Genomic DNA, 182,838 nt, shown 5'->3' with positions numbered 1-182,838 from the left:
GCTAGATGACCCTCACGGCGACCCGCGACCTCCACGTCAAGGAGGTCGCCCGGGGTCATGCGCTCTGGATCGGCCTGATCGTCATGATCGCAACCGCCGGATACTCCCTCGTCGGGTATCTGGAGCTGCGCGGCATGCGGGCCGGGGTGCTCGATCTGGCGATCTTCGACCAGGGCGTGCGGAGCTACGCGGAGTTCCGGCTGCCCGCATCGGTGGCCAAGGAGTATCTCGACGGCTTCCACCAAGACGGGTTCTCGCTGCTGGGCGACCACTGGTCGCCGATCCTGGCGCTGCTCGCGCCGCTCTACTGGATCAACGACGGCCCGCTGTCGCTGATCTTCGCGCAGGGGCTGCTGTTCGCGCTGGCCGTGCCGCCGTTGTGGCTGTTCGCCCGGCGCCGGCTCGGCGTCGTCGCCGCCTATCTCGTCTCCTTCGCGTACGTCGTCAGCTGGCCCGTCGCCCAGGCCGTCGAGTTCGACTTCCACGAGGTGGCGTTCGCGCCCGTGCTGATCGCGTGGATGGTCGAGCGGCACGACGCCGGCCGGACCCGCACCGCCCTGGTCATGGGCGTCCTGTTGCTGATGACGAAAGAGGACATGGGCCTGGTCATCGCCGGTTTCGGGCTCTATCTGCTGACGCGCGGCGCCTACCGGTCCGGGACCCTCCTGCTGACGGGCGGCGTCGGGGCAGTGCTGGTGGCGACCAAAGTGCTCATCCCGTTCTTCGGCGGCCGGGACGGCTTCTACTGGCGTTACGAGGACCTCGGCGACGGCCCCGCGTCCGCGCTGGTCCACGTGCTCACCCACCCGGTCCAGACGCTGGCGCTGCTCGGCAGCCCGTCGGACAAGCTGGTCACGATGGGCTGGCTGCTGCTGATCGTGCTGGGCGCGTGCCTGCTGTCACCGCTGGCCCTGCTGTCGCTGCCGCTGCTGGCCGAACGCATGCTGTCGTCGTATCCCCACTGGTGGGGCGTTCCCTTCCACTACAACGCGTTCCTGGTGATCCCGCTGTTCCTGGCCGCCGTCGACGGGATCGCCCGGTTCGGCCCCCGGGTCCGGGTGACCTGGGCGGCCGGGGCGCTGGTGGCGGGGCTGGCGACCGCCCCGCTGTTCGCGTACGGGACGATCGCGGCGACCGAACTCGGGCCCGATCCCGCCTATGTGGCCATCGCGCGCAAGGCCGTCCAGACCGTGCCGCCGGGGCCGATGGTGGCCGCCGCGCTGCCCCTGGGGGCCGGCCTGACCGCGCGGAATCCGGTGATCCTGTGGGAGCCGGAGCCGGCATACGAGAACCCGCCGTGGATCGTGGCCTTCACCCGCTGGAAGACGACGCCGTTCGACAGCGTCGAGGCGCAGGTGGCCGAGGTCGAACGGCTCCGCTCGACCGGTTACCGGACGGTCTTCGACGACGGCGGCTTCGTCGTCCTGCACAAGCCCTAGAACTCCTGCCAGGTCGACTCGTCGGGGACCGGGCGGACCCTGCCGCCGATGACGTCTTCCAGCGGGCGCACCGTCGTGCCGTGCTTCTTGCGGGTGTCGAGCCAGGTCAGGAACTCGTCGAGGATCTTCTCGGTGGTCGAGTAGTCGCCGCAGACGCGGGCGCAGACCTTGTGGACCACCACCGGGAGCAGCCCGCCGCCGGCCCGCTCGGCCGTGATGACCTGCTTCTTCAGGTCGTTCAGGGTGGTGTCGTAGTTGACCGAGCCGTAGGTCCGGATCGAGTAGGGCATCGCCGGGCGGGCCGACTCGACCGGGGCGCAGTAGTCGCACCTGCCGAGCGCCAGCCCGCCGACGGTGCGGGCGGCGTTGTAGCCGCAGAACCGGGCCGCCTGCTGGGAGTCGCCGTTGTTCGCGCCGAACGGGTAGGCGAACGTGGTGACCGGGATCTTCAGCTTGAGGAGGGCGGCCCGGTCGGCGCAGATGTCGACCCGCTGGTCGATGGCGGTCAGGTCGGTCAGCCGCACGTGGTGGAGGGTGTGGCCGCCGATCTTGTGGCCCTGGCGGACGAGCGCGCGCACCTGGCCGACGGTCAGTTTGCCCTTGGTGTCGAGGTCGCCGCTGTTGATGTAGAACGTTCCGCGTACTCCGTGTGACCGAAGGATCTGTCCGGCCTTCACGTGGGTGGCGTCTCCGTCGTCGAAACCGAGCGCCACCACAGTCTTGACCTTGTGTTTCGGTCGTGCGGCCTGTGCGGGGGTGGCGACCAGCACCATCGGAAGGAGCGTTCCTAAAAGGACGCCCACTGCTCCTAAGCGGAGCGAAGACCGCATGACGGACTCCTGAGGTCAGTTTGGCGGGAGAGGTGACCAGGCTAGCGGCTCCTGCCCGGGAAACCGGATGCTAGACCCAATCGGTACACAGTTCACCAGGCATTCATAGGTTCGGGCGGATCATGGTGATCCAGGTCGGTTTGCCGTTGCTGGTGGCGAGAACGTGACGTTCCCACCCTTCGCTGCCCTTCGGCGGCGTCTTCTGGGTCAGGGTGGCGACGACGCCCCCGACGTCCCGCGTCGCCTCGGCGACCGACTCGCCGGGCTTCACGATGCGGACCTCGCACCTGGTCAGGAACTGGTGAGCCGGGTTGACGGAGGTGCCGACCAGCGTGCAGGGCGTGGTGACCCCGGCATCGATCATCTTCCGGACGAAAGAGGCCTGGAACTGCCTGAGCGGATAGTCCTGGCCCTTCACCCCGTCGAGCACCATGAACTGGACGACCATGTGAGCGGCCAGCAGCACCACGAACGGAGGCCGGAACCGGATCACCGTGACCGCGACGGGGATCATCAGCAGGCCGTAGGCCGGGAGCAGGAACCTCGGGGCGGCGTAGTCGACCAGGAAGAGGTAGGGCGCGGCCATCGCCAGCCCGGCCAGCGCCGGAACCGGCCACCTCCGCGCCGACACCAGCGCCAGCACCGGCAGGGCCGCCCACCAGATCAGCAGGTAGGGCCGGTCGAGGGGGATGTCGCAGGGCCGGCAGAAGGCGGGGCCGTTGGCGGCCTTGAACTCATACCAGAACCCGGGCGCGGGCGCGATCCCGCCCTGCACCTCACCGGCCGCCGCCCAGCGGTGGAGCAGAGATCCGAACGAGGTGTACGCCTCCACCACCCACGGCACCATCCCCAGCGCGGCCGAGACGAGAATGGTCGCGGCGGCGGCCCACCTCCGCCAGAGCAGCGCCGCCGGACCGGCGATCACGCCCAGCCAGAGCACGTCGCTCGGTCTCAGCATCGCGACCCCGGCGAACCCGGCGGCGAGGCCCGCATACGCGGCCCAGCCGCCGTGCTCTTTCACGACCAGCAGCGACCCGATCGCCAGCACCGCGCCGTAGGCGACGTAGAGGTTGGGCATGACCTGCGGCCCGTACCAGACGGTCACCCAGAGGGTGGCGAACAGCCCGGCCGCCAGAGCCGGCACTGCGGGCTTGAGCAGCTTCGTCCACGGCAGGAACGCCAGGAACAGCCCTGCGGCCGCGACGATCATCATCCACCAGCGGATCGCCGCCGGATCGGTGGTGAACTGGACGACCGGGGCCACCAGCCACGTCACGCCCCTGGCCCGGGGGGCGGAGAAGACGGCGTCCGGCACCCCGGGGGCGACCTGGCTCGTGTAGACGGCCTCGTCCCATTCGAGCGTCATGTCCGCCGGGACCGATACCGCCTGGAGGACGAGATAGCCCAGGGCGACCAGGCCCAGCAGGGGAACGGGACGGGACAACATCGACTTACCTTCTCGTAGGCCCCGGAACCTGCGCAAATGGCAAACTGATCGGATGCGTCAGGTAAGTGCGGCAGTGACCTGCGGCGACATCGCCTTGGGCCGCTATGGCCCGGTGGAGATGCCGACGCCGTGGTGGAACGACGTGGCCCCGGTGGCGGAGTGGCTGAGCGGCCTGCTCGGCGTGCCGGTGATGGTCCTGCGCCTGGTCGACGTCGAGGGCGGCCGCTCCATGCGCGACGGCCACGTGACCTACCACGCGGAAGCACTGGAGCTCCCACCGCAAGCACCCATCACCCTCCTGAATTCCTCCGCGCCGCCCGCAGAACACCTGCTGGCTGCCCACGAGCCCCTCCGCGCCTCCTGGGCCACTGTGGAAGGGCTGCGTGCCGCCCTCGACTGGGCGCTGAACATCACCGGGCCGAGCGAGATTCGCCAGGTCAAGACGTGGAACCTGGCCGGGCTCTTTCATCTGCCGGGTGAGAACGCCTGGCTGAAGACCACTCCCCCGTTCGCCTCGCCGGAGTCCTCCGTGATCCAAGCCCTGGCCGAGGTCGATCCCACCCTGGTCCCCCAGGTGCTGGCCGCCGAGCCCGAGCGCGGCTGGATGCTCCTGGGGCACATCCCCGGCGAGGACTGCTGGAAGGCCGGTCCTGACCTGGTCGCCGACACGGTCCGGCGCTTCACCCTCGCCCAACAGAGCCTGCGGGATCTGATACCGGCAAGAACGGAGGCCGCACACTCTCGGCAGCGGCTCGGTGTGCCCGGTCTGGTGGACCGCCGGCGCATCCTCGCCGCCGCCCAACACCTGTCCCCCGTCCCCGGCTCGGACGAGCTGTTCTCCCAGGTCCCCGCTCTGGAGGAGGAGCTGGCGGCCTGCGGGCTGCCGTACACGCTGGTTCACGGGGACTTCCACCCCGGCAACTGGCGGGCCGTGCCCGGCGGGCCCGCGGTGGTGCTGGACTTCGCGGACGCGCACTTCGGGCATCCGGCCGCCGACGGGCTGCGCCTACAGGAGTGGGTGGGGAACGCCGAGGCCTGGGTCGGCGCGTGGTCGATCCCGGGCGCCGACCCCCGCAGGGCGCTGGAGGTCGCCGCGCCGCTGGCCGCGCTCGGGCAGGCCGTGCGCTACCAGGAGTTCCTGGACGGCATCGAGCCCTCCGAGCGCCGCTATCACCTGGGCGACCCGGAGGAGGCCCTGGAGAACGCCGTCAGGGCGTTTCGTCGCCTTCGACCCGCATGACGCTGGCCACGGCGCGGACGACGTCGAGCTCGCGCAGGCCCTCGACGGTCGAGGACAGCGCCGCGTCGGAGGCCCGGTGGGTGACCAGGACCAGCTGCGCGTCGTCGCCGCGGCCCTCCTGGCGGAGGGTCTGGATCGACACGTCGTGGCGGGCGAAGACCTCGGCCACGGTGGCGAGCACGCCCGGCTTGTCGGCGACGTCGAGCGAGACGTGGTAGCGGGTGCCGGTCTCGCCCATGGGGTGGACCGACAGGTCGGCGTACACCGACTCGGAGGGGCCGCGCGTGCCGGCGAGGCGGTTGCGCGCGACCGCGACGATGTCGCCGAGCACGGCGGAGGCGGTCGGCGCGCCACCGGCGCCCGCGCCGTAGAACATGAGCCGGCCGGCCGACTCGGCCTCGACGAAGACCGCGTTGTAGGCCTCGCGGACCCCGGCGAGCGGGTGGCTCCTGGGGATCATCGCGGGGTGGACCCGGACGCCGATGGAGCGGCCGTCGTCGGAGCGGGCGCAGATGGCCAGCAGCTTGATCACGTAGCCCATCGCCTTGGCCGACGCCACGTCGGAGGCGGAGACCTCGGTGATGCCCTCGCGGTGGACGTCGGCCGCGGTGACCCGGCTGTGGAAGGCGATCCCGGCCAGGATGGCGGCCTTGGCGGCGGCGTCGAAGCCCTCGATGTCGGCGGTCGGGTCGGCCTCGGCGTAGCCGAGCGACTGGGCCTCCTCCAGCGCGTCGGTGAACGAGGCGCCGGTGGAGTCCATCTTGTCGAGGATGTAGTTGGTCGTGCCGTTGACGATGCCGAGCACGCGGTGGACCCGGTCGCCCGCCAGCGACTCGCGCAGCGGGCGGATCAGCGGGATCGCCCCGGCGACGGCGGCCTCGAAGTAGAGGTCGGCCTGGTTGGCGGCGTGGAGGGTCGCGCCGTCTTCGGCCAGCAGGGCCTTGTTGGCGCTGACGATCGACTTGCCCTCGGCCATCGCGGCCAGGATGAGGCCCCGGGCGGGCTCGATGCCGCCGATCACCTCGACCACGATGTCGACGTCGGGGCGGGTGACCAGGGCCCGGGCGTCGGTGGTGAGCAGCGCGGGGTCGAGGTCGACCTCGCGCTTGCGGCTCATCTTGCGGACGGCCACCCCGGCGAGCTCCAGCGGGGCGCCCACCCTGGCGGCCAGGTCGTCGGCCTGCTCCTGGAGCAGCCGGGCGACCTGGGAGCCGACGACGCCGCAGCCCAGCAGCGCCACTTTGACGGGTTTACTCACAGCTGCCCCCTGAGCAGGTCTTCTTCGGTCTCGCGCGCCACGATGACCCGCGCGCTGCCGCCCGCGACCGCGACCACCGCCGGCTTGGGCAGATAGTTGTAGTTGCTGGCCAGCGACCGGCAGTAGGCGCCGGTGGCGGCCACCGCGATCAGGTCGCCGGGCACCAGGTCGGCGGGCAGGTAGAGGTCGCGGACCACGATGTCGCCGCTCTCGCAGTGCTTGCCGACCAGGCGCGACAGCATCGGCTTGGCCGCGCTCTCGCGGGAGGCCAGGCGGGCGGTGTAGTCGGCGCCGTAGAGGGCGGTGCGGACGTTGTCGCTCATGCCGCCGTCGACCGAGACGTAGGTGCGCAGGCCTTCGACGTCCTTGACCGTGCCGACCTCGTAGAGCGTCACGCCGGCGGTGCCGACGATCGAGCGGCCCGGCTCGACGGTCAGGCGCGGGACCGGCAGGCCCTTGCTCTGGCAGACGGTGGCGACGATCTCGCGCAGCGCGTCGGCGATCAGCTTCATGTCGGGGGTGTCGTCGCCCGCGACGTAGGGGATGCCGTAGCCGCCGCCGAGGTCGAGCTCGGGCAGCTCGACGCCGTGTTCGTCGCGGATCTGCACCAGCAGGCCGGCCAGGCGCCGGGCGGCGACCTCGAAACCGGCGGTGTCGGTGATCTGCGAGCCGATGTGGCTGTGGAGGCCGACCAGCTCCAGCGACGGCATCGCGAGGATCCGGCGGGCGGCCTCGGCCGCGGCGCCGCTGCTCAGCGACAGGCCGAACTTCTGGTCGTCGTGGGCGGTGGCGATGAACTCGTGGGTGTGGGCCTCGACGCCGACCGTGACGCGGATCAGGACCTTGGGCCGGGTGCCGTGCTTGTCGGCCAGGTAGCCGAGGCGGGCGATCTCCTCGAAGGAGTCGACGACGACGTGGCCGACCCCCGTGGTGACGGCCTTCTCCAGCTCGGCGACCGACTTGTTGTTGCCGTGCATCGTGATCCGCTCGGGCGGGAAGCCGACGCTCAGCGCGACGGCCAGCTCACCGGCGCTGCACACGTCGATGCCGAGGCCCTCCTGCATGATCCACCGGGCGACCTCGCGGCACAGGAACGCCTTGGCGGCGTAGTGGACCTCGCCGTCGTGGAAGGCCTGGCGGAAGTCGGCCGCGCGGGCCCGGAAGTCTTCCTCGTCGAGGACGTAGAGCGGGGTTCCATACTCTTTGGCCAGGTCACGGACGTCGAGCCCGCCGATCGTGAGTGATCCCGCGACCCTCTCGGACGTTCGCGGCCAGATGGCCGAATCGATGGAGTTCAGGTCGGCGGGCGCGTGGGGAGGACGGTCCTCCGGAAGCACCTCGGCATGCCGGTCACCGGCGGGATGGGCGAATCGACTCACCCGAAGCAGGCTATCCGACTCAGGGCGCCCTCTGAGACGCGTGCTCACGTAGCGAGACGTGACGAAAAGTGGAAATACGGTCGTTCGACCCATGAAGGGCAGGAGTGGTTCCTGTCACCCCGCCGTCCGGGAAGAAGAACGCGGCTCCTAGATCCGCTGCGGCAGGGGCTCCGCGCTGATCGCCGCGAGCACCCGCGCGACCGCGTCGCCGGTCGCGACCCGGGCGGCCAGCGCCCCGGTGAAGTCGGCGTCCCCCCTCGGCAGGGGGTTCGCGGCCTCGAACGCGTCGTGATAGCGCGCGGCCAGGTGCTCGGCGAAGGTCTTCCATCTTTTTGTACGGCTCCGCCCGCGGCTGGGCAGTTCCGCGAGCAGCCGCACCACGGCCCTCCACTCGGCGGGCAGCGCCTCCCACTCGGGGTCGGCGGCACCGGCCCACCGGTGGGCCCAGCAGGCGCGCGCGTGGGCGTAGCGGACCGCGAAGCCCGGGTTCGCCCAGGTCCGGGGGGAGTCGGGCCAGCTCTCCCCGGCCAGCCTCCCGGGATCCTCGGTCAGCAGGTCCCAGGGGTAGGCCCCGACGACCACCTCTCCCCTGACCAGGAAGGTGGCCTCGGTAGCCCAGTCGCCGACGGGGATCATCCGGGGATCCGCCCGACCACGCGGGCGTACATCCGGGTCGGGGCGACGATCGCGGTCAGGAAGCCCGGCAGGGCCGGGAGGTCGACCGCGAAGCGCTGGAGCTCGGTGTAGAGGGCGTCGGCGGTCGGCGGGCGCTGGTCGGCCGACTTCTCCAGCAGCGCGGTGACCAGGTCGGCCAGGGCGTCCGGCACGTTCCGGACCCGGGGCGGCCGTTCCTTCACCTGGCGCTCGTAGACGGCGTAGTCGGTCGGGCCGGTGAAGAGCTGACGGCCGGTCAGCATCTCGTGCAGGACGCAGCCGAGGGAGTAGAGGTCGCTGCGGGGGTCGGCCACGCCGCGTTTGATCTGCTCGGGGGCCATGTAGGCGGGCGTGCCGAGGATCTGGCCGGTCCGGGTGAACTGGCCCGCGTCGGCCTCGCGCAGGATGGCCAGGCCGAAGTCGAGGACCTTGACCGTGCCGTCGGGGCAGAGCATGAGGTTGGTCGGCTTGAGGTCGCGGTGGCAGATCGACAACGCGTGGGCGGCCGAGAGCACGGCGCAGGCCTGGGAGGCGATGGCGGCGGCCCACGGCACCGGCAGCGGCCCGTGCTCACTGACCACGTCGGCCACCGTGACGCCCTCGATGAACTGCATCACCTGGAAGAGCCGCTGCTCGTGGGTGCCGAAGTCGTAGAGGACGGGCGCGCCGGGGTGGTCGAGACGGGCCAGGATGCGGGCCTCGCGGATGAACCGGCGCTCCAGCTCGTGGTCGGGCCCGCCGGGGAGACGGAGGAACTTGACCGCGACCTTCCGGTCGAGATGTCTGTCGTGGCCGCCGTAGACGGCGCCCATCCCGCCCTGGCCGAGCGGGAGGTCGTCCAGTTCATAGCGGTCACCGATGACCATGCCGCAACTTTATTGCAGATGTCCGGCCGCCAGGCCGTCGAGGGCGAGCCGGATGAGCTCCTGGCCCCGCTTCGACGTCTCGTGGAGGGCGGTGTCGAGGTCGGCCAGGCGGCGGAAGGCGGCCCCGTATTCGCGCTGCTGCGCCAGGGACAGCCGGGGGATCTTGGTGCGGCGGGCGTCGAGGCGGCTGGCGCCCCGCGACAGGCTGGAGCCGGCGCGCAGGAAACCGGCGAGGAAGTCGGCGTCCAGGCGGGCCGGATCGACGCGGTAGAGGGTGAGCTGGGGGCCGAGCGCCCAGCCGATCTCCTGGACGACCCGGACCGTGCCGGTCGGGGTGGCCACCACGTCGCCGGGCTCGATCATGACCAGGCCGGGGCCGGGCTCGGCCCAGCCGGTCGGCGGGCCGCCGCCGGCCAGGTCGTCGGCGGTCAGGACGGGCTGGTCGCCCGAGCCGACGCGGGCCGAGGAGTGGTGGATGGCCACCGAACCGCCCCTGGCCAGCTCGGCGATGGTCGTCATCGGAGGTTCGCGGGGCGGGTCGACGGGGCTGAGCGAGGGCAGCGCGCCGGTCAGCTCGTCCACGGCGGCGGCGAAACGGGCCCGGGACCCGGCGTAGTCGGGCGGGCCGGCCGCGTTGCCGAACCGCAGCGGGCTGACGTCGACCTCGTCGTCGAGCAGGTCGATGACGCTCGTGCCGCCCCTGCCGGTCGCCAGGAAGTCGCGCCAGGCCGGTTCGACCGTGTTCAGGTCGCCGGCGGCGTCGAAGAGCAGCACCCGCGACGGGGTCCGCTCGCCGGGCTCGGGGCGGCGCAGCAGCCAGATGTCGCTGGCCCCGGCCGCGATCACGGCCCGCAGCACGCCAGCCCTGAGCAGGTTCGACCGGATGCGGCGGCCCGGACGGCGCGCGGCGGCGGCGGGCGGCATCAGGACGGTGACCGTGCCGCCGGCCCGGACCCGGGACAGGCAGTGCTGCACCCAGGCCAGCTCGGGCTCGCCGCGCGGCGGCAGGCCGAACTCCCAGCGCGGGTCGGCGGTCAGCTCCTCGTATCCCCAGGTCCGCTCGTTGAAGGGCGGGTCGCAGACCACCGCGTCGGCGCCGCCGGGCAGCCCGTTGGCGCGCAGCGAGTCGCCGGTGTGGACGGTCGCCGCGACCCCGCGCATCCGCAGCCGGGTGGCGGCGATGCGGGCCGCCGAACCGGAGGCGTCCTGCCCGCGCGCGGCCTTGGCCGTCAGCAGCAGGGTGCCCAGCCCGCAGGCCGGGTCGAGCAGCACCCCGCCGCCGGACAGGCGCACCATCAGGTCGGCGAGGTCGGGCGGGGTGATCGCGAGCTGGCGCGAGTGGGCCTCGGCGTAGCGCTCGCAGAGGAACTCGAACGCGTCGAGCCGGCCGCGCTCCTCGGCCAGCGCGGCGACCAGCGCGGTGACGTCGGCGGGCAGCGCGGCGGGGCGGCCTTCCAGGAAATCGCCCGCGGCCGCCACCAGCTCGCCTAGCCTCAGGTCGTCGCCGCTGGCGCGGAGCCGCTGCCACGCCAGGTCGGCGGCCGACAGCGAGAACGGCTTGCCGTTGCGGCGCAGCCACTCCTCCACCTCGGCCAGCGAGAACAGCGGGCTGTTGGCGGTGCCGCCGACGGGCTGCGGGAAGTCGTCGTGACGGCGACGCCAGTTGGACACCGCGGCCCGGCCGACGTCGGCGAGGCGGGCGATGTCACCGGCGTTCACGTAAGTCACGTGGTCACTCTACACGAATCGCCCACTTGTGAACTGCTTCAACCAATGTTTTACTGTGGACATGAACCACAGCACGCTGGGCCTCCGGTACGCCGCCCGGTCAGATGTCGGCCAGCGCCGCCCGGAGAACGAGGACGCTGCCTACGCCAGCCCCCGCCTGCTCGTCGTCGCCGACGGCATGGGCGGCCACAACTACGGTCAGGTGGCCAGCGCGACCGCGATCCGCGTGCTGTCGGGGGCGCCGCTGGACGGCGACCCGGTGGCCGCGCTGGAGGGCGCCATCCAGCAGGCGGCCCAGACCCTCAAGGGCATGGCCGACGCCAACCCGGCGCTCAACGGCATGGGCACGACGCTCACCGCCATGCTGTGGGACGGCAGCGGCTTCGCCCTGGCCCACGTGGGCGACTCGCGCGGCTACATGCTGCGCGACGGGGTGCTCTACCAGATCACCCACGACCACACGCTGGTGCAGTCGCTCGTCGACGACGGCCGGATGACCCCCGAGCAGGCGGCCGAGCACCCGCGCCGGTCGATGCTGATGCGGGCGCTGGAGAGCACCGGCAACGTGAGCCCCGACGTGTCGCGGCGCACCGCCTTCGCCGGCGACCGCTACCTGCTCTGCTCCGACGGCCTGGCGGGCGTGGTCACGCCCGAGACGCTGCACGAGATGCTCACCTCCGTCGCCGACCTCGACCAGCTGGTCACGACCCTCGTCGACCTGGCCAACCGGGGCGGCGGGCCCGACAACATCACGGTCGTCGCGGCCGACGTCGTGGCGGGTGGGTACGGCGACGGGCACCCCATTTTGGTCGGGTCGGCCACCCTAGATCAAGGCGAGGGGACCGGCGGGGACGTACCCCTCCAGACGAGCTGAGCCGAACAGCCGGCCCTCCGCGCGGGCGCGCACGCACACGTAGGAGAAGCGGTCGCCCGAGTAGACCCTGATCCCGCCCGAGCGGCACTGGCGCATCAGCGTCTCGTCCCACTCCTCGCTGAGATCGGCGATCCCCAGCTCGACCAGCACCGACCGGCGGGACACGATCGTGCCGCCGCCGAGTTCGGGCAGGAAGCGGTATTCGGCGTCGGGCTGGCGCAGCAGGGTCGCCCCGGCGGCGTGGGCGTAGAAGGCGGCCTTGCCGACGATCTCGGTCTCCACCTCGGCGAAGCGGCGCAGCGAGTCGGCCAGGTAGTGCTCCCCGTACAGGTCGCGCGGGTCGACGACGGCCACGTAGTCGCCGTCGGCCAGCAGCAGCGCGTGGGCCAGCGCCGCGCCCCGGGTCGACATCGGCAGGGTCCGCACCACCAGTTCCGGCAGCACCCCCGCGTTGTAGCCCTCCTCGCGGGCGCTCACCGCCTGCCGGGCGGTCTTCTCCACCACGGCGGCGTCGACGCCCTCGGCCACGATGACGAGCTGGTCGGGCCGTCTGCGCTGGCCGATGATCTGCGTCATCGCCTGGTCGAGCTCCATCTGGTCGCGCACGGCCACCAGCGCGCTCACCACCTGGGTGTTGCGCACGTCCGCCAGGCCCACGGCCTCGAAGACGGGCTGGAGCCGGGCCGTGACCGGGACGGTGGCCCGCCAGGCCAGATGGGCGCGGCGGTCGCGCTCCCTCGGGTCGGCGGCGAGCTCGGCGGCGCCGGTGGCCACCACGGGGGTGCCGCAGGCCTCGATCTCGGCGATCTCGCGGTCGCTCGCGTCGGGCCCGGCGACGACCACCCCGACCTTGCGCACGGCGGTCAGGAAGTCGTCGTAGCTGGTCTTGTCGTCGCCCTGGGCCGGGAGCGGGTTCCCGCCCTCGGCGGTGCCGAGCGTGGCCACGTCCTCGGTCCGGCCGCCCTCGGCGCGGAAGGTGTTGTGGACCCGGGGCTGCACGCTGTGCGGCAGCACGCCCACCCGGTCGTGCCGCAGCGCCGCCCGCCACTCACGGGCCCGCTGCTCGGTGGTGGCCAGCACGAGGTCGAACAGCTCGGCGACCGGCACGGCCTTGCCGAGCGACCCGCCCGAGTGCCAGTAGACGGTCTTGATCCCGCGCTTCTTGCACGCCTCCACCAGGTCGCGCAGCGCGCGGTCCTCCCCGGCCATCGAGGCCAGCCAGCGCCCGCCGTTGCCCTGGCGCGGGCCCGGCGCGACCGACTCGACGAAGAGCATCGAGGGCCGGTAGGTGTCCAGCATCTTCGCCCAGTCGTCCGGGCCGAAGTTGGTGACCTGGCGCCATTCGTACCGGAGCAGGGCCTCGGTGCGCCGGTCGACGATCGCCGCGACCGTCATGTACGGCCTGGTCAGCGGCCCCTTCGGCACGGCGAAGTACTCGGTGAGCGGGGTGGAGAACAGCGGCGCGCGGGGGTCGGGATCGACCGGAGGGGCCGGTTTCTCCACCGGGGCCTGGACGGCGGCCGGCTTCTCGACCGGGAAGTCGGTGCGCTTGGGGGCCTTGCCGGCGGTCGGGGAGGCGGCGCGCAGGGAGCGGGCGACCGAGCCGGGCTTCTTGGTCTGGATCGCGTCGCCGATCTTGATCCAGCGGTTGCCCTGGAGCTTCTCCAGCTTCCACTCGGCCACCGCCGTCTGGTACTTCTGCTCGGCCAGCTGCTTGGCGAGCTGGGTGAGCCGGCGCTCGGCCTGCTTCTCGGCCGCCTTGCGGGCCGCCTCGGCGTCCCGGGCGCGGGTCAGCGCCTCGGCCTCGGTGCGGGCGGCCTCGTCCAGCCGGGCCTGGTAGTCGGCGAGCAACCGGGCCAGTTCGGCGGCGCCCTCGGCCTTCTCGACCGCCTGTGCAAGCGCCCGCCGCAGGCTTTCCAGCTCACTCATAAACGCCCACTCCTCCAGGTAACGGCGACAGTCACCATATTCTCAGATCATGGTCTACCTGCATGGAAACCGTCATTAAGGCACCAAGAGTCCACCTGACGTCCGTAAACTCGTCGGAAACCATCGATCGGGGAGGGACCGCAGGTGCGCAAGGGAGAGTGGCCGTCGTTCCGGGCCAGGCCATACGTCTGTGGCGCCTTCGGGCCGTTCTCCCAGGAGCGGCTCGACCTGCTGGCGCGCTCGGGACCCGTGGTGGAGACCGCCTATGTGACCCGCGACGCCGCCGTGCTGTCGTCCGGGCCGCTCACCATGTACGACTCCTCGCCCACCATGGCCGCCTTCTCGTGGGGTGACCGCACCCCCATCGCGGGCGGCGACTGGCTCCACGTGGCCGAACACTACGAGGCCCCCGGCTTCATCGACGAGCCCGCCTCGGTCACCCTCCACACCGGCGCGTTCGGCCTGATCGACATCTACTACCTGACCGACGGCGACGCGGTCTACTTCTCCGGCCTGATCGAGCCGCTGCTCGCCCTGGCGCGCAGGCCTCACACGGTGAACTGGAACGCCTGGGCGGCGATCCTCAAGCTCACCTACCCGCTGCTGGAGGACACCCCCTACGCCGAGGTCAGGCGCCTTCCCGGCGCGACCGCCCTGTCGTGGTCGCGGGACACCCACCGGCTGTCGGTCGACAAGCGGGCCCCCCGGTGGGTGCGCGAGGAGCCGTTCGACCACGGGGTCACCGCCCACGACATCGTCAGCCTGCTGCACGAGTCGCTGAAGCCGTACGAGCAGGTGCTCGTGCCCGTGAGCGGCGGCTACGACTCGCGGCTGCTGGCCAGCGTGGCCGTGGCGCAGGGCAAGGACGTCGTGTCGTGGACGACCAGCCCCGACGACGGCCTCGACAACGACATCGACTTCGCCGTCGCGGTCACCCGCGAGCTGGGCATCCCCCACCGGATCATCCCGCAGAACGCCGCCGACTTCCCCGCCGAGGCGCGCTGGGCCGCCCGGCGGCTGGAGTACCTGACCAGCCACCACGCCTGGTACTCGCCGTTCGCCCGCGCCGTCCACGAGGCCGGCCGGCCTGTGGTCGACGGCCTGGCCGGCGGCCCGCTGATGAAGAACTTCCTGATGTCGGCCGCCGCCGCGGCCACCACCCCGCTGGAGCGGCGTCAGGCGCTGCTGAAGTCGATGACGACCGGCCCCGCCCACCTGCCCGTGCTCGGCGAGGGCGCGCTGGCCTGGATGGACGACGTGGTGGAGAAGACCTTCGCCCAGGCCACCTCGATGCTCAACGGCCACCGCAGCGAGCTGGCCCTCAGCGTCCTGCACACCCGGACCGCCCGGGGCATCGCCCGCTCCCCCGTCAACCTCGTCGGCCCCGAGGCCACCCCGGTCTTCCCGTTCCTGCACCCCGGCTTCTTCGACGCCGCGCTGTCGGTGCCGGTCGGCCGCAAGGAGGGCGGCCGGTTCTACCGGGAGATCCTTTGGGCCGCCAACCCGAAGGTCGCCTCGCTCCCGTCGACCAACGGCGGGCTGCCGCACCGCCGGGTGCCGCTGCGCTCGGGCGCGGCCTGGGCCCGCGAGTGGAACCACACGATGCTCAAGAGGGTCGCCCGGGTCCCCGGGCTGCTCTCGCCCCAGATGGCCGAAGTGGTCGAGGGCGGGCCCGACGCGCTGGCCGCGTTCGGGTCGTGGAACTCCCGGTTCTGGCTGCGCGGGCTGGTGCTCTTCGGCTCCTGGCTCACCGACTACGACGAGGTCCTGGGCGATCTCACCCCTCCGTGGAGCTCTCGTTAGGTCACGGGGAGCGACCGGCCGACAACCGGCGGAAAGCCCGAAGTAAGGGCTACGTAACCGTTCTTTGTCAGGGGCTACCGGGTGGTACCTTCTGCGGAAGGCCGCGCTGAGCTGCGGACATACCCCATTTTCTTCTCCGTGGAGCGAGGTCTGATGACTGCGGCTGCGCCCTGCCCCGAACCCGTGTCAGAGCCGATCGAGGAATTCGAAGTACAGGACCCCGCCTGGTACAAGAAGGCCGTCTTCTACGAGATCCTCGTCCGCGGCTTCCACGATTCCAACGGCGACGGGACCGGCGATCTGCGCGGCCTGGTCGGCAAGCTCGACTACCTTCAGTGGCTCGGCGTCGACTGCCTGTGGCTCCTTCCCCTGTACGAGTCCCCGCTCCGCGACGGCGGCTACGACATCTCCGACTACCTCAAGATCCTCCCGGAGTTCGGCGACCTGTCCGACTTCGTGGCGATGATCGAGGCGGCCCACGAGCGCGGCCTGCGCGTCATCACCGACCTGGTGATGAACCACACCAGCGACCGCCACCCCTGGTTCCAGGCCTCCCGCCACGACCCCACGGGCCCCTACGGCGACTTCTACGTCTGGACCGACGACCCCGCGACGTACGAGGGCGTGCCGATCATCTTCGTCGGCGCCGAAGAGTCGAACTGGACCTACGACCCGGTCCGGGGCCAGTACTACTGGCACCGCTTCTTCCACCACCAGCCCGACCTCAACTACGACAACCCGGCCGTGCAGGAGGCGATGCTGGAGGTCCTGCGCTTCTGGCTGGACCTCGGCGTCGACGGCTTCCGGCTCGACGCCGTCCCCTACCTGTTCGAGCGCGAGGGCACCCAGTGCTCCGGCCTGCCGGAGACCCACGCCTACCTCAAGCGGGTCCGCGCCGAGGTCGACCGCCTCTACCCCGACCGCGTGCTGCTGGCCGAGGCCAACGGCTGGCCCGAGGACGTCGTCGAATACTTCGGCGACCCGTCGGTCGGCGGCGACGAGTGCCACATGGCCTTCCACTTCCCGCTGATGCCGCGCATCTTCATGGCCGTCCGGCGCGAGTCGCGCGAGCCGATCTCCGAGATCATGTCGCGCACCCCGAAGCTGCCCGAGACGGCCCAGTGGGGCATCTTCCTGCGCAACCACGACGAGCTCACCCTCGAGACGGTCACCGAGGAAGAGCGCGACTACATGCACGCCGAATACGCCAAGGACCCGCGCATGCGCGCCTACCTCGGCATCCGGCGCCGGCTGGCCCCCCTGCTGGAGAACGACCGCGACCAGATCGAGCTGTTCACCGCGCTGCTGCTGTCGATGCCCGGCTCCCCCGTCATGTACTACGGCGACGAGATCGGCATGGGCGACAACATCTGGCTGGAGGACCGCGACGCCGTCCGGACCCCCATGCAGTGGAGCCCCGACCGCAACGCCGGCTTCTCCAAGGCCGACCCGGGCCGCCTCTACCTGCCGACCGTGATGGACCCGATCTACGGCTACCAGGCCGTCAACGTCGAGGCCCAGCTCAAGAGCCCCTCCTCGCTGCTCCACTTCACCCGGCGGATGCTTCAGATCCGGCGCGAGCACCCCGTGTTCGGCACCGGCGAGTACATCGAGCTCTGGTCGCACAACCCCGCCATCCTGGCCTTCCTCCGCGAGGACGGCGACGACCGGGTGCTGTGCGTCAACAACATGTCCCGGCACCCCCAGCCGGTCGAGCTCGACCTGCGCCGTTTCACCGGCATGCGGCCGGTCGAGTGCCGGGGCGGGGTGCCGTTCCCGGTGATCGGCGACCTGCCCTACCTGCTGACGCTGCCCTCCCACGGCTTCTTCTGGTTCTCGCTCACTGACCGGGAGGACTAGGCTTTCGCGGCATGGCAGGCGCTCCCTTAAACGAGCTAGTTGAACCGGGCTGGGCGAAGGCCCTCGAACCGGTGGCAGGCAAGATCGCCGAGATGGGCGACTTCCTTCGGAATGAGATCGCGGAAGGCAGGAAGTACCTCCCCGCCGGGGAGAACGTCCTGCGGGCGTTCAAGCAGCCGCTCGCCGACGTGCGGGTGCTCATCATGGGTCAGGACCCCTATCCGACCCCGGGGCACCCGATCGGGCTGAGCTTCTCGGTGGCGGCCGACGTCAAGCCGATCCCCGGAAGCCTCCGCAACATCTACACCGAGCTGATGGACGACTTGGGGCTGCCCAAGCCCTCCAACGGCGACCTCACCCCGTGGACCGAGAACGGGGTCCTGCTCCTCAACCGGGTGCTGACCGTGGCCCCCGGCGCCCCCGCCTCCCACGCGGGCAAGGGCTGGGAGGTGGTCACCGAACAGGCCATCCGCGCCCTCGCCGAGCGCGGCGGCCCGCTGGTGGCCATCCTGTGGGGCGCCCACGCCCGCAAGCTGCGCCCCCTGCTGGGCCAGGTCCCGTGCATCGAGTCGGCCCACCCGAGCCCGCTGTCGGCCCGGAACGGGTTCTTCGGCTCCAAGCCCTTCAGCCGGGCCAACGAGCTGCTGGAGCGGCAGGGCGCGGCTCCGGTCGACTGGAAGCTCCCTTAGTCTGCTCGCCGGGCGGGCGCCGCTTGACATCCGCGCCGTCCGTTACTCATGGCGTACGATCAGTCACGCGTCGTGCGTTTGTTCTAAAAGACCTCAAGGAGTACTCATGACCGACGTTACGGATGCCGCACGCTATCTTCGCCTCACGGTCGATCTCGTGGTGGAAGTCACCGATGTGGGCGCGCTCCAGGCCGCCGCGCTGAAGGAGATCCGCAACCCGGAGGCCGACCTCGAGGAGTCGGAGCGCCAGGAGCAGATCGACCTGGTGAACGCCGACGAGACCGGCGCCGCCGCCCTCCAGTGGCTGATCGAGCCCGACCACGTCCTCAGCCTCGTCGAGCACATCGACGAGGTCGAGCCGCGTGAGGCCATGCTGGGTGTCGAGCCGTCCGACGGCTCCCTGGAGGACGAGGAAGACGAGCACGACCACGACCACGCGTGAGCCGTCTCCTGTCAGACGGGCTCCAGCTTCCGATGGGGCCCGTCGGGCAGGGTCACCTCGATGGCGTCACCCGGGCGGATCTCGCCGCCCTTGAGCACGACGCTCATGATCCCGGCCTTCCTGACCAGCTCGCCGTTCTCGTCGCGGTCGAGCACCTCCTTCAGCAGGCCGTGCCGGAAGCCGTCGATCTGGGCACACGGGTTGCGCAGCCCGGTCACCTCCACCACGGCCTCGGGCCCGATGCGCAGCAGGGTGCCGGTGGGCAGGCCGAGGAGGTCGACGCCCCTGGTGGTGACGTTCTCGCCGATCTGGCCGGGCGTCACGGTGAAGCCGTTCCGGGCCAGTTCCTCGAACAGTTCGGCGTGGATGAGGTGGACCTGGCGCAGGTTGGGGGCGTCGGGGGTGCGGGCGACCCGGCTGCGGTGCCGGACCTTCTCGCCGTAGTGGGCGTCTCCTTCGACGCCGAGCCCGGCGACCAGCGTGATGACGCCCTGATTGGGCTTGGTGAAGGTGTACTCCGCCGACCTGCTGACCGCTTCGACGAGGGCCACGCGGTTCTCCTCCCCTGATTGTCCGGTGTGCTAGGCGTGAGCCTATTTGTCGAGCATGACGTACACACCCAGCAGGACCCCCGCGATCACGAGGACGAAGCAGGCCCCGCCCGCGATCCTGGCGGCGACGCGGCCCGAGGAGATGCCGACGAGGCCGACCGAGAACAGGGCGGCGATGCCGACGCCGCCGACCAGGGCCGCCACCATGACGCGCCAGAGCGCGGCGAGGTCGACGTAGTCGTTCATACCGGGGTCCCCACCCGGCTGGGCACGCCCCGCCCGACCCACTCGTCGTTGACGTTCCCGGCGTTGACGGCCGTCTTGCGGGAGGCCAGGTAGAGCAGGGCGGCGAAGACGACGGCCGCGACGAAGACCACGATGACGCCCAGGGTCCCGCCGATGAGCTGGGCCGCGCCGAAGGCGACGGCGCCGACGAAGGCGGCGGCGGGCAGGGTGATCAGCCAGGCGACGCCCATGCGGGCCGCGACGCCCCAGCGGACCTCGGCCAGCCGCTTGCCGAGGCCGGCGCCGATGACGGAGCCCGTGCAAACCTGGGTGGTGGAGAGCGGGAAGCCGAAGTGGGTCGAGGTCAGGATGACCGTCGCCGACGACGTCTCGGCCGCGAAGCCCTGCGGGGTCTCGATGTCGGTCAGGCCCTTGCCGAGGGTCCGGATGACGCGCCATCCGCCGATGTAGGTGCCGGCCGCGATGGCGGTGGCGCTGCACAGGATCACCCAGAAGGGGGTGCCGGAGTTCTTGGTGATGGTGCCGTTGGCGATCAGGGCGAGGGTGATGATGCCCATCGTCTTCTGGGCATCGTTGGTGCCGTGGGCGAGCGACACCAGCGAGGCCGAGCCGATCTGGCCGATCCTGAAGCCCCTGGCCCGGGTGTTCTCGGCGACCTTCCGGGTCAGCACGTACACCAGGTAGGTGCCGATCGTGGCGACCACGATGGCGGCGATCGGGGCCAGGACGGCCGGGATGATGACGTGGGAGACCAGTCCCTCCCCTTTGACCGCCTTGACGCCCGACGCCAGCAGGGTGGCGCCGACGACGCCGCCGATCAGGGCGTGCGAGGAGCTCGACGGGATGCCGTAGTACCAGGTCACCAGGTTCCAGGCGAGACCGCCGACCAGTCCGGCGAAGACCACGGTGAGGGTGATGGCGCCGCTGTCGACGATGCCGTTGGCGATGGTCGCCGCCACTTTGAGCGACAGGAAGGCGCCGACGAAGTTGAGGATCGCCGACAGCGCCACCGCGACTTTGGGCCTCAGCGCCCCGGTGGCGATGGACGTCGCCATGGCGTTGGCGGTGTCGTGGAACCCGTTGGTGAAGTCGAACGACAGCGCCGTCAGCACGACCACGATCAGCAGAACCAGGTCAGCAGTCATACCCTCACACATTAGGCACGAGTGCCCGCTCTATACCTCCGAATAGGTCAATGACCGATTATTCATTCGGGGTTAACTTCGCCAGATCGGCGAGGTGTAGCCGAGGATCGGTGACGGGGCCCGCCAGGGCTCGTGCAGCGTGGCCGTCGGCACGTGTTCCAGCTCGGGCACGTAGCGGCGGATGTACTCGCCGTCCTTGTCGAACCGCTTGGCCTGGCGCACCGGGTTGAGCACCCGGTTGGGCCGGGTGTCGTTGCCGGTCCCGGCGACCCACTGCCAGTTGCCGTAGTTGTTCGGGATGTCCGCGTCGAGCAGCAGTTCCTCGAAGTGCTCGGCCCCCACGCGCCAGTCGAGGCGCAGCGTCTTGGTCAGGAACGAGGCGACGATCATGCGGGCCCGGTTGTGCATCCAGTTCTCGGCGAGCAGCTGGCGCATCCCGGCGTCGACGATCGGCACGCCGGTCATGCCCTCGCGCCAGGCGTCCTCGGCCTCCTTGTCCTGGTGCCAGCCGCCCCGGCCGGGCCGGTAGTCGTCGCGCGGCAGGTTGGGGAAGGCGAGCGCGACCTGGGCGTAGAAGTCGCGCCAGCAGAGCTGGCGGACGAACTCCTCCGACGCCCCGGCGCGGACGGCCAGCTCCAGCGGCGAGACGCAGCCGAAGCGCAGATAAGGGCTGAGCCGGGAGGTGTGGTCGCCGGCCAGGTCGTCGTGGCCCTCGGCGTAGTCGCGCAGGCAGTGGCGCAGCCACAGGTCGAGGCGGCGGCGGACCTCGCGTTCGCCGCCGGGCAGGTGGGGCCTGCGCCGGGCCGTCGGGATGTCGCCGGCTTTCACCTCGGGCATCGCGATCGTCGCGGGGGTCTCGGCGATCGGCCGCCACTGGATGTCCGACCAGGCCCGGAAGTAGGGCGTGAAGACCTTGTAGTGGGTCCCGGTGGCGGGCTTGAGCTGGTCGGGCGGGACGATGGTGATGCCGGGGAAGGTGCGCAGCTCGATGCGCTCGCGCCGGAAGCGCTCCTCCCGGCGGCGGGCGAAGGCGCTCACGTCGCGGCTGGTGTAGATCGCCGTGGCCCCGGTCTCGGCCGCGATCCGCATCGTCTCGGCCACCACGTCGCCGCGCCGGACGACCAGGTCGGCGCCCCTCTCCCGGAGGGATTCGCGCAGGTCGGTGAGGCACTCGATGAGGAACCCGGCGCGGGCGCGGGGCCGGATGACCGAGTCGATCACGAACAGCGGCACGACCTGCCTGGCGTCCTGGCACGCCTGGTGCAGAGCGGGGTGATCGGTGATCCGCAGGTCCCTGTTGAAGAGGACAATGATGGTGTCCGGCACGCACGTACCTTCGCCAACGCCCAGTGACCGGTTGCATCCGATCGACGACCGCCCCCGAAAGCACGGGTGAGGAGGTGACGGGACGTGCCGGAACAGCAGGCCCCGAGTTACGGCATCGGTGCGGTGGCCCGCCGGTTCGGCCTTCCCGCGCCCACTCTCCGCACCTGGGACCAGCGCTACGGCCTGGGCCCGAGCCTGCGGACGGCCGGGGGGCACCGGCGCTACACCGAGCTCGACGTGCAGCGGATCGAGGAGATGCACCGCCTGGTCCGGTCGGGCGCACCGGCCGCCGAGGCGGCGGAGGCGGCACTGCGGATCCTCGTCGTGGCCCAGCGCGCCCCCGCGCCCGAACGGGCGGAGCCCGACGGCCCGCCCGTCCAGCACTCGGGCTGGGAGGAGCCGGTCTACTCGGCCTCCCGGGTCGCCCGCGCCGCCCTGGCCCTCGACTCGTGGTTCGTCACCGCCGCCCTGGAGACCTGGCTGCGCGACCAGGGGGTCGCGGCCACCTGGAACCACCTGGTCGTCCCGGTCTTCGCCGCGATCTCCCGGCGGCAGGCCGAGTCGGGCGCCGGAATCGACATCGAGCACCTGTTCTCCGAACGGGTGCTGGCCACCCTGGCCCCTCTGGTCGAACGGCCGGCCGCGCCGATCCACCCGAGGCCGGTCCTGCTGGCCTGCGCCGAGGAGGAGCAGCACAGCCTGCCGCTGTTCGCGCTGGCCGCCGCGCTGACCGTCCACCACCGGGTGGAGTGCCGGGTGATGGGGGCGCGGATGCCCTACGACGCCCTGGTCGACGCCATGCGGCGGCTCAACCCGGCCGTGGTGTTCCTGTGGTCGCAGCAGCCGGGCACCGGCGACCCGGCGCCGCTGGCCACGCTGCCCCGGCTGCGCCCCGCCTCGGTCGTCATGGCGGGCGGTCCGGGGTGGAGTGATCTTCCTGAAGGGGTCGTCCACCTGCGATCTCTTGACGACGCCATCACGTCGATCTGCGCTGTCCTGCGCTGAGCAGGGCATATTCCCGTCGAACCACTTGCGCCTCACGCCCGAGAGTGAATAGGTTTTGAGTAAGTTCCAGATCGGGGAGGTCTCATGGACGGCGACGAGATCACGGTGACGGAGTGCTACCGGAGCCACGCGCCGCTGGTCCGCGGCTATCTCCGGCACTTCGTGCCGCAGCAGGACGTGGAGGACGTGCTCCAGATCGTGTTCGGCGAGGTGTGGCGGTCGCGAGGCCGCTACGACCCGAGCCGCAGCCTGGAGGGCTGGGTCCTCGGCATCGCCAGGAACCGGGCCATCGACTACCTGCGGGCCCGCCAGCCGGCGACCGTGCCGCTCGACGTGGTGCCCGAGCCGAGCGACCACGCCGACCAGGCCCGCCGCCTCGACGACCGCGACCAGGTCCGCCGGGCGCTGCGCCACCTGCCCGACGTGCAGCGCGAGGCGATCACGCTGGCCTACTACGGCGACCTGACCCAGCGCGAGATCGCCGAACGCCTCGACGTGCCGCTGGGCACGGTCAAGGCGCGCACCGCGCGGGCCCTGCACAAACTCAACTCCGTTCTGACCGAGGCCGCATGAAACCACGCGTAGGCGTCTCCAGCTGTCTCATCGGTGAGCCGGTGCGGTTCAACGGCGGCCACAGCCGTGACCGCTTCCTCGCCGGGGAGCTCGACGAACACGTCGACTGGGTGCCGTTCTGCCCCGAGGTCGAGGCCGGCCTGGGCACCCCGCGCGAGACCCTCCGCCTGGAGGAGGGCGAGCACGGCGAGCGCCTGATGCTCCGCAAGAGCCGCGTCGACCTGACCGCGACCATGCGCGAGGTCGCCGACCGGCGCATCGCCACCCTTGAGGTCGACGGCTACGTCTTCAAGTCCAAGAGCCCGTCGTGCGGGATCCACGGCATCCCCGTGTACGACAACGACCATCCCGCCCGCCGCGTCAAGGGCGTCTTCGCCCAGCGGGTCATCGACGCCTACCCGCTGCTCCCCGTCGAGGACGAGGGCCGCCTCAACGACGCCGTGCTCCGCGAGCAGTTCGTCGAGCGGATCTTCGCGCACGCCCGGCTGCGCACCCTGTTCGAGGCCGACTGGAAGCCGCGCGACCTGGTCGCCTTCCACTCACGCCACAAGATGCAGCTGCTCGCCCACGACCCCGAGGGCTACCGGGCCGCCGGACGGGTGGTCGCCCGGGCGGGCAGCGCGCCCCGCGAGGAGCTGGAGCGCGACTACACGGTCGCCTTCCAGAGCGCCCTGTCGCGCAAGGCCTCGATCGGCCGCAACGTCAACGCGCTGCACCACTGCCTCGGCATGGTCGGCCACGCCCTCGACGACGCCCGCAGGGCCGACCTGGTGGAGATCATCGACGCCTACCAGGGGCACCAGGTGGCCCTCACCGTGCCGATGACCCTGCTGCTGCACCACGCGAAGGGGGAGGCGGCCGCCTACGTCCAGGACCAGACGTTCTTCGCGCCGTTCCCGACGGAGCTGAGGCTGCGCAACCACGTACCGAATTAGACCCGTAGCGTTACTTTTGGCAGGGAACGACCGCTTTCATGGCCGACCTTCCCTTCCACGACCAGACCGACTTCGCCGACGCCGACCGGGGATTCGCCGCCCGCCTCGATCCGGCGCTGATCAGGTCGGCCGACGGCCGGATCGTCTGGAACGCCGACGCCTACCGATTCCTGGAGCAGGAGACCCCCGCCTCGGCCGACCCGAGCCTGTGGCGGCAGAGCAGGCTGTGCGCCAAGCAGGGTCTCTACGAGGTGACCGAGGGCGTCTGGCAGGTGCGCGGCCTCGACCTGTCGAACATGACCCTCGTCGAGGGCGAGCGCGGCGTCGTCGTCATCGACCCGCTGCTCTCCACCGAGTGCGCCGAAGCGGCCCTCAGGCTCTACCGGGGCCATCGCGGCGACCGCCCCGTCACCGGCGTGATCTACACCCACTCCCACGTCGACCACTACGGCGGCGTGCGCGGCGTCACCGACGGCCGGGACATCCCGATCATCGCCCCGGCCGGTTTCCTGGAGCACGCCGTCGCCGAGAACGTCTACGCCGGCACCGCCATGGTCCGCCGCGGCGTCTACATGTACGGCATGGCCCTCCCCGTCTCCCCCGAGGGCCAGATCGGCTGCGGCCTCGGCCTGACCACCTCGCAGGGCACGGTCAGCCTGCTCCCCCCGACCGTCGACGTCACGTCCACGGGCCAGCTCGAGACCGTCGACGGCGTCCGGATCGTCTTCCAGCTCACCCCCGGCACCGAGGCCCCGGCCGAGATGAACCTGCTGCTCCCCGACCTGCGCGCCCTGTGCCTGGCCGAGAACGCCACCCACACCCAGCACAACCTCGGCACCCTGCGCGGCGCCCAGGTCCGGGACGCCCGGATGTGGTCCCGCTACCTCAACCAGGTCCTCGACCTGTTCGTCCCGCACGCCGACGTCGCCTTCGCCTCCCACCACTGGCCGACCTGGGGCCGCGAGCGGATCACCCGGCTCGTCCAGGACCAGCGGGATCTGTACGCCTACCTCCACGACCAGACCCTGCGCATGATCAACCAGGGCCTCACCGCCACGGAGATCGCCGAACGGATGGAGCTCCCGCCCGGCCTGGAGACCACCTGGAGCACCCGCGGCTACTACGGCTCGGTCAGCCACAACGTCAAGGCGATCTACCAGCGCTACCTCGGCTGGTTCGACGGCAACCCCGCCCACCTGTGGGAACACCCGCCGGTCGAGCAGTCGCGACGCTACGTCGAATGCCTCGGCGGCCCCTCGGCCACCGTCGCCATGGCCACCCGCTACATCCAGGACGGCGACCTCAGGTTCGCCGCCACCCTGCTCAACCACGCCGTCTTCGCCGCCCCCTCGCACGCCGAGGCCCGCCGCAGGCTCACCGAGGTCTACACCCGCCTCGGCCAGCACGCCGAGAACGGCGTCTGGCGCAACTTCTACCTGACCGCCGCCCTCGAACTCACCGCCCGGCACACCTTCCCGTCGGGCGCCGACACCGCCGCCCCCGACGTGCTGACCGCGCTCACCCTCGACCAGCTGCTCGACGCGGTCGCGATCCGGGTGAACGGCCCGAAGGCGTGGAACGAGACCCTGTCGATCGACTGGAACCTCACCGACACCGGCGAGCACCGCCGCACCGTCCTGTCCAACGGCGCCCTCATCATCGGCCCGGGCGGCCCCGCGGACCTGCGGCTCCGCCTGAGCAAACCGGAGTTCCTCGGCCTGCTGAAGGGCCGGCCCCCGGGCGACCACGAGGGCGACCCGGGAACCCTGACCCGGCTGCTCGGACTCCTCGACGACCCCGACCCGGGCTTCGCCGTCGTCACACCTGGTTGACATCCCCATGGAGGTTCCTGCTTCACGACCGGTCACCCGCCAGAGGAACCTCTTCGGGTCTTACACCGGCTCCGCAGGCGTTTAGCCTCTCCGCAAGCCCTGCGGCGAGGATGTTCTTGGCCGCGTTGACGTCCCGGTCGTGGCTCGCGCCGCAAACGCAGACCCAGTCACGGACGCTGAGCGGCATCGCGGCCGCCACGGCACCGCAGGCCGAGCACAGCTTGCTGGAGGGCAACCAGCGGTCGACGACCAGCAGGTCCCGCCCGTACCAAGCCGCTTTGTACGTCAACATGGAGCGCATCTCACGCCAGCTCGCATCCGAGACGGCGCGGGCCAGGGAACGGTTCTTCACCATGTTCCGGACAGCCAGGTCTTCCACGACGATCACTTGGTTCTCGCGGACAAGCCGTGTCGTGACCTTGTGCAGATGATCGCGTCGCCGATCGGCGATGCGCGAATGGATCCGGGCGACGACCCGTCTCGCCTTTTCTCGGTTGCTGCTGCCCCTCGCCTTACGGGCCATGGCGCGAAGGGCCCTGGCGAGCTTTCTCCGGTCGACCTGCTCGTACTTGGGGTTGGGGATCTTCTCCCCGGTGGACAGCGACGCAAGGGCGGCGACTCCCGCATCCAGCCCGATCATGGCCTCGACTTGGGGCAGCGGAGCGATCTTCTCCTCCACCCGGATGGACACGTGCCAGCGTCCCGCTGCATCCCTGGAGACGGTGACCGTGGACGGATCCGCACCCTCGGGAAGAGGACGCGACCACACGATGTCCAGCGGGCCGTCAATCTTGGCCAGAGTCAGCCTGCCCTCACGCCAGCGGAATGCCGACCTGGTGTACTCGGCCGACGCCCGCGAACCCTTGCGGGACCTGAACACTGGGTATCCGGCCCGTTTGGCGAAGAAATTCGTGAACGCCGCCTGCAGATGCCGCAAGGCCTGCTGCAACGGCACAGAGGAAACCTCGTTGAGAAAACCCAGTTCCTCGGTGCGCTTCCACTCCGTCAGCGCGGTACGCAGCCGAATGTCCGGGTGAGCTCCTCAGCCTGCCGGGAGGTCGGATAGAAGCGATACCTGTAGCTCCGCTTCACGATCTGCGCCACGCTCGGCAATTTATCCGCAACGACTACCAGTCGAATACCAGTTCGACTGTTGTAGCCCCAGGTTCTCAAGAGACCTGGATGACGGCCAGGGACAGCGGCGGCAGGTAGAGGTCCGGGCCGGTCAGGGTGATCGCCTCGTCGGAGGCGAGCAGGACGTGGCCCCCGGGGACCCGGACCGGGACCGAGGTCTCGCCCAGGTTCGCCGCGATGCGGATCGAGCCGCGTTCGATCACCACCCAGTGGCGGTCGGCGTCGTAGTCGACCTTGACCAGTTCGAAGCGCGGGTCGGCCAGGTCGGGGTGGGACTTGCGGAGGGCGATCAGGTCGCGGTACCAGCCCAGCAGCGCGGCGTGTTCCTCCTCGGTGTTCTCGGCCCAGTCGAGTTTCGATCTCTGGAAGGTGGCCTCGTCCTGCGGATCGGGCGCCTTCCAGTCGTATCCGAAATCGACGAACTCCTTTTCCCGGCGTTCTCCCTCGGTCGAGGAAAGGGCCGGGTCGAAATGGTCGGTGAAGAAATAGAACGGCGTCGAGGCGCCCCATTCCTCGCCCATGAACAGCATCGGAGTAAAGGGCGAGGTCAGCACGAGCCCCGACGCGACCCACAGCTGGTCGACGGTCATCCGGTCGCCGGCCGGGCGGTTGCCGATCTGGTCGTGGTTCTGCGCGCACACCACGAACCGCCACCCCGGCAGCCCGGTCGCGGGGCGGCCGTGGGAGCGCCCCCGGAACGACGAGAACGAGCCGTCGTGGAAGTAGGCCGAGGTCAGCACCTTGGCCAGCGAGGCGGGGCCCTCGAAGTCGGCGTAGTAGGCGTGGACCTCGCCGGTGACGTTGGCGTGGACGGCGTGGTGGACGTCGTCGTTCCAGGTGGCGTGCAGGCCGAAGCGGGTGACCAGGCCGGGGTCGTTGAGGTCTGACTCGGCGATCAGCGTCAGCGGGCGGCCCTGGATGGCCGACAGCAGCTCGACCTCGACGGCGAGTTCCTCCAGGAAGTGGACGGCTCTTTTGTCGTGCAGGGCGTGCACGGCGTCGAGCCGCAGACCGTCGATGTGGTAGTCGCGCAGCCACTGGAGGGCGTTGTCGAGGAAATAACGCCGCACCTCGTCGGAGCGCGGTCCGTCGAGGTTGACCGCGTCACCCCAGTAGGAGCCCTTGTAGTCGTGTAAATACGGCCCGAACTTGCTCAGGTAGTTGCCCGACGGGCCCAGGTGGTTGTAGACGACGTCGAGGATGACGCCGATGCCGTTGCGGTGGCAGGCGTCGACGAGGGTCTTCAGCCCGTCGGGGCCGCCGTAGTCCTCCCGCACCGCGAACAGGTCGACGCCGTCGTAGCCCCAGTTCCGCTTCCCGGGTACGGGCGCCACCGGCATGATCTCGATGAAGTCGACGCCCAGGTCGATGAGGTGGTCGAGCTTGGCGACGGCGGCCTCGAAGGTGCCGCCGGGGGTGAACGTGCCGATGTGGAGCTCGTAGACGACCGCGCCGCGCAGGTCCCGGCCGCGCCAGTTCTGGTCGCCCCACAGGAAGTGGTCGTGGTGGTAGGACCGGCTGGGTCCCTCGACGCCGAAGGGCTGGCGGAGGGTGCGCGGGTCGGGGAAGGGGCCCTCGCCGTCGACGTAGAGGGTGTAGTCGGCGCCGTGGGGCAGGACCGGTCCGCGCCACCACTCGCCGTCGGCCGTCAGGTCGCGGCGGGCGCCGTCGATCTCTATCTCGACCCGTTCCGCCGTGGGGGCCCACACCTCGAACATGCTTCAGCTGCCTTCCAGTACGGCGACGGGGAAACGGGAGAGCAGGTGGGCCAGGGGCACCCGGCCGGTGTGTTCCGTCCCGGTCAGCAGGCACCTCCATCGGCCGGGCGGCAACATGACCGTGTCGCCGCCGAACCCGCCGCGCCGCTCCAGGGCGGCGGGCAGCCGCGTCGCCACGGCCACCGCCTTGTCACCGCGCGCGAAGGCGATGGCGTTACGGCCGGCCTCGATCGGCACATAGGACTCATTCGACGTAAACCGCTTCCGCACACGTAGGCAGGCGGTCACGGCCTGGAGTTTCTGCCCGTCCCAGGTGTCGTCGGGGTCGTCGAGGAGGGCCCGGCGGGCCGCGTAGTCGACGGGCCGCCGGTTGTCGGGGTCGACGAGGGAGAAGTCGGTGGTCTCGTTGCCCTGGTAGAGGTCCGGGAACCCCGGCATCAGCATCTGGACGACCTTCTGGCCCAGGGAGTTGGCGCGGGCGTACCGGTCGACCACGGCGGTGAAGGAGGCCACCGAGAACCCGCAGACCTCGACGGCCTTGCGGGCGAAGTCGCGCAGCCCGGCCTCGTAGGCCGGGCTGGGCTGGATCCACGAGATCGCCGTCTTGGCCTCGCGGGCGGCCTTGAGCAGGTAGTTCGTGAACCTGTCGACGTCGATCGGCCAGGCCGCCATGAGCGACTGCCAGGCCAGGTAGTCGAGGGCCGGGTCGAACCTGACCTGGCCGCTCCACGACTCGACCGCGTCGGCCCACACGTCGGGGATCTCCGACAGGACGGCCAGCCGCGCCCGCACGTCCTCCGAGCGCTTGGTGTCGTGGGTCGACAGGGTGGTCATGGTCGTCGGGGTCATCACGGCGCAGAAGGCGTGGAACTCCTCCGGGGTGACCGCGAAGTGGTCGGGTTCGCCGCCGACCTCGTTGAGGCAGGCCAGTGGGAACCAGCGGTAGAGGGCGGTGTCCTCCACGCCCTTCGCCATGACCGGCCCGCACGTCTGCTGGAAGCGGGTGACGGCCTCGTCGGGGCCGTACAGGACCTGGTGTGCCACCCGGGCGACGGCGCCGGGGTCGGTGCGGCGGCAAGCCTCGGCGGCGGCGGTCTCGATGATCCTGACCGCCTCGGCCGAGGGGGGTTCGCCCGGGTTCACATAGGCCCGGTAGACCGGCATCGCGGCCAGCATCTCGACCAGCGCGTCGCGCAGGCCCGGTTCGCCGAGGGCGCTCTCCAGCCGGTCGACCTCGCCCTGGAAGAACAGCGACAGGACGTGCTTCTTCGCCTCGTAGCGGACCGCGTCGTAGTCGGCGGAGACGCCGGTGCGCTGGGTGAAGGTCTTGATCAGTTTCTCCTCGCCGGCCGGGTCGACGAAGAGACGGGTGATGGCGTTGAGCGCCTCGTAGCCGGTGGTCCCCTCGCAGGGCCAGTCGGCGGGAAGGCGCTCGCGGCCGATGACGATCTTCTCCACCCAGACGGGCACGTCGGTGAACTGACGCAGCCGCCGCAGGTAGCCGCGCGGGTCGGCCAGACCGTCGGGGTGGTCGACCCGCAGGCCGTCGATCACCCCTTCGTCGATCAGGTCGAGAGTGACCCGGTGGGTCGCCTCGAACACCTCGTTGTCCTCGACCCGGAGGCCGATCAGCGACGAGACGTCGAAGAACCGCCGGTAGCCCGGCGGTTCTGTCCACGGCGCGAGGCGGTAGTGCTGCGCCGCCAGCAGTTCGGGCAGCGGGAGGCCCGAGGTGCCGGGTCTGAGCGGGAACTCGTGGTCGAAGTAGCGCAGCACCTCGCCGTCGACGGTGAACTGCGGGTCGTCGCCCAGCACCGGCAGCGTGACCGGGAAGGTGAGGTCGAACCAGGCCGCGTACGGCGACTCGGGACCGAGCTGGAGAACCGACCAGAGCTGGGCGTTCTCCGACTCGGGCACCGGCACCGTCATGTGGTTGGGCACGATGTCGGCGACGATGGTGAAGCCCAGCCCGGCCAGCGCCCGCAGCCCCTTGACGCCGCCGAACTCGGCGCGGACGCGCGAGTGGTCGGTGACGTCGTAGCCGTGCTGCGAGGCGCCGACCGCCTGGAGCGTCGGCGACAGGTAGAGGCCGCCGACGCCGAGGTCGCGCAGGTAACCGGTCAGCTCCAGCAGCTCCGCGAAGCCGAATTCGGGCGTGAGCTGGACACGGTAGGTCGACGTCACGATGGGCCCCTTACCCCGCTCCTCAGAGTGCAGAAACGTCACAAGCGACGCAGAACCCGCACGGACCGTCCCGCGACGGGCACCGCCTCCCCGGCCCGGCACATCCGCGTGCCGGTCGCGATGGGCATGGCGGTGTCGAGTTCGGTCTCCCACATCTCGCCGTAGTCGTTGGGGATGGTGAACTCGATCGCCTCGTAGTGGGCGTTGAAGAGCAGCAGGAACGAGTCGTCGACGATCCGCCGCCCCCGGCTGTCGGGCTCGGTGATGGCCTCGCCGTTCAGGAACACCGCCAGCGCCTTGGCGTAGCCGTTGTTCCAGTCCTGATCCTCCATCTGGGTCCCGGCCGGGGTCAGCCAGACGATGTCGGACAGGGAGTCGCCGGAGCCGCGCACCGGACGGCCGTAGAAGAACCTGCGACGCCGGAAGACGGGGTGTTCCCGGCGCAGCTTGGAGACCCGGCGGGTGAAGTCGAGGAACAGCCAGTTCTCGGTCCAGTCGACCCAGGCGATCTCGTTGTCCTGGCAGTAGGCGTTGTTGTTGCCGCCCTGCGTGCGGCCCAGCTCGTCGCCGTGCGAGAGCATCGGCACGCCCTGCGACAGGAACAGCGTGGCCAGGAAGTTGCGCTTCTGCTGCTCGCGCAGCTGCGCGACCGGGCCGGTCGCGGGGCCCTCGACCCCGCAGTTCCACGACCGGTTGTCGTTCGCGCCGTCGCGGTTCTCCTCGCCGTTGGCCTCGTTGTGCTTGTCGTTGTACGAGACCAGGTCCTCAAGCGTGAACCCGTCGTGGCACGTGACGAAGTTGATCGAGGCCGCCGGGCGGCGGGAGTCGAGCTGGTAGAGGTCGCTCGACCCGGTGAGCCGCGAGGCGAACTCGGGCAGCCGGGCGGGCTCGCCGCGCCAGACGTCGCGGATGGTGTCGCGGTACTGCCCGTTCCACTCGGTCCAGCGGGCCGGGAAGTTGCCGACCTGGTAGCCGCCGGGGCCGACATCCCACGGCTCGGCGATCAGCTTGACCTGCGACAGCACCGGGTCCTGCTGGACCAGGTCGAAGAAGGCGCTCAGCCGGTCGACGTCGTGCAGCTCGCGGGCCAGCGACGACGCGAGGTCGAAGCGGAACCCGTCGACGTGCATCTCGGTGACCCAGTAGCGCAGCGAGTCCATGATCAGCTGAAGCGCGTGCGGCGACCTCATGAGCAGGCTGTTGCCGGTGCCCGTGGTGTCCATGTAGTAGCGGTTGTCGCTCTCGACCAGCCGGTAGTAGTTGGCGTTGTCGATGCCCCGCATGCTCAGCGTCGGCCCGAGGTGGTTGCCCTCGGCCGTGTGGTTGTAGACGACGTCGAGGATGACCTCGATGCCGGCCTCGTGCAGGGCCTTCACCATGGCCTTGAACTCCAGCACCTGCCCGCCCCGCTGACCCGAGGAGGAGTAGGCGTTGTGGGGGGCGAAGAAGCCGATGGTGTTGTAGCCCCAGTAGTTGGAGAGCCCGCGCTTCTCCAGGATGTGGTCGGTGACGAACTGGTGGATCGGCATCAGCTCGATCGCGGTGACCCCGAGCGAGGTCAGGTGGTCGATGATGGCCGGGTGGCCGATGGCGGCGTAGCTGCCCTTGATCCGGTCGGGGACGCCCGGATGCTGGATCGTCAGGCCCCTGACGTGGGCCTCGTAGATCACCGTGTCGTGGTAGGGAGTCTGCGGCGGCCGGTCGTGGCCCCAGCCGAAGAACGGGTTGATCACCACGCTCCGCGGCACGTAGGGGGCCGAGTCGCTGTCGTCTCGGCTGGCCGGGTCGCCGAAGGTGTACCCGTAGACCGCCTGGTCCCAGGTCACCGCGCCTTCGATGGCCTTGGCGTAGGGGTCGATGAGCAGCTTGCGCGGGTTGCAGCGCTGCCCCTGTTTGGGGTCGTAGGGGCCGTGGACGCGGTAGCCGTACCGCTGGCCGGGTTGGATGCCGGGGAGGTAGCAGTGCCAGACATGGCCCTCCACCTCGGACAGGGTCACCGGCTCCTCGTTGCCCTCGTCGTCGAACAGGCAGAGGTCCACCTTGTCGGCGACCTCGGAGAAGAGCGCGAAGTTGGTGCCCGCGCCGTCATATGTCGCGCCGAGCGGATAAGGATCCCCCGGCCAGATCTCTCGCATCTTCATATGCTCCATCGCGGGAACTCTCTTTGCCCGCATATCGCGAGTTAGTCCCACGGGCCGGGAAAACCTCGGCTTCTTCGGGAAACGGACGCGTTACAAAGGGGCAACAACCTGGCAGAACACTCTCGTATGGACAGTACCGAGGTGCGCCACCTCGACGTTCACGGGTACAGGCGGGCCTACCGGATTGCCGGTGGCGGCCCGCCCTTGCTGCTGATCCACGGCATCGCGGACAGCTCCGAGACGTGGAAACCCGTGATGTCGATGCTGGCCGAGCACCACACCGTGATAGCACCCGACCTGCTGGGACACGGCGACTCGGACAAGCCGCGGGCCGACTACGGCGTCGCGGCCTACGCCTGCGGCATGCGCGACCTGCTGGGCGTCCTGGGCGTCGACGAGGTGACCGTGGTCGGCCACTCCCTCGGCGGCGGCATCGCCATGCAGTTCGCCTACCAGTTCCCCGAACGCTGCGAACGGCTGGTCCTGGTCAGCAGCGGCGGCGTCGGCCGCGAGGTCCATCCCCTGTTGCGGCTGGCCAGCGGCCCCCTCGCCGCCGAGACCGGCCTCGCGCTCGCCACCTCGGCCCCCGTCCAGGGGCTGGTACGCCTGGCCGCGCCCCTCCTGCGCCGGGGTCTGCGGATGGGCCCCGACTTCGACCACGTCCTGGCCCGCTACCAGGGGCTGACCTCGATGACCGCCCGGCAGGCCTTCCTGCGGACGCTGCGGGCCGGGGTCGACATGCGCGGCCAGGTCATCACCATGCTCGACCGCTGCTACCTCACGGCGGGCATGCCCACCCTGATCATCTGGGGCGCCAACGACACGGTCATCCCCGCGACCCACGCGACCGTGGCCCACCACGCCATGCCCGGCAGCCGCCTGTGCGTCTTCCCCCGCACCGGCCACTTCCCCCACCACGACCAGCCGGAACGCTTCGTCGACACCGTGGTCGAGTTCATCAAGTCCACCCACCCCCAGAAGTACGACCAGGAGAAGTGGCGCGACTTCCTCCGCACCGGCCACACCTTCCCCCCGGAGACCTCCAGCGGCACCTGACCCCCGTCACGGAGCCGAGCCCGGCCCCGCCAGCGGGTCGACGTCGCCGGCGTGCATCGGCTCGCCGCAGTGGTCGCAGCGCAGGTCCACAGCGGCGATCTCGCCGCACGCGTGGTGGCGGTAGAGCACCGGCGGGCCCGCCTCGCCGGCCAGCCACCGGTCGCCCCAGGCGGTCATGACCATGAGCAGGTCGACCAGCTCGGCGCCCTTGGCGGTCAGGCGGTATTCGTAGCGCGGCCGGTTGTCGTAGGGGTGGCGCTCCAGCACGCCCTGCTCGACGAGGTGGCCGAGCCGTTCGGTCAGCACCTTGCGGGAGATGCCGAGGTCGGCCTGGAGCTGGTCGAAGCGGCTGAGGCCGACCCAGACGTCGCGCAGGATCAGCGGCGACCAGGGTTCTCCGATGACGTCGAGGGTGCGGGCGATGGAGCAGGCCATCTCCCCGAACTGCGTGCGTTGCATGACGCCATCCTAACCTTCGGGGTTCCCTTACGGAACTCCGGGTGTTACGGTTACGGAGTCTCCTCAAGGAACCCATCGCTGACCACCCCTCTCTTCCAAGGAGTACCGCCATGCTCGACCCCGACGTCCGCCGCGTCCTCGACGGCGCCTCGATCGCCCACCTCGCCACCGTCCTGCCGGACGGCTCGCCGCACAACGTGCCCGTCTTCGTCGGCACCCACGGCGACCACATCGTCTTCTTCACCGGCCCGGGGGTGCGCAAGGTGCGCAACCTGCGCCGCGACCCCCGGCTGGCGCTGTCGATCGCCCCCGCCGACAACCCGTTCATGCCCGTCGTCATCCGGGGACGGGTCGTCGAGTGGATGGAGGGCGACGCGGCCTGGGAGATCATCGACCGGGTGGCCGTGAAGTACACCGGTCAGCCCTACTCCCGCGAGCATGAGCGGGTCGTGGCCGTGATCGAGGCCGAGCGGCAGACGGTCGGCGTCGGCTGAGAGTTAGCGCAGGGCGTCGAAAGCGGCTCTGATCCGGGGACCGGTGATCGTCGGGCCGTGGGCGGTGGCCAGGGCGGTGAGCTCCATGGCGGCGAGCTGGTCGACGTAGCCGCCGAAGACCACCGGGTCGAGCCACGCCCGCCAGGGGCTCAGCGCCGTCGCGAAGCGGTCGACCGACTCCAGGTGCTCGCCGGAGGGCAGGTCGGCGGCGTCGGCCGTGGGATGGGGCACCACCGCGCCGAAGCAGTCGGCGGCCCAGTAGACGCCGGTGCGGTCGTCGTAGAGGCCCAAGGTGGCCGAGGCGTCGTAGAGGGGCGGGCGGACCGCCCGCAGGGTGCGGCCGGCGACCGGCCAGGGCTCGCCGTCGCGCAGGTGGCGGACCCTTCTCCGGGGGTCGAGCGGCGGGTGGCGCAGGCGGCCGGTCACCAGGGTGGCTCGGGGGCAGGCGTCCAGGGCGGCGGTCAGGTTGCCCACGTGGTCGGCGTCGTCGTGGCTGACGAAGACCCAGCGGACGTCCGCCGGGTCGACCACGGCGAAGACGTCCTCCAGCCACTGGTCGCGGTGGAGGGCCGAGCCCGTGTCGACCAGCACCGGCTCCCGGCCCGTGATCACCATGGTGTTGACGAATCCGAACCCGTCGGCGGCCGGGACGAGGCGCGGGACCAGCACGGTGTCGGGGGCGATGCGATGGGGTTCGAGCATGCGGTCCAGCCTCGCCGGTCCGGCTTGGCCGTTTCTTGCCGGGAACTTAACGGGGCATGCCCGCCCGCCGGGCGAACTCGTCGGCCGACTCACGCAGCGCGGCGGAGTCGCGGCCCAGCACGTCGGCCAGCCGGGCCAGGCAGCGGTCGGCGATCGCCCAGCCGAGGACCCGCCCGGCGCAGACCTCCAGGTGGGGGTAGAGGGCCTCGGCCGCCTCCCGGTCGCCGAAGGCCACGATGAGCTCGGTGAGCACGTCGGGGACGATCCGGTAGGCGAGATCGCCGACCATCACGGCGAAGCCGTCGCGGGCGAGACCGGCGAAGATCTCCCTCGACTCCTCCTCCCGGCCGACGTCGAGCAGCAGGGCGCAGCGCAATACCGTCCACATCTGCTCGGGGTGGACGATCTCCAGGGCCGCCGCCGAGTCGCCCTCGGCGCGCAGCCGCAGGGCGCGCATCAGGTCGGCGCGGGACCTCGGGCCCCGGCCGCCCTCCGGGTGGGCGCGGGCCGCCTCCGCCGCCTCGGCCTCCGCCAGGGCCAGGTCCCCGGTCATGTACGCCAGAATCGCCGCCTGCCAGCCCGCCAGGCCCGCGAGAGCCGGGCGGCGCAGGTCGACGGCGGTCCGGCGCAGCCAGGCCAGGATCGGCCGGCCCTCGTCGAAGCGGCCCTGGGTGAACAGCTCGACGTACCAGGCCTCCTGGACCAGCCACTCGTCGACCACGTCGACGGTGGCGCCGTGCATCCGGGCGATCAGCGCCTCGCGCTCGGCGACGGGGGCCACGCCCCGGGACAGGAGTTCGGCCGCGCTCAGCGCCCGCAGCAGCGAGCGGTCGTCGGCGGCCTCCTCGATGGCCCGCGCGGCCAGCGCGCGGCTCTCGTCCATCGGGCGGGTGAAGGCGCCGATGATGGCGGCGGCCGACAGCAGCATCGAGCGCCAGCGCGACCCGGCGCCGCGCAGCGCCCGGTCGATCCGCCCGACCAGGACGTCGGTGGCGTTCAGCTCCTCGTACATGGCCCAGACCAGCGGGTCGGAGAAGCCCAGCGCCGCGCGGGCGAGGCGTTCGGCGTCGCCCAGGTCGTCGGCGACGGTGACGGCCTCGTCCAGCACCGCGTGGACGCGGGAGTTGAGACCCGCCACGGTCAGCGCCTCGGCCAGCTCGATCAGCAGGTCGCACCTGAGCGCGAGGTCGGTGACGGGGAGCTGGCCCGTGAGGGCGACGGCGTGCTCCAGGTGGGCCGCCGCCTCCTCGTGGGCGAACTGGCCGGTGGCGTGCCGGGCGGCGGCGCGGGCGTAGGTGATCGCCTTGGCGGCCATCCCGGAGATGACCAGGCCCTCGCGGTAGTGGTAGGCCAGCTCGCCCGGCTGGGTGCCGCGGCCCTCCAGGACCTGCGCCACCTTGGCGTGCATGCGGCGGCGGCGCAGCGGGGCCAGGCCCTCGCGCAGCACGTCGCGGACGATGTCGTGGCTGAAGGTGTAGGTCAGCGACCGCTCGGTGAGCAGCCGGGCCTGCACCGCCGCGTCGAGCACGTCGAGCACCTGGTCCTGCGGCAGGTCGAGCACGTCGAGCAGCACCCCGAGCTCGGTCTCCCGCCCGATCAGGGCCGCCGCGCTCAGCACGTCGTGAGCGCCCGGCGGCAGCGCGGCCAGCCGCCCGCGCAGCACCTCGGCCATCGCGCCGGGCGAGTCGCCGAGGCCGAGGAAGAACGGGTTCCCGCCGGTACGCCGCAGCTCCACCCCTGCCCGCAGCGGGTCGCCGCCCGACCGGGCCAGGTATTCGGCCACCGCGTCCTCCGGCAGCCCGCCCAGGGTCACGCCCTCGACGTGGGACAGCCGGCGCAGCGCGGCCAGCGTGCGGGCCAGCGGCTCGCCGACCTCGGTGTCCCGGTAGGTCGCCAGGACGGTCAGCGCCGGGCACGACCGGGTGGTGGCCAGGAAGTCGAGCAGCCGCAGCGAGGCGGTGTCGGCCCATTGGAGGTCGTCGAGCACGACCACCGTGGGGCCGGCCGCGTTGACCAGGCGGGCGACGGCCTCGTACATGGGGAACTCGCCGGTGGCGGCGGTGATCTCGGCGAGTTCGCCGTCGCGGCCGGTCAGCTCGCGCAGCGCCGCCACCCACGGCCAGAAGGGCGGCGCGCCGCCGCCGTCCCAGCAGCGGCCGACGACCACGCGCGCCCCGGAGGCGCCGGTCGCCCGGTGGGCGGCCGCCTCGACCAGGCTGGTCTTGCCGATCCCCGGCTCTCCCGCGACCAGCACGATCCGGTGGCCCGGCGCGGCGACGGCGGCGGCGAGCCGGTCGAGCTCCGCCGAGCGGCCCAGGATCTCCTCGGCGGGCGGCGGGGCGGCCAGCCGGACGGGGGCCGCCGGGGCGAGCGCGGCGTCCTGGGCGAGGATGCGCGCCTCCAGGTCGCGGGTGCGCGGATCGGGGTCCAGGCCGAGCTCGTCGACCAGCACCCGCCGCCCCTCGGCCAGCAGCGCGAGGGCGTCGGCCTGGCGTCCGGCCTGGTAGAGGGCGTGCGCGGCGTGGCGGCGGACGCGTTCTCTCGTCGGGTACGCCGCCACCAGCCGCACCAGCTCCGGCACCAGCGCCGAGCCCCGGCCGAGGGCGAGGTCGGCCTCGTTGGCCTCCTCGACGACGGTCAGCCGCAGTTCGTCGAGCGCGACGCGCTCCTCGCGCGCCCAGGCGAGGTTCTCGAACCCGGTCAGCGCGTCGCCCCGCCACTCGCTGAGCGCGAGCCGGAACTCCCGGGCCGCCTTCCCGGCGTCTCCCGCGCCGAGCAGCCGGCGGCCCTCGTCCACGTGGGCGGCCACCCGGCGCAGGTCGACGTCGCCGTCGGGGATGTCCAGGGCGTAGCCGCCCGACCGGCCGACCAGCACGGCGGCGGTCCCCCGCCGCGACCGGCCGGGTTCGAGCGCCCGGCGCAGCTTGGAGATGTACGCCTGGACGGTGTTGACCGCGCTCGCCGGCGGCCCCTCGTCCCACAGGGCGTCGATGATGCGCGCCACGGTCACCGGCCGGGGTGAGGCGAGCAGGCAGAGCGCGAGAACCGAGCGCTGCTGGAGCGGTCCGATGTCCAATGCGACGCCGTCCGCGCCGATCACCGTGATGGGCCCGAGCACCCGGAATTCCATGGGCGGACTCTACCGAATTGGTGGCTGATGTCCGGCTCGTCGCAGCAGCCGCCGCGCCGGGCGCGGACCGGTCGTGCGGAGCCAGATCTGGACGGCCGCGCCGCCCAGCGGCGACCGGTCGACCTTGAGGTGGCCGCCGGTCGACTCGGCCAGCCGGCGGGCGATGTCCAGCCCGAGGCCGGTCGACCCCGCGCCGCTGTGGCCGCGCTTCAGCGCGCCCGCCGGGTCGTCGATGCCCGGCCCGGCGTCGGCGACGAGGATGCCGACCATGCCGGACCCCTGGTGCAGGGTGACGGTGAAGGCGGTCCGTTCGGGGGTGTGCCGGAAGACGTTGCCGAGGGTGGCGTCGACGACCGCGCTGAGGTCGGCCGCCGCGACCGGGACCTTGGCGGGCTCGTCGGCGCCGTACAGGTCCCACGGCCTGCCCTGGTCCTCGGCCAGCGCCGACCAGAAGGCCAGCCGCTCCCTCAGCACGGCCGCCGCGTCGCAGCCCGTGACCGGGCGGGCCGGTCTGCGGGCGGTCTCGATAATGGCGTCGACCTCGCGTTCGAGCCGGTCGACCTGCTCGGCGGCCGGTCCGTCGGTGCCGACGTGGAGGCGCAGCGCGGTCAGCGGGGTCCGCAGCCGGTGGGACAGGTCGGCGGCGAGCTCCCGTTCGGCCGCGAGCAGCCCGGCGACCTGGTCGGCCATGGTGTTGAAGGCCTGCCCGGCGGCGACCAGCTCGGGCGGCCCGGCCGGGGTGATCCGGACCGAGAGGTCACCCGTGCCGAGCGCGCTCGCGGCGGCCCCCAGCGACCGGGTGGCCCGGACCATCCGGGAGCCCAGGCGGTCGGCCACCACGACCGACCCCGCGACCAGCGCGACCGCCACCCCGGTGAGCACCGCCCAGGAGGCGGCGACGCCTTCGCTGAGGGCGGCGTCGGGCACGTACACCTCGATGACCGCCCTCCTCCCCCGGTCGAGGGCGACCGGGCGGAGCAGCGCGAACCCCCCGGAGACCCGGATCGTCCGGGCCCGCGCGGCGGCCAGGTCGAGCCCTCCGACCCGCGAGACCCCCACGGACACGCCGTCGAGATGGACCGCCAGCCGCGCCGCGCCCCCGGCGGCGGTGCTGGCCAGCGCCGGTTCGAGCCGCTCGGGATCGGTGGTGACGACAAGCGCCGGGACGATCATGCTGGCCTGCCGCTCGGCGTCGCCCAGCGCCCTGCTCTCGGCGGCCTGCTTGACGGCGGCGGCGAGGGGGATCAGGAACGCGAGCGCGACCATGGCCGTCACCGCGACGGCGACCAGCGCCAGGCTCCTGCGCATCTACTCGCCACCCGGCGCGCTGAGGCGGACCCCGACCCCTCTGACCGTGTGGATGTAACGGGGATTCGACGCGCTCTCCCCCAGCTTCCGTCGCAACCACGACAGGTGCACGTCTATCGTCTGGTCGTCGCCGTACGACTGCCGCCACACCTCGGTCAGCAGCTCCTTCCGGGAGACCACCCGGTCGGGCCTGGCGCCCAGATAGGCCAGCAGGTCGAACTCCCGGCGGGTGAGCTCCAGCGGCCTGCCGTCGAGCGCCGCCTCCCGCCGGGCCGGGTCGACGGTCAGCCCGCCCACCCGGATCGGCGCGGTCGCCGGGACGGTCCGGGCCCGCCGCAGCACCGCCTCGATGCGCGCGTTGAGATGGTCGCCGGAGAACGGCTTGACCAGGTAGTCGTCGGCGCCGTCCTGGAGGAGCCGGACGATCTCGGCCTCGTCGTCGCGCGCCGTGGCGATGATGACCGGCACGTCGGAGATGGCCCGCAGCATCTTCAGCGCCTCGGCGCCGTCGAGGTCGGGCAGGCCCAGGTCCAGCACGACCACGTCGGGCGGGAAGTGCGCGATGTCGCGTAACGCGTCGAGGGCGCCGCCCGCGCTGCGCACGGCGTGGCTGCGGCCACCCAGATCGCGGATGATCGCCGACCGGACGAACTCGTCGTCCTCCACCACCAGAACCGTCGCCATGGCCCCACACGTTACGACACGTTTCTCTGGTCTTTCGGGGATAATGCCGCCATATGCGTGCAATCGGGTACACCGTGGCGTGGTGCGGGGCCACCGCCCTCGCGGTCGGGGTGGCCTGGTTCGGCGTCAGCGGCGTCCTGCGCACCGCCCTCGGGGACGGCGAACCGCTGACCCCGCTGGTGGTCGCGGCCCCCGAGCCGAACGCGGCGCCCGCCACGCGGCGCGACCCGCCCCCCTCACCCGAGGCGACCGCGAGCGCGCCCTCTCCGACCGCCACCCCCAGACCCCGCAAGAAGCCCACCGGCCGCCCCGCAGTCGCGGAGACGACAAGCCCTCCGAGCCAGACGCCGGCCCAGACCCCCGACCAGACCCCGCCTCCGGCCCCCCGGCAGAGCCAGGCCCCGAAGCCCGCTCCCTCTCAGGACCAGCCCTCGGAGAAACTCCACACCTTCACCCTCCAGGGCGGCCGCGCGGTCGTCGCGGTACGGGAGAACGACTGCCGGATCGTGTCCGCCACCCCGGCGGAGGGCTGGGAACTGAAGACCTGGGCCGAGTCCTTCTGGCTCCGGATCACCTTCCTGCGCGACGGCAGGGAGTCCTCGGCCTTCTGCACGTGGAACGCCCTGCCACCGAGGCTCGACACCTACGAAACGTAGGACACAGGACCGGAACCCGGCCCCCGCCGTCACACCGCGCGAACAGATAGGGACGCGCTGTTCCTTTGAAACAACTCCCCCGCGCGAGCCACAACCAGCATTCGACCGTCCGCGCCACCGCCCCATCAAGCCGATTCCACGGGTGAGCCGCAACCCCGCCATCTGTCCATCGGGCGAATCGAGGCGCGAGCCGCAGCCGGCCTTCAGCGGCCCGCACCGCCTTTCCCACAAGGCGCGAGCCACGGTCGCCCGGTCCCCTGTCTACAGGCGCGAGCCACGACCGGCCGACCGTCCGCGCCGCCTTCCGAAGGCCGATCGCGTCTCGGTTAAAGGGACTTCTCGAACTTCTGGAGGTCCTTCAGGTGCTTCTCGCCCGCCGTGATGATCGCGTCGGCCATCTCCACCCCCGGCCCGTAGGCCCCGCCGGACTTCTCCTCCTTAGCCAGGGCCAGCGCGCCCTTGAGGTGCTTGATCATCAACGCCGTGAACCGCTCGTCGAAGACGGCGCCCGCCGAGGCCGCCAGGTCGGCCATGTCCTTATCGGAGATCAGCCCCGGCATCGGCTTGCCCCGCTGGAGCGGCTCCACCGCCCACTCGGCCAGCCACCCCTTCAGCGCCTCGACCTCGGGCTCGCGCTCGGCCCGGTAGGCGGCGGCGAAGTCGCGCACCCACTGGTCGCCCGCGGCGGTCCCGGCGAGGCCGGTCAGGTCGTACGCCTGGAGGTTGTGGGCGATCAGCGTCGAGGCGAAGACCTTGTCCGCCTCGTTCGGCCCGCTCTCCGCCACTGCGGGCTCCTCGGTGGCCGTCTCGGTCGGCACGGGCTCCTGGGAGGCGGTCACGGTCGGGACCGGCGCGGCGGAGGTGGCCGCCGGGGCGGCGGACGGCGCGGCCTCGACCGCGGGCTCGGCGGCGCATCCGGATATCAGGGCCACGGCCACGAGGGCGGTGGGCAGGGCGATCCGGGGGAAGGTCGTCATGGGCCGAGACCTTACCGAAACCCGGATAAGGGAGTGCTCAGATAAAGGTCGGGAGGGCCGCGGAAGGCACGAACAGTGCCTCCGGCAGAACTCTCCTAACTCTTTCGGTCAAAGGCACGTGCGCTTTGGGGAGACCTGTTCTAGCCTGCGATCATGCGCAAGTGGCTCGAAAAGCGATGAAAGGTTTCATCCACTCGAAACCTCTGTTGACACGCACGAAACAGTGATACGTTCTTGGGAGCGCTCCCAAGCCGCCGCGTGACACAATTCGGGCCTGAGGAGACCGGATGGCCGATCTTCCCACCCTCGCAGAGGTAGCCGCCGCTGCTGGCGTCTCCCCGGCAACCGCTTCCCGAGTCCTGACGGGCTCGGTCAGAGTGACAACAAGCACCAGGCGACAGGTCCACGACGCCATGTCGCGCCTGGGGTACGTCCGACGGAGAGCTCCGAGGGGCTCCACCGCGCGCCGTACGGACCAGATCGTCGCCGCAGTGGTGTGCGAGCAGACGCCTCGGTTGTTCACCGAGCCGTACTACGCACGCCTGCTGTCGGCAGCCGAAGAGGTGTTCGCCGGCCATGGGGTACCCCTCGTGGTCATGACCGCCACTCCGGCGACCGCCGCGATCGCCGCTCCGCCACTCGTGGCGGGGGCCGTCGACGGGGTGCTCCTGATCGGGGCGCGGGCCCGCCACCCGCTCGCCGTGACACTCGCCGCCTCGGGGATACCGGTCCGCAGTGCCGGTCGCCCGCCGGACGGCGTGGATCTCCCGTACGTCGACATGGACAATCGCGACGGAGGCCGCCAGGCCGCCGAGCACCTCCTGCTGGGCAACCGCAGGGTGATCGCCACGATCGCGGGGCCGCCGACTCTCCCGGCGGCACGCGACCGGCTCGACGGGTTCAGGGAGACCCTCCGCGACGCGGGGGTCACCGACATGCCCGTCGCGTACGGCGACTTCACCCACGCCTCGGGCGCGCACGCCATGCAATGGCTGCTCCAACGCGCACCCAGGCTGGACGCGGTGTTCGCCGCGTCCGACGTGATGGCGGCCGGCGCGATCCAGGCGCTGCGACGGGCCGGGCGCAAGGTGCCCGACGACGTCGCGGTGGTCGGGTTCGACGACGCCCCCATCGCCCGGCACACCTCGCCGACGCTCACCACGGTCCGCCAGCCGGTGGAGGAACAGGCGGCCCTGGCCGCCCGGATGCTCCTCATGGCCCTGGCCGAGGGCGAGCCGCCCAAGGGCAACCCGGTCCTGCCCACGGAACTGATCGTCCGTGAATCGACCTGAGCTGGCCGAAGGCGATGTCCTGACCCGTCGTTATCTGCTCCAGGAGCGGATAGCGACGGGCGGGATGTCGGTCATCTGGAAGGCTTTCGACCAGTCGCTCCAGCGGACCGTCGCCATCAAGCTGCTCGACTCATCCCTCGACGAGAACACCCCGGGCCGGGAACTCATCCGGCGGGAGGCCAGGGCGACGGCCCGGCTGATCCACCCCGACGCCATCGAGGTGTACGACTACGGCGAGACCGTCACCCCCCGGGGACGCCTCGCCGCCTACGTCGTGATGCGCCTGCTCGAAGGCCGGTCGCTGGCCGACCGCCTGTCCGACGGCCCGCTCCCGTGGGAGGAGGCCGCCGCCACCGCCGCCCGCCTGGCGCTGGTGCTGGCCGCCGCCCACGAACGCGGCATCGTCCACCGCGACGTGACGCCGGAGAACGTCCTGCTCACCCCCGAGGGCGCCAAGCTGCTCGACTTCGGCATCGCCGCGTTCGCCGGCGAGGCCGACGACGACCTGGTCAAGGACTTCGGCACCCCGCCCTACGTGGCCCCGGAACGCCTCAAGGAGCTGCCGGCCGCCCCGGCGGTCGACGTCTACTCCCTGGGCGTCCTGCTGTACGAGATGCTCAAGGGCCACCCGCCCTATCCCGAGACGACCTGGGAGGGCATCGAACTGGCCCGCCGCGACGGGCCGCCACCCGGCCCCGAAGGCGTCCCAGGACTGCCTCCCGAGATCGCGGCCGTCTGCCGCCGATGTCTGTCGCCTGACCCGACAGACCGGCCCAGCGCCCGCGAGGTCGCGGCGGCCCTGACGCCCGGGGAGGCCGAACGCGAGCCCGGCTGGGTGAAGTGGGGCGCCGCCGTGGCCGGGCTCCTGGCCCTCGGCATCCTGGTCTGGCAGCAGCCCGGCGGCACCCCGGCGGGCCTGGCGGCGGACACGAGCCTGGGCGTGACCCCCACGGCCACCCTCACCCGCATCCCGCCGGACCACAGCGTCCCCGTCTTCGACCCGCGTCCGTCGACGGCCGAACCCCGGGCGACCGACGCGGCCGAGCCACGCCCCGACGCCCCGGCGGAGGACGACCCAGCTCCCCCGCCGGCCACCGAGCCGCCCAGGCCCACCCCGCGCCCCGGCTCGACCCTGGCCCCCATCCCCCTGGCCAGCCCGGCCCGAGGCGCCCCGACCGTGGCGTCGGCGGCGGGCGACTTCGCCCGCCTGGTGACCGAGGGCCGCGAGTCGCGCGACATCGCCGGCTACGCCGCCGACGACCTGCACCTGGAGATGCGCAACCTGCTCGCCAACGACGACCCCCGCGGGGTCCCGAACCTGCGCAGGAAGCTCGACGACCGGCTGCGGGAGCAGGCCCTCAGCCCGGCCCTGAAAGCCCGGCTGGAAGCGGCCCTCGACCGGCTGTCGGCCGCCTTCGCCGCGAGGGGAACCTGACCCCCCGGTCCACACTCCGGAACGGAAGCTGGCCGGGAACGTTCTGACCAGGGAGAGTAAAGGCGATCGTGCGGGCCTCCGCACGTGTCCGCACGATCCCTCGAATTCAGGGTTTAATACCGCGAGAACCCATGGGAGCGCTCCCGTCAATGGGAGCGCTCCCAGAATAAGGGTGTGTTTCCGGCCGGTTTCCCGCCCGCCGCCGCACCCGCCCGACACCTTCCCGCAATCCTGCCGAATCTTTCATGCGGAATCTGCGCCCTTTCATTGGGTAACCTGCGGGTCCATGAGTGGATTCAAGAAGTTCCTGCTCCGCGGCAACATCGTGGAGCTGGCGGTCGCCGTGGTCATCGGGGCCGCCTTCACCGGATTAGTGCAGGCCGTGGTGGCCGACTTCATCACACCCCTGGTCAAGGCCATCACCGGCGGCGGCGCTGAAGCCTTCGGCGAGCTGAAGTTCACGATCAACGGCAGTGTCTTCGCCTACGGTCACTTCATCAACACGCTGATCGCCTTCCTCATCGTCGCGGCCGTCGTCTACTGGCTGGTGGTCACCCCCATGACCCGGCTGGTCGCCATGTTCGAGAAGGACAAGGTCGCCACTGAGAAGAAGTGCCCGGAGTGTCTGAGCGACGTACCGATCGAGGCCCGCAGGTGTGCGTTCTGCACCAGCGACCTGACCCCCGCGGCGTCCGAGCGGCCCCCGGCTTAAGGCTTCGGGCATAAGAGCGGCGTAAAACCTGTAAGCGTCGTGAAAGGTCCCCGCAAGTCGGCTTCCCTAGTGTCCCGTCTCGTCAAAGACAACTAGGAAGGCACTCTCCCAATGAAGACCGCTCGCCTCATCCTCGTCGCCGGTGCGACCTCCCTGCTCATGGGCGTGGCCGCGTGTGGCGCCGGCTCGAACACCACTGAGGTGTGCAACGAGGCCATGAAGGCGTTCACCGACTACAGCACCAAGGTCGGCCAGGCCGCCGGGAACCTCGACGGGATCAACACCGAGACGCAGGCTCTGGCCACCCAGCTCAAGGGCCTGTCCGACAAGGCCGACGGCGACCTCAAGGCCTCGCTCACGAAGATGGCCGACACGTGGGCCACCCTCAAGATCGACCCGGCGAACCCCTCGGCGATCACCGAGTTCGCCACCAAGACCTCCGAGGCGACCCAGGAGCTCGGCCTCGCCTGCGCGGGCTGACCCACCGCCACGCCGCCGGGCCGCTCTCCGGCCCGGCGGGGGCTCGTGGCTCCGCCCACCACGGCACCGACCACCGCGGGGGCCCCGCCCCGCACCCGGCGCCGACCGGCCGCTCCGGCCAGCGCCGCGACGGGCGGGCGTTTCCGGGAACGGCGCAGCGACCACAGGTAACAGAGCGGGCGGACGAACCGGCGGCGGATCCCGGCGGACGGGCGACGGCCCGGCGGGGAAACGGGAGAACCGGCAACAGGGGAACGGCCGAGGCAAAGCGGTCAGGGCCCGCCCGGCGCAGGTCTTACTCGAACGGCCCGGCCGGCGGAACAGCCGGCGGGCGGTGGTCCGTCCGACCAGTCGACCGGCCGGGGAACCGAACCGGCCGACAGGTCATCGGACTCTTCAACGCACATGAACTCACGATCGCCGTACCTCCGGAGAGGCACGGCGATCGCGGCGTTTTCCGAACACTCATGCTGGGGATCCAGGCCGGGGTGGCATTTCCCTGGTGACCCGTCGACTCGGCGCGACGACGGGGAGGGACCGAACCGTTTCCACCAGGAGACGGAGGATGGGGCATGGACGAGGGCCTCCGGTTCTGGCGGAACCGTCACCCGGGATACATCGGATGTTATGTAGGAGAAACCACAGATGTCCTACATGTTTCGGGACGATAGATGGGACTTATGATTTTTGTCAACAGAAGTCTGCCGAGGAACGAGATTAATTAGCCTCCCAACGCCCCATGTGACGTTGCACTGTTACCGATGGCCAGCGAGAACACGCTCCAACCCGCGTGGGGAACGGTCCTACCGGGGATCACAACGGGGCCCTGGGCCCGTTGACCCCCCTCATATCCCGTAGTAACAATGTCATCGATCAGCTCAAGGGCGGTGGCAGCCTGCGGGTCGACACAGAGTCACAGAGACGTGATCGGCGCACGCGTCCCTCATCGAAGAGGAGTAAGCGTGAGCGACACTCATGCACGACACGACGCTCTCCGCCGAAGCCTGGGGCTGAACCGGCGCCAGTTCATGGCGGCTACCACCGGCGTGGCCGCCGCCACGGCGCTGCCGCTCGCCCTGCCCGGAGCCGCCATGGCCGACGAGGTCCCCGCCGCCGCCCCCGCGCTGCCGGACGACCGGAGCGCCCTGGTTCCCGCCTCGCAGCGAGGCATCATCCTCTACACCGTCCGCGACGCCACGGGCCGCGACCCCCTGATCAACACGGCGCCCTCGGGCTTCCGTGAGGTCCTGGAGGCGCTGTCCACCATCGGCTACAAGCAGATCGAGTTCGCCGGCTACACCCAGCACGCCAACGCCGAAGGCGGCCGCACCCTCGAATCCGTCGCCGGCGCCCAGTTACTGCGCACCTGGCTGGACGCCTACGGGCTGCGCGCCCAGGGCAACCACGGCTTCATCCCGTCGTCGTGGCCGCTGAGCCAGGCCGACATCGACCGCTTCAAGCAGCACCTGGAGATCGCCAACATCCTCGGCATGCAGCACGTCGGGACCGGCAGCGACCCCACCAACAGCAACTACAAGGCCGACTGGGACATCGCCATCGCCAAGTGGCACGCTCTCGGCGAGCTGGCGACCGCGGCCGGTCTGAAGCTCTACACGCACAACCACGACGCCGCCTACAACTTCCTGCTCGACAGCGGCCCACTCGACGCGCAGGGCCGGCCGACCCGGTCGTCCGGCATCCGCAAGCTCGAGTACTTCCTCAGCCAGACCGACAAGCACCTGGTCTTCCTGGAGATGGACCTCTACTGGGCCCACGTCGCCCAGTACAAGTTCAGCAACTACACGGCGGCCGACGGCACCGTGGTCCAGGACATCTTCCAGCCGTTCCAGCTCGTGCGCGAGAACCAGAAGCGCTACCCGCTGTTCCACATCAAGGACGGCAAGAGCAACCCGGCCACGGCCAACGGCTACGACATGGCCCCGCTGGGCACCGGCAACATCAACTACCGCGAGTTCTTCGAGACGGTGAAGATCCGCGACAAGCACAACCCCATGTTCGAGCAGGACACCGCGCCGGGCACCGACCCGATGCAGTCGCTCAACATCGCCCAGCTCAGCTGGAACAACTGGGCCGCCATGCGCGAAGACCGGTACTACGAGTAACCACTTCCGAAGCCCAGTTTCATACCGGACCGCCGCGCGGATCCGCCGTTGCCCCGGCGGGCGTGGCGGTCCGGTCCCGATACTCCTCGTCCAAGGAGAAGTACCTTCCATGCAGCGTACCCGAAGGGCGCTGGGGGCCATCGTGGCCGCCCTGGCGCTTCCGTTAGGCATGCTCGGCGCTCCCGCGCAGGCAGCCGACGACCCGGCCGTGACCTGGTCGAACTACGAGAAGATCACCCTCACCAAGAACGTCGGCGAGCCCGTCGACATGGCCGTGCTCCCGGACCTGCGCGTCCTGCACACGGCCCGGACCGGCGACCTCCGCCTGACCGACCCGTCGACCGGCATCACCAAGATCGTCAACACGATCCCGGTCTACAACAACTCCGAGGACGGGCTCCAGACGGTCGCGCTCGACCCCGACTTCGCGACCAACAAGTGGGTGTACCTCTACTACGCCCCCCGCACGATGACCCCGCCCTACGTCGCGACCACCCCGACGGGCTCGGCGCCGAACACGCTGCCGGCGGGCCAGACCGACGCCTACTGGGACCAGTGGAAGGGCTACAACCAGCTCTCCCGGTTCAAGTGGGACGGCGAGAAGCTCGACCTGACGACCGAGCAGGTCATCATCAAGGTCGAGGTCCAGCGCGGCCAGTGCTGCCACGTCGCGGGCGACCTCGACTGGGACGCCGACGGCAACCTCTACCTCGGCACCGGCGACAACACCCCGGCCTCCGCGCCGGGCGCCAACGGCTACGCCCCGAACAACGACGCCCCCGGCGTCAACCCCGGCAACGACACCCGTCGCGGCGCCGGCAACAGCAACGACCTGCGCGGCAAGATCCTGCGCATCAAGGTCCAGGCCGACGGCTCGTACACGATCCCGGCCGGGAACCTGTGGCCGGTCGGCACGGAGAAGACCCGTCCCGAGGTCTTCGTGACCGGCGTGCGCAACCCGTTCCGCCTGGACGTCGACCCGTCGACCGGCACCCTGTCGTGGGCCGACTACGGTCCCGACGCCGGCGCGCCGAACGCCGACCGCGGCCCGATGGGCTACGTCGAGTGGAACACCACGCCGACGAACAAGCCGATCAACGCGGGCTGGCCGTACTGCACGGGCAACAACTTCAACTACAACAACTGGAACTTCGCGACCAACACGCCGCGTGAGTTCTTCGACTGCGCCGCCGGCCCGGTCAGCGGCTCGCGGCACAACACCGGTATCGCGCAGCTGCCCCCGGCCACCCCGGCCGACCTGTACTACGGCGACAACAACACCCACCAGCCGGCCGAGTGGGCGGGTCTGACCGACTTCGACCCGCAGGGTGGCCAGGGCCCGATGGGCGGCCCGATCTACCACTACGACGCCGCGAACCCCTCGCCCCACAAGTTCCCGCAGTACTGGGACGGCAAGGCGTTCTTCGCCGAGTTCTCGCAGGACTACCTGGCGGCCTTCACCCTGGCCGGCCCCGACGGTCCCGTCACCAAGATCGAGCAGTTCTTCCCGAACAAGGCGCTGACCACGGCCGCCATGCCGATCACCGACAGCCCGATCGACATCGAGTTCGGCCCCGACGGCGCGCTCTACGTCCTCGACTACGGCGACGGCTTCTTCCGCGCCAACCCCGACTCCGGTCTCTACCGGATCGACTACGCGGCCGACAACAAGACCCCGCAGCCCAAGATCAAGGTCGACAAGGCGTCGGCCAGCGCGCCGCCGCTGACCGTGAACTTCGACGCCTCGGGCTCGACGGACACCGAGCCGGGCACCCTCACCTACGAGTGGGACGTGGACGGCGACGGCACCTTCGACAAGACCGGCGTCCAGGTCAGCCACACCTACGCGGCCAACGGCCTCTACTTCGCCCGCCTCAGGGTCACCGACTCGGGCGGCAAGTCGGCGCTGGCCTCGGTCGAGATCTCCGTCGGCAACACCGCTCCCGAAGTCAGCGTCAACACCCCCGGCAACGGCGGCTTCTTCGACTGGGGCCAGGCCATCCCGTTCAACCTCTCGGCCAACGACGCCGAGGACGGCCCGAACGCGGTCTGCTCCCGGATGCAGTGGAACTTCGGCCTCGGCCACGACAACCACGCCCACCCCGAGACCCTGGGCACGGGCTGCACCGGCGCCTGGCCGACCCCGGCCAACGCCCCCGAGCACGGTGAGACCGAGAACATCTTCGGCGTCGTCGTGATCTCCTACCGCGACGCGGGCGCCAACGGCCTCCCGCCGGCGCTGGGCGAGGCCAGCATCATCCTCAACCCCAAGCTCCAGCAGGCCGAGCACGCCGACATCATCAACGGCGCGGTCGACACCGACGACCCGAACGCCTCGGGCCTGGGCAAGATCACCTCGCTCGACCCCGGTGACTCCATCGCCTGGGACCCGGTGAACTTCGCCGGCATCAACAGCGTGAAGGTCCGCGCCTCCGGCGCCGGCACCCTGGCGCTGCGCTGGAACTCGGCGACGGCCACCCCGTTCGCCAGCGTCACCATCCCGGCCGGCGCGGGCTGGCAGGAGGTCACCCAGTCGCTGGCGGGCGCCCCGACGGGAACCGGCCAGCTGTACGTCACCTCCACCGGCGGCGTCGAGGTGGACTCCTTCACCTACGTCGGCGGCGGCGTCGCCGACACCACCGCCCCGACCGTGACCGCGACGCCGACCCCGGCGCCGAACGCCAACGGGTGGAACCAGGGCAACGTCAGCGTCAGCGTCACCGCGACCGACAACGGCACCGTCTCCAGCCGCCAGTACTCGACCAACGGCGGCCAGACCTGGTCCAACGCCAACAACGCGATCAACATCACCGCCGAGGGCGTGACCACGTTCCTCTACCGGGCCACCGACTCGGGCGGCAACGTCTCCCCGGTCGGCACGCTCACCATCCGGATCGACAAGACCAACCCGACGGCCGCGGTCACCGGCGTCACCGCCGGCGAGTACGGCACCGGCGACGTCGTCACCCCCGTGGTGACCGGCACCGACGCCCACTCGGGTGTGGACACCACGACCGCCACGATCGACGGCACTCCGGTCACCCCCGGCCAGCCGTTCGACCTGTGGAAGCTGTCGCTCGGCGAGCACACCCTCGTCGGCACGGTCACCGACAAGGCCGGCCGCACCGCGACCGCCGAGGTCAAGTTCACGGTGACCACGTCGTACGAGGACCTGGAGACGCTGATCCCCCGGATGCGCGACGCCGGCAAGATCACCGCCAACGGCGCCACCGCGCTGCTGAACAGCCTGCGCGACGCGCAGCACAGCCTCAGCCTGAACAAGCCGTCCGCGGCCAGGTCGGAGCTGAACAGCTTCATCCGCACGCTGTCGCAGCGTGACTACGTCAAGGACGCGGAACTGCGCGCGGCCCTCGAAAGAGACGCCAACGCGTTGCTCGCCGCCATCTAAAAGGTAAATAACCACAAAGGTGGGAGGGGCCCCCGTGGCCCCTCCCTTCTTTTGTTATCGCGGACGCTTATACGTCGAACTCTCCGCCTTTCACCCCGTGCACGAATGCGTCCCATTCACCGGGTGTGAACACCAGGGTCGGGCCGGTCGGGTTCTTGGAGTCGCGCAGCGCGATCGCGTGGCCCATCAGGGCCACTTCGACGCACTGGTCTCCCTGGCTGTTGGACTTCTGGGCCTTGCGCCAGGTGGCGCCCGCAACGTCCAGGTCGGGGAACTTCATGACGTCATCTCCTTCTCTGCGGATTCGAGTACTTCCAACGACCGTTCCGGGCTGAGTGCCGCCGCCCGGAGGTGGTCGAAGATGTGGGCGCAGCGGCTGAGCTGGTCGGCCGCCTCCAGGTAGAGTTCGCCGCCCGGGTTCTCGAGCAGGACGACCTCCCCGTCGGCGGGCCCGGCGAAGCTCAGGATGCTGAACGGACTGCCCATGCCGAGATAGGCGCCACCACGCAGAGAGAGCACCTGGATCGTGATGTTGGGACGGTTGGCCAGTTCGTGCAGGTGACGGAGTTGGTGGGCCATCACCTGCGGGCCGCCGACGCGGCGCCACACGACGCCCTCGTCGAGAACCACCCACATCGCGAAGTCTGGCTGGTCGAGCTTGCGCTGCCGTTCGAGCCGCAGGGCGACCCGGCGGCCGGTGGCCTTGGGGGTCTCCACGAGAGCGGCGCTGATGACGGCCCGCGCGTAGTCGGCGGTCTGGAGGAGGCCGGGGATGACCACCGATTCGTAGTTGCGCACCGACACGGCCTCCGATTCGAGCCCCACATAGGGCCCGGGAAGGACGTCACCGAAGGCGTGCCACCAGCCGCGGTCCCCCGCGTCACGGGCGAGGTCGGCCAGGGCGGCCTGGTGGGCCGGGTCGGCTTCGTAGAGTTCGAGCAGGTCACGGAGGGTTCTCGCCCGGGGGCGGGTGTGCCCGGTCTCGATGCGGTAGATGGTGGAGAACGCCACACCGAGCCGTCCCGCGACCTCCTCGCGGCTGTAGCCGGATTCGACGCGCAGACGGGTGAGCTCACCGGCGAGACGGCGTAGCCGGATCGTCGGCTGGCGCCCAGTTCCCATTGACTAATAGCCCTTTCTGGTAATGCCGGTGCCATGGAGTCTGCCACGGCGCGTTAGGGACTCCAGGTAATGCGGATTAGTGACGGAGGACATTTCTGCACCGCTGGAGAATCCCATGTCCTTCTTGGGGTAGCTGGCCTTGCATGAAGCAGATCACCACTGACATTCCAGCGCGGTTAGACCGACTGCCCTGGTCGCGTTTCCACTGGCTCGTGCTTCTGGGGCTGGGCACCGTGTGGGTGCTCGACGGCCTTGAGGTCACGATCGTCGGAGTGATCGGGCCCCGGTTGACGAGCGAGGCCGGCGGACTGAACCTGACCGATTCCGAAGTGGGCCTGGCGGCCGGGATCTACGTGCTCGGGGCGTGCATAGGCGCGCTCTTCTTCGGCCATCTGACCGACCGGTACGGCCGGAAGAAGCTCTTCCTGGCCACGCTGGCGCTCTACCTGGCTGCCACGGTGGCGACGGCGTTCTCGTTCGAGCCCTGGTACTTCTTCCTGTGCCGGTTCTTCACCGGCGCCGGAATCGGGGGTGAGTACGCCGCCATCAACTCGGCGATCGACGAACTGATCCCGGCCCGGCTCCGGGGCCGGATCGACCTGATCATCAACGGCTCCTACTGGCTGGGCACCATCTTCGGCGCGCTGGTCGCCATCCCGCTGCTCAACCCGGAGGTGCTGCCGGAGGACCTCGGATGGCGACTGCTGTTCGGGCTGGGCGCGATCCTGGGCATCGGCATCCTGCTGATCCGCAGGCTGGTGCCGGAGAGCCCGCGCTGGCTGTTCATCCACGGCAAGGACGAGGAGGCCGAGAAGATCGTCACCGGCATCGAGCGGTCGGTGCACCAGGACCTGCCCAAGGTCGACCAGCGGATCACGGTCAACCAGCGCGACCACACGCCGCTGTCGGAGGTCGCGGTCACGCTGGTGAAGAGGTATCCGCGGCGTACCGTCGTCGGGTTGTCGCTATTCGTCGGCCAGGCGTTCCTGTACAACTCGATCTTCTTCACCTACGCCCTGGTGCTGGCCACCTTCTTCGGGGTGCCCGACGGTTCGACGCCCTGGTATCTGATCCCCATCGCGATCGGCAACTTCCTGGGGCCGCTGCTGCTCGGCCACTTCTTCGACTCCATCGGCCGCCGGCCGTTGATCGCGGGCACCTACGTGCTGTCGGGCCTCTTGCTCGTCGGCACGGCCCTGCTGTTCAACGCGGGCGCGCTCGACGCGATGACGCTGACCATCTGCTGGATGGTGGTCTTCTTCTTCGCCTCGGCGGGGGCGTCGTCGGCCTACCTGACGGTGTCGGAGATCTTCCCGATGGAGACGAGGGCGCTGGCGATCGCGCTGTTCTACGCGGTCGGCACCGGCCTCGGCGGCATCATCGGGCCGATCCTGTTCGGCCGGCTCGTGGAGAGCGAGCAGGCCGGCCAGGTGACCGTGGGCTATCTGATCGGGGCGGGCCTGATGATCGCGGCCGGTCTCGTGCAGTGGTTCATGGGCATCGAGGCGGCACGGCGGTCCCTGGAGGACATCGCCGCGCCGCTCAGCGTTCAGACCACCGACCGCGCCCAGGCGTAGTCGGCCTTGCCGTTGGCGTGCCGTCGGACCCGCTCGACCCTGACGAACGCCTTCGGCACCTTGAACCCGGCGAGCCGGGCGGCGCACGCGCTCTTCAGTGCGGCGTCGTCCGGCCCGCCGGGTTCCTCCGTCTGGACGACCGCCACCACCTCCTGGCCCCACCTCTCGCTGGGCCGGCCGACCACCAGGGCGTCGGCGACCCCGGCGACCTCCCGGAGCACGCCCTCCACCTCTTCGGCGAAGACCTTCTCTCCCGCCGTGTTGATGACGGTCGCCTCCCGGCCGTGCAGGTCGATCGTGCCGTCGGCGCGCCGGACCGCCCGGTCGCCCGGGATCGCGTAGCGCACGCCGTCCACCGTGCGGAAGGTGCGGGCGGTCTTGTCCGGGTCGCCCAGGTAGCCGAGCGGGATCGGGCCCGAGCGGGCCAGCCAGCCCTCCTCGGGGTCGCCGGGTGACAGGACGCGGGTCTGGTCGGCGCTCAGCACGACCGTCCACGGGCCCGCCTCGAATTTCCCGCCGTCCATGCGGACGGCCGAGTTGCCGGTCTCGGAGGAGCCGAGGGTGTCGACGGTCCGGACGCCCGGGATGAGCTCGGCCAGGCGGGCGCGCAACGCCTCGCCGAGGAAGGCCCCGCTGGTGCCGATCATGCCGAGCTTGAGGTCGTACCGGCGCCTCTGCAGTTCCTCCACCAGCGGGCGGGCGAAGGCGTCGCCGACGATGACGGTGCCGGTGACCCGCTCGCGTTCGAGGGTGGCCAGCAGGCTGGGCGCGTCGAAGCGGTCGGCGCGGTCGGCGATGACGACGGTCGAGCCGAGGCACCAGCCGTTGAGGGTGAACCAGACGCCGGTGCCGTGCATGAGCGGCGCGGCGGGGAGGATGCGGCGGCGGCTGGCGGCGGCGTGCCCGACCAGTTCGGCAAGGCTCGCGAAACCGGAGCCGTCGCGGCGGCGGACGCCGACCGGGCCGTCGAGCAGGTCGCCGATGCGCCAGACGACGCCCTTCGGCATGCCGGTCGTGCCGCCCGTGTAGATGATGTGGTGGTCGCCGGGCGAGGGGGTGACCGGGACCGGGTCGTCGCAGGACGCGGCCAGCGCCTCCTCGTAGGGGAGGGCTCCGGGGGCGAGGGGGTGGCCCGAGTCGTCCATGACCTGGAGCAGGAGCATCGACGGCGTGGCCACCTTGGCCACGAGCGGCGCGAAGGCCGCGTGGAAGACGACCACCGACGGCTCGGCGTCGGCGAAGAGGTAGGCCAGTTCGTCGGCCGTGTAGCGGTAGTTGACGTTGAACGGGGTCACCCGGGCCTTATGGGCGCCGAGCAGGGCCTCCAGGTATTCGGGGCCGTTGTGCAGGTAGACGGCCAGCCTCGTGCCGGGCCCGAACCCGCGGGAGTGCAGCAGGTTGCCCAGCCGCCGGGTGCGTCCGGTCACCGAGCGCCAGGTGGATCGCCGGTCGCGCCACACCAGGCACTCCCGGTCGGGGACCGCCGCCGCGATCGCCTCATGCAGCGTGGCCAGGTCGAACTGGGTCACCGCACCCTCCAAAACCACGGGTCCAGAACATTGGTCCAGAACATTCGTCTGCGACCATTCTCACACAAACCGCATGTGTGATTACTTTCGGACGAATGGGTATGAATGTAGTCGATGGCACACGTAGCGTCATCAAAGCCACTTTCGGGGGAAAATATGGCTGAAATGCCTCAGAAGCGCCAGCCCAAGACGTCGGGCAAGGCCAAGCGCACCGCCATCAAGGACCAGCGCGCGGCCAAGCAGGACAAGCGCGAGGACGGTGCGAACCGGCCCGAGCGTGAGGGCATGGGCGGCGGTTCGATGGGCGGCCGCACGGCCGGTGGGGAGCGGTCGCAGCAGCAGCCGCACTCTTCGCAGCAGCAGCGCCAGGGTGGTCAGCACCACTGACCTTCGGGTCTGAGGTGAAAGGGCCCGGGGAAGGGGGCGACCCGTTCCCCGGGCCTGTTTCCGGTAGGGAGAACCCAGATGGCTGGATATCTGCGCTTTCCCACGATCTTCCGCGACGTGGTGGTGTTCGCCGCCGAGGACGACCTCTGGATGGTCCACGCCGACGGCGGCCGCGCCTTCCGCCTGACCGCCGGGGTGGCCGAGGCCGCCTATCCCCGGCTGTCCCCCGACGGCACCCAGATCGCCTTCGTCGGCCGTGAAGAAGGGCCCGAGGAGGTCTACGTCATGCCGGCGGACGGCGGCGCCGCCGAACGCCTCACCTTCCACGGCGCCGACTGCCAGGTCACCGGCTGGGACCCGCACGGCGCGATCGTCTACACCAGCGACGAGGGCCAGCCCTTCCACGGCTACCGCTGGCTGCACCGGGTGGTCCCGGGCGGCGTGCCCGAACCGCTGCCCTACGGCCCCGCCTCCGCGATCACCTACGGCCCCGGCGGGATCGTGCTGGGCCGCAACACCTCCGACCCGGCCCGCTGGAAGCGCTATCGCGGCGGCACGGTCGGCGACCTGTGGATCGGCGCGCGCCGGTTCCGCCGCCTCATCGCGCTGCCCGGCAACCTCGCCTCGCCGTGCTGGGTGGGCGACCGCGTCTTCTTCCTGTCCGACCACGAGGGCGTCGGGAACGTCTACTCGTGCTCCCCCGACGGCGGCGACCTGCGGCGGCACACCGACCACGGCGACTACTACGCCCGCAATCTGTCCTCCGACGGGCGGCGGCTGGTCTACCACTGCGGCGCGGAGCTCTACCTGCTCGACCCCGAGGCCGACGAGCCCTGGCCGATCGACGTGCGCCTCGGCAGCTCGCTGACCCAGCGCAACCGCCGGTTCGTGCCGGCCTCCCACTACCTCGACAGCGCCACCCTCAGCCCCGACGGCTCGCGGCTGGCCGTCACGACCCGGGGCAAGGCGTTCTCGTTCGCCTGCTGGGAGGGCCCGGTCCTCCAGCACGGCGAGCCCGACGGCGTCCGCTACCGGTTCCTGACCTGGCTCGACGACGACGGCGAACGCCTGGTCGCGGCGGCCAGCGACGACGGCGACCGCGAGGTCCTCGTGGTCCTGTCGCGCGAGCACGACGACCCCTTCCGCCTCGACGCCGCCGACACCGGCCGCGTCACCGCGCTGGAGGTCTCCCCCAAAGGCGACCGGATCGCCGTCACCAACCACCGCAACGAGCTGCTGGTCGTCGAGCTCCACGACGACGGCGCGACGGTGACCGAGGTGGAGGCCAGCCCGTTCGGCGCCATCGAGGACCCGGCGTGGTCGCCGGACGGCGCCTGGCTGGCGTACGCGTGCCCGGTGGCCCGGCAGACGACGATCATCAAGCTGTTCAACGCCGAGACCGGCGAGATCGCCCCCGCCACCGACCCGGTGCTGGTCGACCGGCGGCCCGCGTTCGACCCGGAGGGGCGCTACCTCTATTTCATCGGGCAGCGGGTGTTCAACCCGGTCTACGACGAGCTCCAGTTCGACCTGGGCTTCCCGATGGGCACCCGCCCCTACGCCGTCGCGCTGCGCGAGGGGGTCGGGTCGCCGTTCGTCCCGGAGCCCCGGCCGCTCGACCACGAGGACGACGTCGAGGAGGACTTCGAGATCCACGTGGCGGGGCTGCCGCGACGGATCGTGGCCTTCCCGGTCGAGGAGAACCGCTACCACCGGATCGCCGGGCTGAAGGGCAAGGTCATCTACACCACGACCCCGGTCGTCGGCGACCGGGGCTCGACCCTGCACTGTTACGACTTCGCCAAGCAGAAGGCCGAGGAGCTCGTCTCCGACGTGGCCGACTTCGTCCTCGGCCGCGACCACACGACCCTGCTCTACCGCGCCGACGACGACCGCCTGCGGGTGGTCAAGGCCGGGGAGTCGCCGCCGGACGACGACGAGACCGACCGCAACGACGGCTGGATCGACCTCGACCGGGTGAAGGTGTCGGTCGCGCCCGAGGCCGAGTGGCGGCAGATGTTCCGCGAGGCGTGGCGGCTCCAGCGGGAAAACTTCTGGGACGAGGACATGGCCGGCATCGACTGGGACGGCGTCTACGCCCGCTACCTCCCCCTGGTCGACCGGGTCGGCACCCGGGGCGAGTTCTCCGACCTGCTCTGGGAGTTGCTGGGCGAACTCGGCACCTCCCACGCCTTCGAGTCGGGCGGCGAGTACCGCGACCGCCCCCACTACTGGCAGGGCAAGCTCGGCGTCGACTGGCTCCACGCGGACGGCCGCTACGTCATCGGCCGCGTCGTCGCCGGCGACCCGTGGGACCCGGCCGCGACCTCCCCGCTCAACCGGCTGGGGGTCGACGTCCGGCCGGGCGACGTCGTCACCGCCGTCAACGGCGTCCCCGTCGGCCCGGACGCCTCACCCGGGCGGCTGCTGGTGAACCTGGCCGACGAGGAGGTCGAGCTCACCGTCGAGCGCGACGGCGAATGCCATCTCGTGGTCGTCCGGGCCATCGCCGACGAACAGCCCGCCCGCTACCGCGACTGGGTGAACGCCAACCGCCGGCTCGTCCACGAGCACACCGGCGGCCGGGTCGGCTACGTGCACGTCCCCGACATGGGCCCCGAGGGCTTCGCCGAGTTCCACCGGGGCTTCCTGACCGAGTACGACCGGGAGGCGCTCATCGTCGACGTCCGCTTCAACGGCGGGGGCAACGTGTCGGCGCTGCTCCTGGAGAAGCTGTCGCGGCGGCGGCTCGGCTACGACTTCCCGCGCTGGGGCGTCCCGGCGCCCTATCCCGACGAGTCGCCGCGCGGCCCGATCGTCGGCCTGACCAACGAGTGGGCCGGGTCGGACGGGGACATCTTCTGCCACACCTTCAAGCTGCTCGGGCTGGGGACGCTGGTCGGCAGGCGCACGTGGGGCGGGGTGGTCGGGGTGTGGCCCCGCCACCGCCTGGCCGACGGGACGCTGACCACGCAGCCCGAGTTCTCCTTCGCCTTCGACGACGTCGGCTGGCGGGTGGAGAACTACGGCGCCGACCCCGACGTGGAGGTCGACATCACCCCGCAGGAGTACGCGATGGGCGTCGACGCCCAGCTCGAACGGGCCGTCGAGATCGCCGTGGAGTGTCTCGGCCGGTCCCCCGCCCACACCGCCGACCCGGCCGACCGGCCCCGCCGGGTGGTGCCGACGCTGCCCCCCCGGGTGGCCGCCTGGCGGGAAACCGACGATCGCCGTGGCCGAGGTCGGCTAGCGTAGGCCGGGTGCCGCGCCTGCTACTCGTATCCCTGCTCTTGCTGACCGCCTGCTCCGCCGTGCCCGCCCCCCAGGCGACGGCCGTGAAGACGGCGGTCGAGAAGGCGGCGCCCGCGAAAACCGCGCCGAAGCCTGTCATGGTGCCCTCCGGGGTGACCACCGGCTATGTCGTGTACGACCGGCGGAAGAAGAAGGTGACGGTCAGCCGCAACGTCCACAAGCGGTTCCGCTCGGCGTCGGTCGTGAAGCTCATGATCGCGATCGATCACCTGGAGCGGGTGAAGAAGCCGAACCTGGCGCTGATCAGGCCGATGCTGCGGGTCAGCGACGACAACGCGGCGACGCGGCTGTGGACGCTCGGGGGGCAGGGCAAGATCGTCCAGCGGGTCGCGAAGAAGCTGAAGCTGGCCGACTCGGGGCCGCCCCCGGCGCATCAGCCCGGCTTCTGGGGCTACACCGCGATCAGCGCGCTCGACATCGCCAAGGTCTACCACTACATCCTTGAGCAGGCCTCGCCGGCCGTCCGGGACACGATCATGGGCCAGCTGCGGCAGGCGGGCCCGTGCGGGAGCGACGGCTTCGACCAGTACTTCGGCATCCCGCGCGGCGTCGCCAAGCCGTGGGCGGTCAAGCAGGGCTGGTCGGGTTACGGCTCGGTCCCGCCGGTCCGCTGCAAGGGCAACGGCGCGGCGGCCTCCTACACCGCGCCCTCCCCGGTCGACTTCCGGAACGCGGTGCTCCACACGACCGGCGTGGTCGGCCAGGGCGACCGCTACATCGAGGTCGTCCTGACCACCCAGACCTCCCGCTGGTCCGACTCCGTCACGAAGATCACCCGGCTGGCCCGGGACGTCCACCGGGCGGCACTCGCCCGATGAGACTGGGACGACGGGTCGCGGAGGCGGCCGAGATCGCACTGGCGACCCGCAAATACGTCACCGTCGTCGACGTGCTCACCGGCCTGCGCTGGGTGCACACCCGCCACGTCGAGAGCTGGCGGCAAGGCCGCGCCGGGTCGCTGGAGGAACTGGCCGCCGTCGACGCCGCCCGGATGACCGACGCGGCCGCGCTGCTGGCCGAATGGGCGGGCGACCGGGGCCTGATCGCCGGTGAGACGGCCTACGTCTCCGGCAGCCGCGACCGCTCGGCCCTCCGGTTCACCCGGAACGGCTCCGAGGAGCAGGAGCGCGCCTTCTGCCGCCAGTGGATCAGCCCGGCGATGTCCGACGCGAGCCGCCGCCGCCTGGCCGAGGCCCAGAACCGCCCGCCGGACCTGCGCGTGCTGGTCCCGCAGGAGCCGTGGCGCTGCGCCGGCTGCCGCGACACCGGCCCCTACCTGATCATGGAAGACGCCTCTCCCTACTGCCTGACCTGCGCCGACATGGACCATCTGGTCATGCTCCCGGCGGGGAACGCGGCCCTGAGCCGCCGGGCCAAGAAGGAGAGCGGCCTGTCGGCCGTGGTCGTCGAGTACAACGCCCGCCGCAAGCGCTTCGAACGGCGCGGCGTCCTCGTCGAGGAGGCCGCCCTCGCCCGCGCCGAGGAGCTCTGCCTGGAGGACGAGGAGGTCCGCACCCGCCGCCGCGCCCGCGACGCGGAACGCCGGGCCGGCCAGGACGTCGAGTTCCACGCGCGGATGGCCGCCGAGATCCTCCGCCTGTTCCCCGGCTGCCCCCGGGCCGACGACATCGCCGCCCACGCGGCCCTGCGCGGCAGCGGCCGGGTGGGCCGGACCTCCGCCGCGAAGGTGCTCGACGAGTCGGCGATCACCCTGGCCGTGGTGGCGTCGGTCCGGCACATCGACACGGCCTACGACGAACTGCTGATGAAGGGCGTCCCCCGGATGACCGCCCGCGCCCAGATCAAGGACCGCATCGACGCGGTGCTGACGTCGTGGCGAGCGGCGGGATGAGGTCAGTCCCTTATCGGGCGGACCCGGTCGAAGGCCTGTTCGGCCTGGGCGGCCAGCGTCGCGACGAGGTCCTCGGCCGAGGGCAGGTCGGCGATGAGGTCGACGGCCTCGCCCGCCCAGACGATCGGCGGGACGGCTCCCCCGGCCATCTCCTCGCGCGACCGCCTGGCGGCCTGGGGGTCGGCGGCGAACTCGTCCTCGCGGCCGCGCCAGCGGTCGATGAACGGGTGGGCGAGGCTGCGGCCGTCGTACTTGCCGGGCCAGTCGGAGCCCCGGGCGATGTCCAGGACGCTGCTGCGCTCGGTGTGCTCGCCCTGGCCCTCGACGATCGCGCGGGTGACGGCGGGGTCGGCCAGCGCCTCCACGGTCGCCTGGAAGCGGGTCCCGAGCAGCGCCCCGGCCGCGCCGAGCACGAGCGAGGCGGCCACGCCCCGGCCGTCGGCGATGCCCCCGGCGGCCAGCACCGGCGTGGGGCCCGCCATGTCGGCCACGACCGGCACGAACGGCAGCGTCGACCGGCCCCGGCGCGCGCCGTGGCCACCGCTCTCGGTGCCCTGGACCACGATGACGTCGGCGCCGACGTCCAGCGCCTGCCGGGCCTCGGCCAGGTCGGTGACCTGGATCATCAGCAGGGTGTCGGAGCGCCGGATCGGCTGGAGGAACGGCGTGGGGTCGCCGAACGCGAGCATGATCGCCGCCGGGTCGAACTCCAGCGCCTGCTCGACCGCCGCGACGTCGGCCGCCCAGCAGAGGAACCCGACGCCCCACGGCTCACGGGTGCTGTGGGCGACGATCGGCAGCTCCCGTTCGAGCCACGCCCGGTCGCCCAGCCCGCCGCCCACGAACCCGAAGCCGCCGCCCCGGGACACCGCCGCCGCCAGCGCCCCTCCGGCCGACCCGGCCATCGGCGCCGACACGATCGGGTGGCGCACCCCGAGCAACTGCGTGAAACTCGTCGTCAATCCCATGGAGCCATCATCGCGCGGGGTCACTCGGGGGCCGTGTAGCGCTCCTCCACCAGTTCTCTGATCCTGGCCCTGCCCTCCTCGGCGCTCCCGCCCGACCGCTCGACCTCGGCGACGGCGGCCGACAGCTCCTCGTCCTTGACGCACTCGGCCATCCAGTGCGAGTAGTCGCCGTTGTCCCGGTGGAACTCCCACGTCTCCTCGTCGACGCCCTCGCCGAGCCGCAGGAAGAGGTTGAGGTTGTCGGCCTTGAGGTTCAGCCGGTCGTCCGGGCCGCGGAAGTAGAAGCTGGAGTCGTCGCCCAGCGTCCCGGCGGCGTACTTGCGGATGTGACGGCGGCGCTCCCCCTCCGACGGGGTGAGCGTGAGGTGGACGGGGTCGTCGCCCGGCCGCCAGAGCAGCAGGTCGCCCGTCTCCAGGGAGCCGGGCACCTCGCAGCGGTCGGTCTGGCTGAAGGCGTCCAGGACGCCGGCGGGCTCGTCGCCGACGGCGATGACGGCGGTGAACTCGTTCAGCACCGGCTCGCTGACCGAATCGGGGTGGACGGTGATCGCCAGCACCGACCCGGCGTCGTCCAGCGTCCCGGACGACTGCAGGTGGAACCCGTCGGGGACCATGTGGTGCGCCTCGTCGATCACCAGCCAGTGCGGCCGGCCGACCCGGGCCCAGACGGCGGCCAGGCGCATGAGGAGTTCGGCGAAGTAGCCGGGCCGGTCGTCGAGCGGGACGCCGAGCAGGTTGACCACGACGCTCCGCGACGACTCGTCGACGATCTTGAGCACCTCGTCGTGGGTGGGCCCCCGTTCGGGGTCGCCGAGGACGACGGCGTCCCCGAGCCCCTCGGCGTAGTCTCCCTCGGGGTCGATCAGGCAGATCTGGTAGCCCGCCTCCTGGATGCGCTCCACCAGCGCCGACGCCGCGGTCGACTTGCCGCTGTGGGAGGGCCCGGCGATCAGGACGCGTTCGCCGTAGGCCCTGATGTGGATGTCGTCGTCACCGGCCGTGCCGAGGAGGATGTCGTGGCGGTCCAGCACCACACTCGCCAGGTCCTCCTCGACGAGCAACCCGGCCAGCTCGACTACCCCCGCGCCGCGCTCGCCCTCGGTCACCAGGTCGCAGGTCTCCTTCAACGCGGGCACCGCGTTGGCGACCGCGACCGCGCACTCGCACGCGGCCAGGAAGGCGTGGTCGTTCTCCGCGTCCCCGACCCCGGCGACGCTGTGCGGCGACAGGCTGAGCTCGTCGAGGGCGGCCTTCAGGCCGGTGGCCTTGTTCACCCCGGAGGGCAGGACCATCACGGCGTCCTTGTTGAAGACGATCTGAAGCTCCAGCCCCATCTCCTGGATGACCGCCAGCACGGTCGCCTCGTGCGGCCTCCAGGTCGCCACGATCCCCGACCCGACGTCGACCGGATCGACCCCGCGCTCCCGCAGCCGCTCGACGAACTCGGGTCTCGGCGGCCCGGCGAGCACGACCCGCTCCTGCTCCTCGGGCCGGTAGAGCAGCGCCCCGTTCTCGGCCACGACCCGGTCGAACAGGTCGAGACGGGGGAAGAGGTCGATGAGCGTGTCCAGATCCCGTCCGGTCACCAGGATCAGGCGGCGACCCGACCGGGCCAGCCGCTCCAGCGCCTCGACGGTCGCGTCGTCGACCCGCCCGTCGGTGGCGATGGTGCCGTCGTAGTCACAGGCCAGTGCTTGAAAGCGCATCCCTCCCGGCTGCCCTGACTACGGGAGCTGAAGCGTCCTGCGGCGTTCCCCGGCGGGAGTGAGGGTGAAGGTGTCCCTGAACGTGCCGGCGCCGCAGCGGGCGGCCAGCAGGACCGCCTCCTCGTACGCCGAGTCGTCACCGTTCCAGAAGTGGAAGAAGACCATGGGGTCGGCCGGGTCGCCGGTGGCGTAGCCGAGGGTCTTCCCGTGACGGGGATCTCTCGGGCCGAAGAGCGCGGAGGGCGGCCCGAACCTGTCCCGCACGTCGCTGAGCGTCCGGTCGCCGCCGCGCAGAGCCAGCGCTCCTCTCATGGACGCGTACTCGCCGGCGGTCAGCAGCCGATCGGTCCGCAGCCACCCCTGGGCCCTGACGAACTCCGCGTAGACCGACGCCACCACGTGATCGTCCGACCTGGCGGTGTCCGGCAGGACGTCCCGCACCGCTCCGGTCACTCCGGTGGGCCAGAAGGCGTGGCGGGAGCGCATCGCCTCGCACTCCTTCTCCCACGCGTCCTGCCTGCCTTCGGCGTAGACCACGTGGTCGAGCATGGTTTGGAGAACGAATTCGTCGCCGTACAGGCCGGGGCGGCGCAGGGCGGCGTTGAGCTGGTCGAGGAGGTATCCGCGGATCTCGTCGGCGGTGCGGGCTGTCAGGGCGCTGCCCGCCAGCCGAGGGCCGGGCCCAGGTGGGTGGCCATGTCGGTGAGAATCTGCACGTAGTCGGCGTGGTCGAAGGTGAACGGGAGGGCGAAGGCGACCTCGTCGATCTCCTGGAAGGCGGCGTGGGCGTGGAGGCGTTCGGCGATCTCGGCGGAGGTGCCGACGAGGTCGGGGGCGAACATCAGGCGGGCCGGGCCCTGCGGGGTCGCCGTTCGGGGGGTGCGCTTGGCGGCGAACTCCTGGTACTTGGCGCGCTGCTCCGGGCTCGCGCTGTCGGTGGGGATGACGACGAGGCCCTGGGAGACGCGGGCGCGGTCGCCGTCGGGGTGGCGCTCGCGGAAGGCGCGGATGTGGGACAGCTGGATCTCGGCGAAGTCCTCCGACTCCTCGGCCTTGACAACGCTGCTGGTCAGGAAGTTCATGGAGTGCTCGCCGGCCCACCTGGCCGAGCTCAGGCTGGCGCCGCCGTACCAGAGGCGGGAGCCCAGGCCGGGTGAGTGGGGCTGGACCCGGTCGGAGAACACCTCGAAGCCCTCGACGCCGTGGAAATCGGTGGCCTTCTCGCCGCGGACGAAGCCGAGCAGCCGCCGGACCCGCTCGTAGGAGAAGTCCTCCACGTCGGCGCTGTCAGGATAGAGCGCCTGCTTGACCTCGTCGTAGTGCATCGGAGGGCCGACGCTCACCCCGGGGTTGAGGCGTCCCCCGGACAGGAGGTCCAGGGTCGCCAGGTCCTCGGCCAGCCGCAGCGGGTTCTCCCACCCGAGGGGGATGACGGCCGTGCCGAGCTCGATGCGGCTGGTCCGCTGGGAGGCCGCCGCCAGGACGGCGACCGGGGAGGAGATGCCGAACTGCAGGTGACGGTGGCGCACCCAGACGCTGTCGAACCCCAGCCGCTCGCCCAGCTCGATGATCTCCAGCGTCGACTCGTGCCCCCGGCGGGGATCGGCCTCGTCGAACAGGCCGATGGTCAGGAAGCCCAGCTTCCGCAAAGGTCGCGAGGTCGGCGGCACGGTTCCCCCTCAGATCGGCACGGCGCCACCATCATCGCAGCGCGGGGTCCAGCCTCCGCAGGTGGCGTAGGCGTAGGTGCCCTTGGGCAGCGTGCTTCCTGCCGGAGGCGGTGTCACGGCCCCGTCGCCGGACAGCTTCAGCGGCATCGCCGCGCAGGCCGAGCTGAAGCAGGACCGCGCCCACGCCATCCGCTACGCGTCGGTTAAGGGGTGCGCCACGAACGTCTGCCCCCTTGTGGTTTCGGTTGGACAGCGGGGGCTGGACATCAGTTGGTCACGGGTCGGGCTCGATCCGCGCCCAGCGAGGTGATCGCGCCGGTGAGCTGGTCGCTGAGGTGGGTGATGGCGGAGACCGTCCGGGTGGTCGGGTCGTCGTCCTCGCCGCCCATCGCCCTGGCCCGCCGGTAGGCGGCCTTGACCTCTTCCCACCGCACCTTCTGCGCGTCGGTCAGCACCCCCCGCAGCTCGGCCAGTTTCAGCAGGTTCGACTCCGCCCCCGAGGTGAGGGTCTGCGCCTCGCCCAGGTAGTGGTCGTCGATGATGCCCTCCAGCTCCGCGTCCGTCAGCACCGGCACCACCCGCTGGGCGAGCTTGTTCATGTTCCGGTACGACCCCTGGAGCAGGAACGGCGGCTCGGTCCGGCTCGCGTCCGACTGGGCGGCCGAGGCGATGTAGGCCCGGTTGCTGGCCAGCACCACCTCCTGGAGGCGGAGCATCTTCCGCAGGACGCTGAGGATCTGGTCGAGCTCGACCGCGCTGTAGGGATGTTCGAGCTGGTCGGAGCTGCCCTCACCCCGGGCGAGCCGGACCAGCTTCTCGACCTCGCCGTGGTCGGACACGGGCGCCAGGACCGAGTTGGCCGTCAGCGCGTTCTCGATGTAGCTGAGCGCGAACAGGTCGTCCTTGCCGCTGAGCACCTCGCCGAGGTTCCACACGTCGGCCCGGTTGGCCAGCATGTCCGGCACCCGGAAGACCTGGCCCGACTCGGTGTACGGGTTGCCCGCCATGCAGACGGCGAAGCGCTTGCCCCGCAGGTCGTAGGTCCGGGCCGTGCCGTTCCAGACGCCCTCCATCCGCCGCTGGGCGTCGCAGAGCGAGATGAACTTCTGCAGCAGCTCGGGCGAGGTGTGCTGGATGTCGTCCAGGTAGAGCAGCACGTTGCTGCCCATCTCCAGGGCGAAGGAGATCTTCTCCACCTCCGACCGCGAGGTCGCGTCGGGCGCGTCGGCGGGGTCGACCGAGGTGACCTCGTGGCCCAGGGCCGGGCCGTTGACCTTGACGAACACCAGGCCGAGCCGGCTGGCCACGTACTCCATCAGGGTCGTCTTGCCGTATCCGGGCGGGGAGATCAGCAGCAGCAGGCCCATCCCGTGGTCGAGCTGCTTGGCCAGGTTGTCGCCGATCAGCGGCAGGTAGACCTGGTCGATGAGCTGGTTGCGGACGAAGGAGTCCATCACCTTGGGGCGGTATTCGTCCAGGCGGAGGCGCTTCTTCTCGGCCACGACGAGCTCGCCCCGGCGTCGCTGGTAATCCCGGTAGGCCGGCACCCGCTCGGCCCGGAAGATCCGGGTCCGGGCGAGGAACTCGTCGAGGCGCAGCTCCATCGAGCGGCCCTGGATCCGGGGGTGCGCGCCGAGGAGGCCTTCGACGACCCCGTCGAGCGACGCCGCCGACTCGTACCGGGGCAGGTCGCACAGGAGCAGCGCGACGACCTCGGGTGAGACCTCGCCCTTGCCGAAGGCGGCCAGCCACGCGCGGGCGAGCTGGATGCGGGCCGGGAGGTCCAGCGCCGACAGCTCGTCCTCGAAGGCGGCGAAGCGTTCCGCGCCGAGAGCCTCCTGGAAGCCGTCCAGGAAGGCGCGCGCCGTCGCTGCGGTGACGAAGCCGGTGGGCGCGGAGGCGAGCTCCTCGATCAGGTAGTCGGCGGCCAGTGACGCGGGGCCCTCGAAGCAGCCGTGGGCCTCGATCGCCGCGGCCAGTTCGGCGGCCAGCTCACGCAGCGCCTCCTCGCCGCCGCCGAACAGCTCCCGGGCGCGGGTGAGGGACTGCGCCCTGACCTGCCACGTCTCGGAGGGACGGCCGAACGCCCAGAAGAACTGCGCCGCGGCGCGGGCCGACGGCAGGTGCCGCAGCAGGCCCGCCCCGGCGTGCAGCCGCGTCACCACGTCGAGGATCCTCACCGCGTCGTGGTCGTGGACGCCCCGCTCGTAGCCCTCGTCGTACCGCGACTCCGCCGCCCGGCGGACCGCCTCGGCGACGTCCCCCTCGACGGGGAACAGCGAGGCGGCCAGGTACTCGCCCCGGTAGACCTCCTGGGTCTCCGACACGAGCAGCTGGTCCCAGAAGCCCCTGGTGTCGTCGAACCCCGTCACCGGGGCCCGGTAGTCGGTGCCCGTGACGGCGAACGACAGCGACCCCTCGTGGGGCACGAGGGTCAGGTCGAGCGGCTGGGTGTTGATCGCGAACCGGTGGCGGCCGAGCTTGACGGTGTCGCCGTCGAACAGGTCGGTCCGGTCCCTGAGCGCTCGCCCGGCCTCCTGGCGGGCCGCCCTGACCCGGCCGTCGAGCTCGTCGGCCCGTACGGAGTCCCCGAGCTCGCGCAGGTCAGAGGCGACCGCGCGGAGTTTCGCGACCATCGGGTCGGCGGCGAAGTAGGCGTTGACCTCGTCGAGAGTGGCGAGCGTCGAGGAGCGCCGCCGCACCGTGCCCAGCAGGCGGTCGGCCGACTCGGCGAGCCGGTCGGCCCGGCGGGCCCGGTCGTCCAGAAGGGTCTGCTTGCGGGCCGAGAACGCCTCGTAGACCTCTTCCCGTTTGCGTTCGAGCTGCGCGAGGAAGTCGTCGAACTCGCCGAACCGGGACTCCAGTCCCTCGATCTGGAGCAGGAGACGGCCCAGCCGCTCGTCGCACTTCTCCGGAGAGTCCGCGCCGGTCAGCCCGGCGGTCACCGCCTGGCCGAGCAGGCCGAACTCGGCGGCGAACTCGGCCCGGCCCTCGGAGGCGAGGAGTTCCCGCCGCCGCGCGTCGAGCGTCGCCCGCACCCGGTTGATCTCGGCGAGGACCGCGCCGACCTTCTCCAGGATGACGGTACGGGCGGTCGCCTCGACCTCCAGCGTCCCGACCACCTCGACGAGCGTCTCCAGCCCGTCGGACTGCTCGGCCAGGCGCTCCGACAGCGGCGCCGCGCCGGCCACGGTCGCGATCGCCTCCGCCTCTTCCGCGAGCGCGCCGACCGAGGCGTGGAAGCCGGTGAACGCGTCGTCGCGCTGCAGGTCGGCGAGGACCTGGGCGGCGGTCTCGGCGACCAGGTCGGAAGCGGTCCGGTCGAGCGCGTCGAGGGCTTCGAGGTCGGCGTACCGGCGCTCCCGCAGGGTCACCAGGTGGCCCTGGACCCGGCGCAGGTCCGCCAGCCGGGCGACCCCGGTGGAGGTGATCGAGGAGATCCGCTCCCGCGCCTCGGCCACGGCCCGGGCGGCGTCCTCGGTCAGGCGCTGCACGTTCTCGAACTCGTCGAGCACCTGCTCGGCCGTGCCGCGCAGCGCCGTCAGCGGGTCGTGCAGGCCGTGCTCGCCCAGCCAGTGGTAGGCGTCGGCGATCCGGTCGCACGCCGCGATCAGCGCCTCGAAGACGGCCTGCGCGGGCGCCATCTCGCCGACCATCCGGGCCACGGACAGGCAGTCGGACACGCCCCTGACCAGCTCACCGTTGCCGATCCGCTCCAGCGGGCCGGTGCCCACGGGGGTCGCCGACTCGACCGCGAACGGGGTGTCCCACACCTGCATCGGGTGCACGCGGGACGGCTCGTCAGAGGTCGCCCGGAACACCACGAGCGTGCCGTCGTCGAACAGCGAATAGCCGTGACAGGGCAGCGGGTTGGCGACCTCCTTCCGGATCACGTTGTACGGAAGCAGGAGGTAACGCCCCTCCTCCCGCGCGTGGAAGACGTAGAGCACGTCCTCCTCGCCCCGGATGACCCGCTCGAACTCCAGCGCCGCGACGTCGGTCTCGAACGTCTTGGCGACCCCGGTCGTCAGGTAGTAGCCGCCGGGGAAGATGATCCCCTGGTCCTCGGGGAGCCGCTGGCAGGCCTGCCCGATCCCGTCGAGCCGGGTCACCGACTTCGTCCGCGTGTTGAAGACCAGGTGACGCCACTCGGTCTCCTTGTAGGGCCGGATCTTCAGCAGGATCAGCGGCCCGACCCGGGCGTGCAGGACGTCGGCGTCGGCCAGGCTCTGCAGCCGCTCGGTCACGGGCTCGGAGTAGACGCCCTCGCCCGTCTCGGTGTTGTTCTCGACCTTGATGGTCAGGTCGCCGCCGACGGTCTCGACGAACAGCTCGCCGCCGATGGAGATGTGCGGATGCCGCCCCAGGACGTGGTCGTCGCGGGTCGTCTCGGCCCACTCGAAGTCGTGGGAGGGCGGCAGGACGTGGTCCCGCTCGCCCCGCGAGTCGAGATAGGACAGGGCGCCGTCGGCCGACATCGTCCACCGCAGCACCCGGAGGTCCTGCGGCCCGGTCTGGAAGATCGCCAGGAGCTTGCCCTCGATCTTCCGCAGCTGGAGCAGCCGGGTCTCCTTGTAATACCGGTAGAGCTCGGCGAAGTCCTTCTCGAAGGCCGGGTCGCCGAAGACGCTCTCCGAGGCGGAGAACGCGAACGCGTCCCCGTCGCGGGAGAACCGGTGGAAGGAGAACACGTCGGCCACGCTGGTCTGCGGCCGCAGGCCGATGAACACGTTGTAGCCGAAGATCATGGTGTCGCCGGCGGAGACCGCGTCCCGGGGGACGCAGTTGTTCTCGGTACGGATGCGCTCGGTCCCGACCAGCCGCATCTCCGACCCGCCGAACACCGCGAGGCGCCGGGCGTTGAGCTCCTCGGCCCGGCCGGAGAGGGCTTTGGCCTGCTCGGCCAGCCGGGCGCGGAGGATCTCGTAGGTGCCGGCGTCCAGCGCCGTCACTTCTCGACCGGGGTGATCGCCGGGCTGCCGCCGTTCTTCATCAGGGTGGCGAGGAACGCCGACACCGTCATGTCGCGCACGGCGCCCGAGTCGACCCCGGACACGATCTTGGCCAGGTCGCCGGTGAGGCTGGCGTCGCCGTTCAGGTAGGGCTCGGCCAGGGTGCGGGCGACCTCGGAGTTGTCCACGAACCCGTCGACGCTCTTGCCCATGCTGACCGCGCCGACGAGCTTGTCGAAGAAGACGCTGTCGCCGCCGACGATGTCGATGTTGGCCTTGGCCAGGCCCGCCGACAGGACCTCGGCCTGCGCCTCGGCGACCCTGCGGTGCACCTCGACCCCGGCCAGGCGGATCTCCTTCTCGGCCTCCAGCCGCAGGCGGTACTCCTCGTGCCCGCGCGAGGCGTCGGACATCGCGGCCAGCGCGGCGGCCTTCTCGGTGAGGCCCTCGGCCTCGGCCTTGAGCTTCTCGCCGACCATCATCGCGGCGGCCACGGCCTTGGCCTGCTCGCCGTCGGCCTCGGCCTTGAGGCGCTCGCGGGTGCCCTCGGCAGAGGCCAGGGCCTTCTCGCGTTCGACGATCGCCTCGGCCTTGCCGACCTTCTCGATCGCGGCGGCCTCGCGCTCCTTGACCTGCACCTCGGCCAGGCCGGTCGCGGCGGCCTCGGCCTGCACGCCCTCGGCGAGGCGGATCTTGGCACGGGCGTCGAGCTCGGCGGCCTGCTGGCGCGACTCGGCCAGCACGAGCGCCTCGCGGGCCTTGAACTTCGAGGCGGCCTCGGCGGCCTCGGCGGCCTTGATGTCCTTGACCAGGTGCTCCTGGGCCTCGGCCTCGGCGGCGATGATGACCGACTGGCGGGTGCGCTCGGCCTCCTCGACGACGCGCAGGCGCTTGATGCTCTCCTCCTGCTCGGCGACGGTCCGCTCGACGGCGATGCGCTCGCGCATGACCTCGGCGATCGAGCGCTTCTCGACCTCGAGCTCCTTCTCCTTGGCGATGCGCGACAGCTCGGTCTCCCGCTCGCGGGCGATGACCTCCAGCAGGCGGTCCTTCTCGATGCGCTCGCTCTCGATGGCGATCACGCGCTCGCGGTTCTTCTCGGCGACCGCGACCTCGCGGGCCTTGTTCTCGTTCTGGACGCCGAGCTGCTCGTCGGTCTTGATGGCGGCGGCCTGGGCCTTGAGGCGCTCCTCGGCGCGCACCCGGGAGATCTCGGCCTCCTCGCGGGCGCGCATGGTCTCGACCTCGCGCTTCTGCTTGATCTCGGCGTCGGCCTGGCGGCGCTCCAGCTCCAGGATCGCCTCCCGGGCGTCGACGTTCTGCCGGGTGATCTCCTTCTCCTCGTTGCGCTGGAACTCGTTGGTGCGGACGTGCTCGATCGCCGTCAGCTCGGTGATCTTGCGGATGCCCTGCGCGTCGAGGATGTTGGCCGGGTCGAGGCTGGACAGCGGGGTCTGCTCCAGGAAGTCGATGGCCGCGTCCTCCAGCGAATAGCCGTTGAGGTCGGTGCCGATGACCCGGATGATCTGGTCGCGGAACTCGTCGCGCTGTGTGTAGAGGTCGACGAAGTCGAGCTGCTTGCCGACGGTCTTGAGCGCCTCGGAGAACTTGGCGTTGAACAGGACCTGGAGCGTGGTCTCGTCGCTGGCGCGGGCGGTGCCGATGGCCTGGGCGACCTTCACGACGTCCTCGGCGGTCTTGTTGACCCGGACGAAGAAGGTGATCTTGATGTCGGCCCGGATGTTGTCGCGGCAGATCAGGCCCTCGTGGCCGGACCGCTCGATCTCGATCGTCTTGACCGAGATGTCCATGAACTCGGCCTTGTGCAGCACCGGTAACACCACGGCACCGGTGAAGGTGACGTCGACCCGGCGCACCTTCGACACGATGAGGGCCTTGCCCTGCTCGACCTTCTTGAACAACCGGCTGACCACGACCGCCAGCGCGATGGCGATGATCAGGACGACCGCGATGAGTATTCCGGCTCCGGCAGAGATGACGTCCATGTTCACAATCCCCGTTCGTATGGCATGACCCAGAAGAACTCACCGTCCGGGTCGTACTGGAAGATCAGCGCGGCCCCGCCCGCGCGGAAGCTGTCGGTGCCCGTCTGACGCACCTGGATGACCGCGGTCGAGCCGTCCTCGGCGCGCACCTCGGCCTGACCGAAGTCGGTGGAGACCGACTGTGTCCTGATGACGCACATCTGCCCGACGAAGTCGTGCCGCGAGGGCACCTTCTCGGGTGCGGGCGTGAGGCGGCGCACCAGAGCGGCGGCGCCGAACCCCACGACGAGCGCCCCGGCCAGGACGACCGGCCCCGGCGCGGGGACGAGCACCGACCCGGCCAGCGCGGCGAACCACCCGACCGCGACGAACGCCGAGATCGCCGGCGCCGGAAGACCGTCGAGGTCGAGCACACCGGCGGCGACGAGCAGCCAGTATCCGATGACGACGATCAGCGCGAAGCTGAACAGGACGGCCGGAAATCCCAAGGCGGCGTCCAGAAAATCGCGCAACTTGTGTCCCCTAGAGCGAGACGCGGACGGCCGAAGGCCGGCCGTGGCTCGCGTTGTGAATCTGCCGCAAAGAACCGCAATTGCGCCGTTCCCCCTCTTGCAAACGTGGAATCTACCAGCGGGAGTTCCAAGGGAATAGGCTCATTTATGCCGTACGCCCCTGCTTGGCGACGGCCCAAATCCCCAACGCCGCGAGCGCGGCCATCTCGGTGAACACCAGCCCCCGCTCGACCGCCCCGAGCCCGACCGGCATGGCCCGCCACCACGGGATCCCGTCGCGGGCCGCGGTGTACGCCACCAGCACGATCCCGGCGATCCACACGACGGCCCCGAACCCGAGGACGGCGGCCACCCTGGCGAAGGTGTCCTGCCAGGGGCGGGCCAGCAGGATGACGGCCACCGGCAGGCACACGAACGCCAGCGCACTCCCCGCCCGGTGGATCGACCCCTCGACGGACGGCCCGAGAGCCCAGTTGTGCTTGGGGAACGTCGCCACGATCAGCAGCCCGAGACTCCACCCGAACAGCGCCACGACGCCAAGGCGGTTCCGGCCCTGGGCCATCAGCGTCACCCCGATGCCGAGCGACCCTGCGGCGATCAGCACCACCGAGACGGCGAACAGCCAGCCGTACTCCCCCAGCTGGTGTTCGCTGATGGTCCGGCGGGCCAGGTCGATGCCCGAGGAGAACTCCAGCGTGAGAATGGCGGCGGCGGCCACGAAGATGGCCCCGAGTCCGGCCTGGGCGGGAACGCGCATGCTCTCTAAAATGCCACCATGCTCGTGGTGCAGCGGGTGGTGACTCGCTGGTCCAAGGCCGGCCGCGGTGCGGCCGCGGCCACGCTGCGGGGGTCGCTGCCGGATCGGGTGCCGCTGCCGGCCTGCACGGGAGAGGCCGTCTTCCACGACGTGGTCGCCTCGCCCTGGTCCGAACGCCTCCGCGAGCTCACCCTGCCCGCCACGGTCGCGGGCCTGCGCGTCGAACCCGGCGGCCGGGTCTCCCGGGCCGGCGTGTTCGCCTCCTACCCGAGGAACCGGCGGCAGGTCCCGCTGTTCACCCTGGCCCCCGGCGGGCGGGCCCGCTATCGGGCCAACTTCCGCTTCAGCGGCCACAGCCTGGAGTGGTACTACGAACAGTGGACCGTGACCCTGGCCCTCGACGCCCCACTCGACGGAGAGCTCGATTTCGACGTCGACGACCGCGTCAGGCTCTATCCCTGAGGGCCTTGAGCGCCCGGTCGGCGTGCTCGGTCATGGTGACCTCGTTGTGGACGACGTCGATCAGCCGGAAGTCGGCGCCGATGACGAAGGTCATCCGCCGGGTGACGAACGGCCCGACGGCGACCGAGCGGCGCACGCCCATCTGCTTGGCCACCACCCCGTCGGCGTCGGACAGCAGCGGGTAGTCGAGCCGGTTGGCCTCGGCGAACATCTTCTGCCGCTTCGGCCGGTCTTTGCTGATCCCGACCCGGACCGCTCCAAGGGCCTTGAATTCGGCGGCGAGGTCACGGAAATAGCAGGTCTCGGCGGTGCATCCGGAGGTCATGGCGGCCGGGTAGAAGAAGAGCACGACCGGCCCTTCCTTGAGATATTCGCTGAGGCGACGGGTCTCCCCGTTCTCGTCGGGAAGCGCGAAGTCCGCGACGAGTTCACCGATATTCATGGATCACTTTCTACCAGTGCGGGATGTCGCGCATCATCCGCCCGAACCACCACATCCGCCCAATCCTGCGGCCGCACCTCGCTGAGATACCGCTCGAACGCGGGCAGCGTCCACTGCTCCTCCGTACGCCTGCGCAGCGCCCCCGCCGACAGACTCAGGTGGACGGAGAAGTCGAGCGGCAGCCCCTGCCCGAGCAGCAGCGGCCCGTCGAGGATGACAACGGCGTCCGGCGGCAGGACCTGATAAGGCGCACGGGTGGCCCGGTCCTTCTCCGCGTCCCACAAAGAGGGGACGACCCGCCCGGTCCCCCCGGGTTCCAGCGGCGCGAGGACCTCCCGGGTCAGCCCCTTCACGTCGAGCCAGCCGTCGTAGTAGGAGTCGGGATCCTGTCTGCCGAACTCGTAGCGGAGCGAGGCGGCCCGCAGGAAGTCCTTCGCCGACACCCTGAGCACGTGGCGCCGGACCCGCAGCCTCTCCGCGACCCGATCGGCCAGCTCCCACGGCCGCGCGGCGTCGGCCCCGTCGACGGCCACCCTCACCCAACCGGAACGCTGCGAGATCGCCTCGGCCAACTCCCCGGCGAGCCCGTCGACAGAGATCGGCCGCACACCCATCCGCCCATCATGCCCGGGGGAGGTGCGATCTACAGTGGGCGGCATGGGCATGGTGAAGACGGTCGGGCTGGTGCTGCATCCGCGCCGGGACTCCAAAGAGGCCATCGACACGATCATCGAGTGGGCCCGGCATCGGGGGGTGACGGTGCTGGGGCTGCCCGAGGAGGTCGGGCGGATCGACTGCACCGCGCTGCCCGTGGGGCCCGCCGAGCTGGCCGCGCGGTCCGATCTCATGGTCAGCCTCGGCGGCGACGGGACCATGCTGCGGGCGATGCGGCTGATCGCGGGGCTGCCGACGCCGGTGCTCGGGGTCAACCTGGGGAAGCTCGGGTTCCTGGCCGAGATCGACGTCGAGGAGCTGCCGCCCGCGCTGTCCACCATCGACGCCCACGCCCATCAGGTCGAGGCTCGGATGGCGGTCACGACGCGGCTTCCGGCCGACGGCGAGGTGCTGGCGTTCAACGACATCGCGCTCGTCCGGCATCCGGGTGACGGGATGGCGGCCGTGTCGGTGTCGGTGGCGGGGCATCCGTTCGTGCGGCTGGCGGCCGACGCGGTGATCGTGGCGACGGCGACCGGGTCCACGGCCTACAGCTTCTCGGCCGGTGGACCGATCGTGTCGCCCAACGTCGAGGGGTTCCTGGTCGTTCCGGCGGCGGCACACTCCACGTTCAACCGGGCGCTCGTGCTGTCGGCCGACGAGGAGGTGACCCTCGAAGTGCTGCCGACCAGCGGGCACATCGCCGTCGAGGTCGACGGGACGATCTTCGGGCACCTCTCCCCCGGCGACCGGATCACCGTCACGGCGGTCCGGGCGGCGGCCCGGGTGGTGCGGCTGGGGGCGACGACCTTCTACGAGCGGGCCCGGCGGAAACTGCGGGTCAACGGCAGCGCCGAGGTCGACTAGGGCAGTTCGTCCAGGCGGGCCCGCAGGTGGCGGCGTTCCGGTTCGCTGCCGGCCAGGCCCAGCGCCTCGCGGAACGCCTCGGCCGCCTCGGGCAGCCGGCCCAGCCGCCGCAGCAGTTCGGCCCTGGCCGCCGGGTAGACGTGCAGGCCGCGCAGGCGGGGCTCCCCGGCGAGGGCGTCGAGCAGGGTCAGGCCCGCTTGCGGGCCGTCGCGCATCGCGATCGCGACCGCGCGGTTGAGGTCGACCACGGGTGAGGGCGTCAGCGACCGGAGGACGTCGTACAGGTGGACGATCTGCGGCCAGTCGGTCGAGGCCGCGTCGGCGGCCGTGGAGTGGAGGGCGGCGATGGCGGCCTGGACGCCGTAGGGGCCGGGCGGGCCGCCGGTCAGGGCCCGCACGACCAGGGGTTCGCCTTCGTCGATCATGGCGCGGTCCCACCGCGAGCGGTCCTGGTCCTCCAGGAGGACGAGTTCCCCCTCGGGGCCGGTGCGGGCGGCGCGGCGGGCGTGGGTGAGGAGCATCAGCGCCAGCAGGCCGGTGACCTCGCGTTCCGCCGGGAGGAGCCGGTGCAGGATGCGGCCCAGGCGCAGCGCCTCCTCGGCCAGGTCGTGGCGGAGCAGGTCGGGGCCGGCGCTGGCGGCGTAGCCCTCGGTGAAGATCGAGTAGACGGCCCGCAGGACGCCGGGGAGACGGCCGGGCAGTTCGCGCGGCTCCGGCACGCGGAACGGGATCCGCGCCCCGCTGATCTTCTTCTTGGCCCTGACCAGGCGTTTCGCCATGGTCTCCACCGGCACGAGATAGGCCCGCGCCACCTCCACGGTCGTCAGGCCGGCCAGGTAGCGCAGCGTCAGCGCACCCCGGTCCACCTCGGGGAGCGCCGGGTGGGCGCAGGTGAAGAACAGGCGGAGCCGCTCGTCGGGCAGGCCGCCGTCGGCGCCGGGATCGGCCGGGGCCGCCCGGTCGGCCTCCACCTGGAGGAGGGCGAGCCGGGCGGCGTACGCCTTGTCGCGGCGGAGCCGGTCGACGGCGCGGCGGCGGGCGGTGGTCATCAGCCAGGCCCCCGGGCTGGCCGGGACCCCGTCGACCGGCCACTTGAGCAGGGCCGCCTCGATGGCCTCGGAGGTCACCTCCTCGGCCAGGTCGAGATCGCCGAACCGCCGGACGAGCGCGGCCAGCAGACGGCCGCGCTCCTCGCGGAAGATCGCCTCGACCGAGGCGCCGACGTCACCCGTCATAGGTCAGGCGTACTCGGCGACCGGGCGGACCACCACGGTGCCGCCGCGGGCGCCGGGGCAGCGGGCCGCCCAGTCGGTGGCGGCGTCGAGGTCGGGCACGTCGATGACGTAGAAGCCGCTGAGCGCCTCGCGGTCCTCGGGGCCGTCGGTCACGACGCGCTCGCCGCCCGCGCCGACCGTGACCGAGGTGGCCAGCGACGGGTCGGCCGGCGCCTCACCGGCGACGAGGATCCCGGCCTCGCGCACCGCCCTGGCGTAGTCCAGCCAGTCCTGGACGGCGCCACCGCCCGAGCCGTGGATCAGCAGCAGGTACTTCACCGGATCAGAACTGGGCGACCGGGCGGATGACGACGACGCCCTCCGACGAACCGGGGCAGCGGGCCGCCCACTCCTTGGCCGTCTCCAGGTCGGGGACGTCGACGACGTAGATGCCGCCGAGCACCTCCCGGCCCTCGGCGAACGGGCCGTCGGTGAAGACGTGCTCGCCGCCGACCGTCCGGACGATGGTGGCCTCGCCGCCCGGGTCGGAGAGGGCCTCGCCGGTGACGTAGTGGCCGGACTCGCGGATCGACTTGTCGTAGTCCATCCAGGCCTGGAAGTCGCCCTCGCCGCCTTCTTCACCGGTGGCGTAGATCAGGAACATGTACTTCATGTCGATTTCCTTGTCTCGTGAGGTCGTACGGGATGACGACGAACGGCCTCCGCCCGGATGGACACCCCGACCAGAAAAGTTCGGACCACTTTTTCAGGCGCTTGAAAGCGACCTGTGCGGAAATGCCGGACATGAGACGAGCGATCGCAGCACTGGGAGTGGGGCTCGCCATCGCCGCCTCCCTGATCACACCGGCCCGAGCCGACGCGCCACCCGGCCCTGACACCACGCTCCGAACCTATTATCAGCAGAAACTCATCTGGACCGACTGCGAGAAGGGCTTCCACTGCGCCCTCATGCAGGTCCCGATCGACTACCGCCGCCCGGCCGCCGGGCAGCTCTCGATCAGCGTCGTGAAGCTGCCGGCCACCGGCGCCCGCCAGGGGTCGATCGTCCTCAACCCGGGCGGTCCGGGCGGTTCGGGCGTCGACTACGCCCGCCTCGCCACCGACGTGGTCAGCCCGGCCGTCCGGGCCCGCTTCGACGTCGTCGGGTTCGACCCGCGCGGCGTGGGCCGGTCGAGCCCGATCCGCTGCTTCACCACCGAGGAGATGAACGCCCGCACCCAGGCTGACCCCAGCCCCGACACCCCGGCCGAGAAGAAGATCAACGCCGACCTGACCGGCAGGACGGCCACCCTCTGCCGGGAGCGCGCGGGGGTGCTGCTCCCCCACGTCGGCACCGCCGACGCCGCCAGGGACCTGGACGTCCTGCGCGCCGTCCTCGGCGATCGGAAGCTGACCTATCTCGGCAAGTCCTACGGGACCTACCTGGGCGCGACCTACGCCGAGCTGTTCCCCGGCCGCACCCGGGCGCTGGTGCTCGACGGCGCCGTCGACCCGACGGTGTCGCTCACCGAGACCTCGCACCTGCAGGCCATCGGGTTCGAGCGGGCGTTCACGGCCTTCGCCCGGGACTGCGCGAGCAGGCCCGGGTGCCCCGTCACGACCAAGGACGAGATGCGGAGGCTGCTGGCCTCGATCGACGCCAAGCCGCTGAGGAGCACCGCCGACCCCGCGCGGCCGGTCACCGAGGGCATCGCGCTCATGGGCGTGATCGCGCCCCTCTACGACAAGGCGGCCTGGCCGACCCTGCGGCAGGCGCTCACCAACGCCAAGACCAAGGGCGACGGCACCCTGCTCCAGCTCATGTCCGACTCCTACTTCGGCCGCGTCAACGGCGTCTACGACAACTCCACCGACGTCAACATCGCGGTCAACTGCCTGGACTACCCGGCCCCCACGAAGCGGGAGCTGGCCGTCACGGCCAGGAAGACGATCAGGGCGGCCCCCCTTTTCGGCCCCTACCTGGCGAGCGACGAATCGCCGTGCCGGAACTGGCCGGCGCACGGCGTCAAGAAGACCCTGCGCGCCACCGGATCGGCGCCGATCCTGGTCGTCGGCACCACCCGCGACCCCGCCACGCCCTACGAATGGGCGAAGGCGCTGGCCGGGCAGCTCGACAACGCGACCCTGCTGACCTACGACGGCGACGGGCACACGGCCTACCGGCTGGGGTCGGCCTGCGTGGACGCGGTGGTCGACCGCTACCTGCTGACCGGGACGATCCCGGCTACCGTCCCTTCATGCTGACCGTGCACAACGCCGCGCTCCGCGGCCGCTCCGGCCGGTGGTCGCTGACGATCGACCGGGGCCGCTTCACCTCCATAGAACCCGACCCCGGCACGACCCCCGCCACCCCCGCCCTCGACGCCGGGGGCAACCTGGTCACCGAGCCCTTCGTGGACGCCCACCTGCACCTCTGCAAGGTCCACACGCTCGACCTCGTGGGCGAGGGGCCGCTGACCGCGTACACGCGGGGAACCATGGGCGCGGCCATGGACGCCATCGACGGCGCGGCGGCCGTGAAGAGCCACCAGACCGAGGAGGCCGTCACCGGGCGCGCCCGGTCGGCGCTGGTCGAGTCGGTCCGCCACGGTGTCCGGGCGGTGCAGGCGTTCGCCGACGTCGACCCGGTGGCCGGGCTGACCGGCGTGAAGGCGCTGCTGGCGCTGAAGGCGGAGTTCGCCGCGTTCGTCGACGTGCGGGTCGTCGCCTTCCCGCAGGACGGCCTGCTCAAGGTCCCCGGCACCGAGCGGCTGATCGAGGAGGCCGTCGACCTGGGGGCCGACGTGGTCGGCGGGATCCCGTGGATCGAGCTGACCGACGCCGACGCCACGGAGCACGTGCGCCGCATGGTGGCGCTGGCGAGACGCACCGGCAGGAGGGTCGCGATGCTCGTCGACGACGCGGGCGACCCCGGCCTGCGCACCACGGAGACCCTGGCCGCCGAGCTGATCGCACAGGGCATGACCGGCCGGGCCAGCGCCCAGCACGCCCGCGCGATGGCCCTCTACCCCGAGCCCTACCTGCGCAGGCTCACCGAACTGTGCAAGCGCGCGGGGCTCGGCCTGGTCAGCGACCCGCACACCGGCCCGCTCCACCTGCCGGTCCTCCCGCTGACCGACGCCGGGGTGCCGGTCGCGCTCGGCCAGGACGACATCGAGGACGCCTACTACCCCTTCGGCCGCCACAACCTGCTCGAAGTCGCCTTCCTCGCCGCCCACCTCCTCGGCCCGAGCCGCCTCGACGACCTGTACGACATGATCACCACCACCGCCGCCCGCGTCATCGGCCGGGACTCCGAGGGTCTGAAGGTCGGCGCGGCGGCCGACCTCGTCGTCCTCGACGGCGCCACGGTCCGGCAGGCGCTGACCCGCCACCACCCGCCCCGCCACGTCGTCGTCGGCGGCGAGGTCGTCGCCTCGACCAAGTCCGAGACCCACTTTCCCGCGTTCACCGGAAAATCGGCGTAACCCCCCTTATGGTGAGGTCTCGGTGCGGAGCGACGCGTGTACGGAGTGTCACCGCGAGACCTGATGGAGGGCCACGTGCAGGCGGACGACCTGGCCGGGCTGGCGGCCGACGAACGGTTCCGGCTGCTGAAAACGCGCTTCCGGCGGCTGGCGCTGACGATCGTTGGAGCGTTCCTCGGCTGGTACTTCCTCTATATCGCCCTGTCGGCGTTCGCCCGCGACTTCATGGCCCTGCCCGCGATCGGCAACGTCAACGTCGCGCTGCTGCTCGGGGTGCTCCAGTTCGTCTCGACGTTCGTGCTGGCCTGGCGCTACACGCGTTACGCCCGCCGGATGCTCGACCCGCTGTCGGCCGAGCTGCGCGACGAGGCCGGTCAGCGCCAGGCCGAACGCGAACGCGAGCGCCGCATCCTGGCCGAGCGCCACCGCATCGAGAACTGGACGCGCCGATGACCATCGGGCTGTTCGCCGTCTTCATCGTGATCACCCTCGGGGTGACGATCTGGGCCCGCGTCACCACCAAGGGCACCGACGACTTCTACGCCGGCGGCCGGGGCTTCTCCGGCCCGCAGAACGGCCTGGCCCTCGCGGGCGACTACATGTCGGCGGCGTCGTTCCTCGGCATCGCCGGGATCATCGCGCTGTCGGGATACGACGGGTTCCTCTACTCCATCGGCTTCCTGGTGGCCTGGCTGCTGACGCTGCTGCTGGTCGAGCTGATGCGCAACGCGGGCCGGTTCACCATGGCCGACGTGCTCTCCTACCGGGCCGCCAGGCGTCCGATGGTCCGCACCGCCGCCGCCGTCTCGACCGTGACCGTGTCGGTGTTCTACCTGGTCGCGCAGATGGTCGGCGCGGGCGCGCTGGTCGGGCTGCTGCTCGGCATCCACCCGGGCGAAACCTTCATGGGGATCTCGCCGGAGGCCGCGAAGGTCATCACGATCCTGGCCGTCGGCATGATGATGATCTTCTACGTCAGCTACGGCGGGATGAAGGGCACCACCTGGGTCCAGATCATCAAGGCCGTCCTGCTGATGGCCGGCACGACCGTGCTGACCGTGCTGGTGCTGGGCCGGTTCGGCTTCAACCCGAGCGACATGCTGGGCGCGGCCGACGCCCGCAGCGGCCAGCCGGGCGACTTCCTCAACCCGGGCCTGCGCTACGGCAAGGACGCCGACGGCATCGTCGGCAAGCTCGACTTCGTCAGCCTCGCCGTCGCCCTCGTCCTCGGCACGGCCGGGCTGCCGCACATCGTCGGCCGTTTCTTCACCGTCCCCGACGCGCGGGCGGCGCGGACGTCGGTCAACTGGGCGATCGGCCTGGTCGGGGCCTTCTACCTGATGACGCTGGCGCTCGGGTTCGGCGCGACCGCGCTGGTCGGCCAGGAGGCCATCACCGCCCAGGACCCGTCGGGCAACACCGCGGCCCTCCAGCTGGCCCAGGCCGTCGGCGAGTCGGTGGCCGGGCCGGTCGGCGGCGAGATCCTGCTCGCGTTCATCGGCGCGGTGGCGTTCGCGACGATCCTGGCGGTGGTGTCAGGTCTGGTGCTGGCGTCGTCGACGTCGCTGGCCCACGACTTCTTCGGCCATGTGCTGATGCTCGGCAAGCCGAAGGAGTCGCAGGAGGTCGCGGTCGCGCGGTTCTCGGCGTTCGTCATCGGGGTGTTCTCGGTGTTCCTGGCCGTGCTGGTCCGCGACATGAACGTGGCGTTCCTGGTGGCGCTGGCCTTCGCGATGGCGGCCTCGGCGAACCTGCCGGCTATCGTGCTGGCGCTGTTCTGGCGCCGCTTCAACTCGACCGGCGTGGTGTGCGGCGTCTACGGCGGCCTGCTGGGCTCGATCGCGCTCGTGGCGCTGTCGCCGGTGATGTCGGGCGGGCCGCGCTCCCTGCTCCCGCCGCCGATCGACTTCCACGTGTTCCCGCTGGAGAACCCCGGGCTGGTGTCGATCCCGTTCGCGTTCCTATGCGCGGTCGCCGGCACCTTGCTGAGCAGGGAGAAAGCCGATCCCGAACGCTATTCGGAACTCTCCCTCCGCGCCCTCACCGGCGCCGGCGCCCACGCTCCCCGGACCAAGCCCTAGTCCGAGACCTCTTCGAGAGCCATCCACGGGCCCTCGTCGGGCCAGTCGAGGGAGATCCCGGTGATGCGCTCGACCGCAGTGATGGCGCTGACCCTCCAGTTGCCGCCGCCCAGGCCGGACAGTTCCGCGTCGAGGAGGTGGGGCTGGGAGCCCGCGCGGTCCTCGGGGAAGAGCGGGTCGAGACTGACGAGGACCGAACCGTCGACGGCGTGGGCCATCCGGGCGACGGCGTTGACGTTCCAGAACAGGCTGGTCACCTTGGCCCCGACGCTGAGCCGGCGCAGCACCTCGGTCAGGCTGCCCTGGTAGCCGTTGTCCTCGAAGATGACCCAGGCGTCGCCGTCACGGCTGAACTGGAAGAAGGCCTCGTAATCGGCCGGGTCCAGATCCTCGTCCTCTTCGTGGACGAGGTCCTCGGCCGAGCCGCCCAGGCGGACGGCGAGCTCTTCGACGGTGAGGGGGCCGGCGAGGGGCTGGACGACGGTCCAGCAGGCGGCCTCGGGAAGGTGGGTGATCACGATCCGGGAGTATGCCGGGTGTCACCGACATTTCGCTGAACTGTCGGTGGCGGTCGTTAGCGTGGCCGCATGGGGGTTCCCGAGCGGTTGACCAGAGCGGTGGGCGCCCTGCGCCTCGCGCCCGATGCGTGGGTGCTGGAGATCGGGTGTGGGCGGGGGGCCGCGGCGCGGCTCGTGCTGGAGCGGCTGGAGACGGGGCGTTACCTCGGGGTCGACCGGTCGGAGACGTCGATCCGGGCGGCGCGGGAGAACGTGCCGCGCGCCGACTTCCGGTGTGAGGCACTGGAGCGGCTCTCGGTGGAAGGGGAGTTCGACGTCATCTTCGCCGTCAACGTCAACCACTTCTGGGTGCGCGACCCGGCCGCCGAGGTGGAGCGGCTGCGCGGGCTGCTCGCGCCGGGCGGGTCGGTGACGCTCTTCTACGAGACGCCCGGCGAGCGGTCGGCGGAGCTGGGCGACCGGCTGGCCGCCGTGTTCGCCCGCCACGGGCTCCGGCCCGAGGTCAGCGTGCTCGGGCCGAAGCTGTTCGCGGTCGCGGGTCAGTCGCCCAGCGCTTCCCAGACCTCCCACAGATGACCGCTGACCGGCTGGTAGTAGGCCTTCACCTTGACGGGGCCGGTGTTCCTGATGGCCTTGCGGAACGCCGCCGCGTTGCACGGCTTGGTGCCGATGCCCGCCTCCTCGTTCGGCACGTTGGCGGTCCAGCCGTCGGTGCAGCTCCTGGTCACCCGGTTGAAGCCGAGGCCGGTGTAGCGCAGCTTGACGGCCTTCTTGCCGGGCCGGTAGAAGACGACGGTGCGGCTGTCGAGGCTCTTCATCGTGCCGTAGGCGGTGACCGGGTTGGTCGGGGTGGCCAGGAACTCGGCGACGGTGGTCAGGTTCGGCGTGATGGTGATCTTCACCGGGGCCGGGCCGAGGCTGAGCACGAACTTGAGGTCGAGGGCGTCGCAGTCGGTGGTGCCCAGGCCCTTCCTGTCCTGTCGGATGTGGCCTTCGGTCTCCTTCAGGTCACACGCCGTCGTGATGCGGCGGTAGCGCACGCCGTCGGTGAAGATGCGGCGCTCCTTGGCGCCGGCGACCGGGGTCAGCTTGTAGCGGCGCACGCCGCTCTGGGTGACGAGTCTGGCCTTGGCCGGGGTGATGCGCAGATGGTTGGAACCGTCGGCCCAGGCGTAGCCGTAGATGGTCTGGGTCTTCGCACTGGCGGCGGCGGGTGTGGCTATGAGTGCGCTCGCGGCCAGGGCGGCTACGGCGGCGGCGGTCAGCGGGCGGGTCATTCGGTCCCCCGGGGGTGGTCGGTCGTCCAAAAACGTCTCTCGGGGAGTGGGACTCGCCGATGACGGTGAAAGTTCATGACCTCTCATGGTCGTGACGCAACTGGAATCGCCCATGGGGGCGGGATGTTCTAGCAAATCGTGGAGGTAATGAGATGTTCACTCTGATGGCCGTGCACGCCCATCCCGACGACGAGGTGATGGGGACCGGCGGCGTGTTCGCCCACTACGCCGCCCAGGGTGTGCGGACCGTGCTGGTCACCTGCACCAACGGGGAGCAGGGCGACGGCCCCGACGGGGTCAAACCGGGCGAGCCCGGCCACGACGACGAGGCGGTGGCGAAGGTGCGCCTCGCCGAGCTGCGCGAGTCGGCCGCCCACTTGGGGATCAGCGACGTCGAGCTGCTCGGCTACCGCGACTCGGGCATGGACGGCTGGGACGGCAACGCCCACGAGCGCGCCTTCGCCAACGTCCCGGTCGACGAGGCCGCCGGGCGGCTGGCCGACCTGATGCGGAAGTACCGGCCGCAGGTCGTGGTGACCTACGACGAGAACGGCGGCTACGGCCACCCCGACCACATCCAGGCCCACCGGGTGGCGGCGCGGGCGGTCGAGCTGAGCGGCGTACCGGCGAAGTTCTACTACACCGCCACCCCGCGCAGCTGGATGAAGGGCATGTACGACGCCATGGTCGCGGCCGGCATGGACACCGAGGGCTGGGAGGAGTACGAGAGCTGGACCACCCCCGACGAGAAGATCAGCGCGATCCTCGACACCTCGGCCTACGTCGAGCAGAAGATCAAGGCGATGACCGCCCACGGCAGCCAGGGCGACAGCGCGTTCTTCCTGGGCCTGCCGCCGGAGACCCAGCACATGATGTTCTCCGGCGAGGCGTTCACCCTGGTCAGGTCGACGGTCCCGGCGGCCGAGGGCGTCGAGGACGACCTCTTCCGGGGTCTTCGCTGAGCCCTGCTCAGGACCTGCTCAGGACCTGCTCAGGACCTGCGCCGGGCGCGCTCGGCGTCGACGTTGAGCGCCGCGCGCACCCCCGCCGGATCGGGCGCGACCCCGGTCCGGCGGATCGTCTCCGAGGTGATGCGGCCGGCCTGGAAGACCTTCGTGGCCTGCACGATCGTCTCCGAGCCGAAGAAGAACGCGACGGCGACCGTCGTCAGCGTGCGCAGGGTGTCCCAGAACTCCTTGCGGTCGTCGAGCGGGCCGATGACGAACGCGTAGGTGTTCAGCAGCAGCCACGACACGAACAGCGCGCCCGCCAGGGCGATCCGGATCTTGCGGACCGACGCGTAGAGGCCGAAGAACGCGACGATGCCGGCCAGCGTGACCGTCGCGCCGACGATCCACTGCTCGGTGAGCGTGGTCGGCACCGTCAGCAGGATCCACGACGTGGTCACCAGCGCGGTCAGCAGGACCCCGGTGAACACCAGGCCCCGGACCGAGACCTCCTCCGCGTCCCGCGTGTCGGTCAGGGAGAACATCGCGGGGCGCGGCGGGTGCACCGGCTCGGTCATGGAACGCTCCCGGGCAAGATCGAAGTCAGGACAGCCCAGTCTCCGGTGACCCGGTTAACCGGCGGTTACCACTTCGAATCGGTCGGGCAACCGATCGATCTCCACGGCCCCGCCCAGGTCGACCGATACGGACACCGGCGTCCCGGCGACCACGAACCCGTCAGCGCGCACCGCGCCGAGGGGCGCGCCGGACATCGGGCGCAGGGTGACCGTGCCGCCGGGGACGTCCGGATAGAGGCCGAGCGCGGCGTGGGTGATGACCACGGCGGCCGCCGCCGACCAGGCCTGCGGGCGGCAGGAGGCCGGATAGGGCACCGGGCGGCGGACCGCGTCGCGGGCGTCGCCGGAGAACAGCTCCGGCAGCCGGTTCTCGAACGGCCCGGCCGCCGCCAGCAGTCCCTCCGCCAGGGTCGCGGCCTCGGCGCCGAAGCCGTCGCGGGCCAGACCGGCGATGACGATCGCGGTGTCGTGCGGCCAGACCGAGCCGCAGTGGTAGGACAGCGGGCTGAAGCCCCGGTCGGCCGAGGACATCGTGCGCAGGCCGAAGCCCGCCGACATCTCGGGTGAGGCGAGGAGGGAGGCTACCCGGGCCGACTCCTCGTGGTTGAGGATGCCGGTCCCGAGCAGGTGGCCGATGTTGCTGGTCAGCGCGTCGACCGGCCGCTTGTCGCGGTCGAGCGCGAGGGCGGGGTAGCCGCCCTCGACCCAGAACCGCTCGCGGAATCGGGTGGCCATCGCCCCGGCGTAGGCGCGCCAGACGTCGGCGCCGGGGCGGCCGAAGGCGTCGAGGAGCGCGGCGCCCTTGACGGCGGCCTCGTAGGCGTAGCCCTGGACCTCGGCCAGGGCGATGGGCGGGTCGGCCAGGCCGCCGTCGCGGAACCTGACCGAGTCGCCGGAGTCCTTCCAGCCCTGGTTGGCCAGGCCGCGCCCACTGGCGTCGATGTACTCGACGAACCCGTCGCCGTCTGGGTCGGCGTCGGTGGCGAGCCAGCCGAGCGCCGCCTCCATGGCCGGGAGCAGCGCCTCGACCTCCCCGTCGGGCAGGCCCCAGCGCCAGGCGTCGTGGAGCAGGCTGATCCACAGCGGGGTGGCGTCGATGGTGCCGTAGTAGGCGGCGGGCAGGCGCAGGCCGTTCACCGGCACGACGAACTCGCCCCTGCGGAGTTCGTGCATGATCTTGCCGGGGGCCTCGCCGGTCAGCGGGTCGTGCCTGACCCCCTGGCGGCGGGCGAGCACCCGCAGCGTGCCCTTCGCCAGGTCGGTTCCCAGCGGCAGCAGCATGCGGGCGGCCCACAGGCTGTCTCGGCCGAAGACGGTGAGGAACCACGGCACGCCCGCGCCCAGGAAGGTGTCGGTGGGGTGGCCGGTCTCGGTGAGGCGCAGGCCTTCGAGGTCGTCGAGGCTCTGCGCCAGCAGCGCGGGCAGGCGGCGGTCGGTCGCCCGGACGACGGGCCGGCTCCACTCGGCCGGGCCCGACGGCGGCGCGACGACGGCGGCCGGGTCGGTCACCATCACACGCCAGCAGAGCGACCGGGTCTCACCGGGTTCGAGGGCGACCTCCCAGTGCAGCGCGTGGTCACGCACCTGCGCGCCCTCGCCGGTCATCGCCACCGTGGCGGCGCCCGACACCCACGTCAGCGTGCCGTCGACCGGGGTCACCGGCTCGACGTCGCCGCCCGACTTCACCGTCTCGATGGCGGCGAAGTCGCAGTTCACCCGCATCGTGACGGTCATCGTCACGGGCATCGTGGCGGTCGAGGCGACGGTGATCTCCTCGGCCATGCCGTAGGCGCGGATCTCGCGCAGCCGGTCGACGCGGACCACCGGGTCGGGCTGGACGTCGCCGAGCCAGCGCGCCAGCGAGGTGAACCTGCTGCGGCCGGGGCCCGCGGCGGCGTCGGCGATCGGCTCGGTCTCCCGGCCGTCGACCAGCAGCACGGCCTCCGACACGACCCGCCGGTCGGCGTGGAACACCCCCTGGACACCCGCCGCCCGTATCTGGCCGTCGGCCCCGCTGAGCGCGCTCGTGGGCGCGGTGACGGTGCTGACCAGGTCGTGCAGGAGCGGCTGCAACCGGACGTCGGTGGCGGCGGGGGAGTCGGCAGGCACGCGGTGGTCCTTCACGAAGTTGTGTCTTGACAGATCAAGAGCAGGGGTGCAGATTGCGAAACAATTCCTTAACTTGAACGATCAAATCATGCATTACTTCGGTTTGATCGTTCAACCCCCCGAAAGGTGCACAGATGGCCGATAAGGTGACGATCGCCGACGTGGCGCGAGCCGCGGGCGTGTCTCGCCAGACGGTCTCCAACGCTCTGAACACCCCCGAGGTGGTCCGTGAGGAGACCCGCCGCCGCGTCCTCGACGTCGTCGACGAGCTCGGTTACCGGGTCAACCACGCCGCCCGCCAGATGCGGACCGGCCGGTCGCGGCTGATCGCCGCCCGCATCGACCCCGAGCAGGACGGCATCAACGGCTCGGTCGGCGACCGGTTCCTGCACGGCCTCACCCAGACGGCCGCCACCGAGGACTACCGCGTGCTGCTCTACACCGCCCACGGCGACGACGGCGAGATCGCCGCCTTCGACGACCTGCTCGGCGCGCACGAGCCCGACGCCTTCGTCCTGATGGCCACCCACCACGGCGACCGGCGCACGAACTGGCTGACCGAGCGCGGGGTGCCGTTCGTCACGTTCGGCCGCCCGTGGAGCGACCCGGACGGCGCGAACCATCCGTGGGTCGACGTCGACGGGGCCGCCGGCACCGACGCCGCCACCCGTCACCTGCTCTCGCGCGGCCACCGCCGGATCGGCTTCCTCGGCTGGCCCGAGGGCTCGGGCGTCGGCGACGACCGGCGTGAGGGCTGGCGCCGCGCGCTGGCCGACGTCGGGCTCGGCACCGCCGGGCTGTTCACCGAGACCGAGGACGACGTCGCCCCCGGCGAGCACGCCGCCCGCACCCTGCTCGACGGCGATCCGGAGATCACCGCCCTGGTCTGCGCGAGCGACTCGCTCGCGCTCGGCGCCCTGCACGTGGCGCGCGCCCCCGGCCCGGCCTGGCACGCGGGCGGCCACTCGCACCGTCCCGTCGCCGTCGTCGGGTTCGACGACACCCCGGTCGCCAAGGCGATCGGCCTCACGAGTGTCCGCCAGCCGATCGGCGAGGTGGCGTCGAGCTGCCTGCGGCTGCTGGCCCACCGGCTCGCCGGAGGCGCGGGGGCGTCTCCGGAGTACCTCCTGCTTCCGCCCTCCCTGGTCGTCCGCGCCTCGGGCTGACCCTCCCCACCTGAGACAAGAAACAAAGGAAAACGCGATGAAGCGCAGCAACGTCCGGAAGGCGGCCCTGTCGACGGCCGTCGGCGCCGTCCTGTTGTCCTCCGCCGCCTGCGGCGGCAGTGGTTTCGAGGAGACCGGCGACCCGGCCGCCCAGCCCAGCCAGGCCTCGGCCGGCCCCGCCCAGCTGCAGGTCCTCATCGGCTCCTCCGGCGACGCCGAGACCAAGGCCGTGACCGACGCCGCCGCCGCGTGGGGCGCCGCCACCGGCAACACCGCGACCGTGACCCCGGCGCAGGACCTCGGCCAGCAGCTCGGCCAGGCCTTCGCGGGCGACACGCCGCCCGACGTGTTCTACGTCGACGCCGGCCGCTTCGCCGACTACGCCAGCGTCGGCGCGCTGGAGCCGTACGGCGACAAGATCACCAACCCGGCCGACTTCTACGAGAGCCTGCGCACGACCTTCACCTACGACGGGAAGTTCTACTGCGCGCCCAAGGACTTCTCGACCCTGGCCCTCATCGTCAACACCGACCTGTGGAGCAAGGCCGGGCTGACCGACGCCGACATCCCTACGACATGGGACCAGCTCACCGCCGTCGGCGACAAGCTGAAGGCCAAGGACATCACCCCCCTGGCCCTCGGCGACACGCGTGACCGGGTGGGCGCGTTCATGGTGCAGGCGGGCGGCTGGATCGTCAGCCCCGACGGGAAGACGGCCACCACCGACTCCCCGCAGAACCTGGAGGCCCTGACGTACGTGCAGAAGCTGGTCAAGGACAAGACGGCGCAGTACCCCAAGCAGCTCAGCGCGGGCTGGGGCGGCGAGGCGTTCGGCAAGGGCAGCGCGGCCATGACGATCGAGGGCAACTGGATCAAGGGCGCGATGACCAACGACTACCCCGACGTGAAGTACAGCGTCCACGAGCTCCCGGCCGGTCCGGCGGGCAAGGGCACCCTGTCGTTCACCACCTGCTGGGGCGTCGCGGCCAAGTCCAAGAACAAGGAGGCGGCCATCAGCTTCGTCGAGGCGATGACCACCGCCGACCAGCAGATGGCCTACGCCAAGGCGTTCGGCGTCATGCCCTCACGGCAGTCGGCCAAGGAGGCGTACACGGCCGAGTTCCCCGACGACGCCCCGTTCGTCAACGGCGCCGACTACGCCCACGGCCCGGTGAACGCTCCCAAGATGGACAGCGTGCTGGCCGACTTCGACACCGGCATCCAGCAGCTCACCTCCATGGACCCCAAGACCCTCCTCGCGCGGGTGCAGAAGAACACCGAAGCCGCTCTCGCCGGCAACTAGGCGAGACTCAGCGTCCGGCGCCCACTCGGGGAGGGCGCCGGGCGCGGGTTTCCCGCGTCAGAGGAGGTACCGCCCATGCGGCTCTCGGCGAAAGCCAGGGAGAACATCGCGGGCTGGTTGTTCGTCGCCCCGGTGATCCTGATCCTGGGCCTGTTCATGCTGCTGCCCATCCTGATGGCGATGTGGGTCAGCGTGACCGACTGGAACGGCCAGGGCAGCCCGTTCAAGTCGGGCGTCCCGTTCGTCGGGCTGGACAACTACACGAAGTTGTTCGCCGAGGAGGGACTGACGCGCCAGGACTTCATGACCAGCGTGCGCAACAACATCTACTACGTCGGCATCGTCGTGCCGGTCCAGACGATCCTCGCGCTCGGCCTGGCGCTGGTGGTGAACTCGCGGATGCTGAAGGGCAAGACCTTCTTCCGCGCCGCGTTCTTCTTCCCGTCGGTGACCAGCTCGGTCGCGATCAGCGTTGTGTTCCTGTTCATCTTCGCCAGCTCCGGCGCGGTCAACAACCTGCTGGCGTTCTTCGGCGTCCAGGGCCCGCAGTGGTTCGCCGACGCCCGCGGCATCCTGCACCTCGCGCTCGACGCCGCCGGCCTGGTGAACGCCGACAGCCCGCCCGCGTTCCTGATGAGCGGCGGCCCCTTCGGGCTGAGCTGGTGGGAGTGGCTGGCCGGGCCGTCGGTGGCGATGTCGACCATCATGCTGCTGGTCATCTGGACGACCTCCGGCACGTTCATGCTGATGTTCCTGGCCGCCCTCCAGGACATCCCGGTCACCCTCGAAGAGGCCTCGATGCTCGACGGCGCGGGCCGCTGGAAGCGGCTGCGGTTCGTCACGCTGCCGATGCTGAAGCCCACCCTGTTCCTGGTGCTGACCATGGGCATCATCTCGACCTGGCAGGTCTTCGACCAGGTGTACGTGATGAGCCAGGGCGCCCCCGGCAAGACGACGCTGACACCGGCGTACCTGTCGTACACCCAGGCGTTCGACAACTTCGAGTACGGCACCGGAACGGCCATCTCGTTCGTGCTGTTCGCGATCATCGTGCTGTTCACGATCGTGCAGCGGTGGCTGCTGAGGGAGAGGAACGCCTGATGGCCGCCGTCAGGGCTGATCACGGGGCGCGGACCGTGGCGTCGACGTTCGTCGGCTACTTCATCCTCGTCTTCTTCGCGCTGGTCTTCATCTACCCGTTCGTCATCCAGCTCTCGGCGTCGTTCAAGACCGAGTCGAACGCGGCGCTGAACCCGCTGAACCCGGTGCCCGACCCGTTCGTCACCGACGCCTACCACAAGGTGTTCCTCAGCACCGACATGCCGCTGTGGCTGGGCAACTCGCTGATCGTGACGATCGCGATCACACTCGGCCGGGTGCTGCTCGACTCGATGGCCGGTTACGCGCTGGCGCGGCTGCGCTTCAAGGGCCGCAAGGCGCTGTTCGGCGCGGTGATCGCCATCCTGGCGGTGCCGGGGGTCGTGCTGTTCATCCCGAAGTTCCTGGTGCTGAAGCAGTTCGGCATGTACGACACGTACACGGCCCTGATCCTGCCGATCATCGCCGACGCGGGCGGCGTGTTCATCATGAAGCAGTTCTTCGAGTCGATCCCCCGCAGCGTCGAGGAGGCGGCCCGGATCGACGGGGCCGGACCCTGGCGGACCTTCTGGTCGGTGGTGCTCCCGATGGGAAGGCCCGCCCTGATCACGTTGACGATCATCTCGTTCCAGAGTTCGTGGAACGAGCTGCCGCACAGCCTCGTGTCGGTGCAGAGCCCCGATCTCTACACGCTGCCCCGAGGCCTGGCGGTGCTGGTCAGCGGATCACTCGGATCGGGGAATCAGTATCCGCTCAAACTGGGCGCCGCCGTGCTGGCGACGATCCCGGTCGCGGTCCTGTTCGTGGTGTTCCAGCGCTACTTCGTGCGCGGCGCCAACGAGGGGGCCGACAAGTAGTACCAGACGGCGAGCTGGACCAGGGCGAGCGCGAGCGCGAAGGGCATCAGCGCCTGCATGCCGACGCCCTGGCCCAGCGCCCCGGCCGTCCACGGCAGCAGCGAGCCGCCGATGACCGAGCCGCCGTTCAGCACCCCGATCGCGGTCGGCACCAGCCGGGCCGGCAGCAGTTCGGGCAGGATCGCCATCGTGGTCGGGAACAGCGGGCCGAGGAAGAACCCGAGCAGCACGAACCCGGCGACCGGGACGACGCCGAGCCAGATCATGACCGTGGCCGCCGCGACGCCGACGCAGCACCACAGGGAGGTCCGCGCGGGCGTCAGGTTGATCCGGGAGGCGATCGGGCTGATCACGAACCGGCCTGCGGTCAGCCCCGCCCAGTAGCCGCTGACGGCGTAACCGGCGATCAGGTGGGTCTCCAGGTCGACCTCGCGCAGGTAGGAGTAGGCCCAGTTGCCCACGCCGATCTCCACGCCCAGGTAGACGGTGAGGAAGACCGAGGCGAGCAGCACGGTCCGGTTGCGCAGCGCCTCGGGCAGCAGCCCCCGCTGCTTGTCCTCCTTCTCCTGGACGACCCTCTTCGGGAACGTCGCGTAGAAGGCGACCCCCATGAGGGCGGTCGCGACCGCCAGGCCCCACCAGATGGCGGTCCAGGGGGCGTAGGTGAGCGTCACCGCCGCGATGGCCGGGCCGGCCAGGGCGCCGACGCCGAAGAAGGCGTGCAGGCGGTTGAGCAGGGTGGCGGCGTTCGGCAGTGCCGCCAGGTGCACGTTCAGCACCGATTCGAGCACCCCCACGCCGTATCCGCAGAACAGCTGGGCGGCGATCAGCACCCAGAACGACGGCCGGGCCGCGGTGACGACGGCGGCGAGCACGAACACGGCGCTGCCCGCGACCAGGGCCAGTCGTAGCCCCAGCCGCTCGATGAGCGCGCCGTTGGTGAGCCCGGCCAGCAGGAAGCCCGCCGAGTTGGTGAAGAAACCGAGCCCGATCAGGGCTTTGTCGACGCCGTAGTCGTCGATCTGGGCGGGTAACAGAACGCCGCCGACCGCGGCGCCGATCCCGACGAGGACGAACGCCGCGTAGGAGAGAACGACAGAAGAACGCATCCCAGGGACCCCATCTGAAAGGAGTGGCGTTGGGAGCGCTCATGAACATTAACCCAAAAGCCGCCGCTGTTCCTCTTCTATGATCTTCTCCGCCAGATTCTGTTCGGAGATGTCGACGGCGGCCGGGCTCGACTCGGCCAGATCGCTGCGGCGGGCGTACTCGTCGAAGCTCCGCGTCTTCGCCGCGAGGATCTCCAGCAGCCGCTGGTCGACCGAGTCGACCGCGAGCAGCCGGTGGACCTGGACCTTCCGGGTCTGGCCCATGCGGTGGGCGCGCGCGATGGCCTGGGTCTCGGTCGACGGCTTGAGCTGCGGCTCACAGATGATCACGACCGAGGCGGCCTGGAGGTTGAGCCCGATCCCGCCGGCGACGATCTGGCTGAGCAGGACGGCGTGGCCGGGCGTCGCGGAGAAGTCGTCGACGATCCGCTGCCGCTCGTCGGGGTCGATGTCGCCGGACAGCCGGTAGGGGGTCCCGACGGTCTCGCCGACCGCTGTCAGGACGTCCTTGAAGTAGGAGAACACGATGACCTTGAGCCCGTTGGCCTCGGCGTCCTCGACGAGTTCGGTCAGCCGCTTGAGCTTGGCCGACGTGGCCGGGGAGGCGAACGCGGCCCGGCGCATCCTCGGGAAGTGCCGGTCGGCGACGGCCTGCCGGTAGGCGTCGAGGTCGTCACCGGAGAACTCGACCCATTCGTCGGCCTCGACCCGGTCGGGCAGCTCGTGCAGCACGTCTTCCTGGTTCCTCCGCAGATAAGCGGAGGCGACCGACTTCCGGAACGCCTGCGGCCCGGCCTGGCTGATCTCCAGCGCGGGGTCGAGATGGCCGACCAGGACGCGGAACTCCTCGACCCGGTTCTCCATCGGCGTGCCGGTCAGGAACAGCACCCGCCCGACCGCGCCGCACCACGCCGCGACGGCCTTGGCACGCTTGGTCGCCGGGTTCTTCACGTAGTGGGCCTCGTCGACGACCAGCATCGCCACCCGCGACGTGGGGGTCAGCCGGTGGAGCCCGTCGAGCGTGACGACGGCGACGCCGCCCTCCTTCATCCATTCGTCGAGCGCGGCCTCACGGCGGTTGCCGTGGATCTTCTGGGCCCGGAGCGTGCTGCGCGTCTCGATCTCGCGCACCCAGTTGACCACCACACTGGCCGGGCAGACGACCAGGAAGTGGGTCGCCCCCTCCGAGGCGAGGTGCGCGAGCGCGGCGATGGCCTCGATCGACTTGCCGAGCCCCATCTCGTCGCCGATCATCACCCGCTTCTGCGCGAGCGCGAACCTGGCCCCGAACGACTGGTAGCCGCGCAGCGACACCCGCCGGTAGGCGTCGTCGAGCGGCTGGGCGTTGACCCTGGCCAGCACGTCGTCGGGCAGGACGCCCTCGGTGACCCGCTCCCCCGCGAGGTCGGCGAGCAGCGAGTAGTAGTCGGACGACCGGTATTCGAAGTCGGCCCACGCCTCGTCGCCACTCGACGGCGGCCGCAACAGGTCGGTGATGACCTGCGGGAACTCGCTGCCGACCTGGGCCGCACCGTCGAGCAGGGCGTCGAGGGTCTCGACCGCCCGCCGCGCCTCCAGCCGCCGCCTCCGGCTCGCCGTGAGCAGCCGCCATCGGGACCTGGCCGGATGGGCCGCCTTCAGCAGCGGCGTGAACGTCGTGTTGACGTCGTGGGCGGCCCGGACGTGGAACGGCAGCTCGGTCCCGGCGTCGAGCAGCCGCTTCAGCGCGACGACCAGCGCCTCGGACATCCAGTCGTGGCGTTCGATCTTCACACTGGCGAGCTGCCGGGCCGCCTCCTCGATCTGGTCGGCGGCGGCCTTGATCTGCTTGGCCGTCTGCGCGCCGACCCCGGGCAGCTCCTGGAGCCGGTAGGCCGACATGTCGTGAACCTGGAGGACCGTGGTGATTCCAGACCGTTCGAGCGCACCTGTGCGGAGACGTCCGCCAGTGACGTCCTTGAGGCGGGTGACGGGCATCTGCGCGAGATCGTCACGGACGGTGTGTCTGCGCAGCGTGTCGACGGCCTGAAGGGCCTGGGCCTGAACGGCGGCGTGGTCGGCGAGGAGCGTCCGGGCCTTCATGACCAGAGCCCCCGCGACGCGGCAGAGGTCGTCGGCCTCGCGTACACCCATGATCTCTCCTCTGCCCAGGACGCCTCCGAACAGGCCGGCTCACCACCGGATGATGGCAGCGGCGACCGACACTCGCACACGACGGGGCTGCCGCCGTCTTCGCAGTGGCCACCCGCGGCAAGGGGTCGCCTTCGTCAAAGTCAAAGAGGCGGGGGCCGACGTCTTCTTCGTGACCATCGACAAATCCGCCACGCAATCACCGACACGCTGTTCCAAATGAAAGTCACCATCGGGGCTTCGGTGGAACACTCCGACGGCCGGGCGTTACCGTTCCGGGGAGACGACGGTGCGTTTGTTCATTCCAGAGACCGAGCAGGACGCGCCGCCCTGTCTCTACGCCGGTCCCAGGACCTACCTGTCCGACAAGGGCGAACGTCCCGTCAGGTTCCGGTGGGAGTCGCGGCATCCGCTGCCGCCGGACGTCTTCCACTTCGCGAAGGTGAAGTGGCTTGTTCGATCTTGGCGGATCCTGGAGAACGGGCCACTACGGGATAAGAGTGGGTAACAGAGTCCCGGTTTCGGCGATGAGAAAGCTAGCGTTAAACGCTCGTCTCTCCCTTACCTAGGATTCCTCATGTATCCCGCTCCTGTCAGGCCCGCCCGCGTCTTAGCCGTCATGGCCACGCTCGCGATCGCGTTCAACCTGCTCGTCGAGGCCGCCGCCACCTTCGTGAGCTGGGCCAGGTATGACCTCATCGGCTCGATCATCGATTCTCCGCTGAGCGCCGACCTCGCCGAGGTCAACGACAACGACCAGCTCTACGCCTTCACCGGGCTGCTCCAGGTCGGGACGCTGCTGCTGGCCGGCATCTTCTACTGGGTCTGGCTGTTCCGGGTCCGCGCCAACGCCGAGGCGCTCGCGCCGCAGGTGCGGCAGCGCAGGGGCCGGGCGTGGCTGATCTTCGGGTGGATCGTCCCGATCGTCTCGTTCTGGTTCCCCAAGCAGATCGTGGACGACATCTGGACCGCCTCCGACCCGCAGCAGCGTAAGCCCGGGGGCCTGGCGGCGGCGTGGTGGATCACGTGGATCCTGTCGGTCTTCGGCTCCAACCTGGTCGGACGCTTCCTGCTGCAGAGCGAGGAACTGTCGAGCCTGCAAACCGCCGCGCTGCTGGAGATCATCTTCTTCCCGCTGACCCTGATCTCGGGCATCCTGGCGATCATGGTGCTGAACAGGATCACCGCGCTGCAGGCGATCCCCCGGCCGATGCAGGCGCCGCAGTACCCGCCGCACGACCAGGGCGCCTTCCAGCAGTACCCGCCGAACGGGTTCCCGCAGGGTCAGCCACAGGGTCAGCCGCAGGGTTACCCGCAGCAGTACGGCCAGCAGCCGCACCCTCAGCAGCAGTACGGGCAGCAGCAGTACGGGCAGCCGCCGCACCCCCAGCAGCAGGTGCCGCCGCAGCAGAACCCGTACTAGATCGTCAGTTGCCGGGGTAGCGGTCCCGGGGCGCGCCGCCCCGGGAGACCTCGGCGACGAAGTCCTCGGCCAGCCGGTCGATGGTGTCCCGGCCCTCCACCCGCTCGGCCCACTCGGCCGGGATGCGCACGCCCTCGGCGCCGAGCAGGTTGCCGCAGACGGCGGCCGTGGAGTCGCTGTCGCCCGAGTGGTTGGCCGCCAGGATCAGGGCGTCGCGGAAGCTCCCGCCCGCCAGGGCGCAGTAGACGCCGATGGCCAGCGCCTCCTCGGCCACCCACGCCTCGCCCAGCGACTCGACCTTCGCCGCCGACGGGGCGCCCGTGTGGGCGAGGTCGACGGCCTCCTGGAGCGCCTTGGCCGTGTCGGGGTCGTCGACCAGTTCCAGGGTGGCGGAGACGGCGTTCTCCAGCGTGGTGTCGTGGGTCAGATGGCGGACGATCGCGGCCAGCGCGCCGGCCGAGGCGGTCGCGGTCGGGTGGCCGTGGGTGAAGCGCGAACATTCGGCCGCCCACCGGTAGGCCTGTTCGGCCGGCCACGGGCCGAGGCCGAAGGGGGCCGAGCGCATGACCGTGCCGCAGCCCTTGGAGTCGGGGTCGACGTGGCCGCGCAGGCCCGACAGGCAGGCGTTGCCGGGGGCGCGGCGGGCGTAGAGCCAGGTCTGCTCACGGAGCCAGCCGGTGCGGTGGAGGGCGTCGCCGGGGGGCGGCGCGGGATGTTCTTGAGTGTCGAGCCAGCGCAGGTAGGCGTGGCGGACCACCGACGGGACGTGGCTGATGCCGCGTTCACGGCCTCTGACGTGGCCGCGGATCAGGCCCTCGACGGTGAACAGGGTCATCTGGGTGTCGTCGGTGATCAGTCCGTCGGTCAGGTCGGTGATACCGGCGGGGCCGTACCGCGCGGTGATCCGGCTGAGCGAGTCGAACTCGACGGGGGCGCCGAGCGCGTCACCGATGGCGCCGCCGATGAGGCAGCCGCGAACACGGCCAAGGTTCATGGGACCTCATTCTTGCCGGGACGGAGCCCGCGTCCGGTCGCCGGTTGGCGAGGCTGTCCGGAACCAGGGTTAACGGTCGTCCTCAAGGAAGAACGCGCGCCGCGCGGGCTTTCGCCTAGCCGATGCCGAAGGCCTGGACGGCGGTGCGCACCTGGCTCAGGCCGCCGATCACGCACGGCAGGACCCACGGGTCCGGCAGGCCCGTGCTCCGGCCGAGGGCCGCGACCCGGCCGCCGGTGAACGGGCCCGAGGTGATCGTGCCGGGCATCAGCGCCCACTGGTGGATGTCGCCCTGGAAGCGGGCGCCCTCGACGGTGCTGACGGAGCCGTCGCTCCAGCGGACGGTCATCTCCAGGTCGTCCGGGGCGATCGGGCCGGGGCACCCGGCGGTGAGACCGCCCTGGGCGGTCAGCACGCCGGAGCTGATCGCCGGGTGGTCGGGGGTGACGCAGCGGCCGAGGGTGCCGGTCAGGGTCAGCCACTGGCTGCCGGGCGCGAGGGTCAGGCCGGGGTGCATCAGGAGGTCGATCTCGCCGCCCGTACAGGAGACGGTGCCGGGAGCGGCCTCGGCCTGGGCCGGGCTGACGAGGGCGGCGGCGAGGACGCCGGCGAGGAGCAGCACACGCATCGAGGACATGCCCTCATGATCTTCAGAGCGGGCCTCCCCCGGCCGGGAGGCGAGGTCGTCGTGTCGTCCCCGACTTGGTCAAGGTGCCGCATGCACCGTGAGGACGACCTTGGCGCGGGCGTGCTCCCCCTCCAGGTAGCGCATCGCGTCGGCGGCCTCCGCCAGCGGGTAGGTCCGGTCGACGACCGGCGTGAGGTCGCCGGCCTCGGCCAGCCCGCGCAGCGCGGCGAGGTTGGCCCGGCTGGGCTTCGCGTTCAGCAGGACGACCTCGTCCCTGATCAGCGGTTTGACCAGCTGGCTGCGGAGGACGAGGCCGATCGGGCCGAGGAGGCTGCCGCCCTCGTACACGCCACCGCCGGAGATCAGCAGGGTGCCGCCCGGCGCGAGGACCCTGCGCAGGTCGCGGAGGGAGCGGTTGCCGACCAGGTCGAAGACCAGGTCGTGCCGCTCGCCCGTGGCGGCGAAGTCCTCCTTCCGGTAGTCGACGACCCGGTCGGCGCCGAGCCCGGCGACCATCTCGACGTTGCGGGTGCTGCACACGGCGGTCACCCGCGCGCCCCTCGCCTTGGCGATCTGCACGGCGAACGTGCCGACGCCGCCGGACGCGCCGTTGATCAGCACTGACCGGCCCTTGTCGACGTCCTTGAGGCCCTGCAGGGCGGTGTTGGCGGCCAGCGGCAGCGCGGCGGCCTGCTCGAAGGTGAGGTTGGCGGGCTTGCGGTCGACGACCTTCGCGGGCGCGACGACGTATTCGGCGAACGCGCCGTCGTGCTCGCCGTAGACCTCCTCGCCCGGCTCGAAGCCGTCCCCCGCGACGACGACCCCGGCGAAGTCGGTGCCGAGGATCGGCTGCTTGGGCCGGCGTAACCCGAAGGTCAGCCGGGACAGGTAGGGGTCGCCGCGCAGCACGTGCCAGTCGCGGGCGTTGAGCGAGGCCGCCGCCACCTTGACCAGCACCTCTCCGGGGCCGGGCGTCGGCGTGGGGACGTCGCGGAACTCCAGGATGTCGGGTGAGCCGTAGCGTTCCTGGACAATCGCCTTCATGGGGGGTACCCCTTTTCTAGGATGGTGTACGGCGTACACCTAGGACGATAGGTGTACGCCGTACACCCGTCAAGGAGGCGACGACGCATTGGCTCGACTCAGCCGGGAACGCGTTCTGGAGGCCGCGGTGGCCCTGGCCGACGAGGCCGGGCTCGACGGCCTGAGCATGCGCAGACTCGCGACCGAACTCGGCGTGGTGCCGATGGCGCTCTACAAGCACGTCGCGAACAAGGACGAACTCCTCGACGGCATCATCGACACGGTCGTCGGCGAGATCGACCTGGGGCCGGTCGAGGGCGACTGGAGACCGGCCGTCAGGGCCCGCATCCTGACGGCGCGCGCGCAGATGCTGCGGCACCCGTGGGCGTCGGGGGCGATCGAGTCGCGCCGGAACCCGACGCCGGCGGTGCTGGCCTACATGAACTCGGTCATCGGCCTGCTGCGGACCGGCGGCTTCACCGTCGACCTGGTCCACCACGCGATCCACACGCTGGGCAGCCGGATCCTGGGCTTCAGCCAGGAACTCTTCGACGACACCCCGGCCGACCCCGGCGCGCAGGAGGCGGCGGCCCACGCCATGAAGGACACGTTCCCGTGGCTGGCCGAGATGGCGCTGCAGGTCGCCCACGACGAGAAGTCCATCGTGGGCTCGGGCTGCGACGACCAGTTCGAGTTCGAGTTCGCCCTGGACCTGCTGCTCGACGGTCTCGAACGGCTCAGATCAGCGGTCTAGGGGACCGGCACGGCCACCGTGGCGTACGTCCACGGGGTCCAGTCCGACTGCGTCCCCGCCGCGGCGTTCACGGCCCGGCACCGCCAGCGGATGTCCCAGCCGTCGTGCAGGAAGCCCGCCGGAACCGCGATGTTCCCCGGGCCGGTCCAGATCTGACCGGTTCCCTGGGCCGGCGCGGCGGGGTCGTGCTCGATCTCGGCCTCGCCGGTCGCGCCGCCCGCCGGGTCGCCCGCCCGCACGACGACCTGCGGGGTCAGTGAGAGCACCGTGACGCCGCCGCTCATCGGGTAGTCGGACGGGCCGAGGGAACAGCGGGAGACCCGGGGCTCCGAGACCACGTCGACGGTGACCGTGAGGACGGGCGGGTCGTGGCGGGGGTCCAGGTCGGGGTTCTCGGAGGCCCAGTACCACCGGTAGTTGTCGACGCCGGTGTCCTCGGACGGCGACTGGAGCACCAGGCCGTGGTTCTCGGCGCCGTCCACCCAGTCCTGGACGATGCCCGCGACCGGCCACTCGACGCGATCCGGCCACGTCGCGCACTCAGGGGTGACGCCCTTGGTGGAGATCTGGGCGTCCTCGGTCGTCGAGTCGGGCAGGTTGCCCCAGTGCAGGAAGTCCTGGCTCCACGAGCTGGTGACGCGGCGGACCTGAATGCCCTCGCCGACCTCCGGGCCGCAGGCCGGCGCGGCGTTGTTGGACAGCGACAGGACGGCGGAGGTGACGGCGCCGGCCGGCAGGACGCCCGTGTCGAACCTCAGGTAGCCCCGGATCGCGCGGCCGCTGAAGGTGCCCGCCGCCACGTGGGCGTTGTAGGTCCCGGCGGGCGAGTTCTCGTCGTTCAGCGTGGACACGTCGACGTCCTCGACGGGGGACAACGTGAAGACACGTTCGACCGTGCCGTCCTCGGTGGCGCGGGCCTCCGCCGGGAGGGCGGTCAGGGTCGCCGTCGTGGTCATCGCGACGGCGGCGATCAGGGAGCGGGACTGCCACTGCTTCATCGGGCTCCTTGAGCTTGATCAATGACATCGGCGCAAGGACGCTAACAAATCCGATCGAAGTGGTTCATCAACGGGATGAGCGGGACCGGTGGGATGAAGTACGGTTTGTGCCGCACCCGAGCACGAAGGAGCATGCCGTGACGCTGCTCGCCGGCCGTTACCGCCTGCTCTCCCGGATCGGCCAGGGCGGCATGGGCGCCGTCTGGCACGCCGTCGACGAGCTGTTGCGGCAGGAGGTCGCGGTCAAGGAGGTCCTGCTCCCCCAGGATCTCGACCAGCCCCGGCTGGCGGAGATGCGGGAGCGGACGCTGCGGGAGGCGCGGGCCGCGGCGCGGCTGCGGTCGCATCCGTCGATCGTGACGGTCCATGACGTCGTGCTGGAGGACGGGCGGCCGTGGATCGTCATGGAGCTGGTCCGGGGGCGGTCGTTGCAGGCGCTGCTCCGCAAGGAGGGGCGGCAGCCGCCGGAGCGGGTCGCGGCGATCGGGGTGACGATGCTCGACGCGCTGACCGCCGCCCACATGACGGGCATCCTGCACCGCGACGTGAAGCCCGGGAACGTCATGATCACCGACGACGGGCGGGTGCTGCTGACCGACTTCGGCATCGCCAGCGTCGCGGGTGACGTGAACCTGACCCAGACCGGGGCGGTGTCGGGGTCGCCCGGATACATCGCGCCCGAGCGGCTGCGCGGGGAGCCCGACGGGCCGCCGTCCGACCTGTGGTCGCTGGCGGCGACGCTCTACACGGCGGTCGAGGGGAACGCGCCGTTCCACCGGGACAACCCGGCCGCGGTGATGGCTGCCGTGCTGATGCACGAGCCGCATCCGATGCGCCGGGCCGGGCCGCTGGGCCAGGTGCTCCTGGCGATGCTGGACAAGGACCCGGCCCGCCGGATGCCGGCCGGGCACGCCGCCGGGCTGCTGCGCGAGATAGCCGCGGGGGCGTCCGGGCCGGTCGGGGGCGCGGGGGGCTACGGGACCTCGGCGCCGAAGACCGTTCCGTCGGTGAAGCACGGGCCGAAGAAGAGCAAGGCGCCGATGTTCGCGGGGGCCGGGCTGGCGGCGGTGCTCGTCGCCGGGGGCGCCGCCGCGGTGTGGCTCGGCACGGGCGACGGCGCCGCGGGCACGCCCGCCCCGGCCACCTCGACCACGTCGACCACGTCGGCGGGGGCGTCCGTGAAACCCGCCGACGCGCCGAAGAAGGCGGTGCTGACCAGCAACCCCGAGGCGTGTGACCTGGTCAGCCAGGCTCAGGTGCGGAGCCTGCTCGGGGCGGCGGCCAAGCAGCAGTTCATGACGAACGACGCCTGCCAGTGGACCACCGCGGGCGGGGAGTACCTGCAGATCCAGAAGGTGCAGCTCGACTCCGAGACGACGGCCCGGCTCATGTACGACATGAGCCGCGCCACCGAGGAGGACGAACCGCGCCGCGAGCCGTCCACCAGACTCCGCGTCGGCGGGCCGGTCGGCGACGCGGGGATCGGGTGGACGCGGGACGCCGGGGCGTACAACCAGACCAAGCTCATCGTCCGCACGGCCAACGTGCAGGCGATGCTCTACTACTCGGGGCCGAAGACCGGTTACACGGTCATCGACCGGTTCGCCAAGCTGGTGGTGGCCTCGCTGCACAAGGCGGGTTAGAGCGGGATGTTGCCGTGCCTCCCGCGCGTCTCGGGCAGGGCGGCGAACGCCTCGATCAGCCTGCGGCGGGTCCGGGCCGGGTCGATGACCTCGTCGATCACGCCCAGGTCCAGGGCGCGGTCGACGCCGCCGGCGATCCGCTGGTGCTCCTCGACCAGGGCCGCGCGCAGCGGTTCGCGCTCCTCGTCGGAGGCGGCCGCCAGGGCCTTGCGGTGCAGCACGTTGACGGCCGGTTCGGCCGCCATCACGGCCACCTCGGCCCCGGGCCAGGCGAAGACCGCGTCCGCGCCGAGGGAGCGGGAATTCATCGCGATGTACGCGCCGCCGTAGGACTTGCGGGTGACCAGGGTGACGCGCGGCACGACGGACTCGCCGAAGGCGTGCAGCAGTTTGGCGCCCCGGCGGACCACGCCGTCCCACTCCTGGCCGACGCCGGGCAGGTAGCCGGGCACGTCCACGACCACCAGCAGCGGCACCCCGAAGGCGTCGCAGGTGCGGACGAACCGGGCGGCCTTCTCGGCGCTCAGCGAGTCGAGGCAGCCGCCCTTGCGGATCGGGTTGTTGGCCACCACGCCGACCGTCCGGCCGCCGAGGCGGCCCAGGCCGACGACCATGTTGGACGCCCACTTGGGCTGGAACTCCTCCAGCGCGTCGCCGCCTCCGTCGAGGACGCGGCGCAGCAGCGGGCGCACGTCGTAGGCGCGGCGGGTCTCCTCCGGGAGCAGGTCGCCGAGGCCGGTGTCGTCGTCGCCGGCCTCGCCGAGGTCGAAGGCGCCGGGCCGGGCCAGCAGGCCGGTGATGCGACGGGCCCGCAGGTAGGCGGCGGGTTCCGACTCGGTGACCACGTGGACCACGCCCGACTTCTTGGCGTGGACGCCGGGGCCGCCGAGCCCGTCCATGTCGATGCGCTCGCCGGTGACGGTGTGCACGACGTCGGGGCCGGTGACGAACACCCGGGCGTCCGCCGCCATGATCACGACGTCGGTGAGCGCGGGACCGTAGGCCGCCGCGCCCGCCGCCGGGCCGAGCACGACCGAGATCTGCGGCACCCGTCCGGACGCGCGGATCATCGCCTGGAACATGCGGCCGACGCCGTCCATCGACTCGACGCCGTCGGCCAGGCGCGCGCCGCCCGAGTGCCACAGGCCGATGACGGGCCGGCGGCGCACCACGGCCTCGTCGATGGCCGCCGCGATCTTGACCGCGCCCGCCATGCCGAGCGCGCCGCCCATCACGGTGGCGTCGGTGCAGTAGGCGACGACGGGCGAGCCGCCGACGCGGCCGTGCGCCACGGTGACGCCGCTGCGGCCGGGGTCGCCGTCGCGGACCACGCTCCCCTCGTCGAGGAGCGCGGCCAGCCGGACCAGGGGTGAGCGGTGGTCGATCCGCTCGGGGGTGATCGTCATCGGGGGCTCCGTTCCGTCGCGAGGGTGGGCACCGCGGCGAGCAGTTCCTTGGTGTACGGCTCCTTCGGGGAGCCGAACACCTCGGCGGTCGCGCCGCTCTCCACGACCCGGCCGTCCTTCATCACCGCGATCCGGTCGCTGACGTGGTGGATGACGCCGAGGTCGTGGGAGATGAAGAGCACGGCCACGGCCAGGTCGCGCTGGAGCGTGGCGAGCAGGTCGAGGATCTGGGCCTGGATGCTGACGTCGAGCGCCGACACCGGCTCGTCGCAGACGAGCACCTCCGGGCCGGTGGCCAGGGCGCGGGCGATGGCGACCCGCTGACGCTGCCCGCCGGACATCTCCAGCGGGCGGCGGGTGTGCAGGGTCGCGGGCAGGCCGACCTGGTCGAGCAGTTCGGCCACGCGGGCCTTCCTCACCCGCCGGGGCAGCGCGACGGCCTCGCCGATGATCTGCCCGGCGGTGTGGCGCGGGTCGAAGGAGCCGAGCGGATCCTGGTAGATGGCCTGGATGCGGCGGCGGCGAGCTCTTCTCAACCGGTCGGGGATGCCGCTCCACGGCTCGCCGTCGAGCCGGACCGTGCCCGCGTCGGGGTCGAGCAGGCCGAGCGCGATGCGGGCGACGGTGGTCTTCCCCGACCCCGACTCCCCGACGACGCCGAGCGTCTCCCCCGCCCGCAACTCCAGGGACACATCGTCGACGGCGGTCCGCGCGCCGAAGCGCTTGGTGACGTTCTCGACCGACAGCAGGACCGGTCCGGGGGCGCGGGTCTCCCCCAGGCTGATCGGCGGCAGGTCGGGAAGGCGCCGGTCGTGATGGTGACACCGGACCCGCCGCTCACCGACAGGGGTCGGCGAGGGGTCCTCCTCCCGGCAGCGCTGATCAGCGAGGGCGCAGCGGGAGACATAGGGGCAGGCGCTCTCGTACCCGGTGAGCAGGGCCGCGATCCGGGCCGGCAGCGCGGGGCCGGTGACCGAGGGCTCCTGAACGGGCGCGGAAAGGCGGGTGCCCTTGGCGTGCGCGGCCGGGACGGCCGCGATCAAGGCTCGGGTGTACGGATGTGCGGGCGCCGCCAGCAGCTCTTCGGCCGGCCCTTCCTCGACGAAGCGGCCCGCGTACATGACCGCCACGCGGTCGGCCAGGCGGGCGACGGCGGCGAGGTCGTGGCTGATCAGCAGCAGCGCCGCGCCCTCGCGCTTCAGGCGGCCGAGCAGTTCGAGGATCTGGACCTGCACGGTGGCGTCCAGGGCCGTGGTGGGTTCGTCGGCGACCAGCAGCGACGGCCCGGCCGCCACCACCGAGGCGATCAGGGCCCGCTGGCGCAGCCCGCCGGAGAGCTCGTGCGGGTGCTGCCCGGCGCGCTGCTCCGGGTCGGGGATGCCGGCCTCGGCCAGCAGTTCCAGGACCCGCGCCGGGCGCTGCGACGGTTCCACGACGTGGTGGGTCCGCAGCGTCTCGGCGACCTCGGCGCCGACCGTCCGGAGAGGGTCGAGGGAGACCAGGGCGTCCTGGAGGATGAGGCCGATGCGGCGTCCGCGCACGCCGCGCCAGCCGGTCTCGGTCAGCTTCGACAGGTCGGCCCCGTCGAAGGTGAAGCCGCGCGAGGTGACCTCCGCCCGGTCTCCGGCCAGGCCGACCAGGGCGCGGGCGGTGACGCTCTTGCCCGAGCCCGACTCGCCCACGATGGCCAGGCACTCCCCCGGCGCGACCGTGAACGACACGTCGCGCACGGCTTCCAGGCCGGAGAACGAGACGGTCAGTCCTTCGACGTGGATCACACGGTCCTCCGGGTGTAGCGGCGCTGGGCGGCGCGGCCCAGCACGTTGACGGCGACCACGGTGATCGTGATCGCGGCTCCGGGGAACAGCCCGAGCCACCAGGCGTCGCCGAGGAAGTCACGGCCCTCCGAGAGCATCGCGCCCCACTCGGGAGCGGGCGGCTGCACGCCGAACCCGAGGAAGCTCAGCCCCGACCCCGCGATCAGGGCGGTGCCGAAGCCGACCGTGGCGAGCACCAGCAGCGGGCCGACCGCGTTGGGCAGCACGTGCCGGGCGACCAGCACGGTCGGGGGCAGCCCGAGCCCGCGCGCCGCCTCGACGTAGCCCGACCGCCGCACGACCATCGCCTCGGTCCGGACCATCCGGGCGTAGCCGGGGGTGAACGCCAGCGCGATGGCGATGACGACGTTGGCGACCCCGCCGCCGAGCACGGTGATCACGAGCAGCGCCAGCAGCAGTTGCGGCAGCGACAGCAGCACGTCGAGGGCCCGGCCGACGACCTGGTCGGTGACCCGGCCGCCGAGCGCCGCGAGCACCCCGAGCAGCGACCCGGCGACCACCGCCAGCACGGTCGCGCCGAGACCCAGCAGCAGAGACGGCCGCGCGCCGTGCACGACCCGGGTGAACAGGTCGCGGCCGAGCTGGTCGGTGCCGAACCAGTGGTCGCCGCCCGGCGGGAGCAGCGCGTGCAGCGGATTGATGAGGATCGGCGAGGCCGAGGTGAGCAGTTCGGGGGCGACGGCGGCCACCAGGATCGGCAGCAGCGCCAGCCAGGCGAACACCGTCGCCCAGCGCGGCGTCCGCAGGCCCGCGCCCGGGAAGGAGATCGGAATCGCGCTCATGCCCGCACCCTCGGATCGATGGCGGTGTGGAGGAGGTCGACCACGTTGGAGATGACGACGAAGACCAGGGCCGACAGCAGCACGACGCCCATCACGACCGGCATGTCCTTGTTGCCGACCGCCTGGAGGGTGAGCGCGCCGATGCCCGACCGGCCGAAGACGGTCTCGACCAGGACCGCCCCGCCCAGCAGGGAGCCGACCAGCCAGCCTGTGAGGGTGGCCAGCGACGCCGCGGCATGGCGGAGGGCGTGGCGGAGCCGTACAGCGAATTGAGAAAGGCCGCGGGCCCGCGCGGTGACCGCGAAGGGCTGGGCCAGGGCGGCCTCCAGCCCTTCGCGCAGGACCTGCGCGAGGACGCCCGCGATCGGCAGCGCGAGGGTGAGCGCGGGCAGCACCAGCGCGGCCAGGTCCTGCGCGCCGATCACCGGGAAGATCCGTAGCTGGAAGCTGAACGCGGTGAGCAGCAGGATCCCCAGCCAGTACGACGGCAGCGAGACCGCCACCAGCTCCCACGCGCCGGCCGCCGCGCGGACCGGACGGGCCCGGCCCGCGGTGGTGACCGCGCTGATCACCGCGATCACCACCGCGGTGACCATGGCGGCGAGCGCGAGCTGCACGGTCGGCCCGAGCTGGTCGGCGATGAGCAGGCCCACCGGCCGCTGGAGCTGGTAGGAGGAGCCGAGGTCGCCGGTCACCACCGTGCCGAGGTAGTCGAGGTAGCGGACCGCCACCGGCCGGTCGAAGCCGTAGTCGGCGGCGATCTGCGCGCGGACCTCCGGGGAGGCCATGGTCGCCGGGCCGAGCAGGGTGGAGACCGGGTCGCCCGGAATCAGCAGCAGGGAGATGAAGGCGAGGGTCGCGGCGCCCCACAGCACCATGACCCCCGCCCCCACCCGTCTCAGCAGGCTCACTGGGCGCTCACTGGGCCTTGCCCAGCCAGACGTCGTAGAACAGCGGCCAGGCGTTGGCGTCGAGGGTGAGGCCCTTGACGCTCTTGCCCAGGCCGAGGACCTGTGACTGGGTGTAGATCGGGATCGTGACGGCCAGGTCGATGGCGCGCTGCTGGACCTTGCCGTAGACGTCCTTGCGGACGGCCTCGTCGAGGGTGGCCCTGCCCTCGTTGGTCCACTTGGTCAGGTCGGGGTCGTCGAGGAAGGTGGCGTTCTGGCCGCCCTCCTGGGGCTTGCTGGCACCGTTGAGCAGCAGCCACAGGACGTCGGGCTCGGCCCGCGACCAGCTGTAGTCGGCCATGTCGGCCTTGCCGCCGTAGACGCGCTCCAGGTAGGTGCCGATGTCGGCCTGCGGGCGGACGATCTCGACGCCGATCTTCTTCAGGTCGGCCTGGAAGGCCTGCCCGAGGACGTCACGCGAGTCGCGGACGTACTGGGCGGGCAGCAGCGGCCAGTCGACCACCAGGCGCTTGCCGTTCTTGGTGCGGTAGCCCTCGGCGTCCTTCGTGGTCCAGCCGGCCTCGTCGAGCAGCCGGTTCGACTCGGCCTGGTCGAACTTCCAGCTGTTCTCCAGGGCGGCGTTGTAGCCGGGCGTGGTCGGCGCGAGCGGGCTCCAGGCGCGCTTGAACTGGCCGAAGTAGAGCGCGTTGATGTTCGTGTCGATGTCGATGCCGCGCTGGATCGCCTTGCGGACCCTCTCGTCGTTGAGCGGTTCCTTGGAGGTGTTCAGGTAGATGCTGTAGTTGCCGCCCGGATAGTCGGCGGCGAGCACCGTCAGGTCGGCGTTGCCCTCGACCGTCTTGACGTTGGCCGGCGGGACCGCCGCGGCGACGTCGATCTGCTTGCTGGTCAGCGACCCGACCCGGACCGACGCCTCGGGCAGGAACCGCACGGTCAGCTTGTCGAGGTAGGCCGCCCCGGTGTGCACCGCCGTCTTCGGCGCCCAGTTGTAGGCGTCGTTGCGGGCGAACACGGCCTGCTGGCCCTTGGTGTACTCGGCGAACTTGAACGGCCCGGTGCCCACGGCGGCCGGCCCACCCGAACCGATCGCCGCCGAGTCGGCCGCGATCGTCTTCGGCGAGTAGAAGCCCAGGTAGGCGGTGCTGGCCGCCTGGAGGAACGGCGCGAACGGCTGGGCGAACTCGACGGTCACCCTGTGGGGGTCCACGACCTTCGTGCCCGTGTACGGCCCCAGCAGGCTGGAGGCGAGCTGCGACTTGGTGGCCGGGTCGTGGATCCGGTCGAAGTTGACCTTGACGGCCTCGGCGTCGAACGGGGTGCCGTCGTGGAAGACGACGTCCTTGCGCAGCTTGAAGGTGTAGCTCTTCAGGTCGGGCGCGGCCTCCCACGACTCGGCCAGCCACGGGTGGAACTTCCCGGTGGCGTCGAGCGTGATCAGCGAGTCGAGGACGTTGCGCACGATCGCGCCGGTGATGTCCTGCGAGCTGACGTGGGCGTCGAAGGAGACCGGCTCGGTGTCGGCCGCGAAGGTCAGCGAGCCGCCCTTGACCGGGGCGGCCTGCTGCGCCCCCTCGGCCGGGCTCTGCGAGGTCTGCGGGGTCTGCCCGCACGCGGCGACGAGGAACACCGCCAGCAGAGCGGCTTTATATCTTCTGGGAACGTGCATTCTTTTCACCGGTCCGGCGGGTCGGAAATCGCAATTCATCTATTCGATGCGAGGCTAATTTCCGACCCCCCTGAACGACACCCCTAATACCCCCTAGCCGCCATTTCGCGGATAACGCGGCACGGAAACTCGGCGGCTGATTCGCCACCCTTCCGGGGTGCGGGCCAGCTCGTCGAGGTAGTCGCCGTTGTGCACGCTGCCGTCCAGCAGGATCGCCAGGTAGCGGCTGCGCGCGCGGACCGTCCCGTCGTCGTCGACGAAGATGTGGCTGTCGAGAGTCTGGTGGTCAGGGCCGTCGGGGCCGAGCACGGCGGAGAACTCGGCAATGGCGGGCAGGCCCTCGACGAGGCGTCCGGCGCCCCGCCTGAGCTCGATCACGGCGTCCTCGGTGAAGACGCGGTGGAGGTCGCCGATCTCCCGGTTGTCGAAAACGTGAGAGAACAGGGCGAGCAAGGCCCTGATGTCCGAAACGTCCTCGTACGACAATTCATCCATTCGCGCCTCAGGAAATCTGCTGGAGAATACCCAGCCGGTCGGGCAGGACGGTGTACCGCACGATCTGGCCGTCCCGGAACGTGATGGTGCTGATGCTGTGGCCGGTGAAATGGCGGCCGCTCGCCGGGACGCCGAAGAGGGGCTGCCGCTGGACGCCCTCGATGCGCCAGAACACCACCACCCGGTCGCCCTCCGCGACCGAGTCGGTGACGGTCGCCTTGACGCCCTCGACGGTGGCCCAGACGTTCTCGACGTGGGTGCGGAAGTCCTCCCGGCCCCGGCCGCCGCCGATGGTCTCGTCGACGGCGTCCTCGGCGATCAGCTCCTCGAAGAGCTCGGGGCGGCGCAGCGTGATCAGCTCCTCGTAGAGCCGCCGCGCGGTCTCCTTGTTCTGCTCGATGCTCAAAGTGCTCCTTACCGGTGCTTATCGGGGAGAGAGGATGCCGTTGTTGGCGGAGAGCCCGCCGTCGACGGGGAGGGTGACGCCGGTGATGTACGAGGCGGCGGGCGAGGTCAGGAACCAGATCGCCTCGGCCTGCTCGCGCGCCTCCGACCAGCGGTGCTGCGGGATGCGCTCCAGGATCGCCGGGCCGAGCAGGGGGTGGGCGGCGGCGCCGGCGTTGAGGCCGACCGACACGCCGCCGGGGGCGATCGCGTTGACCCGGACGTTCTCGGCCGCGTAGTCGAGGGCGAGCCCGCGCACCAGGTTGATCACCGCCGCCTTGGCCGCGTTGTACGCCCAGGTCCCTGGGTCGCCGGCCAGCCCGGAGATCGACGAGGTGACCACGACCGAACCGCCGCCGGAGGCCCGAAGGGCGGGCAGCGCGGCCCGCGCGCCGAGCGCCACGCCCCGCACGTTGACCGCCCAGATGCGGTCGAACCGCTCGATCGCGCCCGGGGACTCCAGCGGCCCGGCGCCGCCGATCCCGGCGTTGAGCACGACCGCGTCGAGGCGGCCGAACCGGCTCAGGGCCGTCTCGGCGAAGGCCTCGTTGGCCTCCTCGGTGGAGACGTCCCCGGCCACGGTGGCGACGTCGTCCGTGGCCAGGTCGTCGAGCCCGCGCTTGTCGACGTCGACGGCGACGACCTTGACGCCCCGTTCGGCGAACAGCCCGACGATGGCCCGTCCGATCCCTCCGGCGGCGCCGGTGACGGCCACGACCTCTACGCTCATGTGCTCCTCTTCTCGCTGGACTTCTCAAGGGTTGCGATCCAGTCCCGGACGACCTCGACCGTGGTGTCGGAGTGCTCCTCCAGCACGGTGAAGTGGTCGCCGGGAACGTCGGTGGTCTCGTGCGGCAGCGGCCAGGAGGGCCGCCAGTCGAGCCGTCCCGTCGGGTCGACGACGGTGCCGCGCAGCGGCTCGGCGGCGCGGACCATGAGGGTGGGGGCCGAGATCGGCTTGGGCTCCCAGTCGTTCAGCACGACGCCGTAGCCGCCCATGGTGGTGAGGCTGGCGTCGCTCCAGACCATGCGGTAGCGCTCGATGCGTTCGAGCATCCCGGTGAGCATCGCCTTCAGCCACCAGTCGCGGTAGGCCTCCTGGGCCGGGCTGTCGATCGGGTAGGAGTCGATCAGCACCAGCCCGGACGCGGGCAGCCCCCGGCTCTCCAGCTCCTCGGCGACCGAATGGGCCACCGCGCCGCCCATCGACCGGCCGACGATGACGTAGGGCCGGCCTTCGACCAGCTTCGCCACCGTGTCGGCGTGCATCCGGACGTAGGTCTCCTCGGTGTCGGGGAGCAGGTGGTCGGGGTCGTAGCCGGGCGAGGGGAGGACGTGCACGTCCCGCAGGTCCTTGAAGCCCAGGCCGAAGCGGGCGTACTCGTGCGGGCCGGAGATGGCGCTGACGGCGGGGAAGCAGATGACGGCGGCCCGGCCGGGCCCCTCGGCCAGCCGGATCGGCGGCAGGACGTGGTCGGGGGTCTGCTCGGCGGTGAAGCTGCCGCGCAGCCGCGACGCGACGCCGATCAGCTGGGCCGCCGCCGCGTACTGGCCCTTGGCGTAGAGGGCGCGGTAGAGCTCCGACAGCGGGCCCTGGCGGGTGGCCGGTTCCTGCTCCTGTTCCGGCTGGACGTCCTGGATCCTGGTGAGCAGGAACGCGGTGAGGGCCTCGGCGGTGCCGTGGTCGAAGGTGACCGTGGCGGGCAGCCGCAGCCCGGCGAGGGCGTCGAGCCGGTTGCGCAGTTCGACGGCGGTCAGCGAGTCGAGGCCGAGGTCGTTGAACGGGCGGTCCGGGGCGATCGACGACGCCCGGGTGCCGAGCACGGCGGCGACCTCGGCGGTGACCGCCTCCAGCGCGGCCTCCTCGCGCCTGCCCTCCGGCAGCCGGGCCAGGCGGTGGGCGAGCACCGGCCCGGTGGCCGCGCGCGGCCCGGCGGTCCGCCTGGCCGGGCGGATCAGGCCTCTGAGCAGGGCGATCGGCCGGTCGTCGCGGGGGCGCAGGTCGAAGCGGGCCGGGACCAGGAGGGGTTCGTCCCGGCCGAGGGCGGTGTCGAAGAGCCGCAGCCCTTCTTCCGTGGTCAGCGCGCCGAGCCCGGCGCGGGCGGCCCTGGCCCGATCGGCGTCGGTGAGGTGGGCGGTCGCCCCGGTCGGGCGCTCCCACAAGCCCCAGGCCAGGGACAGGCCCGGCAGGCCGAGGGCGCGGCGGTGCGCGACGAGCGCGTCGAGGAAGGCGTTGGCGGCGGCGTAGGAGGACTGCCCGGGGCCGCCGAGCAGCCCGGCCGCCGAGGAGTACACGACGAAGGCGGCCAGGTCGTGGCCCCGGGTGAGTTCGTGCAGCACCCACGCGCCGTCGGCCTTGGCGCGCAGCACTCGGCCCACCCGCTCCTCGGTGAGCGACTCCACCAGGCCGTCGTCGACCACGGCCGCGGTGTGCACCACGGCGGTGAGCGGCCGGTCCGCCGGGATCGCGGCCAGCGCCGCCGCGACCGCCGTGCGGTCGGCCACGTCGGCGGCGGCGACGGTCACGTGCGCGCCGAGGCCGGTCAGCTCGTCGTGCAGGCCGGGTTCGAGCCGTCCGCTGCGGCCCAGGAGCACCAGGTTGCGGGTGCGCCCGGTCAGCACCAGGTGCCGGGCGAGCTCCCCGGCCAGCGCGCCCGTGCCGCCGGTGATCAGCACCGTGCCGTCGGGGTTCCACTCGCGCGGGGCGCCGTCGTGCGCGGCGGCGCGGGCCAGTCGCGGGGCCAGCAGCTTCTCGTTCCGTACGGCCAGTTGCGGCTCCCCCGACCCGATGACGGCGGCCACCGCGCGGCGGACCGCCTCCGGCGCGGCGTCGTCGGCGTCGACGAGGAACACCCGCCCGGGATGCTCCGCCTGGACGGATCTGACCAGCCCCCAGACCGGCGCGACGACCGGGTTGGGGCTCTCGTCCGGGGTGGCCGCGACGGCGTAGCGGGTGACCACGGCCAGCGGCCGGTCGCCGTCGTCGGCGAGCCACTTCCGCACCCCGTCGAGCACCCGGTTGACGTGCCCGTGGAGGGCGGCCTCCGGGGCCAGGTCGCGGAACTCCGCGCCGGTGACCCGCAGCACGTCGGCCTCCTCGCCGGAGGGCTGCGCGGTCACCTCCGCCCAGGTGACCGTGAAGAGGGAGTCGTGCTCCGCCGGGCGCAGCCGGTCGGCCGAGACCAGCCGGGCCAGCAGCGAGGCGACCGACACGACGGGGGCGCCGGTCTCGTCGGCGGCGTACAGGGAGAGTTCGTCGGGGCCGTGCAGGACCAGCCGGACCCGCAGCGCGGCGGCCCCGGAGGCGTGCAGCCGGACCCCGCCGTAGGCGAACGGCAGACGGTTGTGGCCGGGGGTGGCGTCCTTGAGGCCGTGGTGGGCGGCGATGTGCAGGGCGGCGTCCAGCAGCGCCGGGTGGACGCCGAACCGGCCCGCCTCGCCCTGCTCCTCCTCTCCCAGCTCGACCTCGGCGAGGAAGTCGTCGCCGTGCCGCCAGGCGGCGCGCAGCCCCTGGAAGGGCGGCCCGTAGGTGAGGCCCGCGTCGGCCAGCTCCCGGTAGACGTGCCCGATCTCCAGCGGGACCGCGCCCGGCGGCGGCCAGGTCCCGGTGCTCTCCGGGGCCTCGCCCGTCGCGCTCAGCGTGCCGGCCGCGTTCCTGATCCAGCTCTCGCCGGTGCTGGAGTGGCCGGTGCTTGAGTGGATCGTGACCGGGCGGCGGCCCTCGTCGTCGAGCGCCCCGGCCGAGACCTGCACGTCGACGACGCCGCCCTCCGGCAGCACCAGCGGGGCCTCCACGACCAGCTCGTCGAGGGTGCTCAGGCCCACCTCGTCACCGGCCCTGACGGCCAGCTCGACCAGCGCCGTGCCCGGCACGATGACGGTGCCCATGACGGTGTGCCCCGCCAGCCAGGGGTGGGTGCGCAGCGACAGCCGGCCCGACAGCAGCACCCCGCCCGCGTCGGCCAGCACCGCCGCCGCGCCGAGCAGCGGGTGCCCGGCCGCCGCCAGTCCGAGCGCCGCCGGGTCGCCCGAGTTCAGCGAAGCGGGTTCGAGCCAGTAGCGGTCGTGCTGGAAGGCGTAGGTCGGCAGGTCGACCCTGGCCGCCTCGGGGAGCACGGCGTCCCAGTCGACCGGCTTGCCGTGGACGTGCGCCCGGCCGAGCGCGAGGAGCGCGGTGACCTCCTCGGGGCGGTCTTTGCGCAGCAGCGGGACGGCGGTGCGACCGTCGGGGACCAGGGCGGAGAGCACCCCGTCGGGGCCGAGCTCCAGATATGTGGTGACTCCGGCGGAGTCGAGGGTGGTGACGGCGTCGGCGAACCGGACGGGCTCCCGGACCTGGCGGACCCAGTAGCCGGGCGTGGTGACGTCGCTGACCTGTCCGGTCAGCGTCGAGACCAGCGGGATGCGCGGCTCGTGGAAGGTGACCGATTCGAGGACCTTTTGGTAGTCGGCGAGCATCGGCTCCAGCCGGGCGGAGTGGAAGGCGTGGCTCACGGTGAGCCGCTTGGTGCGGCGGCCCCGGCCCGCGAAGTCGGCGACCACGGCCTCGACGGCATCCTCGTCACCCGTGATGACCAGCGACGACGGCCCGTTGATCGCGGCGATCTCGACGGTTGGCGGGATCTCGTCCTCGACGGCCTCCAGCGCGGCCATCGCGCCACCGGTGGGGAGCGCCTGCATCAACCGCCCGCGCGCTTCCACGACCTTGGCCGCATCCTCCAGCGACCACACCCCGGCCACATGCGCCGCCGCGAGCTCACCGATGGAGTGCCCGGCCACATAGTCAGGCCGAATCCCCCACGACTCCAGCAGCCGGAACAGGGCCACCTGTAACGCGAAAAGTCCGGACTGAGTGAAGAACGTCTGATCCAACCGCCCGCCAAGGACCGCCCCGTCACCCCCACCACCACTGACATCGGCACCTGCACCCGCCCCGGCACTCGCACCGGCACCGCCACCTGCATCGGCAACTGCACCGGCATCGGGACCCCCACCGGTGCCCGCATTGGTGCCCGCATTGGTGCCCGCATCGGCATCGAGATCCGCATCGGCGGGGCGCTGGCCGAACACCACCGCTTTCACCTGGTCCGACGACGCCGCGTCGAAGGCCTTGGCGAAGACCGGGAACCGGTCATACAGCTCCCGGCCCATGCCCTCCCGTTGGCTGCCCTGGCCGGTGAACAGGTAGGCGAGCCCTCCGCCCGAACGGCCGGTGACCACTGAGGCCGACGGCTCCCCCGCTGCCAGCGCCCGGAGCCCCGCCACCAGTTCCTCCTGGCTCGAACCCACGACCACGGCCCGTTCGTCGAGCCGGGCCCGGGTCCGGACCAGCGACGACGCCACCGCCGCCAGGGTGGGGTGCCCGATCGGCGAGGGGTCGGCTGCAGGGTCCTGGGCCGAGGTCACGAAGTCGGCCAGGCGGGCCGCTTGGGCGCGCAGCGCTTCGGGGGTGCGTGCCGAGATGGCCCAGGGAACCGCGCCGGTCTCCACCGGCTGAGCGGTGGGGGTGGGGCCGGCGTCGGATGTGGGGCGGTCGAACTCCGGGGCCTGTTCGATGATCACGTGGGCGTTGGTGCCGCTCACGCCGAAGGCCGAGACGCCCGCGCGGCGCGGGCCCTCCCCCGAGGGCCAGGCGCGGGGCTCGGTGAGGAGTTCCACCTCGCCCGACGACCAGTTCACATACGGGGTGGGTTCGTCGACGTGCAGGGTGCGCGGCAGGAGGCCGTGGCGGATCGCCTGGACGACCTTGATGACGCCGCCGACGCCGGCCGCCGCCTGGGAGTGGCCGATGTTCGACTTCAGCGAGCCGAGCCAGAGCGGTCGGCCGGGGGCGCGGCCCTGGCCGTAGGTGGCGAGGATGGCGGTGGCCTCGATCGGGTCGCCGAGGCTGGTGCCGGTGCCGTGGGCCTCCATGAGGTCGACGTCGGCGGCCGACAGGCGGGCCGAGGCGAGGGCCGACTGGATGACGCGCTGCTGCGCCGGGCCGCTGGGGGCGGTCAGGCCGTTGGAGGTGCCGTCCTGGTTGACGGCCGAGCCGCGGACCACCGCGAGGACCGGGTGGCCGAGCCGCTGGGCGTCCGACAGGCGCTCGACCAGCAGGAAGCCGACGCCCTCGGCCCAGCCGGTGCCGTCGGCGGAGGCGGCGAACGCCTTGCAGCGGCCGTCGGCCGACAGGCCGCGCTGGCGGGAGAACTCGACGAAGCCCTGCGGGGTCGCCATCACCGACACGCCACCGGCCAGCGCCAGGTCCGACTCCCCCGACCGCAGCGACAGCGCGGCCAGGTGCAGCGCCACCAGCGACGACGAGCACGCCGTGTCGACCGTCACGGCCGGGCCCTCGAAGCCGAAGGCGTAGGCGATGCGGCCCGAGGCGACGCTGCGGAGCGTGCCGATGCCGATCTGGCCCTCCAGCTCCACGGGGTGACCGGCTCCGACGCCGTAGTCGCCGCCGGCCAGGCCCGCGAAGACGGCGGTCCGGCTGCCGCGCAGGGACTCGGGGTCGATCCCGGCCCGCTCGAAGGCCTCCCACGCGGTCTCCAGCAGCAGCCGGTGCTGCGGGTCGGTCGCCAGCGCCTCCCGGGGGGAGATGCCGAAGAACCCGGCGTCGAACCCGGCCACGTCGTCGATGAAGCCGCCGTGCCGGGTGGAGGAGGTGCCCTGGTGGTCGGGGTCGGGGTCGTACAGATCATCGAGGGGCCAGCCCCGGTCGGCGGGGAACTCGCTCACCGCGTCGCGCCCGGCGGCGACCAGGTCCCACAGGTCCTCCGGCGAGGCGACCCCGCCGGGGAAGCGGCACGCCATGCCCACGATCGCGATCGGTTCCCGCCGCGCCGTCTCCACCTCGTGGAGGCGGCCTTTCAGGGTCTGGACGTCGGCGATGGCGCGCTTCAGATAGTCGCGAAGCTGTGCGTCGTCAGCCATGGGGGAACGCTCCTAAAGCGGGTCGTGGTCGAGGAGCCGGAACAGCTCCTCGTCGGTGGCGGAGTCGAGGTCGACCGTCGTCCCGGGACCGGTGTCCCACTGGTCGAGCAGCCGTCGCATCCGGGCGATCAGGTCGGGTTCCGGGCCGGCGGCGAGCGCGGTCTCCAGGTAGTCGAGCGCGGGTCCGGCGTTCGGGAACCGGACGGCCGCCCCGGACAGCTCGTCCTTGAGGTAGGCGGCGATGGCCGCGGGGGTCGGATGGTCGAAGACGAGCGTGGGCGGCAGTTGCAGCCCGGTCGCCGTGTTGAGCCGGTTGCGCAGGTCGACGGCGGTCAGCGAGTCGAGCCCGACGTCGCGGTAGGGCCGCCCGAGTTCGACCGCGCCGGCGTCGTCGTGCCCGAGCACGATCGCCGACTCGGCCCTGACCAGGGCGAGCACGGCGGCGTCGAGATCGGCTCCGGTCAGGTCGGCGAGCGAGCGCGTCACCGGTTCGGGGGCGGTCGTCTCTTCCGTACGCGGCCCTGACGGCGTCTGGTCGAGCCAGAATCGGCGGCGGTGGAACGCGTAGGTGGGCAGCGCCACCCGGCGGGCCCCCGGGAAGAGCGGCAGCCAGTCGACCGGGACGCCCCTGACATGCAGCTCGGCCAGCGAGGTGAGGAACCGCTCGGGCCCGCCCTGGTCGCGGCGGAGGGTCCCGGCCACCACCGGGCCCCGGACCGCCTCCTCGATCGCGGCGGTCAGCACGGGATGCGGGCTGATCTCGACGAACACCCCGTAGCCCTGGCCGTCGAGGCGCTCGATCGCCTCGTGGAAGAGGACCCGTTCGCGCAGGTTGGTGTACCAGTAGTCGGCGTCCACGGGGGTGTCGCCGAGCCAGTCGCCGGTGACGGTCGAGAAGAGCGGCACCCGGCCCTCCGCTGGTACGACATCGGCCAGGTCGGCCCGGATCTCCGCTTCGACCCGCTCGACGTGGGCCGAATGGGAGGCGTAGTCGACGGGGATCAGCCGGGCCCGGACGTCCCGCTCCTTCAGCGTCTCCACCAGCTTCCCGACGGCGTCCGGGTCGCCGGAGACCACCACCTGGGCCGGGCCGTTGACGGCCGCGATCGAGACGCCGCCGGGGAGGTTCCGCTCGACCTCTTCCGGGGTCAGAGCGATGGAGGCCATCGCGCCGGTGCCCGCGAGGGCGAGGATGGCCCGGCTGCGCAGCGCCACCACGCGGGCGGCGTCGTCCAGGCTGAGCAGGCCCGCGACGGCGGCCGCCGCGATCTCGCCCTGGCTGTGCCCGACGACCGCGTCCGGCTTCACGCCGTGCGACTCCCAGAGGGCGGCCAGCGCGACCATGACCGCCCAGAGCAGCGGCTGGACCACGTCGACCCGGTCGAGCCCGGTCCCGGCGCGCAGGTGGTCCTCGGGCTTCCAGTCCACATACGGCGCGAGCGCCCGCCCGCACTCGGCCAGCCTGGCCGCGAACACGGGCGACTCCTCCAGCAGCCCGGCCGCCATCCCGGCCCACTGCGACCCCTGACCGGGGAAGACGAAGACGACCTTGCCCTCGGCGTCGGCGACGCCCCGGACCACCCGCTTGGACGACACCCCGCCGGCCAGCGCGCCGACCCCTTCGGCGAACCCGGCCGTGCCGTCGGCGACGACCACGGCCCGGTGCTCCAGAGCGGCCCGGGTGGTGACCAGCGAGAAGCCGACGTCGGCGGGGTCGACGTGGGGATTGCCGGCGAGCCCGGCGAACCGGGCGGCCTGCCCGGCGAGCGCCTCAGGGGTTCGCGCGGAGATCGGCCAGACGACCGGCCGCGCGGACCGCGCCGGAGGCGAGGTCTCCTCCCCGGGACGGTCCGTCTCCTCGCCGGGGCGGTGCGTCTCCTCGCCGGGGCGGTGCGTCTCCTCGCCGGGGCGGTGCGTCTCCTCGCCGGGGCGGTGCGTCTCCTCGCCGGGGCGGTGCGTCTCCTCGCCGGGGCGGTGCGTTGCCGAGCCAGGGCGATCCGCTTCGTCGCCCGGGCGGTCCGTCTCCTCGCCGGAAAGATCCGTTGCGGCGGGGCGGTCCGTTGCCGCGCCCGGGCGGTCCGTCTCCTCGCCGGAGGGATCCGTTTCGGCGGGGCGGTCCGTTTCCGGGCCGGGGCGGCCCGTTTTCCGCGCCACGACGATCGTGGGCGCTCCCTCTGCGGGGCGATCCCCCTCGGGGGCGCGGGCGGTCCTGGGGGCCTCTTCGTCGGGTCGTGCGGTCGGAGGTTCCTCGATGACGACGTGGGCGTTGGTGCCGCTGACGCCGAAGGACGAGACGGCCGCGCGGCGGGGGCGGTCGGGCCGCCACTCGCGGGGCTCGGTGAGCAGCCGGACCGATCCGGCCGACCAGTCGACGTGGGGGGTGGGCTCGTCGACGTGCAGGGTCCGCGGCAGGACGCCGTGGCGCATCGCCTGGACCATCTTGATCACGCCGGCCGCGCCCGCCGCCGCCTGGGTGTGGCCGATGTTCGACTTGAGCGAGCCGAGCCAGAGCGGGTCGCCGGGCCGGTCCTGGCCGTAGACGGCGATCAGGGCCTGCGCCTCGATGGGGTCGCCGAGGGTGGTGCCGGTGCCGTGGCCCTCGACGACGTCGACGTCCTGCGGGGTCAGCCCGGCGTTGGCGAGCGCCTGCCGGATCACCCGCTGCTGCGACGGGCCGTTGGGGGCGGTCAGGCCGTTGGACGCGCCGTCCTGGTTGACGGCGGTGCCGCGGACCACGGCCAGCACCTCGTGGCCCAGGCGGCGGGCGTCGGAAAGGCGTTCGACCAGGAGCAGGGTCGCGCCCTCGGCCCAGCCGGTGCCGTCGGCCGCCGCCGCGTAGGCCTTGCAGCGGCCGTCGGTGGCCAGGCCGCGCTGGCGGGAGAACTCGACGAACACCGACGGGGTGGCCATCACCGCGACGCCGCCCGCGAGCGCGAGGTCCGACTCGCCGGTCCTGAGCGACTGCGCCGCCAGGTGCAGCGCGACCAGCGACGACGAGCAGGCCGTGTCGACGGTGACGGCCGGGCCCTCGAAGCCGAAGGCGTAGGAGATCCGGCCGGACGCGACGCTGCCCGCGTTGCCGTTGGCCAGGTATCCCTCCAGCGGCGCGGGCGCCTCGCCGATCTTGGGCGCGTAGTCGTGGTACATGACCCCGGCGAACACGCCGGTACGGCTGCCGCGCAGCGCCACCGGGTCGATCCCGGCGTGCTCGAACGCCTCCCACGCCGTCTCCAGCAGGAGCCGCTGCTGCGGGTCGGTCGCCAGCGCCTCACGCGGGGAGATGCCGAAGAACCCGGCGTCGAACTCGCCGGCGTCGTGCAGGAACCCGCCCGAGGTCGTGTACGTGGTGCCGGGTTTGGCCGGGTCGGGGTCGTACAGGGACTCGATGTCCCAGCCCCGGTTGTCGGGGAAGCCGGACACGGCGTCGCCGCCCGACTCGACCAGTCTCCACAGGTCGTCGGGGCCCGCGACGCCGCCGGGGAGGCGGCAGGCCATGCCGACGATGGCGATGGCGTCGTCGTCCACGTGCTGGGAGACGCGCGCCGGGGCCGGGCGGGACGGCGCGGGCCGGAACAGGGTGCCCAGGTGGGAGGCGACGGCGGCGGCGGTCGGGTGGTCGAACATGAGGGTGGCCGGCAGCGTCAGGCCGGTGGCCGCGCCGAGCCGGTTGCGCAGCTCGACCGACATCAGCGAGTCGAGCCCGAGGTCGCCGAAGGCCCGCCCGGCGGGCACGGTTCCGGTGCCGAGCACGGCCCCCGCCTCGGTCCTGACGATGGTCAGCAGCACCTCGGCGCGGGCCTCCTCGCCGAGCGTGGCCAGCCCCTCGGCCTTGGCGGCGCTCGCCCGGCGTACCGGCTTGGGCCGCAGGTCGAGCACGCCCGGGACGATTACCGGGTCCCCGGCGCCGAGCGCCGCGTCGAACAGCTCCAGCGCGGCGTCGGTGGCCAGCGGCCGGACCCCGTTCCTGGCGGCCCGCGCGAGGTCGGCCTGCCGCAGGTGGGCGGTGATGCCGGTCTGCTCCGCCCAGAGCCCCCAGGCCAGCGAGACCCCGGGCAGGCCGAGGGCACGGCGGTGGACGGCCAGCCCGTCGAGGTAGGCGTTGGCCGCCGCGTAGCTGGCCTGGCCCGCGTTGCCCAGCACACCCGAGACGGACGAGTAGAGCACGAACCAGGCCAGGTCGCGGTCGCAGGTGAGTTCGTGCAGGTGCCGGGCGGCGTCGGCCTTGGGCCGCAGCACCGCCGACACCCGCTCGGGGGTGAGGGCCGCCAGGACGCCGTCGTCCACGACCCCGGCCGTGTGGATCACGCCGGTCAGCGCGGGGATCCCGGCCAGGACGCCGGTCAGGAACGCCCGGTCGGCGACGTCGCCCGCGACGATGTCGACCCGGGCGCCCAGCGCGGTCAGCTCCTCCCGCAGCTCCGGCGCGCCCGGCGCCTGCTCGCCCCGGCGGCTGGTCAGGACGAGGTGGCGGACGCCGTGCCGGGTCACCAGGTGGCGGGCCAGGATCCTGCCGAGCCCGCCGGTCCCGCCGGTGACCAGCACGGTTCCCTCGGGGTCGAGCGGCGGGGGCGCGTCGTGCGGGTCGATCCGCTTCAGGCGGGGGACGTAGGTCCGGCCGTCGCGGACCGCGAACACCGGCTCCCCGGCGGGGACGCTTTCGACGTCGCCGTCGGCCAGCGTGAACCGGTCGGGCTGTTCGGCCTGCGCCGCCCGGACCAGCCCCCACACGGCGGCGGCCCGGGGGTCGGCCGTCTCGCCCGGCAGCACCGCCACGGCGTCGCGGACCTTCACCAGCACCGGCCCCTGCGCGTCCCGCAGGTCGGCGAGGACCCGGTTGACCAGGTCGTGCCAGTCGTCGCCCGCCGCCGGGACGTCGATCACGACACCCGGCGCCTCCGGCACGGCGTCGCTCTCGACCCACTCGACCCGGTGCAGGGCGGCGGTACGCAGCGCGGCGGGGTCGATCGCCCGCGAGTCGAGCGCCTCGACCGACAGGACCGGCGTGCCCGCGTCGTCGGTCAGGTCGACCGACCACCGCTCGGGGCCCACCGGGGCCAGCCGGACCCGGGCCGTGGTCGCGCCGGAGGAGTGGTGGCGCACCCCCCGCCACGCGAAGGGCAGCAGCAGCCGGGCCGGGTCGGCCGCGAGGTGCAGCGCCGAGTCGAGCAGCGCGGGATGCACGGTGAACGTGGCCGCGTCGCCCCGTTCGGCCTCCTGGAGCGTCACCTCCGCGTGGATGGTCTCGCCGTCGCGCCAGGCGTCGGTGACGCCCTGAAAGGCGGGGCCGTATTCGAGCCCGACCTCGGCGAGCAGCTCGTACAGGCCCGCCGTGTCGAGCGGTTCCGCCCCCGGCGGCGGCCAGGCGGCCGGCGGCGGCGCGGGCGGCAGGTCTGCGCCGGCCGCCCGGCCGGTCGCGTTCCTGGTCCATTCGCCGTCGCCGATCCGGGAGTGGACGCTGATGTCGTCGCCGTCCACGACGATCTGGATCTCGGCGGTCGCGTCGCCGGTGATGACCACGGGGGCCTCGATCACCAGCTCGTCCAGGTCGCCCCCGGCGCGCAGCGCGAGGTCCAGCAGCGCCGTGCCCGGCACGACCGTCGCACCCGCGATGACGTGGTCGGCGAGCCAGGGATGGGTGCGCACGGCCAGCCGGACCGTGTGCACGAACCGCCCGTCGGCGAGGTGTACCGGGCCGGTGGCGGGCTCGTCGGGGAGGTCGAGCCAGTAACGCTCCCGCTGGAACGGGTAGGTGGGCAGGTCGGTCCGGCGTCCGCCCGGGATGACCCGAGCCCAGTCGACGGGCTTGCCGTGGATGTGGGCCTGGCCGAGCGCGAGCAAAGCGGTGACCTCTTCGGGCCGGTCCTTACGCAGCAGCGGGACGGCGGTGTGCCCATCGGGGACCAGCGCCGACAGCACCGCGTCGGGGCCGAGCTCCAGAAATGTCGTGACTCCGAACGAATCCAGCGTGGCGACCGCGTCGGCGAACCTGACGGTTTCCCGCACCTGCCGGACCCAGTAGTCGGGCGTGGTGACGTCGCTGACCTGTCCGGTCAGCGTCGAGACCAGCGGGATGCGCGGCTCGTGGAAGGTGACCGTTTCGAGCACCTGCCGGTATTCGGCCAGCATCGGCTCCAGCCGGGCGGAGTGGAAAGCGTGACTCACGGTGAGCCGCTTGACCCGCCGCCCCCGACCCGCGAAGTCGGCGACCACCGCCTCAACGGCATCCTCGTCACCCGTGACGACCAGCGACGACGGCCCGTTGATCGCCGCGATCTCCACCCCGGCGGGCACCTCGGCTTCGACCGCCTCCAGCGCCGCCATCGCCCCACCGCCGGGCAGCGCCTGCATCAACCGCCCGCGCGCCTCCACGACCTTGGCCGCGTCTTCGAGCGACCACACCCCGGCCACATGCGCCGCCGCGAGTTCACCGATGGAGTGCCCCGCCACGTAGTCGGGCCGAACCCCCCACGACTCCAGCAGCCGGAACAGGGCCACCTGTAACGCGAAAAGTCCGGACTGAGTGAAGAACGTCTGATCCAACCGCCCGCCATGGGCCAACCGACCACCCGCACCCACGTGAGCATCCGCGCCGGTACCCACACCGGAACCTGCACCGCCGCCCGAACGGCCACCGGCGCTCGCATCGGCATCGGCGGGGGCGTTCCCGAACACCACCTCTTTCACCTGTTCCGACGACGCCGCGTCGAAGGCCTCGGCGAACACCGGGAAACGGTCGTACAGGTCCCGGCCCATGCCCTCGCGCTGGCTGCCTTGGCCGGTGAACAGGTAGGCGAGTTCGCCTCCGGCGACGCCCCGGACCACGTGCGGTGAAGGCTCGCCTGCGGCGAGGGCGCGCAGGCCCGCCTCCGGGTCGCCGACGACCACGGCGCGTTCGTCGAGCAGGGCCCGGCCGGTGGCCAAGGAGTGGGCGATGTCCTTGAGGTCCGCGGTGCCGAGGTGGTCGGCGAGCTGCGCCGCCTGGGCGCGGAGCGCGGCCGGGGTGCGGGCCGAGACCACCAGCGGCACCGGCCACGACACGGCTGCCTTTCCGGCCAGGTCCAGCGCGGCGGCCCCGGCCGGGGCTGCCGCTGGGGTTCTGGCCGGGTCCGTCGGCGGTGGGGCGGACTCGACGATGACGTGGGCGTTGGTGCCGCTCACGCCGAAGGCCGACACGCCCGCTCTGCGGACCTCCGTCTCGGGCCAGGGACGGGCCTCGGTGAGGAGTTCGACCGAGCCCGCCGACCAGTCGACGTAGGGTGACGGCTCGTCGACGTGCAGGGTCCTGGGCAGGACGCCGTGGCGGATCGACTCGATCACCTTGATGACCCCGGCGACCCCGGCGGCGGCCTGGGTGTGGCCGATGTTCGACTTGACCGAGCCGAGCCACAGCGGGCGCTCGCGGTTCTGGCCGTATGTCCCGAGCAGAGCGTGGGCCTCGATCGGGTCGCCGAGGGTCGTGCCGGTGCCGTGGGCCTCCAGCAGGTCGACGTCGGCGCCCGAGAGCCCCGCTGCGGCCAGGGCGCTCTGGATGACGGCCCGCTGGGCGGGGCCGTTGGGGGCGGTCAGGCCGTTGGACGCGCCGTCCTGGTTCACCGCAGTGCCGGTGATCACGGCCAGCACGTCGTGGCCGAGGCGCTGGGCGTCGGAGAGGCGTTCGACCAGCAGGAACCCGGCGCCCTCGGCCCAGCCGGTGCCGTCGGCGCCGCGCGCGAACGCCTTGACCCGGCCGTCGGGGGCCAGGCCGCGCTGCCGGGAGAACTCCACGAACCCGACCGGCGAGGTCATCACGGTCACCCCGCCGGCCAGCGCGAGGTCCGACTCGCCCGACCGCAGCGACTGGACCGCCAGGTGCAGCGCCACCAGCGACGACGAGCAGGCCGTGTCGACCGTCACGGCCGGGCCCTCGAAACCGAAGGTGTAGGCGACGCGGCCCGACGCGACGCTCATCGCGGTGCCGATGCTGAGGTAGCCGTCGACGGCGGCCGGGACGCCGGGCAGCCGGGCCGCGTAGTCCTGGCCGTTCATCCCCGCGAAGACGCCGGTCCGGGTGCCGCGCAGGGTGTGCACGTCGACCCCGGCCCGCTCCAGCGCCTCCCACGCGGTCTCCAGCAGCAGCCGGTGCTGCGGGTCGGTCGCCAGCGCCTCACGCGGGGAGATGCCGAAGAACTCGGCGTCGAAACCGGCCACGTCGTCGAGGAAGCCGCCGTGGCGGGTGTAGGTGGTGCCGGGGCGGTCGGGGTCGGGGTCGTACAGGGCGTCGAGGTCCCAGCCCCGGTCGGCGGGGAACTCTCCGACGGCGTCGCGCTCGGCGGAGACGAGCTCCCACAGGTCCTCCGGCGACCGCACGCCGCCGGGAAGGCGGCAGGCCATGCCGATGACCGCGATCGGCTCGCGGAACCGCACGAGCTGCCGTCTGGTCTCGTGCAGCTCGGCCGAGACCCGCTTGAGCAGATGCCGGATCTGGTCGTCACTCATGTTCGACGTGCCTCTCAGGAGATGCCGAGGGTCCGGGTGATGAAGTCGACGAGCTCGTCGTCGTCGGCCGCGGCCAGGTCGGGCCGGTCGGGCCGGTCGTCCCAGGCGGTGGACAGGCGGCGCAGCCGGACGGCGGCGGCCTCCCGGTCCTGGCCGGTGAGCTCGGCGGTGGCCAGCACGTGTTCGAGCGCGTCGAGGCGGTCGAGCACGGTCGCGATCGTCGGGGTACGCTCGGCCGGGTTGAGCTCGGTGAGCAGGTAGGCGGCGACGGCCTCGGGGGTCGGGTGGTCGTACACGATGGACGGGGGCAGGGTCAGGCCGGTCGCGGCGGCCAGCCGGTTGCGCAGTTCGACCGAGGTCAGCGAGTCGAAGCCCTGGTCGCGGAAGCGCGACCGGGGTTCGACGGCGTCGGCGGAGGAGCGGGCCTGCACCGCCGCGGCCTGGGTGCGGACCAGCCGCAGCAGGCTCTTGGCGGTCACCTCGTCCAGCTGGGCGGGGGCCTCCGGGGCCGCTTCCAGGAACTCCGAGGCGAGGGCGCGCGGGCGGTTCTGGAACAGGGTGGGCCAGTCGACGTCGGCCACGACGACGGCGGTCTCGTTGCGGTCGAGGGCAAGGCCGAGGGCGGTGACCGCGGACTCGGGGGCCATGCCGCGCAGGCCGTACCGGGAAAGGGTCTTGGCGGTGGCGGAGTCGACCAGGCCCTTGCCGGCCCAGCGGCCCCAGGCGACGGCGGTGGCGGGCAGCCCCTCGGCGCGGCGGCGGGCGGCCAGCGCGTCGAGGTAGGCGTTGCCGGGCGCGTAGTTGGCCTGGCCGGGCAGGCCGCAGACGCCGGAGACCGAGGAGAACAGCACGAACGCGGTCAGGTCGAGGTCGCGGGTGAGCTCGTCCAGGTGGCGCGCGCCGCCCGCCTTCACCCGCAGGACCCGCTGCGCCCGTTCGGGGGTGAGCGTGTCGATCAGGCCGTCGTCGAGGTCGGCGGCGGCGTGGAAGACGGCGGTCAGCGGCCGGTCGGCCGGGATGTCCGCCAGCACCCGTTCGAGCGCGGCCCGGTCGCCGACGTCGGCGGCGGCGAAGGTGACCCGCGCGCCGAGTTCGGTCAGGCGGTCGCGGAGCGCGTCGGCCCCGGGGGCGTTCTCGCCGCGCCGGCCGACGAGCAGCAGGTCCCGCACGCCGCGTCCGGCCAGCCAGGCGGCGACGTGGCCGCCGATCGCGCCGGCGCCGCCGGTGACCAGCACGGTCCCCCCGGTCGTCCACGTCTTCCCGGCGGGCGGGGAGCTGCGGACCAGCCGCCGGGCGTGCCGTCCCGATGCGCGCACGGCGATCTCGTGTTCGGTCCCGGCGAGCGCGTCGGCCAGGTCGTCCCAGTGGCCGTCGCCCGGGAGGTCGACGAGGCCGCCCCAGCGTTCGGGGCGTTCGACGGCGGCGATCGTGCCCAGGCCCCACAGCAGCGCCTGCGCCGGGTCGGGCGCGGTGTCGCCGGGGCCGGTCGAGACGGCGTTCCTGGTCGCGTACCAGACGGGCGCGTCCGGCGCGGCCTGGAGCAGGGCCAGATTCGCCCGGTACGACCAGGGCACGACCTCGTCCGCGTCCACGTCCGACCAGGCCAGCAGGGACAGGATCCCGTCGACCGGCCCGGCCTGGGCGAGTTCGGCGGCAAGTTTGTCCCGGTCGTCGGAGAAGACGGTCAGCCGGGCGGCCCGCGCCCCTCTTGCGGTCAGCGCCGCCTCGGCGGCGCCGCTCTCCACCCCTTCCGGTACGACCACCAGCCACTTCCCCGACAGCGCGGTGTGGCCGGGGTCGGGGAGGCGGCGCCAGACGATCTGGTGCCGCCAGTCGTCGACCGCCCGGGTCTGGCCGACCGGCTTGGTGGCGTCGAGCCAGTAGCGTTCGCGCTGGAAGGCGTAGGTGGGCAGGTCGATCGGCCGCGCACCGGGCATGACGGCGGTCCAGTCGACCTGCTTGCCGTGGATGTGGGCCTGACCCAGCGCGAGCAGCGCGGTGACCTCTTCGGGCCGGTCCTTACGCAGCAGCGGGACGGCGGTGCGCCCGTCGGGGACCAGCGCCGACAGCACCGCGTCGGGGCCGAGCTCCAGAAAGGTCGTGACTCCGGCCGAATCCAGGGTGGTCACCGCATCGGCGAACCGGACCGGCTCCCGGACCTGGCGGACCCAGTAGTCCGGCGTGGTGACGTCGCTGATCCGGCCGGTGAGGGTGGACACCAGCGGGATGCGGGGTTCGTGGAAGGTGACCGTTTCGAGCACCTGCCGGTATTCGGCCAGCATCGGCTCCAGCCGAGCCGAGTGGAAGGCATGGCTCACGGTGAGCCGCTTGACCCGCCGCCCACGAGCGGCGAAGTCGGCGACCACCGCCTCGACCGCATCCTCCTCCCCGGTGACCACGATCGACGACGGACCGTTGATCGCGGCGATCTCGACGGTTCCGGGGATCTCCGCCTCGGTGCCCTCGACCGCCGCCATCGCGCCACCGCCGGGCAGCGCCTGCATCAACCGCCCGCGCGCCTCCACGACCTTGGCCGCGTCCTCCAGCGACCACACCCCGGCCACATGCGCCGCCGCCAGCTCACCGATGGAGTGCCCCGCCACGTAGTCGGGCCGAACCCCCCATGACTCCAGCAGCCGGAACAGGGCCACCTGTAACGCGAAAAGTCCGGACTGAGTGAAGAACGTCTGATCCAACCGCCCGCCATGGGCCAACCGACCACCCGCACCCGCATGAGGATCCGCGCCAGCACCCACGCTGGAACCTGCACCGCCACCCGAACCTCCAGCGGCATCAGCATCCGCACCGGCGGGGGCGTTCCCGAACACCACCACTTTCACCTGTTCCGACGACGCCGCGTCGAAGGCCTCGGCGAACACCGGGAAACGGTCGTACAGGTCCCGGCCCATGCCCTCGCGCTGGCTGCCCTGGCCGGTGAACAGGTAGGCCAGGCCCCGGCCCGCCCGGCCGGTGGCCACCCACGGCGACGGCTCGCCCGCCGCCAGCGCCCGCAGGCCCGCGTCGAGGTCGCCGACCACGACGGCCCGCTCGTCGAGCAGGGCGCGGGTGGTGGCCAGCGAGAACGCCACGTCGGCGGGGGCCGCGCCGGTCGCGGCGAAGTCGGCCAGCCGGGCCGCCTGGCCGCGCAGGCCCGCCGCGTTCCTGGCCGACAGCACCCAGGGGGCCGCGCCCGAGGCGGGCGTCCTCTCCTCGGCGTCCTCGGCGGGGGCCTGTTCGACGATGACGTGGGCGTTGGTGCCGCTGACGCCGAACGCGGACACCGCTCCCCGCCGGACCTCGTTCTCCGGCCAGGGCCGGGCCTCGGTCAGCAGTTCCACCGAGCCCGCCGACCAGTCGACGTAGGGCGAGGGCTCGTCGACGTGCAGGGTCTTGGGGAGCACGCCGCGCCGGATCGACTCCACCACCTTGATCACGCCGAGGACCCCGGCGGCGGCCTGGGAGTGGCCGATGTTCGACTTCAGCGAGCCCAGGAACAGCGGGTGGCCCGAGAGGCGGTGCTGCCCGTAGACGGCGAGCAGGGCGTGGGCCTCGACGGGGTCGCCGAGGGTGGTGCCGGTGCCGTGGGCCTCCATCAGGCCGACCTCGTGGGGCTTGAGCCCGGCCGAGTCGAGCGCCTTCCTGATGACGCGCTGCTGGGAGGTGCCGTTCGGGGCGGTGAGCTGGCTGCTGCGGCCGTCCTGGTTGACGGCGCTGCCGCGCAGCACGGCCAGCACCCGGTGGCCGTGACGCCGGGCGTCGGAGAGGCGTTCCAGCGCGACGAGACCCGCGCCCTCGGCCCACGCGGTGCCGTCGGCGGCCTTGGCGAAGGCCTTGATCCGGCCGTCGGGGGCCAGGCCGCGCTGGCGGGCGAACTCGATGAACATGCCGGGGGCGGCCAGCACGGTCGCGCCGCCCGCCAGCGCCAGCGAGCACTCGCCGAGCCGCAGCGACTGGACCGCCAGGTGCAGCGCGACCAGCGACGCCGAGCACGCCGTGTCGACCGTCACGGCCGGGCCCTCGAAGCCGAAGGTGTAGGCGATCCGGCCCGACGCCACGCTGGTGGTGGTGCCGGTCAGCACGTAGCCGTCGGTGTCGCGGTCGGGGCGGTGGTGCAGGCTCGGGCCGTACTCCTGGGAGATGACCCCGGCGAAGACGCCGACGTCGGTGCCGCGCAGCGACGTCGGGTCGATGCGGGCGTCCTCCAGGGCCTCCCACGCGGTCTCCAGCAGGATGCGCTGCTGCGGGTCGGCGGCCAGCGCCTCCCTCGGGGAGACGCCGAAGAACTCCGCGTCGAAGTCGGCGGCGTCGTAGAGGAAGCCGCCCTCCCGGACGTAGGTCGCGCCGCTGGTGGCGGGGTCGGGGTCGTACAGGCCGTCGAGATCCCAGCCCCGGTCGGCGGGGAACGGGCCGATGGCGTCGCGCTCCCCGGCGACCAGGTCCCACAGCTCCGCCGGTGAGGCGGCCCCGCCCGGCAGGCGGCAGGCCATGCCGACGATCGCGATCGGCTCACGGGCGGCCGACTCGACCTCCTCCAGCCGTTGCCGGGTCTGCCGGAGCTGGTGGGTCACCCGGGTCAGGTAGGTGCGCAGCTTCTCTTCGTCTGCCATGGACTGAGTGCCCCTCACGAAAGACGCAGTTCGTTGTCGATGAGCTCGAAGAGCTCGTCGTTGGTGGCGCTGTCGAGGTCGAGACCGAGCTCGAGGTCGAGGTCGGGTTCCGGCGCCGCCTCCGGCTCGGCGGGGAACAGCCGTTCCCGCAGGTACGCGGCGAGCGCCAGCGGCGTGGGATGGTCGAAGACCACCGTCGAGGGCAGCCGCAGGCCGGTGATCCGGTCGAGCCGGTTGCGCAGCTCGACGCTGCTGAGCGAGTCGAACTCGCCGTCCAGGAACCCCCGGTCGGGCGGCACCGCCTCCACGTCGGCGTGCCCGAGCACGGCGGCCCCTGTGCGCCTGACCAGGTCGAGCAGGTCGCCCAGCTCCTCCGGCGGCGTCGCGGGCGCGGCTTCCTCCACCGGCTCGAACGCGCCGGTGGCGTGCCGGGTCCAGGACCCCGAACCGGCCGGCCGGACGTGCACGCCGATGGCCCGCCGCCCCTCGCCCGCCGCCACCAGGATCTGGACGTCGACCGCGCCGGCCACGACCGGGCCCTCCACGGTCAGCTCCGCCAGCCGCAGCCCGCCGATCTCCTGGGCGGCGCGCTCGGCAAGGTCGGCGAACGCGGCCTCGGTGGCCTCGGGCAGCCTGCCGGTCAGGACCGCGCCCGACCCGTCGGCCAGCTCCACCACCCCGCTCAGGGTCTGGCGGGCCGGGCCGGTCAGCCAGAAGCGGCGGCGCTGGAACGGGTAGGTCGGCAGGTCGGCGGGGGTGTGCGGCCCCGCCTCGCCGGGCCGCCAGTCGACCGGGACGCCGGTGGTGTGCAGGGTGGCGAGGGCGGCGCGGAAGGCGTCCGGTTCGGGGCGTCCTCCCCGCGCGGCGGCGACCGCGCCCTCCTCCACGAGCGAGGTCAGCGCGCCGCCGGGGCCGATCTCCACGAAGTCGGTCACGCCGAGGTCCCGCAGGGTGGTGATGCCGTCGTGGAAGCGGACCGCGCGGCGGATGTGGCCGGCCCAGTAGCCGGGGTCGGTCAGCTGCTCGGGCGTGGCCAGGCGGCCGGTGACGTTGGAGATCACCGGGATGCGCGGCGGGTGGTAGGAGACGCCCGCGGCGATCTCGCGGAACCCGGCCACGACCGCGTCCATGTGGGGTGAGTGGAAGGCGTGGCTGACCTGGAGTTCCTTGGCCTGACGCCGCTCGGCGCGCCAGCGGGCGACCAGCGCCCCGACGGCGTCGCGGTCGCCCGAGACGACCAGCGAGTCGGGCCCGTTGACGGCGGCGACGTCCACGCCGTCGCCGAGGAGTCCGGCGAGCTCGCTCTCGGTGGCGCGCAGGGCCGCCATCGCGCCGGTCTCGGTCACCGACTGCATCAGCCGTCCGCGGGCGGTGACCAGGGCGGCGGCGTCGGGCAGCGAGAGCACCCCGGCCAGGTGGGCGGCGGTGAGCTCGCCGATCGAATGGCCGATGAGGTGGGTGGGGCGCAGCCCGAACGAGACGGCGAGCTCGTGGAGGGCGACCTCGAAGGCGAACAGGGCGGGCTGGGTGTAGGCGGTGGTGTCGAGCAGGCCGTCGCCGCCGGTGAACATGACGTCGCGGATCGGGTGGCCGAGGTGGGCGTCGAGGTGCCCGGCGACCTCGGCGAGGGCGTCGGCGAAGACGGGGAACGCCCCGGCCAGTTCCCGGCCCATCCCGGCGCGCTGGCTGCCCTGGCCGGTGAGCAGGAACGCCAGCCCGCCCCGCCTGGTCGCGACGCCGCTCACCACGGCGGGATGGTCGTCGCCGGCGGCCAGGGCGTTCAGCGCGTCGAGGTGGTCGTCCAGGACGACGGCCCGGTGGGTGAGGAGGGCCCGGCCGGTGATCAGGGTGCGGGCCGCGTCGGCCACGGTGATGTCGGGACGCCCGGCCAGCCGCTCGCGCAGCAGGCCCGCCTGCTCCCGGAGCGCGGCCTCCGACTTGGCCGACAGGGTCAGCGGCACGACCTCCGGAGAGGTCACGGGTTCCGCGACGTCGTCGGGGGCCTGTTCGACGATCAGGTGGGCGTTGGTGCCGCTGATGCCGAACGACGAGACCGCCGCGCGGCGGGGGCGGCCGGTCTCCGGCCACGGGGTGGGTTCGGTGAGCAGGCCGACCCGGCCGGACGTCCAGTCGACGTGGGGTGACGGCTCGTCGATGTGGAGGGTCGGCGGGAGGGTGCCCGAGCGGATGGCCTGGACCATGGAGACCAGCCCGGTCACCCCGGCGGCGGCCTGGGTGTGGCCGAGATGCGCCTTGGAGGAACCCAGCAGCACGGGACGCTCCCGGTCGCGGCCGTAGGTCGCCAGGATCGCGCCGGCCTCGATCGGATCGCCGAGGGTGGTGCCGGTGCCGTGGGCCTCGACCGCGTCGACCTCGTCGGGGGAGAGCCCGGCGACGGCGAGCGCGGCGCGGATGACCCGCTGCTGCGCGGGCCCGCTGGGGGCGGTGAAACCGTTGGAGGCGCCGTCCTGGTTGACCGCGCTGCCGCGCACCACGGCCAGCACCGGATGCCCGTTGCGCCGGGCCGCCGACAGCGGCTCCAGCAGCACGAGCCCGGCGCCCTCCGCCCACGCGGTGCCGTCGGCGGCCTTGGCGAAGGCCTTGATCCGGCCGTCGGGGGCCAGCCCGCCCTGGCGGCTGAACTCGGTGAACATGCCCGGGTTGGACATGACGGCGGCCCCGCCCGCGACCGCCAGGTCGCACTCGCCGCGCCGCAGCGCCTCGACGGCCAGGTGGATGGCCACCAGCGAGGAGGAGCAGGCCGTGTCGACCGTGAGGGCGGGCCCTTCCAGACCGAGCGTGTACGCGATCCGCCCCGACGCCGCGCTGGTCAGGGTGCCCGTGAGGGCGTGGCCCTGGTGGTCGTCGGGGATCTCGTGCAGGCGGGGGCCGTAGTCGTGGGGGGTGACGCCGACGTACACCCCGGTCCGGGTGCCGCGCTGCGCCGACGGGTCGAGGCCGGCCCGTTCGTACAGTTCCCAGGCCGACTCCAGCAGGATGCGCTGCTGCGGGTCGATGACGGTCGCCTCGCGCGGGCTGAGCCCGAAGAACGCGGCGTCGAACTCGTCGGCGTCGTGCAGGAAGCCGCCGGAGTCGGTGGCCGATCCGGTCCGCAGGCCCGCCAGGTCCCAGCCCCGGTTGACGGGGAACTCGCTGATCACGTCCGAGCCGGAGCCGAGGATCTCCCACAGCTCCTCCGGCGAGCGCGCCCCGCCCGGCCAGCGCCCGCTCATCGCCACGATCGCGACGGGCTCGCCCGCCGCCACCGGCACGGCCTCGTCCTCCGTGGGCTGCTCCCCCGACAGGTAGGCGGTGACCGCGCCGACCGTCGGGTGGTCGTAGACGAGCGAGGCGGGCAGGGTCAGCCCGGTCGCCGAGGCCAGCCGCGCCTGGAACTCGACCGCCGCCGCCGAGTCGAACCCGAGGTCGGTGAAGGTGACGTCCGGATCGACCTGGTCACCCGAGGCGTACCCCAGGACGATCGCCGCACTGGACGCCACCGCCGCGCGGAGATCCCGCGGCTCCGGCACCAGCCCGAGGGCCGCGCTGGCCGCCGCCGCCCGCAGGTCCCGCAGCTCCCGGGAAGGTCCCGGCACCTCGGTGGAGCCGAGCCAGAGCCGCCGCCGCTGGAAGGCGTAGGTCGGCAGGTCGACCACCCGGGCCGGCCCGATCACCCGGGGCCAGTCGACGGTCCCGCCGCCGGCGTGCACCCGTCCGAGCGAGAGCAGGAAGTTCCGCACCCCGCCGTGGTCGCGCCGCAGCGTCCCGGTGACCAGCGCGTCGCCGTCGACCAGCCGGACCCCTTCGGTGAGCAGCGGGTGGGGGCTCGCCTCCACCACCACGTCGTGCCCGTCGGCCACCGCCGCCCGGACGGCCCGGTCGAACTCGACCGGCTGCCGCAGGTTCCGGTACCAGTAGTCGGCCGCGAGCCCGGCCGTGTCCAGCAGCCCACCGGTGACCGTCGAGTAGAACGCGACCGGTGCCGACACGGGCGAGATGCCGGCCAGCTCGCCTGTCAGCGGTTCCCGAAGAGGCTCGACCTGCGCCGAATGGGACGCGTAGTCCACCGGCACCGCCCGGGCCCTGACCCCTTCGCTCCGGTACGACTCCAGCAACTCCCCCACCGCCGAGGCGTCCCCCGAGACGACGGTCGAAGCGGGCCCGTTGACCGCGGCGACCGACAGCCGCTCGCCCCACCGGGCGATCCGCTCGGCGACCTGCTCGACCGGCAGCAGCACCGAGGCCATCCCGCCGTGCCCGGCGATCCCGGCGATGGCCCTGGCCCGCAGCGCCGAGACGGCGGCGGCGTCGGCCAGCGACAGCGCCCCCGCGATGTGCGCGGCGGCGATCTCTCCCTGCGAGTGCCCGATGACCGCGTCGGGCCGGACCCCGGCCGCCTCCCAGAGACGGGCCAGCGAGACCATGACGGCGAAGAGGGCGGGCTGGACGACGTCCACCCGCTCCAGCGGACCGGCCTTGGTCAGCAGATCGACGAGCGACCACCCGGTGTGCGGGTCGAGCGCCTCCGCGCACTCGGCGATCGACCGCGCGAACCCGGGCGACTCCCGCAGCAGCGCGGCGGCCATCCCCGGCCACTGCGATCCCTGCCCCGGGAAGACGAAGACGGTCCGCCCCCGAGGCGCGGCCACCCCCTGCACGAGCCCGGCGACCTGCCCGCCACCGGCCAGCGCCCGCACCCCGGCGCGGACCTCAGCCGAATCCCCTACGAGAACGGCCCGATGCCGGAAGGCCTTGCGCGTCACCGCCAGCGAGTAGGCCACGTCCTCGAACGCCGCCCCGGTCCCGTCGAGGTGGTCCAGCAGTCGGGCCGCCTGCTCGCGCAGCGCCTGTTCGCTCGCGCCCGACAGCACCCACGGGAGCACGTCCGGCGCCTTCCCCCAGATCTCGGGGACCGGGAGGGCCGGTGGCTCGGTGACGACGAGGTGGCAGTTGGTGCCGCCCATGCCGAACGAGCTCACCCCCGCCACCAGCGGGCTGTCCGGCCGTGGCCAGCCGCCGGTGCTCGTGCAGACCCGGAGGCCCAGTTCGTCCAGGGCGATGTCGGGGTTGGGGTTCTCGTAGTTGAGGCTGGCCGGGAGTTCCCGGTGGGCCACGCTGAGGATCGTCTTCAGCAGACCGGTGATGCCGGCCGCGCCCTCCAGGTGGCCGACGTTGGTCTTGACCGAGCCGACGTGCAGCACCCGGTCCCCGGAGCCGAGGGCCGAGCCGAGCGCCGCGGCCTCGATGGGGTCGCCGACCTTGGTGCCGGTGCCGTGGAGTTCGACGTACTGGACCTCTTCGGGGCCGAGCCCGGCGCGGGAGAGAGCGAGCGAGATCACCTCGGCCTGGGCGGCCGGGTCGGGGACGGTCAGCCCGGCGGTGTGCCCGTCGTTGTTGACCGCGCCGCCGCTGATCAGGGCGTAGATCCGGTCGCCGTCGGCGAGGGCGCGGGTGAGCGTCTTCAGGACCAGCGCCACCCCGCCCTCCCCGCGCACGTAGCCGTTGGCGCGGGAGTCGAAGGTGTAGCACCGGCCGTCGGGCGACAGCGCGCCGAACCGCCCGGCGGCGACCGCGCCGTCGGTGCTGAGGTTCAGGTGCACCCCGGCCGCGATGGCGACGGCCGACTCCCCCGACCGCACGCTCTCGGCCGCCAGGTGCACCGCCACCAGCGACGATGACTGCGCCGAGTCGACCGTCAGACTCGGCCCGCGCAGGCCGAGCGCGTGCGAGACCCGATTGGCGATCAGCCCCCGGTTGAGCCCGGTGAGGGTGTGCCGGGTGACGGCGGCGGGCCCGCCCCGGGCCACCAGGGTGGCGTAGTCGGAGGCGATGGCCCCGACGAAGACCCCGGTGGAGAGCCCGCCGGCGGCTCCGCGCGTCGTCGCCCCCGGGTGGGCGCGGGTCGAGCGGGCGTCTTCCAGGGCCTCCCAGGCGAGTTCGAGGGCGAGTCGCTGCTGGGGGTCCATCTCCGCCGCCTCGCGGGGGGAGATGCCGAAGAACTCGGGGTCGAAGCCGTCGACGTCGTCGAGGAAACCGCCGAAGAGGGGCGCGTCGGGCGCTTCGTCCCAGCGGCCGGGGGGCGGGGCGGTGATCGCGGAACGTTCCGATCGGAGCAGGTCCCAGAAGGCCGCCGGGCCGGGCGCCTGCGGCAACCGGCAGGCGATCCCGACGACCGCGACTCGTTCCTGGGACGGCGAATCGCCGAGACTCATTTTAATCTCCATAAACGCGAACCGGCTCGGAAGCTGTTTCCAGCCTCGCGAACCGGCCCCCTATGGAGTACCCCTAGAAACCCCTAAGCAGATCAGTCGAGAAATATCGGGAGATCCGCGCGCCGGGTCACCCCGAGTTTCCGATAAATGCGTGTGAGATGTTGCTCCACGGTGCTCACGGTGACGAAAAGATTTCCGGAGATCTGCCGGTTCGTCTGCCCCTGAGCCGCCAGCGTGGCGACCCGCCGCTCGGCCTCACTCAACTCGGCCCCGAACACGGGCCCGCTCGGGGCGATCAGACCAGCCGCCCCACGGCCACCCGGACTCCTCCCACCCCGAAGAGCCGAACCCTCCGCACCCCGGCGAGCCGGATCCGCCCGCCCGCCAGACCCCGGACCTCCCGCACCCTGGATCCCCGAGCCGACCACGCCTCGGGGATTCGGACCGACCACGCCTTGGTGATCTGGATCCACCGCACCTCGGGGGTTCGGGCCCGCCGCGCCTTGTGGGTCCGAACCCGCCGCGCCTTGTGGGTCCGAACCCGCCGCGCCTTGTGGATCCGGGCCCACCGCCCCTTGTGGATCTGGCCTCACCGCCCCACAGCAATCTCGGCCCACCGCCCCACAGCAATCTCGGCCCACCGCCCCACTGCAATCTCGGCCCACCGCCACTCGGGGAGGCGAACCCGCCGCACCTCGGAGGTCTGGATCCGCCGCGCCTCGGAGGTCCGGACCCGCCGCGCCTCGGGGATCCAGAACGACCGCGTCTTGAAGATCTGGACCCACCCTGTCTTGAAGATCCGGGACCACCGCGCTCCACGAGCCTGTACCCGCCAGATCGTCGACGTGCGCACCTCGCGCAGCGTGGACGCGCCGATCCTCCGCGGCCTGGGAAGACCGATCCGCCGGGCTCCGGAACGCCGGGTCCACCGCTCCACCGCCGCGCAACACGGACCCCTCGCCCAGTCCCGCGCGGCAGGAGCGGGCCAGCACTCTCGCCCGGCGGCCGGCCGAGCGTGCCTTGGGCCCGTCACCTAGTTCGGCGTAGGCCGCCCCCGCGTCGGCCAGGGCGTGCGCCAGTTCGTAGGGGTCCTGGGCGATCTGGAGGATCTCCACTGCCTTCTCGAGTTCCTCCGGCCGCCCCCCGAGCGGCAGCGCGGCGGCCCGGAGCCGCAGTGCGCACCCCCGGGTCCGGGTCGGCTCCGGCCCCAGCAGGGCCAGTTGCTCCTCGGCATACCGGCGGGCGTCCGGCGTACGGCCGGAGGCGAGGCACGCGCGGGCGGCGCCGAGGCGCCAGGCGGCGATGCCGGGCAGGTCCAGACCCCACTGCCGCAGCAGATCGCCGCAGGTCAGAAAGTCGGCCAGGGCCTCCTCGGCCAGCCCGGCCGCCAGCCGGTGGCCGCCGCGTGCCGTCAGGTAGTGGGCCGCGACGGGGGTCTGGAACATCGCCTCCGGCACCGGGACGGCCAGGTAGCGGGCCGCGTCCTCGGGCTTGCCGAGCCCGGTCTTGGCGCTGGTCATCGCGGCCAGCGGCAGGCCGAGGGCGACCCCCCACGACGCGCTCGGCACGTAGGTGAGCGCGTCCTTGGCGCAGCGTTCGGCGTCGGCGAACCGGCCCTGCCTGATGGCGATCTCGGCCCTGATGGCGGCGAAGACGCTCAGCCAGGCGGGGTCGCACCGCGTCGTGGTCTGCTCCAGCAGAGGGTCGCACCACCGGGCGGCCAGGTCGGCGCGGTCGGCGTGCACGAGCGTGGTGAGCGCCGCGATGAGGGAGGGCAGGGCGGCCTCGCCCATGGGGCACAGGTGCAGCACCCGCTCCGCGCGGGCGACCGCCGCCGCCGCGTCGTGGCCGGCGTAGAAGGCGGCGAGCACGCGGGTGCCCTCCAGCCCCGTCGTCACCTCGACGTCGGCGCCGGGCGGGCCGGGCACGAGGCCCGGATAAAGGCAGCCGGCCGATTCGGCCAGCTCCGGGTTTTCCCGCAGCGCCTCGTGCGGACGTCCGCGCAGCAATTGCGCCCACGCCGATAATCGGCTCCGGCCGAGCCATTCATCGACGAGTGCGGATACTTTCGCCGCCATCTGTTCGTCGCCGGACGCGTCGGCGAATACCTTGCGAATCAAATCAAGCGGTCGATCCATTAATTCCATAACGACGCTCCGCCGGAAGAATTATCAGTACCCGGCCGCAGGAAGCCGACGCCCTTCATCGGCGCGGTCGTCGTCGTCCGCACGTCCGAGGTCTGCTCCCCCACGGAGACCCGGTCGGAATTACCTATATTTCCTACTAAGTAACCATGCAATAGGCCACGGCGTCAAGAGGGATACCCGCTTGTTCCGGTAGGAATAGTGTAGTTAAGCTCTCCCTGCACCATCTCCGCAGCTCGGAACCGGGAAACCCATGAGACTCACCCCATCGATCGCCGCCGCAGCCCTCCTCCTCGTCAGCCTCGCCGCGTGTGGCGGCACCGCGTCCGAGACCGGGACAGAGGCGGCTCCGGCCACGTCGATCATCCTGATCACCCCCAACCCGGTCGGCACCAACAGCTTCCTGCAGCTCGGCGTCAAGGGCGCCGAGGCCGCCGCCAAGGAGCTCGGCGCCTCCTTCAAGCTGTACGAGAGCAAGGACCCCACCTCCATCGCGCAGAACGTCGACGCGGCCGTCCGGGCCAAGCCGACCCTGGTCGTGGGCATCAGCTTCTCCTTCGACGACGTGTTCAACACCGTCCCCAAGGCCAACCCCGGCCAGCAGTTCCTCCAGGTCGACTCGTGCGCCAAGGACCAGGCGCCCAACCTGGCCTGCGTCTCCTTCAAGGAGCACGAGGCCGCCTACCTGGCCGGCGTCGAGGCGGGTCTGCTCTCCAAGAGCGGTCAGCTCGGCGTGGTCGCGGCGCTGGACACCCCGTTCGTCCACCGCTGGATCGAGCCGTTCTTCGCCGGGGCGGCCTCGGTCAAGCCGGACAGCAAGGGCACCCCGCTCTACGTCGGCGGCAGCAACCCCTTCAGCGACCCGGCCAGGGCCAAGTCGCAGGCCCAGACCCTCACCGGGCGCGGCGTCGACGTCATCGCGGCGGCGGCCTCCGGCGGCAACCCGGGCGTGTTCGAGGCGGTCGCGGCCTCCGGCGCCAAGGCGTTCGGCGTCGACGTCAACCAGTGCGCGCTCAGCCCCGGCAACGTGATCGACAACGTCCTGAAGAACGTGGACGTCGCCGAGGCCGCCGCCATCAAGGAGATCTTCGGCGGCAAGACCGGCGGCGTGAAGGTCTACGGCCTGGCCGAGGGCGGCGTGGGCGTGAACGCCCTGGCCGACGACCTGGCCTCCTCCGGCTGCACGGTCGCCGACAGCCCCGACGTGGTCGCCAAGGTCAAGCAGACCCGCGACGACATCGTCGCCGGGAAGATCACCGTCGCGGACCCGCTCGCCGGCTGATGTACGCCGCCGAACTCGTCGAAGTGACCAAACGGTTCGGCCCGGTCCTGGCCAACGACGGCATCGACCTGGCGGTCGCCAGGGGCGAGGTGCACGCCGTCGTCGGTGAGAACGGGGCCGGCAAGTCCACCCTGATGTCCATCCTGTACGGCCTGCACCGCCCCGACGCCGGGGAGATCCGCCGCGACGGGCGGACGGTCGCCCTCCGCTCCCCCGCCGACGCCATCCGCCACGGCCTCGGCATGGTCCACCAGCGCTTCCGCCTCTTCCCCGGCCTGACCGTGGCCGAGAACGTCGTCATCGGGGCCGAACCGGTCAGGGCCGGCCGCATCGACCGCGCCGCCGCGGCCCGGAAGGTGGCCGCCCTCTCGGAGCGCTACGGCCTGCGGGCCGACCCGTCCGCCCTGGTCGGCGGCCTGCCGGTGGGGGTGCGCCAGCGAGTGGAGATCCTGCGCGCCCTCTACCGCGAGGCCGAGATCCTGATCCTGGACGAGCCGACGGCGGTCCTGACCCCCGGCGAGACCGACCGCCTCTTCGAGGTCCTCCGCACGGTCGCCGCCACCGGGGTCTCGATCCTGCTGGTCACCCACAAGCTGTCGGAGGTCATGGCCATCGGCGACCGGGTGACCGTGCTCCGCCAGGGCCGGGTCACCGGCCGCTTCACCACCGCGGAGACCAACGCGGACGAGCTCGTCAACGCCATGATCGGCCGTTCCCTGGCGCCTTCCGCCCCCAAGCGGGCCCGGCCGGTGCGGGAGGACCCGGTCCTGGAGGTCCGCGACCTGACGATCCACGACGCCGACGGCGTGGCCCGGCTGTCGGAGGTCTCGCTGTCCGTCCACCCCGGCGAGATCGTCGGCCTGGCCGGGGTCGCGGGCAGCGGCCAGCGCGAGCTCATCGACTCCGTCACAGGCCTGCGCGGCGCCGTCCCGGGGGTCTTCCTCGCGGGCACCCCCGTCCTGGCCGGCCGCGACCCGAGGGTGGCCTACGTGCCGGAGGACCGCCACGGCCGCGCCACCGCGCCCGGCATGTCGGTGGCCGAGAACATCCTGATGGGCGCGCAGCGGGAGCTGTCCTCCCGCTGGACCCTGCCGACGGCGGCGGTGAAGAGACGCGCCCGCGACCTGGTCGACCGCTTCGCCATCAGCGCCGCCTCGGTCGACGTCCCGATCAGCGCCCTGTCCGGCGGCAACGCCCAGAAAGCGGTCCTCGCCCGCGAACTCACCCGCCCCTCCCGCGTGGTCGTCGCCGAGGAACCCACCCAGGGCGTGGACGTGGGCGTGCGCGAACGCGTCCACGCCCTGCTCCTGGCCGCCCGCGACGACGGCGCGGCCGTCCTCCTCCAGTCGAGCGAACTCTCCGAGCTCCGCGACCTCGCCGACCGCATCCTGGTCCTGTACGAGGGCCGCGTCGTCGCCGAGTTCCCCGGCGATGCCACCGAGACGGACATCGGCCGCGCCATGACGGGGGCGACCGCGTGACCGCTCCCGCTCTCGCCCGGCGCGTGGTCGTCTCCGCACCGGTCGTGGCTGTCGCCGGGGCGCTCGCGCTGACCACGCTCGTCATGCTGGTGGTCGGCGTGGATCCCACGCTGGCCTATCCCGCGCTCATCAGAGGGGCCGTCGCAGACGGCAACCTCGAATACACGGTCGCCGCCTTCGTCCCCACGCTCGGCATGGCCCTCGCGTTCGCGCTCCCGCTGCGTGCCGGGGAGTTCAACCTCGGCGGAGACGGCCAGCTCGCCGCCGGCGGGGTCGCCGCCGCCGCGCTGGCGCTGCTGGTGCCGCTGCCGCCGGTCGTGGCCGTGGTGCTGCCGCTGGTGGCGGGGGCGCTCGCGGGCGGGCTGGTGGCGGCGGTCGCCGCGCCGCTCAGCACCCGGCTCAAGATCCCGGCCATCGTCAGCACGCTGCTGATCAGCACCCCGGCCGTCGCGCTCGCGTCCTACCTGGTGCGGTTCCCGCTGGCCGAGGCCGGCACCGGCATCGCCCAGACGCCGACGCTGCCGGACGCGGCGCACCTGCCCTTCCTGGGCGGCAGCGGCTACGTCACGATCGGCCTGCCGCTGATCGTGGTGCTCACCGGCCTGTGGCTGTACGCCGACGGCCGGACCGTCACCGGTTACGAGATCCGCGCCACCGGCCAGAACCGGGAGTTCGCCCGCTACGGCGGCGTCCGGGTCGACCGGGTGGCCGCCGTCGCCCTCGCCGGAGGGGGCGCGTTCGCCGGGCTGTCGGGCGCTCTGATCGTGCTCGGGCCGCCCTACCGGTTCGTCGACGGCGCGCTGACCGCGCCCGGTTACACCTTCACCGCCGTGGCGGCGGTGCTGCTGGCGAGCGCGCGGCCGGTCGTGGTGCCGCTCACCGTGGCGCTGCTGACGGTCCTCCAGGTCGGCGGCCAGGGTATGGAGCGGGAGGCCGGGGTGCCGAGCCAGCTCACCCAGATCGTGCAGGGGCTGATCATCGTCATCGTGGCCGTCCTGGCGACACTCCAGGCGAGGAGGCGGCGGTGAACGTCTTCGAGTGGTCGTTCCTGGCCGGGGTGCTGACCGCGACCGCGCCGGTGCTGCTGGCCGCGCTCGGCGGGCTGCTCTGCCAGGTCGTGGGCGTGTTCAACATCGCGCTGGAAGGCCAGTTGCTGTGGGGCGCGTTCGTGGCCGTCGTGGTCAGCGACCTGACCGGCAGCGCGTGGGCGGGGGTGGCGGGCGCGGTCGCCGCGACCGTGCTGTTCTCGGCGCTGCTGTCGATACCCGCCGTCGGCCTGCGGGCCGATCCGATCGTCATCGCGGTCGGGCTCAACCTGCTCGCGCTCGGCCTCACCGCGTTCCTGATGCGGCAGATCTTCGGCAGCGGCGGCACCTACAGCTCCCCCGACCTGACCGGCCTGCCGGACCTGGGCGAACTGGGCCTGGACGTGCCCGTGCTGAGAGAGCAGTCGCCGCTCGTGCCGGTCGCCCTGCTGCTGGTCGTCGTGATGGCCACCTGGCTGACCCGGTCCAGGTCGGGCCTGCGGCTGCGCGCGGCCGGTCAGCACCTGGAGGCGGCCGAGGCGGTCGGCCTGCCGGTCGCCGCCTACCGCCACGGCGTGACGCTGGCCGCGGGCGCGTTGTGCGGCCTGGCCGGGGCGCAGCTCTCGCTGGGCAACGTGACGCTGTTCAGCGAGGGCATGAGCGCCGGTCGCGGCTGGATCGCGGTCGTCGCGGTGATGCTGAGCGGGGTGCTGCCCTACCGGCTGCTGCTGGCCTGCCTGCTGTTCGGCGTCGCCGAGGCGTTCGGCTTCCGGCTCCAGGGCGCGGGGCTGCCGCAGCAGGCCGCCGACGCCGCGCCCTACGTGATCACCCTGGCCGCGCTGGTGCTCGCCGCGCTCTGGAGGAGGAAGAGATCCCATGAACACGCCTGAACTGGCGAACTCGGTGAGGCTGACCGGCGACGCCGTCGAGATCCTCGACCGCCGCGTCTACCCGTTCCAGCGGATCTGGGTCCGCTGCACGACCAGCGACGAGGTCGCCCAGGCGATCAGGGACATGGTCACCCAGAGCTCGGGCCCGCTCTTCGCGACCACGGCCGCGATGGTGCTGGCCGCCCGGTCGGTCCGGCACCGCCCCCGCGACCTGGCGCTGGCGGACCTGCGTGCGGCCGGTGACCGGCTCGTCGCGACCCGCCCCACCAACAACCACATCCGCGACGCCGTCCACGCGATCCTCGCCGAGCTCCGCGACCTCGGAGAGGGCGACCTGGCCGAGGAGGTCGAGAGAGCGGCGCGGGCGCACGACGAGGCGTACCGGACCAGATCCGCCGCCCTCGGCCGGCACGCCGCCGACCTGCTCCCCGACGGCGCGACGGTGCTCACCCACTGCTGGGCCGACTACTACCTGATCGCCACCGTCCAGGCCACCCAGGAACAGGGCAAACACCTCGAATTCGTCTGTACGGAGACCCGCCCCTACCTCCAGGGAGCACGCCTGACCGCCGCGACCCTGGTCGAGATGGGCTACGAACCGACGCTGATCACCGACGGCATGGTCGCCGCCGCGCTGGCCGACGGGGTCGCCGACGTCGCCCTCGTGGCCGCCGACCGGGTCACCCTCGACGGCCACGTGATCAACAAGGTCGGCACCCTCGGCGTGGCCCTGGCCGCGAACTTCGCCGGCCGCCCCTTCTACGCCCTCGTCCAGCGCCCCGACCCCCAGGCCCCCACCCCGGAGGACGTGGTCATCGAACACCGCGACCCCGACGAGGTGCTGCACGTCCTCGGCCGGCGCACCGCCGCCGACGGCGTCACCGGCCACTACCCGGCCTTCGACACGACCCCACCTGACCTGGTCACCCGGATCGTCACCGAAAAGGGCGCCTTCCGCCCGGAAAATGTGAAAGAGGCAATATGACCAGGCGCATCGTCGTCGACACCGACACCGGGATCGACGACGCCCACACCCTGCTCTACCTGGCGGGCCGTCCCGACGCCGAGATCGTCGCGATCACCTCGGTCTACGGCAACTGCGTCGAGCCCGACGCGGCCCGCAACATCGGCTACGTCACCCGCCTGCTCGGCCTTGACGTCCCGATCGCCCGCGGCGCGGCCGAGTCGCTGGCGGGGACCTCGCACATCGCGGGATACGTCCACGGCAAGGACGGCCTCGGCGACGTCGGCTACGACCGTCCCCTCCCCGGGACGGCGGAGGAGAGCGCCGCCGAGCTCCTGGTCCGCCTGGGCCGGGAGCAGCCGGGCGAGCTCGACCTGCTGGCCCTCGGCCCGCTGACCAACCTGGGCCTGGCGCTGCGGCTGGACCCCGACCTGTTCACCCGCTACCGCTCGGTCGTGCTGATGGGCGGTTCGGGGCCGTACGCGCCGCCCGGCACCCTGCTGATGGTCGACGCGAACATCAACAACGACCCCGAGGCGGCCCGCGCGGTCTTCGCGGCCCCGCGCAACGAGCTCGTCATGGTCGGCGTGAACGTCACCCAGACCACGATCCTCGACGAGGTCGCGATCAACGCCCTGCGCGCCGCCCCGACGCCGGTCGCCCGGTTCGCGGCCGAGATCCTCGACGCCTACCTGGACTTCTACCAGAATGAGTGGGGCCGCCGGATCATCCCGCTGCACGACCCGCTGGCCGCCGGGATCCTGCTCGACCCCACGTTCGCGACCGCGTCCGTGGACGGCCCGGTCAACGTGCGGACCGATGGTTTCCTGGCCAGGGCGCGGCTGATGCGGACCCACGACGGGTTCCCGCCGGCCTTCCCCTACCAGCCGGCCCCGCCGACCAAGGTGATCACCGAGGTCGACGCGGCCCGGTTCGTCGCCGACTTCGTGGAGGTGCTCACCCGATGAGCTGGATCGTTTTGGACATCGAGGGGACCACGAGCTCGACCGAGTCGGTGCACGTGGGCCTCTACTCCTACGCCCGCCCGCGCCTCGGCCCGTGGATCGACGCCCACCGCGACGACCCGGAGGTGCGCGAGGCCGTACGGGAGACCGGCGGCGCGACCACCGGCGAGACCGTCGCGATTCTGCACGCCTGGATGGACGGCGACGTCAAGGCGACGCCGCTGAAGACCCTCCAGGGGCAGATCTGGGCGGCGGGCTTCGCCGGCGGCGAGCTGACCGCCCACTTCTTCCCCGACGTCGCCCCGGCCCTGCGCAGGTGGCACGCGCAGGGCCGCCACCTGGCCGTCTTCTCCTCCGGCGCGGTCTCCAGCCAGCGGCCGTGGTTCCGGCACACCCCCGACGGCGACCTGTCGGCGCTGATCGAGCACCACTTCGACACCGTCAACGCGGGCCCCAAGCGGGAGAGCGCCTCCTACGAGCGCATCGCCGCCACGCTGGGCACCGACGACCTGCTGTTCCTGTCCGACGTGCCGGCCGAGCTCGACGCCGCGGCGGCGGCCGGCTGGCAGGCGATCGGGGTCAGGCGGCCGGGCGAGCCCAGCGAGAAGGCCGACTTCGGCGCGCACCGCGTCGTCACGAGTTTCGAGGAGATCGGATGAACCGGGAGAGCGTGCTGGAAGCGGGAGCGCGGCTCTCCGTCGAGGCGGCCAGGTTCACCGGCATGGGCTGGATGCGCGGCACCTCGGGCAACCTGTCCGAGGTGGTCTCCCGTGACCCGCTGCGGCTGGCGGTCACCGCCAGCGGCCTGGACAAGGGCGAGCTCACCGCCGCCGACGTCGCCGTGGTCGGCGAGCGCGGCGAGCCGGTGGAGGTGGCGGGCGTCGAACCGCTCACCCCGTCGGCCGAGGCCGGTCTCCACGCGCGGGTCGCGGCGGTGACCGGCGCCGACGCGATCGTGCACGTCCACGCGCTGAACGCCGTCGTCGCGGGCCACCACTGGCCGAAGGGCGTGGTCCTGAGGGACATCGAGACCCTCAAGGGCATCGGCCGCCTGGCCCACGACGACGAGGTCGTCATCCCGGTGATCGAGAACAGCCAGGACATGACCGAGCTCGGCGACCGTTTCGAGGCCGTGTACGACCCCCGCACCCCCGCCGTGATCGTCGCCAACCACGGGATCTACACGTGGGCGCCCACGTTGCACCGGGCGCGCCACATCACCGAGTGCGTGGAGTGGCTGCTGGCCTATCGGCTCGCTATCCGGTGACGAGCAGGTCGCCCGCCCGGTCGAACAGGTCCCGGCCGGGCTCGGCGGTCAGCAGGTGGCGCGCCGCCCGCAGCACGCCCCTGATGGCCGTCGCGCGCTCCGGCTCCGGCAGCGTCTCGATGTCGGACACGCGGGCGAAGCCGATGACCCGCCGGGTCGCCTTCGCCGCCGCGAACCTCGCGGAGTCGGCCCGGACCTTGGCCAGATATCCGGCCAGCACGCCGTCGCCGTAGATCCGGGGGTCGGCCCGCTCGGGCCACAGGGCGGTGAACTCGGTCTCGAAGGCGGCCCAGGTCTCCTCGGCCAGCCCGAGCGCCCACCGGGCGTGCTCGTCGTCCCCCTGGACGAAACCGCGCGCCGCCGCCAGCAGGTAGTTGCCCCACAGGGCGCCGAGGTCGAAGCCGACCGGCCCGTAGAAGGCGAACTCGACGTCGAAGGCCCGGGTCGACCCCGGCGCGACCAGGACGGACCCCGTGTGGAGGTCGCCGTGGATCAGCGCCTCGCCGTGGGTCATGAACGCCAGCTTGGCCAGCCCGATCGCGGCCCGCACGTCGGGGTCGTTGACGTAGGCGGCCACGTCGGCCTTGGTGGCGGGCAGGATCTTGTTGTGCTCGTGCTCGACGTAGGGCTCGGTGAAGACCAGGTCCTCGGTGATCTCGCACAGCTCGGGGTTGACCGAGGCGGCCAGCGCGGCCTTGTGCCGGTAGTTGCCGAGCCCGAACACCGAGGTCCCGAAGGCGACCTTGGCGACGTAACGCCCCAGGTCGGCGGCGACCCCGTCGGTGCGCGCGCCCTGGTTGAGCAGCCCGCGCCAGACCTGGTGGTCCGACAGGTCCTCCAGGGCGACGACGTGGCGCTCCTCGTCGTAGTCGAGCAGCGCGGGCACCAGGCCCGGCGCGACCCGGCCGTGTTCGGCCAGCACGACCGCCTCGATCCGGTTGCGGTCGGGCGTGATCGGCCAGGTGGGGTCGACTCTCACGTACGGCATCGACTGCTTGAGCACCACGCCGGGCCCCTCGGCGGTCGCCACGGCGAACACGGTGTTCATGTTGCCGTCGCCGATCTCCCGTACCGAGACCGGGTTCGCGAACGCCGCCAGGGCGGGCCTGCCCGCCAGGTAGGCGGGGACGTTGTCGACGGTGAGCAGCTCATAGCCGGTCAACGGAACTCCTGAGGGTGTAGCTCACGACGAGGGCGCCCGCCAGCAGGGCACCCTGGACGAAGGTCTGGGTGTAGTAGGGCGCGTTCAGCATCGTCATGCCGTTGATGACCACGCCGATGAAGACCGCGCCGGCGACCGTGCCGGTCACGTTGGGGCGGTTCGCGCCGAGCACCGCGTGGCCGATCAGCGCCGCCGCGACCGACTGGAGCAGGTACGCGTCCCCCGCGCCGACGTCGCCGCGCCCGAGGCGGGCCGACAGCATGATCCCGGCGACCGCCGCGCAGAGCCCCGAGACGGCGTAGGCGAGGGCCCGGTAGCGGGCCACCCTGATCCCGGCCAGCCGCGCGGCCTCGGCGTTGCCGCCGATGGCGTAGAGGGCGATGCCCCAGCGGGTGCGTTCGAGGAACAGCCAGACGCCGACCGCGACCAGCGCGAACACCACGACCGGGACCGGCACCGACCAGATCTTGCCGCCGCCGATCCAGGCGAAGCCCTCGGTGTAGCGGCCGGGCGCGGGCGCGCCGTCGACGGTCATGCCGGGCGCGACCGACTTCCCGGAGGTGAGGATCAGCGCGAGGCCCTGGAACAGGAACATCGTGCCCAGCGTGGCCACCAGGTCGGGGATCCTCGCGACCACGGTGAGCAGCGAGTTCACCCCCGCCACCAGCAGCCCGGTGAGGAGTCCGGCGACGATCGCGGTGCCGCCGGTGAGGTTGAACCTGACCATGGTCAGCGCGGTCACCATGACCACCGCGCCGACGTTGGCCCCCGCCGACAGGTCGAAGCCGCCGGTGGTCATCGACACGGTCACCCCGAGCGCCACCACCCCGACGATCGCCACCGACTGCAGCACGATCAGCGCGTTGCCGTAGGTGGCGAAAGCGGGGCGGAGCACCGCGAAGACGACCATCAACGCGGCCAGCACGGCCAGCAGGCCGTACCGGTAGAGCAGACGGGTCACGGAGCAGCCCAGGGCACCCGGGCGACGTCGGGCGTGGTCAGTTCGGGCACCGCGCCGGTGAGCTGCTCGATGTTGGCGATCTTGCCGTCGAGGAGCTGCCGCTGGGTGACCAGGGCCGGCGGGATCTTCAGCGCGGGGTCGACCTGCTCCCCGGCGACCAGCAGCGCGGCGGCCCGCACCGCGATCCGGCCGACGTTCGACGGGTCGGTCGTGGCGGTGGCCACCCACGGCGAGTTCGGCTCGGTGATGACGCCGATGTCGGCGGTGGAGATGTCCGCGCCGTAGATCTTGACCTTGTCCTGGAGCCCGAGCTCCTTGACCGCGATGGCCGCGCCCTTGGCGAACTCGTCGTACGGCGCGAAGATCGCCTTCACGTCGGGGTTGGCCTGGAGGGCGGCCTTGGCCTGGTCGGCCACGGCCGACGCGGTCGAGTTGTTGACCACGCCGATCTGGGCGACCTCCTTGATGCCCGGGTTGTCCTTCTTGAACGTCGTCCAGACCTCGTTGCGCCGGTCGAGGGGGGCGAAGCCGGAGACGTACACGTAGATGACGTCGCCGGAGCCGCCGGTGTCGGCCTTCAGCGCGCCGAGCGCCAGTTCGGCGATCTTGTGGTCGTCCTGGGTCAGCGCGACGGCTTTGGGCGTGCCCGGGTCGACGTCGAAGGCGACCAGCGGGATGCCGGCGTCGGCGGCCTTCTTGATCGCGGGCTGGACGGTGTCGGCGAACCCGTGGTCGACGATGATCGCGTCGGCCTTCTGCTGGACGGCCTGCTCCAGGTTGAGCGCCTGCTTGTCGTTGTTGCCGTCGCCGCTGGAGACCTCCAGCGTGACCTTGAGGGCCTGCGCCTCGGCCTGCGCCCCGGCGAGCCACTGCTCGAAGTAGTCACCGGAGGAGAGCTGGCGTACCAGCGCGACCCGCACTCCCCCGGCGGCGAACTTCGCCGGGACGGAGACGGAAGGTGAAGCGACCGGCGCGGCGGGGGCCGCCGACGACGGCGCGGAAGTGGTGGTGGAAGAGGTTCCCTGGGAGCATCCGGCGAGCGCCAGGACGCCCAGGAGGACAGATGCTCCGAGGAGTCGTGCGTGAATCACACTCGGGATGCTAGGCACCGGCTCGGATATTGTCTACTTTTCAAGTAGGATTTACGCAGATAGCCGTTGATTAGGGACGAAGCCCATGACCTACCTCACTGTGTACACCGACGGCCCGGCCCCCGAGACCCTCCTGCGGACCGAGGACCAGGCCGAGATCGCCGCCGCCCTCAAGGAGATCGGCGTCCGCCTGCGCCACTGGGACATCCGCGACGGTCTCGGCGACGCCACCCAGGACGAGGTCCTCGCCGCCTACAAGGACGAGATCGCCGCCGTCGTCGCCGAGGAGGGCTACACCTTCGTCGACGTCGCCAAGCTCGGCCCCGACGCCCCCGCCGACGTCGCCGCCGGGGCCCGCGCGAAGTTCCTCAACGAGCACACCCACGACGACGACGAGGTCCGCTTCTTCGTGGCCGGCTCGGGCATCTTCTACCTCCACGTCGACGGCAGGGTGAACGCCGTGTTCTGCGAGCCCGGCGACCTGCTGAGCGTGCCGAAGAACACCACCCACTGGTTCGACATGGGCACCAACCCCCATTTCACCGCCATCCGCTTCTTCCACGACGACGACGGCTGGATCGGCGACTTCACCGGCGACCAGATCTCCTCGCGCATCCCCGACTACGACACCATCGCCGCCGGACGCGCGGCCTAGCCGGATCGCGCCACGTTGCCGCCAGCGGACGGGAAAGGCCCGTCCGCTGCGGTAGCAAGGGGACATGGACCCGGGTCTGAAGTCGCGGATCCTCCTCGGCACGGCCTTCGCCGTCAGGGTGGCCCTGCTGCTGACCCTGACGGCCGGCGCCGTCGTCACCAGCGCGCCGGCGCTGCCGTCGCCCCGCACCCTCGATCGCTTCAAGGCCGCCCTGGCGGCGGACCAGGTCGACCGCGTGGCCGTCCGCCTCGCCGGCGACGGTGGTCTCTCGTCCCTGGTGTGGTCGGAGTCGCCGCTGATCTGGCACGAGATCCCCTGGTCCGAGGACGGACGCACCTTCACCGACGCACGCGGCCGGTATGACAACGACCGGCTGCTGACGGACCTGCGCGGAGCGAAGCGTCCTCCGTCGTGGCGGCACGAGAGGGGTCTGGAGCAGCAGCCTACGATCCTCTGGATCCTGCCCCGATGGCCGTTCGCGTTCCGCGGCGGCGACCCCCTGCTGTGGACGGCGGTCGCCTGGGTGGCCGCTTTCCTGCTCATGCTCTACACCACGAGCCGGCTGGCCAACACGTGGGCCTGGTTCTGGTTCTGCACGATCGGCCAGTTCGGCGTGCTGCTGTTCCTGCTCCTCGAACCCCGGCCGATGTGGCGAGGCCCCGGCCCGGGAAGGCCGGTGGCCGGGCGGATGACGGGCGGGCGCGGCTGCGCCTGGTCGATCGCCTTGGGCATCGTGTCGCTGTGGGCGGCGTACGGCCTGGGCGAACTGGTCAGGCTCGTGCTGGGCTGACCAGTCAGCCGAGGTCGAGCAGTTGCTCGTAGAAGCCGCCGAAGCCGCGTTCCGGGTCGACCAGGTGGATCTCCAGGATCCAGTGGGCGACCCGGCCCGCCTTGTCCCTGCGCCGCATCGGGGTGGTGCTGCCCGGCGCGACGTACGACTCGATGTCGGCGGCGTCGATCTTCTCGTGGGGGAACTCCCCGACCAGGTGACCGGCGATGGACCCGCCGAAGGTCCAGCCGCGCTCCCGGGACAGCCGGTCGACCTCGGCGAACAGCCGGTCTCCCGTCATGTCCGGGTCGGCGGCGAAGAACTCCCGCCCGGCCTCGAAGACGGCCGGCAGGTCCTCGGCCAGGCGGCGCTTCACGGGGTCGTCGCCGAGGACGTAGGTCCGCCCGAGGTCGGCCTCGAACTCCTCGAAGATCGGCCCGAAGTCGCAGAACACGATGTCGTCGGCCTCGACGGCCCGGTCGGGCGGGTTCTCCCGATAGGGGAACAGGGTGTTGGGCCCCGACCGGACGATCCGCTTGTGCCAGTGGCGGGTGGTGCCGAACATCTCGTCGGCCAGGTCGCGGATGGCGTCGCTGATCTCCCGCTCCCGCCGCCCCGGCGCGATGAGCTCCCGTTTGACGATCTCGTCGAACAGGGTGATCGCGTTGGCCTGAGCGTTCAGCAGCCGCCGGGCCCGGAACTCCTCGGCGGTCGCGGCGTCGACGTACACCCACGCCTTCTCCCCCGACCGCAGGTCGGCCTTGACCCGCAGGTAGTCGTCGACCTCGTAGGCGTCGGCGGCGGCGAGGTCCTGCGGCGTGAGCGTGAACACCGTGCCCTCGACCTGATCCGAGGAGTCGTCCGAGGGAAGCGCGACGGGGTGCTCGTCGCTGCCGCTGTCGGCGACGACCGACGCGTCGGTGATCTTCACCGTCTCCAGGCGGAACCCGACAAGGGCGTCGGGCCGCCCGTCGAGCTCCCGGCCGAACCGGGCCCGCTGGACCTGCGGCAGACGCAGGGTCCCGTAGGAGAAGAGCAGCTGATCAGACAAGGCAACCCCCATCACGGTGCCGATCCGGCTCCTCGCAGGATATAAGGACGATCCTCGCCGTCCTCGGGCCGGTGGAAAAGATCTTAGTGCGCTAATAGCATGCGGCCATGGCATCGAAGGAAGTCGTCAGCGTCACCCTCGACTCCGACCTGCTGGAGTACGCCAAGGCCCATTCCGGCAGGTCCCTGTCGGCCTACGTCAACGAGGCGGTGGCCGCGAGGGTGCAGGAGGAACGCCGCCTGCGGTCCCTGTGGAGCGCCAAGGTCGCCCAGGCCGATCCCGACCATGTCGCCCGCATGCTCGCCCACCTGGAAAGCCAGGGTCAGTGACCACCCCGCCCCCCCTACATCCTCGACACCGGCCTGCTGTCCGAGATCGCCCGGGGCGACGCCGACCTCATCGCGCTCATCCAGGGCTTGGACGCCAGGGGCCATCCTGTGGTGGTCCCCGCTCTGGCCATGGCCGACGCGGCGACGGCGAACCGGGGAGACGACGCCGCCGACCTGCTCGCGGGGATGGACCTCCTCGACGCGGTCACCGTCGCCCCGCTCAGCGGCCCCCGGCAGATCCTCGCCCTGGCGTCCATGATCACCAGAACGGGCCTCCCCCACGGCGACGCTCACGTGGCCGCGATCGCGGACGTGGCGGTGTGCCCCATCCTGACCCTCGACGCCGCCCACTGGCGTGACCCTTCGGCGGCGCTCGACGAGCCCCTGCACATCCGCGAGATCCGCGACCCGGGCGAGTGACGCCACGAGGGCTCCGGATCGACTCCGGAGCCCTCGTTCGATCAGTTCTCCGGAAGCCAGAGGACCTCACGGACGCCTTCGACGGTGAACGTCATCAGCGGGGTGACGGCCCCCCGAAAGGACGGCGTCGCCACGGTTTCGGGTACTTTCCCCGGACCTCCAGCGGCGGGACGAGGGCGGCGTCCAGGGTGGGGACGTCGATGCTTGCCGGGCGGTACGAAAGGGTGCGGAGCCGTTTCGCCATGACGTCGTGGGGCCGGTCCACGGTGTCCCTGCGGCCGCTGATGAAGGCCCATTCGTGTGCCGCCGATCCGAAGTAGACCACCGTCGGGAACTGGGCGATGAAGTTGGCCCATGAGCGGCGCAGCGTCGCCTGCCGCCACATCGTCGGGCAGCCGGCCTGGGTGGAGATGACACCGCCGGGGGCCAGCGCACGGGCGCACAGGTTGAGGAACGCCGAGCCGTAGAGGCGGTCGTGCTGGGCCTGGCCGTCGTCGGTCTCGTCGGGGAGGTCGACGATGACGACGTCCCACGTCTCGCCCGCCCGGACGGCGGCCTCGACGAAGGCGTAGCCGTCCTCGTAGTGGACGTGGACCGGGCCGTCGCCGGTCTCGGCGGCCCGCAGCTCCTTCTCCGTGTAGCCGTAGGGCAGGCGGGTGGCGCACAGGCGGACCGCCTGCTCGTCGATGTCGACGTGGTCGACCCGGCTCGCGCCGCAGGCCACGAGCATCTGGCAGGCGACGCCCTCGCTCGATCCGATGACCAGGCACCGGTCCACCCGGGCGGCCAGAAGCACCGGCGGGATGGTCAGGGCCTCGTGGTAGACCTGCTGGGTCTGCTCGCTGCTCTGGCGCTCGCCGTTGGCGAACAGGGTGATCCCGTGGGCGGTGCGGGCGAAGTCGAGGTTCTGGAAGGGCGTGGTCTCGCTGTGGATGACCTCGTCCACGCGCCAGAGCCGCTCCATGCCGTCGGCGATGGGCTCGGCGACCCAGGTGGTGCCGTTGATGGTGATCATGAGGTTGCCTCCGCGGGGATGTCGCCCCGGGTGATCACCTGGACGGTGACCCTCCCGGGCTGGAGCTCATGGGTGAGCAGGTCGACCGCGGTGCGCGGGTCGGCCGCCCCACAGGTGAACACGTCGACGAAGACGGCGGCGTGCTCGGGGTAGGTGTGCAGCGACGCGTGGGACTCGGCCAGCAGCGCCAGGATGGTGACCCCCTGCGGCATGAACCGGTGGGAGGTCATGTCCAGGACGGTCGCGCCCGACGCGGCGAGCGCCCGCTTGAGCGCGGCCTCCAGGTGGGCGAGGTCGTCGAGGAGGCCGGCGTCGACCTCCCGGAGTTCGGCCAGCACGTGACATCCGGCGAACTCGCCGATCGCGACCGTCATCACCCCTCCACGCAGAACGTCGGGAGGGCGGGCAGCCCGTTGACCGAGGCGCAGGAGTAGCTGGAGGTGTACGCCCCCGCGTCGAGGAACTCCACCACGTCGCCGGGCGCCAGCGCCAGGGGGAGTTCGTACTGGACGCGCTGGTAGATCACGTCGTCGCCGTCGCTGGTCGGCCCGGCCAGCACGACGGGACCGGTCGGCCCGGTCACGCCGGGGGTGCGCAGCCGGTAGGCGATGGCCTCGCGTTCGGTCTCGACGAGCCCGTTGTAGCGGCCGACGTCCAGGAACACCCAGCGTCGCAGGTCGGCGGCCCGGCCCTCCCGGACGGTCACCACCTCGGCCCGCAGGATCCCGGCCGGTCCGACGATCGCCCGCCCCGGCTCCAGGACGAGACGCGGCCGGTTGCGGCTGCCGAAGTGACGGTTGAGCGAGGCGTCGACGGCCTGGCCGAGCACCTCGACCAGCGCCGGGTTCCCGAAGGCGGGGGTCGGGCTGTACGAGATGGGCAGCCCCCCGCCGATATTGATCATCGGCAGCGGGATGCCGGCCGAGTCGAGCTGCAACGCGATCTTCGCCGCCGCCGCGATGCCGACGTCCCAGGCGTCGGGGTTGCACTGCTGGGAGCCGACGTGCCAGGTGATGCCGAGGGGCCGCAGGCCGAGGGCCGCCGCGTCGGCGAGCAGCTGGGGCGCCGCGTCGGGGTCGCAGCCGAACTTGCCGCCGAACGGCATCACCGCGTCGGGCGGGCTGACGGCGATCCGGCAGAAGACGTTCGACCCGGGCGCCCACCGGGCGATGTGGGACAGGTCGCGGGGGTTGTCGAAGGCGAAGGTGCGGACTCCGAGCCGGTAGGCGGCGGCGATGTCGGAGGCCTTCTTCACGGGGTTGCTGTAGCTGAGGAAGCGGCCGGGGACGCCGCGGGCGAGGCAGCGTTCGACCTCGCCGACGCTGGCGACGTCGAACCCCGACCCGAGTTCGGCCAGCGCCGAGATCACCTCGGGGGCGGCGTTGGCCTTGACGGCGTACAGGATGCCGGCGCCGGGGAACGCGTCGGCGAGCGCACGGTACGCCGCGGCCACCGTAGGCAGGTCGATCAGCAGAGAAGGGCTGGGCAGGTGATGGGTTCTCGCGTACGCGCGTGCGCGGAGGATGGCCGTCGGCTCCGGCTTGGGGGACGCGCTCATTGGACTGACTCTGGGCGGAGGTACGGATGCAGGGGTTCCATCGGGGATTCTCCGGTTCCGAACAACCAATTCAGGCAGGCCCGAGAGTAGTCAAGTACCTTGACACAGATAGTTAATATCTCAACAAAGCATCGGTGTTACCGTTCCGTGACCGGCGAGAGTTGACCAAGGAGAACGACGAAAGCCCAGCTCACAGCCGTTGTGCACGGCCCTGGCCGGGAAAAGGAACGACGACTTCTCTAGACAGCCGACGGCGCGCCGGAAAACGCGCGTTCAGCGTTTTCAGCGGTTCAGCGAAGGGGCTTCCCGACCCGCGAGTTCGGCGGCCAGTTGCCGCAGGGCCGCTTCGGTCCGGCTGCCCGGCTCGGCGGCCATGGAGATGAATTTCTGGCCGGTCCCGCTGACCGAGAGCACCTCCCACGACAGGGTCAGGTCGCCCATCCGGGGATGGCGCAGGTCCTTCACCTCGTTGCCGCGCGTCTGCACCTCGTGCAGCGCCCAGATGCGGCGGAAGTCCGCGCTTCGGTCGGTGAGCTCCGCCACCAGGTCGCGCAGGTAGGGATCGTCGGGGTCGGCGGCCACGATGGTGCGCAACTGGGCGGTCTTGGCGCGGGCGGCCTTCTCCCAGTCGGGGTAGAAGTCGGCGGCGTTCGGGCTGAGGTAGATCATGCGCGCGCAGTTGTCGAGCTGTCCCATGCCCTCGTACAGAGCCTCGGCGAGGGGGTTGAAGGCAAGCACCTCGAAGCGGCGGCCCAGCACCAGCGCGGGGGCGTGCCTCGACAGGTCGACCAGGCGCAGCAGACTCGGGCTGGCCTGCTCCACGACGCCGGTCACCACCGGGGGACGCGCCCACGGATGCGCGAGCGAGTAGAGGTAGGCGGTGGCGTCGGGGTCCAGGCGCAGCACCCGGGCCAGGGCGCTCAGCACCTGCGCGGACGGGTTGCGCTCGCGCCCCTGCTCCAGCCGGACGTAGTACGAGATGCTCACTCCGGCGAGCATCGCCACCTCCTCCCGCCGGAGCCCGGGGGTGCGGCGGGAGGGGGCGTGCAGGAAACCGGCCTCGGCTGGACTGGTGGCCTCACGCCGGGCGCGCAGGAAATCGCCCAAGAGGTTACTGCTGTCCATTTAATCACCATATGCGTAGATTTGACGGCGCTGCTCACAGCACCACGATGCGCGGGACCCGCAGCACGAACCGGGCGCCCACCTTGGAGTCCTCCAGCGTCAGGGTGCCGTCGTGGCGGTCGGCGATGTCGCGGGTGATGGCCAGGCCCAGCCCACTGCCGCCCACGTCGAGGCGGCGGGCGTCGTCCAGGCGGGTGAACCGCTCGAAGACGCGCTGACGGTCGGCGGGGGGAATCCCGGGGCCGTCGTCCGTCACGGTGATGACCGCCTCGTCGGCGGACGCGGTGAGGCTGAGCCCGACCGAGGAGACGGCGTGCCGCCGGGCGTTGCCGACGAGGTTGGCCAGGGCGCGGACGAGCTGGATGCGCGACCCGAAGATCCACACGTCGCTGGCCACGTCGATCCCGACCGGGACGCCGCCGACCGTCCCGTTCATCCGGCCGGCCTCCTGGACGAGGAGTTCGCTGAGGTCGATGAGCTCGTGCGGGGCGGTGCCGCCCGTGGCGTCCAGGCGGGCCTGGGCGAGCAGGTCGGCGACGATGGTGTCCAGGCGCTCGACCGTGGTCAGGGCCGCCCGCAGGCTGTGGGCCGGGTCGGTGTCCTCGGGGTGTTCGAGGGCGTCCTCCAGCTCGGCGCGCAGGCCCGCGATGGGGTTGCGCAGCTCGTGGGAGGCCATGGCCGCGAAACCCTGCTGCTGGACGACCGCCTCCTCCAGCCGGGCGAAGGTGAGGTTGGCCGCACGGGCCAGTTCGGCGAACTCGTCGCCCCCGGGCGGGATGGGCAGGCGGCGTCCCAGGTTGCTGGCGGTGATCTTGTCGATGTGGGCCCGGAAGGCCCGTATAGGTCGTAGCGCCCGGCCGACGACCCACCAGGTGGCAGCCCCAGCCCCGGCGGTCAGCACCAGGCCGAACGCGATCAGCAGGACCTCCAGGTCGTAGCCCTCCAGCAGGCCCTCGTCCGCGGCGGCCTCCAGGGAGGAGCGCAGGGGCAGGACGGTCGCGTCCAGCGTGAGCAGCACCGCGAGGATGGTCAGGACCAGCAGCGAGGTGGCCGTGGTGCAGCGGGTGCGGATGGATATGGAGCGGGGTGGGTGGGAGATGGTCACGGTCGGCCTCCGGATCGTCTTCATCGGGCCGCGGCGCCAAGGGTGGCCAGGAGGTCGAGCGCGCGCTGGGAGGGGCTGCCCGGCTCGGCCTGGAAGGCGAGCACGTGATGGCCGGGCAGGCGTTCGACGTCGAGCACGTCGCAGAAGAGGGTGAGCTCGCCCACGAGCGGGTGGCGCAGGCGTTTGACCCGGCGGGCGTCCGACGACACGTCGTGCCCGGCCCAGATCCGCCGGAACTCCTCGCTCCGCTCGCCGAGTTCGCCGATCAGGGCGTCCAGGCCGGGATGGTGGTCCTGGGCGGCGATGGAGTGCAGCAGATCGGCCGCGGCGGCGGCGATGTGCGGCCACTCGATGAAGAAGTCGCCCGCCGCCGGGTCGAGGAAGACCAGCTTGAACAGGTTGTGGCCGTACCGCAGCCCGCTCAGCAGCGCGGTCCCGAGATCGTTGGCCGCGCGCACGTTCATCACCGGGTCACAGAGGAGGACGGGAACCCCGTGCCAGCCGTCCATGAGCTGCCGCAGGCACGGGTTCGCACCGGCGATGTCGAGAATGTCGCTTCTGTCCATGAAACCGACCGTAGGACGGATCCACCCAGGCAGGGTGACCGCGGTACTCCCACGTACCGAGGACCCTGTCAGTGACACACCCCCTCAAACAGGGCATAACGCCCATAAGGTGTGTTTATGGATAACGACCGAAAGCTCGGCGAGTTCCTCCGGGCCCGGCGCGAGGCGACCCCTCCGGCCCGAGTCGATCTTCCGGACGCCGGTTCCCGCCGCACCCCCGGCCTCCGGCGGGAGGAGGTGGCGATGCTGATCGGCGTCAGCACCGACTACTACGTCCGCCTCGAACAGGGCCGCGAACGCAACCCCTCCGACCAGGTGATCTCCGCCCTGGCGGAGGTCTTCACCCTCGGCACCGACGCCCTGACCCATCTCTACACCCTGGCCCGAGGCGACCTGCCGGTCGACCCCGCCCCCTCCCCGCCCGAGGACCCCGACCACGTCAGCGACAATCTGATCCGCCTGATGGACAGCTGGCACCGGACCCCCGCCTTCGTGATCAACCAGTACATGGAGGTGGTCGCCCTGAACCCGTCGGCCACCGCCTTCTACAGCAACGGCTTCAAGCGCCGGACGAAGGTCGGCAACAACACCCTTCGCGCCATGTTCCTCGACCCCGTCGTCAGGGAGTTCTACGGAGACTGGGAGTCGACCGCCCGCGCCAAGGTCGCCCACTTCCGCGCCATCGCCGGCCGCAACCCCCACGACTCCCGCATGACCGGCCTGATCGAGGAACTGTCCGACGAGAGCCCCGAGTTCCGCGACGCGTGGGCGCGCTACGACGTCCAGGTCGAACCGGGCCGCAGACGCCGCTTCCGCCACGAGCTGGTCGGCGAACTGACGGTCAACACCGAGGTGTTCTCCCTGGCCGGGTCACCGGGCCAGCACCTGATCACCCTGCAGGCCGACCACGACACCCACTCGGCCGAGGCCCTCGACACCCTCTGCCGGGAAGCGCTCTGATCTCTGCGGGGAAACGAAGAACCCCCATGACCGGTGGAGGTCGTGAGGGTTTCGGGTGAAGCGATTTCGGTGCCCCCTGCAAGATTCGAACTTGCGCTCCCGGCTCCGGAGAGGGTTGCAGGTTCTCATCGCCAACATGGCCTGACCTGCATATATGCCAGATACCCATCGTATAGAGGCGCATGCTGGCCCATGATTGGCCCACAGGGTACGCATGAAAATGTCCCGCCCACGGCAGACCCGCTTATGACCTCTTCGGTGTCCCAATAGCTCGCGTAGTGTGTTCGCCGCACCGACCGCTCGGTCGATGCGAGCGAACCTACCCGCCGGGCGGAGTCGGCTGCCTTCGCCCGGAACTGGCGGATCGGCGTCGGGTCATTCGTTTAATAGTAGCTGAGATGGGATTTGATCGCGATATCTCCACTATCGCAATATGCGTATGAGTACTTGCCCGGTTTGACGCGCGGGCCCCATTTATTATACACGGCGTTTATAGGACTATCCCTCTTGCACTCGAGAATCACTAGGTGATAGACGCCGGCGCCTGATGGACAGTAGGACCATCCCATCCCGCTATACCATTGCCATTCATCGAACTCGACGTGGGTCGCATAGCAGCCCTTGGGAACCGCTGCCACCGCAGGACTGCCGAAAATCGCTATTGCACTCGTTGCGGCTATAGTAATAGCCAGAAACTTCAGCAAGAGCTGTGAAGACTTCTTACCCACACCTCTCCCGTCTTGACGATCAGCCGACTGATCTGTGCTTAGATCTCGCCGGCACGGAAAATTCCCGCTTCAAAGTAGCAAGGCTCCGTATATTTTCCGTATAAGACATCTTCTGGGTACTGGTGTGAGGGTGACCAGCGCGTACAGGCCTCCGAAGAGGCTGGGTGCAGGAATTGGCGCTAGGAAAGTGATCTTCGTACCGGTTCGGTGACGTCACCTGTTTGCCCTGCTTACTGGGCTCCGTAGGGGAGTTAGCGACGCCCACCGCTATCCGACTGATCGGGCATGAACTCGGCCAAACTCGCGACGGCAAGCGGGCGGCACCGGACACGATCGCCCGGCGACGTCGCGGCCTGAACACCGCACTCGAATACGCCATCGAACTTGGCGAACTGTCCGAACCTCCTCTCAAGCGGCTGAAGCGGAAAAAGACCAGTCGAGACACCGCCATTGACCGTCGGCGCGTGGTCAATCCTTCTCAGGCTCGCGAACTGCTCACCGGCCTGTCCTACGTCGGAAGCTGGCACCGCGCCCGAGGCCGTCGTCTGGCTGCTTTCTTCGCGACCCTCTATTACGCGGGCATGCGGTCTGCCGAAGCCGTCGGACTCCGGCAGACCGACTGTTTCCTACCCGACCAAGGTTGGGGCCTTCTCACCCTTGAAGTAACCCGTCCCAGCAGCGGCAAGCAGTGGACCGACAACGGCACGGTTCATGATCAGCGCGGGCTCAAACAGCGCGAGGAACAGGAGGTGCGGCCCGTTCCGATCCCTCCCGAGTTGGTGACCATCCTCCGCACCCACCTGGAAGAGTTCGGCACGGCCCCAGGCGGCCGACTGTTCCGCAACGAACGCGGCGGAGTACTCGGAGCTTCCACCTATGCCCGCGCATGGGAAGAATCCAGACGCTTGGCGCTGACGCCTCAGCAGGCCGCCTCTCCCCTGGCTGGCAGACCCTACGACCTGCGGCACGCCTCCCTGTCCACGTGGCTCAACGCAGGGGTTGACCCGGCCACCGTCGCCGAACGCGCCGGCAACAGCGTGGAAGTCCTGCTCAAGCGCTACGCCAAATGCCTGGACGGGCAGGCGGAGCAGATCAACCAGCGCATCGAGGCAGTCCTCAAAGCCTGATCAAACCCGGCCCACCGTTGGCCCACAACTGGCCCACAACCAGCGAGCGCCAATGAGAACGGGCGAGCCTCCGTGAGACTGGAGACTCGCCCGTTCAACGCTATTCATGCTGGTCATAGCTAGTTTTTGCTGGTGAAGATCAGGTGCCCCCTGCAAGATTCGAACTTGCGCTCCCGGCTCCGGAGGCCGGTGCTCTATCCCCTGAGCTAAGGGGGCTCAGGAACGACTTCAGATTACCAGTACTCCAGCCCCTCTTCGCACACCGTTATGCGACGCGCCCGGGCACACATCCCCCGAAAACCCCGCGCCGCCCGTCCCCCGGGGGTAGCCTCGCGGCCGTGGGTGAGGTTTTGGGGCGCGTACTCGTCGTCGACGACGACGAGGTCATCCGGCAGCTCATCGCGGTCAATCTGACCTTGGAGGGCTTCGATGTCCATACAGCTTTCGACGGGCAGGACTGCCTCGATCGGGTCAAAGAGGTCGATCCCGACGTGATCACCCTCGACGTCATGATGCCGCGGCTCGACGGCTGGGAGACCGCCACCAAGCTGCGGACCGACCCGGCCACCACCCACGTCAAGGTCGTCCTGATCACGGCCAGGGCGCAGGAGGACGACAAGCGCCGGGGACTGGGCATCGGCGTCGACTCCTATCTGACCAAGCCCTTCGACCCGGCCGAGCTGATCCAGGTCGTCCGCGACCTGGCGGCGACGGCCCGGAGCCGGTCCGGGCCGCGGGAGATCTAGCCCCCGGTCCCCGGACACGACGCCGAACCACCGCGCCCCGGCTCCTGGCAACAGGGGATCCCCGGCCGAGGGCAGAGGTCACCACGCCGTGGCGCCGCCGTCGACCGCGTAGTTGGCCCCGGTGATGTAGGCGGCCCGGTCGGAGGCGAGGAAGACGGCCAGTTCGACGATCTCCTCGGGCCGTGCGAAGCGCTTGAGCATGGTCTTCCTGGTGATCGCGTCCCTGGCCGCCTGGTCGTCGCCGAGGTCGCGGTCGCTGGCGGGGGTGAGAACCGGTCCGGGGCTGATGGCCACGGCGCGGATTCCCAGTGGGGCGCCTTCGAGCGCGAGTTGCCTGGTCATGCCGATGACGCCGGCGTTGGCGGCGCTGTGGGCGACCATCGGGGGGACCTCGCCGGCGATCAGGCCGGCCATCGACGCGACGTTGATGATGACGCCGCCGCCGCGTGTGACCAGGTGGGGCCAGGCGAACTTGGACACGTAGAAGGGGATGTCGAGTTCGCCCGCGATGGTCGTGCGCCAGTCGTCGACCGAGAAGCCGGGCAGTGGGCCGAAGCGGGGCAGGGCGGCGTTGTTGTAGACGACGTCGAGCCCGCCGTAGATCGCGACGGCGTCCTCGACGACCTGCCGGGCCTGCTCGGGGTCGGTGAGGTCGATCGGGGCGACGCCGGTCATCTCGCCGCCGGCGCGGCGGACCAGTTGCACCGTCTCGTCGTTGGCGGCGGTCTGGATGTCGCATCCGACCACCATCGCGCCCTCTCGGGCGAAGGCCAGCGACGCGGTCCGCCCCTGTCCTCCGGCGGTGCCGGTGATCAGTACGACCTTCCCGTCCAGCGATCCCATGATGTCTCCTTCGATAAATGGTTGCTTCGTCAAGCAAGGACAATACTTCCTTCGTGAAGCAAGTACTATGTGGCCATGACCACACCACGGCTCACCCCCGACGAGGAGACCCTGGTCCGCGCGCTCCCCCGGCTGATGTACGCGCTCCCCCGCGCGATCGACGCCGACATGGTCCGCGAACAGCAGTTGCCGCTCATCGAGTGGACCGCCCTCATGCGGCTGGCGGAGGCCCCGGAGCGCCGGATGCGGATGGGCGAACTCGCGGTGGCCTGCGAACTGTCGCTGAGCGGCATGACGCGCATCGCCGGCGTCCTGCAGAAGCAGGGCCTGATCGAACGGGTCAGGAGCGACGACGACGCCCGCGGCTGGAACGCCGTCCTCACCGACGCCGGGCTCGCCCGCCTGGAACGCGCCTGGCCGAGCAACCTGGCCAGCGTGCGCCGGCACCTGCTCGACCACCTCGAGGGCCTGGACGTCGCCGCCCTGGCCCGCGCGATCCAGAAAGTCGCCACCACCGGCTGACCGGGCCGGATCTGGCCCTATCGTCGGTGCCATGACCTTCGAGCTGGCCGTCTGGCACGAACCCGAACCGATCTCCAGGGAAGACGCCAGGGACCTCTATCCCAAGGCGCGGATCCCGGCGGAGACCAGCCGTCTGCTGGCCGCCGCCCTCCCGGGGGCCACGGTGGACGGCGCGTTCGTGAGCGCGCCCGACGAGCTGACCGACGAGGTCGGCAACGCCGCCTTCGCCTTCGCCCGGGAGCACAACCTGGTCTGCTACGACGTCCGGCGGCATCTGGTCCACAACCGCGAGCCCCTGGGCGCCTACCGCGAGGTCCAGCTCCACACCGGCGACGGCATGGTCGTCCACGACCCGGATCTGAACCTGGTCAACGACGTCCTGGAGACGCTGTCGGCCGAGAACCCGTTCATGGCGCTGGTCGTCTACGGCAACCACTTCGTCCAGGTCTCCCCCGGCTACGAGGTCGACTTCAAGGAGGCGGGCGTCATCCGGACCATGACCACTCCGGGCAAGGAGGACGTGCGGCGCATCGTGCTGCTCTATCTGGTGGGCGACCGGTCGTTCCTCGACGCTCATGAGTGGACGGTCCGGGGGTAGTGCCCGGGCATGGAACTGCGCACCGATCGGGTCGGACTTCTGCTCGACCAGCTTGAGACCTCTGTCGAGTTCAGCAGGACCCGTCTTCGGGGCCTGACCGACGACGAGTACTTCTGGGAGCCCGCGCCGGGCAACTCCTGGACCGTCCGGAGACGGCTCGACGGCGACGTCGACGTCTACGGCAAGGGCGACTGGATCGCCGACTTCTCCCCCCACGAGCCGGTTCCCCCGCCGGTCACCAGCATCGCCTGGCGGGTCGCCCACCTGATCGCCTGTTTCACCCTGCGGTGGGACTGGACGTTCGGCGACCGCCGGATGCTCTTCGACGACCTGGAGATCCCCCACACGGCCGACGACGCCCAGAAGGTCCTCTGGGAGATCGTCGACCGCTGGAAGGAGGACGTCGACCGGCTCACCGAGGGGCAGCTCGACACCGTGGGGTTCAGCCAGTTCCCGGCCGGGCTCGACCCCACGGTGCCGTTCATCGCCATCGTCTGGTGGCTGAACCGGGAGTTGGTCCACCACTGCGCGGAGATCTCGCTGCTGCGGGACCTCTACCGGGAGAACGTGAAGTAGTTGAGGTTGACGAAGTCGGCCGGCTGACCGCTGCTGAAGGTGATGTAGACGGTCTGCGTGCCGGAGACGGACGAGATGTTGGCCGGGACGGTGCGCCACGACTGCCAGCCGCCGGTGTTGCCGACCGACATCTGGCCGATCACCGTGCCGGTGGGGCTGCCGAGCCGCACCTGGACGAGCCCGCTGACTCCGCCGGCCGCGCCGGAGGCGACCCGGGCGTTGAACTGGGTCTCGCCGCTGAAGGTGACCGAGTAGCGCAGCCAGTCGCCGTTGGAGATGTAGGCGACGTTCTGGCCGCCGCCCGCGTCGGTCGTGGTCTCCAGCTGGGTGCCCTGCTGGGCGGTGTACGACTCGGCCTGGATCACGCCGCCGGTCGGGGGCGGCGATGACGGGGGCGGGGTCGTGCCGGTGCCGCTCTGATAGACGGCGACGTAGTCGACGACCATGGGACGGCCGCTGACGGTGGCGGAGGTCGGGGTGCCGAACCCGGCCACGCCGTTGGGGAAGCCGCCGCCCATCGCCACGTTGAGCAGCAGGAAGTAGCCCGCGTGGCTCGTCATGTTGGACCAGGTCGTCGCGTCGAACTGGTTCTGGCTGAGGGTGTGGTAGTTCTGGCCGTCGACGTACCAGCGGAACTGGTTGGGCGTGATCGAGCGGTCCCACTCGAATCTGTACGTGTGGAACGCCGACTGGCAGGAGGAGCCGGGGCAGGTGCGGAAGGCGCCGAGTCCGTTGGTCTCGTTGCAGTTGCCGCCGGGGGTGACGCCGCAGTGGAGGACGCCCCAGACCTGGTTGATCCCGTTGACGTTCTCCATGATGTCGAACTCGCCGATGCCGGGCCAGTTCCAGTAGTTGCCCCGGTAGGGGGCGCCCAGGGCCCAGAAGGCGGGCCAGTACCCGAGCGCCGCGTTGCCGGTCACGTTGGGCATCTGGATGCGGCCCTCGATCCGCAGGATCCGGCCGGCGTCGGGCTTGAAGTCGGCGCGGCGGCTCTCGATCCGGGCGGAGGTCCAGTTCTGGCCGCTGCCGATCGGGGTGATGCGCAGGTTGCCGCTGCCGTCGAGGCTGAGGTTCTGGGTGCTGGAGGTGTAGTTCTGGATCTCCCCGGTGCCCCAGTTGCCGGGGCCGCCCGGATAGCCGTGGCCGGTGTCGATGATCCAGTTGGCCGACGAGGGCAGGGTGCCCGCCGAGCCGTTGAAGTCGTCGGACCAGACCAGGGTCCAGCCCGAGGGGGTCGAGGGGACGGCCGCGTTGGCGACGCCGATGCACAGGACCGGCACCACGAGGGCGGCTATCCACCCGACCAGAGAGCGTTTACCGACTCGTAAGGTTGCCATCGGAACCTTTCGGGACGTGGGAAGTCGCAGATTGCCGTTACTGTGCGCCCGGCTTCACACGTCGTCAAGAGCTCCGGTGAAGCTTCTAGAGAGCGCTCTCTATATTCGGACTCTGAACACGCGCGAGCGCTCCGAGCACTCCGGCGCGTTCGCCCAGTTCACCCTTCACCACGGTGACCGCGTGGGCCGCGCTCGGGATGGCCAGGCGGCCGACCACGGTCATGATCGGCTCGATCAGCAGCGGGCCCGCCTCGGCCAGCGCGCCGCCGATCACCACCAGGCCCGGGTTGAGGATGTTGCACAGGCTCGCCACTGCGACCCCGAGATGCCGCCCGGCGTCGGCGATCACCCGGCGGCAGCCGATGTCGCCGCCGTGGGCCAGCTCGACCAGCCGCGACACGGTGACCTGCCCGTGGGTGGGCCGGACCAGGTCGATGAGCTGCTGCCCGCCGGCCAGCGTCTCCAGGCAGCCGCGGTTGCCGCACCGGCACAGCCGGCCGTTCTCGTCGATCGTGATGTGGCCGAGCTCCCCGGCGGTCCCGGTCGCGCCCCGGTAGAGCCGGCCGTCGATCAGGATACTCGCGCCGACCCCCGTGCCGATCTTCATGTACGCCACCTCGCGCCGCCCCTTGGCCGCCCCCCACGTGGCCTCGGCCAGCGCTCCGAGGTTGGCGTCGTTGTCGACCACGACCGGCACGTCGAGACGTCGTCCCAGCTCGGCGGCCGGATCGACGCCGGCCCAGCCGGGCAGTATGGTGCTCGACCCCATGATCCCGGTCTGCGGGTCGATCGGTCCCGGCAGCCCGAGCCCGACGGCCTTGATCTCGGCGCGGTCGACGCCCGCCCGTCCCAGCAGATCGATGATCAGACGCTCGGCCGCCGCCAGCCCCTCGGGCGCCCGGACCCCCATGTCGAACGGGATCGCCTCCTCGGCCAGCACCCGGTGGGACCGCTCGGCCAGCGCCACCCGCAGATGCGAGTGCCCGAAGTCGACGCCGACGACGAGCCCGGTCTCGCGGACCGGGGAGATGAGGTGGCGACGGCCTCCGGCCTGGGAGATCTCCACCAGTCCCGCGTCGCGCAGCTCCCTGACGATGGTCGAGACCGTCGCCGGGGACAGGCCCGTCTGACGGGCGAGCTGCGCCTGGGTCAGGGAGCCGGATTTGCGTACCGTCTCCGTGATCAGGCGGCGGTTGGTCTCCCGAAGAGCCGTCAGCGAGTTGGCCATCAAACGATCTCCCTTGTTCAGGGATTGAACGTACACCTCTTGACGTTCTACAGGAACGGGTGGATTCTGAACAGAGAGCGCTCTCAGTCGGTGGAAAGGGGCAGATATGGCCCCCCGCACGTTCAAGGTCATCATGGATGGCGAAGGCAACTACTCCCTTTGTCCCGCCGATCGCGACGTCCCCGAGGGATGGGTCGCGACCGGCGTCGACGGCGTGTTCCAGGAACACCTCGACCGGGTGGCCGCTCTCTGGGGCATCGACGGAAAGATCATCTGAAACCGGTAGGGTCCGTTCGTGGCCTTCATCCGCGTCGAGACGCCCGTCGCCGCCCCCCCTGATCGGATCTGGGACGTCATCCGCGACGTCGGCGCCGTCCACGAGCGGCTGCTGCCCGGCCGGGTCGTCGACACGAAGATCGAGAACGGCCGCAGATACCTCACCTTCCCCGACGGCAACGTGGTCGAGGAGCTGATCGTCTCCCTCGACGACGAGGCCCGCCGCTTCGCCTACGCGGTCGTCGCCGGAGCCCGTCCCCCGCTGGTCCACCACCACGCCTCGTTCGAGGTCCGGCCCGACGGCACGCTGGTCTGGACGGCCGACGTCCTCCCCGACAGCGCCGCCGGGGAGGTCGAGATCCGCATGCGCTACGGCGCGGCCGAGATGAGGACCGCGATCGAGGCGGGTCAGCCCGAATAGAGTGTGCCGAGGTCGGCGTGCAGCCGGTCGGCCGGCGGCGTCCACCTGCTCGATGTCCCGGATTCGGACGGTCAGGCCGACTCCCGGACCACCAGCTCGGTCGGGAGGATCACCGACTCGCCGGGGTTCAGCAGCAGGCGGGCGAGTTCCCGGCCCATCCGCAGGGTCGGCTGCCGGACCGTCGTCAGCGGCGGATCCGCGTAGGGCGCCGACGGGATGTCGTCGTAGCCGATCACCGCCACGTCGTCGGGGACCCGGCGGCCCGCCCTGCGCAGGGCCTGGAGCGCGCCGAGCGCCATCATGTCCGAGGCCGCGAACACCGCGTCGAGGGCGGGGTCGTCCTCCAGGAGCTGGTTCATGGCGTCGAAGCCGCCGTCGCGGGTGAAGTCGCCGATGGCGATGATCGACCGGCGGCCCGAGTCACGGAGCGTCGAGCGGTAGCCGGTCAGGCGGTCGATCCCGGCCACCATGTCGGGCGGGCCGGCGATGGTGGCGATCCGCCTGCGGCCCGACTCCAGCAGGTGCCGCACCGCCGACTCTGCGCCGCCGACGTTGTCGATGTCGACGTACGGGAGAGAGGACCCCGTCAGGGGCCGCCCGCTGCAGACCACCGGGATGCCCCGGCGGGCCAGCGCGGCGGGCAGCGGGTCGGCGCCGTGCATGGAGGCGACGATCACCCCGTCGACGTGGCCCGACGTGGTGTAGCGCTCGACCCGCTCGTGGCCCCGGGACGACCCGGCCAGCATCAGCACGACCTGCTTGTCGGCCGCGTCGGCCTCCAGCGAGACGCCCCGGATGATCCCGGCGAAGGTCGGGTCGTCGGAGAAGACGCGGACCGGCGGCTCGGAGAAGACCAGCGCGATCGAGTCGGCCCGCTGGGTCACCAGGCTGCGGGCGGCCTGGTTGGGGACGTACCCGAGCTCCTCGACGGCCCGCTGGACCGCCACGCGGATGTGCTCGGCGACGGTCGTCGAGCCGTTGACCACCCGGGAGACCGTCGCCCTGGAGACGCCGGCCCGCGCGGCGACCTTCTCCAGCGTGGGCCTGGTCACACCAGGCCGTTCCGGCGGATCACCTCGGAGTACCACTTCGCGCTGTCCTTCGGCACGCGCTCCTGCGTCGCGTAGTCGATGTAGACCAGGCCGAAGCGCTTGTCGTACCCGTAGGCCCACTCGTAGTTGTCCAGGAAGCTCCACACCAGGTATCCGCGCAGGTCGACGCCCTGGGCGATGGCGTCGTGGGCGGCCCGGAAGTGGGCGTCGAGGAACTCCGTGCGCCGCCTGTCGTCGACTCGGCCCCCGATGAGCGTGTCGTCGAAGGCGGCGCCGTTCTCGGTGATCATGAGCGGCACGCCGGGGTAGTCGCGGGACAGGCTCACCAGGAGTTCGGTGAGGCCCGCGGCCTCGATCGGCCAGCCCATGGCGGTCTTCGGACCGTCGGGAACGGGGAACCCGATGCCCTCGCTGCCCGGGAAGACCGGGTTGGCGGGCTCGCCGGGGCGGGGTTCGGTGAAGGTCGGGTTGTAGTAGTTGACGCCCAGCACGTCGATCGGCTGCCCGATCAGCGCCAGGTCGCCCTCCTGGACGAACGACCAGTCGGTGAAGCGCGCGGCCCGCGCGACCACGTCGGCCGGGTAGACGCCGCGCAGCACCGGGTCGAGGAAGATCCGGTTCATGATGCCGTCGGGCACCGCCACCGCGTCGGGGTCCTCACCCCGGATCGGCGACAGGGCGTGGGTGATGCTGATCTGCTTGGCGCCGAGGGCGCGCAGCTCCCGCGTCGCGAGACCGTGGCCGAGCAGCAGGTGGTGGGCCGCCGCGAAGGAGGCGCCGACGTCGGTGCGCCCCGGGGCGTGGATGCCGGCCGCGTAGCCGAGGAAGGCCGAGCACCACGGCTCGTTCAGGGTCGTCCAGTTCTCCACCCGGTCGCCGAGGCGGCGGAACACGGCGGCCGAGTATTCGGCGAACCGCTCCGCCGTCTCGCGGACCGTCCAGCCGCCGCGGTCTTCCAGGGCCTGCGGCAGGTCCCAGTGGTAGAGGGTGACGTAGGGGCTGATCCCGGCCTCGTGGAGGTCGTCGACGAGGCGGTCGTAGAAGTCGAGGCCGTGCGGGTTGGCCGGGCCGCTGCCGCTGGGCTGGATGCGCGGCCAGGCGACCGAGAAGCGGTAGGCCGCCATGCCGAGCGAGGACATCAGCGCCACGTCGTCGCGGTGACGGTGGTAGTGGTCGCAGGCGACCTCACCGGTGTGACCCTGGAAGACCTTGCCCGGGGTGGCGCTGAACGTGTCCCAGATGCTCGGCCCGCGTCCCCCTTCGCGGACGGCCCCCTCGATCTGGTAGGCGGCGGTCGCGGTGCCCCAGACGAACCCCTGCGGGAATTCCAGGACCTGCGCCCCCCTGGCCAGATCCGCCGACACGGTCATCCTGCTGCCCCCATGCATCCGGCCCCCGACGTGAGAGCGCTCTCAGCCAGCATCCCGGCAAGTCGGCCCCCATGTCAACGCGGGGCGTTTGTCACACGTTTCCGCGGTGACACGTGATGACCCGTTGACGCATGCTTCATGTCGCGTCGGCGCCCCACGCTTGAGAGCGCTCTCCAACGACGCCGCCGAAGGGCGATCCGCAGGGCCCTGCCGACCGGCCGCCCGGCCACCGAGGAGGCGGCTACGGCGCTCCGGGAGCGCCACCCCCGGCACCCACCCCTGACCCCTTTCCTATTTGTTGATACGTGCGGAAGAAACCCTTACAAGGGTGTGGTGACCGAATCGGAACACAACCGTGGTCGCGCTCCCACGACCGTCCTCATAACGTGTCCTCCAATGAGGCATGTCGTGTCGACTGGCGGGAATGTGACGATCACCGACCTCCCGGTCACCGGCCGCTACGTCACGAGAGAGCGCTCTCCGCGATTACGGAACTGTCCAATTCACAATGAGGTAACCGTAATCTCACATGGATTGACACGCCGTCGTAACCGGGGTGAAGCTTCCGGAACCGCTCTCTGATGAGAGTTCAAGGAAGAACTTTGGAGGAAGGGTCCCATGTCGCTCCTCTCACGACCCGCCCGTTTGTCCGCCATCGCGGCCGGCTTGGGCTTGGCACTCGTGGCCACCGGCTGCGGTAGCTCCGGCGGCGACACCGCCGCCCCGGCAGCCTCGGCCGGAGGTGGCGAAGCGGCGTCCGCGGACTGCGCGCCGTTCACCGAATACGGCAAGTTCGACGGCACGACGGTGAGCATCTACTCCCCGATCCGCGACGCGGAGGCCGACCTGTTCGAGCAGGCCTGGGGTCCCTTCGCCAAGTGCACCGGCATCAAGATCACCTATGAGGGCACCGGCGAGTTCGAGGCCCAGATCCAGGTGCGCGCCGACGCCGGCAACCCGCCTGACATCGCGTTCTTCCCGCAGCCCGGTCTGCTTGAGCGCTTCGCCAAGGCCGGCAAGCTGAAGCCCGCCTCCGACAAGGTCAAGGCGCTGGCCACCGAGAACTGGTCGGCCGACTGGGCCAAGTACTCCACGGTCGACAACGTGTTCTACGGCGCGCCGCTGGGCGCCAGCGTGAAGTCGTTCGTCTGGTACTCCCCCTCGATGTTCGCCGAGAAGGGCTGGACCGTCCCCACCACGTGGGCCGACCTGATGACCCTGACCGAGACCATCGCCGCCTCCGGCATCAAGCCGTGGTGCGCCGGCATCGAGTCGGGCGACGCCACCGGCTGGCCCGCCACCGACTGGATCGAGGACGTCGTCCTGCGCGACCTCGGCCCCGACGGCTACGACCAGTGGGTCGCCCACGACCTGCCCTTCAACGACCCCAAGATGGTCACCGCCGTCGACAAGGTCGGCGCGATCCTCAAGAACGACAAGTACGTCAACGGCGGCTACGGCCCCGTGAAGTCGATCGCCTCGACCGCCTTCCAGGAGGGCGGCGTGCCGATCACCGAGGGCAAGTGCGCCCTGCACCGCCAGGCCTCCTTCTACGCCAACTTCTGGCCCGAGGGCACCAAGGTGGCCGAGGACGGCGACGTCTTCGCCTTCTACCTGCCGGGCAACGACGCCAACAGCAAGCCGGTCCTCGGCGCCGGCGAGTTCGTGGCCGCCTTCACCGACCGTCCCGAGGTCCAGGCCGTGCAGGCCTACCTCGCAGGCGGCGACTTCCCCAACCGCCGCATGGCCCTGGGCACCTACGTCTCGGCCAACAAGAAGGTCGACGTCAGCAAGGCCGCGAACGCGATCGACAAGCTCTCCATCGAGATGCTGCAGGACCCGAACACGGTCTTCCGCTTCGACGGTTCCGACCTGATGCCGGCCGCGGTCGGCGCGGGCACGTTCTGGAAGGGCATGACCGACTGGATCAACGGCAAGGACACGAAGTCGACCCTCGACTTCATCGAGGCCTCCTGGCCGAAGTCCTGACATAGGACCGCTGCCCGGCCCCGGAGCTCACGGCTCCGGGGCCGGGCACACCCGCACCCGGGAGACCTCGCCCCATGGACTTCTTCTTCGATTTCTCCGCCGAAGCGCCCAAACTCCTCCAGCTTCTGATCGGCGTCATCGCGTTCCTGGCCTTCGTCGGCCTCATGCTCGTCCTGCTCGACCGCGCCCCCATGAAGGAACGGTCGTGGGGACACTCACTCCTGCTGCTCGGCCCCGCGCTGGCGCTGCTCGCGATCGGCCTGGTGGTCCCCGGCATCCGGACCACCCTGCTGTCGTTCATGAACGGCGACAGCAGCCAGTTCGTCGGCCTGGACAACTACCTCTGGATGTTCACCCAGCCGGAGGCGATCACCGTCCTGCGCAACACCCTGATCTGGGTGCTGCTGGTGCCGCTGCTGGTCACGGCCATCGGTCTCGTGTACGCCGTCGTGGTGGACAAGTCCCGCTTCGAGGCGGCGGCCAAGTCGCTGGTGTTCCTGCCGATGGCGATCTCGTTCGTCGGCGCGGGCATCATCTGGCGGTTCGTCTACGCCTACCGCCCCGAGGACGCCAACCAGATCGGCCTGCTCAACCAGTTCGTGGTGTGGCTCGGCGGCGAACCGCAGCAGTGGCTGCAGGAGGCCCCGACCAATACGCTGTTCCTGATCGTCGTCATGGTCTGGATCCAGGCCGGCTTCGCGACCGTGGTCCTGTCGGCCGCGATCAAGGGCATCCCGGCCGAGATCGTCGAGGCCGCCCGGCTCGACGGCGCGACCCCGCTCCAGATGTTCTTCCGGGTCACGCTCCCCTCGATCCGCCCCGCGCTCGTGGTGGTGCTGGTGACCCAGTCGATCGGCACCCTGAAGCTGTTCGACATCGTCCGCACCATGACGGGCGGCCAGTTCGACACCAGCGTCATCGCCAACGAGATGTACAACCAGGCGTTCCGCTACGGCGAGGCGGGCAAGGGCGCGGCGCTGGCCGTGTTCCTCTTCGTGCTCGTGACGCCCATCGTCGTCTATCAGATCCGCTCGTTGCGGCAGCGCCGGGAGGCATGAGATGACCACCATCGCCCCGAGCGTGGCCGTCAAGACCGAACCGAAGACGTCCGTCGGCCGGGTCCGCAAGCGGTTGACCAGCCGCACCGCCAGCCTGATCGCGGTCGTCATCGCGCTGCTCTGGACGACCCCCACGTTCGGCCTGTTCCTGTCGTCGTTCCGGCCGGAGGACGACATCAAGGGGTCCGGCTGGTGGACGTTCTTCACCAACCCCGCGCTGACGCTGGAGAACTACCGGGAGGTGCTGTTCGGCAGCTCGTCGTCGTCGGGCCGCCTGGCCAGCTTCCTGATCAACTCCGTCGTGATCACGATCCCGTCGGTGCTGTTCCCGCTGGCGCTGGCCACGTTCGCGGCCTACGCGCTGTCGTGGACGCGGTTCCGCGGCCGTGACTGGGTCTACATCGGCATCTTCGCCCTCCAGGTCGTGCCGCTGCAGATGGCTCTCGTGCCGCTGCTGTCGTTCTTCTCGCAGGGTGTGGAGGTCTTCGGCATCACCCTGATGCCGGCCTGGAACCTCGAAGGGCCGGGCCAGTTCATCCAGGTCTGGTTCGCGCACACCTGCTTCGCGCTGCCGCTGGGCGTGTTCCTGATCCACAACTTCATGTCGGAACTGCCCGGCGAACTGATGGAGGCGGCCCGTGTCGACGGCGCCACCCACGGCACGATCCTGCGCAAGGTCGTCCTGCCGCTGGTGGCCCCCGCGCTGGCGGCGTTCGGCATCTTCCAGTTCCTCTGGGTGTGGAACGACCTGCTGGTCGCGCTGATCTTCTCGGGCGGCACGGCGGACACGGCTCCGATGACGGTACGGCTGGCGCAGATGGCCGGCACCCGGGGCAACGAGTGGCAGCGCCTGACCTCGGGCGCGTTCGTCTCCATGATCATCCCGTTGATCGTCTTCCTGTCGATGCAGCGTTACTTCGTACGCGGCCTGCTGGCCGGAAGTGTGAAGGGCTAGGGGCCGATATCGTTATCGTCCTCAACCCGAGCCATGTGGGAGGGACCTGTCGATGAAGCGCCCCACCTTGGAGGCCGTCGCCGCACGAGCCGGGGTTTCCCGGGCGACCGTCTCCAGGGTCGTCAACGGCCAGGCCACCGTCGGTCCCGAGATCCGCGACGTGGTGCTGCGCGCCGTCCGTGAGCTGGGCTACGTGCCCAACTCGGCGGCGCGCAGCCTCGTCACCCAGCGGACCGACTCGATCGCCCTGGTGGTGTCGGAGCCGACGACGCGGGTGTTCTCCGACGACCCCATGTTCTCCACCGTCATCCGCTCGGCCAGCGTCGAGCTGGAGGCGGCCGACAAGCAGGTCGTGCTGATGCTCAGCGGCACGGCCCAGTCCCACGCGCGCGTGGAGCGGTACATCGCCAGCGGCCACGTCGACGGCGTCATGCTCATCTCGATGCACGGCGCCGACCCGCTGCCCGCCGCGATCACCCGCATGGGCGTCCCGGCGGTGTCCTACGGCCGCCCGGCCGTCCCCGTGGCGCTGCCCTACGTCGACAACGACAACGTGGGCGGGGCCGCGAAGGCGGTGAGACACCTGCTGGACCGGGGCCGGCGGCGCATCGCCACGATCGCCGGGCCGCAGGACATGATCGGCGGGCAGGACCGGCTGACCGGCTACCGCACCGCGCTGCGCGACTCCGACCGGCGCTCGATCGTCGCGGTCGGCGACTTCACCCGCGAGTCCGGCGCGATCGCCATGCGCCAGCTCCTTGAGGACGACCCGCAGCTCGACGCGGTGTTCATCGCCAACGACCTGATGGCGATCGGCGCGATGCAGGCGCTGCGCCAGGCCGGGCGGAGCGTGCCCGACGACGTCGCGATCGTCGGCTTCGACGACATCGAGGCGGCCCGCTACACCGACCCGCCGCTGACGACGGTCCGCCACCCGATCATCGAGCAGGCGGCGGCGATGGTGAAGCTGCTGCTCAGCCTGCTGGAGCGGGGCGAGACGGTGGCCGATCCGGTGATCCTGTCGACCGAGCTGGTCGTCCGCGAGTCGGCCTGACGCCCGGCGCTCAGAGGCCGGTGACCCGGCTGCGGCGTTCGAGGAGGACGACGTCCCGCCACCGGTCGTGGTGGCGGCCGACGCGCTCCCGGACGCCGAGCCGCCGGAACCCGGTCTTCTCGTGCAGCCGCAGGCTGGCGGTGTTCTCGGGGAAGATCCCGGCCTGGATGGTCCAGATCCCGGCCGCCTCGGTCGAGGCGATCAGGGCGTTCAGCAGCAGGGTCCCGAGCCCGCGTCCCTGGTGGGCCGGGGCGACGTACAGGGAGTTCTCGACCACCCCGGCGTAGACGCACCGGCTGGAGACCGCCGAGGCGGCGACCCACCCGGCCACCTCGCCCGACGCCGGGTCGACGGCGACGTGGGCGTGACCGGGCAGCTTGGCCGCGGCGAAGGCCTCCCAGGCGGGCGCGACGGTCTCGAAACTGGCCTCGCCGCCGTCCAGCCCGGCCTGGTAGATGGCCAGGACCTGGTCGGCGTCGTCATCCTTCATCGCACGGACGATCATGTGTGCTCCCTCAGCCGGACAGTGCCCCGTCTATTCTGCTGAGGACCTTGCGGCTGACCAGCCCGTAGGCGAAGAAGTCGACGCCGGCCGCCCCGGCCGCCTTGGCCGCCCTGACCTTGGCGGCCAAGCGTTCGGTCGAGTCGACGTCGCGGCGGCGCTCGCCCCAGCCCTCGATGTCGGGCATGCCCGGCCGCAGGACCGCGCGCAGCTCCCGGTCCTTGCCGACCGAGCGCGAGTAGGCCGCCAGGTCGTCGGCGATCCGGGCCGCGTCGCGGGCGTAGGCGAGCACCGCGAACGAGGGCACCAGGTCGCCGAGGGCGACCAGGTCGACGCCGATCTGCCACGCGTCGTGGGCCGACAGCCCCGCCGTCGGGAGGCCGTCGGCGGCGCCCTTCAGCGCGCCGGTGGCGTCCATGAAGGTGAGCTGGGAGCCCTCCTCGGTGACCGCCGCCGACACCTCGGCGACCAGCGAGGTCACCGTCTCGGAGCGGGCGCGGGCGTAGGCGACGACTTCCGGGCCCGCATATGCGGTCAGCGCGGCCCTGGTGACCTGGCCCTGGGCGGGCGGGTCGCCGTCGAGGACGCCGCCGACGATGCGGGCGCACTCCTCGCGCGCCACCTCGGCGTTGACGCCCAGCTGGGTCGCCCGCAGCAGGCAGTGGTGGCAGAAGCACAGGCCGAGCAGGAACGCGTCCATGGGGCCCAGCGGGATGTAGGAGCGCCCGGCCGTGAACGCGGCGAAGTGGAGCGAGTCGGCCACCACGCTGTCGACGCCCTGCCGGGCCACCGCGCGGGCCAGCCCGACGGCGTAGGCGCGCACGTCGGGGTTGGCCGGGCACAGGTCGGCGGGGGCGCTGCGGTCGCCGAAGCAGTTGCGGACCGTCGTCCCGGGGTGCGCCGCCCCGAGGGCCGGGCTGCGCAGGAACACCGCCCAGCCGTGGAAGGCCAGGCCCCGGGCCCGGCAGGCGGCGCGCAGGTCGTCGAGGATCTTCTCCTCGGCCCCGTCCTGGACCGGTGGGGACAGCACGCCGAACAGGTCGGGGGGCGGCGGGAAATGCACCCCGTCGTGGCGGACGGTGACCCGGCTGCGGCCGTGGGGCGTGACGTCCGTGATCCGGTGGACGGCGGCGGCCACGGTCACCCCGGCCACGCCGAGGTCCGTGATCCGGTCGAGCACCGCGTCGACGCCTTCGTCGCGCAGGTCCTCGACGAAGACGTACACCGAAGAATCCACTAACGCCCCTTGTAGGCCACGAAGTCGATTTCCACCAGGATGTCCATGAGCTGCGATCCTACGGTGGTCCTGACCGGATAGGGCTGGGTGAAGTAGGACTTGTAGACCTCGTTGTAGGCGGCGAAGTCCTCCTTCAGGTTCTGCAGGTGCACCGTCGACTTGACGACGTCGTCGAAGGTCAGGCCGTGGGCGGCGAGGATCGCGCCCAGGTTCTGCAACGTGCGGTGGGTCTGCGCCGCCACGTCGTCGCCGACGACCTCGCCGGTGACCGGGTCGAGCGGCCCCATGCCGGAGGTGTAGACGAAGTCGCCGACCACGAGCCCCTGCGAGTAGGCGCCGACGGGGGCCGCGCCGTCGGCGGTGCGGATCTCTTCCTTCACTGGTTCTCCTAGAAGTACGTGGTGAGCAGGTCGACCACGATGTGGTCGTCGTCGATGACCGGGATGACCCGCCACTTGTCGAAGGCGGTGCAGGGGTGGGAGATGCCGAACCTGAGCAGGTCCCCCGGCCGCAGCGTGCCGCCCGGGTCGCCGAGGTAGGTGTGCTGGTCCTGGACCTTCGTCACCGCCAGGCCGGCGGGCGCGATCGGCAGGTCCAGGTCGTGGGGGATGTCGCGCTTGCCGAGGCCGACGACGGCCAGGCCGGGCTCGGGGGTGGAGACGACCTGGGCGTACACCTCCAGCGCCGGCCTCAGCCGGTCGGCGAAGGGGCTCATCCGGGCGTAGAAGCCCTCGTCGTGCCCGATGTAGGCGCCGGGGCGCACGATGACCTGCGCGTCCATGCCCGCGAGTTCGTCGGTGACCAGGTCGAAGTAGGAGCTGCCGCCGGCCGACACGATCGGGGCGCCGAGGTCCTCGGCGAGGGCGCGGAGGTCCTTCAGGTAGCGGGTGACGCCGTCGCGGCCGGGCTGGGTGCCCTCGTAGCCGGACACCCCGGCGAACTCGACGCCGTCGGTGGCGTCGATGAGGGCCTTGAGCGCTTTGGCCTCGTCGAGGGTGCGGCAGCCGGTCCGCCCGCCGGGATGCCCCAGTTCGACCAGGATCCTGAAGCCCTTCCCGGCCAGCAGCTCGACGCCTCGCGGGGAGTCGGCGTAGACGAGCAGGTCCAGGTCCTGGGCGGCCAGCCAATCGATGGCCGTCTCGTCGTAGATCTCGTTGGCCAGCAGGACCCGCTCGACGCCGAGGTGCCGGTAGACCATGACCTGGCTCGCGGTCGCGGCGGTCAGGCCCCAGGCGCCCGCCGCGAGCTGCTTGGCGAACAGCTGCGGCGACATGGTCGTCTTGCCGTGGGGGGCGTGCAGAAGCCCGTTCTTCCGTACGTGGTCCGCGAGCGCCCGCACGTTGTGGTCGAGGGCGCTCTCACGGGCGACCATGAGCGGCCACGTGAACGGCCCGTCGAACAGGCCGTGGCGGGCCGCCAGGAACTCCTCCGCCGTGACCGGCTCCGGCTGGACGAATCCCCGTGTGCGCCAGTCGATGGTCATGCCGGAAATGAGCACTCGTGGATCGTATAGGAGACTACGCCGGTCGCAGGGCCCGGCCGGGACGAGCTGTGGTGAGATGTCCTGCTTTGAGAACCCGGGTGCCGTTGATCCACACGTCGTCGATCCCCTGGGCGAGTTCGCGCGGGGCGGCGTAGGTGGCGGTGTCGGTGACCTTCGCCGGGTCGACGAGGACGAGGTCGGCGGCCTGCCCGGGGCGGACCAGCCCCCGGTCGAACAGCCGGAACCGGCGGGCCGGGTGGGCGGCGAGGTGCGAGGCGGCCTGCGGCCAGCTCAGATCGCCCTTCTCCCGCACGTGGTGGCCGAGGAACCGGGCGAACGCGCCGTAGGCGCGCGGATGGGGGTGGCCGCCGACGTGCAGGCCGTCGGAGCCGCCGGTGTGGGCGGGGTGGCGCAGGATCCGCCGGACCGACTCCTCCCCCGCCGGGCCCTCATCGGGACGGGCGCTGACACACCCGGCCTCAAGGTTGGTCTCGATGAGCAGGCGGCGGGCGAAGGCGGCCGGGCTCTCGCCCTGGCGGGCGGCCGCCGCCGGGATCGTCAGGCCCTCGGACCATGCGAGGCCCGGGGCGTGGGCGATGGTGAGCCGCTCCCAGGCGTGGTCGAGGTCGAGGTTCTCGATCATCGGGAGGGCCCGCGCCGGGTCGGCGGCCGGGACGTGCTGGGGCAGCACGATCATCGCCAGGATGGTGCTGCCGCGCAGGTAGGGGTAGGTGTCGAAGGTCGTGTCGCCGTCGAGCAGCGGGAGCAGGACGTCGGCCGGGCCGTGGAAGTGGGAGACGTGCAGCGGGGCTCCCGCCTTCGCGGTGACGGCCAGCGCCTCCTTCATCCCGACGGGGGCCGACTGGCCGTAGCCGCGCATGTGGGTGACGTACGGGAGACCCTGGAGAGGCGCGCACAGGGCGGCGAGCTCGGCGACGTCGGCGTAGCGGCCGGGGACGTATTCGAGCCCGGTCGACAGGCCCGCCGCGCCCTCTTCGAGGCCTTTCTCCACGATCGAGCGCATCTTGCGGAGGTCGTCCGTGTCTGAGGCCTTCGGTGCCGGTCCGAGCACGTCGAAGCGGATCGTTCCGTGCGGGAGCAGGAAGACGCTGTTCAGAGCGGAATTGTCATGGCTCGCCCGGATCTCGGCGACCGAGATCGGGCCCTCCCCGGGGAAGCCGCCGTTGATGGCGGCGAAGTAGCGGGTGGCGTAGTCGAAGGCGGCCCTGGTGGTGGTCGGGGCGAACGACAGGCCGTCCTGGCCGAGGACGACCGTGGTGACGCCCTGGCGCAGGTTGGCGAGCTGGAACCCCTCGTCGTGGACGAGGGCGTCGCCGTGGGAGTGGCAGTCGACCATCCCGGGGAGGACGAGACGGCCGGTGGCGTCGACCGCGCGGTCGTGGGGCAGCCGGCCGACCGCTGTGATCGTGCTCCCCGAGATCCCGACGTCGGCGCGGAACGGCGGGGCGCCGGTCCCGTCGACGACCCAGCCGTTCGCGATCACCACGTCGAAGGTCACCTGATCAGTATGGGGAGCGGTACTTCTCCTCGCACGTCACGGCCGAGTTCACCGGGTGGGCGGCGAGGATCTCCGCCGCCTTCCGGCGGGACAGGTTCCAGCCGTTCCACGGCTCGGGGAAGCGCAGGTCCTGGGTCTGGATCACGTCCTTCAGCACGCAGCTCCTGATCGGTTCGGGCAGCTTGTCCAGGCCGGGGATCGCGTCGGCGCTCAACCGGGCCAGGTAGTGCTCGTCGAGGCGGTCGACGCCCCGTACGGTGACCTGGCTCTCCGCCACCTGGGCGTCGGGGTTCCAGACGGCGAAGACCATCAGCGACACCGCCGTGAGCAGGACCAGCGCCTTCGGCAGCCAGCGGGTCCGCTTCACCAGCCCGCCGAGCAGGACCAGCACGAACACGGCGGCGATCCACCAGATCGTGGCGCCGACCGAGGCGCGCAGGCGGGTGAAACCGTAGGCGGCCGTGTAGAGGCCGAGCCGGTGCAGCGCCGAGGCCAGGATGACGAGCGTCAGCGCGCAGAGCAGCCCCAGCAGCGTCGCCATGATCCAGCGGTCGCCCTTGATCATCACGCTGCAGAAGGCCACGATGAACAGCACGAACACACTCACCGCGATCAGCTCGAAGAAGCCCGACCTGGCGTACTCGGCGAACGTCAGCCCCGCCGTCTCCAGCACCCTCCGGGTCCCCCCGAACAGCACCGAGATCTGGACCCCGACGAACGCCGCGAACAGCAGGTTCACCGCCACCAGCGGGATGACCCAGAGGGTCCGGGCGACGTGCATCGGCGCGTAGTCGACGCGCGGTTGCGCCACCGGCCGCAGCGCGACGAGGATCGCGGCGGCGGCGAGCACCCCGAAGAAGACGAACAGGAAGATCCGCACCGGCAGCGTCTCGGCCCAGGCCGGTGCCGAGAGAAGATCCCGGGCGAACGAGGAGAACACCGCGTCGGCCGAGATGAACAGCACCCCGAACACGGCGACCAGGAACGCCGTGATCCCCAGCGAGATCAGCACCGGCACGAGACTGCGGCGCTTCAGCACCCTGCGGACCGGCCCCGCGAGGAACCACGGCACCGGGAACACCGCCAGCCCGACCGACAGCAGCCCTCTGGTCACCCCCGCCCAGCCCCGCCCACCCGACAGCGCCAGCGAGGCCAGCACGAACGCGGCCAGCAGACTCAGCCCGACCACCCAGTCGGCGTCCCGGAACAGCGCCACGAAGACCAGCCCGTAGGCGGCGAGCGAGTAGGCGACGCTCCACGGGGTGATCCGGTGCCTGACGGCCGGGAGCACCGCCAGCGTGAGCGCGACGGCGGTCAGCACGACCCCGATGCCGGTCGGCGCATAGGGGAAGCAGACGGCCGCGACCAGCCCCGTGCCCGTCGCCGCCGGGAGCAGCCAGCGGGGGGTGTCGGGGAG

General features: G+C 71.6%; 146 protein-coding genes, 1 tRNA gene and 1 pseudogene. 64 read left to right on the top strand and 84 right to left on the bottom strand.

Annotated elements, in window-relative coordinates:
- The first annotated feature begins 83 nt into the window (after positions 1–83).
- Positions 84–1,439: a DUF2079 domain-containing protein gene (locus AW270_RS29195; protein WP_169807390.1), complete on the top strand. Its 1,356-nt coding sequence runs from the start codon at positions 84–86 to the stop codon at positions 1,437–1,439.
- Here AW270_RS29195 and AW270_RS29190 read toward each other — a convergent pair.
- Positions 1,436–2,212 carry a polysaccharide deacetylase family protein gene (locus AW270_RS29190; RefSeq protein WP_061299329.1) on the bottom strand — a complete coding sequence of 259 codons (777 nt, stop codon included), beginning with the start codon at positions 2,210–2,212 and terminating at the stop codon, positions 1,436–1,438. The two genes, AW270_RS29195 and AW270_RS29190, sit on opposite strands and share 4 nt — an antisense overlap.
- A gap of 160 nt (positions 2,213–2,372) precedes the next feature.
- On the bottom strand, positions 2,373–3,716 hold the full coding sequence (locus tag AW270_RS29185) for a glycosyltransferase family protein (protein WP_061299328.1): 1,344 nt from the start codon (positions 3,714–3,716) through the stop codon (positions 2,373–2,375).
- Positions 3,717–3,768: 52 nt separating this feature from the next.
- On the opposite strand from AW270_RS29185, the gene AW270_RS29180 reads away from it, so the two are divergent.
- A complete protein-coding gene (locus tag AW270_RS29180; protein ID WP_063819378.1) occupies positions 3,769–4,956 on the top strand; it encodes a phosphotransferase family protein in 1,188 nt (395 codons plus the stop codon).
- On the opposite strand, the gene AW270_RS29175 is transcribed toward AW270_RS29180, so the two are convergent.
- From AW270_RS29175 to AW270_RS29155, 5 genes are all read right to left on the bottom strand, one after another.
- A complete protein-coding gene (locus tag AW270_RS29175) occupies positions 4,925–6,214 on the bottom strand; it encodes a homoserine dehydrogenase (RefSeq protein WP_061299326.1) in 1,290 nt (429 codons plus the stop codon). The two genes, AW270_RS29180 and AW270_RS29175, sit on opposite strands and share 32 nt — an antisense overlap.
- A complete protein-coding gene (gene lysA, locus AW270_RS29170) occupies positions 6,211–7,593 on the bottom strand; it encodes a diaminopimelate decarboxylase (RefSeq protein ID WP_061299325.1) in 1,383 nt (460 codons plus the stop codon). The genes AW270_RS29175 and lysA overlap by 4 nt, the downstream gene beginning before the upstream one ends.
- 147 nt (positions 7,594–7,740) lie before the next feature.
- Positions 7,741–8,229: a hypothetical protein gene (locus tag AW270_RS29165; protein WP_061299324.1), complete on the bottom strand. Its 489-nt coding sequence runs from the start codon at positions 8,227–8,229 to the stop codon at positions 7,741–7,743.
- Positions 8,226–9,113: a serine/threonine-protein kinase gene (locus AW270_RS29160; protein WP_061299323.1), complete on the bottom strand. Its 888-nt coding sequence runs from the start codon at positions 9,111–9,113 to the stop codon at positions 8,226–8,228. Before AW270_RS29160 ends, AW270_RS29165 begins: the two co-directional genes overlap by 4 nt.
- 9 nt (positions 9,114–9,122) lie before the next feature.
- Positions 9,123–10,841: an HsdM family class I SAM-dependent methyltransferase gene (locus AW270_RS29155; RefSeq protein ID WP_061299322.1), complete on the bottom strand. Its 1,719-nt coding sequence runs from the start codon at positions 10,839–10,841 to the stop codon at positions 9,123–9,125.
- Positions 10,842–10,902: 61 nt separating this feature from the next.
- Between AW270_RS29155 and AW270_RS29150 the strand changes: the two genes are divergently transcribed.
- Positions 10,903–11,715 carry a PP2C family protein-serine/threonine phosphatase gene (locus AW270_RS29150; RefSeq protein WP_061299338.1) on the top strand — a complete coding sequence of 271 codons (813 nt, stop codon included), beginning with the start codon at positions 10,903–10,905 and terminating at the stop codon, positions 11,713–11,715.
- On the opposite strand, the gene AW270_RS29145 is transcribed toward AW270_RS29150, so the two are convergent.
- Positions 11,665–13,644, bottom strand: a complete 1,980-nt coding sequence (locus AW270_RS29145) for a CgeB family protein (RefSeq protein ID WP_061299321.1) — start codon at positions 13,642–13,644, stop codon at positions 11,665–11,667. The genes AW270_RS29150 and AW270_RS29145 overlap by 51 nt on opposite strands.
- Positions 13,645–13,788: 144 nt before the next feature.
- Here AW270_RS29145 and AW270_RS29140 point away from each other — a divergent pair, with 144 nt between their 5' ends.
- From AW270_RS29140 to AW270_RS29125, 4 genes are all read left to right on the top strand, one after another.
- Complete coding sequence (locus AW270_RS29140; RefSeq protein WP_061299320.1) at positions 13,789–15,447, top strand: asparagine synthetase B family protein; 1,659 nt, start codon at positions 13,789–13,791, stop codon at positions 15,445–15,447.
- Between the two features lie 153 nt (positions 15,448–15,600).
- Positions 15,601–17,307, top strand: coding sequence for a maltose alpha-D-glucosyltransferase (gene treS / locus AW270_RS29135; protein WP_061299319.1), 1,707 nt, complete (start codon positions 15,601–15,603; stop codon positions 17,305–17,307).
- Positions 17,308–17,318: 11 nt separating this feature from the next.
- Positions 17,319–17,996, top strand: a complete 678-nt coding sequence (locus tag AW270_RS29130) for a uracil-DNA glycosylase (RefSeq protein ID WP_061299318.1) — start codon at positions 17,319–17,321, stop codon at positions 17,994–17,996.
- Positions 17,997–18,102: 106 nt separating this feature from the next.
- Positions 18,103–18,438, top strand: a complete 336-nt coding sequence (locus AW270_RS29125; protein ID WP_061299317.1) for a hypothetical protein — start codon at positions 18,103–18,105, stop codon at positions 18,436–18,438.
- 11 nt (positions 18,439–18,449) lie between these two features.
- Here the strand turns inward: AW270_RS29125 and AW270_RS29120 are convergent, their stop codons facing one another.
- The 4 genes from AW270_RS29120 to AW270_RS29105 all read right to left on the bottom strand — a co-directional run bounded on the left by AW270_RS29120 (position 18,450) and on the right by AW270_RS29105 (position 21,706).
- The gene (locus AW270_RS29120) at positions 18,450–18,989 is read right to left on the bottom strand and encodes an MOSC domain-containing protein (protein WP_061299316.1); all 540 of its coding nucleotides are present in this window, start codon (positions 18,987–18,989) and stop codon (positions 18,450–18,452) included.
- Positions 18,990–19,031: 42 nt separating this feature from the next.
- Complete coding sequence (locus AW270_RS41515; protein ID WP_061299315.1) at positions 19,032–19,235, bottom strand: hypothetical protein; 204 nt, start codon at positions 19,233–19,235, stop codon at positions 19,032–19,034.
- Positions 19,232–20,380 carry an inorganic phosphate transporter gene (locus AW270_RS29110; RefSeq protein ID WP_061299314.1) on the bottom strand — a complete coding sequence of 383 codons (1,149 nt, stop codon included), beginning with the start codon at positions 20,378–20,380 and terminating at the stop codon, positions 19,232–19,234. The genes AW270_RS41515 and AW270_RS29110 overlap by 4 nt, the downstream gene beginning before the upstream one ends.
- 72 nt (positions 20,381–20,452) lie before the next feature.
- A complete protein-coding gene (locus AW270_RS29105; protein WP_061299313.1) occupies positions 20,453–21,706 on the bottom strand; it encodes a cryptochrome/photolyase family protein in 1,254 nt (417 codons plus the stop codon).
- 84 nt (positions 21,707–21,790) lie between these two features.
- Here AW270_RS29105 and AW270_RS29100 point away from each other — a divergent pair, with 84 nt between their 5' ends.
- The 4 genes from AW270_RS29100 (at position 21,791) to AW270_RS29085 (ending at position 26,051) form a co-directional block, all read left to right on the top strand.
- Positions 21,791–22,711, top strand: a complete 921-nt coding sequence (locus tag AW270_RS29100) for a MerR family transcriptional regulator (protein WP_061299312.1) — start codon at positions 21,791–21,793, stop codon at positions 22,709–22,711.
- Positions 22,712–22,795: 84 nt separating this feature from the next.
- Positions 22,796–23,284, top strand: a complete 489-nt coding sequence (locus AW270_RS29095) for an RNA polymerase sigma factor (RefSeq protein ID WP_061299311.1) — start codon at positions 22,796–22,798, stop codon at positions 23,282–23,284.
- The gene (locus tag AW270_RS29090; protein ID WP_061299310.1) at positions 23,281–24,219 is read left to right on the top strand and encodes a YbgA family protein; all 939 of its coding nucleotides are present in this window, start codon (positions 23,281–23,283) and stop codon (positions 24,217–24,219) included. The genes AW270_RS29095 and AW270_RS29090 overlap by 4 nt, the downstream gene beginning before the upstream one ends.
- Positions 24,220–24,257: 38 nt before the next feature.
- A complete protein-coding gene (locus tag AW270_RS29085) occupies positions 24,258–26,051 on the top strand; it encodes an alkyl/aryl-sulfatase (protein WP_061299309.1) in 1,794 nt (597 codons plus the stop codon).
- A gap of 22 nt (positions 26,052–26,073) precedes the next feature.
- On the opposite strand, the pseudogene AW270_RS29080 reads toward AW270_RS29085, so the two are convergent.
- The 4 genes and pseudogenes from AW270_RS29080 to glgX all read right to left on the bottom strand — a co-directional run bounded on the left by AW270_RS29080 (position 26,074) and on the right by glgX (position 33,222).
- Positions 26,074–27,155: pseudogene (locus tag AW270_RS29080) on the bottom strand (RNA-guided endonuclease InsQ/TnpB family protein).
- A gap of 65 nt (positions 27,156–27,220) precedes the next feature.
- Positions 27,221–28,903 carry a malto-oligosyltrehalose trehalohydrolase gene (treZ, locus tag AW270_RS29075; protein WP_061299308.1) on the bottom strand — a complete coding sequence of 561 codons (1,683 nt, stop codon included), beginning with the start codon at positions 28,901–28,903 and terminating at the stop codon, positions 27,221–27,223.
- Positions 28,904–28,906: 3 nt separating this feature from the next.
- A complete protein-coding gene (treY, locus tag AW270_RS29070; RefSeq protein WP_063819377.1) occupies positions 28,907–31,087 on the bottom strand; it encodes a malto-oligosyltrehalose synthase in 2,181 nt (726 codons plus the stop codon).
- A 38-nt stretch (positions 31,088–31,125) separates the two neighbouring features.
- Complete coding sequence (glgX, locus tag AW270_RS29065) at positions 31,126–33,222, bottom strand: glycogen debranching protein GlgX (protein ID WP_061299336.1); 2,097 nt, start codon at positions 33,220–33,222, stop codon at positions 31,126–31,128.
- A gap of 132 nt (positions 33,223–33,354) precedes the next feature.
- On the opposite strand from glgX, the gene AW270_RS29060 reads away from it, so the two are divergent.
- Positions 33,355–34,284, top strand: coding sequence for an alpha/beta fold hydrolase (locus AW270_RS29060; protein ID WP_061299307.1), 930 nt, complete (start codon positions 33,355–33,357; stop codon positions 34,282–34,284).
- Between the two features lie 6 nt (positions 34,285–34,290).
- Here the strand turns inward: AW270_RS29060 and AW270_RS29055 are convergent, their stop codons facing one another.
- Positions 34,291–34,743, bottom strand: coding sequence for a winged helix-turn-helix transcriptional regulator (locus AW270_RS29055; protein WP_061299306.1), 453 nt, complete (start codon positions 34,741–34,743; stop codon positions 34,291–34,293).
- A 110-nt stretch (positions 34,744–34,853) separates the two neighbouring features.
- Here AW270_RS29055 and AW270_RS29050 point away from each other — a divergent pair, with 110 nt between their 5' ends.
- The gene (locus tag AW270_RS29050; protein WP_061299305.1) at positions 34,854–35,237 is read left to right on the top strand and encodes a TIGR03618 family F420-dependent PPOX class oxidoreductase; all 384 of its coding nucleotides are present in this window, start codon (positions 34,854–34,856) and stop codon (positions 35,235–35,237) included.
- A gap of 3 nt (positions 35,238–35,240) precedes the next feature.
- On the opposite strand, the gene AW270_RS29045 is transcribed toward AW270_RS29050, so the two are convergent.
- From AW270_RS29045 to AW270_RS29030, 4 genes are read right to left on the bottom strand one after another with little or no spacing between them, the layout of a single operon-like run.
- Positions 35,241–35,939, bottom strand: coding sequence for an oxygen-binding di-iron domain-containing protein (locus AW270_RS29045; RefSeq protein WP_061299304.1), 699 nt, complete (start codon positions 35,937–35,939; stop codon positions 35,241–35,243).
- A 46-nt stretch (positions 35,940–35,985) separates the two neighbouring features.
- Positions 35,986–39,069 carry an ATP-binding protein gene (locus tag AW270_RS29040; RefSeq protein ID WP_061299303.1) on the bottom strand — a complete coding sequence of 1,028 codons (3,084 nt, stop codon included), beginning with the start codon at positions 39,067–39,069 and terminating at the stop codon, positions 35,986–35,988.
- A 9-nt stretch (positions 39,070–39,078) separates the two neighbouring features.
- Positions 39,079–40,377, bottom strand: coding sequence for a sensor histidine kinase (locus AW270_RS29035; RefSeq protein ID WP_061299302.1), 1,299 nt, complete (start codon positions 40,375–40,377; stop codon positions 39,079–39,081).
- Positions 40,378–41,061 (bottom strand): response regulator transcription factor, encoded by a 684-nt coding sequence (locus AW270_RS29030; RefSeq protein ID WP_061299301.1) that lies wholly within the window; start codon positions 41,059–41,061, stop codon positions 40,378–40,380. It abuts the gene before it with no gap.
- Positions 41,062–41,114: 53 nt separating this feature from the next.
- Between AW270_RS29030 and AW270_RS29025 the strand changes: the two genes are divergently transcribed.
- Positions 41,115–41,717, top strand: a complete 603-nt coding sequence (locus AW270_RS29025) for a hypothetical protein (RefSeq protein WP_157522781.1) — start codon at positions 41,115–41,117, stop codon at positions 41,715–41,717.
- Between the two features lie 326 nt (positions 41,718–42,043).
- Here AW270_RS29025 and AW270_RS29020 read toward each other — a convergent pair whose 3' ends face one another.
- Positions 42,044–42,694: a DUF305 domain-containing protein gene (locus AW270_RS29020; protein ID WP_061299299.1), complete on the bottom strand. Its 651-nt coding sequence runs from the start codon at positions 42,692–42,694 to the stop codon at positions 42,044–42,046.
- 287 nt (positions 42,695–42,981) lie between these two features.
- Here AW270_RS29020 and AW270_RS29015 point away from each other — a divergent pair, with 287 nt between their 5' ends.
- The 6 genes from AW270_RS29015 to AW270_RS28990 all read left to right on the top strand — a co-directional run bounded on the left by AW270_RS29015 (position 42,982) and on the right by AW270_RS28990 (position 52,145).
- Entirely contained in the window at positions 42,982–43,986 is a 1,005-nt protein-coding gene (locus AW270_RS29015; protein ID WP_061299298.1) for a LacI family DNA-binding transcriptional regulator, read from the top strand.
- Positions 43,973–45,421 carry a serine/threonine-protein kinase gene (locus tag AW270_RS41915; RefSeq protein ID WP_157522778.1) on the top strand — a complete coding sequence of 483 codons (1,449 nt, stop codon included), beginning with the start codon at positions 43,973–43,975 and terminating at the stop codon, positions 45,419–45,421. Before AW270_RS29015 ends, AW270_RS41915 begins: the two co-directional genes overlap by 14 nt.
- Before the next feature lie 286 nt (positions 45,422–45,707).
- Positions 45,708–46,133, top strand: coding sequence for a large conductance mechanosensitive channel protein MscL (gene mscL / locus AW270_RS29005; RefSeq protein ID WP_061299296.1), 426 nt, complete (start codon positions 45,708–45,710; stop codon positions 46,131–46,133).
- Positions 46,134–46,244: 111 nt separating this feature from the next.
- Positions 46,245–46,613, top strand: coding sequence for a DUF8711 family protein (locus AW270_RS29000; protein WP_061299295.1), 369 nt, complete (start codon positions 46,245–46,247; stop codon positions 46,611–46,613).
- Between the two features lie 962 nt (positions 46,614–47,575).
- Positions 47,576–48,736, top strand: a complete 1,161-nt coding sequence (locus tag AW270_RS28995) for a sugar phosphate isomerase/epimerase family protein (RefSeq protein WP_061299294.1) — start codon at positions 47,576–47,578, stop codon at positions 48,734–48,736.
- Between the two features lie 109 nt (positions 48,737–48,845).
- Positions 48,846–52,145: a PQQ-dependent sugar dehydrogenase gene (locus tag AW270_RS28990; protein WP_061299293.1), complete on the top strand. Its 3,300-nt coding sequence runs from the start codon at positions 48,846–48,848 to the stop codon at positions 52,143–52,145.
- A 67-nt stretch (positions 52,146–52,212) separates the two neighbouring features.
- On the opposite strand, the gene AW270_RS28985 is transcribed toward AW270_RS28990, so the two are convergent.
- Together AW270_RS28985 and AW270_RS28980 are read right to left on the bottom strand one after the other, a co-directional pair.
- A complete protein-coding gene (locus AW270_RS28985) occupies positions 52,213–52,425 on the bottom strand; it encodes a DUF397 domain-containing protein (RefSeq protein ID WP_061299292.1) in 213 nt (70 codons plus the stop codon).
- Positions 52,422–53,267, bottom strand: a complete 846-nt coding sequence (locus AW270_RS28980; RefSeq protein WP_061299291.1) for a helix-turn-helix domain-containing protein — start codon at positions 53,265–53,267, stop codon at positions 52,422–52,424. Before AW270_RS28980 ends, AW270_RS28985 begins: the two co-directional genes overlap by 4 nt.
- Before the next feature lie 212 nt (positions 53,268–53,479).
- Here AW270_RS28980 and AW270_RS28975 point away from each other — a divergent pair, with 212 nt between their 5' ends.
- Positions 53,480–54,844, top strand: coding sequence for an MFS transporter (locus tag AW270_RS28975; RefSeq protein WP_245674902.1), 1,365 nt, complete (start codon positions 53,480–53,482; stop codon positions 54,842–54,844).
- Here AW270_RS28975 and AW270_RS28970 read toward each other — a convergent pair.
- Entirely contained in the window at positions 54,817–56,373 is a 1,557-nt protein-coding gene (locus AW270_RS28970) for an AMP-binding protein (protein ID WP_061299289.1), read from the bottom strand. The two genes, AW270_RS28975 and AW270_RS28970, sit on opposite strands and share 28 nt — an antisense overlap.
- 165 nt (positions 56,374–56,538) lie before the next feature.
- Here AW270_RS28970 and AW270_RS28965 point away from each other — a divergent pair, with 165 nt between their 5' ends.
- From AW270_RS28965 to AW270_RS28950, 4 genes are all read left to right on the top strand, one after another.
- The gene (locus tag AW270_RS28965) at positions 56,539–56,760 is read left to right on the top strand and encodes a hypothetical protein (RefSeq protein WP_157522775.1); all 222 of its coding nucleotides are present in this window, start codon (positions 56,539–56,541) and stop codon (positions 56,758–56,760) included.
- A 78-nt stretch (positions 56,761–56,838) separates the two neighbouring features.
- Complete coding sequence (locus AW270_RS28960) at positions 56,839–60,015, top strand: S41 family peptidase (protein WP_061299287.1); 3,177 nt, start codon at positions 56,839–56,841, stop codon at positions 60,013–60,015.
- A 5-nt stretch (positions 60,016–60,020) separates the two neighbouring features.
- The gene (locus AW270_RS28955) at positions 60,021–60,890 is read left to right on the top strand and encodes a serine hydrolase (RefSeq protein ID WP_218009377.1); all 870 of its coding nucleotides are present in this window, start codon (positions 60,021–60,023) and stop codon (positions 60,888–60,890) included.
- Positions 60,887–61,924, top strand: coding sequence for a DUF2293 domain-containing protein (locus AW270_RS28950; protein ID WP_061299285.1), 1,038 nt, complete (start codon positions 60,887–60,889; stop codon positions 61,922–61,924). Before AW270_RS28955 ends, AW270_RS28950 begins: the two co-directional genes overlap by 4 nt.
- A 2-nt stretch (positions 61,925–61,926) precedes the next feature.
- On the opposite strand, the gene AW270_RS28945 is transcribed toward AW270_RS28950, so the two are convergent.
- The 9 genes from AW270_RS28945 to AW270_RS28910 all read right to left on the bottom strand — a co-directional run bounded on the left by AW270_RS28945 (position 61,927) and on the right by AW270_RS28910 (position 74,495).
- A complete protein-coding gene (locus AW270_RS28945; protein WP_061299284.1) occupies positions 61,927–62,892 on the bottom strand; it encodes an NAD(P)H-dependent flavin oxidoreductase in 966 nt (321 codons plus the stop codon).
- A gap of 20 nt (positions 62,893–62,912) precedes the next feature.
- Positions 62,913–64,598, bottom strand: a complete 1,686-nt coding sequence (locus AW270_RS28940) for an HAD family hydrolase (protein ID WP_061299283.1) — start codon at positions 64,596–64,598, stop codon at positions 62,913–62,915.
- An 18-nt stretch (positions 64,599–64,616) separates the two neighbouring features.
- Entirely contained in the window at positions 64,617–65,147 is a 531-nt protein-coding gene (locus tag AW270_RS28935) for a hypothetical protein (protein ID WP_082801907.1), read from the bottom strand.
- A gap of 101 nt (positions 65,148–65,248) precedes the next feature.
- On the bottom strand, positions 65,249–66,268 hold the full coding sequence (locus tag AW270_RS28930) for an LLM class flavin-dependent oxidoreductase (protein ID WP_061299282.1): 1,020 nt from the start codon (positions 66,266–66,268) through the stop codon (positions 65,249–65,251).
- A 9-nt stretch (positions 66,269–66,277) separates the two neighbouring features.
- On the bottom strand, positions 66,278–66,457 hold the full coding sequence (locus AW270_RS39130) for a hypothetical protein (RefSeq protein ID WP_157522772.1): 180 nt from the start codon (positions 66,455–66,457) through the stop codon (positions 66,278–66,280).
- A gap of 77 nt (positions 66,458–66,534) precedes the next feature.
- On the bottom strand, positions 66,535–71,220 hold the full coding sequence (locus AW270_RS28925; RefSeq protein ID WP_061299281.1) for a DNA repair ATPase: 4,686 nt from the start codon (positions 71,218–71,220) through the stop codon (positions 66,535–66,537).
- Positions 71,217–73,226, bottom strand: a complete 2,010-nt coding sequence (locus AW270_RS28920; RefSeq protein ID WP_061299280.1) for a flotillin family protein — start codon at positions 73,224–73,226, stop codon at positions 71,217–71,219. Before AW270_RS28920 ends, AW270_RS28925 begins: the two co-directional genes overlap by 4 nt.
- 2 nt (positions 73,227–73,228) lie before the next feature.
- Complete coding sequence (locus tag AW270_RS28915) at positions 73,229–73,738, bottom strand: hypothetical protein (protein ID WP_061299279.1); 510 nt, start codon at positions 73,736–73,738, stop codon at positions 73,229–73,231.
- A 145-nt stretch (positions 73,739–73,883) separates the two neighbouring features.
- Complete coding sequence (locus AW270_RS28910) at positions 73,884–74,495, bottom strand: DUF998 domain-containing protein (RefSeq protein ID WP_061299278.1); 612 nt, start codon at positions 74,493–74,495, stop codon at positions 73,884–73,886.
- Positions 74,496–74,513: 18 nt separating this feature from the next.
- Here AW270_RS28910 and AW270_RS28905 point away from each other — a divergent pair, with 18 nt between their 5' ends.
- On the top strand, positions 74,514–74,957 hold the full coding sequence (locus tag AW270_RS28905) for a hypothetical protein (protein ID WP_061299277.1): 444 nt from the start codon (positions 74,514–74,516) through the stop codon (positions 74,955–74,957).
- Here AW270_RS28905 and AW270_RS28900 read toward each other — a convergent pair.
- Both AW270_RS28900 and AW270_RS28895 read right to left on the bottom strand, forming a co-directional pair.
- Positions 74,941–75,399 carry a peroxiredoxin gene (locus tag AW270_RS28900; RefSeq protein ID WP_061299276.1) on the bottom strand — a complete coding sequence of 153 codons (459 nt, stop codon included), beginning with the start codon at positions 75,397–75,399 and terminating at the stop codon, positions 74,941–74,943. The genes AW270_RS28905 and AW270_RS28900 overlap by 17 nt on opposite strands.
- Positions 75,396–76,013, bottom strand: a complete 618-nt coding sequence (locus AW270_RS28895) for a nucleoside/nucleotide kinase family protein (protein WP_061299275.1) — start codon at positions 76,011–76,013, stop codon at positions 75,396–75,398. Before AW270_RS28895 ends, AW270_RS28900 begins: the two co-directional genes overlap by 4 nt.
- 43 nt (positions 76,014–76,056) lie before the next feature.
- Between AW270_RS28895 and AW270_RS28890 the strand changes: the two genes are divergently transcribed.
- Positions 76,057–76,920 carry an NAD(+)/NADH kinase gene (locus AW270_RS28890; RefSeq protein ID WP_157522769.1) on the top strand — a complete coding sequence of 288 codons (864 nt, stop codon included), beginning with the start codon at positions 76,057–76,059 and terminating at the stop codon, positions 76,918–76,920.
- Here AW270_RS28890 and AW270_RS28885 read toward each other — a convergent pair.
- Genes AW270_RS28885 through AW270_RS28875 form a run of 3 tightly spaced genes read right to left on the bottom strand, consistent with a single transcriptional unit; the run spans position 76,917 to position 78,807 of the window.
- Positions 76,917–78,155, bottom strand: a complete 1,239-nt coding sequence (locus AW270_RS28885) for an RNA polymerase sigma factor (protein WP_061299274.1) — start codon at positions 78,153–78,155, stop codon at positions 76,917–76,919. The two genes, AW270_RS28890 and AW270_RS28885, sit on opposite strands and share 4 nt — an antisense overlap.
- Before the next feature lie 3 nt (positions 78,156–78,158).
- Complete coding sequence (locus AW270_RS28880) at positions 78,159–78,473, bottom strand: YciI family protein (RefSeq protein WP_061299273.1); 315 nt, start codon at positions 78,471–78,473, stop codon at positions 78,159–78,161.
- A 4-nt stretch (positions 78,474–78,477) separates the two neighbouring features.
- The gene (locus AW270_RS28875) at positions 78,478–78,807 is read right to left on the bottom strand and encodes a YciI family protein (RefSeq protein ID WP_061299272.1); all 330 of its coding nucleotides are present in this window, start codon (positions 78,805–78,807) and stop codon (positions 78,478–78,480) included.
- Positions 78,808–78,938: 131 nt separating this feature from the next.
- Between AW270_RS28875 and AW270_RS28870 the strand changes: the two genes are divergently transcribed.
- The 4 genes from AW270_RS28870 to AW270_RS28855 all read left to right on the top strand — a co-directional run bounded on the left by AW270_RS28870 (position 78,939) and on the right by AW270_RS28855 (position 83,703).
- Positions 78,939–80,399: an alpha/beta hydrolase gene (locus AW270_RS28870; protein ID WP_218009376.1), complete on the top strand. Its 1,461-nt coding sequence runs from the start codon at positions 78,939–78,941 to the stop codon at positions 80,397–80,399.
- On the top strand, positions 80,393–81,622 hold the full coding sequence (locus AW270_RS28865) for an amidohydrolase family protein (RefSeq protein ID WP_061299270.1): 1,230 nt from the start codon (positions 80,393–80,395) through the stop codon (positions 81,620–81,622). The genes AW270_RS28870 and AW270_RS28865 overlap by 7 nt, the downstream gene beginning before the upstream one ends.
- A 75-nt stretch (positions 81,623–81,697) precedes the next feature.
- Complete coding sequence (locus tag AW270_RS28860; RefSeq protein WP_245674901.1) at positions 81,698–82,075, top strand: DUF485 domain-containing protein; 378 nt, start codon at positions 81,698–81,700, stop codon at positions 82,073–82,075.
- Positions 82,072–83,703 carry a monocarboxylic acid transporter gene (locus AW270_RS28855; RefSeq protein WP_061299269.1) on the top strand — a complete coding sequence of 544 codons (1,632 nt, stop codon included), beginning with the start codon at positions 82,072–82,074 and terminating at the stop codon, positions 83,701–83,703. Before AW270_RS28860 ends, AW270_RS28855 begins: the two co-directional genes overlap by 4 nt.
- Here AW270_RS28855 and AW270_RS28850 read toward each other — a convergent pair.
- Positions 83,700–84,221 carry a DUF6461 domain-containing protein gene (locus AW270_RS28850; RefSeq protein ID WP_061299268.1) on the bottom strand — a complete coding sequence of 174 codons (522 nt, stop codon included), beginning with the start codon at positions 84,219–84,221 and terminating at the stop codon, positions 83,700–83,702. The genes AW270_RS28855 and AW270_RS28850 overlap by 4 nt on opposite strands.
- A gap of 69 nt (positions 84,222–84,290) precedes the next feature.
- Here AW270_RS28850 and AW270_RS28845 point away from each other — a divergent pair, with 69 nt between their 5' ends.
- A complete protein-coding gene (locus AW270_RS28845; protein WP_082801906.1) occupies positions 84,291–84,797 on the top strand; it encodes a class I SAM-dependent methyltransferase in 507 nt (168 codons plus the stop codon).
- Here AW270_RS28845 and AW270_RS28840 read toward each other — a convergent pair.
- Positions 84,761–85,498 (bottom strand): hypothetical protein, encoded by a 738-nt coding sequence (locus tag AW270_RS28840; RefSeq protein ID WP_061299266.1) that lies wholly within the window; start codon positions 85,496–85,498, stop codon positions 84,761–84,763. The two genes, AW270_RS28845 and AW270_RS28840, sit on opposite strands and share 37 nt — an antisense overlap.
- A 152-nt stretch (positions 85,499–85,650) precedes the next feature.
- Here AW270_RS28840 and AW270_RS28835 point away from each other — a divergent pair, with 152 nt between their 5' ends.
- Positions 85,651–86,460: a PIG-L family deacetylase gene (locus tag AW270_RS28835; RefSeq protein ID WP_061299265.1), complete on the top strand. Its 810-nt coding sequence runs from the start codon at positions 85,651–85,653 to the stop codon at positions 86,458–86,460.
- Positions 86,461–86,489: 29 nt separating this feature from the next.
- Here AW270_RS28835 and AW270_RS28830 read toward each other — a convergent pair whose 3' ends face one another.
- Together AW270_RS28830 and AW270_RS28825 are read right to left on the bottom strand one after the other, a co-directional pair.
- Positions 86,490–87,023, bottom strand: a complete 534-nt coding sequence (locus AW270_RS28830) for a hypothetical protein (protein ID WP_061299264.1) — start codon at positions 87,021–87,023, stop codon at positions 86,490–86,492.
- A gap of 54 nt (positions 87,024–87,077) precedes the next feature.
- Positions 87,078–89,132, bottom strand: coding sequence for an amylo-alpha-1,6-glucosidase (locus tag AW270_RS28825; protein ID WP_061299334.1), 2,055 nt, complete (start codon positions 89,130–89,132; stop codon positions 87,078–87,080).
- A gap of 134 nt (positions 89,133–89,266) precedes the next feature.
- Here AW270_RS28825 and AW270_RS28820 point away from each other — a divergent pair, with 134 nt between their 5' ends.
- From AW270_RS28820 to AW270_RS28805, 4 genes are all read left to right on the top strand, one after another.
- Positions 89,267–90,298, top strand: a complete 1,032-nt coding sequence (locus tag AW270_RS28820; protein ID WP_061299263.1) for a LacI family DNA-binding transcriptional regulator — start codon at positions 89,267–89,269, stop codon at positions 90,296–90,298.
- 37 nt (positions 90,299–90,335) lie between these two features.
- Positions 90,336–91,601 carry a sugar ABC transporter substrate-binding protein gene (locus tag AW270_RS28815; RefSeq protein ID WP_061299262.1) on the top strand — a complete coding sequence of 422 codons (1,266 nt, stop codon included), beginning with the start codon at positions 90,336–90,338 and terminating at the stop codon, positions 91,599–91,601.
- 75 nt (positions 91,602–91,676) lie between these two features.
- On the top strand, positions 91,677–92,702 hold the full coding sequence (locus tag AW270_RS28810; RefSeq protein WP_061299261.1) for a carbohydrate ABC transporter permease: 1,026 nt from the start codon (positions 91,677–91,679) through the stop codon (positions 92,700–92,702).
- The gene (locus AW270_RS28805) at positions 92,675–93,556 is read left to right on the top strand and encodes a carbohydrate ABC transporter permease (RefSeq protein WP_245674900.1); all 882 of its coding nucleotides are present in this window, start codon (positions 92,675–92,677) and stop codon (positions 93,554–93,556) included. The genes AW270_RS28810 and AW270_RS28805 overlap by 28 nt, the downstream gene beginning before the upstream one ends.
- Here the strand turns inward: AW270_RS28805 and AW270_RS28800 are convergent.
- Both AW270_RS28800 and AW270_RS28795 read right to left on the bottom strand, forming a co-directional pair.
- The gene (locus tag AW270_RS28800; protein WP_061299259.1) at positions 93,517–94,665 is read right to left on the bottom strand and encodes an MFS transporter; all 1,149 of its coding nucleotides are present in this window, start codon (positions 94,663–94,665) and stop codon (positions 93,517–93,519) included. The two genes, AW270_RS28805 and AW270_RS28800, sit on opposite strands and share 40 nt — an antisense overlap.
- Positions 94,666–94,713: 48 nt before the next feature.
- Entirely contained in the window at positions 94,714–96,798 is a 2,085-nt protein-coding gene (locus tag AW270_RS28795) for a DEAD/DEAH box helicase (protein ID WP_061299258.1), read from the bottom strand.
- A gap of 574 nt (positions 96,799–97,372) precedes the next feature.
- Here AW270_RS28795 and AW270_RS28790 point away from each other — a divergent pair.
- Entirely contained in the window at positions 97,373–98,218 is an 846-nt protein-coding gene (locus AW270_RS28790; RefSeq protein ID WP_082801905.1) for a DUF4328 domain-containing protein, read from the top strand.
- 4 nt (positions 98,219–98,222) lie between these two features.
- Here the strand turns inward: AW270_RS28790 and AW270_RS28785 are convergent, their stop codons facing one another.
- The 3 genes from AW270_RS28785 to AW270_RS28775 form a co-directional block, all read right to left on the bottom strand.
- On the bottom strand, positions 98,223–99,212 hold the full coding sequence (locus AW270_RS28785; protein WP_061299256.1) for an ADP-ribosylglycohydrolase family protein: 990 nt from the start codon (positions 99,210–99,212) through the stop codon (positions 98,223–98,225).
- A 115-nt stretch (positions 99,213–99,327) separates the two neighbouring features.
- On the bottom strand, positions 99,328–99,849 hold the full coding sequence (locus AW270_RS28780) for a hypothetical protein (protein ID WP_061299255.1): 522 nt from the start codon (positions 99,847–99,849) through the stop codon (positions 99,328–99,330).
- Positions 99,850–99,918: 69 nt separating this feature from the next.
- Complete coding sequence (locus AW270_RS28775) at positions 99,919–100,884, bottom strand: NAD(P)-dependent alcohol dehydrogenase (protein WP_061299254.1); 966 nt, start codon at positions 100,882–100,884, stop codon at positions 99,919–99,921.
- An 88-nt stretch (positions 100,885–100,972) separates the two neighbouring features.
- On the opposite strand from AW270_RS28775, the gene AW270_RS28770 reads away from it, so the two are divergent.
- Positions 100,973–101,617: a TetR/AcrR family transcriptional regulator C-terminal domain-containing protein gene (locus AW270_RS28770; protein ID WP_061299253.1), complete on the top strand. Its 645-nt coding sequence runs from the start codon at positions 100,973–100,975 to the stop codon at positions 101,615–101,617.
- Here AW270_RS28770 and AW270_RS28765 read toward each other — a convergent pair.
- The gene (locus AW270_RS28765) at positions 101,614–102,615 is read right to left on the bottom strand and encodes a DNRLRE domain-containing protein (RefSeq protein WP_061299252.1); all 1,002 of its coding nucleotides are present in this window, start codon (positions 102,613–102,615) and stop codon (positions 101,614–101,616) included. The two genes, AW270_RS28770 and AW270_RS28765, sit on opposite strands and share 4 nt — an antisense overlap.
- Before the next feature lie 137 nt (positions 102,616–102,752).
- Here AW270_RS28765 and AW270_RS28760 point away from each other — a divergent pair, with 137 nt between their 5' ends.
- Positions 102,753–104,258, top strand: a complete 1,506-nt coding sequence (locus AW270_RS28760) for a serine/threonine-protein kinase (protein WP_061299251.1) — start codon at positions 102,753–102,755, stop codon at positions 104,256–104,258.
- Here the strand turns inward: AW270_RS28760 and AW270_RS28755 are convergent.
- From AW270_RS28755 to AW270_RS40715, 13 genes are all read right to left on the bottom strand, one after another.
- Positions 104,255–105,664, bottom strand: coding sequence for an acyl-CoA carboxylase subunit beta (locus AW270_RS28755; protein ID WP_061299250.1), 1,410 nt, complete (start codon positions 105,662–105,664; stop codon positions 104,255–104,257). The genes AW270_RS28760 and AW270_RS28755 overlap by 4 nt on opposite strands.
- Positions 105,661–107,442 (bottom strand): dipeptide ABC transporter ATP-binding protein, encoded by a 1,782-nt coding sequence (locus tag AW270_RS41495; protein ID WP_061299249.1) that lies wholly within the window; start codon positions 107,440–107,442, stop codon positions 105,661–105,663. Before AW270_RS41495 ends, AW270_RS28755 begins: the two co-directional genes overlap by 4 nt.
- Positions 107,439–108,284 (bottom strand): ABC transporter permease, encoded by an 846-nt coding sequence (locus AW270_RS28745; protein WP_061299248.1) that lies wholly within the window; start codon positions 108,282–108,284, stop codon positions 107,439–107,441. The genes AW270_RS41495 and AW270_RS28745 overlap by 4 nt, the downstream gene beginning before the upstream one ends.
- Positions 108,281–109,195 carry an ABC transporter permease gene (locus tag AW270_RS28740; RefSeq protein ID WP_245674899.1) on the bottom strand — a complete coding sequence of 305 codons (915 nt, stop codon included), beginning with the start codon at positions 109,193–109,195 and terminating at the stop codon, positions 108,281–108,283. The genes AW270_RS28745 and AW270_RS28740 overlap by 4 nt, the downstream gene beginning before the upstream one ends.
- A gap of 7 nt (positions 109,196–109,202) precedes the next feature.
- A complete protein-coding gene (locus tag AW270_RS28735; RefSeq protein WP_061299246.1) occupies positions 109,203–110,861 on the bottom strand; it encodes an ABC transporter substrate-binding protein in 1,659 nt (552 codons plus the stop codon).
- Positions 110,862–110,954: 93 nt separating this feature from the next.
- The gene (locus tag AW270_RS28730; protein ID WP_061299245.1) at positions 110,955–111,356 is read right to left on the bottom strand and encodes a nuclear transport factor 2 family protein; all 402 of its coding nucleotides are present in this window, start codon (positions 111,354–111,356) and stop codon (positions 110,955–110,957) included.
- Between the two features lie 7 nt (positions 111,357–111,363).
- Positions 111,364–111,762, bottom strand: a complete 399-nt coding sequence (locus tag AW270_RS28725) for an ester cyclase (RefSeq protein ID WP_061299244.1) — start codon at positions 111,760–111,762, stop codon at positions 111,364–111,366.
- An 18-nt stretch (positions 111,763–111,780) separates the two neighbouring features.
- Complete coding sequence (locus AW270_RS28720) at positions 111,781–112,530, bottom strand: SDR family NAD(P)-dependent oxidoreductase (RefSeq protein ID WP_061299243.1); 750 nt, start codon at positions 112,528–112,530, stop codon at positions 111,781–111,783.
- Entirely contained in the window at positions 112,527–118,721 is a 6,195-nt protein-coding gene (locus tag AW270_RS41910) for a type I polyketide synthase (protein ID WP_061299242.1), read from the bottom strand. The genes AW270_RS28720 and AW270_RS41910 overlap by 4 nt, the downstream gene beginning before the upstream one ends.
- Before the next feature lie 12 nt (positions 118,722–118,733).
- Positions 118,734–127,196 (bottom strand): type I polyketide synthase, encoded by an 8,463-nt coding sequence (locus tag AW270_RS41475; protein WP_061299241.1) that lies wholly within the window; start codon positions 127,194–127,196, stop codon positions 118,734–118,736.
- A gap of 14 nt (positions 127,197–127,210) precedes the next feature.
- Positions 127,211–131,803 carry a type I polyketide synthase gene (locus AW270_RS41905; protein WP_061299240.1) on the bottom strand — a complete coding sequence of 1,531 codons (4,593 nt, stop codon included), beginning with the start codon at positions 131,801–131,803 and terminating at the stop codon, positions 127,211–127,213.
- A gap of 14 nt (positions 131,804–131,817) precedes the next feature.
- Positions 131,818–138,015 carry a type I polyketide synthase gene (locus AW270_RS41455; protein ID WP_061299239.1) on the bottom strand — a complete coding sequence of 2,066 codons (6,198 nt, stop codon included), beginning with the start codon at positions 138,013–138,015 and terminating at the stop codon, positions 131,818–131,820.
- Positions 138,016–138,107: 92 nt separating this feature from the next.
- Positions 138,108–140,135, bottom strand: coding sequence for a helix-turn-helix transcriptional regulator (locus AW270_RS40715; protein WP_245674898.1), 2,028 nt, complete (start codon positions 140,133–140,135; stop codon positions 138,108–138,110).
- A gap of 277 nt (positions 140,136–140,412) precedes the next feature.
- Between AW270_RS40715 and AW270_RS28690 the strand changes: the two genes are divergently transcribed.
- The 8 genes from AW270_RS28690 to mtnB are packed head-to-tail and all read left to right on the top strand — an operon-like array spanning position 140,413 to position 148,033.
- The gene (locus tag AW270_RS28690; protein ID WP_061299237.1) at positions 140,413–141,441 is read left to right on the top strand and encodes a BMP family ABC transporter substrate-binding protein; all 1,029 of its coding nucleotides are present in this window, start codon (positions 140,413–140,415) and stop codon (positions 141,439–141,441) included.
- Positions 141,442–141,464: 23 nt separating this feature from the next.
- Positions 141,465–142,922, top strand: coding sequence for an ABC transporter ATP-binding protein (locus AW270_RS28685; protein WP_218009375.1), 1,458 nt, complete (start codon positions 141,465–141,467; stop codon positions 142,920–142,922).
- A complete protein-coding gene (locus tag AW270_RS28680; protein WP_061299235.1) occupies positions 142,919–143,950 on the top strand; it encodes an ABC transporter permease subunit in 1,032 nt (343 codons plus the stop codon). Before AW270_RS28685 ends, AW270_RS28680 begins: the two co-directional genes overlap by 4 nt.
- Positions 143,947–144,837 carry an ABC transporter permease gene (locus tag AW270_RS28675; RefSeq protein ID WP_061299234.1) on the top strand — a complete coding sequence of 297 codons (891 nt, stop codon included), beginning with the start codon at positions 143,947–143,949 and terminating at the stop codon, positions 144,835–144,837. The genes AW270_RS28680 and AW270_RS28675 overlap by 4 nt, the downstream gene beginning before the upstream one ends.
- A complete protein-coding gene (locus AW270_RS28670) occupies positions 144,824–145,822 on the top strand; it encodes a s-methyl-5-thioribose-1-phosphate isomerase (RefSeq protein ID WP_061299233.1) in 999 nt (332 codons plus the stop codon). The genes AW270_RS28675 and AW270_RS28670 overlap by 14 nt, the downstream gene beginning before the upstream one ends.
- On the top strand, positions 145,819–146,769 hold the full coding sequence (locus AW270_RS28665; protein WP_061299232.1) for a nucleoside hydrolase: 951 nt from the start codon (positions 145,819–145,821) through the stop codon (positions 146,767–146,769). The genes AW270_RS28670 and AW270_RS28665 overlap by 4 nt, the downstream gene beginning before the upstream one ends.
- The gene (gene mtnC / locus AW270_RS28660; protein ID WP_061299231.1) at positions 146,766–147,425 is read left to right on the top strand and encodes an acireductone synthase; all 660 of its coding nucleotides are present in this window, start codon (positions 146,766–146,768) and stop codon (positions 147,423–147,425) included. Before AW270_RS28665 ends, mtnC begins: the two co-directional genes overlap by 4 nt.
- Positions 147,422–148,033, top strand: coding sequence for a methylthioribulose 1-phosphate dehydratase (gene mtnB / locus AW270_RS28655; protein WP_061299230.1), 612 nt, complete (start codon positions 147,422–147,424; stop codon positions 148,031–148,033). Before mtnC ends, mtnB begins: the two co-directional genes overlap by 4 nt.
- Here mtnB and mtnK read toward each other — a convergent pair.
- The 3 genes from mtnK to AW270_RS28640 are packed head-to-tail and all read right to left on the bottom strand — an operon-like array spanning position 148,023 to position 151,247.
- A complete protein-coding gene (gene mtnK, locus AW270_RS28650) occupies positions 148,023–149,195 on the bottom strand; it encodes an S-methyl-5-thioribose kinase (protein WP_061299229.1) in 1,173 nt (390 codons plus the stop codon). The two genes, mtnB and mtnK, sit on opposite strands and share 11 nt — an antisense overlap.
- Positions 149,182–150,156, bottom strand: a complete 975-nt coding sequence (locus AW270_RS28645; protein WP_218009374.1) for an ABC transporter permease — start codon at positions 150,154–150,156, stop codon at positions 149,182–149,184. Before AW270_RS28645 ends, mtnK begins: the two co-directional genes overlap by 14 nt.
- Entirely contained in the window at positions 150,153–151,247 is a 1,095-nt protein-coding gene (locus tag AW270_RS28640; RefSeq protein ID WP_169807389.1) for a substrate-binding domain-containing protein, read from the bottom strand. Before AW270_RS28640 ends, AW270_RS28645 begins: the two co-directional genes overlap by 4 nt.
- A gap of 85 nt (positions 151,248–151,332) precedes the next feature.
- Between AW270_RS28640 and AW270_RS28635 the strand changes: the two genes are divergently transcribed.
- Both AW270_RS28635 and AW270_RS28630 read left to right on the top strand, forming a co-directional pair.
- Positions 151,333–151,902: a 1,2-dihydroxy-3-keto-5-methylthiopentene dioxygenase gene (locus tag AW270_RS28635; protein WP_061299227.1), complete on the top strand. Its 570-nt coding sequence runs from the start codon at positions 151,333–151,335 to the stop codon at positions 151,900–151,902.
- A 64-nt stretch (positions 151,903–151,966) separates the two neighbouring features.
- A complete protein-coding gene (locus tag AW270_RS28630) occupies positions 151,967–152,692 on the top strand; it encodes a hypothetical protein (RefSeq protein ID WP_061299226.1) in 726 nt (241 codons plus the stop codon).
- A gap of 4 nt (positions 152,693–152,696) precedes the next feature.
- Here the strand turns inward: AW270_RS28630 and AW270_RS28625 are convergent, their stop codons facing one another.
- Complete coding sequence (locus AW270_RS28625; protein WP_174549902.1) at positions 152,697–153,722, bottom strand: M24 family metallopeptidase; 1,026 nt, start codon at positions 153,720–153,722, stop codon at positions 152,697–152,699.
- Between the two features lie 107 nt (positions 153,723–153,829).
- Between AW270_RS28625 and AW270_RS28620 the strand changes: the two genes are divergently transcribed.
- Together AW270_RS28620 and AW270_RS28615 are read left to right on the top strand one after the other, a co-directional pair.
- Positions 153,830–154,051, top strand: coding sequence for a type II toxin-antitoxin system CcdA family antitoxin (locus AW270_RS28620; RefSeq protein WP_061299225.1), 222 nt, complete (start codon positions 153,830–153,832; stop codon positions 154,049–154,051).
- Positions 154,052–154,159: 108 nt separating this feature from the next.
- Entirely contained in the window at positions 154,160–154,471 is a 312-nt protein-coding gene (locus tag AW270_RS28615) for a hypothetical protein (RefSeq protein WP_061299224.1), read from the top strand.
- A gap of 94 nt (positions 154,472–154,565) precedes the next feature.
- Here AW270_RS28615 and AW270_RS28610 read toward each other — a convergent pair whose 3' ends face one another.
- The 6 genes from AW270_RS28610 to AW270_RS28585 form a co-directional block, all read right to left on the bottom strand.
- Positions 154,566–155,486 (bottom strand): spermidine synthase, encoded by a 921-nt coding sequence (locus AW270_RS28610; protein WP_061299223.1) that lies wholly within the window; start codon positions 155,484–155,486, stop codon positions 154,566–154,568.
- A complete protein-coding gene (gene speD, locus AW270_RS28605; protein ID WP_061299222.1) occupies positions 155,483–155,860 on the bottom strand; it encodes an adenosylmethionine decarboxylase in 378 nt (125 codons plus the stop codon). The genes AW270_RS28610 and speD overlap by 4 nt, the downstream gene beginning before the upstream one ends.
- The gene (locus tag AW270_RS28600) at positions 155,860–157,044 is read right to left on the bottom strand and encodes a type III PLP-dependent enzyme (protein WP_061299221.1); all 1,185 of its coding nucleotides are present in this window, start codon (positions 157,042–157,044) and stop codon (positions 155,860–155,862) included. The genes speD and AW270_RS28600 overlap by 1 nt, the downstream gene beginning before the upstream one ends.
- A 282-nt stretch (positions 157,045–157,326) precedes the next feature.
- Positions 157,327–158,169, bottom strand: a complete 843-nt coding sequence (locus tag AW270_RS28595; RefSeq protein ID WP_061299220.1) for a helix-turn-helix domain-containing protein — start codon at positions 158,167–158,169, stop codon at positions 157,327–157,329.
- Between the two features lie 34 nt (positions 158,170–158,203).
- Entirely contained in the window at positions 158,204–159,274 is a 1,071-nt protein-coding gene (locus AW270_RS28590) for a sensor histidine kinase (protein ID WP_169807388.1), read from the bottom strand.
- A gap of 20 nt (positions 159,275–159,294) precedes the next feature.
- Complete coding sequence (locus AW270_RS28585) at positions 159,295–159,840, bottom strand: MmyB family transcriptional regulator (protein ID WP_061299218.1); 546 nt, start codon at positions 159,838–159,840, stop codon at positions 159,295–159,297.
- 117 nt (positions 159,841–159,957) lie between these two features.
- Between AW270_RS28585 and AW270_RS28580 the strand changes: the two genes are divergently transcribed.
- Both AW270_RS28580 and AW270_RS28575 read left to right on the top strand, forming a co-directional pair.
- Positions 159,958–160,800 carry a helix-turn-helix domain-containing protein gene (locus tag AW270_RS28580; RefSeq protein ID WP_061299217.1) on the top strand — a complete coding sequence of 281 codons (843 nt, stop codon included), beginning with the start codon at positions 159,958–159,960 and terminating at the stop codon, positions 160,798–160,800.
- Positions 160,801–161,749: 949 nt separating this feature from the next.
- The gene (locus tag AW270_RS28575; RefSeq protein WP_082801902.1) at positions 161,750–162,655 is read left to right on the top strand and encodes a tyrosine-type recombinase/integrase; all 906 of its coding nucleotides are present in this window, start codon (positions 161,750–161,752) and stop codon (positions 162,653–162,655) included.
- A 144-nt stretch (positions 162,656–162,799) separates the two neighbouring features.
- On the opposite strand, the gene AW270_RS28570 is transcribed toward AW270_RS28575, so the two are convergent.
- Positions 162,800–162,871: transfer RNA gene (locus AW270_RS28570), tRNA-Arg, on the bottom strand.
- Between the two features lie 122 nt (positions 162,872–162,993).
- On the opposite strand from AW270_RS28570, the gene AW270_RS28565 reads away from it, so the two are divergent.
- A complete protein-coding gene (locus AW270_RS28565) occupies positions 162,994–163,401 on the top strand; it encodes a response regulator transcription factor (RefSeq protein WP_245674897.1) in 408 nt (135 codons plus the stop codon).
- Between the two features lie 78 nt (positions 163,402–163,479).
- Here the strand turns inward: AW270_RS28565 and AW270_RS28560 are convergent, their stop codons facing one another.
- Positions 163,480–164,244, bottom strand: coding sequence for an SDR family NAD(P)-dependent oxidoreductase (locus AW270_RS28560; RefSeq protein ID WP_061299213.1), 765 nt, complete (start codon positions 164,242–164,244; stop codon positions 163,480–163,482).
- Positions 164,245–164,319: 75 nt separating this feature from the next.
- Here AW270_RS28560 and AW270_RS28555 point away from each other — a divergent pair, with 75 nt between their 5' ends.
- Genes AW270_RS28555 through AW270_RS28545 form a run of 3 tightly spaced genes read left to right on the top strand, consistent with a single transcriptional unit; the run spans position 164,320 to position 165,940 of the window.
- The gene (locus AW270_RS28555) at positions 164,320–164,766 is read left to right on the top strand and encodes a MarR family winged helix-turn-helix transcriptional regulator (protein ID WP_061299212.1); all 447 of its coding nucleotides are present in this window, start codon (positions 164,320–164,322) and stop codon (positions 164,764–164,766) included.
- Positions 164,767–164,797: 31 nt separating this feature from the next.
- Entirely contained in the window at positions 164,798–165,364 is a 567-nt protein-coding gene (locus tag AW270_RS28550; protein ID WP_061299210.1) for a hypothetical protein, read from the top strand.
- A gap of 9 nt (positions 165,365–165,373) precedes the next feature.
- Complete coding sequence (locus tag AW270_RS28545; protein WP_061299208.1) at positions 165,374–165,940, top strand: DinB family protein; 567 nt, start codon at positions 165,374–165,376, stop codon at positions 165,938–165,940.
- Here AW270_RS28545 and AW270_RS28540 read toward each other — a convergent pair.
- Positions 165,919–167,277: a glycoside hydrolase family 16 protein gene (locus tag AW270_RS28540; RefSeq protein ID WP_061299207.1), complete on the bottom strand. Its 1,359-nt coding sequence runs from the start codon at positions 167,275–167,277 to the stop codon at positions 165,919–165,921. The two genes, AW270_RS28545 and AW270_RS28540, sit on opposite strands and share 22 nt — an antisense overlap.
- An 85-nt stretch (positions 167,278–167,362) precedes the next feature.
- Positions 167,363–168,505, bottom strand: a complete 1,143-nt coding sequence (locus AW270_RS28535) for an ROK family transcriptional regulator (RefSeq protein ID WP_061299206.1) — start codon at positions 168,503–168,505, stop codon at positions 167,363–167,365.
- 106 nt (positions 168,506–168,611) lie between these two features.
- Here AW270_RS28535 and AW270_RS38090 point away from each other — a divergent pair, with 106 nt between their 5' ends.
- Positions 168,612–168,782, top strand: a complete 171-nt coding sequence (locus AW270_RS38090; protein ID WP_082801901.1) for an MbtH family NRPS accessory protein — start codon at positions 168,612–168,614, stop codon at positions 168,780–168,782.
- A gap of 18 nt (positions 168,783–168,800) precedes the next feature.
- Entirely contained in the window at positions 168,801–169,202 is a 402-nt protein-coding gene (locus tag AW270_RS28530; protein WP_061299205.1) for an SRPBCC family protein, read from the top strand.
- A gap of 71 nt (positions 169,203–169,273) precedes the next feature.
- Here the strand turns inward: AW270_RS28530 and AW270_RS28525 are convergent, their stop codons facing one another.
- Both AW270_RS28525 and AW270_RS28520 read right to left on the bottom strand, forming a co-directional pair.
- Positions 169,274–170,254 (bottom strand): LacI family DNA-binding transcriptional regulator, encoded by a 981-nt coding sequence (locus tag AW270_RS28525; RefSeq protein WP_061299203.1) that lies wholly within the window; start codon positions 170,252–170,254, stop codon positions 169,274–169,276.
- A complete protein-coding gene (locus tag AW270_RS28520) occupies positions 170,251–171,624 on the bottom strand; it encodes a GH1 family beta-glucosidase (RefSeq protein ID WP_061299199.1) in 1,374 nt (457 codons plus the stop codon). Before AW270_RS28520 ends, AW270_RS28525 begins: the two co-directional genes overlap by 4 nt.
- Positions 171,625–172,290: 666 nt before the next feature.
- Between AW270_RS28520 and AW270_RS28515 the strand changes: the two genes are divergently transcribed.
- The 4 genes from AW270_RS28515 (at position 172,291) to AW270_RS28500 (ending at position 176,680) form a co-directional block, all read left to right on the top strand.
- On the top strand, positions 172,291–173,613 hold the full coding sequence (locus tag AW270_RS28515; RefSeq protein WP_369409009.1) for an ABC transporter substrate-binding protein: 1,323 nt from the start codon (positions 172,291–172,293) through the stop codon (positions 173,611–173,613).
- Positions 173,614–173,687: 74 nt separating this feature from the next.
- On the top strand, positions 173,688–174,671 hold the full coding sequence (locus AW270_RS28510; protein ID WP_061299197.1) for a carbohydrate ABC transporter permease: 984 nt from the start codon (positions 173,688–173,690) through the stop codon (positions 174,669–174,671).
- A 1-nt stretch (position 174,672) separates the two neighbouring features.
- Entirely contained in the window at positions 174,673–175,626 is a 954-nt protein-coding gene (locus tag AW270_RS28505) for a carbohydrate ABC transporter permease (protein ID WP_061299195.1), read from the top strand.
- 52 nt (positions 175,627–175,678) lie between these two features.
- Positions 175,679–176,680, top strand: coding sequence for a LacI family DNA-binding transcriptional regulator (locus AW270_RS28500; RefSeq protein ID WP_061299193.1), 1,002 nt, complete (start codon positions 175,679–175,681; stop codon positions 176,678–176,680).
- Between the two features lie 10 nt (positions 176,681–176,690).
- Here the strand turns inward: AW270_RS28500 and AW270_RS28495 are convergent, their stop codons facing one another.
- From AW270_RS28495 to AW270_RS41900, 6 genes are all read right to left on the bottom strand, one after another.
- Positions 176,691–177,185 carry a GNAT family N-acetyltransferase gene (locus tag AW270_RS28495; RefSeq protein ID WP_061299191.1) on the bottom strand — a complete coding sequence of 165 codons (495 nt, stop codon included), beginning with the start codon at positions 177,183–177,185 and terminating at the stop codon, positions 176,691–176,693.
- 10 nt (positions 177,186–177,195) lie between these two features.
- Complete coding sequence (locus AW270_RS28490) at positions 177,196–178,419, bottom strand: hypothetical protein (RefSeq protein WP_061299188.1); 1,224 nt, start codon at positions 178,417–178,419, stop codon at positions 177,196–177,198.
- The gene (locus AW270_RS28485) at positions 178,419–178,799 is read right to left on the bottom strand and encodes a Rid family detoxifying hydrolase (RefSeq protein WP_061299187.1); all 381 of its coding nucleotides are present in this window, start codon (positions 178,797–178,799) and stop codon (positions 178,419–178,421) included. Before AW270_RS28485 ends, AW270_RS28490 begins: the two co-directional genes overlap by 1 nt.
- 8 nt (positions 178,800–178,807) lie before the next feature.
- Positions 178,808–179,902, bottom strand: a complete 1,095-nt coding sequence (locus AW270_RS28480; protein WP_061299186.1) for an alanine racemase — start codon at positions 179,900–179,902, stop codon at positions 178,808–178,810.
- Positions 179,903–179,936: 34 nt separating this feature from the next.
- Positions 179,937–181,421, bottom strand: coding sequence for an N-acyl-D-amino-acid deacylase family protein (locus AW270_RS28475; RefSeq protein WP_061299185.1), 1,485 nt, complete (start codon positions 181,419–181,421; stop codon positions 179,937–179,939).
- A 4-nt stretch (positions 181,422–181,425) separates the two neighbouring features.
- A partial coding sequence (locus AW270_RS41900; protein WP_157522764.1) for a DUF4153 domain-containing protein occupies positions 181,426–182,838 on the bottom strand: 1,413 nt, incomplete at its 5' end.

The organism is Herbidospora cretacea, from assembly GCF_001570605.1.
Lineage (GTDB): Bacteria > Actinomycetota > Actinomycetes > Streptosporangiales > Streptosporangiaceae > Herbidospora > Herbidospora cretacea.
The sequence above is the reverse complement of the archived record's forward strand: the minus strand, read 5'-3'. Positions and strand labels throughout refer to the sequence as shown.

Bases quoted from the DNA above. Each gene is read 5' to 3' on its own strand.
- AW270_RS28810 (WP_061299261.1), top strand. From the start codon at position 91,677: ATGCGGCTCTCGGCGAAAGCCAGGGAGAACATCGCGGGCTGGTTGTTC.
- AW270_RS29060 (WP_061299307.1), top strand. From the start codon at position 33,355: ATGGACAGTACCGAGGTGCGCCACCTCGACGTTCACGGGTACAGGCGG.
- AW270_RS28910 (WP_061299278.1), bottom strand. From the start codon at position 74,495: ATGCGCGTTCCCGCCCAGGCCGGACTCGGGGCCATCTTCGTGGCCGCC.
- AW270_RS28540 (WP_061299207.1), bottom strand. From the start codon at position 167,277: ATGGCAACCTTACGAGTCGGTAAACGCTCTCTGGTCGGGTGGATAGCC.
- AW270_RS28835 (WP_061299265.1), top strand. From the start codon at position 85,651: ATGTTCACTCTGATGGCCGTGCACGCCCATCCCGACGACGAGGTGATG.
- AW270_RS29095 (WP_061299311.1), top strand. From the start codon at position 22,796: ATGGACGGCGACGAGATCACGGTGACGGAGTGCTACCGGAGCCACGCG.
- AW270_RS28580 (WP_061299217.1), top strand. From the start codon at position 159,958: ATGGATAACGACCGAAAGCTCGGCGAGTTCCTCCGGGCCCGGCGCGAG.
- AW270_RS28785 (WP_061299256.1), bottom strand. From the start codon at position 99,212: ATGAACCTTGGCCGTGTTCGCGGCTGCCTCATCGGCGGCGCCATCGGT.
- mtnC (WP_061299231.1), top strand. From the start codon at position 146,766: ATGAGCTGGATCGTTTTGGACATCGAGGGGACCACGAGCTCGACCGAG.
- AW270_RS29085 (WP_061299309.1), top strand. From the start codon at position 24,258: ATGGCCGACCTTCCCTTCCACGACCAGACCGACTTCGCCGACGCCGAC.
- treZ (WP_061299308.1), bottom strand. From the start codon at position 28,903: ATGTTCGAGGTGTGGGCCCCCACGGCGGAACGGGTCGAGATAGAGATC.
- AW270_RS28630 (WP_061299226.1), top strand. From the start codon at position 151,967: ATGGACCCGGGTCTGAAGTCGCGGATCCTCCTCGGCACGGCCTTCGCC.
- AW270_RS41455 (WP_061299239.1), bottom strand. From the start codon at position 138,015: ATGAGTCTCGGCGATTCGCCGTCCCAGGAACGAGTCGCGGTCGTCGGG.
- AW270_RS28965 (WP_157522775.1), top strand. From the start codon at position 56,539: ATGCCTCAGAAGCGCCAGCCCAAGACGTCGGGCAAGGCCAAGCGCACC.
- AW270_RS29015 (WP_061299298.1), top strand. From the start codon at position 42,982: ATGGCCGATCTTCCCACCCTCGCAGAGGTAGCCGCCGCTGCTGGCGTC.
- AW270_RS28940 (WP_061299283.1), bottom strand. From the start codon at position 64,598: ATGCGCTTTCAAGCACTGGCCTGTGACTACGACGGCACCATCGCCACC.
- AW270_RS28820 (WP_061299263.1), top strand. From the start codon at position 89,267: ATGGCCGATAAGGTGACGATCGCCGACGTGGCGCGAGCCGCGGGCGTG.
- AW270_RS28845 (WP_082801906.1), top strand. From the start codon at position 84,291: ATGGGGGTTCCCGAGCGGTTGACCAGAGCGGTGGGCGCCCTGCGCCTC.
- AW270_RS28945 (WP_061299284.1), bottom strand. From the start codon at position 62,892: ATGGGATTGACGACGAGTTTCACGCAGTTGCTCGGGGTGCGCCACCCG.
- AW270_RS28520 (WP_061299199.1), bottom strand. From the start codon at position 171,624: ATGACCGTGTCGGCGGATCTGGCCAGGGGGGCGCAGGTCCTGGAATTC.
- AW270_RS28495 (WP_061299191.1), bottom strand. From the start codon at position 177,185: ATGATCGTCCGTGCGATGAAGGATGACGACGCCGACCAGGTCCTGGCC.
- AW270_RS29145 (WP_061299321.1), bottom strand. From the start codon at position 13,644: ATGAGTGAGCTGGAAAGCCTGCGGCGGGCGCTTGCACAGGCGGTCGAG.
- AW270_RS28780 (WP_061299255.1), bottom strand. From the start codon at position 99,849: ATGTCCTCGATGCGTGTGCTGCTCCTCGCCGGCGTCCTCGCCGCCGCC.
- AW270_RS29125 (WP_061299317.1), top strand. From the start codon at position 18,103: ATGACCGACGTTACGGATGCCGCACGCTATCTTCGCCTCACGGTCGAT.
- AW270_RS28505 (WP_061299195.1), top strand. From the start codon at position 174,673: ATGACCACCATCGCCCCGAGCGTGGCCGTCAAGACCGAACCGAAGACG.
- AW270_RS29025 (WP_157522781.1), top strand. From the start codon at position 41,115: ATGCGTGCAATCGGGTACACCGTGGCGTGGTGCGGGGCCACCGCCCTC.
- AW270_RS29000 (WP_061299295.1), top strand. From the start codon at position 46,245: ATGAAGACCGCTCGCCTCATCCTCGTCGCCGGTGCGACCTCCCTGCTC.
- AW270_RS41905 (WP_061299240.1), bottom strand. From the start codon at position 131,803: ATGGCAGACGAAGAGAAGCTGCGCACCTACCTGACCCGGGTGACCCAC.
- AW270_RS28890 (WP_157522769.1), top strand. From the start codon at position 76,057: ATGGGCATGGTGAAGACGGTCGGGCTGGTGCTGCATCCGCGCCGGGAC.
- AW270_RS28745 (WP_061299248.1), bottom strand. From the start codon at position 108,284: ATGAGCGCGATTCCGATCTCCTTCCCGGGCGCGGGCCTGCGGACGCCG.
- AW270_RS29190 (WP_061299329.1), bottom strand. From the start codon at position 2,212: ATGGTGCTGGTCGCCACCCCCGCACAGGCCGCACGACCGAAACACAAG.
- AW270_RS29050 (WP_061299305.1), top strand. From the start codon at position 34,854: ATGCTCGACCCCGACGTCCGCCGCGTCCTCGACGGCGCCTCGATCGCC.
- AW270_RS28560 (WP_061299213.1), bottom strand. From the start codon at position 164,244: ATGGGATCGCTGGACGGGAAGGTCGTACTGATCACCGGCACCGCCGGA.
- AW270_RS29130 (WP_061299318.1), top strand. From the start codon at position 17,319: ATGGCAGGCGCTCCCTTAAACGAGCTAGTTGAACCGGGCTGGGCGAAG.
- AW270_RS28690 (WP_061299237.1), top strand. From the start codon at position 140,413: ATGAGACTCACCCCATCGATCGCCGCCGCAGCCCTCCTCCTCGTCAGC.
- speD (WP_061299222.1), bottom strand. From the start codon at position 155,860: ATGACGGTCGCGATCGGCGAGTTCGCCGGATGTCACGTGCTGGCCGAA.
- AW270_RS28535 (WP_061299206.1), bottom strand. From the start codon at position 168,505: ATGGCCAACTCGCTGACGGCTCTTCGGGAGACCAACCGCCGCCTGATC.
- AW270_RS28840 (WP_061299266.1), bottom strand. From the start codon at position 85,498: ATGACCCGCCCGCTGACCGCCGCCGCCGTAGCCGCCCTGGCCGCGAGC.
- AW270_RS28815 (WP_061299262.1), top strand. From the start codon at position 90,336: ATGAAGCGCAGCAACGTCCGGAAGGCGGCCCTGTCGACGGCCGTCGGC.
- AW270_RS28905 (WP_061299277.1), top strand. From the start codon at position 74,514: ATGCTCGTGGTGCAGCGGGTGGTGACTCGCTGGTCCAAGGCCGGCCGC.
- AW270_RS29090 (WP_061299310.1), top strand. From the start codon at position 23,281: ATGAAACCACGCGTAGGCGTCTCCAGCTGTCTCATCGGTGAGCCGGTG.
- mscL (WP_061299296.1), top strand. From the start codon at position 45,708: ATGAGTGGATTCAAGAAGTTCCTGCTCCGCGGCAACATCGTGGAGCTG.
- AW270_RS28585 (WP_061299218.1), bottom strand. From the start codon at position 159,840: ATGGACAGAAGCGACATTCTCGACATCGCCGGTGCGAACCCGTGCCTG.
- AW270_RS28545 (WP_061299208.1), top strand. From the start codon at position 165,374: ATGGAACTGCGCACCGATCGGGTCGGACTTCTGCTCGACCAGCTTGAG.
- AW270_RS28735 (WP_061299246.1), bottom strand. From the start codon at position 110,861: ATGCACGTTCCCAGAAGATATAAAGCCGCTCTGCTGGCGGTGTTCCTC.
- AW270_RS28900 (WP_061299276.1), bottom strand. From the start codon at position 75,399: ATGAATATCGGTGAACTCGTCGCGGACTTCGCGCTTCCCGACGAGAAC.
- AW270_RS28765 (WP_061299252.1), bottom strand. From the start codon at position 102,615: ATGAAGCAGTGGCAGTCCCGCTCCCTGATCGCCGCCGTCGCGATGACC.
- AW270_RS28670 (WP_061299233.1), top strand. From the start codon at position 144,824: ATGAACACGCCTGAACTGGCGAACTCGGTGAGGCTGACCGGCGACGCC.
- treS (WP_061299319.1), top strand. From the start codon at position 15,601: ATGACTGCGGCTGCGCCCTGCCCCGAACCCGTGTCAGAGCCGATCGAG.
- AW270_RS28865 (WP_061299270.1), top strand. From the start codon at position 80,393: ATGCTGACCGTGCACAACGCCGCGCTCCGCGGCCGCTCCGGCCGGTGG.
- AW270_RS28895 (WP_061299275.1), bottom strand. From the start codon at position 76,013: ATGGGTGTGCGGCCGATCTCTGTCGACGGGCTCGCCGGGGAGTTGGCC.
- AW270_RS28600 (WP_061299221.1), bottom strand. From the start codon at position 157,044: ATGAGCGCGTCCCCCAAGCCGGAGCCGACGGCCATCCTCCGCGCACGC.
- AW270_RS28950 (WP_061299285.1), top strand. From the start codon at position 60,887: ATGAGACTGGGACGACGGGTCGCGGAGGCGGCCGAGATCGCACTGGCG.
- AW270_RS29180 (WP_063819378.1), top strand. From the start codon at position 3,769: ATGCGTCAGGTAAGTGCGGCAGTGACCTGCGGCGACATCGCCTTGGGC.
- AW270_RS28960 (WP_061299287.1), top strand. From the start codon at position 56,839: ATGGCTGGATATCTGCGCTTTCCCACGATCTTCCGCGACGTGGTGGTG.
- AW270_RS28920 (WP_061299280.1), bottom strand. From the start codon at position 73,226: ATGGACGTCATCTCTGCCGGAGCCGGAATACTCATCGCGGTCGTCCTG.
- AW270_RS28550 (WP_061299210.1), top strand. From the start codon at position 164,798: ATGACCTTCGAGCTGGCCGTCTGGCACGAACCCGAACCGATCTCCAGG.
- AW270_RS28935 (WP_082801907.1), bottom strand. From the start codon at position 65,147: ATGCTCGACCACGTGGTCTACGCCGAAGGCAGGCAGGACGCGTGGGAG.
- AW270_RS29150 (WP_061299338.1), top strand. From the start codon at position 10,903: ATGAACCACAGCACGCTGGGCCTCCGGTACGCCGCCCGGTCAGATGTC.
- AW270_RS28555 (WP_061299212.1), top strand. From the start codon at position 164,320: ATGACCACACCACGGCTCACCCCCGACGAGGAGACCCTGGTCCGCGCG.
- AW270_RS29020 (WP_061299299.1), bottom strand. From the start codon at position 42,694: ATGACGACCTTCCCCCGGATCGCCCTGCCCACCGCCCTCGTGGCCGTG.
- AW270_RS28885 (WP_061299274.1), bottom strand. From the start codon at position 78,155: ATGACGGGTGACGTCGGCGCCTCGGTCGAGGCGATCTTCCGCGAGGAG.
- AW270_RS28500 (WP_061299193.1), top strand. From the start codon at position 175,679: ATGAAGCGCCCCACCTTGGAGGCCGTCGCCGCACGAGCCGGGGTTTCC.
- AW270_RS28620 (WP_061299225.1), top strand. From the start codon at position 153,830: ATGGCATCGAAGGAAGTCGTCAGCGTCACCCTCGACTCCGACCTGCTG.
- AW270_RS29035 (WP_061299302.1), bottom strand. From the start codon at position 40,377: ATGCGCAGGAGCCTGGCGCTGGTCGCCGTCGCGGTGACGGCCATGGTC.
- AW270_RS29160 (WP_061299323.1), bottom strand. From the start codon at position 9,113: ATGGTCATCGGTGACCGCTATGAACTGGACGACCTCCCGCTCGGCCAG.
- AW270_RS29165 (WP_061299324.1), bottom strand. From the start codon at position 8,229: ATGATCCCCGTCGGCGACTGGGCTACCGAGGCCACCTTCCTGGTCAGG.
- AW270_RS28790 (WP_082801905.1), top strand. From the start codon at position 97,373: ATGTATCCCGCTCCTGTCAGGCCCGCCCGCGTCTTAGCCGTCATGGCC.
- AW270_RS28730 (WP_061299245.1), bottom strand. From the start codon at position 111,356: ATGGATGAATTGTCGTACGAGGACGTTTCGGACATCAGGGCCTTGCTC.
- AW270_RS29040 (WP_061299303.1), bottom strand. From the start codon at position 39,069: ATGGAATTCCGGGTGCTCGGGCCCATCACGGTGATCGGCGCGGACGGC.
- AW270_RS28800 (WP_061299259.1), bottom strand. From the start codon at position 94,665: ATGCGTTCTTCTGTCGTTCTCTCCTACGCGGCGTTCGTCCTCGTCGGG.
- AW270_RS29055 (WP_061299306.1), bottom strand. From the start codon at position 34,743: ATGCAACGCACGCAGTTCGGGGAGATGGCCTGCTCCATCGCCCGCACC.
- AW270_RS29030 (WP_061299301.1), bottom strand. From the start codon at position 41,061: ATGGCGACGGTTCTGGTGGTGGAGGACGACGAGTTCGTCCGGTCGGCG.
- AW270_RS28595 (WP_061299220.1), bottom strand. From the start codon at position 158,169: ATGGACAGCAGTAACCTCTTGGGCGATTTCCTGCGCGCCCGGCGTGAG.
- AW270_RS28795 (WP_061299258.1), bottom strand. From the start codon at position 96,798: ATGGGTGTACGCGAGGCCGACGACCTCTGCCGCGTCGCGGGGGCTCTG.
- AW270_RS28985 (WP_061299292.1), bottom strand. From the start codon at position 52,425: ATGAAGTTCCCCGACCTGGACGTTGCGGGCGCCACCTGGCGCAAGGCC.
- mtnB (WP_061299230.1), top strand. From the start codon at position 147,422: ATGAACCGGGAGAGCGTGCTGGAAGCGGGAGCGCGGCTCTCCGTCGAG.
- AW270_RS41515 (WP_061299315.1), bottom strand. From the start codon at position 19,235: ATGAACGACTACGTCGACCTCGCCGCGCTCTGGCGCGTCATGGTGGCG.
- AW270_RS28635 (WP_061299227.1), top strand. From the start codon at position 151,333: ATGACCTACCTCACTGTGTACACCGACGGCCCGGCCCCCGAGACCCTC.
- AW270_RS28510 (WP_061299197.1), top strand. From the start codon at position 173,688: ATGGACTTCTTCTTCGATTTCTCCGCCGAAGCGCCCAAACTCCTCCAG.
- glgX (WP_061299336.1), bottom strand. From the start codon at position 33,222: ATGCGAGAGATCTGGCCGGGGGATCCTTATCCGCTCGGCGCGACATAT.
- AW270_RS29110 (WP_061299314.1), bottom strand. From the start codon at position 20,380: ATGACTGCTGACCTGGTTCTGCTGATCGTGGTCGTGCTGACGGCGCTG.
- AW270_RS28720 (WP_061299243.1), bottom strand. From the start codon at position 112,530: ATGAGCGTAGAGGTCGTGGCCGTCACCGGCGCCGCCGGAGGGATCGGA.
- AW270_RS28480 (WP_061299186.1), bottom strand. From the start codon at position 179,902: ATGACCATCGACTGGCGCACACGGGGATTCGTCCAGCCGGAGCCGGTC.
- AW270_RS28665 (WP_061299232.1), top strand. From the start codon at position 145,819: ATGACCAGGCGCATCGTCGTCGACACCGACACCGGGATCGACGACGCC.
- AW270_RS28875 (WP_061299272.1), bottom strand. From the start codon at position 78,807: ATGAAGTACATGTTCCTGATCTACGCCACCGGTGAAGAAGGCGGCGAG.
- AW270_RS28870 (WP_218009376.1), top strand. From the start codon at position 78,939: ATGAGACGAGCGATCGCAGCACTGGGAGTGGGGCTCGCCATCGCCGCC.
- AW270_RS28775 (WP_061299254.1), bottom strand. From the start codon at position 100,884: ATGAAGGCGATTGTCCAGGAACGCTACGGCTCACCCGACATCCTGGAG.
- AW270_RS28980 (WP_061299291.1), bottom strand. From the start codon at position 53,267: ATGGGAACTGGGCGCCAGCCGACGATCCGGCTACGCCGTCTCGCCGGT.
- AW270_RS38090 (WP_082801901.1), top strand. From the start codon at position 168,612: ATGGCCCCCCGCACGTTCAAGGTCATCATGGATGGCGAAGGCAACTAC.
- AW270_RS28990 (WP_061299293.1), top strand. From the start codon at position 48,846: ATGCAGCGTACCCGAAGGGCGCTGGGGGCCATCGTGGCCGCCCTGGCG.
- AW270_RS29195 (WP_169807390.1), top strand. From the start codon at position 84: ATGATCGCAACCGCCGGATACTCCCTCGTCGGGTATCTGGAGCTGCGC.
- AW270_RS28830 (WP_061299264.1), bottom strand. From the start codon at position 87,023: ATGACCGAGCCGGTGCACCCGCCGCGCCCCGCGATGTTCTCCCTGACC.
- AW270_RS28855 (WP_061299269.1), top strand. From the start codon at position 82,072: ATGACCATCGGGCTGTTCGCCGTCTTCATCGTGATCACCCTCGGGGTG.
- AW270_RS41475 (WP_061299241.1), bottom strand. From the start codon at position 127,196: ATGAGTGACGACCAGATCCGGCATCTGCTCAAGCGGGTCTCGGCCGAG.
- AW270_RS29185 (WP_061299328.1), bottom strand. From the start codon at position 3,716: ATGTTGTCCCGTCCCGTTCCCCTGCTGGGCCTGGTCGCCCTGGGCTAT.
- AW270_RS28755 (WP_061299250.1), bottom strand. From the start codon at position 105,664: ATGACGATCACCCCCGAGCGGATCGACCACCGCTCACCCCTGGTCCGG.
- AW270_RS39130 (WP_157522772.1), bottom strand. From the start codon at position 66,457: ATGGCGTGGGCGCGGTCCTGCTTCAGCTCGGCCTGCGCGGCGATGCCG.
- AW270_RS28610 (WP_061299223.1), bottom strand. From the start codon at position 155,486: ATGATCACCATCAACGGCACCACCTGGGTCGCCGAGCCCATCGCCGAC.
- AW270_RS29045 (WP_061299304.1), bottom strand. From the start codon at position 35,939: ATGCTCGAACCCCATCGCATCGCCCCCGACACCGTGCTGGTCCCGCGC.
- AW270_RS41910 (WP_061299242.1), bottom strand. From the start codon at position 118,721: ATGGCTGACGACGCACAGCTTCGCGACTATCTGAAGCGCGCCATCGCC.